This window comes from Streptomyces sp. NPDC048182 (genome assembly GCF_043202555.1).
Taxonomy (GTDB): domain Bacteria; phylum Actinomycetota; class Actinomycetes; order Streptomycetales; family Streptomycetaceae; genus Streptomyces.
In genome coordinates this window covers 56,649-256,971 of the sequence record NZ_JBIDAQ010000012.1, presented here as the reverse complement: position 1 = coordinate 256,971, position 200,323 = coordinate 56,649, and the positions used below count along the sequence as shown (strand labels likewise).

The following is a 200,323-nucleotide window of genomic DNA, read 5'->3' as shown; positions in this document are numbered from 1 at the left end:
TCCTGCACACCTACAACCACCACCGCGGCCACACCGCACTCGGAGGCAAGCCACCGATCAGCCGTGTGAACAACGCTGCGGGTCAATACACCTAGCCCGCGGCCGAGGCGCGCGGGAAACAGTCCGTCGGCGTTCTGTACCGGCTTCGTACCGACATCCGCCGGTGTCGGGCTTTGCCGTTAGCCTGACGCGACGCACTCGCCTTCGGAGGGGGACGGTCACCACGCATGGCCAGGGAATTCCAACGCGGCCACAAGGCCAGGATCAGTGACCTGACCGCGGGCACGGATCTGTACGTCGGTGTGCAGATCTCCGGCCCCGGACTGGGCTTCGACATCAGCTGCTTCGGCCTCGACGCCGACGAGAGACTCTCCGACGACCGGTACTTCGTCTTCTTCAACCAGCCGAAGACCCCGGAAGAGTCCATTCAGCTCCTGGGCGCGCAGGCGGGGGACACGGAGTCCTTCCGCGTCACCCTCGACCGGATCCCGTCGCACATCACCAAGCTGTCCTTCACCGCGACGATCGACGGCGCGGGGCAGATGTCGCAGGTGGGCCCCGGATACCTCCGCATCGTGGCGGGCGGCGAGGAGGTGGCGCGCTACCCCTTCACCGGCGCCGAGTTCTCCACGGAGCGCGCCGTGATGCTGGGCGACTTCTACCTCAAGGACGTGTGGCGGTTCGCCGCGGTCGGGCAGGGCTTCGACGGCGGCCTGGACGCCCTGCTGAAGAACTTCGGCGGCGAGGTCGCCGAGGAGGAGCAGCCCTCGGCGCCCCATCAGCCCCAGCAGCCGCAGCCTGGCGCCGCCCCCGGCTTCGCCCCGCCCGCGCAGGCCGCCGCGCCCCCGGCCTTCGGCGCGCCGAGCGCTCCCCAGGCCCCCGCGCCGACGCCGGCCGCTCCCGCGCCGCCCGCCCCGCAGCCGTACACCCCGCCGCCCGGCAACACGCCGCCCCCGGCGCCCGTACCCAACGTGCACGCCGCGCCGACCATCATCGCGCCCCTGCACACCCCGCCCGGCGGCTCCCCGGTGCCGCCCCCGTCCCCGGCGCCCGCGCCCTACGGCCATCCCGCCCCGCCGCAGCCGCCGTACGGCCAGGTCCCCGGCCAGACGCCCCCGCCGCCGCCCGGGTACGGCCAACCTCCGGGCGCCCCGAACACGCCGCCGCCCCCGCCCGGGTACGGCCAGCAGGCCCCCTACGGCGCGCCGCCGGGCGTCCCCCAGCAGACGCCCGGTCAGCAGGCGCCGCAAGGCCCCGGCGTGGCCGCCGCGCTCCAGCAGTTCAAGGAGGCGCCCACCGGGCAGCGCTGGACCTCGCAGAACAACAAGCTCGTGCGCGTGGACCTCGGCGCGGGCGGCCAGCCGGTGCTCGCCCGCCAGGGCAGCATGGTGCTCTACCAGGGCAAGGTCGACTTCAGCTACAAGGGCGCCGGGTTCGCCGGCCGCATCGCGGGGAACGCCACCGGGCAGGAGATGCAGCTGATGCGCTGCACCGGCCGCGGACAGGTCTTCCTGGCCGAGAACTCCGCGCTGCTGCACCCCATCGAGCTCCAGGGCGAGGCCCTGTGCGTCTCCGCGGAGAACGTCCTCGCCTTCGACGAGAGCCTCCAGTACGAGGTGCGCCGCATCGAGGGCCACGGCATCCCCGGCGGGGCGCTGTTCACCATGCAGTTCCAGGGCACGGGCACGATCGTCGTCAAGACCCAGGGCATCCCCGTGGTGCTGCCGGTCACGCCCACCACGTTCGCCGACTGCAACGCCGTCGTCGCCTGGTCGGCCGCCGCCCAGGTCGTCGTCTCCAGCCAGGTGCGGATGCGCCGCAACGCCTACGCCGGCGACACCGGGGAGAGCGTGAACCTTCAGTTCCGGGCGGCGCCCGGCAGCTTCGTCGTCGTCCAGCCGTACGAGATCTAGGGGAGTGCCCGACATGAACCAGCCGCTCGCGGGCTTCGCCCCCGCCCCGCCCGGCGCCCGCATGGAGAACCACGGCAACCACATGCTGAAGGTCGCCATGCAGACCGGGAACGACCTCCTCGCGCGCGTGGGCTCCATGGTCGCCTACGAGGGCTTCGTCCAGTACGAGCCCAACCCGCCGGCCGTGCGCCAGATCGCCCGCGACTGGGCCACCGGCGAGGGCGCCCCGCTGATGAAGTGCTCCGGGGACGGCCTGCTCTACCTCGCCGACTACGGCGCGAACGTCGTCGTCATCAACCTGGGCGGCGACGGCATCTCCGTCAACGCCACCAACCTGCTCGCCTTCGACGCCCACCTGACGTGGGGCGTGGAGCGGGTCAAGGGGCTGGCGAAGTTCGCCGGACAGGGCCTGTGGAACACCAAGATCTCCGGGCAGGGCTGGGTCGCGCTCACCTCCCGGGGCGAGCCGATCGTGGTCGACTGCGGCGGCGGCGAGGACGAGACCTACGTCGACCCGGACGCGCTCGTCGCCTGGTCCCCGAACCTCAAGGTGAAGGGCAAGCGCAGCTTCAAGGCGCAGTCCCTGATCGGCCGCGGCAGCGGCGAGGCCTTCCAGATGGGCTTCTCCGGTCAGGGCATCGTCGTCGTCCAGCCCAGCGAGGACAGCACCGACCGCCTCCGGATCCGGGGCTGAGGGGAAGCCAGAACACCATGCAGAGCGCGCTTTTCGCCCACAACGACCAGCAGACCCAGGAACGCTGGAGCCTGCAGAACAAGCACATGCTCCGCGTCGCCCTCCAGGGCCACGACGACGTGCTCGCCCGCAAGGGCACGATGGTCGCCTACCAGGGGATGGTCGAGTTCGACGCCGAGTACCAGAGCAACCAGCGCTCACGCGCGCGTGCGTACACCGGCGAGGGCCTGGACCTGATGCGCTGCCACGGGCAGGGCACCGTCTTCTTCGCCAACCTCGCCCAGAGCGTGCACGTGATGGAGGTCGAGCAGGACGGCCTCACCGTCGACAGCAGCTATGTGCTCGCGATGGACTCCGCCCTGCACCACGAGGTCGTCGCCGTCGACAGCCTCTACGGCATCTCCGGCTCGGGGAAGTACCAGCTCAACATCACCGGCCGCGGCAAGGTCGCCCTGATGACCTCGGGCTCGCCGCTGCTGATGCAGGTGACGCCGGACAAGTACGTCAACTGCGACGCGGACGCCATCGTCGCCTGGTCCACCGGTCTGCGCGTGCAGATGCAGGCCCAGACGCACTCCTCCGGGGTGTGGCGGCGCCGCGGCAACACCGGGGAGGGCTGGGAGCTGAGCTTCATGGGCAGCGGCTTCGCGCTGGTCCAGCCGAGTGAGCTGCTGCCGCCGCAGAACGCCCAGATCGGCTCGGGCCTGGCCGCCCAGTACGGCATGGGCCAGCAGGGTGTCCGGGCCCAGAACCAGGGCAACGTCTGGAGCTGACCGCCCATGCGTAAGGGGCGCACACCCAGGTGTGCGCCCCTTACCCATGTGGAGCTACAGCGCCCGTGCGCCGCTCTGGACGCGGGCCAGCGTCGCCTCCACCAGCCGCACCACCGACGCGTCGGCGACCTGCGCCACCTCCCCGTACGGGAACCAGCGCAGGTCGAGGGACTCGTCGCTGATCGCCTCCACCGCGCCGGCCGGGGCCAGCGCCGCGTACTGGACGTCCAGGTGCCAGGCGCACGGCGTGTGGTGCCGGTCGAGGCGCACCGGGCCGCCCGGGAGCAGGGCGAGGCCCTCGACGCCGGACTCCTCGGTGGCCTCGCGCAGCGCCGCCCGGGCCAGCGTGTCGTCGCCCGGCTCGCAGTGGCCGCCCATCTGGAGCCACATGCGCAGCTTCCGGTGCAGGGTGAGCAGGACGCGGCCCCCGGACGGGTCGATCACCAGCGCGCTCGCCGTGATGTGCCCGTCCGCGCAGGACTTCCACATGCCGTCCGGGTGCGCCGCCAGGTGGTCCAGGTAGACCTGGCGCAGCTCGTCCTGGCCCGGGTGGCCCTTCAGGACCAGGACCGCGTCGTCGTGCAGACTCACTCGGCGCCGTCGCCCTTGGCCTCGCCCTTGCCGTCGTCGCCCTCACCCGTGTCGCCCTGGGCGGCATCGTCCTCCGGCTTCTTCTTCAGGTCCCGCTTGCCGGCCGCCTCGCCGAGCATCTTGTCCAGCTCGGAGAAGTCCAGCTGCTCGCGGTGCACGAAGCCGTCCGGGTCGTCCAGGTCGGTCGCGGTCGGCAGCATGTCCGGGTGCTCCCAGAGGCCGTCCCGGCCCTCGACCCCGCGCGCGTCGGTCAGGGACGCCCACAGCCGGGAGGCGTCGCGCAGCCGGCGGGGCCGCAGCTCCAGGCCGATCAGCGTGGCGAAGGTCTGCTCGGCGGGGCCGCCGGAGGCGCGCCGGCGGCGCAGCGTCTCGCGCAGCGCGTCGGCGGAGCCGAGCCGCGGCTTGGCGGCGGTGTGCACCACCGCGTCCACCCAGCCCTCGACCAGCGCGAGCGCCGTCTCCAGGCGGGCCAGGGCGGCCTTCTGCTCCGGGGTGTCCTCGGGCTGGAACATGCCCTGCTGGAGGGCCTCCTGCAGCTGCTCCGGATTCTGCGGGTCGAACTGGCCGACCACGTCCTCCAGCTTGGCGGTGTCCACCTTGATGCCGCGGGCATAGCCGTCGACCGCGCCGAACAGGTGGGAGCGCAGCCAGGGCACGTGCGCGAAGAGGCGCTGGTGGGCGGCCTCGCGCAGGGCGAGATACAGCCGCACCTCCTCCAGGGGCACGCCCAGGTCCTTGCCGAAGGCGGCGATGTTGGCCGGCAGCAGCGCGGCCTTGCCGGCCGGGCCGAGCGGCAGTCCGACGTCGGTCGAGCCGACGACCTCGCCGGCCAGCACGCCGACGGCCTGCCCGATCTGGGTGCCGAACATGGCACCGCCCATGGAGCGCATCATGCCGATCAGCGGGCCGGCCATGGCCTGCATCTCCTCCGGCAGCACGTCGCCCATGGCGGTGCCGACGCGCTCGGCGACCGGGTCGACCAGCTCGCGCCAGGCGGGCAGGGTCGCCTCGACCCACTCCGCGCGGCTCCAGGCCACCGCGGAGCCCGCCCCCGAGGGCAGGGCGGTCGCGTCGTCCAGCCACAGATCGGCCAGGCGGACCGCCTCCTGGACGGCATTGCGCTCGGTGGGGCCCACGCTCGCGTCCTTGGTGCCGTCCGGTGCGCCCTGGGCGACCGTCTGGCGGGCGATCTGCTTGGCCATGTCCCAGTTCACCGGGCCGCCCTCGTACGAGAGCATCTGGCCGAGCTGCTGGAAGGCGGCGCCCAGGTCGGTGGGGTTCATGGAGCCGAACATCGCGGCGAACGGGTTGTCCGCGCCGGGGCCGCCGGCTCCGGGCCCGCCGAAACCGAACGGGTTGCCCGGTCCGAACGGGTTGCCCGGTTCCTGACCCCCGCCGCTCTGCGGGTCCTTCTTCTTGCCCTCGTCGCCGTCGTCCGGCTCCTCCGGCGGAAGGCCGAATCCGAATGGGGTGTCACTCACGGGGTTCCTCGGCTGGTAGGGCCGCCGGTTCTCTCCGGCGGCACGGCTGCCCGGTTTCACCACCCAGCGTAGACACCCGGGGCGGTTCGGGCCTCGGTGCTTCGCCGACTGCCGGCCTGCGGCAGGATGGATGCCACCTGGTACGTACGCGTCACCCGCGCCGTACTGAAGACAACCGCTGGAGACGCCCGGTGAGTTCCCCAGATCCGCAGGTTCGCGCACCGCGAAACCAGTCAACCAGTTCTTCCGGCTCCGGCGCGCGCGGACCCGTCGTCGCGGTCACCGGCGCCGCCTCCGGGGTGGGGGCCCTGCTCACGGCGCGACTCGCGGCGTCCGCCGAGGTCAGGCAGGTGGTGGCCATCGACGAGCGGCGCGGGGAGTGCGCGGGGGCCGACTGGCGGATCCTGGACGTGCGCGACCCGGCCATCGCCGAGAAGCTGCGCGGCGCGGACGTGGTCGTGCACCTGGCGCTCGACCTCGACCTGGAGACCGACGCGGCCGCGCGGACCGCTTACAACGTCCGGGGGACGCAGACCGTCCTGACGGCCGCCGCGGCGGCCGGCGTGCACCGCGTCGTGCTGTGCACCTCGGCCATGGTCTACGGCGCCCTCGAGGACAACGAGCTGCCGCTGTCCGAGGACGCCGAGCTGCGCGCCACCGCCGAGGCGACGGCCGTCGGCGACCTCCTGGAGGTCGAGCGGCTGGCGCGCCGCGCCCCGCGGGCGCATCCGGGCCTCAACGTCACCGTGGTCCGCCCCGCCGTCCTCGTCGGCTCCATGGACACCGCCCTGACCAGGTACTTCGAGTCGCCCCGGCTCCTTGTGGTGGCCGGGTCCCGGCCGGCCTGGCAGTTCTGCCACGTCGAGGACCTGTGCAGCGCCCTGGAGTACGCCGTCCTGGAGAAGGCGGAGGGGGAGCTGGCCGTCGGGTGCGACGGCTGGCTGGAGCAGGAGGAGGTCGAGGAGCTGAGCGGGATCCGCCGCATGGAGCTGCCCTCGGCCGTGGCGCTCGGCGCCGCCGCCCGGCTGCACCGGATCGGGCTGACCCCGTCTCCGGCCGGGGACCTCGCCTACACGATGTACCCCTGGGTGGTGAGCGGCAGCCGGCTGCACGACGCCGGGTGGCGGCCGAAGTACACCAACGAGGAGGTGCTCGCGGAGCTGCTCGACGAGGTCGCCGGGCGGCGCACGGTCGCGGGCCGGCGCCTCGGCCGCAAGGACGCGACGGCGGCGGGCGCGGCGGGCGCGACCGTGGCGCTGCTGGGCGCGGCGGCGGTGGTGCGCCGGGCCCGCAAGGCGCGCCGCCGGATCTGAGCCGAGCCGACGGCACGGACCCGGCCGTGGACCCGACTCGTACGAGGCTCCAAACGCGCACGCGCGCGTACCGGTCGATGACGCAATACCGGCCCGTCGGTGCCGTGCGGCACGATGGACGCATGGCATCCGTGAACGACCACCCGGGTGAGTCCGCCGCCCCGGACCCCGTGAAGCTGATCGGCGTCCGGGAGACGCCGCTCTCCGTGGACGAGGTCTTCCGCGCCGTCGGCGACGACGCGGCCGGCGGGACCGCGCTGTTCGTGGGCAGCGTGCGCAACCACGACGGCGGCAGCGACGTCGACCGGCTGGGCTACTCCAGCCACCCCGGCGCCGAGGCGGAGCTGCGGCGCGTCGCCGAGAAGGTCGTCGCGGACTACCCCGTCCGGGCGCTGGCCGCCGTCCACCGGGTGGGTGATCTGGAGGTCGGTGACCTGGCGGTGGTCGTCGCCGTGTCCTGCCCGCACCGGGCCGAGGCGTTCGACGCCTGCCGGAGGCTGATCGACGACCTCAAGCACGAGGTGCCCATCTGGAAGCACCAGACCTTCTCCGACGGCACCGAGGAGTGGGTCGGCGCCTGCTGAACCCGCGCGGGAGCGGCGTTTCGCGGTTGCGTAACCGGGCCCCCGGCGTGAGCGTTGTCACTGCGGATGGTTAATCTGCTGATCACTCGTTCACGGACGCTCGTCCGTGGACGCCCAAGGGGCTGGGAGGCCGGCATGGGCGCGCTCGCCTGGTTGCTGATTCCGCTGGTGGCGGCGGTGGCCGCGGGCCTGTGGGGCACCTGGGCCAACCGGACCCGCAAGGTGCGCAGCGACGGCCCCGAGCTGGACGGGTACGCCCGGTTCCGCGAGGCCATGGAGAAGCCCCGCACCGACGCCTGACCCCCGACGCCCGGGGCGGCCGTGGCCGACGCCGCCCTGACGGTCCCCCGACAGCCACGTCCCGTACTGTCGTGCCATGCCACGCCGCACCGCGACGATGCTCGCCTCCACCCTGATGCTGATCGCGCTCCTGTGCGCGGGCGTGTTCCTGCCCGTGCCCTACGCGGAGATGTCACCGGGGCCGACGGTGAACACCCTCGGGGACCACGACGGCGAGCCGGTGCTGCAGATCTCCGGGCGCCGCACGTACGAGGCGAGCGGGCATCTGAACATGACCACCGTCCGGGTCACCAGCGCCGAGTACCGGATGAACCTGGTGGAGGCCGTCTACGGCTGGCTCGCGCACGACAACCGCATCGTGCCGCACGACACCCTCTACCCGGACGGCAAGACCGAGGAGCAGGCCACCCAGGAGAACGCCGAGGAGTTCAGCCAGTCCCAGGAGAGCGCCAAGGTCGCCGCCCTGGAGGCGCTGAAGATCCCGGTGAAGTCCTGGGTGATCGTCTCCACCGTCGTCAAGGACTCCCCGGCCGAGGGCAGGCTGCACGCGGGCGACGTGATCAAGGCCGTCGACGGTGAGCCCGTCCGGAAGCCGACCGACGTCGCCGACCTGGTGACCAAGCGCAAGCCGGGCCAGAAGGTGGTCTTCACCGTCGTGCCCGCAAAGGAGCAGGCCGCCGCGGAGAAGGAGCACCGGACGCCGACGGACACCGAGAAGGTGACGCTCACCACCAGGACCGCGGACGACGGCGGCGAGAAGCGCGCCATCGTCGGGATCAAGGCCGGCACCGACCACACCTTCCCGTTCACCATCGACATCAAGCTGGCCGACGTGGGCGGCCCGAGCGCCGGCCTGATGTTCGCACTCGGAATCTACGACAAGCTCACCCCGGGCGACCTCACCGGCGGCAACTTCGTCGCCGGGACCGGCACCATCGAGGACGACGGCAAGGTCGGCCCGATCGGCGGCATCGGCATGAAGACGATCGGCGCGCGCGACAAGGGCGCCCGCTACTTCCTGACGCCCGCGGACAACTGCGCGGCGGCGGCCGAGGACACCCCCGACGGGCTCACCCTGGTCAAGGTGGACACCATCGACGACGCCCTCGGCGCGCTCGCGGACATCCGCTCGGGCAAGACCGCCGACCTGCCGAAGTGCACGGCGGGATAGCGAGCCGGCCGACCGCGCGGACTACTCCTGGAAGGTCGCCGTCAGCGCCTCGGCGAGCCCCGGCACCAGGTCGGAGCCGGTGAGCACCTCGGTCGAGGTGTCCTTCGCGCGCAGCCGCAGGGCGGACTCGCGGGCGCCGTCGCGCAGCACCGCGACCGTCATGCGCACCTCCTGGCGCTCCGGGTGGTCCGCCACCCAGCGCGCCAGCTTCGCCTCGTCCAGGCCCTCGGGGACCTGGGCCTCGGCGGAGGGCGGCAGCATCAGGCGCTCCACGGCGAGCGCGCAGCCGACCACCGCGTCGGGCCAGGCGATGGTGCCGAGGAACTCGTCGAGCGGACGCTCGGTGGGCACCTCGTCCTGCTCGATGGGGGTCAGACCGGAGCTGTCCGGCTCGTCCTGGAGACCGAGCCGGTCCGCGAGCGAGGGCTGATCGGCCCGCAGCCGTGCGGTGTCGACGAGGGCGAAGAGGCGGGCGGGCTGGTCCCAGCCGAGGCCGGAGACGTACTCGTCGATCTCGAGCACGGCCCGGGTGAGGGGGCTCGCTGCCATGGGGGTGTTGGACATGGTCACAATCCTGCCTCGTTCCCGGCCCGGATCGGGAACCGAGTAAGCGATGAGTAAGTTGCATATGTGTGGGCCCGCGATGGAGGGGCCGCACGGGGGGCCCGCGAACCCGAGGGCCTGACGGATCAACAGCGAACTTCGAGGTGCGCACCTTGGCTTTCCAGATGCCGGACCGCGGCGGAGGCCCGACCGGTCCACGGATCAGAGTGGGGCGCCCCTCCCGGCGTGTCCGTACCCTGCTGATGACGCTCGGTGTCCTCGCCGTGCTCGGCATGGCGTTCACCATGTTCGCGGGCTTCTGGACGGACTGGCTGTGGTATCGCTCGGTCCACTACTCGTCGGTGTTCACCACCACGCTGTCGACCAAGATCGGCCTCTTCTTCGTCTTCGGGCTGCTCATGGCCCTCGCCGTCGGGTTCAACATCTGGCTGGCCCACCGGCTGCGGCCGCCGCTGAGCGCCATGTCGATGGAGCAGCAGAACCTCGACCGGTACCGGATGGGCATCGCCCCCTACAAGAAGTGGCTGCTGCTCGCCATCACCGCCCTGGTCGGCCTGATCGCCGGCGCGTCCGCCTCCAGCCAGTGGCGCACCTGGCTGATGTGGGTCAACGGCGTCTCCTTCGGCCAGAAGGACCCCCAGTTCAAGCTGGACGTCTCCTTCTTCGCCTTCGACCTGCCGTGGTACCGGTTCCTGCTGGGCTTCGGCTTCGCGGCCGTGATCGTCTCGGTCATCGCCGCCGCGCTCACCCACTACCTGTACGGCGGGCTGCGCGTCACCAGCCCCGGCGCCCGCGCCACGGCCGCCGCCACCGGCCACCTGTCGGTGCTCCTCGGCGTCTTCGTCGCCCTCAAGGCGGTCGCCTACTGGCTCGACCGGTACGGCCTCGCCGTGAAGTCCAGCGACTTCAAGGCCACCGACAACTGGACGGGCCTCAGGTACGTCGACGCCACCGCGTACCTGCCGGCCAAGACCATCCTGTTCTGCATCGCCGTCATCTGCGCGCTGCTGTTCTTCGCGACCCTGTGGCGCCGCACCTGGCAGCTGCCGGTGATCGGCTTCGGCCTGATGGTGCTCTCCGCGATCCTCATCGGCGGCCTGTATCCGGCGCTGGTGCAGAAGTTCGAGGTCCAGCCGAACGAGCAGGCCAAGGAGGCGCCGTACGTCGAGAAGAACCTGAAGGCGACCCGCGAGGCGTACGGCATCGAGGGCACCCAGGTCGCCGAGTACTCCGGCCAGGGCAACCCCGACGACAAGGCGAAGCTCCGGGGGAAGGTCGACGACGCGGCGTCCATCCGGATCATGGACCCGAACATCGTCTCGCCGACCTTCCAGCAGCTCCAGCAGATGCGGAACTACTACGCGTTCCCCACCAACCTGGACGTCGACCGCTACACCAAGGACGGCAAGGACCAGGACACCGTCATCGGTCTGCGCGAGCTGAACCTCGCCGGGATCCCGAAGAAGAACTGGATCAACAACCACTTCCGCTACACCCATGGCTACGGAGTGGTCGCCGCCAAGGGCACGGAGGTCGACTCCGGGGGCGGCCCGGTCTTCACCGAGTCCAACCTGCCCTCCAAGGGTGATCTGCCGCGCTACCAGCAGCAGGTCTACTACGGCGAGAAGACCACCACGTACTCCATCGTCGGCGGTCCCCAGAAGGAGATCGACTACTCCGACGACGACGGCGAGAAGACGACCAGCTACCGGGGCGACAGCGGCGTCGACCTCTCCAACCCCCTCAACCGGGCCGCGTACGCGCTGTCGTTCGGCGAGCCGCAGATCCTCTACTCCGGGGCCATTGGCGAGGGATCGAAGATCCTCTACAACCGCACGCCCAAGCAGCGCGTCGAGGCGGTGGCCCCCTGGCTCACCATCGACGGCGACGCCTACCCGGCGGTGGTGGACGGCCGCATCCAGTGGATCGTCGACGCCTACACCACCACCAACGGCTACCCGTACGCCTCCCGCACGACGCTCGGCGACACCACCGCCGACTCGCTGACGGCGACGAACAACTCGCGCGCGGTGGTGGCCCAGCAGAACCAGGTCAACTACATCCGCAACTCGGTCAAGGCGACCGTCGACGCGTACACCGGTGACGTCAAGCTCTACCAGTGGGACACCAAGGACCCGGTCCTGAAGACCTGGATGAAGGCGTTCCCGGGCACCGTCAAGGACAAGAGCGAGATCTCCGCCACGCTGATGGCGCACCTGCGCTATCCGCAGGACCTCTTCAAGGTCCAGCGCGAACTGCTCACCCGCTACCACGTGGAGGACGCCAACACCTTCCTCAGCGGCAGCGAGGTGTGGCAGGTGCCGAACGACCCGACCAACGAGTCGGGTGACGCGGTCCCGCCGTACTACCTGAGCATGAAGATGCCCGACCAGAAGGAGCAGTCGTTCTCGCTGACGACGACCTTCACCCCCAACGGGCGGGACAACCTGGCCGCCTTCATGGCGATCGACGCCGATGCGAGCAGCGCGGGATACGGCAAGATCAGAGTCCTGAAACTGCCGACCAGCACCACCGTCGGCGGACCCAAACAGGTCCAGAGCCAGTTCAACTCCCAACAGGACATCGCCGAGACCATCAGCCTGCTCAGTCGCGGCAACTCACGGGTCGAGTACGGCAACCTCCTGACCGTGCCGCTGGACGGCGGGCTGCTCTACGTGGAGCCGGTCTATGTCCGGGGTGGCGGCCTCAAGTACCCGCTGCTGCGCAAGGTCCTGGTCAGCTACGACGGCAGGACGGCCTTCGAGAACACGCTGGACGAGGCCCTGAGCAAGGTCTTCGGGACCAAGGCCCCGTCGACCGAGCCACCACCGGACGAGGGCGACGACACGACGAAGCCGCCGCCCAGCTCCACCAACCCCACGGTCGCGCAGGCCCTGGACGACGCCCAGAAGGCCTTCGACGAGGGGCAGAAGGCCCTGGAGCGCAAGGACCTCGCCGGGTATGCCGAGGCCCAGAAGGACCTGGAGGCCGCCCTCAAGAAGGCCGAGGACGCGCAACGCGCGGCCGACCAGCCGGCCGGTGGGCAGAACGGGGATCGTTAGCGCTGGTCAGAGCCCCTCCCGCGCCGTGATACGGTAGTGAACACAACGGCGCGGGGTGGAGCAGCTCGGTAGCTCGCTGGGCTCATAACCCAGAGGTCGCAGGTTCAAATCCTGTCCCCGCTACTGAAGTCGAAGGCCCGGATCCTGAATGGGATCCGGGCCTTCGTGCTGTGCGAACGCATGTGCCGGTCGCCTCGACGGCCGCGCCGGCAGGGGGAGTTGGGCCGGATTGTGTTTCACTTGTCTCCCTGTGGGCATGTCGACAAAACGCTGAAGTGACCTCACTGGCTGCGCTATACCGGATGTGCCAAGGTGCGGGTGGTGCGACGATGGACGTTATGGGGGACATGGCAAATCTGTTCGGGACGGGGCGTTTTGCGCCGCCGTCCGATCGGGAAGAGGCCGGTGACGAGGCCGCCGAGGAGGCGCGCCTGCGGCTGGCCGCCGATGCCGGCGACCTCGAGGCCATGAGCATGCTCGGCGCGCTGCTGCTGCGCCGGGGGGACCTCGACGGCGCCGAGGCGCCGCTGCGCGCCGCCACCGCCGCCGGTGACCGGGCCGCCGCCAACAACCTGGGCGTCCTGCTCCACCAGCGCGGCTACGCCGAGGAGGCGGCCGGCTGGTGGCGGATCGCCGCCGTCGCCGGCTCCGCGCCGGCCGCGCACGCCCTCGGGCGGCACTTCCGCGAGCGCGGCGACGAACCCGCCGCCGAGTACTGGCTGCGCCAGTCCGCCGAGCAGGGGCATGTGCTCGGCGCCTACGCCCTCGCCGACCTCCTGGAGCACCGCGCCGACGAGGCGGGTGCCGAGCGCTGGATGCGCGCGGCGGCGGAGCGGGGCCACCGGGAGGCCGCGTACCGCCTAGCGCGCGCCCTGGACCAGCACGCGCCGGACCCGCATGCGGCGGACCTTCCCACCTCGGATCCGGGCACCTCGGACCCGCACACCGAGAGCCGGCGCACCCCGGACTCGCGCACCTCGGACCCGCACACCGTGGGCCGGCGCTCCGGCCAGGAGCCCGGCGCCCCCGAGGCGGCCACCGGACCGCAGCCGGCCGCGACGCGGGAGGCGGAGCAGTGGTACCGGCAGGCCGCCGCCCGCGGCCACCGCCGGGCCGCGCTGCACCTCGGCGCGATCCTGGAGCACCGCGGCGAGCTGAAGGAGGCCGGCCGCTGGTATCTGACGTCCGCCAAGGACGGCGAGGCCCGGGCCGCCTGCGCCCTCGGCTTCCTGCTGCGCGACGCCGGGGACACCGAGAGCGCCGCCGTCTGGTGGCTGCGGGCCGCGCAGGACGGGGACGGCAACGCCGCCAACGCGCTGGGCGCCCTGCACGCCGAGCGCGGCGAGACGCAGACCGCCGAGCGCTGGTACCGGGCCGCGATGGACGCCGGCGACGACAACGGCGCCTACAACCTCGGCCTGCTCTGCGCCGAGCAGCAGCGCACCGCCCAGGCCGAGCAGTGGTACCGGCGCGCCGCGTACGCCGGGCACCGGGAGGCCGCGAACGCGCTGGCGATCCTGCTGCTCCAGGGCGGCGATGCGGCGGGCGCCGAGCCGTGGTTCTCCAAGGCGGCGGAGGCGGGCAGCGTGGACGCCGCCTTCAACCTGGGCATCCTGCACGCCGGGCGGGGCGAGGACGGGGCGGCGCTCGGCTGGTACGAGCGGGCCGCCGCGGCCGGGCACACCGACGCCGCGCTCCAGGTCGGAATGGCCCGGCTGCGCGAGGGCGACGAGCGGGAGGCCGAGCGGTTCCTGCGGTGCGCCGCGGGCGGCGGCAGCCCCGAGGCCGCCTACCGCCTGGCCGCTTTGCTCGACGCCCGCCGCCCGCCGCCGCCCGCGCACGAGCTGGGCGAGAGCGCCGTCCGGGAGAAGACCGAGTGCGAGGAGTGGTACGAGCGGGCGGCCTCCCTGGGCCACCGCCGCGCCCAGGTGCGGGTCGGCATGCTGGCCGCGGCCCGCGGCGAGGTCGCGGAGGCGGCGCGCTGGTACCGGGAGGCGGCCGAGGCCGGGTCCCGCAACGGCGCCTTCAACCTGGGGCTGCTGCTGGCCCGCGAGGGCAGTGAGCCCGAGGCCGTCGTCTGGTGGCGGCGGGCGGCCGAGGCCGGGCACGGCCGGGCCGCGCTGCGGCTCGCGCTGGTCTGCGCGCGACGCGGGGAGCTGGCCGAGGGGCAGCGCTGGGCGGAGCAGGCGGTGGCGCAGGGGCCGCGGGAGGTGTCCGAGCGGGCGGCCCGGCTGCGGGACGCGCTGGGGCAGGAGCTGTCGGCGTGAGGGGCGGGGTGCGGGGCGACGTAAGTGATTTGCCTCTGCTCGTGGCCTTGACGTACTGTTCTGTTCATCGCCGCGGGGTGGAGCAGCTCGGTAGCTCGCTGGGCTCATAACCCAGAGGTCGCAGGTTCAAATCCTGTCCCCGCTACTGATGACTCAGGGCCCGGGATCCGCAAGGATCCCGGGCCCTGAGCGTGTTTTCAGGCCGCCGCGCAGTTCGGGCAGACGCCGCGGTACGTCATCTCCACGTCCGAGACGGTGAAGCCGAAGCGCTCCGCGTCGGGGAGGTCGGCCAGCGGGTTGCCCGTCGGGTGCACGTCGCGGATCGCGCCGCAGCGGGCGCAGACCAGGTGGTGGTGCGGGCGGTGCGCGTTCGGGTCGTACCGCTTGGCGCGGTGGTCCGTCGCCACCTCGAGCACCTCGCCGAGCGAGACCAGCTCGCCCAGGGTGTTGTAGACGGTCGCCCGGGAGATCTCCGGGAGCTTGGTGACGGCTCGGGCGTGCACCTCGTCGGCGGTCAGGTGGACGTGCTCGCCGTCCAGGACCTCGGCCACGACACGACGCTGCGCGGTCATGCGCCAGCCGCGACCACGCAGGCGTTCCAGAAGGTCACTCATGCGTACCAGCCTAGCAGGGGGGCGGACCAGGTTCCGAACGAGTGTGGACTTGGAAGCCGACCTGTTTTGGACTGCATCCAGCGTCAGGCGGTCGCCGTCGCCTGCTCCGAGCGTGCCGGGGCCCAGCACCGCATGACGTCCCGCACGGAGACGATGCCGGCCGGCTCGCCCCGGTCCAGGACGACGAGGTGGCGGAAACCGCCGTGCGCCATCGCGGCGGCCGCCTCCTCCAGCGTCCAGGCCGGCGCGGCGAAGACCACGTCGGTGGTGGTGTGCCGCTGCACTCGCTCGGCGTCGGGGTCCTGGCCGAGACCGACGGAGGTGAGGATGTCGCGCTCGGTGAGTATGCCGATGCCCTCGGCGTCCGGGTCGAGCACCACGGCCGCGCCGACGCGGCGGGCGGACATCAGGGTCGCCGCCTGACGGAGGGTGTGGTCGGGGCCGACGGTGAGGACGACCGTGCTCATTGCGTCGCGGACGAGCATGGGTGGTGCCACCTCCTGCCGGTGATCCATGAGCTGGTGCATGGATTCACATATTCACAAGTGGGGTCACTCCCAGGGTGGCAGGGTGGGCACGGGCCGACAAGGGGGCGTGCGGCGCGTCCGTGGGGCGCCCGGTGGTGCGGGAGTCTCAGTCGTGGCGGCCGAGGTGGCCGAGCAGCTCGCCGTGCAGCAGGCCGTTGGACGCCGCCGCGTCCCCGCTGTGCGGGCCGGGGCGGCCGTCGAGGCCGGTGAAGGTGCCGCCGGCCTCCGTGACGATGATCGCGTTGGCCGCCATGTCCCACAGCGACAGCTCCGGCTCGGCGCACAGGTCGACCGAGCCCTCGGCGACCATCATGTACGGCCAGAAGTCGCCGTACGCGCGCGTGCGCCACACCGCCCGGGTCAGGTCCAGGAAGCCGTCCAGGCGGCCCCGCTCCTCCCAGCCGCCGAGCGAGGAGTAGGCGAAGGAGGCGTCGGAGAGCGAGGGCACCTGGGAGACCCGCAGCCGGGAGGCCGAGGTCAGACTGCGGCCGGAGAAGGCGCCGTTGCCCTTCGCGGCCCACCAGCGGCGGCCCAGGGCGGGCGCGGAGACCAGGCCCACGACGGGCTGGAAGCCGCCCTCGCCGGCCTCCATGAGGGCGATCAGCGTGGCCCAGACCGGGACACCGCGCACGTAGTTCTTGGTGCCGTCGATGGGGTCGACGACCCAGCGGCGCGGGCCGCTGCCCTCCGCGCCGTACTCCTCGCCGAGCACAGAGTCCCGGGGCCGGGCGCGCTGGAGGTGATTGCGGATCAGCTCCTCGGCGGCCTTGTCCGCCTCGCTCACCGGGGTCATGTCCGGCTTGGTCTCGACCTTGAGGTCGAGGGCCTTGAACCGGTCCATCGTCGCGGCGTCGGCGGCGTCCGCGAGGACGTGGGCCAGACGCAGGTCGTCGAGGTAGTCGGGCATGCGGCCACCGTAGCCGCCGGGTGCGTGGCGGAGCCAGCAGGTGCGGGACCCGGGGGTGTCTGCGCGGAACCTTGACAGTGCCCCCATACCCATCAAATCTGGGCGTCCGGTCGCTCACCCTGGGGAGGCGCTGTGCCGGCAGCCCGGGAGTCCCTGCTCGACGCGGCGTACGCGGCGCTGGCGCGCCGGCCGTGGCCGGCGGTGCGCATGGTGGAGGTCGCGGTGGCGGCCGGGGTGTCCCGGCAGACGCTGTACAACGAGTTCGGCGGCAAGGACGGGCTCGGCCGGGCGCTGGTGCGCCGGGAGGCCGACGGCTACCTGTCCGGCGTGGACCGCGCCCTCACCGGCGCGGGAGACGCACCGGACCGGCTCGTCGCGACCGCCGAGTGGACGGTGTCGGCGGCCCGCGACAACGCCCTGGTGCGCGCCCTGCTCACCGGCTGCTGGGGCGAGCGCCTGCCTGCCCCGGCGCTGCGGGCGGTGCCCTCCGTCTCCGCCGCGCCCGCGCAGCGCCGGGCGGACGGGCCGCTGCCCTCGCCCGCCGACCTCGTGGCCCTGGTCCGCGACCGCGCCGCGGCCCTGCTGACGGCGCCCGGCGCGGCGGCGGAGGAGTCGGCCGAACTGGCCCGCGGTTGCGAACTGGCCGTCCGTATCGCCCTGTCCTGCGTCGCGGCCCCGCCCGCCGAGGGCGGCGTCACGGAGCTGGTCCGCGCGGCACTGGACCGCCGCCTCTAGAGAGCGCTCAGTGCGCCGAGCCGGACAGCTGCAGACCGATCACGCCGATGATGACCAAGCTGATCGACACGATCTTCAGGGTCGACACCAGGTCGCCGAGGAACACCATGCCGTAGATGGCGGTCCCGGCCGCGCCGATGCCCGTCCACACCGCGTACGCCGGGCCCACGTCGAGCTTGCGCAGCGAGAGGGTCAGCAGGCCGAAGCTGCCCAGGGCGAACGTGCAGAAGGCGACGGTGGGCCAGAGCCGGGTGAAGCCGTGCGACAGCTTCAGGCACACGGCGAAGCCGGTCTCCAGCACCCCGGCCACTATGACCAGCAGCCACGCCATGTGTCGTCCTCCCGTACTGGCCGCCCGTAGCGCCCCGTCCCGACCGCGTCCCCGGCTTTGCCCGGGCTTGGACCCGGCTTGGTGCGATTATGCACACGCCCCGCGCGCCACCGGGCGCACAACGCGGAGGTCAGTCGCCTTCCTTGCGCTCCCGCGTGGAGAGCAGCCGGCGCAGCGAGTACAGCCGCGCCGGGTCCGCGTGCCCCTCGGCGACCCAGGCGTCCAGGGCGCAGTCCGGCTCGTCGTGGCTGCACGCGCGCGGGCAGTCGGCCGTGCCGGGCTCCAGGTCGGGGAAGGCGTGGATGACCCGGGACGGGTCGATGTGCGCGAGCCCGAACGACCGTACGCCCGGGGTGTCCACGACCCAGCCGCCCGCCGCCGAGGAGAGCGGCAGGGCCAGCGCCGAGGTCGTGGTGTGCCGGCCCCGGCCGGTGACCGCGTTGACGTGCCCGGTGACGCGCCGGCGGTCGGGCGGCACCAGGGCGTTGACGAGCGTCGTCTTCCCCACGCCCGAATGGCCCACGAACGCCGTGACCTTGCCGTCCAGATGGCGCCGTACCCGCTCGGCGGCGTCCCCGTTCTCCAGCTCCTCGCGGCTGGTGACGACGTAGGGGATGTCCAGGTCGCCGTAGAGCTCCAGGAGTTCGTCCGGGGGGGCCAGGTCCGACTTGGTCATCACCAGGAGCGGGGTGAGGCCGCCGTCGAACGCCGCGACCAGGCAGCGGTCGATCAGCCGGGGGCGGGGCTCGGGGTCGGCGAGGGCGGTGACGACGGCGAGCTGGTCGGCGTTGGCGACGACCACCCGCTCGTAGGGGTCGTCGTCGTCGGCGGTGCGGCGCAGCACCGAGGTGCGCTCCGCGATGCGGACGATCCGGGCGAGGGTGTCCTTCTTCCCCGACAGATCGCCCACCAGGGCCACCCGGTCCCCGACCACGGCGGCCTTGCGGCCCAGTTCGCGCGCCTTCATCGCCATCACGACCCGGTCCTCGACCAGGCAGGTCAGCCGGCCCCGGTCGACGGTGAGGACCATGCCCTCGGCGGCGTCCTCGTGCTTGGGGCGGATGTGGGTGCGCGGACGGTTGCCCTTGCGGTTGGGGCGCGAGCGGATGTCGTCCTCGTCGGTGTGCTTGCCGTAGCGGCGCATGGCGGAACCGTCCCTACGCCCCGAGCGTCCCGGTCCACAGGTCGGGGAAGTCGGGCAGGGTCTTGGCCGTCGTCGCCACGTTCTCGATCTGCACGCCCTCCACCGCCAGGCCGAGGATCGCGCCGGCGGTGGCCATGCGGTGGTCGTCGTAGGTGTGGAAGATCCCGCCGTGCAGCGGGCGCGGGCGGATGTGCAGGCCGTCGGCGGTCTCCGTGACGTCGCCGCCCAGCTCGTTGATCTCCTTGGTGAGCGCGGCCAGCCGGTCCGTCTCGTGCAGCCGCAGGTGCGCCACCCCGCGCAGGGTCGAGGGGGAGTCCGCGAGGGCGGCGACGGCCGCGATGCCCGGGGTCAGCTCGCCGACCTCGCCGAGGTCCACGTCGATGCCGTGCACGGCACCCGATCCGGTGAACGACAGTCCGGACTCGGTCAGTTCGCAGGAGCCGCCCATCTCGGTGAAGATCTCGCGCAGCCGGTCGCCGGGCTGGGTGGTGCGGGCCGGCCAGTCGGGGACCACCACCGTGCCCCCGGTCACCAGGGCCGCCGCGAGGAAGGGCTGGGCGTTGGACAGGTCCGGCTCGATCGTCAGGTCCCGGCCGAGCAGGGCGCCCGGGGTGACCCGCCAGACGTTCGGCTCGCCACCCGACTCCGGGGTGTCGACCTGGGCGCCGACCGTGCGCAGCATGTCCACGGTCATCCGGATGTGCGGCATCGACGGCAGCGCGGCGCCGGTGTGCCGGACCTCCACGCCCTGGTTGAAGCGCGGCCCGGACAGCAGCAGCGCGCTGACGAACTGCGAGGAGGAGGACGCGTCGATCTCCACCGGACCGCCGTCCAGGGCGCCGCCGCCGTGCACGGTCAGCGGCAGCGCGCCGCGCCCGTCGTCGTCGATCCGGGCGCCGAGCACGCGCAGCGCGTCGATCACGCCGCCCAGGGGGCGCTCGTAGGAGCGCGGGTCGCCGTCGAAGCGGACCGGGCCGTCGGCCAGCGCGGCGACCGGGGGCAGGAAGCGCATCACCGTGCCGGCGTTGCCGACGTCGACCGTGCAGGGGCCCTGGAGACCGTTGGGCAGCACCCGCCAGGCCTCGCCGGTGCCGTCCGGGCCCACGCCCTCCTCGATCTCGATGCCCAGGGAGCGCAGCGCGTCGGCCATCAGCAGGGTGTCGCGCGAGCGCAGCGGGCGGCGCAGCCAGCCGGGCTCGGAGGCGAGCGCGGCCAGGACCAGCGCGCGGTTGGTGACCGATTTGGACCCGGGCACGTGGACGGTCGCGTCGACGGCACCGCTCGCGTGCGGAGCGGGCCAGAGGGAGGTGTGCGCGGGGTTCACGGTCATGGGCCCCACTTTAGTGGCTGGTCACTGCCCGGAATCTTGATCCAGGACGGTGAAACCCCGCCCGGAGCGGCCACCCCGGGACCGGCCGTGCATATATCCGCAGGGAGCGCCCTCAGCGCTCCAGCAGCCACCGCCCGCCGCCCACCAGCGAGCACAGCGAGACCGCGTGGAAGAGGAAGAACCACACCCCGGCCGGCGCGTGGGTCAGCCGGGCCAGCGCGTCCGCGTCCGAGTCGCCCGCGCCGCCCCGGGCCCGCTTGGCCTGGAGTTCGAAGGCCGGCCGCACCCCGCCGAGCAGCAGGAACCACACCACCGCGTAGGCGAAGGCCGCCTGGATCTGCGGTCCGGTCAGCCAGGACACCAGGACGAACAGCCCGCCGGTCAGCACCACCGTCAGCATCCCGTAGGCGTTGCGGATCATCACCAGGAGCGCGAGCAGCAGCCCCGTCGCCAGCCACAGCAGCAGCGTGATGCGCCCCGCGGCCAGCAGCGCGGCGCCGCCCAGGCCGAGCAGCGGGGGAGCGGTGTAGCCGGCCAGGGCGGTGAGGACCATGCCGGGCCCGTGCGGCTTGCCGCGGCTGACGGTCAGGCCGCTGGTGTCCGAGTGCAGCGTGATCCCGGTCAGCGTGCGGCCGGTGAGCAGCGCCACCAGGCCGTGCCCGCCCTCGTGGGCGATCGTGATCGCGTTGCGGGCTATCCGCCACACCCGGGGCGGCAGGACGACGGCGAGCGCGGCGACCAGGGTGGCGATCACCACCCACAGGTCGGGGAAGGGCTGGGTGCCGGAGACCTCGTCCCACAGGGCGGCGGGCGAGGCGGAGGCGAGGTGGTCCATGGTCGGTGCGGGCTCCTCGGACGGACGCGGGGCTGGCAGTGTGGCACGTATGTGCGGACCGTATCCGCAGCAACGGGACCGAGCCCTGACGGGCTTACGCCCCAGTCGGGCCGCACCCTCACAATCGTCCCGCGGGAGGCGCCAGTACCCGCCAAGTTCCCCCTTCCCGTTGACGAAAGAATCGATGGCTAAATAATATCGATCTGAAGTTCGGTTAGATGTCGATTTATGCACTCATGGTTGCTTATTTTCTATCGAACATCAAATGTCGAGCGGGGGAAAGATGGCTCAACAATCGTTGGGTATTCGACACGAACGAGCAGTACGGGAAGCGCGTGAGTACATCCGGGCGGCGGGGGGTGTTCCCCGTTGTTGTTCTCCGTGTTAGGTCGCATGGAAGTCCGCACGCACGATCAGGTGTTCCGTCTCTCGGGCACCATGCAGCAACTGCTGCTCGCCACACTGCTGGCCTCCCGGGGCGGACTCGTCACGGTGGACGCGCTCATCCTCGAACTCTGGGGTGACGAGCCGCCGGCCAAGGTGCAGAACGCGCTCCAGGCCCAGGTGAGCCGGATCCGGCGGAGCCTGGCCCTGATCGAACCCGGCCTGTCCGGTTCCCGCGTGGTCACGACGTCGTCGGGGTACCTGTTCTCCGTCGGCAGGCAGGAGTTCGACGCCCAACTCTTCATGGACACGGTCGACGGGGTGCGCGTCGCCGTCGGGGACGGTGTCTCGACGGACGACTCGGCCCGGCACATCCGGGAGCTGCGCCTCGCGCTGGCCTACTGGCGCGGCCCGCCGTTCGGCGGGCTGCCCGTGGGGCCGATGTGCCAGGCCGCAGCGGCCCGGTACGGGGAGGCCAAGAACGCGGCACTCACCCTTCTCTTCGAACTCGAATTGAGGGCGGGCTCGCCCGCCCGGATTCTGCCGGAGCTGGCCGAGGCGTATGCGGAGAATCCCACCAATGAGAAATTCTGCATGCTTCTCATGTGGGCGCTCTACCGCTGTGGGCGTCAGCGCGACGCGCTCGACGTCTACCGGAAATGCCGACGCACCCTCGTCGATCATCTCGGAGTGGAGCCGACGCCTGATCTGCGCCGCTACGAAAAGGCGATCCTGACCCATGATCCCGGACTGGGCGAACTGATCCACGGGCAGGCGGCCGTCTCCGGTCCGAAGGGGCGCTGAGCCTCGCACGTCCGGGTCACGCCTGATCGAAGCGGCGCAGCACCAGGTCGGCCACCTCCGGGGCGTCGCCGAGGACCGGTGCCACCACATCCGCCTCGGCGGCGCCGCGGACGATGCGGTCCGGAAGCACCCCGGGGGCCAGCACATACGGCGCGACCGCCACCCGGGCGCAGCCCAGGGCGCGCAGCCCGCGCACGGCCGCCGCGGTTCCGTCGCCCGCCTGGACGGGACCGCGGCGGCCCGGCGGCGCACCGCCACGACCGGCCGGGGAGGAGGCGAACGAGGGTCGCACGGCGCACCAACCGGTGTGCCGCCACTCCCGCGCGATTGCTGCGATCACCGCGTTCGCCTCCGGATCGGAGGTCCCCGCCGAAGCCAGCACGACTCCGGTCGAGGACAGATCGCCGGGTGGCAGCCCGGCCTCGTACAGCCGCCGTTCCAGCGCCCGCAGCAGCAGCGGAGCCGGTCCGAGCACACCGGCCTGCTCGATCCGCAGCTCCGGCGGCGCCTGGCGCAGCACCGCCGGCAGATCGGCCTTGGCGTGAAACGCACGGTTCAGCAGCAGGGGTACGGCGACGACCGCACCGGTGCCCGCCGCGGGCCGGGGCCCGGCTCGCCGAGCCTCCCGCGCCAGCGCCGCCAGGGCCCCGCCCACCGACGGGGCGTCGAAGTCCAGGAAGCCGAGCTCGACCCGCAGCCCGGGCCGCCGCGCCCGTACCCGCCGTACCAGGGCACGCATGGTCTGCGCGTGCCGCGGGTCCCGGCTGCCGTGCGCGACGGCGAGCAGCACGGGCGGCCCGGGCATCACAGCGCCCGCGCGAACAGGCCGCGGCTGCGCAGCACCCGCCGCTCCAGCGGGGAGAAGACCAGGAGATCGATGCCGATGCCCACGCAGAGGATGAGGATGATCGTGGCGAGCACCCCCGACATGTCGCTGTTGGTGCGGAAGTTGTCCAGCAACTGGCCGAGCCCGATGCCGAGGTCGGGCGAGCTGGCGATCAGCTCCGCGGCCATCAGGGACCGCCAGGAGAACGCCCAGCCCTGCTTCAGCCCCGCGAGGAAACCGGGCAGCGCGGCCGGCAGCAGCACGTGGATCACCGAGGCCGGCCCGGTGGCGCCGATGACCCGGCCCGCCCGCAGATAGAGCGGCGGGGTCTGGTCCACGCCCGCGACCAGCCCGTTGGCGATGGACGGCACCGCGCCGAGCAGCACCACGGCGTACACGGTCGTGTCGGTCAGCCCGAACCAGATCAGCGCGGCCGGCACCCAGGCCACCGACGGCAGCGACTGCAGCCCCGACAGGATCGGACCGAACGCCGCGCGGACCCACCTCAGCCGTGCCACCGCCAGGCCGAGCGGCGTGCCGATCACGATCGACAGGCAGAAGCCCAGCGCGCCCCGCGAGACGCTCGTCCACACGTACCCCAGCAGCGTGCCCCGCAGCCACATGTGGCGCAGGGTGCGGGCCACGTCGAGCGGCCCGGGCAGCACGTGGTCGGGTTTGACGTCCAGGGCCGCCGCCAGCTGCCATCCGCCGACGATCAGGACGACGGCGCACAGCGGCGGCACCACTCTGGCCAGGATCAGGCCGGCGAGCGGTACCCGGGCGACGGTGTCCCGCTCCAGCGCGTCCAGCCCCGCCTCGAGCCCCGCCAGATCACTCGTGTCGTGGATGTCACTGCCTGCCATGGCGGCGGATCTCCTCTCGCAGCTCCTCGGTGATCTCCACGGAGAGATCGGCCACCGCGGAGTCCTCGATCCGGCGCGGCTGCGGCAGACCGATCCGCCACTCCCGGGCGATGCGCCCCGGGCGGGAGGTGAGCAGCACGACCCGCTGGGCGAGCCGCACCGCCTCGCGGACGTTGTGCGTGACGAAGAGGACCGACAGCCCCGTCTCCGTCCAGATCCGGGTCAGTTCCTCGTGCAGCACGTCCCGGGTGATCGCGTCCAGCGCGGCGAACGGCTCGTCCATCAGCAGCAGCCGGCTGTCCTGGGCGAGCGCCCGGGCGAGCGCGACCCGCTGGCGCATGCCGCCGGACAGCTCGTGCACCCGCTTGCCGTACGCCCCCCGCAGCCGGACCAGCTCGAGGAGCCGCTCCGCCTCGGGGCGCCGCTCCGGCCGGGGCGTCCCCCGCATGCGCAGGGCCAGTTCGACGTTCCTGCCCGCGGTGAGCCACGGGAACAGGGCGTGCTCCTGGAACATCAGGGCCGGGCGCCCGCCGGGCACGTCGATGGTCCCGGACGACGGCCGATCGAGCCCCGCGACCAGGTTCAGCAGGGTCGACTTGCCGCATCCCGAGGCGCCGAGCAGAGTCACGAACTCTCCGTCGGACAGGTCCAGCGAGATGTCGTCCAGCACCCGCTGTCCGGCACCGGGCCGGCCGAACGACTTCGACACATGGTCGAGTCGCACCGCGGACGTCCTCGGTTCGACGGCAGCCGCAGCGGTCTGCCCGATGATGTCGGTGGCCATGAGTGTCGCCTCACTGTCGGTGAGCGCCGAGACCGGCGTCGTCGACCGCGGGCAGCCCCGCGGCCCTGAGGACCCGGTTGAGGGGCCCGAGGTCGTAGATGCGGTCGAGCAGCGGATCGCGGAGCAGGCCGGCGGCGACCGCGTGTGCCGCCTCCTCGCGCAGGGTGCCGGCGAGGGGGTCGTCCAGGACCTCGATGTGGCCGAAGGCCAGGTCCAGCACCTTCGGCGGCAGTTCCGTGCCCGAAAGGGCCTTCAGCTTCGCGGCGGCCGACGCCTTCGCCTGCCCGGGGTGGCCGTTGATCCAGGCGTTGGTCCGCACCGAGCCGCGCAGCACGGCCTCGACGGCCTCCGGGTGCGCCGCCAGGAAGCGCTGGGAGACGACGACGTTCGTGACGACGAACCTGCCGTCCGGCCACAGGTCTCTCTCGTCCACCAAGACCTTGCCGCCCGCCGTGACCAGCCGGGCCGCCACCGGCTCCGGCACCCAGGCCCCGTCGACGTCCCCGCGCTCGAACAGCGCCGGGATCTCCTTGTTGTCGACGCGCTGGACCTTCACGTCGCCCCGGCCGGTCTGCGCGTCCACCGTCGTCCCGTGCCGCGCCAGGTAGTCGAGCAGCGCGACGTCCTGGGTGTTGCCCAGCTGCGGGGAGGCGATCGTGCGGCCCGCGAGCGCGGCGGCGTCGGGCACCTTACGGGGGTTCACCACGAGGGAGACGCCGCCCGAGGCGGAGCCCGCGACGATGCGCAGGTTGCTGCCCCCGGAGCGCGTATAGCCGTTGATCGCGGGCGAGGGACCGATCCAGCCGATGTCGATCGCGCCGCCGTTCAGCGCCTCGATCTCCGCCGGACCGGCGTTGAACGTCAGCTCCTTGATCCGGGTCCCGCCCAGCTCCTCCTGGAACAGCCCTTGCTCGAGGCCGACCAGGGCGGTGGCGTGGGTGATGTTGGCGAAGTAGCCGATACGCACCTCGTCGAGACCGCCGACTCCGGCGCCCTCGGCGGCGACGGACGGCGGGGCGTCGTCCGCGGCCTGCGAGCCGTATCCGCACCCCGCGGCGGCGAGCACGGGCAGCACGACGAGGAGCGTGAGCCACCGCCGGGTGGCCCGGGTGACGGGAGCGACTGGCACGGCGGCTCGGCTCCTCACGCGTCGGGGGTGCGGGGCGGGGCCGGACGGGGTGCGACGAGGGTGTCGCCCGCCATGCCGGCGGTGAGCGTGGTGCCGTCGGCCGGGTCGATGAGGAGGAAGGAGCCGGTGCCGCGCGAGTCGGCGTAGGCGTCGACGGGCAGGGGTTCCGCCGTGCGGATCCTGACCCGGCCGATGTCGTTGGCGACCAGCCGCCCCGGGTGCGGGTACGGGGAGAGGTCGCCGAGCGTGAGCCGGGAGGGGATGTCCGAGACGATCGCCTGCACGGTGCGGGTGCCGTGCTTGACCAGCACCCGGTGTCCCACGGTCAGCGGCCGGTCGGCGACATGGCAGACGGTCGCCTCGACGTCCCTGGTGGTGGCGGGCGCGTCCGTGCCGGGCACGATCAGGTCGCCGCGCGAGACGTCCAGGTCGTCCGCCAGCAGGACCGTCACCGACTGGCCCGCCCAGGCCGCGTCGACCCGCTCGCCGAGCAGGTCGATGCCGGTGACGCGCGTGGTGAGGCCGGACGGCAGGACGGTGACCTGCTCGCCGACGCGGAGGGAACCGGCGGCGATCCGGCCCGCGTAGCCCCGGTAGTCGGGGTGCTCGGCGGTCTGCGGCCGGATCACGTACTGCACCGGCAGCCGGGCGGGCCCGTCGGCCGCGTGCTGCTGCCCGGGAACCGTTTCGAGGTGCTCCAGGACGGTGGGCCCGCCGTACCAGTCCATGCGCGGGGACGGCTCCACGACGTTGTCGCCGACCAGCGCGGAGATCGGGACGGCGGTGACCTCGGTGACGCCGAGACCGGCGGCGTAGGCGGTGAACTCCTCGGCGACGGCCGCGAAGACGTTCTCCTGGTGGCCGACGAGGTCCATCTTGTTGACGGCGAGGACGACGTGCGGGACCCGGAGGAGGGCGGCGATCGCGACGTGCCGGCGGGTCTGCTCGACCACGCCGTTGCGCGCGTCGACCAGGATCACGGTCAGCTCGGCGGTGGAGGCGCCGGTGACCATGTTCCGGGTGTACTGCACGTGGCCCGGGGTGTCGGCGAGGATGAAGCGGCGGCGCGGGGTGGCGAAGTAGCGGTAGGCCACGTCGATGGTGATGCCCTGCTCGCGCTCGGCGCGCAGGCCGTCGGTGAGCAGCGCGAGGTCCGGGGTGTCCTGGCCGCGGGAGCGCGAGGCGTGTTCCACGGCCTCCAGCTGGTCGGCGAGGACCGACCGGGAGTCGTGCAGCAGGCGGCCCACCAGGGTGGACTTGCCGTCGTCGACGGAGCCCGCGGTGGCGAGCCGCAGCGTGTCAACCACCATGGTCAGAAGTACCCTTCGCGTTTGCGGTCTTCCATCGCGGCCTCGGAGAGCCTGTCGTCGGCCCGGGTGGCGCCCCGCTCGGTCAGCCGGGAGGCGGCGATCTCGGCGATCACCCGCTCGATGTCGTCCGCGTCCGACTCGACGGCACCCGTGCAGGACATGTCACCCACCGTGCGATAGCGCACCCGGCGCTTCTCCGCCGTCTCGTCCACCCCCGGCCCGCCCCAGTCGCCGGCCGTCAGCCACATGCCGGCCCGCAGGAACACCTCGCGCTCGTGGGCGTAGTAGATCTGCGGCAGTTCGATGGACTCGCGGGCGATGTACTGCCAGACGTCCAGCTCGGTCCAGTTGGAGAGCGGGAAGACGCGGACGTGCTCGCCGGGGGCGTGCCGGCCGTTGTAGAGGTTCCAGAGTTCGGGGCGCTGGCGGCGCGGGTCCCACTGGGAGAACTCGTCGCGCAGCGAGAACACCCGCTCCTTGGCGCGGGCCTTCTCCTCGTCGCGCCGGCCGCCGCCGAAGACCGCGTCGAACCGTTCGGCCTGGATCTTCTCGGTCAGCGGCAGCGTCTGCAACGGGTTCCTGGTGCCGTCCGGGCGCTCCCGCAGCACGCCGCGGTCGAGGTAGTCCTGCACGGAGGCGACGTGCAGCCGCAGCCCGTGCCGCTCGACCGTGCGGTCCCGGTACTGGAGGACCTCGGGGAAGTTGTGCCCGGTGTCCACGTGCAGCAGGGAGAAGGGCACGGCGGCCGGGGCGAACGCCTTCAGCGCCAGGTGCAGCATGACGATGGAGTCCTTACCGCCGGAGAAGAGGATCACCGGCCGCTCGAACTCGCCCGCCACCTCGCGGAAGATGTGCACCGCCTCCGACTCCAGGGCGTCCAGGTGGGAGAGGCGCAGCGTCGTCGCGGCGGTCGGAGCGCTCATACCATTCCCCGTTCCATCAGGAGGGCGTACACCCAGGCCGCCGACTCGCCGACGCTCTGGCGCTGCGACTCGATGCGCAGGTCGGGCCTCTCGGAGGCCTCGTAGGGGTCGTCGACCCCGGTGAGGCCGGTCAGTTCACCGGCGGCCTGCCTGGCGTACAGGCCCTTCACATCGCGCACCGAGCACACCTCGACCGGGGTGGCCACATGCACCTCCAGATAGGGGGTCCCGCTCTCCTCGTGGCGCAGCCGCACGGCGTCCCGGCTGTCGGTGTACGGCGCGATCACCGGGACCAGCGCCTTCACGCCGTTGCGGGCGAGGAGTTCGGCGAGAAAGCCGATCCGCACCACGTTGGTGTGCCGGTCCTCCCGGCTGAAGCCGAGGTCCCGGGAGACGGCCTCGCGGATCTCGTCGCCGTCGAGCACCTCGACGCGGTGGCCCTCCCGGCGCAGCCGGCCGGCCAGTTCGTAGGCGATGGTGGTCTTGCCGGAACTGGGCAGGCCCGTGAGCCATACGGTGGCTCCGCTTGTCACATCGGTCTCCTGGAGGTCGCTGGTCATCCGTGCAGTCCGCACTCGGTCTTGGCGCGGCCCGCCCAGCGCCCCGCGCGAGCGTCCTCGCCCGCCAGGACCCGGCGGGTGCAGGGGGCGCAGCCGACGGAGGCGTAGCCGTCCGTCAGCAACGGGTTGGTGAGGACGCCGTGTTCGGCGACGTAGGCGTCCACGTCGTCCTGCGTCCAGCGGGCGATCGGCGAGACCTTGACCTTCTGCCGCTTCTCGTCCCAGCCGACGACCGGGGTGTTCGCCCGGGACGCCGACTCGTCGCGGCGCAGCCCGGTCGCCCAGGCGGTGTAGCCGGTCAGGCCCTCCTGGAGCGGCTGCACCTTGCGCAGCGCGCAGCACAGGTCGGGGTCGCGGTCGTACAGCTTCGGGCCGTACTCGGCGTCCTGCTCGGCCACCGTCCGGCGCGGGGTGAGGGTGATGACGTTGACGTCCATCACGGCCTCGACCGCGTCGCGGGTGCCGATGGTCTCCTCGAAGTGGTAGCCGGTGTCGAGGAACACCACGTCCACGCCGGGCAGGGCGCGGGAGGCGAGATGGACGACGACCGCGTCCTCCATGGAGGACGTCACGCAGAGGTCGCTGCCGAAGGCCGCCGCCGCCCAGCGGAGGACCTCCAGCGCGCCGGCCTCCTCCAGCTCACGCCCCATCCGCTCGGCCAGCGCCCTCGTGCCCTCGGCGTCCGGGCCCGCGATGTCAGTGCCCTCCATCCGGGACTCCCGTCCCGGCGCCCAGCGCCACCAGCCCGAGCAGTTGGACGAAGGAGAAGACGAACGAGCGCTCGCAGGCGCCGCATCTCCACGTGCCCTGTTCCTCCTCTGCCTGGAAGAGCCCCCGGTACTCGCAGTACGGGCAGACTTGGAGCGATTCGCATCCGTTCATCGGGTCTCCTGTCCAAAAGCGCTTTCTGCGGAATTCTTTCGGTGCAGGGGAAGTTCGGCGCTGCGAAGAGATCCCGGCGCTGCCGCAAAACTAGCAACGGCGGCGGATAGGCCACTGATACGGCGCTGACACGCGCCGCGATCCCGGGCTGCAAGTGCCGTGTCAGCGTGAAGTCAGCGGCGTTTGAGATAGTCGCCGAGGGATTTCTCCCCGAAGATCAAGGAATCTTCGATCGAAGCTCTTTTCACCGCAGACCAACGCCCCCCGGTCTGGGGGCCGTCGCGCGTGTCCGCGACCGGGGGACCCGAACGCACGCTCCACGAGAGGGGCATTCGCACGATGAGACCATTCAGGCTCCCGAGAGTGGGGACCGCACGGCGGCTGTCCGTGGTGTTCTTGACCTTCGGACTGACCACGGCCCTCCTCAGCGGATCCGGCCAGGCCGAGGAGAAGCCCACGACGTGGACCACCAAGGCCACGGGGTCCGACGGCACCACGTACACCGCCACCAACCACCTGGTCTCCGCGGCCAGGGGGCCCGGCCGGGAGTGGCTGCTGGCCTGGGCCGGCCCGGCCGACCGCACCAAGCCGGACTTCCTCACCGTCATCGACGCCACCGCCGGGTCGCCGAACTACGGCAAGGTCGTCAACACGGTCACGATGGGCCCGAACCTGGGCGGAGAGCCACACCACATGCAGTACGTGTGGCACAAGGGGGACCGCCTCTTCGCGGGCGGGATCCTCTCCGACACCACGTTCGTGTTCGACACCAAGGCCCTGCCGGCCGTGAAGCTCGTCGGTGTGAACACCGCCATGGACACCCCCTGCGGCACGCTGCCGGACGCCTACCAGGTGCTCCGGGACGGCACCGCCTACGGCACGTTCATGGGCGGTCCCAACGTGACCGGGCCCTGCACCTACACCAACGGTGAGGTGCGCGAGGGCAACGGTGCCGCCGGATCGCCGGGCGAGGTCGTCTACTTCGACAAGGACGGCAGGACGATCTCCGAGATCCCCGCCGCCGTCGCGGGCGGCGAGGACCCCGCCGAGTGCGGCAACGTGCCCGCGATGACGGAGGCGAGCTGCGCCAACCCGCACGGCATCTCCGTCCGCGAGGACCGGAACATCATGGTCGCCTCCGACTTCGTCGAGGCACGCAACTTCGTCACCCCCGAGGTGGAGCTGCGCGAGGATCTCGCCCGGCGCACGGTCCGCGTCTGGGACATCACCAACCGGGCGAACCCGAAGCTGAAGTCCGTCAGCGCCGTCCCGGACGGCCCCCGCCTGGCCCAGGAGAAGGACCCGATCTTCGGTGAGTCCCGGGTCCTCATGGAGAACGCGCTGCCCTACCAGCGCGGGCACAAGGGCGCGTTCGTCTCCTCGATGACCGGCGGCGCGGTCTTCTACACGCCGGACATCGCGGCGGCCGAGCCGGTCTGGAAGGAGGTGCTGGACGACACCACGGCGTACCAGACCTTCGCCCCCGACCAGACCGGTGGCGGCGACAACTCCAGCTGGCTGGCCGTCAGCCCCGACGACCGCTACCTGTTCCACACGGTGATGGGCTCGTCGAAGCCGTACGGGGCCCCGCTGGACGTCACCAACGGCATGCTCTACGTGCTGGACATCCGGAAACTGCTCGCCTCCGGCAACAACCCGAAGTGCTCCATCGACACCCTCGACGAGGCCTACCGGGGCGGCAAGGAGAGCGACTGCCCGTCCCTGGTCGGGACCGTGCCGATCCGCGACACCACCGACGGCGGCCCGCACTGGGGCGCGATGGACAACTTCGAGAAGGGATGGGACGGCCGGTACCGCGAGACCAAGACCGTCAAGCGGGTGGCGACCGCCAACTACTTCCTGGCCGGCGCCTTCGGCGGCGACGGCGACCACCGGGTGTGCATGTTCGGCCTCGGCGGCAAGGACGGCATAGCCCTCGACCGCACGTTCAAGGACGAGGTCACCCGCCGGCCCTGCGTCAGCTTCAACCGGACGTCGTGGCCGCACGGCGAAGCCGGTGACGCCCGGCCGCACGGGGTGTTGTTCGTCGTCAGCGACGGCGCGCTGCGGTGACCCACCCCCTCTCGACCCGGTTGTCCGCGGTGGCCGACGGCCACCGCGGGCGACTGGCCCAGTCCGCGACCGAGGCCGGCCCGGGCCTCGGGATGGTGCTGGGCGCGGCGGTACTGCTCTGCGGCGTCGGCCTGGCCATGCTGCTGCTGCGGCGCGGCCGGCTGCGCCGCCGGCGCAGCCAGCTCGCCGCCTTCGCCGTCATCGTCGTCGGCGCGGTCCTGGCGGGCACGGCCGTCTCCCGCGAGCCGGACCCCGCGGTCGCCGCCAGGCCCGGCGTGCCGCTGCTGGCCGGCGCCGAGACGGCGGCCCGGCCCATCCCCGTCGCCGTGGTGCCGAACCGCCCCGGGTTCAACCTGGTGGGCGTCGCCGCCGACCGGGCCTCGGCGGGCACCGACCCCGCCCGGCTCAGCGCCGGCCGCCGGTACGCCGGATCAGGGCAGACCTGGGTCGGCGTCACCCTCGGGGCCGGCGAGCAGCGGCTGCACCTCTCCGTCGACGGCCTCGCCGCGACGCTGGACGTGGACACCGGGCACGACCCCGGCCCCCGGACCGCCGCCCTGCGCGGTACCGACGGCCCCGAGTGCGCGGCGGCCGCCATCGGCACCCTCATCGCCGGCGGCGAACGGCCCCTGACGGCCTGCCCCGCCGACCGGCTGACCGACGAGGACGCCGCCGTCCTGCGCTCGACCGTGCACTTCATCGCCGCCCGCGGTTCGCGGACCGTCGCCCTGCGCGGCGACGACTCGCCGCGCGCCCGGGCCGCCGCCGGCGTGGTCCGCGAGGCCGCGGCGCGGGAGCGGCTCACCGTGGTCGCGCCGGGCCGCGGCCGCGCCCCGCTCCTCGTGGTCGCCGGCTGGGCGGCCGCCGAGGCCCAGGTCGAGGAGGTCGGCTCGGGCCGGATCGGGACCGCGGGCACCTATCTGGCGCCCTGGCTCCTCTCCCGTCCCGTACTCGGCCCCAGCGCGGGCCAGCTCATCCCGTTGCGCTACGACCCGCGGGGCCCGGCCGCCAACCGGTACCTGGCCGCCCTGACCCGGCGGCTCCCCGGCGAGCTGCCCAGCGCCGCCGGCTACGAGGCCTGGCAGCGGCAGCGCGGCGACGACTTCCGCCCGGCCGTCCTCTACGCGGCGGCCGAGGTGTACGTCCCCGGCATGCCCGCGGAGCACCAGCACTCCCAGAGCGCGGACTGGCTCGCCAGCGGCATGATCGCTCCGGCCTCCGGGCCGCTGCAGCGGTCGTAGCCGCGCACAGCCGGTCCCAGTCGCGGCGATTCCAGGCCGCAGAAAGGGCAACAGACATGACGGACAGGGCGTCGGCGTCACCGGCACCGCGGACGGGGCGCGAGGGCGCGCGCGGCGAGGGCCAGTGGGCCCTCGGACAGCGCGATCCCCTCAACGGCAACGAGGCGATCAAGCAGGAGGAGGACCCGCTCCGGGTACGCGAACGCATCGAACGGATCTACGCGCGCGAGGGCTTCGCCTCCATCGACCCCGACGATCTGCGCTCGCGTTTCCGCTGGTGGGGCCTGTACACCCAGCGCCGCGCCGGCATCGACGGCGGCCGGACCGCCGTGCTCGCCCCCGAGGAGCTGGACGACGAGCACTTCATGCTCCGCGTCCGCATCGACGGCGGCCGCCTCGGCCTCGACCAGCTCCGGACCGTGGCCGACCTGTCGGTCCGCCACGCCCGCGGCACCGCCGACCTCACCGACCGGCAGAACATCCAGCTGCACTGGGTGCGCATCGAGGACGTTCCCGAGATCTGGCGCCGGCTCGAGGCGGTCGGCCTGTCGACCACCGAGGCCTGCGGGGACTGCCCGCGCGTCGTCGTCGGCAGCCCCGTGGCGGGCGTGTCGCCCGACGAACTCCTCGACGCCACCCCGGCGATCGAGGAGATCACGGCCCGCTACATCGGCGACCCCTCGCTGTCCAACCTGCCCCGCAAGTACAAGACCGCGGTCAGCTGGCTGCCCGATGTGCCCTACGAGATCAACGACCTGGCGTTCCTCGGCAGCGTCCACCCCGAACGCGGCCCCGGGTTCGACCCCTGGGTGGGCGGCGGGCTGTCCACCTCGCCGCGGCTCGCCGAACGCCTCGGAGCCTGGGTGCCGCTGGACGACGTCCCCGACGTGTGGGTGGCCGTGACACGGCTGTTCCGGGACTACGGCTACCGCAGGCTGCGCAACCGGGCGCGGCTGAAGTACCTGGTGGCCGACTGGGGGGTGGACCGCTTCCGCAAGGTGCTGGAGGACGAGTACCTGCACCGCCCGCTCCTCGACGGGCCGGCCCCGCCGCTGCCGTCCGCGCCGATCGACCACATGGGCGTCCACCGGCAGCGCGACGGACGCCACCTCGTCGGCGCCGCCCCCGTCGCGGGGCGCGTCTCGGGCACCGCGCTGGCCCGCCTCGCGGACCTCGCCGAGGCCCACGGCTCGGACCGGGTGCGGATCACCCCGTACCAGAAGGTGCTGGTCCTGGACGTGAGTGACGCGGACTCGCTGGTGCGGCAGCTGCCCGGCGCGGGCCTGGAGGCCGGGCCGTCGCCGTGGCGGCGCAACACCATGGCCTGCACCGGCATCGAGTACTGCAAGCTGGCGATCGTCGAGACCAAGGAGCGCGCGGCCACGCTCGTCGCCGAACTCGAACGGCGGCTCGCCGGGGAGCGGCTGGACCTCACCGTCAACATCAACGGCTGCCCGAACGCCTGCGCGCGCACCCAGGTCGCCGACATCGGGCTCAAGGGGCAGCTCGTGACCGACGCCGCCGGCGCCCAGCGGGAGGGCTTCCAGGTGCACCTCGGCGGCGGTCTCGCCCTGGCGGACGGGGACCAGGGACGGTTCGGCAGGAAACTGCGCGGGCTGAAGACCACCGCGGACGAACTGCCGGACTACGTGGAGCGGGTGGCCCGTGCCTACCTGGTGGGCCGCGAGGACGAGGACGAGACGTTCGCGCAATGGGTGGCGCGGGCACAGGAGGACGCTCTGAAATAGCCCGCGAACCGGGAATCCGTGGAACCGTGCACGCGCATTCCGAACCCTTGCCGTCGAACTCTTCCCACAGAGAAAGGACGGGCCGTGCGGATCGAACTGCTGGGGCCTCTGGAAATCATCGACGAGCACAATATCCGTTTCTCCCTGCCGGGCGAGAAACTCCGGACCATCGTGGCGGTGCTCGCCCTGTCGGGCGGGAAAGTCGTCTCTCGCGACGAACTGATCGACGAACTCTGGGCCGAGAATCCGCTCCGGGACGCCGTGAACTCGCTCCAAGGACACATCGCGCGGCTGCGCCGCATCCTCGTCACCCGGATCGGCCGGGACCTGCGGTCGGTCGTGCAGACCACCCCGGCCGGCTACCGCCTGGAGCTGGCCCCGGAGCACATCGACGCCCTGCGCTTCACCGCGCTCGTCGAGTCCGCGGCGCCGCTGCTCGAGGCCGACCCCGAGGCCGTCCTGCGGACCCTGAACAGCGCGCTCGCCCTGTGGCGGGGCCCGGCGCTGTTCGACACCGGCCAGGGGATGATCTGCCGCATGGCCTACACCCACCTGGAGGAGAGCCGCCTGATCGCCCACGAGCGCAAGATCGACGCCCAGCTCGGCCTCGGCCTGCACCAGGCCGTCATCCCCGAGGCCGAGCAGCTCCACATGCGCTACCCGCTGCGCGAGCACTTCTGCCGGCAGCTGATGTCGGCGCTGTGCAGCTCGGGCCGTCAGAGCGAGGCGATCAACGTGTACAACCGCACCCGTCAACGCCTCGTCCGGGAGCTGGGCATCGAACCGTCGCCGCAGCTCAGGGGGGCCTTCCGGGAGTTGCTCTCGCAGACCTGACGTCCGCGGGCCCGCGGTTCACGCCCGCTCGAAGACGAGTACGGCGTTCTGGCCGCCGAAGCCGAACGACGTGCTGACCGCCGGGCCGTCCGCGAGGTCCCGGGGCGCCTTGGCCACGACATCGAGTTCCACCGCCGGGTCCAGGCTCTCCAGATTCGCGGTCGGCGGCACCACGCGGTGCTCCAGGGTGAGCGCCGTGACCGCCGCCTCGATCGCCCCCGCGGCCCCCAGCGAGTGGCCGACCACGCCCTTCACCGAGGTGACGGCGGGACGGTCGCCGAGCACCCGGCGCAGCATCCGGGCCTCGGTGACGTCGTTCAGCGGAGTGGCCGTGCCGTGCGCGTTGACGTGGCCGACCTCGTCGGCGGCCACTCCCGCGTCGGCCAGCGCCGTACGCAGCGCCAGCTCGGCGCCGCGGCCCTCGGGGTCGGGTGCGGTGGCGTGGTGCGCGTCCGCGCTCGCGCCGTACCCGCTGAGCAGCGCGTGGACGCCGCCGCCCCGGGCCCGCACGTCCTCGGGGCGCTCCAGGACCAGGACGGCCGCCCCCTCCGCGGGCACGAAGCCGTCCCGGTCGACGTCGAAGGGGCGCGAGGCGGTCGCCGGCGACTCCCGGCGCCCGGAGAGCGCGCCCATCTGGCTGAACCCGGACATGATGGACGGGATCAGGCAGGCCTCGGTGCCACCGGTGAGGACGACGTCGCAGGTGCCGGAGCGCAGCAGCTCGCGGGCGGTGCCGATGGCCGTGGTGCCCGAGGCGCAGGCCGTGGCGACCACGAAGTTGGGGCCCCTGGCCCCGCACTCCATGGCGAGGTAACCGGCCGTCATGTTCACCGCGAGCATGGGGATCAGCATCGGGGAGACCTGGTCGAAGCCCTGGTCCAGCAGCACGTGGTGCTGCTTCTCCCAGGTGGCCGCGCCCCCGATGCCGCTGCCGATCACCACGCCGACGCGTGCGCCGTCCCACGTCGCCGGGTCCAGGCCGGAGTCGGCCAGCGCCTCGGCCGCGGCGGCCAGCGCGAACTGGCTGCTGCGGTCGAGGCGCCAGGCCTTGCGCCGGCCCAGCGCCGCGGCCGGATCGAAGCCGGGCACCTGGCAGCCGAAGTCGGCCCGGGTGCCCGCCAGCGCGGGCACCTCGCCCGCCGCCGTCGCCTCGCCCCGCAGGATGCGCGCCCAGGAGGCGGCGGTGCCGATGCCCGCCGCGGTCACCATGCCGATACCGGTGACCGCGGCGGAGAACGGCGGCCTGAGATCGGTCATCAGCCCGTCACTCCCGCGGCCTCGGCGAGTTTGCGGTCCACCATCGCCGCGGCCTCGGCCACCGTGGCGTCCAGCTCCAGGTCGTCGTCCCCGATCGGGGTGGCGAACTCCTGCTGGGCGGCGAGGCCCAGTTCGACCAGGGCGAGCGAGTCGACCTCGAGGTCGCGGAAGGTCACGTCGGACGAGATCTCGTCGGCCTCCAGGCCGCAGGCGTTGACCAACAGCCCGACCAGTCGGTCGTAGGTGTCACTCATGCTGTGTCTCTCCTCAGTCGCTGTGCGGGAAGGGTCAGTGCGGTTCGACGACGGGCCAGGTGAGCGTGCAGGCGCCCCAGGTCAGGCCGCCTCCGAAGGCCGTCATCAGGACCCGGTGGCCGGGGCGCAGGCCGCCGCCGGCCACCGCGTCCGCCAGGGCCAGCGGCACGGAGGCGGCCGACGTGTTGCCGACCCGGTCCAGATGGACGGCACACCGCTCCCGGTCCAGGCCCATCCAGTCGGCCAGGGCGTGCACGATCCGCAGGTTGGCCTGGTGGGCGACGAGCACGTCCACGTCGCCCACCGACCAGCCGGCCCGGTCCAGGGCCCGCTGCGAGGACTCGGCCATGGCCTCCACCGCGCGCCGGAACACGGTCCGGCCCGCCATCCGGAAGTACGGGTCCGCCTGGCGGGCCGTCGCCGCGCGGAACGGGTCGCGCGAGCCGCCGGACCGCACCTGGATCAGATCGTCCGCCGAGCCGTCGGCGCCCAGCTGCACCGGGCCGAGCGCACCGGGCTCGTCGGGCGTGCCCGCCCGCACGACGACCGCGCCGGCGCCGTCGCCGAAGATGGCCCGGGTCGAGCGGTCCTCCGGGTCGAGGATGCGGGAGAACGCGTCCGCGCCGATCACCAGCACCGCGTCGGCCGACCGGGCGGCGATGAGCCCGGCCGCCGTCGCCAGTCCGTACAGGAAGCCGGTGCAGACGGCGGCCACGTCGAACGCCGGCACCGGGCCGAGTCCGAGTCGTGCCGCCACCCGTGGCGCGGTCGCCGGGCACGGGTGGTCGGGCGTCGTGGTGGCCAGCACCACGGCGTCCACCGCGAGGCCGGAGGCGGACTTCAGCGCCCGGGCCCCGGCCTCGACGGCGAGGTCCGAGGTGCCCAGCCCGTCCTCCAGGACGTGGCGGGCGCCGATGCCGGTGCGGGAGCGGATCCACGCGTCCGAGGTGTCGAGCTCCCCGGCCAGCTCGTCGTTGGTCACCGCCCGCGCCGGCAGCCACTGGCCCAGCCCGCACACGACCGCGGCCCGAGCGGTCACAGAGCCTCCTCGAGACCCATGTACGCCAGCCGGGCACGCTGCATCTTCTCGGCCCACTCGTGGGCGGTCGCGGACCGCTCCTCGGCCGTGGTGTCGACCAGCCTGCGTCCCGGCCAGACCTCGTAGTCGCCGGCCAGGTCGCCGTGGAGTTCCAGCCCCTGCTGGAAGAGCTCCTCACGGCGCATCACCAGCTCCTGCGACGGGAGCTTCTCCCACAGGCCGTAGCCCTCCTGGATCAGCTCCAGGATGCGCGGCTTGTCCTCGGGGTGGCGCAGCAGGTGCTCGCGGGCGATGGAGCTGCCGACCGTGAGGTGCCGGATCTCGTCGATGCCGGCGCCGCGCTCGATGTCGGCGGCCGCCGGGTCGAACATCCGCCACTTGCGCTCGCTCAGCTCCGCCGACGGGGCGAGCACGCCCTCGACGAGCACCGTGAGGATCACGACGCCGCCGATGAAGTCCCGCCGGTCGCGCAGGGCGCGCAGGCCGAACTCCTCCAGCGGCACCAGGATCCGTTCCGCGTCGGCGCCGGCCAGCCGGTCGACCGCCGGCCACAGGTCGTCCTCGGCGATGCCGAGCGACAGCAGATGGCGGCGGAAGACCATGGCGTGCCGGGCCTCGTCGAGCAGCTGCGTCGAGTAGAACTCCAGCGCGGCGTTGTCGGGGGCGAGCGCCACCATGTGGGCGATGGCCCGGGTGGCCTTCTCCTCCGCGATGGAGCGGAAGGCCAGCTCGATGCCGAGCGCGCTGTTCAGCGGGCCGGGCTCGGCCATCAGCGGCAGCGGGCGTACGTCGTCGGCGTGGCCGAGGGTGTGGCCGCGCAGGGTGCCCTGCGGCACGGCGCGCAGCCAGTAGCGCAGGTCGCAGGCGTCGGCGGTCAGTTCCAGGCTCATGGCGCCGTCGACCAGTGACGGCGCGTTCTCCCAGTCGGCTTCCGGCGGGGTGGTGGACACGGTCATCGATCCCTTTCGTTCGTGGACGGCGGTCGGAGGGCGCTCAGCCGGCGGGCGGGCAGGGGCGCAGCTCACCCGCGACGGTGACCAGTGCCGGCCCGCCGCGCCGGGAGCCGCACAGCACCTCGGCGAAGACGATCCGGTGATCGCCGACGGCGGTGCTGCGCACGATGTCGCACTCCAGCCAGGCGATGGCGCCGGTCAGCCGCGGCACCCCGTGCGAGCTGAGCCCGGCCCATGTCTCGACGGGCAGCTGGGCGAGGCCCCGCTCCCGCCGCTTCGAGGCGAAGTGCCGGGCGAGGACGGTCTGTCCGGCGGCGAGCCCGTTGACGACGAAGCCGTCGTGGGCGAGCAGCGCCTTCAGGCCCCGGCTGTCCTCGCGCAGCGCCACGGAGACCATGGGCGGCCGCATCGAGGCCAGCACCAGCGTGCTGACCGTGACCCCCTCGACGGTGTCCGGGCCGCCGCAGGTCAGCACCGCGACACCGGTCGCCAGCCGGCGCACCGCGGCCTGGGTCGCGTCCAGGGCGTCGACCCGGCGCCGGGCGGTGAGTGCCTCGGTCACGGGGTCCTCGCAGCCGGCCGCGCGGACACCGGACGGGGCTGCTCGTCGGTGCCCCCGGTGCCCTCGAACCCGGCGCGGAAGCGGAGGTACCCGGGGTGCGCCACGGGCTCGAAGGGAAGACCGAAGGACTTGAGGAAGTTCCCGAACAGGGCCCGGTCGCCGAAGAGGTGGATCGGCAGCGCGAGCAGCGCCCACTCGGCGCCGAACGCCCAGATCCACACCAGCGTCACCAGCCCCTGGGTGACCAGGCTGTGCATGGTGTTGTAGAGCACGTAGTAGACCTTGGGGATCTCCTTCGTGGCACTGCGGTGGAAGGCGATCGCGCCGGGGATGTAGCCGATCAGGTCGATGTAGAGGAACAGGCCGACGAAGACCGGCCAGGACACGTCGCCGAGGTGGGCGAAGAACAGCACCGACGCGACCACCAGGCCGAGGCCGTACTCGGCGCGGTGCAGCTTCGAGGTGACCGGCGTCTCGAACAGGTTCTTGGCGTCCATCAGCGCCCGCCTCCCGCCGCCGCGGCCGGCACCAGGGCCGCGGCCAGCGCCTCGGCGACCGCCTCGTCGCCGATCACCTCGGCGGTGGGGAACAGGCCCCGCACCACCCGGGCGATGGTCTCCTTGAACACCCGCTCCGCGACCGGGTCGAGGATCCCCGCGAGCGAGGGGATGCCGAAGTCGAACTCGGTCTCGAACGCGATCCGGCAGCCGTCCTCGTCCGGGACGACCGACCAGGTCCCGGAGAACTCCTCGAAGTCCCCGTCGACCTGCTCGAAGGTGATGGTGAGCGCCGCCACGTCGAACCGGTCCGTCTCCCTCCAGCGCAGGATGCCGTTGCGGAAGTACACCTCCCAGTCGCTCGACTCGTACGTGTCGCTGGTCCGGTCGACCGTCACGGACCGCACGACGTCGACGAGGTCCGGGTACGCGGCGAAGTCCTTCACCCGGTCGAACGCGTCCCGGGGATCCACCCCCGCTATCCCCAGAGTCACTTGGGCACTACGCATGGCTGGTGCCACCTTCCGATGAGAGTGCGTAGACGGAGGCCTGCCTGCCGCAGGCGCGGTCGAAGGCCTCGTAGAGGAAGTCCAGGTCGGAGCGGGACAGCACGGCCGGCGGGGTCAGCCGCAGCACATGGTCCGAGTTGAGCGAGTGGTTGGCGATGACGCCCTGGTCCACCAGCTCGATCAGCAGGTCCCCGGCGGCGCCGGGCTTGACGAACTCGAAGCCCAGCAGCAGGCCCCGGCCGCGCACCTCGCGCAGGCCGTCGCGGTAGTGGGTCCTGGCGATCTCTCCGAGCCGCGCGAGCAGCTCATCGCCGAGGACCCGGGAGCGCTCCACGAGACCTTCGTCGTGCAGCACGGCCAGCGCCCCCCGGGCGGCGGCCATCGCGAGCGGCGCACCCGAGAAGGTCGAGGTGTGCAGGTACGGGTCCCGGTCGAAGACCTTGAAGGCCGCCGGGGTGGCGACCACCGCCGAGACCGGGACGATCCCGCCGCTCAGGCCCTTGCCGACGAGCAGCGCGTCGGGGACGACGCCCTCCCGGTCGGCGCCCCACCAGGTGCCCAGCCGGCCGAGGCCGGTCTGCACCTCGTCCAGGACGAAGAAGGCGCCGTGGGCGCGGCACAGCTCCTGCACCCGGGTGAGGTAGCCGTCGGCCGGGATGATCACTCCGGCCTCGCCCTGCACGGGCTCGACGACCACGCAGGCCTCGCCCGGGTGTCGGGCCAGCGCCTCCTCCAGGGCCGCCGCGTCGCCGTACGGGACGTGCGTCACGCCGGGCAGCAGCGGGCGGAAGGGGTCGCGGAAGACGTCCCGGCCGGTCAGGCTGAGGGCGCCCAGGGTCTTGCCGTGGTAGCCGTTCACCGTGGCGATCAGGTGCCGCCTGCCGTGGGTGCGGGCCATCTTGACGGCGCACTCGACGGCCTCCGCGCCGGAGCCCGCGAAGTGCACCCGCTCCAGTCCGGGCGGGGCGACCTCCACCAGCGCGTCGGCGGCCAGCGCGGCCTGCGGCTCCAGGAACACCCGGGTCGCGACCGGGTGCCGGTGCAGCTGCTCGGACACGTGGGAGACCACCGTGGGGTGCCGGGCGCCCATCAGCAGCACGCCGTACCCGCCGCAGTTGAGGAAGCGGCGCCCCTCGGAGCTGAACACCCAGGCTCCGCGCGAGGCCGTCTCGATGTGGCCGCCGAACATCTCGCCGAGCGTGGCCCGCCCGCGGTTGAGCCGGCGCCGGTACAGCCGGCCCAGCTCCTCCCGGGCCAGCGGCGACGGGACGGCGGGCTCGGAGCCGGCGGCGTCGGCGGCGTCGGCGGCGTCGGCGGCGTCGGCGGCGTCGGCGGGGGAGGCCGGCGGGGTCGCGGGGGTCGTGAAGGACGTGGTCATCCCCGGCCTCCTCACGCGATCCGCAGCGGCTTGCCCGACAGGTGGTCGAGCAGCGGGCCCGCGGCGCTGGTCCGGGACGGCGGATGGAAGGACAGCCCGTGCGAGGCCGACGCGAGGTAGGAGATGTCCGGCGAGCCGATGAACGCCATCCCGCCCAGCAGCTCGACGGCCTGGTGCACGGAGTCGGCCAGCGCGTCCTGCGCCGCGTAGCGGGCCATCAGGGCCTTCGCGAGAGCCTCGTCACCGGTCTCCTCCTGCTCGATCATCCGAGCCACGCCCTCCAGCAGCAGCGCCGCGCTCTCCAGCCGGCACAGCAGCCGGGCGCGCTCGGTGTCGGAGCCCCGGCCGCGCTGCACGACCCGCTCCGCCAGGCCGCTGGCCATGCCCAGGTACGACCCGGAGATGAGCAGCTCGAACCAGATGAACCCGGTCGTCTGGAGACTGTCCATGGCCCCCGGCTCGACCTGCTCGGTCCGCATCAGCTGCTGCTCGCTGACGAACACGTCCGCCAGCCGCAGCTCGTCGCTCTCGGCACCCGCCAGCACCGCGTTCGACCAGAACGGATGCACCGTGAGGCCCTCGGTGCCCTTCGGCACCAGCAGCACCGCGGAGTTCTCCTCGCCGGGCACCATGACACTGGCGGTGAGCAGGTCCATCGACCGCGACAGACTGCACGGCTTCTTCGAGCCGTCGATGCGGTAGCCGCCCTCGACGACGGTGGCCCGCATGGTGGGCGTGAGGATGCCCACGCCGGTGCGCCCCTCCGCGAAACCGGAGGCGACCAGCAGGTTCTGCTCCGCGATGCCCTCCAGCAGGGCCCACTCCGCGCCGCTCGCCTGGAGGCTGTCGGCCAGCGTGAACAGGGTGGCCACGGAGAAGTGGTGCATGGTCGTGGCGACCGCCAGCGACGGCGCCGCCGCGGCGAGGGCGCGGGTGACCTGCAGCGCCTCGCGCGGGCCCGCGCCGGAGCCGGTGTAGGTCTTCGGGATCACCAGCCGGGGCCCGCCGTGGCGGCGGAACAGGTCGATGGCGGGGGAGCCCGGGGACTCCAGCTCGGCCAGCGGGTGCTCACCGAGGGCACTGAGCAGGCCGGGCAGGTGCTTCTCGCACGTCTCGCGCGCGGCGTCCAAGGGGCGCATGACAGCTCTCTCTTCTCGTCGGTGCTCTCGCCGGGCTCAGTGCTCTCGCCGGCGCATGGTGCGCCAGGCGCCGAAGACCGCGTCCCGTGGACGCGACCCGGTGCTCACGCTGAGCCCCTGGACGTGCGAGGTGCGCAGGACCGGGTAGTTGGCCTCCCCGAAGACCCCGCCGGTCAGCCCCGTGCCGCCGTGCGTGGGCAGATAGGGCAGGAACCCGATGTGGGAGTCGTTCACCTTGAGGATCCCGCCGGTGGTGATGCGGCGCACGAACTCCTCGACCACCGCACCGTCCCCGGCCCAGACGGAGTTCCGCAGGCCGTAGGCGTTGGAGTTGACGAACTCGACGAAGACGTCCATCAGCTCGGCGTCCGGGGCCGGCTCCGCGACCACCACCGGAAGCAGCGGGAAGAACGTCTCGTTGCGTACCGCGGCGGTCTCCCGGGCGTCCGCCACGCCGCGGACCACCACGACCGTGGGCTCCAGGAAGATGCCCGCCGTGTCGCGGGTCTCGTCGATCTGCATGGCGTGCCCGCCGCAGGCGATCTCCGCGCCGTGCGCGACGGCGTCGCGCAGACAGGCGAAGAACTTCTCGTTGCGCAGGACGGGTGTGAGGAGGACGTCCTCCTCCCACGCGTAGCCGGGACGGATGTGGCCGGCCAACCGGACGATGTTCGCCACCAGTTCGTCCGCCACATCGGGGTGCACCAGCACCTGATTGGGGATCATGCACAGCTGGCCGGAGCCGTAGAAACTCTCCGCGACGGCCTCCGCGGCCAGTTCGAGGTCGGCGTCCTTCCACACCACGACGACGTCGTTCCCGGCCAGTTCCAGGATGGGCTTCTTGCCGGCGCTGACGCACTTCTCCTCGAACGTGATGCCGTTCTCGCTGCTCCCGAAGTACATGATGTCGTCGACCTTCGGGCTCTCCAGCCAGGCCGCCAGCATGGGCGCCGGGTCGCCGCACACCACGTTCAGCGTCCCGGGCGGGGCGCCGAGCTCCTCCAGCGCCGGGACGACGATCTCCTGGAGCGCGTACATCGCGCCCAGCGGCGCGCTGCGCGGCGCGCGCACCACCAGGGTGTTGCCCGCGAAGAGCGAGGTGACGCCGAGCAGCGTGCTGGACAGCGGCGCGTTCTGCGGCGGGTTGAGGCACACCACCCCGTCCGGCAGCCGGCGCACCGCGAGCTGCCGCTCGTCCTGCCGGAACTCCTGCGACATCTGCGACCGGTAGAAGCTCAGCGACTGCGGGCCGAAGCAGTCGAGCATCCCCGACACCTGCCAGCGGGCGAGCGACAGCGGATGCCCCTCGTCCACCAGGATGTCCACGATCTCCTGGGCGCGCTCCACGATCCGGCTGTGGATGAGCCGGCCCAGCCGGGTCAGCCGGACGTCGAGCGGGAACGCCGCCCAGCGCGGCGCGGCGTCGGCCGCCGCGTCGACGGCCCGTGCGACGGTGCCGCGATCGGCCTTCGCCACCCGGCCGACGATGCTTGCGGGCAGCCGCACGGGGTCCTCGATCCCGCGCTCCAGCTTCCGCTTGAGCGTGAGGCTGGCGAACGCGTCGTCCAGGAGCGCCTGGGCGCCGACGACGTACACCCACGCACCGCCGTCGAGGCATTCCCCGTTCACGTAGGACCGGTACTCGCGCAGCGGCCGCGTCGGAGTCCCGCCGCGCTGCGTGCCGGCCGGAGCGGACAAGTGAACGCTGGTCACCCCAGGTCCCCCGCCTTCTGTAGACCACCTTCGGCTTTTCCGACGGCAACCCTCGCCAAGGGCCCTGAGAAAGCGCTGAGACCGGCCTGAGACGGCTGTGTCAGCCCGCTTCACGGCCCAGTTGGAAGAGTGCCGGGCGGGTCTTGGCGGTTCGTCGGAGGGCGGTGCGGTGAGTCGATCACGGAAGCAGCAGGCGGTAACACCCACGGAGGACGCGGACGACGGGCCGCTGGGGGCCCTGCTGCCCGTCCTGGAGAAGCACGCGGAGAACCCCAGCGCCTTTCTCGCCCTGAACGAGGGCAACGAGTACTTCCGTGCCGACGGGATCGAGGGCTTCGTCGTCTTCCGGCGGTCCGGCCGCTACCTCGTGCAGTTCGGCGGGGTGTTCGCGGCCCCCGAGCACCAGGCGTCCCTGCTGCACGCCTTCCGGGAGCACGCCCGGGCGCGGCGCCGCACGATCGTGGGGATCCAGTTGCAGCGCGAGGACCTCGCCCTGTTCACCGGCGAGGGCTTCACCGTCAACCAGGTGGGGTCCTCGTACGCGCTGGACCTGACCCGGTTCAGCCTGCGCGGAACGAAGTTCATGAAGCTGCGGAACAAGATCTCGCGGGCCAGGCGCAGCGGGCTCACCGTCGCGGAGACGGACTGGGCGGCCTGTGCCGAGGACATCGAGCGGATCGACAGGTCGTGGCTCAGGTCGAAGGGCCGGCATGTCAAGGAGATCGAGTTCCTGGTCGGCCAGCTCGGCGGCCCGGCCCAGCGGCACCGCCGGCTCTTCGTGGGCCGGCTGGACGGCAAGCCGGTCTGCTACATCTCCTACGTCCCGGTGCGGGGCAGCAGGCCCGGCTGGCTGCACGATCTCAGCCGGCGGCTGCCGGACGGACCGCCGGGGGTGATGGAGGCGGTCAACCTGCACGCGGCCGAGACCTTCATCGAGGAGGGCGCGCACTGGCTGCACTTCGGCTTCACCCCGTTCACCGGCCTCGACCCGAGCCACGAGCCGGACGGGGCGAGCCGGCTGACGGGCCGTTTCATGCGGTTCCTCGCCGACCACGGCCACGCCGTGTACCCGGCCTCGACCCAGCTCGCGTACAAAGAGAAGTGGGGTCCGCAGGTGGTGCTCCCGGAGTACCTGGCCTTCGAACGAGGCGCGAGCCTCGGGGCGATCTGGCAGATACTGCGGGTCTCCAAGTCGATCTGATCCTCGCCCCGGGTTCCGAGCTATGGCGTGAAATCATCAATGCAGCCGCACGTCGCGCGGGTACGGTGTCCACCGCAGCCCACGCACGGGCGGCATACGGGGGGTATGCATGTGCGCGACGACCGCTCTGCGGAGCGAGAAGACAGACCCGCACTGTACGGCCACGGGGGCGCAGAGCCCTCTGGCGGGGGCGCCCTGGCGGCGCTTCCTGGTGATCGGCGACCAGATCGCGACCGGGCGGGACGAGTCCTCCCGGGGCCACGGCGGCGGAAGCTGGGCGGACCGGGTGGCGGCGGCGCTGCGCCGGGTCCAGCCGTGCCTCGCCTATCTGAACCTGGGCACGCGCGGCAAGCTCGTGGCGGAGGTCCGGTCCCGGCAGCTCGCCCGGGCGCTTCAGTTCCAGCCGGATCTGACGGCGCTGATGTGCTGCGGCCAGGAGCTGGTGCGCGAGCGGTTCGACGCGGATGTCGTGGAGGCGGAGTTCGACCGGGTCGTGGCCGCGCTGCGCGAGAACGGCGGCGACGTGCTGATGGTCAACTGGTTCGACGTCACCCGGCGCGGCGGCTCCCGCCCCGACGAGGCGACGCGGGGCCTGCGGCTGCGGCTGCGGGAGCTGGCCGAGCGCAAGCAGGCGGTCGCCCTGCGGCACGGCGCGATCTACGTCGACCTCGCCGCGCGTCCGCGGGGCGCCGCACCGGACGGCCGCGGCGCGCACGGCGCCGACCCCGCCGTGCGGGAGCACGCCGTCGCGGCCGCCTCGGTCGTCCACGGGCTGCGCGACCACCTGGCCGGCGGCGTCCCGGACGACTGGCGGTGAGAGCCGCTCAGCTCCCGGCGGCCACCGCCGCGGCCCCGGCGGAGTCCTCGGCCATGGAGGTGAAGAGCCGGCGGAACTGGCGCAGGGTGGCGTCGAGCAGCTCCTCGCCGTTGTCCGCGTGGGCCAGGGCGACCGCGCTCTCGCAGGCGGCACCGTGCACCATCGAGGCGACGGCCGTCACGTCGGCCCGCGTGCGCTCCTTGCCGAGCACCTGTCCCAGGCCGTACGCGATCATGCGCCGGCAGTCCGAACGGATCGCCCGCATCTCGGCCCAGCCCAGCGCCCCCGGCGCGTCGATCAGCGTGATGCGCTGGGTGCTCGGCTCCATCGACATGACGAGGAACTCGCGCATCCCCTCGTACAGGCCGTCCCACGGATCCTCGTAGAGCGTGAAGGTCTGGGCGATGGCGCTCGACAGCCGGTTCTCCTCCGCCTCGTAGACGGCGCGGAAGAGGTCCCGCTTGTTCTTGAAGTGGTGGTAGAGCGCGCCCTTGCTGGCCCCGATCTCGTCGCAGATCGCGTCCAGCGAGGTCGCGGTGTAGCCGTCTCCGGCGAAGAGCTTGCGGGCGGCGGCGACCAGTTCGTTCGTCGTCGTCCGGGACCGCTCCTCCTGTGACCGGCGTGCGTGCTGCTGATTCCCCATGGATACGCCCTGCTGTTCTGACGCCCCGACATTTCCCGACGGATTCGATCCTACCGGTACCCGTCCCCCTACCCGGAGTCCGCGGATTCCGAGAATGTAGACATACCAACGGTATGAATGTAACCTCGCCGCTGCCGGCCGCCGACCCCGACGGCGCTCCCCCGCGGCATGACCCTGCTCCTTCGGCCCAGGCACGTCCGGCAAGGAGGTCACCAGACATGCAGAGCCCCGCACCTCCCGTGGCAGCGGTCCCCGCGGACCGGTGGGAGCTGCTCCTTCCGCACCGGGACCGCATCCACCGGCTCGCCCGGTCCCGGCTCTCGGGGGCCGAGGAGGCCGAGGACTGCGCCCAGGAGGCCCTGATACGCGCGGCGACCTTCCGCGACCTCGACGAGACCCGGATCGGCCCCTTCCTCACCACGGTGACCCTCCGGCTGTGTACCGACGTCCACCGCCGCGACGAACGGGCCCGCCGGCTGCTGCGGACGGCCGGCGCGGAGGCCATGGCCGGGCCGGAGGAGCTGATCTGCGCCGCCCACGAGGAGGCCTGGGTGCTGGGGCAGGTGGACCGCCTCGCGGGCCGCGAGCACCAGGTGATCGTGGCCCGCCTGCACGGCATCAGCACCCGTGAGTTCGCCACCCGCCGGGGCATCTCCCTCAAGGCCGCGGAGAGCGCCTTCACCAAGGCGCGCGCGCGACTGCGCCGCTGGCACCAGGAAGCGCTGACCGGTTGACCGGGCGCGCGGCCGGGCGTCCCCCGCCGGACATCCCTCGCCGGGGGACCCGCGCGGGCACCTCCCGGCCGCCGCACACTCATCCCGCGGTCCGGTCCAGCGCGTCCTCCAGCAGCGCCGCCACCTCGGCGGCCGAGGCCGGCTCCAGGGCCGTCATCGCGTCCGCCGTCGCCGCCGAGCCGCCGGTGCCGAGGAACTTCTCGCGGACCAGATCGGCGACCGGGCGCCCGCCCGTCGCGCCCACCGCGCCCACCGGCACGTCCACCTCCCGGCTGACCGAGCGGCCGTCGCGGAAGCCGACCGTCACCCGCGCCCCGGTCACCTTGCGGGCCGACCGGAAGTCCTCGCTCGGCGGCTCCACCTCACCCACCAGGTCCACCAGCCACTGCCCGTCGCCCTTCCAGCGCGCCCCGAAGGGCCGCAGCCACTCCGCCGCCCGCGGCCCCGCCAGCCGGAGCGCCTCACCGAAGGGGACCTCGCTGTGGAACAGGTCGTAGGTCATCTCGTCGTCGAGCCGCACGCGCACCAGCTCCGCGAGCCGCCACCGCTCCGGCCGGCCGGTCCCCGCCGCGGAGAAGTCCTCGATGGTGAGGTCGCCCGTGAGCAGCACGGTCGCCAGCAGGTACGGCAGCGCGAACACCAGGGCGCTCACCGGGGACTGCGGCCCGCGCACATACGCGCCGGCCTGCGCGTTCACGATCGCCGTGTACAGCGAGGTGTCCACGGTGATCCCGGCCACGTCCGCGGCCCGCACCGGGCCGACCGCCCGGTGCAGTTCGAGCCCGCAGTCGATCGCGGCGTCCATGCCCGGCCCGCCGGGGTGCACCTTGAACGACATCGTCCGGGTGTGCCAGCGGCGCCCGAGGCCGAGGGTCACCGCCTCCGGCAGCGGCACGGTGGAGAACCGCGACAGGAACCCCTCGGGGTGCTCCAGGATCTCCGCGCTGCCCGTGAACCCGGCCCCCGCGGCGTCGCAGGCGTCCAGCCCCACGGCGACCGGCGTCGACGCGCTGAACACCTTCGCGTCCCCGCCCAGGAACCCGATCGGCACCGTGCGCGGCGGCAGCCCGAGTCCGAGCCCCAGCGCGTCGACCCAGCGCCGGACCGGCACGTCCTCACCGGCGAGCCGCCCGGCGACGGCCCCGACGACGTGCGCGAACGTGGCGCTCTGCCCCCGGAAGGGGCCCAGTGTGGCCGAGGCGGTGATCCGCGCCGCACACTCGTTCGCCACGATCACCGAGGTCAGCAGCGCCCGGCCGTCCAGCTTCTGGCTCCGCGCGTAGGCCATCGGCACGGCCACCGTCGAGTTGGACAGATGCCCGGCGAACGCGGTGTCGTCGAAGTGCAGCCACGAGCCGAGCCCGGCGAGCACGAACGCCGCCCGGCGCGGATCCGGCTGCGTCGGCTGCCCGAACCCCGCCACGAGACGGCGCCCCAGCGGGTGCGCCGCACCGGTGCGCATCGCCGCGCACTGGGACAGCAACTGGAGCCCCGCGATCTCCACGACATCACGCGGTATGTCCTCGAACCGCAGCGCGTGAGCCCATTCCGCGAGTTCTTCGGTGAGGGTCATCGGTCTCCTTCACGGCGGGTCCGCAGTGCGGCTTCTTCCCGGTTACGCGGACACCGCAGAGGACCCTCACAAGAAAGGGACCGAATCCGATCCCTCAAACGGAATGCGCCCGTACTTCAGGGAATCCCGCGACGGGCGCGTAAGACCTGCGACACACACGCGGCGCCGCCTCTCGCGCGACCGTGGATCTTTTCGGAAAGGACCACCATGGCGACATCTCAACAGGCCACCCGGATGCAGTCCGGCCTGCCCAGTGACACCGCCTATCTCACCGCCCGCGCCCGCGCCGCCGACGCCGTCGTCACCCCCGCCCGCCGGCTGCTCGACGACCGCTTCGCCGCCCTCTTCGTCAGCGAGCCCCCGCCGCCCCGGACCTCCGAGGAGGCCCTCGCCCGGCTCACCGCCCTGGACAGCGCGCACGGCGGCTTCATCGCCGAGATACTGCTGCGCCAGCGCTTCTTCGAGGACCAGCTGATCCACGCGGTCGCCACCGGCGTGCGCCAGGTCGTGCTGCTCGGCGCCGGCTACGACACCACCGCCCTGCGCATGCCCGGCTACGACGGCCTGCGCTACTTCGAGGTCGACCACCCCGCCACCCAGCGCTCCAAGCTGGAGACGCTGGTGCAGGCCGCGGTCGACGCCCCGTCGGCGACGTACGTCCCGGTGGACTTCGAGGCCGGCGACTCGCTGGCCGAGGCCCTCGTCGAGGCCGGCTACCGCCCCGACCTGCGGTGCGTCGTGGGCTGGCTGGGCGTCACCTACTTCCTGCGCCGGGACGCCGTCGAGCGCACCCTGGAGGGCCTGTCCGGCCTGTGCGCCCAGGGCAGCCTGCTCGTCTTCGACTACATGGACGAGGGCGTCATCGACGGCACCGCCCCCTACCCGGGCGCCCTGGCGATGGCGGCCAAGGTGAGCGCGCAGGGCGAGCCGTACCTCACCGGGATGACGCCCGAGAGCGTCTCCGCGGCCGTGCGGCGGGCCGGCTTCTGGCCGACCGACGAGGCGCGCGTCCCCGACCTGGTCCGCCGCTACGGGGGCGCCGACCCGTATTGCAAGGACGACGACTTCATGGGCCTGATCGCGGCCGAGCGCGCCGTACGGGACAGCCGGGAGAGCGGAGCGGCGGCATGACCGGGGCCGAAGGGCGCGCCGCGGAGGCGAGCGACCCGTACGTCCTCTCCCCGGAGGACACCGGGGAGCTCCTGCGCGCCGCTCCCTGGAGCCGCTTCGCGGTCATCGGGGACAGCCTCGCCGAGGGGATCGGGGAGCCCTCGCCCGGATACGCCGACCTGCCCTGGGCGGACCGCGTGCTGGAAGCGCTGCGCCGGGCCGGCGACGAGGTGGAGTACCTCAATCTGGGCGTCCGCCACCTGAAGGCCGCCGAGGTGCGCGGCAGCCAGCTCCGGCGGGCGCTGGAGTTCCGGCCCGACCTCGCCTCCGTGGTCTGCGGCGGCAACGACATGCTCGCCCGCGACTTCTCCGCGGGCGCCGTCGAGGCCGAGCTGGACGCCATGGTGGGGCCGCTGCGCGAGGCCGGCGCCGACGTCTTCGTCTTCACCATCCAGGACATCACCAGGGTCTTCCCCGAACAGCTCGGCGGGGGGAGCCTGCGGGAGCGCATCCAGACCTTCAACGACCAGGTCCGCAAGGTGGCCGTGCGGCACGACGCCATGGTCGTCGACATGTGGGCGCACCCCGCCAGCGGTGACCGCAGCGTGTTCAGCGCGGACATGCTGCACGCGTCGATGCGCGGTCACGCCGTCCTCGCCTCGGCGGTGTACGTGCAGCTCGGGCGGCGTCTGGCGGCGCTCCGCGGGGACTGAGAACGCCATGTCAGGGAGATCTCAGAACGCCCTGGCACCTTGGAGTCGTGCACCGGACCGCGAGCCTTCGCGGCAAGCGCTCCGGTGTCCGAGGAGAGATTCCCGTAGCGGCCCAACGGGGATCCGGGAGACATCCCGGATCTGGGCTCACGCCCACGCAGGTTCGAATCCTGCTCTCTCCGCCGAAGCAGCACGCCGTACAGCCGTACAGCCGTACCGCCGCACCGCGCCCGCCCGTCTGCCCGCCGAGAGCCGCGTCCCGCGGTCCGCATCCGAGGAGAGCAGCCATGCAGTCAGACCGGTGGGCAGGTTCCGGTGTGCTGATCACCAACCCCCTCGCCGGGGCGGGGCGCGCCGACCGTGCGGACCTGGCGGCGCTGACCCGGTGGTGCGCCGAGCGCGTCGGCGACCTCGCGGTGGTCCCGACCGGCCACCGCGGCCACGCCGAGGAGATCGCCGCCAAGGCGGTCGCCGACGGCGCCGACGTGGTGATCGTGGCCGGCGGCGACGGATCCACCCGTGAGGTGGCCGCCGGCCTGGCCCGTACCGGTCCGGCCCGTCCCGGGGCGGACCTGCCCGCGGTGTTCTGCGTCCCGGCCGGCACCGCCAACTCCTTCTACCGCGAGATCTGGTCCGACCGCCCCTGGACGCGGACGCTGGACGAGGCGTTGTCCGGGCCGGTCCGCGGGGTCCGGCACGTCGACCTGGCGTACATCGAGGAGATCGGCGTGCACGCGCTGCTCGGCACCGGGACCGGCGTCGTGGCCGACGTGCTCGCCGCCGCGAACCGCCGCACCGACGTCGCCGGCCGCGAGCGCTACCAGCAGGCCGTGGCCCGGGTCGTGGCGGCCCACCGGCCCTACCCCGCCCGCGTCACGGTCGACGGGGAGGTGGTGCACGAGGGCGGCGTCCAGCTCACCAACATCGGCGGCGGACGGTTCCGCGCGGGTCAGTTCCGGCTGATGCCGCACTCCGTCCTGGACGACGGGCTGCTGGACCTGTGTGTCTTCGACGACACCTGCGACCTGCTCGAACTACTGAGCCTGACCCGAGAGGGACGACACGTCGGGCGTCCCGGGGTCATCTACACCCGGGGCCGCCACTTCGTCGTGGAGCGCACCGACGGTGCGCCGCTGTCCCTGGAGCACGACGGCGAGACGGCGGCCGGGGAGCACGCCCGCTGCACGGTGGGCCTCCTCGCCGGCGTCGTGCCGTTTCTCGCACCGCCGCCGCATCAGGCGTGAGCCGTGGAAGGGCGGCGGGGACCCGGATACGGAGGAGACGACCATGCACGGTGCCGAGCGCACCGCCGAGGACCGGTGGGTACTGCCGACGGCCGGTGACACCTACTTCACCTGGAACTACGACGAGGGCAGGGACCGGCTGCTGAACCTGTACCAGAAGGGGAAGGACAAGCAGTGGGACAGCGCGACGCGCATCGCGTGGGAGACGGAGGTCGACCCCTACGACGCGCTCGGCACCCCCGAGGAGACACTCGCGCTGTACGGCTCCCGGCAGTACGAGAAGCTGAACGAGCGCGAGCGGCAGGAAATGCGCCGTCACATGGCGTCCTGGGAATTCAGTCAATTCCTGCACGGTGAGCAAGGGGCGATGATCTGCTCGGCGCGGATCGTCGAATCCGTCCCCGATCTGGACTCGAAGTTCTATGCCGCGACGCAAGTCATGGACGAGGCGCGGCATGCGGAAATCTTCTCCCGTTTCCTCAAGGAGAAGATCGGCATGGAGTACCCGATCAATCCGAGTCTGCAGAGCCTGCTCGGCGACGCACTCTCGGATGCCCGGTGGGACATGCCGTATCTGGGCATGCAGGTGCTGATCGAGGGCCTCGCGCTGGCCGCGTTCGGCATTCTCCGCGACAAGACCGACAAGCCGCTGCCGAAGCAGATCCTGGCCTACATCATGCAGGACGAGGCCCGCCATGTGGCCTTCGGCCGGCTCGCCCTGCGCGACTACTACGCCGAGCTGACCTCGAAGGAGCGGGCGGAGCGCGAGGAGTTCGTGGTGGAGGGCTGCCACCTGATGCGGGACCGCTTCCGCATGCAGGAGGTCTGGGAGACGCTCGGCTACGACATGGCCGAGTGCATGGAGTACATGAACAAGGGTCCCCGCATGCAGGCCTTCCGCTCCCGCCTGTTCACCCGCATCGTCCCCTGCGTCAAGGACATCGGCCTGTGGGGCCCGGCGGTGAAGAAGGCCTACGCGGACATGGGCGTGCTGGAGATGGCCGACAAGGACCTGCTGTCCCTGATGGCCGCGGACGAGGCCCAGGCGGAACGCCTCGACCGCGAGCGCCGCGAGGAACGCGAGCGCGAGGACCGCGAGCTCGCGGACCGCGTCGCGGAGGTGGACGGCGCGATCACGGCGGGCACGGAGACGGACGGGACGGGCTGAGCGCCCGTCCGCACCTCGCCGGGAAGCCGGGCCGGGCCGTCTCCCGATTGACGGCCCGGCGCTTCCCTCGATACATTCCTACCACCGGTATGTTGGAGGTGTTGAGCGATGAGCACTGGGTCCGCTGAAGCGGCGGCCAAGCGGGGGTACGTGCCCCTGCTGCTCCTGGCGTCGAGCGCGACGTTCCTGGCCGTGCTGGACGTGACGATCGTCAATCTGGCCATTCCCGATCTCCATGACGACTTCCCCGGGTCCGACCTGGCGGACCTGTCATGGGTGATCACCGTGTACGCCACCGTGTTCGCGGCCCTGCTCGCCCCCGCGGGCCGGCTGGCCGACGTGATCGGCCGCCGTTCCCTGTTCACCGCCGGCATCGGCGTCTTCACCGCCCTGTCGCTCGCCTGCGCGCTGGCGCCGAACATCCCGCTCCTGCTGGCCGCGCGGGCCCTGCAGGGCGCCGGTGCCGCCCTGATGATCCCGGCCTCGCTCGCCATCGTCCTGACGGACACACCGCTGGAGCGCCGGCGCGCCGCGATCGGGCAGTGGAGCGCGGCCTCCGCGTTCGCCGCCGCGGTGGGCCCGGCGCTCGGCGGTGTCATGGTCGACGCCCTCGGCTGGCGCTCGCTGTTCCTGATCAATGTGCCGTTCGGCCTGCTGCTCCTCCTTCGCGCGAACCTCATTCCGCGCACCACCCGCCCCGAGGGCAGCAAGCTGCCCGACGTCGTGGGCACCGTGCTGCTCGGCGTCGGCGTCGGCCTGCTGAGCCTCGGCATCTCCAAGGGCTCCGACTGGGGCTGGGGGGACACGGCGACGCTGGGCTGCCTCGCCGCGGGCGCGGTGGCCATGGCCGTCACCCTGCTGCGCTCCCGCACGCACGCGGCGCCCGCCGTCGAGACGGGCCTGTGGCGCAGCAGGACCTTCGCCCTGGCCAACCTGTCGGTGTTCTTCTACGGCGCCTGCCTGTTCGCCTGGCTCCTGGTCGGCGTCCTCTACGTCACCTCGGTGTGGCACTGGTCGGAGCTGAAGGCGGGCCTCGCGGTGACGCCGGGTGCGTTCGCGGCGACCCTGGTGGCGCTGTACTCGGGCAAGATCCAGACGAAGTACGGCCCGCGGGCGGTCGTGGTGGCCGGTGCGGTCATCCTGGCGGGCACCGGCTTCTTCCTGGCCTTCACCCTCCCCGACGAGCCCCGTTTCCTCGACTACTGGCTGCCCACCGGCATCCTGGCCGGTGCCGGCATGGGCGCGATCACCACGGGCACCTCCACCGCCGCCGCCCTGTCGGTGTCGCCGCTGCGCTTCGCGGCGGCGACCGGCCTCAACCAGACCGCCCGCCAGGTCGGCGGCGCCTTCGGCATCGCGACCCTGGCGACGCTGCTGAGCGACGCGAACGCCGACGCGGCCGACTTCGGGCACGTCCTGCTGTTCTGCTCCATCGTCACGGTGATCTCCGGTGTGGCGGGCCTCGGGCTCGTCATCAAGGCGGCACCCCCCGCCCCCCAGGCGGGCGGGACCGCTACGGCCACCGAGGCGTCGACCCCCGTTCCTCAACCGACGGAAGGTACGTAAGTCATGCCCATCAAGTCCAGCGAAGCCCTCTACACCGGAGTCGCCACCGCCGAGGGCGGCCGAGAGGGCCGCGTCTCCACCGACGACGGCAAGCTCGACATCGTCGTCAGCCAGCCCAAGGAGCTGGGCGGCACGGGTGCCGGCACCAACCCCGAGCAGCTCTTCGCCGCCTGCTACAGCGCCTGCTTCCACGCGTCCCTCGGGATCATCGCCCAGATGCAGAAGATCGACATCACGGGCTCCAGCGTCACGGCCCGGGTGGGCATCGGCCGCAACGACGCCGGCTTCGGCATCGTCGCCGAGCTCACCGCCCACATCCCCACGGTCGACGAGGCCACCGCCAGGACGCTGGTGGAGAAGGCGGACCAGATCTGCCCCTACTCCAAGGTCACCCGAGGCGACATCGAGGTCACCGTCAAGACGGCCTGACCCCTCGCTCGCGAGCCCACCTCGCCGGCCCCGCCGGGCAGCCGCCCGGCGGGGCCGGCGAGGTCGTGGCGCCGGGCGCGGCCGGTGCCTCGCGACCCCTGGGACCGGTGTGCCACGATGGCGACGCGCCGGGACCTGTCGCCTGCGGTCCGGGCGGGAGGGGTGAGCACCGATGTGCGGACGGTACGCGGCCAGCCGGTCGCCCGAGGACCTCGCGGGGATCTTCGGGATCGAGCGATGGGATCCCGAGGAGACCCTGGAGCCCGACTACAACGTGGCCCCCACCAAGGAGGTCTACGCGGTCCTCGACCGTCCCCTGAAGGACGCGGAGGACAAGGAGCCGGTCCGCCAGCTGCGCCGGCTCACCTGGGGGCTCGTGCCGTCCTGGGCCAAGACCCCCGAGGGCGGGGCCCGGATGATCAACGCGCGCGCGGAGACCGTGCACGAGAAGCCGTCCTACCGCCGCGCCTTCGCCGCCCGGCGGTGCATCCTGCCCGCCGACGGCTACTACGAGTGGGCCACCGGCAAGCAGGAGCGCGAGCTGGAGGTCGAGGGGAAGGGGAAGCGGGCGCGCAAGCAGCCGTACTTCGTCACGCCGGCCGACGGGTCGGTGTTCGCGATGGCGGGGCTCTACGAGTTCTGGCGGGACAAGACGCTGCCGGACGACCACCCGCGCGCGTGGTGGGTGACCTGCTCGGTGCTCACCACCGAGGCGGAGACCGCGCCGCTCGCCGCCGGCCCCGACGACGGGCCCCGGTCGCTGTCCGACATCCACCCGCGGATGCCGCTGATGCTGACGCCGGACCGCTGGGACGCCTGGCTCGACCCCGCCCGCACCGACCCCGACCAGCTCACCGACCTGCTGGCGCCGCCGCCCGCCGGTCTGATGCGGGCCTTCCCCATCGGCACCGCCGTCAGCAACGTGCGCAACAACGGGCCGGAGCTGGTGAAGGAGCTGGCGGCGCCGGAAGAGGGCACGCTGTTCTGACCCGGCGGTGCCGACCCGATCGTTCTGGTATGACGGCATCCATGCACCAAGGTCAGCAAGAGGTCGTCGAGACGGCGGCCGGCCCCGCCCGCCTCACCTGGCACCCGGCGGCCGCGCCCCGCCTGGTCCTCGCCCTGGGCCACGGCGCCGGCGGGGGCGTCGAGGCGCGCGACCTGGTGGCCCTGGCGGCGGCGCTGCCGGCCCACGGGGTGAGCGTCGCGCTCGTGGAGCAGCCCTGGCGGGTGGCCGGCAAGAAGCTGGCGCCGGCGCCGAAGACGCTGGACACCGGCTGGCGGGGACTCTGGCCCGCGCTGGCCGCCCCCGGCCTGCCGGTGGTCGCCGGCGGGCGCAGCGCCGGCGCCCGGGTCGCCTGCCGCACCGCCGCCGAGCTGGGCGCCCGCGCCGTGCTGGCCCTGAGCTTCCCGCTGCACCCGCCCGGCAGGCCGGAGAAGTCCCGCGCCGAGGAGCTGCTCGGGGCCGGCGTGCCGATCCTGGTGGTGCAGGGCGGCAACGACCCTTTCGGCCGGCCCGCCGAGTTCCCCGCGGGAGGGCACCGGCTGGTCGAGGTGCCCGGCGCCGACCACGGCTTCGCCGTGCCCAAGCGGGGCGCGCTCACCCAGGACGAGGCGCTGCGGACGATCACCGGCGCCGCCCGGGAGTGGACCGCCTCACTCGGCTGAGGCCGCGGGAATGTGCGGCGTCCCGAGGCTGTTGTGCGGGACGTACGTTGCTGGGTACCAGCACCGACGCCGTAAGGAGAGGAAGTCCGCCGCATGGGTTCGACCTTCTGCCCCGCCGCCCCCCGCGGCAGCCGCACCGAACTGGACTGGACGGTGCTGCACGCGGCGAAGACCGCCCCGATTCGGGCGGCGGGCGGACCGGATCGTCGTCTATCCTCCGATTCGAGTGGGACCGGTCTCGGTGCCACGTCAACGCTGGAGGAGGTGGGTCCGGTCACCGGTACCGACGCAGGGACCGAGGACGGCCAGGCGGAGCAGCCCGAGGGCCGGGGCACGGGTACGGAGACGACCGCGGAGCGCAGCGCGCGCTTCGAGCGGGACGCGCTCGAGTTCCTGGACCAGATGTACTCCGCCGCGCTGCGCATGACCCGCAACCCGGCCGACGCCGAGGACCTGGTCCAGGAGACCTACGCGAAGGCGTACGCGTCCTTCCACCAGTTCCGCGAGGGCACCAACCTCAAGGCGTGGCTGTACCGCATCCTCACCAACACCTTCATCAACTCGTACCGCAAGAAGCAGCGCGAACCCCAGCGCAGCGCGGCCGAGGAGATCGAGGACTGGCAGCTGGCGCGCGCCGAGTCGCACATGTCGACCGGGCTGCGCTCGGCGGAGTCGCAGGCGCTCGACCACCTCCCCGACTCGGACGTGAAGCGGGCGCTCCAGGCGATCCCCGAGGAATTCCGCATCGCCGTGTATCTCGCGGACGTCGAGGGGTTCGCCTACAAGGAGATCGCGGACATCATGGGGACACCCATCGGAACGGTGATGTCCCGACTGCACCGGGGCCGCCGCCAGCTGCGCGGCATGCTGGAGGACTACGCCCGCGACCGCGGCCTGGTCCCGGCGGGCGCCGGCGGGTCCGACGAAGCGAAAGGCTCGGGGTCATGAGCTGCGGAGAGCCGCACGAGACGGATTGCGGCGAGATCCTCGACCATCTCTACGAGTTCCTCGACCGCGAGATGCCCGACTCGGACTGCGTGAAGTTCGAGCACCACTTCGAGGAGTGCTCGCCCTGCCTGGAGAAGTACGGCCTCGAGCAGGCCGTGAAGAAGCTGGTCAAGCGGTGCTGCGGTCAGGACGACGTGCCCGGTGACCTGCGCTCCAAGGTCATGGGCCGGATCGACCTCATCCGCTCGGGACAGGCCGTGCCCGACCATGACGTGACGGCCGCGCCGTCGACGCCGCGGGAGACCTGAGCCGCGCGTCGCGTGTCGGCGGGACCCGTCAATTCACCCGTATGTGCTAATTAGCGGCTGTTCCCCCGCGTGTCGCCCCCGCCCGCCCTAGGCTGCGAAGTCCGAACGGGTATGGGCGGGGGTGGGGTGGATGGAAGCGGTACCGATGCGGGCGCGGCTCTGCGTCGCCGCCGTCGCCGGGCTCGCCGTCCTGCTCTGCCTCCGCCCGCTCCCGCCGGCGGAGCCCACTCCCTGGGCGGCCGTGCTGCTGTTCGCCGGTGTGTGCGCGGGGTGTGAGCGCGCCGCCGGGGCCCGGTCCTTCGGCACCTGCTACCCGGTGCTGCTCGCCGCCGCCCTCCTGCTGCCGCCCCCGGCCGCCGCCCTCGTCGCGGTTCCGGGGGCGCTGCTGTCCCCGACTGAGCGGCGGCCGGCCGCCCTGCGCCGGGTCTGGCGGGCGGGGCAGTCGGCGCTCGCGGTGTGGGCCGCGGCGCGGGTGCACGCGGCGTGCGGCGGGCCGGCCGCCGTCGACGCGCCCGACTTCCCGTACGCGCTCCTGCCGGCCGGGGCCGCCGTGCTGGCGTTCTGCCTGGTCATGACCGTGCTGGACGGCTCGATCCTGGTCCTGGCCGACCGGGTGCCGGCCGGCCGCGCCTGGCGGGGGCTGTTCACCCGCTCGCTCGGACCCCTGGCCGTGCACGGACTCGCCGGGCTCATGATGGCCGTCCTGTGGCGCAGCCCGTACGGGCCGGTGGCCGCGCTCCTGGTGCTGCCGCCGATGGGCGTGGCCTGGTGGGCGTTGGCGCAGGCCCACCGGGAGCGGGCCGCGCACCGGGCGACCATCCGCGCGCTCGTGCAGGCCGTCGACATCAAGGACGGGTACACGCGCGGGCACAGCGAGCGGGTCGGCCGGGCCTCGATGCTGATCGCCCGCGAGCTCGGCCTGGACGACGAGCGCGTCGAGACGCTCCGCTTCGCCGGGATCCTGCACGACGTGGGCAAGCTCGGGGTGCCCACCCGGCTGCTGCGCAAGGAGGGGCCGCTGACGCCCGAGGAGCGCCGGGTCATCGAGCTGCACCCCGAGTACGGCCACGAGATGGTGCGCGGCATCCGCTTCCTCGGCGAGGCCAGGGCCGCCGTACTGCACCACCACGAACGGCTGGACGGCAGCGGATACCCCTACGGCCTGGCCGGCGACCGGATCCCCGAATCGGCCCGGGTGGTGGCCGTCGCCGACGCCTTCGACGCGATGACCTCCACCCGCTCCTACCGCCGGGCCCGTCCCGTCGCGGCGGCCCTGGAGGAGCTGCGGCGGTGCGCCGGGGCGCAGTTCGACGCCCGGATGGTCGGTGCCCTCTGCCGCGCCCTGGACCGCCACGGCTGGCATCCGGCCGTGACCGCCGACGTCCCGGCGGAGCGGGCCGTACCGTCGTCGCCGCCCGTCGCTGCCGGGAGCGAGGTCGCCGGGCGGGTCCCGGACGCGGAGAGGCGGGTGCCGTGAGGGGCGGCGGAGGCACGAGCGGCGTGCCGGCCGGACCCGGGGGCGCCGTGGCGCCGATGGCGGTGCCGGTGGCGGTGCGGGCCTCGGTGGCGTCCCGCACGCTGCCCGCCTGCGCCGGCCTCGTCGCCCTGGCCGGCGTCGGCTCCGTGCTCTGGTCCGGGCTCGCCGAACGGCCCGTGGCCCTCGCGTTCGGGGCCTTCGTCGCCCTCGGCGAGTTGGCCCGGCGCACCGGCGAGGAGGGCCCGGAGGCCGCGCCGGTCGCCACCGCCGGGGCGCTGGCGTACGCACTGCTCGGGGACGTCGCGGGACGGCCCTCGCACCACGGCGTCGCCCAGACCGTCACCGTGGTCCTGGTCGGCTCCCTGCTCGGCGGCGCGCCGCACATCGCGCGCGGCGACGGACGGTTGGCCGGCCGGCTGGCCCGGCGCGTGCTCACCGTCGGCTTCGCCGCCGTCTGCTTCCAGCCGCTGTTCAACCAGGGCGCCTTCCGCGCCCTGAGCGGCCCCGCCTACGCGCTGCTCCTGGTCGCGCTGCTCGCCCTGACCGCGCTGTACGACGCCGTGCTCGCCGCCCTGCCCGCCCGCGCAGGCCGGGCCCCGCGCGCCCTGGGCCCGCTGCTGCGCGAGGAGCTGCGCGGCATGGCCGGGATCACCTCCGCGGTGTGCGCGACCGGCGTGACACTGGCGCTCGCGGTGGCGGTGGCCGGGCTGTGGGCGTTGCCCGTCTTCTCGGTGCCGCTGCTGCTCACCCAGCTGTCCCACCGGCGGTACGCGGCCGTGCGCGCCACCTACCGGCAGACCATCGCCTCCCTCGCCCGGGCCACCGAGGTCGCCGGCTGCACCCCGGCCGGCCACGCCCGCCGCGTCGCCGACCTGAGCGGCGCCGTCGGCCGGGAGCTGGGTCTTTCCGGGCCGGAGCTGACCGTCCTGGAGTACGCGGCGCTCATGCACGACATCGGGCAGCTCAGCCTCGTCGACCCGGTCCCGGACGGCGCCACCGCCGCCCTGCCCGTCCCCGAGCAGCGGCGCATAGCCCTGCTCGGCGGGGCCGTGGTCCGCCGGACCGGGGTGGACGCGGCGGTGGCGGTGGTGGTGGAGAGCCAGGCCGACCCCCGCGACGACCAGCCGCCGGCCGCGCGGATCGTCCGCGCGGTGAACGCCTACGAGGAGCGGGCGCGGGCCGCCGGACCCGGTGGCGCCCTCACCGCGCTGGAGGAGCTGCGCCTGGCCACCGGCGGCGACTACGCTCCCGAGGTCGTGGAAGCGCTGGCCCGGGTGATCGCCCGCGGCTGCCTTACCGTGCCCGTGGCTGGGTAACCCATGGGTAATGAGCGCCCTCCAAGCCGTACGTGGTTTGATGCGCAGGAGAGGGCACACGGGGGCGCGGGAAGGCAAGGCCAGCCCACAGAACGGAACTGGCAGGCGGGAATCGTGAGGATCTTCGGCAAGGGACGGCACCGGCCCTCCGCCTCGTGGCGGCAGGCCACCGACCGCGCGTTCACCCTGATCGGCGACGGTCGCTACGAGGACGCGGGCGCCCTGCTGACCAGGGCCGCCGACCTGGAGCCCTGGCTGTCGGAGTCGTGGTTCAACCTCGCCCTGCTGCACAAGTTCCGGCACGACTGGGAGCAGGCCCGGGCGGCGGGCCTCAGGGCCGTCGCCCTGCTCGACCGGGACACCGGGGCGCCCGACTGGTGGAACGTCGGCATCGCCGCCACCGCCCTCCAGGACTGGCCGCTGGCCCGTCGCGCCTGGCAGGCGTACGGGCTGCGCACCCCCGGGGACGCCACCGACGCCGGGGAGCCGCTCGGCATGGAGCTGGGCAGCGCGGCCGTACGGCTGTCGCCGGAGGGCGAGGCCGAGGTGGTGTGGGGGCGGCGGCTCGACCCCGCCCGCATGGAGGTGCTGTCCATCCCGCTGCCCTCCTCGGGGCGGCGCTGGGGCGAGGTCGTCCTGCACGACGGGGTGCCGCACGGCGAGCGGACCACCGCCGCCGGCGACGCCTACCCGGTCTTCGACGAGATCGAGCTGTGGGCGCCCTCGCCCGTGCCCACCTGGGTGGTCCTCCTGGAGGCGGCCACCGAGGAGGACCGGGACGCGCTGGAGCAGCTCGCCGCCGACGCCGGGTTCGCCGCCGAGGACTGGTCGTCCTCCGTGCGGCTGCTGTGCCGGATGTGCTCGGAGTCGCGGATGCCCTCCGACGAGGGCGACGGCGAGCACCTCGACCCGCACGACCACAGCGAGCCAGGACACCCGGGCCCGCTCGGCCACCGCACCGACGGGCAGCTGTGGGTGCCCGAGCGGGAGTGCGGCCTGGCCGCACCGGCCGCGCTGGTGCGCGGGCTGCTCGACGGCTGGGTGGCGGACAGCCCGGACTCCCGGGACTGGCGGGACCTGGAAGAGGTCTGCTGAGCGCGACCGCCGTACGCTGTACCCGCATCAGTCGTTCCCAGAAGTTCCCAGAAGGCAGGATCACGTCGGTCATGGCTCAGCAGGACACCGATCAGCAGCACACGGGCGTGCTCCCCGTCGACGACGAGGGCTGGGTCGTCGACACCGAGGAGTGCGAGGAGCGCGAGGCGGCCTGGCGTGAGCGCGGCACCTCGCGCCCGATCACGGTGGTCGGCAACCCGGTGCTGCACAAGGAGTGCCAGGACGTCACCGCCTTCGACGACGAGTTGCGGCAGCTGATCGCCGACATGTTCGCCAGCCAGCGCACCGCCGAGGGCGTGGGCCTGGCCGCCAACCAGATCGGTGTCGACCGCAAGGTCTTCGTCTACGACTGCCCCGACGACGAGGGCGTCCGCCATGTCGGCGTGGTGTGCAACCCCCGGCTCGTGGAGCTGCCCGCCGACCGGCGCCGCCTGGACGACAGCAACGAGGGCTGCCTGTCCGTGCCGACGGCGTACGCCCCGCTCGCCCGGCCGGACTACGCCGAGGTGACCGGGCAGGACGAGCACGGCAACCCGGTCAAGGTGCGCGGCACCGGCTACTTCGCCCGCTGCCTCCAGCACGAGACCGACCACCTCTACGGCTACCTCTACATCGACCGGCTCTCCAAGCGCGAACGCAAGGACGCGCTGCGGCAGATGAGCGAGAACGAGCCGCGCTACCCCGTCGTCGCCAACGACTGAGCCACCTCCGCGCGCACGGCGCCCGTCCGGATCCTCCGGGCGGGCGCCGCGTGCGTCCGGGGGCGGAAACCTGCCACACAACAGGAGGATTCCGGCACCGAGGGGTAGTGAAGGGAGCAAATCCGTTCCCAGAACGGTCAGTTGTGGTGCTGAATAGGAAGTGCGGGGATACGCAACGGCGCACGCCTGGCTCAGCGGGAGGAGTGCGTCCCCGGCGGCTGAGAGGGGTTCGTCCGTGCATGCTTTCCCACCCGGTACCACCGCGACACCGATCGCGATCGCGGTGCCGCCATCGCTCCGCCTTCCGGCGATCGAGGAGTCATTTCCGCGGCGGCTCCACCCGTATTGGCCCCGGCTCCAGGAGCGGACGCGCGCCTGGCTCCTGGAAATGCGGCTGATGCCGGCGGACAAGGTCGCCGAATATGCCGATGGTTTGTGCTACACGGACTTGATGGCGGGCTACTACCTCGGCGCCCCCGAGGAGGTGCTCCAGGCGATAGCGGACTACAGCGCCTGGTTCTTCGTCTGGGACGACCGGCACGACCGCGACATCGTGCACGGCCGCCCGGTCGCCTGGCGGCTGCTGCGGGACCGGCTGCACACGGCACTCGACGCACCCGCGGACCACCTGCACCACGAGGACACCCTGGTCGCGGGGTTCGCCGACAGTGTGCGGCGGCTGTACGCCTTCCTGCCGGGCTCCTGGAACGCCCGCTTCGCCCGGCACTTCCACGCGGTGATCGACGCCTACGACCGGGAGTTCCACAACCGGCTGCACGGGACCGTGCCGGGCGTCGAGGAATACCTCGCCCTGCGCCGGCTCACCTTCGCCCACTGGATCTGGACGGATCTGCTGGAGCCGAGCGCCGGGCGCCGTTTCCCGCAGCGGGTGCGAAAACACCCCGCATATCGCCGGGCGGCCCTGCTGAGTCAGGAATTCGCCGCCTGGTACAACGACCTCTGCTCGCTACCGAAGGAAATAGCGGGCGACGAGGTCCACAATCTCGGCATCAGTCTCATCACCCATGAGGGACTGACCCTGGAAGAGGCCATCGCGGAAGTCCGGCGACGCGTCGAGGAATGCGTCACGGAATTCCTCGCTGCGGAACAGGACGCTTTACGGTTCGCCGCCGCACTCGACGACGGAACTCCGTCCGGTCGGGAACTGAGTGACGCGGTGCGGGCCGCCGTCGGCAATATGCGGAACTGGTTCAGTTCCGTCTACTGGTTCCACCACGAGTCCGGCCGGTACATGGTCGACAGCTGGGACGACCGGGCCACGCCCCCGTACGTCAACAACGAAGCGGCAGGTGAGAAATGACCGTCGAGTCCGTCGACGCCACCGACCCCCGACTCGGGACGGAGACCGGCCGGCTCCGCGAGCCGCCCGTGGCGGGCGGCCGGATCCCGCTGCTCGGCCACGGCTGGCGCCTCGCCCGCGACCCGCTCGCCTTCATGGGCCAGCTGCGCGACCACGGCGACGTGGTGCGCATCCGGCTCGGCCCCAAGACGGTGTACGCCGTCACCACGCCGGCGCTCACCGGCGCACTCGCCCTGAGCCCCGACTACCACATAGCCGGACCCCTGTGGGAGTCGCTGGAGGGGCTGCTCGGCAAGGAGGGCGTGGCCACCGCCAACGGCCCGCTGCACCGGCGCCAGCGGCGCACCATCCAGCCCGCCTTCAAGCTCGACGCGATCCCCGCCTACGGGCCGATCATGGAGGAGGAGGCACACGCGCTCACCGAGCGCTGGCGGCCGGGGGAGGCCATCGACGCCACCTCGGAGTCCTTCCGGGTCGCGGTGCGGGTCGCCGCCCGCTGCCTGCTGCGCGGCCAGTACATGGACGAGCGGGCGGAGCGGCTGTGCGTCGCGCTGGCCACCGTCTTCCGCGGCATGTACCGGCGGATGGTGGTGCCGCTCGGGCCGCTCTACCGGCTGCCGCTGCCGGCCAATCGCGCGTTCAACGACGCGCTCGCCGATCTGCATCTCCTGGTGGACGAGATCATCGCCGAGCGCCGCGCCTCCGGGCAGAAGCCGGACGATTTGCTGACCGCGCTCCTGGAGGCCGAGGACGACAATGGCGACCCGATCGGGGAACAGGAGATCCACGACCAGGTCGTCGCGATACTCACCCCGGGAAGCGAAACCATCGCCTCCACGGTCATGTGGCTGTTGCAAGCGCTTGCCGACCACCCGGAACACACCGACCGAATACGCGACGAGGTGCTCGCGGTCACCGGCGGCCGTCCGGTGGCATTCGAGGATGTGCGCAGGCTCCGGCACACCGGCAATGTCATCGTCGAGGCGATGCGGCTGCGTCCCGCGGTATGGGTATTGACCCGCCGCGCGGTGGTCGACACCGAACTCGGTGGCTATCGCATTCCGGCCGGTGCCGACATCATCTACAGCCCCTTCGCAATCCAGCGCGACCCCAAGTCCTACGCCCGCAACCTGGAGTTCGACCCGGACCGCTGGCTTCCGGAGCGGGTGACGGAACTGCCCAAATACGCCATGCGGCCCTTCAGCGTGGGGAATCGGAAGTGCCCGAGCGACCACTTCTCGATGGCGCAGCTGACCCTGATCACGGCGGCGCTCGCCACCAAGTACCGCTTCGAGCAGGTGGCGGGCTCGAACGACGGTGTCCGGGTGGGGATCACCCTGCGCCCGCACGATCTGCGGGTGCGACCCGTGGCCCGCTGAGCTGGCGTCAGGCGGCGGCCCCGGGGCGGGCTGCCTCGGGGCCCCGGAAGGTGCGCCGGTAGGCGTGCGGGGTGGTGCCCAGGGCCCGGACGAACTGGTGCCTGAGGGCCGCCGCCGTGCCGAAGCCGGTGCGCCAGGCGATGGCGTCCATCGTCTCGTCCGTCGCCTCCAGGAGCTCCTGCGCCAGCAGCACCCGCTGGCGCAGGATCCAGCGGTAGGGCGTGGTGCCCGTCTCCTGCTGGAAGCGGCGGGCGAAGGTGCGCGGGGACATCAGGGCGCGGGCCGCGAGCTGCTCGACGGTGACCTCCTCGTCGAGGTGCTGCTCCATCCAGGCCAGCGTCTCGCCGACGGTGTCGCAGGTGGAGCGGGGCAGCGGCCGTTCGATGTACTGCGCCTGCCCGCCGTCGCGGTGCGGCGGCACCACCATGCGCCGGGCGATCTTGTTGGCGACCTCCGGGCCCTGCTCCTTGCGCACGATGTGCAGGCAGGCGTCGATGCCGGCGGCGGTGCCCGCGGAGGTGATCACCGGGTCCTCGTCCACGTAGAGGACGTCCTGTTCGACGCTGGCCCGCGGGTACATCCGGGCCAGGGCGGCCGCGTGGTGCCAGTGCACCGCGCAGCGCCGCCCGTCGAGCAGCCCGGCGGCGCCGAGGAGGAACACGCCGGAGCACACGCTCAGCACCCGCGCCCCCCGGTTCACCGCCCGCCGCAGGGCGTCGAGCAGCTCCGGCGGGTAGTCCCGGCGGCCGTAGTCGCTGCCGGCCGGCACGGCGACCAGGTCCGCCTCCTCCAGCCGGTCGAGGCCGTAGGGCGTGGAGACGGACAGGCCGCCGACGTGCGTGCCGAGCCTTGGGCCCTCGGCGGAGACCACCGCGAAGTCGTACACCGGCAGTCCGTCGTCGCTCCGGTCGATGCCGAAGACCTCGCAGACGACGCCCAGTTCGAAGGGGTGCACGCCGTCGAGCAGGACGGCGGCCACGTTCTGCAACATGCCTCCAGTGTGCCGCGTGAGTGGCAGGAAATCGAGGCCCTGCGGCAGTCCTGCCACTCACGGACAGGTGTCTCGCGGAGGACAGTGGTGTCCATGACCGCAGACCAGACAGAAGCCCTGATCGGAATGGCCGTGACCTTCGGCCTCCTGCTCCTCATCACCCTGCCCTCGCTCCTGGGCGTGCTGCGCGACCGGCGCATGGCCCGCCAGATCAAGGAGGCCCGGCGAGCCCGCGAGAACGCCGAGGCTCAGAAGTCCTCGTCCAGGTCGACGGTGCCCTCCACCGCCACCTGGTACGCCGACGGGCGCCGCTCGAAGAAGTTGGTCAACTCCTGAACCCCCTGCAGCTCCATGAAGGAGAACGGGTTCTCGGAGCCGTACCTCGGGGCGAAGCCGAGCCGCGTCAGACGCTGGTCGGCCACGCACTGGAGGTACTGCCGCATCGAGTCGGTGTTCATGCCGGGGAGGCCGTCACCGCACAGGTCGCGCGCGAACTGCAGCTCGGCCTCGACGGCCTCCTCCAGCATGTCGGCGACCTGCTGGTGCAGCGCGTCGTCGAAGAGGTCCGGCTCCTCCTTGCGGACGGTGTCGACCACGTCGAAGGCGAAGGACATGTGCATGGTCTCGTCGCGGAACACCCAGTTGGTGCCGGTCGCCAGGCCGTGCAGCAGGCCCCGGCTGCGGAACCAGTAGACGTAGGCGAAGGCGCCGTAGAAGAACAGGCCCTCGATGCACGCGGCGAAGCAGATGAGGTTCAGCAGGAAGCGGCGCCGGTCGGCCCGGGACTCCAGGCGGTCGATCGACTCGACCGAGTCCATCCACTTGAAGCAGAACTCGGCCTTCTCGCGGATCGAGGGGATGTTCTCCACCGCGGCGAACGCGGCGTTCCGGTCCTCCGGATCGGGCAGGTAGGTGTCGAGGAGGGTCAGGTAGAACTGGACGTGCACGGCCTCCTCGAAGAGCTGCCGGCTCAGGTACAGCCGGGCCTCCGGGGAGTTGATGTGCTTGTAGAGGGTGAGCACCAGGTTGTTGGCGACGATCGAGTCGCCGGTGGCGAAGAAGGCCACCAGGCGGCCGATCAGGTGCTGCTCGGCCGGGCTCAGCTTGGCGAGGTCGGCCACGTCCGAGTGGAGGTCGACCTCCTCCACGGTCCAGGTGTTCTTGATGGCGTCCCGGTAGCGCTCGTAGAAGTCCGGGTAGCGCATCGGGCGCAGCGTCAGCTCGAAGCCCGGGTCGAGCAGGTTCTTGGAGGTCGCGGCGGTCGTCGCGGCGGTCGTCTCGGTGGTCATTACTGGCAGGCCTCGCAGGACTCGGGGTTTTCCAGGGAGCAGGCGACCGCCTCGGGGTCGGCGGCCTGCTGGGCGGGGATCGGCTTCTCGGACCTTTCGGCGGCAGCCTGGCCGCCGGCGGCGCGGGCGATCCGGGTGGCGGGACGCGAGCGCAGGTAGTACGTCGTCTTCAGCCCGGACTTCCAGGCGTAGGCGTACATCGAGGAGAGCTTGCCGATGGTCGGCGTCTCCAGGAACAGGTTCAGCGACTGCGCCTGGTCGAGGAAGGCGGTACGGGCGGCGGCCATGTCGATCAGGCCGCGCTGCGGGATCTCCCAGGCGGTGCGGTAGAGCCGGCGCACGTCCTCGGGGATCCAGGCGAAGCCCTGCACCGAGCCGTTGGCCTCGCGCAGCGCCTCGCGGGTGCGGGCGTCCCAGACGCCGAGCGCCTTCAGCTCGTCCACCAGGTAGGAGTTGACCTGGAGGAACTCGCCGGACAGCGTCTCGCGCTTGAACAGGTTGGAGACCTGCGGCTCGATGCACTCGTAGACGCCCGCGATGGACGCGATCGTCGCGGTCGGCGCGATCGCGAGGAGCAGGGAGTTGCGCATGCCGACGGCGGCGATCCGGGCGCGCAGCGCCGTCCAGCGCTCCGGCCAGGTCAGCTCCACGTCGTAGTGGTCGGGGTGCAGCACGCCCCGCGCGGTACGGGTCTTCTCCCAGGCCGGCAGCGGGCCGTTGCGCTCGGCGAGGTCGGCGGACGCCTCGTAGGCGGCGAGCATGATGCGCTCGGCGATCCGGGTGGAGAGCGCCTTCGCCTCGGGGGAGTCGAAGGGGAGCCGGAGCTGGAAGAAGACGTCCTGGAGGCCCATCGCGCCCAGGCCCACCGGGCGCCACTTGGCGTTGGAGCGGCCGGCCTGCTCGGTCGGGTAGAAGTTGATGTCGACGACCCGGTCCAGGAAGGTCACGGCGGTGCGGACGGCCGCGTCCAGGCGCTCCCAGTCGATGCCGTCGCCGGTGCGCGTGCCCTCGCGGGTGACGAAGGCGCCGAGGTTGACCGAGCCGAGGTTGCAGACCGCGGTCTCGCCGTCGTTCGTGACCTCCAGGATCTCCGTGCAGAGGTTCGAGGAGTGGATGACGTGACCCGGCTCCGCCGTCTGGTTGGCGGTGCGGTTGGCGGCGTCCTTGAAGGTCATCCAGCCGTTGCCGGTCTGCGCCAGCGCCCGCATCATCCGGCCGTACAGCTCGCGGGCGGGCAGCGTCTTGCGGGCCAGCCCCGCGGCCTCGGCCCTGCGGTAGGCGGCGTCGAACTCCGCGCCCCACAGGTCGACCAGCTCGGGCACGTCGGAGGGGGAGAACAGCGACCAGGTGCCGTCGTCGCCGACCCGGCGCATGAACTCGTCCGGCACCCAGTGCGCGAGGTTCAGGTTGTGGGTGCGCCGGGCGTCCTCGCCGGTGTTGTCCCGCAGCTCCAGGAACTCCTCGATGTCGGAGTGCCAGGTCTCCAGGTAGATCGCGGCGGCGCCCTTGCGCCGGCCGCCCTGGTTCACCGCGGCCACGGAGGCGTCCAGGGTCTTCAGGAACGGGACGATGCCGTTGGAGTGCCCGTTGGTGCCGCGGATCAGCGAACCGCGGGCGCGGATGCGGGAGTAGGGCAGGCCGATGCCGCCGGCGTGCTTGGAGAGGCGGGCGACCTGGTGGTAGCGGTCGTAGATGGAGTCCAGCTCGTCCTTGGGGGAGTCCAGGAGGTAGCAGGACGACATCTGGGGGTGCCGGGTGCCGGAGTTGAAGAGGGTGGGGGAGGACGGGAGGTAGTCCAGGCGGCTCATCAGCGCGTACAGCGAGGCGACCTCGTCCACCGCGCGCGCGGTGTCGTCCTCGGCGAGGCCCGCGGCGACGCGGAGCAGGAAGTGCTGCGGCGTCTCGATGACCTTGCGGGTGATCGGGTGGCGCAGGAGGTAGCGGCTGTAGAGGGTGCGCAGCCCGAAGTAGCCGAAGCGGTCGTCGCCGGCCGGGTCGACGAGGGCGTCCAGGCGGGCCGCGTGCAGCCGGGCGAAGTCGGCGGTGCGGTCGGCGATCAGGCCCTCGCGATGGCCCACGGCGACGGACTCGGTGAACGTCGTGACGCCCTGCGAGGCGGCCTCGGCGCGGATGCCGATGGTCAGCAGGCGGGCGGCCAGGCGGGAGTAGGCCGGGTCCTCGGAGATCAGCCCCGCGGCGGCCTCCGTCGCCAGCTCCCGCAGCTCCGCCTCGTCCGCGCGGGCGGACCGGCCGCGCAGCGCGGCGGCGGCGACCCGGCCGGGGTCGGCGTCGGGGAGGTCCGCGGTGAGCCCGGTCAGGGTCCGCAGCAGGGCGGTTCCGGGTCCGTCGGGTTCCTCGGTCGCCGCGATCGCTGCGGCCGGACCGGCTGGCGCGATGGTCACGTGGGGCACTCCCTCGCTCGGCAGGGGCCTGGCGGAGGGCAGGGGGAGGCCACGGGCGCGCACGGCGCCGCGCGTCCACCGGCCCACTCCACGAGGCCCGGACGTCAGGCTCCCGGCCGGCGGCCGGGCGCACTGTCGGCAGGTCCTCGGACTGGCCATGGTGCGCGAACGCACCCATGTACACCGTTGCGGGACAGTTCCGGATTCGCACCGGATTCCCCTGCGGCGACAGCGAGCACGAGCATACATCTTGTGCCGGGTGGGGTGAGCGCCCCCAGATGTTGTGTCGCGTCGGCCCGGGGGCGTCGGCTTCAGAGCGTCAGCTCGTAGGTGAGCAGCGTGAGGTCGAGGTGCTCCGGCAGCGGGTTCCAGTCCCGCTCGGGTGAGCGGCGGAAGCCGAGGCGCTCGTAGAGGCGATGGGCGCCGCGCATGGCCCGCTGGGTGGACAGCACGACGCCCCGGCAGCCCTCGACGGCCCGCGCCCGTTCGACACAGGCCCGCACGAGGGCCTCGCCCACCCCGCGGCCCCGGGCCTCGTGGGCGACGGCGAGCATGCGGATCTCGGCCTCGCCGGGCCCGGCGATGTCGGCCATGGGGCCGCCGGAGGGCACGAAGGCGACGCCGCCGAGCACCCGGCCGTCGGCCGCCGCGACCAGCACCTCGGCGTCCGCGGCCCGCTTCGCGACGTCCCGCAGCTCGCCGAGGTAGGCGTCGTCCTCGCCGAAGTCGAGCAGGCCGTCCTGGAGGTACGCGTGCGCGGTGATCTCGCCGAGGGTGGCGTACTCGGTGGGGGCGGCGGGGCGGATGAGGAGGTCCATGGGGGCGAGTGTGCCCCGGACACGCGAGGGCGGGCCGCCGGATTTCCCCGACGGCCCGCCCCCGGGCGCGCTCAGTGCGACGTGCCCGCCGTGGCCGGCGGCAGTTCGGTCTCGACGCCCGGGTCGCCCGCGTCGGCCGTGTAGTCGGACGGCTGGGTCTCGTCAACGCCGTCGGGGGCCTTCACGGCGCGCAGGACGACCGTGAGGACGACGGTGACCAGGACGTTCAGCGCGAAGGCGGTGAGGCCGATGTAGCCGATCTCGCCGATGCCGGGGATCTCCTTCGCGGAGCCGCCGAAGTGCTTCTGCGTCGGGGACGCCACGCCGTACGCCGCCGCCGTGCCGTAGACCATGCCGACCGCCCAGCCGGCCAGCAGCGCCCAGCGGTGGAACCAGCGCGTGAACAGGCCGCCGACCAGGGCCGGGAAGGTCTGCAGGATCCAGATGCCGCCGAGCAGCTGGAAGTTGATCGCGACCGTCTTGTCCATGGTCAGGACGAAGACCAGCGCGCCCACCTTCACCAGGAGCGAGACCAGCTTGGAGACCCGGGTCTCCTCCTTGGGCGTCGCGTCCGGCCTGATGAAGTCCTTGTAGATGTTGCGGGTGAACAGGTTCGCCGCCGCGATCGACATGATCGCCGCCGGCACCAGCGCGCCGATGCCGATCGCCGCGAAGGCCACGCCCGCGAACCAGTCCGGGAACATGTCCTCGAACAGCTGCGGGATCGCCAGCTGCCCGTTCTGCACCTTGACCCCGGCCGCGATCGCCATGAAGCCGAGCAGCGCCAGCAGGCCCAGCATCAGCGAGTACAGCGGCAGGATCGTGGTGTTGCGCCGGATCACCTCGCGGCTGCGCGAGGAGAGCGTCGCGGTGATCGAGTGCGGGTACATGAAGAGCGCGAGCGCCGAGCCGAGCGCCAGGGTGGCGTACGTCCACTGGCCCGCCTCGGGTGGCGCGAGCGCGCCGCGCGGTTTGCCGGTGGCCGGGTTGGTCTGGCTGAACGCGTCGCCGGCCTTGGCGAAGATGTCGTCGAAGCCGCCGAGCTTGATCGGGATGTAGATGATCGCCACCGCGATGACGATGTAGATCAGCGCGTCCTTCACGAAGGCGATCAGCGCCGGCGCCCGCAGCCCGGAGGAGTAGGTGTACGCCGCCAGCACGCCGAAGGCGATCAGCAGCGGCAGGTCCTTGACGAACCAGTTGGTGTCCTCCCCGCCGCCCACGCCCATCACGTCCAGGACGGCCTGGATGCCGACCAGCTGGAGCGCGATGTACGGCATCGTCGCCAGGATGCCGGTGACCGCGACGGCCAGCGACAGTCCCTTCGAGCCGAACCGGCCGCGCACGAAGTCCGACGTCGTCACGTAGCCGTGCTTGTGCGAGACCGACCAGAGGCGGGGCAGGAAGGTGAAGATCAGCGGGTAGACCAGGATCGTGTACGGCACCGCGAAGAAGCCGGACGCGCCCGCCGCGTAGATCGCCGCCGGGACGGCCACGAAGGTGTACGCGGTGTACAGGTCGCCGCCGAGCAGGAACCAGGTGATCCAGGTGCCGAACGAGCGGCCGCCCAGGCCCCACTCGTCCAGGCTGTGCTCGTTCTCCGCCTTGCGCCAGCGCGCGGCCAGGAAGCCCATGGCGGTGACGAGGACGAAGAAGAAGATGAAGACGGCGAGTGCCATGCCGTTGACGCCGTCGTTCACTTGGCCGCCCCGCCTTCCCGGTGAGCGCGCCGACCGCGCTGGTCACGCTGCCACAGCTGGTACGCGATCACCGTCAGCGCGGTGGAGATCAGCACCCAGGCCATCTGGTACCAGTAGAAGAACGGGATGCCGATGAAGGCCGGGTCGGTCTTCGCGTACGAGCCGACCCAGAGCATGGCGACGAACGGCGCGACGAGGAGGAGGCCGATGACGACGCGCACGGGCGTCACCACCGGGCCGGTGCCCGGGCCGGGTTCGGGTTCTCGGGGTTCTGACATGCGGCGGCTCCGTCCCCTCGCTGATCACCTGTAATGCGCAGGCAATGTAGGTGACGCGTAAGGTCGGCGGAAGCCCCTGTCCGCATATCGGTCCCCAACCGCAACGTGCGGCGGGCGCGGACCGGCTGCGGGCCCGGGTCAGTCCTGCGGGCGCTTCAGCCTGGCCGTGAACTTGTAGCGGTCGCCCCGGTACACCGACCGGACCCACTCCACCGGCTCGCCCGAGCGGTCCCGCGAGTGCCGGGAGAGCATCAGCATCGGCAGGCCCACGTCGGTGCCGAGCAGGCCGGCCTCGCGCGGGGTGGCCAGCGAGGTCTCGATGGTCTCCTCGGCCTCGGCGAGGTGGACGTCGTAGACCTCGGCGAGCGCGGTGTAGAGGGAGGTGTACTTCACCAGGGAGCGGCGCAGGGCCGGGAAGCGCTTGGCGGACAGATGGGTCGTCTCGATCGCCATCGGCTCGCCATTGGCCATCCGCAGCCGTTCGATGCGCAGCACCCGGCCGCCGGCCGTGATGTCGAGCAGCTCGGCGAGGCGGTCGTCGGCGGTGATGTAGCCGATGTCCAGGAGCTGCGAGGTGGGTTCGAGGCCCTGGGCGCGCATGTCCTCGGTGTAGGAGGTCAGTTGCAGGGCCTGCGAGACCTTGGGCTTGGCGACGAAGGTGCCCTTGCCCTGGATGCGCTCCAGGCGGCCCTCGACGACCAGTTCCTGCAGGGCCTGGCGCACGGTGGTGCGGGAGGTGTCGAACTCGGCGGCCAGGGTGCGCTCGGGCGGGACGGGCGTGCCGGGCGTCTGGGTCCGGGTCATGTCGAGCAGGTGCTTCTTCAGCCGGTAGTACTTGGGCACGCGCGCGGTACGGACGGCCGCCGCGCCCTCGTTCTCCGCACTGCTGACGTCGGTGCTCATGCTCTGCCTTCCCGGCTCCGGGTGCCGAAGCGGCCGACAGCGCTTGTCGGCCACGGCTCACATCGTGGCACGGCCGCCCGCGGGGTCGCCCCGCACGCTCCGTGATCCCCTCTGTATACCCGGGGGACCCCCGTTGGTCTAGTCCACAGCGCCGTTCGTCACCGCTGGTACCCGCGTACGAAGGCGTACCGGCAGGTCGACACGGGGGTGGTGGTACACCTCGCGCGGCGGCGCCCGATCTGCCGGTTGCGGAATGAAAGGTCCCTGCATATCTCGGTCACATCACGGACGCGATGAGCCCGGTGGAACACCCTTGACAGCCCTATTGGTCTGGGCCAAGCTCCCGGTACTGGTCTACACCATTGGTCCAGGTCCCGGCCCCATGGACGGTACGTGCCGAGCGGCAACCGCGGGGAGCCAGGGGGGTTTTGTGGCATCCCTGAGGAGGGTGGCGTGAAGCGCAAGCTTATTGCCGCGATCGGTATCGCGGGCATGATGGTCTCGATCGCGGCGTGCGGGGGCGACGACGGCGACAGCGACAAGGGCGACAAGGCCGGCGCCGACGGTTACGCCGGTCAGACGCTCACCGTCTGGGTGATGGACGGCTCCTCGCCGGACCAGTGGCAGAAGGACCTGGGCGCCGAGTTCACGGCGAAGACCAAGGCCAAGGTCAAGTTCGAGGTCCAGCAGTGGAACGGCATCCAGCAGAAGCTGACCACCGCGCTGTCCGAGGAGAACCCCCCGGACGTCTTCGAGATCGGCAACACCCAGACGCCCGCCTACGCCAAGACCGGTGGCCTCGCGGACCTGGCCGACCTCAAGTCCGAGATCGGCGGCGACTGGACCGAGTCGCTGAACAAGTCGTCCGTCTACGAGGGCAAGCAGTACGGCGCCCCCTGGTACTTCGCCAACCGCGTGGTCCTCTACAACAAGAAGATCTGGGCGGACGCGGGGATCAAGACCCTCCCCAAGACCCGCGACGAGTTCTACAACGACCTCAAGAAGATCGGTGACAAGACCGGCAACGAGCCGATCTACCTGCCCGGTCAGAACTGGTACCACTTCGTCGGTCTCGCGATCGGCGAGGGCGCCGAGCTGGTCAAGAAGGACGGCGACAAGTACGTCTCCAACCTGGACGACCCGAAGGTCGCCGCCGCGACGGAGACCTACAAGAAGTTCCAGGCCCTCTCCAAGGCGCCCAAGGACAAGGACGAGGCCACCCCGCAGCAGGGTGAGGTCTTCGCCAAGGGCAAGACCGGCGCCTTCATCGGCATGGGCTGGGAAGCCGGCATCGCGATCAAGGCCAACCCGGCCATCGAGAAGCAGATCGGCTACTTCACCATCCCCGGCGCCACCGCCGACAAGCCCGAGGGCGTCTTCCTCGGCGGCTCCAACCTGGCCGTCGCCGCGGGCAGCAAGAAGCAGGAGCTGGCCAAGGAGTTCCTGAAGCTGGCCCTGTCCGACAAGTACGAGGGCCAGCTGGCCAAGCTCAACGGCGTCATCCCGAACAAGGAGTCGCTGCAGACCAACCTGAAGGGCAACGCGCCGGCCGAGGCCGCCGCGCCGGCCGTCGCGGGCGGTGGCACCACGCCGCTGATCCCGGAGTGGGCCGCGGTCGAGAACGCGCCCAACCCGATCAAGACGTACCTGACCGCCGTGCTCAACGGCAAGAGCCCGGCCGAGGCCGCCAAGCAGGTCGAGGGCGAGTTCAACAAGCGCCTGGCGCAGCAGCAGTAACGGCGGTTCCGCCGGGGCGGGGCACCCGAGGGGGAGCCCCGTCCCGGCGGCCGCATGCGGGTCGACACGCGGTCGACGTAGGTCGAGAAGAGAGAGCGCGAGCATGACCGTGCAGACCGAACTGCCGCCCTCGGGCCCGGCGGACGTCCGCAAGACGGACGCCCCCGCGACCGGCGGGCCGAAACCGGGAGCCGCGTCGCGCGCCGGCGCGCTCGTCCCGTACCTCTTGCTGCTGCCCGCCGTGGCGGCCACCCTGCTGCTGCTCGGCTGGCCGCTGGTGAAGGACGTGGTGCTGTCCTTCCAGAACCTCAACATGGGCCAGTTCATCCAGCACCTCACCGAGTGGAACGGCGTCGACAACTACACGGAGACGCTGAAGAGCGAGGACTTCTGGCGGGTCACCCTCCGCTCGGTCATCTTCACGGCCGTCAACGTCGTCCTGACCATGCTCGTGGGCTCCCTGGTCGGCCTGCTGCTCGCCCGCCTGGGCAAGCGGATGCGGCTGCTGCTGCTGATCGGCCTGGTGCTGGCCTGGGCCATGCCCGTGATCGCCGCGACCACCGTCTACCAGTGGCTGTTCGCCACCCGGTTCGGTGTCGTCAACTGGGTCCTCGACAAGCTCGGCTGGCATTCCATGGCCGACTACAGCTGGACCAGCAACCAGCTGTCGACCTTCGCCATCATCACCCTGCTCATCGTGTGGATGTCGGTCCCCTTCGTGGCGATCAACCTCTACGCCGCGACCACCACCATTCCCAAGGAGCTGTACGAGGCCGCGTCCCTCGACGGCGCCGGCGGGTGGCGCAGCTTCACCAACGTCACCCTGCCGTTCCTGCGCCCGTTCCTCTACGCGACGACCTTCCTGGAGATCATCTGGATCTTCAAGGCGTTCGTGCAGGTCTACACCTTCAACGCGGGCGGCCCCGACCGGCTGACCGAGATCCTGCCCGTCTACGCCTACGTCGAGGGCATGGGCAACCAGCACTTCGGCCGGGGCGCCGCGATCGCCGTCCTGACCATCCTGATCATGCTCGGCCTGACCGCGTACTACCTCCGGATCGTGCTCAAGCAAGAGGAGGACGAGCTGTGAAGCGCTCGCTCTTCGGCCGCCTGTGGCCCAACGTCACGGCCGTCGTCCTGTTCATCGGCTTCGTCTTCCCCGTGTACTGGATGTTCGCCACGGCCTTCAAGCCGACCGGCGACATCCTCGCGGACGACCCGGTCTGGTTCCCGACCCATGCCACGCTCGAGCACTTCACGACGGCTCTGGACGCGGACCACTTCGGCAGGCTCGTCCTCAACTCGCTCACCGTCACGCTCCTGGCCGTCGTGTTCTCCCTGCTCATCGCGCTGGTCGGCTCCTTCGCCCTGGCGCGGATGCGGTTCAAGGGGCGGCGCGGGTTCATCATCGGCTTCATGCTGGCCCAGATGGCGCCCTGGGAAGTCATGATCATCGCGATCTACATGATCGTGCGGGACGCCTCCATGCTGAACAGCCTGGTGCCGCTGACCCTCTTCTACACGGTGATGATCCTGCCCTTCACCATCCTGACGCTGCGCGGCTTCGTCGCCGCGGTGCCCAAGGAGCTGGAGGAGTCCGCCATGGTCGACGGCTGCACCCGCGCCCAGGCGTTCCGCCGGGTCATCCTGCCGCTGCTCGCCCCGGGCCTGATGTCGACCTCGATGTTCGGCTTCATCACCGCCTGGAACGAGTACCCCATGGTCCTGGTGGTCAACAAGGAGGCCGAGTCGCAGACCCTGCCGCTGTGGCTGACCAAGTTCCAGACCGTGTTCGGCGACGACTGGGGTGCCACCATGGCGGCGTCGACCCTCTTCGCCATCCCGATCCTCATCCTCTTCGTCTTCCTCCAGCGCCGGGCCGTCAGCGGACTGACCGACGGCGCCGTGAAGGGATAACGCCCGATGACGACCACCGCCGGCACCACCACCGCCTCCCACGGCCGCGGCGACGCGCTCACCCGCGACGCGCTCACCGTCCTCCAGCCCGGCTTCACTGGCACCACCCCGCCCGACTGGCTGCTGCGCCGCCTCGGCGAGGGCCTGGCCTCCGTCGGCCTCTTCGGGCGCAACGTCGAGACGCCCGAGCAGGTCGCGGCGCTCACCGCGCGGCTGCGCGCCGAGCGCGAGGACGTGCTGGTCGCCATCGACGAGGAGGGCGGCGACGTCACCCGCCTCGAGGTGCGCACCGGCTCCTCCTTCCCCGGCAACCTCGCCCTCGGCGCGGTCGACGACACCGACCTGACCCGCGAGGTCGCCGCCGAACTGGGCCGCCGCCTCGCCGCCTGCGGCGTCAACCTCAACTGGGCGCCCTCCGCCGACGTCAACTCCAACCCCGACAACCCGGTCATCGGCGTGCGCTCCTTCGGCGCCGACACCGGCCTGGTCGCCCGGCACACCGCCGCCTACGTCACCGGCCTCCAGTCGGCCGGCGTGGCGGCCTGCACCAAGCACTTCCCCGGCCACGGCGACACGGCCGTCGACTCCCACCACGCCATGCCCCGCATCGACGTCGACGCGGAGGTGCTGGCCGCCCGCGACCTCGCCCCCTTCCGCGCCGCCATCGCCGCCGGCAGCCGCGCGGTGATGAGCGCCCACATCCTGGTCCCGGCCCTGGACCCGGCCCACCCGGCAACGTTGTCCCCCCGGGTGCTCACCGAGCTGCTCCGCGGCGAACTGGGCTACGACGGCCTCATCGTCACCGACGGCATGGAGATGCAGGCCATCGCCGGCACCTACGGCATCGAGCGGGGCAGCGTCCTCGCCATCGCGGCCGGCGCCGACGCCATCTGCGTGGGCGGCGGGCTCGCCGACGAGGAGACGGTCCTCCAGTTGTCGGCCGCCCTGGTCGCCGCCGTGCACGCCGGTGAGCTGGCCGAGGAACGCCTCGCCGACGCCGCGGAGCGCGTGCGCACCCTGGCCCGCTGGACCGCCGAGCGCGCGGACGCCCGCGCGGCGGGCCGGGCCGACGGCGACGTGGGCCTCACCGCCGCCCGCCGCGCCCTGCGCGTCACCGGCGCCGCGGACTTCACGCCGCTCACCGAGGCGCCCTACGTCGCCGCGCTCACCCCGGTCGCGAACATCGCGGTCGGTGACGAGACGCCGTGGGGCGTCGCCGCCGAGCTGTCCCGGCTGCTGCCCGGCACGGAGACCGGCAGCTGGTCGGGGACGGACGCCGGCGAGGAGGTGCTGGCCGCGGCCGGGTCGCGCCCCGTCGTGGCCGTCGTCCGCGACGAGCACCGCCACCCCTGGATGGGCGCCACCCTCGACACCCTGCTCAAGGCCCGCCCCGACACGGTCGTGGTCGAGATGGGCGTGCCCCGCGCCGAGCCCCGCGGCGCCCTGCACGTCGCCACCCATGGCGCGGCGCGCGTCTGCGGGCGGGCGGCGGCGGAGGCCATCACGGCCGGCTGACACCTCGATTCGCCGAAGGCGCCGCCCCACCGATGCGGTGGGGCGGCGCCTTCGGCGTCGCTCGTGGCCGCCGGGACGTCGTGCCCCGGCGGTCCGGGTCGGTCAGATGCCCTGCCACTCGGGCTTGTGGGCGAAGGTGTGCCGGAAGTAGTCGGCGAGCTTCAGCTTGCTCGCCGCGGCCTCGTCGACCACGACCGTGGCGTGCGGGTGCAGCTGGAGCGCGGAGGCCGGGCACACCGCCGCGACCGGGCCCTCGACGCTCGCCGCGACCGCGTCCGCCTTGCCCTCCCCGGTGGCCAGCAGCACCAGGTGGCGGGCCTCCAGGATGGTGCCGATGCCCTGCGTGATGACGTGGTGCGGCACCTGCTCGATGTCGCCCTCGAAGAAGCGGGCGTTGTCGACCCGGGTCTGCTCGGTCAGCGTCTTGATCCGGGTCCGGGAGGCCAGCGAGGAGCACGGCTCGTTGAACCCGATGTGCCCGTCCGTCCCGATGCCGAGGAGCTGGAGGTCCACCCCGCCGGCCTCGCCCAGCGCCCGGTCGTACTCCGCGCACGCCGCCTGCACGTCCGCGGCGGTGCCGTCCGGGCCGAGGAAGGCGTCCATGCCGATGCCCAGCGGTTCCAGCACCTCCCGGCGCAGCACCGAGCGGTAGGACTCCGGGTGCTCGGCGGGCAGGCCCACGTACTCGTCGAGCTGGGCTATCCGGGCCCGGCCGGCGTCCACGGCCCCCGTGCGCACCTTCGCCGACAGCGCCTCGTACACCGGCAGCGGCGTCGAGCCGGTGGCCACGCCCAGCAGGGCGTCGGGCTTGCGACGGAGCAGCTGGGCCATGGCCTCGGCTATGAGCTCGCCGCCCGCCTTGGCATCGGGAACGATGACAACTTCCACGCTGGCCTGCCGTTTCGATGAGAGGGCGGCGCCCGGGGACCGGGCCCGGCACTGGCTATATGGTTTAGACCAATCTAACAGAGCGGGACCCTCGTGGCGCGATAAGTGGACGGGCCGTCCGGGGCCTCAGGTCAGGGAACCTCCCGTCGCGTCCACCCAGCTGCCCGTGACCCACCGGCCCCCGTTCGAGGCGAGGAAGGCGACCACGTCGGCGACCTCGGCCGGCGAACCCACCCCGCGCAGCGCCGACAGGGACGCGGCCCGCTCCCAGCCGCCCTCCTCGCCGTACAGCAGCTCGGCGGTGTTGTCGGTGTCGATGATGCCCGGGGCCACCGAGTTCACCGTGATACCGCGAGGGCCCAGCACCTTGGACAGGTCGCGCGAGAACACGTCGAGTGCGCCCTTGGTCATCGCGTAGGCCATGAGGTCCGGCATCAGCGCGGTGCGGGCGAGGCCCGAGGAGATGTTGATGATCCGGCCGCCGTCGCGGAGCCGGCCTATGCCCTGCTGGACGAGCTGGAAGGGAGCCTTCACATTCACCGTGAAGACCGCGTCCAGCTCCTCTTCCGTGATCCCCCCGATCGGCGCGGAGGCGCCGATGGCGGCATTGTTCACCAGGATGTCCAGGCCGTCCGCGTGCCGGTCGAACTCCGCCCACACGGCCTGCGCGGCGCCGGGGGAGACCAGGTCGGCGCCGATCGCGAACGCCGAGCCGCCCGCCGTCTCGATCGCGGCCACCACCTCTCTCGCCGCCGCCTCGTTGCTCCCGTAGTGCACCGCGACCCGCGCCCCGTCGCGGCCGAGCCGCTCGGCGATCCCTCGCCCGATGCCCCTGCTCGCCCCGGTGACCAGAGCCGTCCTGCCCGTCAGTACGCCCATGGCGGTGCCCCCTTCGTATATGTCTAGCGATCGCTACAGAAAGGACCGTACCCCACGGTGGCGACATTTCTCTAGTGCTCGCTATAAAATCTCTTCATGAGTAGTGCGGAGAGTGGAAGCGCGCAGGTCACAGCGGGCAAGCCGGGCCGGACCCGGGGCCGGCCCCGGTCCTTCGACCGCGAGACCGCCCTGGAGAAGGCCCTGCTGGCCTTCTGGGAGCACGGCTACGAGGCCACCTCCGTCGCCGACCTCACCCGGGCCATGGACATCGGCGCACCGAGCCTCTACGCCGCCTTCGGCGACAAGCGCTCCCTGTTCGAGGAGGTCGTCCAGGTGTACGGCGCGCGCTACGGCGCCTTCGGGCAGCGCGCGCTGGAGGAGGAGCCGACCGCCTTCGCGGCCGTGCGGCGGATGCTGCGCGAGGCGGCCGCGGAGTACACGGTCCCCGGCCGCCCGCCCGGCTGCCTCGTCATCCACGCCGGCGCCAACTGCTCCACCCCCGAGGTCGAGGACGGGCTGCGGCAGCGGCGCAACGCCAACATCGCCGCGATCCGCGACCGCATCGCGGCCGGCGTGGCCGCCGGCGAGCTGCCACCCGGCACCGACGCGTCGGCCCTGGCCCGGCATACCGGCGCGGTCATCCAGGGCGTGTCCCAGCAGGCGCGCGACGGCGCGAGCCGGACGGAGCTGGAGGCGCTCGTGGAAATCGCCCTGGCGGTCTGGCCCCGCTCGTGAGCCATCAGGGTTAGGCTTCTGCCGGTACGTGCGGCAGCCGGGAGACTCCGCCGCATGGACATGCGAACTGGTCTAGTCCAGAATGGCGCCAGCGGCGCGCATGCGAGGTGAACACCACGCTTCCGCCTTCCCCGCACAGGAGGGCGGACGGAGGAACCGAGGCTCTCTGCCCTGACTGCCCCGGGTCCTCATCGTTCGGCCGACGGGACCGCACACCCCGCGGCCGGAATTGCTCCGGGCTGCGGTGCCGGGAGGGTTGAGGGTCCCTCCCAGGCGCCGCGGCCCGCGGGTGTCTTCGGCCCCCGGCGGGTCTCTCCGGCCCCCGCGCCCGCCGCGCCGGTGCCGGTCCCGCGCCGGGTACGCTCGGCCCCGTGCCCTCCATGAACGAACTCGTACGCCAGCACACCGCCCTCGACGACTCCGACCTCGAGTGGCTCCACCTGCTGGTCTCGGAGTGGCAGCTCCTCTCCGACCTCTCCTTCGCCGACCTGGTCCTGTGGGTGCCCACCCGCGACGGCACCCGCTACGTCTCCGTCGCCCAGATGCGCCCCAACACCGGCCCCACCTCCTACCAGGACGACATGGTCGGCCACCTCGTCCCGCGCGGCCGGCGCCCCATGCTCGACGCCGCCCTGGACGAGGGCCGCATCGTGCGCGAGGGCGACCCGGAGTGGCGCGAGGAGGTGCCGGTCCGCGTCGAGTCGATCCCGGTGCGCCGCCAGGGGCGGGTCCTCGGCGTCATCGCGCGCAACACCAACCTGCTCACCGTGCGCACCCCGAGCCGCCTGGAACTCACCTACCTCCAGAGCGCCTCCGACCTCGCGCAGATGATCGCGGCGGGCGCCTTCCCGTTCGAGAACCAGCAGGTCGACATGGACGCCTCGCCCCGGGCGGGCGACGGCCTGATCCGGGTCGACGGGGACGGCATCGTCCAGTACGCCTCGCCCAACGCCCTGTCGGCGTACCACCGGATGGGCCTCGCCGCCGACCTGGTCGGCCATCACCTGGGCCGGACCACCGCCGAACTCGCCCCGTCCCGGGGCCCGGTGGACGAGGCGCTGGCGAAGGTGGCCAGCGGGTGGGCGCCGCGGGAGTTCGAGATCGAGGCGCACGACGGGGTCATCCAGTTCCGTGCCATCCCGCTCAAGCCCAAGGGCACCCACATCGGCGCGCTGGTCCTGCTGCGGGACGTGACGGAACTGCGCCGCCGCGAGCGGGAGTTGATCACCAAGGACGCGACCATCCGGGAGATCCACCACCGGGTGAAGAACAACCTCCAGACGGTGGCCGCCCTGTTGCGGCTCCAGGCCCGGCGCATCGGCTCCGACAAGGGGCGCGAGGCGCTCGAGGAGGCCGTGCGCCGGGTGGGCTCGATCGCGATCGTGCACGAGACGCTGTCCCAGAACCTGGACGAGCGCGTGGAGTTCGACGACATCGCCGACCGCGTCCTGGCGATGGTGGCGGAGATCTCGCCGGGCAAGGTCACCGGCCGGCGCACCGGCCGCTTCGGCATCCTGGACGCCGAGGTCGCCACGCCCCTGTCCATGGTGCTGACCGAGGTCCTCCAGAACGCCCTGGAGCACGGCTTCCGCGAGGGCGACACCGGCACCGTCGAGGTCTCCGCGGTCCGCGGCGGCACCTCGAAGGAGGCCCGGCTCCTGGTCACGGTGCAGGACGACGGGGTCGGCCTGCCCGAGGGCTTCGACCCGCACCGCTCGGGCAACCTCGGCCTCCAGATCGTCCGCACCCTGGTCGAGGGCGAGTTGGGCGGCGCCTTCGACATGGTGCCGGCGCCGGAGCGGGGCACCCGGGTGATCCTGGACATCCCGGTGGCGGGGGAGAAGTAACCGCCGTCCGGACCGGCGTACGGGCACAGCAAGGCGCCCCGGACCGAAAGGTCCGGGGCGCCTCACTCGTGCTATGCGCATCGGGGGTACTGCGCGCTGCGGCTCGGGTGCGGGGGATGCGTACTCGCTGTACGCGCCGCCAAGCTCAGGCTGTCAGCAGGGGTGGAACGGTCAGGCGGACGCCTGACGGGCCCGGTTGCGGGCGGCACGGCGCTTCATCGCGCGGCGCTCGTCCTCGCTGAGACCACCCCAGACGCCGGAGTCCTGGCCGGACTCGAGCGCCCACTGCAGACACTGCTCCATCACCGGGCAGCGACGGCAGACGGCCTTGGCTTCCTCGATCTGCAGCAGCGCAGGACCGGTGTTGCCGATGGGGAAGAAGAGCTCGGGGTCTTCCTCGCGGCAAACGGCGCGGTGACGCCAGTCCATGGCTGCTACCTCTCCTTGGTATTACGTGCAGGTTGCTTGTGAATGTGAACGCTTTCACGAATCCCTCAACAAGGGAAGGGCCTACAGCCGACTTCCCGGCGTGGTCCTTGGTTTGAGAAGGGATTCTGGCGGCCTGCGGAGACTGGTGTTGCGAGCCGTCCCGACCGCCACGTAAAGACTCGCAAACCTCAGCGGCGGGCACAACCCCTTCCCGAAGATTCTTTTTGATTCTTCGGTGTCGACTAGGTCACAGCCGTACTTCCATGGGGTGGATGCTGGTCTAAACGTTCGAGTGAAAGGACTTTAGCTACTTCTGCTCACACAATCACACGCAGTGCACGGCGTACGCCTGTGAACGTCACGCTGGTTCGCAGCCCCAGGTGGTCACCGTCCATCTGAAGGGGCAGCGGGACCTTCGAATGCAAGGTGAACTCCGTCAGATCGTGCAGCGAGACCGCGTGCCGGCCCCGGGGGCCGCGCTCCGGGGACGAAGTGAGCAATTGCGTGCCGTACCGGGCCACGGCGGCCGTGGACAGGCGGTGCAGGCCGAACACGTCGAGGCCGGTGTCGAACGACGCCTCGGGCGACGCGTAGATCGGGCGGTTGCCGAGGAACGTCCAGGGCGAGGTGTTCGCGACTATGGAGAGCACCAGGTCGGTGATCGGCTCCTCGCCGGCCCGCTCCAGGGTGATGGTGCCGCTGCGGCGGTGCGGCTCGCCGATGAGCTGGCGCACCACCTGGCGCACGTAGAGCGCGTGGGTGGACTTCCTGCCCCGCTCGCGATGCTGTTCGACCCGGCCGACCACGCCCGCGTCGAACCCCAGGCCGGCGTTGAAGGTGAACCAGCGGGCCGGCACCCCCTCGTCCTCCGTGCCCGGCGTTCCCGAGGCCAGTCCCAGGCCGACGGTCCGCTCGCGGCCCTCGCGCAGCGCGTCGAGGAGGACGCCGGTCGCCTCCACCGGCTGGTTCGGCAGCCCGAGGGCCCGCGCGAAGACGTTGGTGGAACCCCCGGGGACGACCGCGAGACCGGGCAGGTGCTCGGGGGCGGGGCCGGCGTGCAGCAGGCCGTTGGCGACCTCGTTCACCGTGCCGTCGCCGCCGAGGGCGACCACCAGGTCGATGTCCTCGCTCTGCGCCGCCTGCCGGCCGAGGTCGCGCGCGTGCCCGCGGTACTCGGTGGTGACCGCCTCCAGCTTCATCTCGCTCGCCAGGGCGTGGATCAGCACGTCGCGCGTGCGCGCGCTCGTGGTGGTTGCCGCCGGGTTGACCACGAGAAGTGCACGCATGGGTTGCAGGGTACCTACTGGGCGGTACTCCTCCCAGACCGAGGGGATGATCCGGACCGGGGGCGGACCGCGCCGAGCGGAGGATCCGGACGGACTACCCTGCAGGGGTGAGCAGTGAGCAGACCCCCGCCCCCGAAGCCGAGGCCGCCGACCCGGCGGGCCCCCGTCCCGGTCGGCTGACCGCCGCCGCCGCGCTCGCCGCGCTGGAGGGGCTGGCACTCGTCGCCGGCGGCGTGTGGATGGTGGTGGGCGGCCTCACCGGCCGGCCCGACGACCGGACCCAGGCCCTCACCGGCGGCGTCACCCTGATCGTCCTCGCCCTGCTGCCGCTGCTCGCCGCCCGCGGGCTCCTCGCCCGGCGCGGCTGGAGCCGGGGCCCCGCGGTGATCACGCAGGTCCTGGCCCTGCCCGTGGCCTACAACCTGCTCCAGGCGGACAGCGTGGCCATCCCGGCCGGGATCGTCCTCGGCGTGGTGGCCGTCACGGCGCTGGTGCTGCTGGTGAACCCGGCCACCGCCCGGGCCCTCGGGATCCGCGGGCCCGGCGGCGCCGAGAAGCAGGGCTGACCCGGGCCGCCGCCCTGGGTGCCTACTCCTCCACCAGGAGCTTCTCCCGCAGCTGCGCCAGCGTGCGGGCCAGCAGCCGGGAGACGTGCATCTGCGAGATGCCGACCTCCTGCGCGATCTGCGACTGGGTCATGTTGCCGAAGAAGCGCAGCAGCAGGATCCGCTTCTCCCGCGGCGGCAGGTCCTCCAGGAGCGGCTTGAGCGACTCCCGGTACTCCACGCCCTCCAGCGCCTCGTCCTCGGCGCCCAGGGTGTCGGCGACCGCCGGGGACTCGTCGTCGGTGTCCGGGACGTCCAGGGACAGCGTCGAGTACGCGTTGGCGGACTCCAGGCCCTCCAGGACCTCCTCCTCCGAGATCGCCAGCTTCTCGGCCAGCTCGTGGACCGTGGGGGAGCGGCCGTGCAGCTGGGACAGCTCCGCGGTGGCCGTGGTCAGGGCGAGGCGCAGCTCCTGCAGGCGGCGCGGCACGCGCACCGCCCAACCCTTGTCGCGGAAGTGCCGCTTGATCTCGCCGACGACCGTCGGGGTCGCGTACGTGGAGAACTCCACACCGCGGTCCGGGTCGAAGCGGTCGACCGACTTGATCAACCCGATGGTGGCGACCTGGGTGAGGTCGTCCAGCGGCTCGCCGCGGTTGCGGAAGCGGCGGGCGAGGTGCTCCACGAGCGGCAGGTGCATGCGGACCAGCTGATTGCGCAGCTCCGCGTACTCCGGGCTGTCCTTGGTCAGCGCGCGCAGCTCGGTGAACATGATCCGCGCCCCGCTGCGGTCCTGCCCGTCGTGCCGCGCGGTCTGCGCGGCACGCGCGCCGGGGGCCGTGTCCTCGGAGTGTCGCTCGTGCTCGCTCATCGCCTCGCCCGTCGCCCTTTCCCGAGCCCGCGCGTCGGCGCGGGCGGGCCGTACGGGGCTCCCCGCGGTCCGCGGCCCCTCGCCCGGGACGGCGGTCTCCGGGGGAACCCGGGAGGCGTCGTCCTGCGGATGCGGCCGGGCCTGCTCGGGGATGCCGTCGGTGCCGTCCGCCACGCGCCGGGACTCGTCCGCGGCGCGTGCGTCCTCGGACGGCAGTTCCCGTGTGTCACGCTCTTCGTTCCGCACCGGCCCGTCCCCGTTCCTCACGCCGGCCCGGGGCCCGCGCCGCGCTGTTTGTAGAGGCTGATCGACACGGTCTTGTCCTCGTCCACCGCGGAGGAGACCTTGCCCGCCAGGGCGGACAGGACGGTCCAGGCGAACGTGTCCCGTGACGGAGCGTGACCGTCGGTGGTCGGCGCCGAGACGGTGACCTCCAACGAGTCGTCGACGAGGCGGAAGACGCAGCTGAGCACCGAGCCGGACACGGCCTGCTGGAGCAGGATCGCGCAGGCCTCGTCCACGGCGATGCGCAGGTCCTCGATCTCGTCGAGGGTGAAGTCCAGGCGGGCCGCGAGGCCGGCCGTCGCCGTGCGCAGCACCGACAGGTAGGCACCCGCGGCCGGCAGCCGGACCTCGACGAAGTCCTGGGTCGCGGGTTCGCCTGCGATCTGGGACACCCTCACCTCCAAGGTGGTACAAGCGTTACAGGACCAGGAGCATCCCCGGGGGCAACGCGATACGTGGTTCAGCGGTGACGGTATCGCGCTCCGAACTCTCCTGTCCCCGAGACCCCGACCCCGTGCTGTCACTCATAGTAAACACCCGAACACGCACAGTGGCTAGGGGTCGGGCGGGCCCAAATCGGAGGAGCGCGCGCCGGGTTGACGTACCCAGGTGCCGCCCTCTCGAACCGTCCCGGTCCGGTGTCAGACCAGGACGTGGTCGACGAAGCACCAGCGCCAGTCCTCGCCGGGCTCCCAGGTGCGCATGATCGGGTGGCCGGTCTCCTTGAAGTGCGCCGTCGCGTGCTGGTTCGGGGAGGAGTCGCAGCAGCCGACGTGCCCGCAGGCGAGGCACAGGCGCAGCTGGACCGGATCCGTGCCCTCGGCCAGGCACTCCCGGCAGGTCTCGCTCAGTGGCTCCGGTTCCGGGTGGGGCAGCGCGTCGGCGTGCGTGCACTGTTTCATGATTGCCAGGTTACGACGCCGGTGCGGGCGACCGCGCGCAAGAAGAGGGTGGGCGAGGACGATGGACGTGATGCCGCTGCTGCTGCTGGTGGCGGGCAGCGCCGCGATCGCGGCGGCGGGCCGGCGCACCCCGGTGCCGGCACCGCTCCTGCTGGTCGCGGTCGGACTGGCGGTCGCCTATGTCCCCGGGGTGCCCGACTACACCCTCGACCCGCACATCGTGCTGCCGCTGCTGCTGCCCCCGCTGCTGTACACGGCGACCATCGACAGCTCCTACCTGGACCTCAGGGCCCAGCTGCGGCCGGTCGCCCTGCTGTCCGTGGGCTACGTGCTCTTCGCGACCTTCGTGGTCGGCTGGGCCGCCTACCTGATCGTGCCCGGCCTGCCCTTGACCGCGGCCCTGGTGCTCGGCGCCGTGGTGGCCCCGCCGGACGCCGTCGCGGCCACCGCGGTCGCCCGCCGGGTCGGGCTGCCCTCCCGGATCACCACCATCCTCCAGGGCGAGTCCCTGGTGAACGACGCCACCGCGATCACCGCCTTCCGGGTCGCCCTCGCCGCGGCCGTCGGCGAGGGCGCCACCTGGGCGGCCGGCACCGTCGAGTTCCTGATCGCCGCCGTCGGCGGCGTCGGCGTCGGGCTCGTCCTCATGGTGCCGCTCCACTGGCTGCGCACCCACGTGAAGGAGGCGCTGCTCCAGAACACCCTCTCCCTGCTGATCCCCTTCGCGGCCTACGCCGTCGCCGAGCAGGTGCACGCCTCCGGGGTGCTGGCCGTGGTGGTCGTCGCGCTCTACCTCGGCCACCGCGCGTGGGAGGTCGACTTCGCCACCCGCCTCCAGGAGGACGCCGTCTGGAAGATGGTCGCCTTCGTCCTGGAGGCGGCCGTCTTCGCCCTGATCGGCCTCCAGCTGCCCGTCGTCCTCAAGGGCCTGGGGGAGTACGAGGGCGCCGTCGCCGCCTGGTACGCCGTGGCCGTCTTCCTGGTGGTCGCCCTGGCGCGGTTCGCCTGGGTGTATCCGGCGACCTTCCTGCCCCGGATCGTGTCGGCACGCGTACGCGCGCGGGAGGAGAACCCCACCTGGAAGGGGCCCTTCGTGATCGCCTGGGCCGGGATGCGGGGCGTGGTCTCGCTGGCCATCGCCTTCTCCATCCCGCTCACCGTGCACGGGGGCGAGCCGTTCCCCGAGCGCAACCTCATCCTCTTCCTGACCTTCACCACGGTGATCGGCACCCTCGTCGTGCAGGGCGTCACCCTGCCGCCGCTGATCCGCCGGCTGAGGTTCCCCGCGCGCGACGCGCAGACCGAGACGCTCGCGGAGGCCAACGCCCAGGCGCAGGCGTCCCGGGCCGCCGAGCACCGCCTGGACGACCTCCTCGCCGACGAGCGCAACGCCCTGCCCGCCTCGCTCGCCGACCGGCTGCGCCAGGTCCTGGAGCGGCGCCGCAACGCCGTCTGGGAGCGGCTCGGGCAGACCAACGCCCTCACCGGGGAGAGCGTCGACGACACCTACCGGCGGCTCTCCCGGGAGATGATCAGCGCGGAGCGCGAGGTCTTCGTCCGGCTCCGGGACGGCCGCTACATCGACGACGAGATGCTGCGCACGCTGCTGCGCCGGCTCGACCTGGAGGAGGCGGCGGCCTACCGGGAGACGGCCTGACGGAGGGTGTGCCGGGCGGGGGGTGTGCCGGGCGGGGGGTCAGGGGAACGGGCGGCCGGTGATCACCGCGGCCACCGTCGTCCCGCGCGGGAAGGCGTCCTCCTCCACGAGGGCGAGCAGCCCGTACAGCATCTTGGCGACGTAGACCCGCTCCACGGCGAGGCCGTGGCGGTCCTCGAAGTCCTCGGCGAAGGCGTCGAGGCGCGAGGTGGTACGGGCGTAACCGCCGCCGTGGAAGCGCTCGTCCAGGCGCCAGTCGCCGCGCGGGCCGCCGAACGCCGCCTCCTGGAGCCGGCGGACGTCTCCGGCCAGGAAGCCGCCCCGCAGCACGGGTATGCCGAGGGCCCGCTGCCCCGGCGGCAGCCCCGCGGCGAGGCCGGCGAGCGTGCCGCCGGTGCCGCAGGCGAGGACGGCGACGTCCGCGTGGCCGCCCAGCTCCTCGCCCAGGGCCTGGCAGCCGCGGACGGCCGCGGCATTGCTGCCGCCCTCGGGCACCACGAGCGCGTCCTCGGCGCCGGCCGCGCGCAGCAGGCCCGCCAGGACCTCCGGCTCGGTCTTGCGGCGGTACGCGGAGCGCTCCGCGAAGTGCAGCCGCATCCCGTCGGCGGCGCACCGGGCGAGGGAGGGGTTGAGCGGCCGGCCGGCCAGCTCCTGGCCGCGCACCACCCCGACGGTGGGCAGCCCGAGCAGCCGGCCGGCGGCGGCCGTGGCGCGCAGGTGGTTGGAGTAGGCGCCGCCGAAGGTGACGACGGTGCGTCCGCGCGCCGCGGCGAGGTTCGGCGTGAGCTTGCGCCACTTGTTGCCGACCAGCTCCGGGTGGATCAGGTCGTCCCGCTTCAGCAGCAGCCGGACGCCGCGCCGCTCGAACCGCCCGTCGACCGCCTCCTGGAGGGGCGAGGGCAGCCGGGGGCGCAGCGCGGCGAGGCCGGGGGCGGGGTCGGTACGGGTCACCCCGCCATTGTCCGGCCCCGGCCGGCGGGAGCGCGCGTCGCGTCAGGCGCCCGTCACTTCAAGCGCCCGTCACTTCAGGCGGGCCCCGATCCGCCCCCGCATCGACGCCATCGTGAAGCCGCGGGGGTCGATCTTCCCCGGCTGCCACTCCAGATGGCCGATGACGGAGCGCTCCGTCCAGCCGTGGTGGCGGCAGACCGCCGCGGCGGCCCGCTCGATCGCCGTCAGCTGGGCGGCCGGCCAGGGGTCGGCGCCGTCGCCCAGGTTCTCGCACTCGAAGCCGTAGAAGTGCCGGTTGCCGTCGGTGTTCGCCTCGTTGTCCGGCGGCAGCGCCTTCTCCGCGATGACCGCGCGGAGCACGTCGTCGTCGCCGAGGCCCGCGTGGTTGGCGCGGCCGTAGCCGACCAGGTGGACCCGGCCGTCCTTGGTGATCACGCCGTGGCACAGCGGCCCCGGCAGGCCCGCGTAGCCGGCGCGGCACATCTCCACGGTCTGCGCGCTGCCCTTGGTCACCGTGTGGTGGATCATCACGCCGTGCACGGGCCCCCAGGGCCCCTTGTGGTTGCGGTTGTGGTGCCGCCAGTCCCCGACCTCGACGACGGTGAGGCCCTCGGCCCTCAGTGCCGTGATGAACGTGCTCGCGGACATGGGTGAGGCCATGGCCGCCTCCTTCGCGCTGTCTGCCGGATCGCCCGCCAATGCCCCGGGCGAGCGAGATCCATTCCCGCTCTTTCGTGTAATAGCACCAGCACGCTCCGTGAGGAAGGCTGGTCGCAGCAACAGCGATGCCGGACGCGGGAGTCCGGTAGGACCGGGAGGGCAGTTCCTTATGTCGGTAGGCGAAGAGGTCCGCACCGAGCAGGGCAAGCCGCAGCAGAGTCTCGGCACGGCGGCCGCGCGGAATCTGGCCACCACCACCAAGTCGGTGCCGCAGATGCAGGAGATCAGCTCGCGCTGGCTGCTGCGCTCGCTGCCCTGGGTGGACATCCAGGGCGGCACGTACCGGGTGAACCGCCGGCTGACCTTCGCCGTGGGCGACGGCCGGGTGACGTTCGTGAAGTCCGGGGACCGGGTGGAGGTCGTCCCCGCCGAACTCGGCGAGCTGCCGGCCCTACGCTCCTTCGAGGACGAGGAGGTGCTCTCGGAGCTGGCCCGGCGGTGCGAGCAGCGGGAGTTCGGCCCGGGCGACGTGATCACCTCGTTCGGCGGCCAGGCCGACGAGGTCTTCCTGCTCGCGCACGGCAAGGTCGAGAAGGTCGGCACCGGGCCCTACGGCGACGACGCGGTCCTCGGAGTCCTCGCCGACGGCGCCTACTTCGGCGAGGCGTCGCTGCTCGACGGCGACGCCATCTGGGAGTACACCGCCCGCGCGGTCACCGCCTGCACGGTCCTGGTGCTGCCCCGCCAGGCCGTGGAGCAGGTCGCCGAGCGCGCCGGCGTCCTGCGGGACCACCTCCAGCGCCAGCGCTCCATCCCCAAGCAGCGCACCAACAAGCAGGGCGAGAAGGCGATCGAGCTCGCCGCCGGCCACAGCGGCGAGCCGGACATCCCGCACACCTTCGTCGACTACGAGGCCCGGCCCCGCGAGTACGAACTGAGCGTCGCCCAGACCGTGCTGCGCATCCACTCGCGCGTGGCCGACCTGTACAACCAGCCGATGAACCAGACGGAGCAGCAGATCCGGCTCACCGTAGAGGCGTTGAAGGAGCGCCAGGAGCACGAGCTGATCAACAACCGCGAGTTCGGCCTGCTGCACAACTGCGAGTACGACCAGCGGCTCCAGCCGCACGAGGGCGTGCCGTCGCCCGACGACCTGGACGAGCTGCTCAGCCGGCGCCGGGGCACCAAGCTCCTCCTCGCCCACCCCCGGGCCATCGCCGCCTTCGGCCGCGAGCTGAACCGGCGCGGACTGGTCCCCGAGACCATCGACATCGCGGGCAACCGCATCCCCACCTGGCGCGGTGTGCCGATCTACCCGTGCAACAAGATCCCGGTCACCGAGGCCCGCACCACCTCGATCATCGCGATGCGCACCGGCGAGCAGGACCAGGGCGTGATCGGCCTCCGGGCCACCGGCATCCCGGACGAGATCGAGCCGAGCCTGTCGGTGCGCTTCATGGGCATCAATGAGCAGGCCGTCATCAAGTACCTGGTCACGGCCTACTACTCGGCCGCCGTCCTGGTGCCGGACGCGCTCGGGGTGCTGGAGAACGTCGAGATCGGCCGCTGGAGGTGACGCCGCCGTCCGGCACCCGGCGTTCCCGCCCTCCCCGGGGCGGGTATGCCCCGGGGTACGCGGGGTGGGGGAAGGGGGCGCGCGGATGACGAAGGCCCGGCCCGGCGCGGCGGAGGCGGAGCGCCCCACCGGCACCCTGGAGCGGCGCGGCCTCATCGGCACGCAGCGGGACCAGGGGCCCCAGGGGGACCAAGGCTCCGAGCGCGGCCAGGGCTCCGAGGGCGACCAGGGCTCCGAGGGCGACCAGGGCTCCGAGCGCGGCCAAGTGCCCCAGCCTGGTCGGACGCCCGGGCCCAGGCAAGGCCCCGAGCGGGGCCAAGGGCGTGAGCGGGGCCAAGGGCCCGAGCACGACCAGGCGTCCGGCGTGGTCGTCGGGGAGGAGGCGCCGGCGCTGCTGCGGCGCTCGCGGGCATCGGTCGACCCCGAGCTGCGGTCGGCCCTCGCGTCGCTGCCCGCCACCATGCGCCGGATCGGGCTCTACCACTTCGGCTGGCAGCACGCGGACGGCACTCCGGCCACGGGGGACGCCGGCAAGGCGATCCGTCCCGCACTGGTCCTCGCCTCGGCCGCCGCGCTCGGCGGCCCCGGTGCCCGGGCGGGGGCGGTGCGGGCTGCCGCGGCGGTGGAGCTGGTCCACAACTTCACCCTGCTGCACGACGACGTGATGGACCGGGACACCACCCGGCGCCACCGGCCCACCGCGTGGACCGTGTTCGGGGACGCCGACGCGATCCTCGCCGGGGACGCCCTCCAGGCCCTGGCCCTGCGGCTGCTGGCGACGGACCGCCACCGGGCCTCCGGCGCGGCGTCCGCCCGGCTCGCGGACTGCGTGGTGGAGCTGTGCGAGGGGCAGCACACGGACACGGCCCTGGAGCACCGCGCGCCGGACGAGGTCACGCTCGACGAGACGCTCGCCATGGCCGAGGCCAAGACGGGAGCACTGCTGGGCTGCGCCTGCGCCCTCGGGGGCCTGTACGCCGGCGCCGGTGCGGAGGAGGTGGCGGCGCTGGACGCCTTCGGTCGCCAGGCCGGGCTGGCGTTCCAGCTCATCGACGACGTGATCGGCATATGGGGCGACCCGGTCCGCAGCGGCAAGCCCGCCGGCGCGGACCTGGCGGCCCGCAAGAAGTCGCTGCCGGTGGTGGCCGCCCTCACCTCCGGCACCCCGGCCGCCGCCCGGCTCGCCGAGCTGTACGCGGCGCCGTACGAGGAGGGGAAGGAGGACCTGGCGAGCACCGCCGCGATCGTGGAGCGGGCCGGCGGCCGGGACTGGGCGCAGGACCAGGCGGCCGACCGGATGGCCCGGGCCGTGCAGGAGTTGGCCCGCGCCGTGCCCGACCCGGAGCGGGCGGGCGACCTGCTCGCGCTGGCGGAGTTCGTGACCCGGCGCAGCGGGTGAGTCCACACCGGTTAGGCTGCAACCGCCTTGTGATCAGGCGTCGTTGAGTCGAAGGGGTGGGCGGCGGATGGGCGTGGCGATACGGGCGGCGGGAGAGGCCGACCGGGACCTGGTGGTCCGGCTCCTCGACGTGGCCTTCCAGGAGGACCCGGTGAGCTGCTGGGTCTTCCCGGGCGCGGAATACCGGCGCCTGACCCACCACCGGCTCATGGCCGCCTTCGCCGACGCCACCTTCGCGGACGGCCGCGTCGACCTCGCCGAGGACGGCGCGGCCTGCGCGCTGTGGCTGCCGGTGCCGGCGGGCGGCGGGCACGAGCGGGAACCCGCCGGCGTGGACGAGGCGGTGCTGGTGCGCGAGGCCGTGGACCCGGACAACCCGCGGGTCGAGCAGATCGCCCGGCTGACCGCCCGAATCCATCCCGCCGGCCGCGCCCACGAGTACCTCTGGATGATCGGCGTGGACCCGGCGCGGCAGGGCGAGGGGCTGGGCACCGCGCTCATCGAGTCGGCCCTCGACCGCTGCGACCGCGAGGGCCTGCCCGCCTACCTGGAGGCGAGCAGCGCCCGCAGCCGCGGCCTGTACGAGCGGCTGGGCTTCGCCGTCACCGGCCCGGTCCTCGACCTGCCGGAGGACGGCCCCCGGATGTGGCCGATGTGGCGCGAGCCCGCGCCTCGGGGCTGACCGCGCCTCGCCACGGCCTCACGCCTCGGGACGGCCTCACGCCTCGGGTACCACCGTCGCCACGATCCGCTCGATCAGGCCGTCCGGGACGCCGACTCCGGGGAGGGCGTCCCGCAGGACGTCGGGCAGGGTCAGGTGCTCCAGGATGAGGCCGAGCATCGCCAGGTAGAGCACGGTGACCGTCTCGTCGTCGCCGGGCAGGCCGGCCGATCGGTGGAACTCCATGCCCTCTGTCAGATCCGCGCGCACCGACTTCGTGTAGGAGGCGCGCAGTTCCGGCCGCCGGGTGGCCTCCAGGCGCATCTCGAGCAGCCCCAGGTACCCGGTGCGGTCCCGGGTCGCCCGGCCCATCAGGTCGTGCATCAGCGCGGTGACCAGCGCGCGGTCCTTCGGCCCGGCCATCAGCCGGGACAGCACCTCCGGGTCGGGCGTGAGGCGCTGGTGCAGCCGCACGTCGATCTGGCGCAGCAGGTCGTCGCGGTCGGCGAAGTAGTTGGAGGCGGTGCCGGTCGGCACCCCGGCCTCGGTGTCCACCGCGCGGTAGGTGAGACCGCGCGCCCCCTCCCGGGCCAGTACCTCGATCCCGGCGTCGACCAGAGCGGCACGCCGCTGCGGATTGCTGACCATGCACGCAACCTTCCTCCGACAATCTCCTTGCAACCACTACACCTGAAGCACTATAAATGTAGTTGTTGCTCCACGCCGACTGCCCCCGACGAAAGAAGCACAGTTGCGCAAGCTCACGTACCTCATCGCCTGCTCCATCGACGGCTTCATCGGAGCCCCGGACGGCGACGCGACCGCGATGTACGCCTACCTGGACGAGGAGTACCTCGGCCATCTCACCGCGGAGTATCCGGAGACCCTGCCGACGCACGCCCGCCGGCAGCTCGGCGTCGACGCGGTGCCGAACAGGCGGTTCGACACGGTGATCCAGGGCCGCGCCAGCTACGACCTGGCGCTGAAGGAGGGCATCACCAGCCCCTACGCCCACCTCCGCGAGTACGTGGCCTCCCGGAGCCTCACCGAGTCGCCCGACCCCCACGTGGAGATCATCTCGACGGACCTGGTCGCCCGAGTCCGGGAGCTGAAGGCGGAGGAGGGCGGCCTCGGCATCTACCTCTGCGGCGGCGCGACCCTCGCCGGCGAACTGCTGGACGAGATCGACGAACTGGTCGTCAAGACCCTCCCCATCGTCCTGGGCTCCGGAATGCCGATGTTCGCCTCGGACTTCGCGGTCACCGCCTTCACCCTGGACGCGGTGCACACGACGGCGGGCGGGGCGATGGTGCGGACGTACACCAGGACACGCTGAGAACACGACACAGGAACGCGACCGCCGATGCGGCCGGGCCCCTGCAATGGGCCAGGTCAGTGATCAGAAGGGGCAGGCGCCCCTACTGCCAGCCGTAGCTATGGCTTCGATGCTGGCGCCAGAGCCGTGCGGCGGTGAGCATGTTCATTGTCCAGTCGTCTGAAGCGGAGCCCGCGATCTCATCCCAGAGGTTCGCGCCGGCGTCGGCGAAGGCGTCCACTGCTCGGGGTGGGGCCGATGCCCAGGTGGGAAGAGACGCGACCGCCTCCTCTGCGGCCGATGGTGTGTGGCCGGCCGAGATGAGCCAGATGATCCAGTGGGCCGGATCGAGCCAGGCCGCTCCGCGGGTGGCCCAGCCCCAGTCGACGAGGTGGGCGCGGTCGTGGGTGATGAGGACGTTGTGGTTGTTCCAGTCGGTGTGGAGCAGCGCGTTCCCTGCGAAAGCGTCCGCGTCTGCGGGGTCGGCGACGTAGCGGGCCAGGCGTTGTTCGGCGTGCCGGAGTTCGATGTCGGGGCAGGGGAGGGAGGCGAGCTCTCGGAGGGCCCCGGCGACTTTGGGTAAGTCCGGGGAGTCCGGTGAGTAGTCGGCATGGTGGCCGTCGATGGTCTCAAAGCCGAGGACGTCCCAGCCGTCGGCGATGACGTGGAAGAGCAGGCGCGGGGCGAGCGGGGTCACGTACGGGTTGATGTCTGCCTCGCGTTGCTGCGTCCAGACCCAGCGGTGGTCGGTGCGCAGGCCCTTGAGGAAGACGACTCCGTCGGCGGTGTGTGCGAGCGCGGAGAGGGGGCTGTTGAGACCGGTATTGACGTTCTCAATCCTGAGAATCGAGTCGGTCTCGGCCTCGACGGCGGTGCGAGCGCGAGAGGGGAGACTGCCGAAGGTGATGGAGGGTGCGGGCATGGCCGTCAGGTTTCCAGATCTACGCGCCAACGGAGTCGCCGAATGCCGAGCCCCCGGCAGTGCCGCGTAGCGGGACCAGCCAGTCGGGTAACCGGTCGCGAAGCGCGTGCAGTTCCGGCACGGAGTACCGCGATCGGAGCGGGGTGATCCGCTCACCCGGCTTGGTCAGAACGTCGACCCGCGCTGCGGATCTACGCGCACCTGTGGCCGGGCGAAGAAGACCGCACCCGGTCCGTCATGGACGCCGTGCTCGGCGGACTGCGGACCGGGTGCGGACAGGTAGGCGATGTGACCCGCGAAACCGCAGGTCAGGCTGCCTAGCCAGAGATCAGGCCTTCTTCGTCTCCCAGAAGATCTTGTCGATCTGGGCGATGTAGTCCAGCGCCTTCTGGCCGCTGGCCGGGTCGGTGGACGCCTTGGCGGCCGAGAGGGCCTTCAGGGTGTCGTTGACCAGCTGGTGCAGCTCCGGGTACTTCTCGAAGTGCGGGGGCTTGAAGTAGTCGCTCCACAGCACGGAGACGTGGTGCTTGGCGAGCTCGGCTCGCTGCTCCTTGATGACGGTGGCGCGCGCCTGGAAGTGAGGGTCGTCGTTTCCGGCCATCTTCTCCTGGACGGCCTTGACCGACTCCGCCTCGATGCGGGCCTGGGCGGGGTCGTACACGCCGCAGGGCAGGTCGCAGTGGGCGCTGACCGTGACCCTGGGGGCAAACAGGCGGGAAAGCATGCAGCGTTCCTTCCTCGTGATCGTCTTCTCAGGGTGGACATTACTCCCTGCGGACGTCGTTTTCGCGAGTGCCCCGGTGGGCTTAGGACAAAAGTCCGGGGTGAGACTGAGACTGGTGGAGGAATGACCGGGGAGGTACCGGAGATGCCGGAGCTGTCGCAGGAGTCCGAGCGCGGAGGACCGCTGCCGTTCGGTCCGGCCGACGTGACCGGGCCGTCCATGGTGCCGACCCTGCACCACGGGGACGTGCTCCTCGTGCACTGGGGCGCCGGTATCAGGCCCGGTGACGTGGTCGTGCTGCGCCACCCCTTCCAGCAGGACCTGCTCGTGGTCAAGCGGGCCGTCGAACGGCGCGGGGCGGGCTGGTGGGTCCTCGGGGACAACGCCTTCGCGGGCGGTGACAGCACCGACTACGGGGTCGTACCCGAGGAGCTGGTGCTCGGCCGGGCGCGGCTGCGCTACCGGCCGCCCCGGCCGGATCAGCGCTCGCCGCTCGCCGTCGCGCGCTGGGCGCTGGCCGCCGTCCGCCCGGTGCTGTCAGACCGGTCCGCCTCCAGGCGCTTGCGGGCCCGGTAGGCCGCCACGTTGGCGCGGGTGGCGCAGCGGTCGGAGCAGTAGCGCCGGGAGCGGTTGGTGGAGGTGTCCAGGTAGGCGTTGCGGCAGGGAGCCGCCTCGCACAGGCCGAGGCGGTCCACGCCGTACGTGGTGAGGTGGAAGGCCAGGCCCATCGCCGCGATGGCCGCGTAGCCGGCGGTGGCGTTGGACGGGTGGTCCGCCAGGTGCATGTGCCACAGCGGGCGGCCGTCGTCGTCGCGGTGGTCGTGCCCGGAGATCTGCGGGCTCACCGGGAACTCCAGGAGCAGCGAGTTCAGCAGGTCCACCGCCAGCGTCTCGTCGCCGGCGTCCGCGGCCTCGAAGACCGCGCGCAGCCGGCCCCGGACCGAGCGGAAGCGGGTGACGTCCGCCTCGGTGGCCCGCCGGGCCGCCGACTGGCTGACGCCGAAGAGGGCGCGCACGGCCTCTACCGAGGTCAGCGCGTCGCTCCCGCGCGTCGGCTCCTCGGTGTTGACGAGGCGCACCGCGTAGTCCGAGTAAGAGGCCAGGTCCACTTGTAGTCCTTACCGAGGGGCTCTATGGTCGTGCCTGCGGCCAGGTAACGGCTGACTGCGGTTCCAGGGTATTACGTGACGACCGTTGGAGGGGCTCCATGACGGACGCGGACACCGGCAGCACCACGGCGAGCGGTGCCGACTGGCACGCCTGGCAGGAGAGCTGGGACCGGCAGCAGGAGTGGTACATGCCGGACCGGGAGGACCGCTTCCGGATCATGCTCGACATGGTCGAGGCGCTGGCCGGCCCCGCGCCCCGGGTGCTCGACCTGGCCTGCGGCACCGGCACCATCACCGCACGCCTGCTCGCCCGCTTCCCGGACGCCACCAGCACCGGCGTCGACCTCGACCCCGCGCTCCTCGCCATCGCCGAGGGCACCTTCGCGGGCGACGAGCGGGTCGGCCTGGTCACCGCCGATCTCAAGGACCCCGACTGGCCGGCCCGGCTGCCGCACCGGTCGTACGACGCCGTCCTGACCGCCACCGCCCTGCACTGGCTGCACAGCGAGCCGCTCACCGCCCTGTACGGGCAGATCGCCGGGCTGGTCCGGGACGGCGGGGTCTTCATGAACGCCGACCACATGATCGACGAGGCCACGCCCCGGATCAACGCCGCCGAGCGCGCCCAGCGGCACGCCCGGATGGACGAGGCGAGGAAGGGCGGCGCCCTGGACTGGGCCGAGTGGTGGCAGGTGGCCGGCCGCGACCCGGTGCTCGCCGCGCCCACCGCCCGCCGCTTCGAGATCTACGGCGAGCACGCGGACGGCGACATGCCCTCGGCCACCTGGCACGCGCGCGTACTGCGCGAGCAGGGCTTCGGCGAGGCCCGGCCGGTGTGGTGCTCGCCGTCGGACACGCTGGTGCTGGCGGTCAAGTAGCCGCCGGACAGGACAGGCCGCCGGCAGGACAGGGGAAGGGGCGGTACGGGAGACCCGTACCGCCCCTGCGGAACCCGGCGGCGTCAGAGCACCTTGGACAGGAACGCCTTCGTCCGCTCGTGCTGCGGGTCGGTCAGCACGTCGCGCGGGTTGCCCGACTCGACCACCACGCCGCCGTCCATGAAGACCAGGGTGTCGCCGACCTCGCGGGCGAACCCCATCTCGTGGGTGACGACGACCATCGTCATGCCGGACTCGGCCAGGTCGCGCATGACGTCCAGGACGTCGCCGACCAGCTCCGGGTCGAGGGCCGAGGTCGGCTCGTCGAACAGCATCAGCTTGGGGTCCATGGCGAGGGCCCGGGCGATGGCGACCCGCTGCTGCTGGCCGCCGGAGAGCTGCGAGGGGTAGTTGCCGGCCTTGTCGGCCAGGCCCACCCGCTCCAGAAGCCGGCCCGCCTGCTCCCGGGCCTGCGCCTTGCTCACGCCCTTGACCTGGATGGGCGCCTCGATGACGTTCTCCAGGGCCGTCATGTGCGGGAACAGGTTGAAGCGCTGGAAGACCATGCCGATGTCCCGGCGCTTGAGGGCGACCTCGCTGTCCTTCAGCTCGTAGAGCTTGTCGCCCTTCTGGCGGTAGCCCACCAGCTCCCCGTCCACCCACAGCCGCCCGGCGTTGATCTTCTCCAGGTGGTTGATGCAGCGCAGGAAGGTCGACTTGCCCGAGCCGGAGGGGCCGATGAGGCAGAACACCTCGCCGGACTTCACTTCCAGGTCGATGCCCTTGAGGACCTCGACGGGGCCGAAGGACTTGTGGACACCTTCCGCCCGGACCATGGCGGGCGAGGGCTGCGTCATGCCGAGGCTCCCTTCGGACGGCGCGTGGGCAGTACGGCGTTGGTGAAGCGCTGCAGCGGCGTGGGCGGCAGGCTGCGGCTGGAGCCGCGGGCGTAGAACCGCTCGATGTAGTACTGGCCCATGCTCAGGACCGAGGTCATGATCAGGTACCAGGCGGCGGCGAGGAAGTACATCTCCACCGTCGAGCCCGCGTTCTGGCCGATGTCCTGCGCCTGCTTGAACAACTCGGAGAACTGGACCGCCGACACCAGCGAGGTGGTCTTCAGCATGTTGATGACCTCGTTGCCCGTGGGCGGCACGATGACGCGCATCGCCTGCGGGATCACGATCCGGCGCAGCGTCTTCATATGGCTCATGCCGAGCGCGTGCGACGCCTCCGTCTGGCCCTCGTCGACCGAGAGCAGACCGGCACGGCAGATCTCGGCCATGTAGGCGGCCTCGTTGAGACCGAGGCCGAGCAGCGCCGTCAGCAGCGGGGTCATGAACGAGGACCAGTAGTCCTTGTAGATCGGCCCCAGGTTGATGTACTCGAAGACCAGGCCGAGGTTGAACCAGACGAAGAGCTGGACCAGCACCGGGGTACCGCGGAAGAACCAGATGTAGAACCAGGAGATGGACGAGGTCACCGGGTTCTTCGAAAGGCGCATGACGGCGAGGAGGATGCCGCCGACGATGCCGATCACCATGGACAGCACGGTCAGCAGCAGGGTGTTCCAGACACCGTCGAGAATGCGCTCGTCGAAGAAGTAGTCGGGAATGGCACCCCAGTTGATCTTGCCTTGCGCGAAGGCGTAGACCACGGTGCCCAACAGGGCGAGTGCCACGGCCGCCGACACGTACCGCCCCGGGTGCCGGACCGGGACAGCCGTGATGGTGTCCGGCCCGGAGGGGGGTGTCGACGGACCGCTCGTCTTGCTGACGTCAACAGTCACGGGTGGAGCCTTTCGGAGCCGAGTCGAGCGCTGGCAGTTCAGGAGCCGCCGTTGATCTTCGCCTCGGTGACGGCGCCGTCGGCGACGCCCCACTTGTCGACGATCTTCTTGTACTCGCCGTCGGCGATGACCGCCTTCAGGGCGGCCTGCAGCGCGTCGCGCAGCTCGGTGTTGTCCTTGGCGACCGCGATGCCGTAAGGCCCCGCCTCGACCTGGTCGCCGACCATCTCGAAGTACTTGCCGCCGCCGGAGTTCTTCACGGAGTACGCGGCGATCGGGAAGTCGGCGGAGACGACGTCGGCGCCCTTGGAGCGCATGCGGGTCTCGGCCTCGGGGTTGGTGCCGAAGGGCTCGATCTTCAGGGTCTTCTTGCCGCCCTTCGTGCACTTGGCGGCCTGGTCCTTGGCGAGGTCGTGGGAGAAGGTGTTGCGCTGCACGGCCATGGTCTTGCCGCACAGGTCGTCCCAGCTCTTGATGGACTGGTCGTCGCCCTTGTTGGTGTAGAGCGAGACGCCGGCCGTGAAGTAGTCCACGAAGTCGACGCCGGCCCCGACCTTCTTGCCGGTGTCGGAGTCGACGCCCTCCTGGCGGCTCTTGGTGTCGGTCATGGCCGACATGGCGATGTCGTAGCGCTTGGAGGCGAGACCGCCGATGAGGGTGTCGAAGGTGCCGTTCTCGAACTGGAACTTCACGCCGAGCTGCTTGCCCATGGCGTCCGCGAGGTCGGGGTCGATGCCGACCGTCTTGCCGGAGTCGTCCTTGAACTCCACCGGCGCGTAGGCGATGTCCGAGCCGACCTTGATGACGCCCTTGTCGCGGAGGGCCTTCGGCAGCTTGTCGGCGAGCGGGGCGCCGGCGGCGGACCCGCTGTCGCCGGAGTCGTTGTCCTTGGTCTGGTCGCCGCATCCGGAGAGCAGGAGGACGCCTGCGACCGCGAGCGCGCCGACCGCTGCTGGCCGGAAGTGCGCGGCGGTCGTACGACAGATGGAGCGTGCGGTCATGGTGGCCTCCGGCGGATGAGGATGTTGCCGATGGGGACGGGACGCCGGCCGGGGACCGGCAGGCGCCGCGGGTCGTCGAGTGCACACGTCTTCGAGTGCCGCGACCTCGTGCGATGACGGCATCTTGCCATTCGGACTCGGCTGTTCAGGGGGATGCCGATGTCAAAATCGGATAACGGGCGACTCGCCGAACCGGGCCAGGCCGGACATCGTGACCGAACCCGTGCCAGAACTTGCGGTGCCGGGCGCCTCCGGCCGGAAGATCTCCGGTGTGAGACGGGCTCGGGAAGTGTCCGGATGCCCGGGTATGAGCCATGTCACCGGCATGCGGCGTTCGGGGTCCGACATGTGGGCGTGCTCCCATCCGACTCGTCGGCGGGGGTGTCCGTCGGGTAAGAAGGTTCTTTACACCCCTCATCAGGGGCTCAGGACGCGTGTGCGGCGCGTCCGTCGCCCGAGGACCCGCGTGTATCAACGGTCGTGTCCTCGTGCGGTGCCCGCCCACCCCTCACCAGGAGTGGAAACAAACCCTCAGACCAGAACACTTAAGGGGTAAGACAAAGTGGCAGCGGAGATCGTCAATCCTCGCAGCGACAGTGACGCCGGTCCGGATCGGGAGGCGGGGGCCGAGCCCCTGGACACCTTCGATCCCGCGTTCGCGCTGCACCGTGGCGGCAAGATGGCCGTGCAGGCCACCGTGCCGGTCCGGGACAAGGACGACCTGTCCCTCGCATACACGCCCGGCGTCGCGAAAGTGTGCAGCGCGATCGCCGAGCAGCCCGACCTCGTGCACGACTACACCTGGAAGTCCTCCGTCGTCGCCGTCGTCACCGACGGCACGGCGGTCCTGGGCCTCGGGGACATCGGGCCCGAGGCCAGCCTTCCGGTGATGGAGGGCAAGGCGATCCTGTTCAAGCAGTTCGGCGGCGTGGACGCGGTCCCGATCGCGCTCGCCTGCACGGACGCCGACGAGATCGTGGAGACCGTGGTCCGCCTCGCGCCGTCCTTCGGCGGCGTGAACCTGGAGGACATCTCGGCGCCCCGGTGCTTCGAGATCGAGCGCAAGCTCCAGGAGCGCCTGGACATCCCGGTCTTCCACGACGACCAGCACGGCACGGCCGTCGTCACCCTCGCCGCCCTGCGCAACGCGGCGCGGCTCAGCGGGCGGGCGCTCGGCGAGCTGCGCGCGGTGATCTCGGGCGCGGGCGCGGCCGGGGTCGCCATCGCCAAGATGCTGGTCGAGGCCGGCATCGGCGACGTGGCCCTTGCCGACCGCAAGGGCATCGTCTCGGCCGGCCGGGCGGACCTCACGCCGGTCAAGCAGGAGGTGGCCTCCTTCACCAACAAGGCGGGGCTCTCCGGCTCGCTGGAGGACGCGCTCGCGGGCGCCGACGTCTTCATCGGCGTCTCCGGCGGCACGGTGGCCGAGGAGGCGGTGGCCTCGATGGCGAAGGGCGCCTTCGTCTTCGCCATGGCCAACCCGAACCCGGAGGTGCACCCGGAGGTCGCGCACAAGTACGCGGCCGTGGTCGCCACCGGGCGCTCGGACTTCCCGAACCAGATCAACAACGTGCTGGCCTTCCCCGGCATCTTCGCCGGCGCGCTCCAGGTGCGGGCCTCGCGGATCACCGAGGGCATGAAGCTCGCCGCGGCCGAGGCGCTGGCCTCCGTCGTCGGCGACGACCTCGCCGCCGACTACGTGATCCCCTCGCCGTTCGACGAGCGGGTCGCCCCCGCCGTCACGGCGGCGGTCGCGGCGGCAGCCCGCGCGGAGGGTGTCGCGCGGCGCTGACGGTGTGACGCCCCGCCCGTGGTGAACGGCCCCGTCCTGATGGGCGGGGCCGTTCGCGTTCCCCCGGTGGGGCGCCGCTGGCAAGAGGGTGTGTGTCACAGGGCGCCACGGTTCCGTGACCGGGGCGCGGACCCTATCGTCGGCCCCATGTTCGCTGTCTACGCCGCCCGAATCGACCGCGACCGGCCGCTGGCCGGGCTGGAGTCCGGGGAGCGCCCGGCCCCGGAGGCCCGCCCCGGCTGGAGTGTCGTCGATGTCCGGGCCGCCTCCCTCAACCACCACGACCTCTGGTCGCTGCGCGGCGTCGGCCTCCCCGAGGAGCGGCTGCCGATGATCCTCGGCTGCGACGCCGCGGGCGTCGACGCGGACGGCAACGAGGTCGTCCTGCACTCCGTGATCGGCCAGAGCGGGCACGGGGTCGGGCCCGCCGAGCCCCGGTCCATCCTCACCGAGCGCTACCAGGGCACCTTCGCCGAGCGGGTGGCCGTGCCGACCTGGAACCTGCTGCCCAAGCCGAAGGAGCTGTCCTTCGCGGAGGCCGCCTGCCTGCCGACCGCCTGGCTGACGGCCTACCGGATGCTCTTCACCAACGCCGGTGTGCGCCCCGGTGACTCGGTCCTCGTGCAGGGCGCCGGCGGCGGGGTGGCCACGGCCGCCATCGTGCTCGGCAAGGCGGCGGGGCTCCGGGTCTTCGCCACCAGCCGGGACGAGGCGCGCCGCAAGCGGGCCCTGGAACTGGGCGCCGTGGAGGCGGTGGAGCCGGGGGCGCGGCTGCCCCAGCGGGTGGACGCCGTGATCGAGACGGTGGGCGCCGCGACCTGGTCGCACTCGGTGAAGTCGCTGCGGCCCGGCGGCACGCTGGTCATCTCCGGCGCCACCAGCGGGGACCGGCCCTCGCACGCCGAGCTGACCCGGATCTTCTTCCTGGAGCTGAAGGTCGTCGGCTCGACCATGGGCACCAAGGACGAGCTGGAGGACCTGCTGTCCTTCTGCGCTGCCACGGGGGTCCGGCCGGTCATCGACGAGGTGCTGCCGCTGGACCGGGCGCGGGAGGGCTTCGAGCGGCTGGAGTCCGGGGAGCAGTTCGGCAAGATCGTGCTGAACCCGGGCGGCTGAGGCTCCGCCGCGCGCCCTCTGTCATCCAAGGTTGACAAGCCTCCCGTGTCAACCTAAGTTGACCTCATGAGCGAAGCCACGGATCTCGCCGCACGGGCGGGTGATCGCGACCCCCGGATCGGGCTGCGCGCCGTCGCCGCGCTGCGCCGGCTGCTGGAGCAGCTGGAGGCGGTGCAGGTGCGGGGCGCGCGCGAACAAGGGTGGTCGTGGCAGGAGATCGCCACGCAGCTCGGGGTCAGCAGGCAGGCCGTGCACAAGAAGTACGGGAGGCAGTGATGTTCGAGCGGCTCACCCAGGACGCCCGGGCCGTGGTGCAGGGCGCGGTGGAGCATGCGGGGGAGGCGCGGGGGCGGGTCGTCGACGCCGACCATCTGCTGCTCGCCCTCCTGGACCGCGAGGGCAGCCGGGGCTCCTTCGCCCTCGCGGCGCTCGTCGGCGACCGGCGCGACGCGGTGCGGCAGGCGCTGCGCGAGGCGCGCCGGCACGCCGGCCTGACCCGGGCGGAGACCGACGCCCTGGCCGGCCTCGGCATCGACGTCGCGCAGATCGTCGCCCGGGTGGAGGAGGCGCACGGCGCCGGCGCACTGTCCGGTGACCGCAAGGACAGGGGCCGGTGGTCCGGCCGGCGCAGCTTCAGCCGGGGGGCCAAGGACGTCCTGGAGAAGTCCCTGCGCATCGCCGTCGCCCGGCACGACCGGCACATCGGCGACGAGCACCTCCTCCTCGCCCTGACCGTCCTGCCCGGCGTCCCCGCCGAGGTCCTGGCCGACCACGGCATGACCTACGCGTCGCTGACCCGAGTGCTGGGCGAACCGGGGGCGGCCTGCGCCTGACCCGGGGTCAGCTCTGCGGGGAGCGCAGTATCACCCCGATGTGCGCCGCCGCCGTCGACAGGTGGTGGCGGGCGTCTCGGAGCTGGTCGGGGGTGACGCCGTGGTCGCGGGCCGCGTCGCGGACGTCGTCACGGAAGCGGTCCAGGAGGCGGTCCAGGTCGCGGGCCGGGTCGCCCGTCGACTGCGCGGCGTCCTCGTGGGCCCAGGCCGGGACGTAACCGGCCGGGAAGTCCTCGGGGGTCGTCGAGTACTCCGGCTGGGTCTCCGGGGCGGGTCGGCCGAGGCCCCAGTCCTTGCCGACCTCCTTGGCCAGGTCGGTCAGGCCCTCGCGCAGGCCCGTGGGCCAGTCGCCGCGGCCGAAGTGGGTCTGCACCTGCTCCTGCACGCGCTGCGCCAGGCGCTGCACCTGCTCCTGCGCCTGCGCCGCCGCCCGGTCCTGGGCCTCCTTGGCCTGCCGCCGGGCCCGCTGCGCCTCCTCACGGGAGCGCCGGCTCTCGTCCTTGGCGCGCCTGGCCTGCTCCTTCCACTCCTGCTTGACCCGGCGCATCTCCTCCTTGGCGAGCCGCCACGCCTCGCCCTCGCCGACGGGCCCGGCGTCCTCCGTACCGCCGCCCTGGCGGGCCGCGCCGGCCGCCTCGCGCATCTCGCGCCGCAGGTCGCCCGCGGCGCCGCGCACGTCGGCCCGGATCTCGGCGGCCAGCTCCGCCACGGAGTCGCGGATCTCCAGCTCCAGGTCGGCCAGCTCGCCGCTGCGGTCGGCCAGCTCGGCGCGGCCGGCGTCCGTGATGGCGTACACCTTGCGGCCGCCCTCGGTGGTGTGGGTGACCAGGCCCTCGGTCTCCAGCTTGGCCAGGCGCGGGTACACCGTGCCGGCCGAGGGCGCGTACAGGCCCTGGAAGCGCTCCTCCAGGAGGCGGATCACCTCGTACCCGTGGCGCGGGGCCTCGTCGAGCAGCTTGAGCAGATAGAGGCGGAGCCGGCCGTGGGCGAAGACGGGGGGCATGTCAGAGCACCTTCTTGTCGGTCGGGGCGCCCTCGCTCGCCGGGCGGCGCAGCAGGGCGATGGAGCCGCTCACCGTGGTGGCCTTGAGCCGGCCGTTGCCCGCGCCGAGGCGGCCGGTGATCCGCTTGGCGCCCCACTGCCCGGTCACCCGGAGGTCCTCGAAGGCGCTGGAGACCGTGCCGCTGGCGGTGTTGGCCTCCACCTGGGCGTCGGCGGGCCCCGGCAGCCGGATGGCGATCTCGCCCGAGACACTGTTCAGGCCGATGTCGGTGGGCCGCCCCGAGTCGTCGATGTCGACGATCATCGAGCCGCTCACCGAGTCGGCCCGCACGCAGGAGCCGGCCTCCACCACGGTCAGGTCGCCGGAGACGGAGCGGAACCGCAGGTCACCGGCGAGCGCCTGCGCCTCCACGGCGCCGGAGACAGTGTCCGCGCTGACCGGCCCGGTCAGCCGCACCAGCGTGGTGTCCCCGGAGACGCCGCGCACCTCGGTGCGGCCCTCGACCCCCGAGACGACCGCCGCGGCGCTCACCGCGCCCACCTCCACGCGGGTGTCGGCCGGCACGGCCAGCGAGACGACCGCGTGGCGCCGCCAGCCGTCGGGGTCCAGCCACTTGCCCTTGAGGAAGCCCCGCCAGGGCAGGTCCTCATAGGCCACCGTGAGTGTGCCGCCGCGATGGGTCACCCGCAGGGGCGGCCCCTCGATCTCGGTGACCTCCAGGCGGGCGGAACTCTCCTCCGTGCCCACCACGTTGACCGTTCCCCCGACGATGCGCACCTGGAGCGCGGTCACCGGCTCCTCGAACGTGAGCGCATCCGGCTCCGCCACCGACCACTCGGACATGGTGCCGACCTCCCTGGACCTGAACCCGCGAACGCGCCATATCGCGTCTCCCACGAATGACGATATATCGCGGGCACGGAAAGTCAAGACACTCTTTCGGGTTACGCGCCCCCGACTACTCCTCGTCCTCGTCGTCGTCCAGCCGCGCCAGCCACGTCGCCAGCCGCTCGACCGGCACCTCGAAGTCCGGGTTCAGGTCCACGAAGGCCCGCAACTGCTCGGCGAGCCACTCGAAGGTGACCTCCTCCTCGCCGCGCCGCTTCTCCAGCTCCTCGATGCCCCGGTCGGTGAAGTACACCTGCTTGCTCCTCTGCGATGTCCGAAAGGCCCATGTCCAAAAGGTCCATGTCCGAAAGGTCCAGGGTAGGCCGAGGGCCCGGCCCCCCGAGTCGCTGCGGACTCGGGGGCCGGGCCCTCGTAGTGCGGGGTTACGCCTCGTACACCTCGCGCACCAGCTGCTCCTGCTCCGCCTGGTGCCGCTTGGCCGAGCCGACCGCCGGGGAGGAGCTGTGCGGGCGCGAGATGCGCCGCAGCCGCTCGCCGTGCGGGACGTCGGCGCCGACCGCCAGGTCCAGGTGGTCGATCAGGTTGAGCGCGATGAAGGGCCACGCGCCCTGGTTCGCCGGCTCCTCCTGGGCCCACAGGTACTTCTCGGCGTTCGGGTACTTGGCGATCTCCGCCTGGATCTCCGCGCCCGGCAGCGGGTACAGCCGCTCGATGCGCAGGATCGCCGTGTCCGTCACGCCGCGCTTCTTCCGCTCCGCCTCCAGGTCGTAGTAGACCTTGCCGGCGCAGAAGACGACCTTCTTGACCGCGGCCGGGTCGACCGAGTCGTCGCCGATGACCGGGCGGAACTGGCCGGTGGTGAACTCCTCCGCCTTCGAGGCCGCCGCCTTCAGGCGCAGCATCGACTTCGGGGTGAAGACGACCAGCGGCTTGTGGTGCGGGTTGTGCACCTGCCACCGCAGGAGGTGGAAGTAGTTCGACGGCAGGGTCGGCATGGCGACCGTCATGTTGTTCTGCGCGCACAGCTGGAGGAAGCGCTCGACGCGGGCCGAGGAGTGGTCCGGGCCCTGGCCCTCGTAGCCGTGCGGCAGCAGCAGGGTGACGCCGGAGGTCTGGCCCCACTTCTGCTCGGCCGCCGAGATGTACTCGTCGACGATGGTCTGCGCGCCGTTGACGAAGTCGCCGAACTGCGCCTCCCACATCACCAGCGACTCCGGGCGGGCCAGCGAGTAGCCGTACTCGAAGCCCATCGCCGCGTACTCGGAGAGCAGGGAGTTGTAGACCGTGTACCGGGCCTGGTCCTCGGCCAGGTACAGCAGCGGCGTGAAGTCCTCGCCGGTGGCGCGGTCGATCAGCACCGCGTGGCGCTGGCCGAAGGTGCCGCGCTGGGAGTCCTGGCCGGCCAGCCGGACCGGCACGCCCTCCAGGAGGAGGGAGCCGACGGCCAGCGTCTCGCCCATGCCCCAGTCGATCGTGCCGTCCTCGACCATCGCCGCCCGGCGCTGCAGCTGCGGCAGCAGCCGCGGGTGCACGGTGACGTGGTCGGGGATGTTGACCTGGGACTCGGCGATCCGCTTGACGACCTCCGAGGAGACCGCCGTGTTCACCGCGACCGGGAACTCGGCCTGCGGGTCGGAGGAGGCCACCGAACCGGGCTGCGAGGTGGCCTCGCGGACCTCGGTGAAGACCTTCTCCAGCTGCCCCTGGTAGTCCTGGAGCGCCTGCTCGGCCTCCTCCAGGGTGATGTCGCCGCGACCGATGAGGGACTCGGTGTACAGCTTGCGCACCGAGCGCTTCTTGTCGATCAGGTCGTACATCAGCGGCTGGGTGAAGGCCGGGTTGTCCGACTCGTTGTGCCCGCGGCGGCGGTAGCAGATGAGGTCGATCACCACGTCCTTGTTGAACGCCTGGCGGAACTCGAAGGCGAGCCGCGCGACGCGGACCACGGCCTCCGGGTCGTCGCCGTTCACGTGGAAGATCGGGGCCTCGATCATGCGGGCCACGTCGGTGGCGTACATCGAGGAGCGCGAGGACTCGGGCGCCGCGGTGAAGCCGACCTGGTTGTTGATGACCACGTGGACCGTGCCGCCGGTGCGGTAGCCGCGCAGCTGCGACATGTTCAGGGTCTCGGCCACCACGCCCTGGCCCGCGAAGGCCGCGTCGCCGTGGATCGCCACCGGCAGCACGGTGAAGTCCGTGCCGCCCTTGTTGATGACGTCCTGCTTGGCGCGCGCGACGCCCTCCAGGATCGGGTCGACGGTCTCCAGGTGCGAGGGGTTGGCGCACAGGCTGACGGCGATCTGCTCGCCGTCCAGGCCGGTGAAGGTGCCCTCGGCGCCCAGGTGGTACTTCACGTCGCCGGAGCCGTGCATCGACTTCGGGTCGAGGTTGCCCTCGAACTCGCGGAAGATCTGCGCGTAGGACTTGCCGACGATGTTCGCCAGCACGTTCAGCCGGCCGCGGTGGGCCATGCCGACGACGACCTCGTCCAGGCGGGACTCGGCGGCCGAGTCCAGGACGGCGTCCAGGAGCGGGATGACGGACTCGCCGCCCTCCAGGGAGAACCGCTTCTGGCCGACGTACTTGGTCTGCAGGAAGGTCTCGAACGCCTCCGCCGCGTTCAGCCGGCGCAGGATGCGCAGCTGCTCCTCGCGCTCCGGCTTGGTGTGCGGGCGCTCCACGCGGTCCTGGATCCACTTGCGCTGCTTGGGGTCCTGGATGTGCATGAACTCGATGCCGGTGGTGCGGCAGTACGAGTCGCGCAGCACGCCGAGGATGTCGCGCAGCTTCATCATCGACTTGCCGGCGAAGCCGCCGACGGCGAACTCGCGCTCCAGGTCCCACAGGGTGAGCCCGTGCTCGGTGATGTCCAGGTCGGGGTGCTTGCGCTGCTGGTACTCCAGCGGGTCGGTGTCGGCCATGACGTGGCCGCGGACCCGGTAGGAGTGGATCAGCTCGAAGACACGGGCGGCCTTGGTGACGTCGTCGTCGTGGCTGGCGTCGATGTCCTTGAGCCAGCGGACCGGCTCGTACGGGATGCGCAGCGACTTGAAGATCTCGTCGTAGAACTCCTGCTCGCCGAGGAGCAGGTTGGCGACGACGCGCAGGAACTCGCCGGAGGCGGCGCCCTGGATGACCCGGTGGTCGTAGGTCGACGTGAGCGTCATGACCTTGGAGATGCCGAGCTTGTTCAGGGTGTCCTGGGAGGTGCCCTGGAACTCCGCCGGGTAGTCCATGGAGCCGACGCCCATGATGACCGACTGGCCGGGCATCAGGCGGGGCACGGAGTGCACGGTGCCCAGGCCGCCGGGGTTGGTCAGCGAGACGGTGACGCCGCTGAAGTCGTCCATCGTCAGCTTGCCGTCGCGGGCGCGGCGGACGATGTCCTCGTACGCCTGCCAGAACTCGAAGAAGTTGAGCGTCTCGGCCTTCTTGATGGCGGCCACGACGAGCTGGCGGTCGCCGTTGGGCTTCACCAGGTCGATGGCCAGGCCGAGGTTGACGTGCTCCGGCTTGACCAGGGTCGGCTTGCCGTCCTTCTGGCCGAAGGAGTGGTTCATCGTCGGCATGGCCTTGATGGCCTGCACCATCGCGTAGCCGATCAGGTGCGTGAAGGAGATCTTCCCGCCTCGGGCGCGCTTGAGGTGGTTGTTGATGACGATGCGGTTGTCGAACAGCAGCTTCACCGGGACGGCGCGCACGGAGGTGGCCGTGGGCAGTTCCAGGGAGGCGTTCATGTTCTTGGCGACCGCGGCGGCGGGGCCGCGCAGGGTGACCAGCTCGGGACCGGCGGGGGCCGAGTCCTCCTCGCCCTGCTTGCCGGCGGGGGCCTGCTTGGCCGGCGCGGGGCTCGCCTGCTTGGCGGCGGCCGGCTGCGCGGCCGGCTTCGCCGGCTGGGCGGCCGCGGCGGGCTTCGCGGGAGCGGCGGCGGGCTTCGCCGCGGGCTGCGACTGCGCGGGGGCGGCCTTGGGCGCAGTACCGGCCTGTGCGGGGCCGGACTGGGCGGGGGCGGCCTTGGCCGGGGCGGCCTGCTGGGGAGCCGGCTGCGAGGCGGCCTGCGGCTGCGCCGGGGCGGCCTGGGCGGGCGCCTGCGTCGGCTGCGCGGGGGCGGCCTGCTGCGCGTCCGGCGCGGCCGGGGCGGCGGGCGCGCCCGGCTTGTAGTCGGCGAAGAAGTCCCACCAGGCTCGGTCAACGGAGTTCGGGTCCTGGAGGTACTGCTGGTAGATCTCGTCGACGAGCCACTCATTGGGTCCGAACGCCGCGGCGGGGTTCTTGCCCGCTTGGTCGGCGTCGGTCGAGATGCTCGAGTTACTGGGGGACTGTGGCGACACGGCGGCAACCGCCCTCTTCCGCTTCACAAGGTGATGGACAGCGGGAATAAAGGCTACGCCTCTCCCAGGGGGGACGTCAGGCCGGGCCCGTCCATCGTCGCCTAAGTCACATCGCGAAGAGTGTTTCGGCTCACGAAATGACGGGAAACAAGCGTGGTTCCGCCGCGAACGGGAATCCGTGTGAACGAACTACGGCGACCGCAGGTCAACCCTGCGCGGCCGGGAGCCCCGGAAGGGTGATCAGGATCCGGCACCCCCGCTCGGACTCGGCCACCCCGATCCGCCCGCCGTGCAGATCCACCGCCCAGCGCGCGATGGCCAGGCCGAGACCCGTGCCCCCGTCGCTGCCCGGGCCGTGCGGCCGGGACACCGAGCCCCGGTTGAAGCGTTCGAACACCCGGCGCCACTCCGAACGCGGGATGCCCGGACCCTCGTCCATGACCTCCAGCTCCAGCGACTCCGGCTGCGCCCCGCGTCGCGCCCGCACCGTCACCCGGCCGTGCGCCGGGCTGTGCTTGACCGCGTTGTCGATGAGGTTGGCCACCACCTGGTGGATGCGCTCTGGGTCGGCGTGCGCGGTCAGCTCGGGCGGGGAGACGTCGAGGTGCAGGTGGACGTCGTTGCGGGTGTGGCCGCCGGACCCGGAGGCGAGGCCGGCCCGGGCGGTGGCGACCATGTTGGCCTCCTTGAGCACGCCCGACAGGTACGGCCACACCTCGAAGCGCCGCCTGCGCAGCGGGATGACGCCGTTGTCGAGGCGGGAGAGGTCGAGCAGCGTCTCCACCAGGCGGCCGAGCCGCTCGGTCTGCCGCAGCGCGGTGCGCATGGTCTCCGGGTCGGCCTCGGTGACGCCGTCCACGATGTTCTCGAGGACCGCGCGCAGGCCCGCGATGGGGGTGCGCAACTCGTGCGAGACGTTCGCCACCAGCTCCTTGCGCTGGAGGTCCTGGGCCTCCAGGTCGTCGGCCATGCGGTTGATGGTCTCGGCCAGGTCGCCCAGCTCGTCGCGGCGGCTCTCGCCGACCCGGCGGGTGTAGTCGCCGTGCGAGATGGAGCGGGCCACCGCGTTCATCTCGTCCAGCGGCGCGGTCAGCGAGTGCGCCACGAACTGCGTGATCAGCAGGGTGGCGATCATCGAGAAGACGGTGATGAAGCGCAGCTCCGTCTTGGTGTGCACCGCGATCACCGACAGGCCGGTGGTGATCAGCACCGAGGTGACGACCAGCGCGCCCAGCTTGGTCTTGATCGAGAACGGCCGCACGCGGCCCCAGGTGTCCCTGGGACCGCCGCCCGTCGGCTCCCCCCGGCCCAGGCTCATGGCGTCGGCGTCTCCAGCGCGTACCCGACGCCGTGCACCGTGCGGATCCGCTCGGCGCCGATCTTCCGGCGCAGCGCCTTGATGTGGCTGTCGACCGTGCGGGTGCCGGAGGCGTCCGCCCAGTCCCACACCTCGGCGAGCAGCTGCTCGCGGGAGAGGACCGCGCGCGGGGTGTTCGCCAGGCACACCAGGAGGTCGAACTCGGTCGGGGTGAGGTGGACGTCCTCGCTGCGCACCCGCACCCGGCGCTGCGCGTGGTCGATCTCCAGCTCGCCCAGGCGCAGGATGCCGCTGCGGGGCGTGGAGGCGGCCACGACGGCCCGCTCCACCCGGCGCAGCAGCACGTGCACCCGCGCGGCCAGCTCGCGCATCGAGAACGGCTTGGTCATGTAGTCGTCGGCGCCGACGCCGAGGCCGACCAGCATGTCCGTCTCGTCGTCGCGCGCGGTGAGCATCATCACCGGCACCGGGCGCTGGGCCTGCACGCGCCGGCAGACCTCCAGGCCGTCGAAGCCGGGCAGCATGATGTCGAGGATCAGCAGGTCGGGCTGCCACGCCTCGGCGGTGTCCACGGCGGAGGGGCCGTCGCCCGCCGTCTGCACCAGGAAGCCCTCGGCCCGCAGCCGGGTCGCGATGGCGTCCACGATCGTCTGGTCGTCCTCCACCACGAGCACCCGGCGCTGGGCGCCCTGGGTCGTTGCCGCCGTGCCGTTGTGGGAGGTCTGTGTCTGCTCCATCGCCCGCCCCTGAGGTGTGCTTACCGGGACCAGTGGGGTGGCCCCTCGTCTGCGCATGACTGCGATTGACGCTTGAATGACCGCGTCAGGGCAGCAGCGTACGGGGAGTCACCGCGCCTTTGCCATCCAGGACGTACGGCGACGTGGACGACGTCCGGAACGCCCCGGGCAACCGGGATCTCTTCGGTACGCACCTGCTGGAACCCGGCATTGCGCAACGTTCCTTCGAATTCCGGAGAGGGCCGGGCCGACCAGAGTGCGAGGACGCCGCCCGGGCTCAACACCCGTGCGCAGTCGGCCAGTCCGGCCGGTCCGTACAGCCCCGCGTTGCCCTCCGTCACCGTCCAGTCCGGGCCGTTGTCGATGTCCAGGCACAGGGCGTCGTATGTGGCGGACGTCTCATGGACGTGCCGCACCAGGTCCGCCTCGACGATCTCGGTGCGCGGGTCGGCCAGCGCGTCCGCGGAGAGGGCGGCGAGCGGCCCGGCGCGGTGCCAGTCGATCACGGCGGGCTCGCGCTCCACCACCGTGACGGGGCCCCAGAAGGGGTCGGCGGCGGCGTGCGCCAGGGAGAACCCGACGCCGAGGCCGCCGATGAGCAGGCGCGGCGCCCGGCGCCCGGCGAGGGCCCGCGCCGCCGCGTCGACCAGGAGCCGCTCCGAGCGGCCGTCGGAGGTGTCCATCAGGAAGGTGCCGTTGGCGATGATCTGGAGCAGGCCGCGGTGCCGGCGCAGGACGACCTCGCCGTACGGGCCCTCGCGGCGGTCGAGCACCTCGGGGGCGCCGGGATCGGACGGGTCGATGGGGGCGGGCATCGGCCCATCCTGGCATCCCGGGCGGGGGGAATGAGAGGCGTTTTGCAGGCGCTGACCTCCACGGCGGGGGTGACCCGGAGGTGATCGCTGAGAGCGAACGCCGGCGGGGGAACATTCACCGGCTCCCAAGCATTGAGTCGACGTAACTCAAGTTGACTGCTTAAGGGGAGATCATGGCTGCTGAGTCCGCTGCCTTCACACCGCTCACCCTGCCCGTGCTGCCGCTCGACGACGAAGTGGTGCTGCCCGGCATGGTCGTCCCCTTGGACCTGAGCGACTCCGAGGTGCGCGCCGCGGTGGAGGCCGCCCAGGCCGCCGCCCGGTCCGAGCCGGGCAAGCCGCGCGTGCTGCTGGTGCCGCGCGTGGACGGCACCTATGCCCGTACCGGCGTCCTCGGCACGATCGAGCAGGTCGGCAGGCTGGCCGACGGCGACCCCGGCGCGCTGATCCGGGGCCGCGGCCGGGTGCGCATCGGCGCCGGCACCACCGGACCCGGGGCCGCGCTGTGGGTGGAGGGCACCCAGGTCGACGAGACCGTGCCCGAGCCGCTGCCCGGACAGGTCACCGAGCTGGTCACCGAGTACAAGGCGCTGGCCACCGCGTGGCTGCGCAAGCGCGGCGCCTGGCAGGTCGTGGACCGCGTCCAGGCCATCGACGGCGTCTCCGCGCTCGCCGACAACTCCGGCTACTCGCCCTTCCTCACGATCGAGCAGAAGGTCGAGCTCCTGGAGACCGCCGACCCGGTCGCCCGCCTCAAGCTGGCCACCCAGCAGCTGCGCGACCACCTCGCCGAGCAGGACGTGGCCGAGACCATCGCCAAGGACGTCCAGGAGGGCGTCGACAAGCAGCAGCGCGACTTCCTGCTCCGCCGCCAGCTGGAGGCGGTCCGCAAGGAGCTGCGCGAGCTGAACGGCGAGAAGGAGGGCGAGGAGTCCGACGACTACCGCACCCGGGTGGAGGCCGCCGACCTGCCCGAGCAGGTCCGCGAGGCCGCGCTCAAGGAGGTCGACAAGCTGGAGCGGTCCTCCGACCAGTCGCCGGAGGGCTCCTGGATCCGCACCTGGCTGGACACCGTCCTGGAGCTGCCGTGGAACACGCGGACCGAGGACGCCTACGACATCCGGGGCGCCCAGGCCGTGCTGGACGCCGAGCACGCGGGCCTGGAGGACGTCAAGGAGCGCATCACCGAGTACCTCGCGGTGCGCAAGCGGCGCGGCGACCGGGGCCTCGGCGTGGTCGGCGGCCGGCGCGGCGGCGCGGTGCTCGCCCTGGTGGGCCCGCCCGGCGTGGGCAAGACCAGCCTCGGCGAGTCGGTGGCGCACGCGATGGGGCGGAAGTTCGTCCGGGTCGCCCTCGGCGGTGTCCGCGACGAGGCGGAGATCCGCGGCCACCGGCGCACCTACGTCGGCGCGCTGCCCGGCCGGATCGTCCGGGCGATCAAGGAGGCCGGCTCGATGAACCCGGTCGTCCTGCTCGACGAGATCGACAAGGTCGGCTCCGACTTCCGCGGCGACCCGGCCGCGGCCCTGCTCGAAGTGCTCGACCCGGCGCAGAACCACACCTTCCGCGACCACTACCTGGAGGTCGAACTCGACCTGTCCGACGTGGTCTTCCTCGCCACCGCCAACGTCCTGGAGGCCATCCCGGAGGCCCTGCTCGACCGCATGGAGCTGGTCCGCCTGGACGGCTATACCGAGGACGAGAAGGTCGTCATCGCCCGCGACCACCTGCTCCCGCGCCAGCTGGAGCGGGCCGGACTCGGCGCCGACGAGGTGACGCTGGCGGAGGGCGCGCTGCGCAAGCTGGCCGGCGAGTACACCCGCGAGGCCGGCGTGCGCACCCTGGAGCGGTCCGTCGCGCGGCTGCTGCGCAAGGTGGCCGCCCAGCACGAACTGGGGCAGCGGGAGCTGCCGTTCACCGTGACCGAGGCCGACCTGCGCGGCCTGATCGGCCGGCCGCACCACGTGCCCGAGTCCGCCCAGGACCCGGCCGAGCGGCGCACCGCGGTGCCCGGCGTGGCGACCGGGCTCGCGGTGACCGGCGCGGGCGGCGACGTGCTCTACGTGGAGGCGTCCCTGGCCGACCCGGAGACCGGCGCGGCCGGGCTGACCCTCACCGGTCAGCTGGGCGACGTGATGAAGGAGTCGGCGCAGATCGCGCTGAGCTTCCTGCGCAGCCACGGCGCCGAACTGGAGCTGCCGGTGGGCGACCTGAAGGACCGGGGCGCGCACATCCACTTCCCGGCGGGCGCGGTCCCCAAGGACGGCCCGAGCGCCGGCGTCACCATGACCACGGCCCTCGCCTCGCTGCTGTCCGGCCGGCTGGTCCGCACCGACGTCGCCATGACCGGCGAGGTCTCGCTGACCGGGCGGGTGCTGCCGATCGGCGGCGTCAAGCAGAAGCTGCTCGCGGCGCACCGGGCGGGCATCACCACGGTGATCATCCCGAAGCGCAACGAGCCCGACCTGGACGACGTCCCGGCGGAGGTGCTGGAGAAGCTGGACGTGCACGCCGTGACCGACGTCCGGCAGGTCCTGGAACTGGCGTTGGCGCCCGCCGAGGCGCCGGCGCGTGAGGTGCCGACTGCGGCGTGACGGACGTGGCCGGTTACTGAGGTGAAGGCCCGGATCCTCCCCACGGGGTCCGGGCCCTCACCGTCTACTGGGCGCGCGTCCTCAGCCGTTGGCCAGTGCCTGCACCCGGTCCAGGGCGCCGTTGAACTTGTCGTGGTCGCCGACCGTCGGCCCCGACGACGTGTACTGCCACATCGTCTGGACGCCCCAGCCGGCCGGCAGCGCGCCCACCGAGGAGGCGTAGCGGGCGATCCACAGCGGGTTGGTGGTGCCGAAGGCGCCGGAGTTGCCGGTGCACTGGGTCCACCAGCTGGTCGCCGTGTAGATGACGGCGTCGCGACCGGTGCGCGCCCGGTAGGTGTTCACGAAGTCCCGGATCCAGGAGACCATCGCGCTCGCCGACTTGCCGTAGCAGGCGGCGCCGTACGGGTTCCACTCGATGTCCAGCGCGCCCGGCAGCGTCTTGCCGTCGCGCGACCAGCCGCCGCCGTGGTCCACGAAGTAGTTGGCCTGGGCGGCGCCGCTGGTGGTGTCCGGGGTGGCGAAGTGGTACGAGCCCCGGATCATGCCCACGTTGTAGGAGCCGTTGTACTGCTGGGCGAAGTACGGGTTCGTGTAGTACGTCCCCTCGGTGGCCTTCACGTAGGCCCACTTGACCCCGCTGCTCCACAGGGTCGACCAGGCGACGTTGCCCTGGTGGCCCGAGACGTCGACGCCCTCGGTCTGCGCGGCCCTGCTCTCGACGGGCCGGCCCTGCTGCCCGTCGTGGGCGAGGACACCCATGCCCATGTGGGCCTCGCCGCGCGCGGGGAGGCCGGCGGCGGGGGCGGAGTGGGCGGGGAGGGTGCCGGCCAGCCCGAGGGCGGCGAGCAGGGCGCCGGTGACGGCGAGGCGTCTGCGGCGGGCGGTTCCGGATCTGTGCGCGGGCATGAGTGCCTCCGATGGCTCGGTGGTGCTCGGTGGGGGTTGCGCTGGAGTCCGTGCGGTCCGTGCGGGGGGACGACCCTGGGGGAGTGGCCGGTGTGCCGGTGTGCGGTGACAATGGCGTGACCATGCCATGCAGGGTCTGTGCACGAAGCTACGCACGTAGAACCGCGGCTGGGAAGAGGGACCGGGATCTGCCGTTGGTCTACGCCTGCGAAATACTGACGGAGCTGCGGCGATGGCGGCCGATGGCGGAAACTTTCAGGACCGGGAAAACCGAGGCAGGGGCTGACGTGCACGAAGACGGGAACGGCGGCGACCGCGCGGGCGACGCCGAGGTGTCCGGCAGTGGTGTGAACCAGCCCGGCTTCCTGGCGCTGGAGCGCGAACTGACCGTCCTGCTGCGCCGGGCGCGGGCCAACCAGGGCGAGATGGCCCGCGAGGTCCACCCCGACCTGGAGTCCTCGGCGTACGGCCTCCTCGTCCGGCTCGGCGAGGCGGGCGGGCAGCGCGCCACCGAACTCGCCGGGTACATCGGGGTCGGCAAGGCCACGATGTCCCGTCAGCTGCGCGCCCTGGAGGACCTCGGCCTGGTCGCCCGCGAGCCGGACCCGGCGGACGGGCGGGCCTGGCTGATCACCCTGACCCCGGAGGGGCAGACCCGCGTCGGGCGGGTGCGGGAGGCCCGGCGGGCGCGGTACGCGCGGCGACTTGAGCACTGGGACGCGGGGGAGGTCACGGAGCTGGCGCGGCTGCTGCACGAGCTGAACCGGGGGATGGAGCGGTGACCGGCGGCGGCGCCCGTGTGCCCCGGGTCTCCGGTGTGCCCTGGGTCTCCGGTGCGCCCCGGGTCTCCGGGGTGCCTGGAGCAGCGCGCCGGGGTCACAGCTCCACGTAGACCACCGTCGCGTCGTCGTGCGTCTTGCTGCGGCCCAGCAGGGCCCGGCCGTTCGCCGCGTCCGACAGCTCCAGCTCGCGCACCCGGTCCACCAGGGCCTGCGGGCCCTGCTTGCGGACCAGGGCGAGGCAGTCCGGCCAGGCGCCCTCCGTGAAGCGCTCCACCCACCGCGTCGCCCCGTCCGTCAGGGCGGTCAGGCTGCGGACGTCCGGGCGCGGCAGCGTGCCCGTCACCGCGCGGGCCGCCACCGACGGGTCGGCGGCGGCCGTGAAGAAGCCGCCCTCCTGGTTGCGGTAGGTGCCGTCCACCAGGGCCTCCGAGGCCAGCGCCGTGCGCGGGAGGAGGGAGAGGCGGTCGTCGAGGAGCGCGTCCACCGTGCCGTCGGCGTACTCCACGAGGAGGGCCGAGTCGGAGAGGACCAGGTACTCCACCGCGGCCGGGGTCCAGCGGGCGAGGACGACGGTTGCCTGCGGAGTGCGCGGGTGAGAAAGGTCACAGGTCTCCGCGTGCGCCGACGCGGTACGGGCGACGGCGCGGGAGAGGGCCTCGGCGAGCGGGAGCTCGGGGACGGAGACGGCCAGTTCGGTCAGCGCCCCGCCGAGCCGGGCGGTGTACCAGGGAACGGAATGCAGACACCCCGTCCCGCCCCGCGGGGGCGTCACGCCGTCCAGGACGACGAGTGAACCCCCCTGTCCCGAGGCCGGAAGCCCGACGCTCGCGAAGTCCTCGTTGGGGCGGTCGGCGAGGCCGGGTACCGAGACGAGTTCCGTGCGCATCCGGCCAGTCTGCACGACCTCTCCACGGCGTCCACGAGGGGCCGGTGACTTTCCCGGGAACTCCGGCTCCGTGCAGGTCAGGCGCCCACTTTGGGTCGGATTGCTGCACCGCGCCCACGCGTGGCGGCGAATAGTGCCACCGCCCGCCGCAGACGTCCAACCGGCGCGCGACGCGGGCCCGTCCGGCGTTCGGGGCGAACTTGCTCCCCAACTCCCGTCCGGGGTTCACTCCTTCGGGTGGCGGGCCGGACGATGCCCGTCCGGCGCCCACCGGCACTGGAAGGGTCGGGAACCAGGTGGGAGGCCCGGACTCCCGCAAGCGGCCGAGCGTCGGCCGACCAGGTGACGGGGCGCCACCCGGACCCGCGGGTACCGGGGCAGCAGGGGTACACGAGTCAGGAATGCGAGCACCGGTGCAGAAGACGCGGCCTCGTCGCACAGACCAGCAGACGGCCTCCGCGGGGAACACGCAGCCCCACGACACCGGCAGCAGCACCGCCCCGGCCCCCGCCGGACCCGTCCCCGCGCCCCCCGTCGGCAAGGGGCGCCCCAAGCACGTGCGCAACCGCCTCATCGTCGCCCTGGCGGTCGTCGCCGCCGCCGTCGCCGCGGCCGGCGCCCCCTCGGTGCTCGCCGCCTCCGGGCAACTGCACGACTCGCAGGACCTGGTGACCCTCGCCGGGCAGACCCAGGACGCGCTGACCCTCGCGCACGCCCTCGCCGACGAGCGCGACGAGGTCACCCCCTACATCGCCGCCGGGCGCCCCCGGTCCAAGGCGCCCTCCGAGCAGCGCGGCGCCCGAGTGGACCGGCAGGTCGAGGAGTTGCGGGACGACACCGACACCCCGGCGGGACTGCGCGAGGACCTCGACTCCGTCGCCGCCCTGCGCCGCGCCGCGCTCACCGGCAAGAGCACCGCGATCGAGGCCCACCTGGCCTACTCCCGGGCGATCACCTCCCTGCACGCCCTCGCCGAGCGGCTGGCCGAGCAGACACCGCCCCGCGCGGGCGCCGGCGCGCACGCCCTCGCCGAACTCGACACCGCCGTGCAGCAGTCCGCCGCCACCCGGGGCCTGCTCCTGGCCGCCCTCGCCGTGCCCAGCCGGACCGAGACCGTCTTCGACCCGGTCACCGGCCTGCCGACCGAGCAGGTCACCTCGTCCGAGGCCGACACCGCCCAGCGCGACGCGCTCGGCGCCGCCGCCCAGCAGGCCCGGGTCCGCTCCGACGCCGCCCTGGCCGGCTTCCGCGAGTCCGCCCCGGACAGCGCCCGCGACAGCTACGACGCCACCGTCACCGGACCCGAGGTGAACGCCGCCGAGAAGTACCTGGCCGGCCTCACCGACCGCCCCGACCTCTCCGACGCCGACCTCGCCACCAGCGCCAAGCGCTTGGACGCGGCCCTCTCCGCCCGCGTCGACGCCATGCGCGGCGCCGAGTCCGCCCTGAACGACCGGCGCACCAAGGCCCTCGCCCAGCTGCGCGACGACGACGTCACCACGCTGGAGCTGCGGGTCGCCGCCCTCGGCGCGCTGCTCCTGCTGGCCCTCGCCATCGCCACCGCCATGGCCCGCACCCTCACCCGCCCGCTCTCCGTGCTGCGCCGCGGTTCCGCCCGGCTCGCCGGCGCGGACGACCCGGCCGCCGAGGACGCCATCGCCTTCACCGGCCGCAACGACGAGTTCGCGCAGGTCGTCCGCTCCGTCAACACCCTGCACGCGCACGCCGTCGCGCTCGCCGAGCGGGTCACCACCCTGGAGGCCGACCGCAAGCACCTGGTCGGGCAGCGGCAGAAGATGGCCGACGCCCGCGAGGAGCTGCGCGCCGAACTCGCCGAGTCCGCCGCCCGCCTGGAGGTGGTGCGGGGCAGCATCGGCACCGCCTTCGTCAGCCTCGCGCTGCGCACCCTCGGCCTGGTCGAGCGGCAACTCGGCGTCATCGAGGGCCTGGAGGAGCGCGAGCAGGACCCCGAGCGGCTCGCCACCCTCTTCAAGCTGGACCACTTCGCCACCGTGATGCGCCGGCACAACGAGAACCTCCTCGTCCTCGCCGGCACCGAGCACGTCCAGCACAGCGCGGGCCCGGTGCCGCTGGTCGACGTGGTGCGGGCCGCCGTCAGCGAGATCGAGCGGTACGAGCGGGTGCGCATCGCCGCGCTGCCGCCGCACGCCCACGTGGCCGGGTTCGCCGCCGACGACCTCTCGCACCTGCTGGCCGAGCTGATGGAGAACGCCACCTCCTTCTCGCCGCCCGACCTGCCCGTCGAGGTCTCCGGCTGGCTCCTGGAGAGCGGCGAGGTGATGCTCTCCGTGCAGGACGAGGGCATCGGCATGGCCACCGAGCGGCTCCAGCGGCTCAACGCCCGGCTCACCGACTTCGACCCCGAGGCGCCGTACGACCGCTCCGAGGGCGAGGACGGGCTCGGGCTCGGCCTGTACGTGGTGGCGCGGCTCGCCCACCGGCACGGGGCGCGGGTGCGGCTGCGGGAGCAGAAGCAGGGCGGTGTCGCGGCCGTCGTGGTCCTGCCGACCCCGCTCCTCGCCCCGGCCCCGGCGGCGGCCGTGCCTTCGCCGGACGCCGCCCGGGTGCCCGGGGGCACGCAGACCTTCACCCTGCCGGGCGCGGACGCGGAGGCCAACTCCAACGTGCTGCCGGGGCGGGTGGAGAAGGGCGCGGATCCGGTGGTCGCCTCGGCGGAGGAGGCGGTGCGGCGGGCGGAGGCCGAGGCCGAGGCCGACAAGCCGGACCTCCCCGACGACACGACCATGGCCCTGCTGCTGCCCTCCCAGGCAGTCCCGGAGGCCCCGGAGTCCCCGCCGGACACGCACGAGCGCGCCCCCGACGAGGCCGACACCCCCGACGAGACCGTCACCGAGAAGGGCCTGCCCAAGCGCACCCCGAAGCTCACCACCCCCACCGCCGCGCCCCGGCCCCGCACGGGCTCCGTCGACGCCGAGGCCCTGCGCCGCCGACTGGGCGGGTTCCGCCAGGGGGCGGAGGCCGGCCGGCGCGACGTGGAGGCGGAGATCAGCGAACGGACCACGTCCACGGGGGGCACCGTCGAGGAGGCAAGCAGTTGACCGCGCCCAGTACCTTCGGGCTGAGCAGTGCAGCCCGCAATCTCCACTGGCTGCTGACCAACCTCGTGGAGGAGGTGCCCGGCATCCTCTCCGTCGCGGTCGTCTCCTCCGACGGTCTGCTGCTGCTCTCCTCCGACCCGGAACACGCCGACGCGCCACGCGAGAAGCGGCCCGCCGGCCCGCGCGGCTCCGCCGCCGACCTCGCCACGGTCGTCTCCGGCGTCGGCAGCCTGACCGTCGGCGCCGCCCGGCTGATGGACCTCGGCGGGGTCAAGCACACGATGGTCGCCATGGCGGAGGGCAGCCTCTTCGTGATGTCGATCAGCGACGGCTCGCTGCTCGGCGTGCACGGCGCCGCGGACTGCGACATGAGCGTCGTGGCGTACCACATGGCGCTGTTCGTGGGCCGCGCAGGCCACGCCCTGACCCCCGAACTCCGCAGCGAACTGCGCAAGTCGCTGGAGGAGAAGGAGAAGGAGTCCGCGCCGGCGGGGGGCGACCGATGAGCCGTACGCCCAGGCTCCCCGTCCGCGGCGCCGACCGCCGCCCCGCCCGCGTCCGCCCGTACTCCCTCACCGGCGGCCGCACCCGCTTCGGCCACGTCCTCCTGGTGGAGACCTTCGTCGGCGCCACCGCCGGCACCGCCGCGCTGGAGGCCGCCGAGGAGCGCCGGGAGCTGACCGGAGGCGGGCTCACCTCCCGCGTGATGCCCGAGATGCGGGCCATCGTCGAACTGTGCCGCCGCATGCGTACGGTGGCCGAGATCGCCGCGCTGCTGAAGATGCCGCTCGGCGTGGTCCGCGTGCTGATCAGCGACCTCGCGGACCAGGGAAAGATCCGTGTGTACGGCACCGGGACCGGCCACGGCACGGGCCGCCCGGACCGCGCTCTGCTCGAAAGGGTGCTCAGTGGACTCCGCCGTCTCTGACGAGACCGTCACCGGGGAGACCCTCTCCGACGAAACCCTGCAGCCCTGGCAGACGGACCGCACCCGCGCCCCGATCGCCACGAAGATCGTCGTCGCGGGCGGCTTCGGCGTGGGCAAGACCACGCTGGTCACCGCCGTCTCGGAGATCACGCCGCTGCAGACCGAGGCGCTGATGACGCGGGCGAGCGAGGAGACCGACGACCTCACCGCGACGCCGGAGAAGCTGACCACCACCGTGGCCATGGACTTCGGCCGCGTCACGCTCGACGACGACCTGGTGCTCTACCTGTTCGGCACCCCGGGCCAGCAGCGGTTCTGGTTCATGTGGGACGACCTGGTGCGCGGCGCGATAGGCGCGGTGGTCCTCGCGGACACCCGCCGCCTGAAGGACTGCTTCCCGGCGCTCGACTACTTCGAGAGCTGCGGGCTGCCGTACGTCGTCGCCGTCAACCACTTCGACGGCAGCGAGACGTTCGCGGTGGAGGACGTGCGGGAGGCGCTGACGATCCCGCCGCACATACCTGTCATGATCATGGACGCGCGCCGCCGGATCTCGGCCATCGAGACCCTCCTCGCCCTCGTGGGCCACGCGCTGGACGAAACACCCGAGTAGGAGACGGAAGCCCCGCATGCGGAAGATACTCGTCGTCGGAGCCGGCCAGTCCGGGCTCCAGCTCGCCCTCGGCCTCCAGTCGCACGGGTACGAGGTCACCCTGATGTCGAACCGGACCGCGGACGAGATCCGCACCGGCCGGGTCATGTCGACGCAGTGCATGTTCGCGACCGCGCTCCAGCACGAGCGGGACCTGAAGCTGAACTTCTGGGAGTCGCAGGCCCCGAAGATCGAGGGCCTCGGCGTCTCGGTGGCGGCCCCCGGCTCCTTCGACCCGGGCCCCTCGCAGCGGGCGATCGACTGGCTGGGCCGGCTCGACGGCTACGCGCAATCCGTCGACCAGCGGGTGAAGATGGCCGGCTGGATGGAGACCTTCGCCCAGCGCGGCGGCCAGCTGGTCATCCACGGCGCGGCCGTCGGCGACCTGGACTACTTCTCCCGCGCCTACGACCTGGTGCTGGTCTCGGCGGGCAAGGGCGAGCTGGTCCAGATGTTCGGCCGGGACGCCGCCCGCTCCCCGTACGCCGAGCCGCAGCGGGCCCTCGCGGTGGCCTACGTGCACGGGCTCGGCCCGCGCCCGGAGCACCCGGACACCGAGGCGGTGCGCTGCAACCTCGTCCCCGGGGTCGGCGAGCTGTTCGTCATGCCGACCTTCACCACCTCGGGCCGGGCCGACATCCTCTTCTGGGAGGGCGTACCCGGCGGCCCCCTCGACGCCTTCCGCGACGTCAAGGACCCGGCGGAGCACCTCTCCCTCACCCTGGCGCTGATGGAGAAGTTCCTGCCCTGGGAGTACGCCCGCGCCACCCGCGTCGAGTTGACCGACGCCGGCGGCACACTCGCCGGCCGCTACGCCCCGACCGTCCGCAACCCCATCGGCCGACTTCCCGGCGGCGGACTGGTCCTCGGCGTCGCGGACGTCGTCGTCGCCAACGACCCGATCACCGGCCAGGGTTCCAACTCCGCCGCGAAGTGCGCCGCGTCCTACCTCGCCTCGATCCTGGAGCGCGGCGACAAGGAGTTCGACGCGGAGTGGATGCGGCAGACCTTCGACCGCTACTGGGGGACCGCCCAGCACGTCGTGAAGTGGACCAACGCGATGCTGGCCCCGCCCCCGGAGCACATCCTGAACCTCATCGGCGCCGCCGGCCAACTCCAGCCGGCCGCCGACCGCTTCGCCAACGGCTTCGACGACCCGTCGGACTTCGAGAACTTCTTCTACGACCCCGAGAAGACCGGCGCCTACCTGGCCGGGCTGTCGGCCGGCGCGGCGTAGCCGGACGCGTCGGGGCGTACGGCGCCCAGGACCGGGTTGGCGGCCAGGGGGGAGAGCTTCACCCGGCCGCCGGGGCGCGGGGCCTGGACGACCTTGCCGTCGCCGACGTAGAGGGCGACGTGGGTGGCCTCGGGGAAGTAGACGATCAGGTCGCCGGGGCGCAGGTCGCGGAGCGGGACGTGGGGGAGGCGGGCCCACTGCTCCTGGCTGGTGCGGGGGATCGCGGCGCCGGCGCCTGCCCAGGCGCGGGAGGTGAGCCCGGAGCAGTCGTACGCCGCCGGGCCCGCCGCGCCCCACTCGTACGGCTTGCCGACCTGGTCCACCGCGAAGCGCACCGCCCGGTCGCCGGCCGCCGAGGGCTTGTCGTCGGTGGCGTCCAGGGCGCCGGAGGAGGTGAGCCGCTGCTGCTCCGCGTCGGCGCCCTCCTGCTCGGTGGTCTCCAGGGCGGTCAGCTCCTCCGGGCTCAGCGAGGCGAGCAGTTTCTCGACGGCGTCCAGGCGCGTCCGTACGTCGTCCCGCTGGGACCGCTGCCGTGCGGCGAGCGCGGACTCCTGGGCCAGCGCCTTGCGGGCCCGCGCGGCCAGCTCGCGGGCCCGCCGCTCGTCCCCGGTCAGCCGCCCCACCGTCGCCACCCGCTCCCGGGACAGCCGCCCGATGACCTGCCCCTGGTCGAGCGCGCGCTGCGGGTCGCGGGCGAGCAGCAGTCGTACGTAGGGGGAGAGGCCGGAGCTGGACTGGTACTGCTGCCTGGCCAGCCGGCCCGCCGCGCCCCGGCTGTCGCTCAGGGAGGCGCGGGCGCGGGCCAGTTCGCCGTCGAGGCGGCGCACCTCGGCGCGCTGCCGGGTCAGCTTCTCGGCGGTGCCGTTGTAGGTCTCGGTGGCCTTCTCGGCCTCCCGGTACGCCCCCTGAAGCTCCGTCAGCAGGGCGGGCACCGACTGCCCGGAGGGGGCGGGGTCGGCCGCCGCGGGTGCCGCGGGGAGGGCCAGCGCGACCGACACCGCCGCCGTGCAGACCAGACGTACCAGGCTTCCTGACATCTCGTCACCTCCCGTGCGCAACGGCCCCTCCGTTCCGCACGGCGAGCATCAGCCGGGATCCGGGAGGTCCGCGCGCCGAGTGTCGGCCCACCGGCGCAACGGTGTCACCCGTCGGTGTCCTCCGGCTTGCCGCCCGGCGCGGCGGCTGGCTTCGACCAGGGCCATCGGCGCCCGGCGGAGTGCTGCCCGCCGGTCGGGTCGTGGACGTACTTCCAGCGGGCGAAGCCGATCCGGGGGCCGGGCTCGCGGGGCACGCGGCGGTAGACGAGGGTGGTCGCGGGGCGGTCCTCGGCGCCGGGCACGGGGATGCGGTAGGTCTTGGGCGGGTGCCCGGTCATCCCGACCAGCACGGGCAGCACCCGGCCGTCCATGGGCCCGCCCTCGAAGGGGACGTCTTCACTCTTCACGCCCACCAGTGTCAGACATCCGCCGCCGGTGTCAGACCTCCGCCGCGAGCGCCTCGACCAGCGCCGCCGTCTGCGGGTCGCGCCGCGCGGTGACCGCGAGGACCGCCACGAACTGCTCCACCAGCCAGTCCCGCAGCTCCTCCACCGGCGGCTGCTTCTCCTCGTCCAGCCAGATCAGCGAGGCCGCCTCGACCGCGGTGATCCACATCCGCACCGTCATCCGCAGCCGGGGCCCCGGCTCGGCGACCTCCAGGTGGCTGATGATGTGCGCGGCGGCCGACCGGCGCACCGAGTCCACGGTGGCCGAGGTCCGCGAGGTCTCCACCACGCTGCCGCCCTGGAGCAGCGCGCTGAACCCGGTGTCGTGCCCGTCCACGAAGGCCAGGTACCGGTCGAGGGCGCGGGAGAGCCGGCCGAGCAGCGGGCCCTGCCGGGGCTCGTCGAAGCACTCCCGCAGCTCCGCCGCGGCCGACCCGAGCGCGGCCTCGTAGAGCTGCTGCTTGCCGCCCGGGAAGTACCGGTACACCAGGGGCCGCGACACCCCCGCCCGCTCCGCCACGTCGTCGAGGGACACCTCCTCCGGCGCCCGGTGCGCGAACAACGCGAGCGCCGCGTCGAGCAGCTGCCGCCGCCGCTCCTCGATACTGAGCCGGCGGTAGGCGGGGACGGGCGCGGACGGTGTCATGCCACCGAGCCTAATCGCCGTCGCCTAGCCTCGTCGGGGAAGCGGTGGCCGATACCACCCCGTACCAGGAGGGCAGCAGCATGGCCGCGATGGCGCAGAAGATCACGCCGTTCCTCATGTTCGAGGGCCGGGCGGAGGAGGCGATGACCTTCTACACGTCGCTGTTCGAGGACGGGCGGGTGCTGGACGTCTCGCGGTACGGCGAGCAGGGTCCGGGGGAGCCCGGCACGGTGGTGCGGGCCACGTTCTCGCTCGCCGGGCAGCGGATCATGTGCATCGACAGTCACGTGAAGCACGCGTTCGGGTTCACCCCGGCGGTGTCGCTGTTCGTCGAGTGCGACGACGACGCGGAGCTGGAGCGGTTGCACGGCGCCCTGGCCGACGGTGGCGAGGAGCTGATGCCGCTCGGCTCGTACGGCTTCAGCACCAGGTTCGCCTGGGTGAACGACCGCTTCGGGGTGTCCTGGCAGCTGAACCTCGCGTAGCCGCTACGCCAGCAGCCCCGACGCCCGCCACAGCCGTCGGCCGACGCCGCGCAGTACGCCGATGTCGTCCAGGAAGTCCGTCAGGCGCTTCGCGCCGGTCTGCATGACCTCCCGGCGGTGGCCGCTGGCCTCGACCTGGGCCAGGGCCTCGCGCTTGTCCAGGCCGACGTTGGTGTAGACCTCGGGGTTGACGAAGGCGCGGGAGAAGACGCGGGCGAACTCGCCTGAGGTGATCCGGGTGAACTCCTGCGACCACTTCGGGGCCGTCACCATCTGGCGGCGCAGCTCCTCACGGGCGTAGCGCACGTGCCGGGCCTCCTCCACGACGTGGATGCGGGTGACGCCGCGCACCAGCGGCTGGACGCGCTCGTCGGGGAAGGTCAGCCGCTGCATCCAATCCAGGACCTCCTCGCCGAGCAGGGTCGCGGTGAAGGAGCCCGGGGTGGTGGAGATGGTCTTGAACAGCCGGCCGAGGTGCTGGTGCAGCGGGCTGACCTGGTACCAGGGCGTCTCGCCGCGGGAGATCAGCCGGGCGAACATCTTGGAGTGCCGGCACTCGTCCTCGATCTCGGTCAGCGCGTACCGCACGTGCGCGCTGGTCGCCGACTTGTCGTAGACGTGCCGCACGAGCAGCTGCATCAGGATCAGCTCGAACCAGATGCCGAGCGAGGCCAGCGCCGCCGCCTCGTGCTGGGAGAGCAGGATGCGCTGCTCCTCGCCCATCCGCTTCCACAGCGGGGTGTCGTACAGCGAGACCAGCTCAGGCGGCCAGAACCACTTGCCCTCCTCGAAGGGCGCGTCCCAGTCCAGCTCCTTGTCCGGGTCGAAGGAGTGCTTCGCGGAGGAGTCGAGCAGCCGCTCGGCCACCTGCTCCCGGTCCTTGAGCAGCCCGAGCGCGTCACGCAGCCCGTCGAGCGCGTCGGCATCCGTCAGGGTCGTCATGGCTGTCCACCTCGTCGTGCGGGGTCGCGTCCGGATCGGCTGGCACCACGGGCGACCGCACCCACGGGTCACCCACCTGTCTTATAAGACTGCGTGTCAGCAAGCGCGTCAATCCCCTGGACGGGACTTTGGCCGAACCGATCGCCCGCGCCGCGACCGGGTCGGCCCGGCGACGCCTATGCCGCGAGTGTGTCCAGGGCCGCCGCGACGGGGCCGGGGTCCAGCGGGCCCACGTGCGACGCCTCGGGAAAGTCGTGGACGCGGAAGCGGTTGCCGGGTGTGAGCGCGTCGGCCTCCGCGACCATCCTGTCCTGGAGCGCGGTGGCGATCGTCCGGTCCCTGCCGAAGCGCAGGTAGGTGCGGGGAACGCGCCCCCAGCTGTCCGCCCGGCCGACCGCTCGGCCCGCGTAGGCGGCGATGGGCTCGTCGGTCTGCATGCCGGCCAGGATCCGGCGGAAGTCGGCGTCGGGGTAGTCGGCGCAGATCATCTCCTTCAGCAGGGCCAGCGCACGGCGGTCACCCGTGCGGAAGTTCAGCCGCAGCACCCCGAGCCGGTCGGGGTCACCCACCGTCAGCTCGACCGGGCTGACCGCGTCGGCGTTCTCGGGTGCCGCCGTGCAGGCGTCCGCCGTGGGCAGGGCACGGCTGGGGCAGAAGGCCGCCATGTAGCAGACGTGGTGGAGCAGGTGCGGGACGGCGTCGCCGACCCGGCTGACCGAAACGCCACCCAGGCTGTGCCCGACCAGCACCACCGGGCCGCCCCGCGCCGCGCGCCGCACGATGCCCGTGACGCGTGCCTCGTAGTCGTCGAGGCCGAGGCCCTTCAGCGGGGACGGCTCGACCGCCATCGCGGCGAGGTCCTGCCGCTGGTACGACTCCGGGACGAAGGCCCGCGTGCCGTGCCGCGGCTGATCCACCATCACGACCCGGTGACCGCGCAGGGACAGCTCGCGCGCGATCGGCATCCAGAACGCGCCGGCGCTGTGTGTACCGTGCACCAGTACGTAGGTGGTGGGTCCGCGACGCGCCTCCGCCGCCGCTGGTGAGGCCCCGAGGCCGCCGGTCAGGGCCATGCCTCCCACCGCGATTCCCAGGCCGCGCAGCGCCGTCCGCCTGGTGGTGCCCGTTCGTCGTCCGTTCGTGGTTTCCGTCATGCTCCGACGCTATGAGCGGCCCACCGGGCCCACCAGCGGCCCAGCACCCCGGCGGGGGGTGGACCTGGCACCACCTTCGGCGTCCACGAAGTCCGGTCGACGCCCCCGTCTCACGGGCCGAGCACCGCCGCCATCACCGCCCGCGCGATCGGTGCCGCGAGGCCGCCGCCGCTGATGTCCTCGCGGCGGGCCGCCGAGCCCTCGACCACCACGGCGACCGCCACCTTCGGCTGGAGTTCCGACGTGCGCTGGGCCCAGGAGATGAACCAGGCGTAGGGGCGGCCCGAGTTGCCCAGGCCGTGCTGGGCGGTGCCCGTCTTGCCGCCGACGACCGCGCCGGGGATGGCCGCGTTCGCGCCGGTGCCGTGCTCCACCACGCCCGCCATCAGCTCCTTCAGCCGCCGGGCCGTCGCCGGGCGCATCGCCTCCCGCGAGGGCCGCGAGCCCGCCGTCGCCAGCAGGGCGCCGCCCGCCCGCTGGGTGCGCTCCACCAGGTACGGCGTGCGCACCAGCCCGCCGTCGGCCACCGCCGCCGCCACCATCGCCATCTGGAGAGGCGTGGCCCGGGTGTTGTACTGCCCGATCGAGGACAGGGCGAGCTGCGCGCGGTCCACCGTTGTGTCGAAGGTGCTGGGCGCCGCCGCGAACGGGATCCGCAGACCCTTGTCGTTGAAGCCGAAGGCCCCCGCCGTCGCCGCCATGCGGGCCACGCCGACGTCCACGCCGAGCTTGGCGAACACCGTGTTGCAGGACCACTCGAAGGCGTCCCGCAGCGAGGCGTCCCGGCACCCCTCGCCCTCGTTGGTCAGCTTGGTCCGGGTGCCGGGCAGGGTGTACGGGTCGGGGGAGCGGGTCGGCGCGTCCAGATCCCGGAGCACGCCCGCGTCCAGGGCCGCCGCCGCGGTGACCACCTTGAACGTCGAGCCCGGCGGGTACGTCTGCCGCACCGCCCGGTTGAGCATCGGCCTGTCCGGGTCGCCGTTCAGCAGCGACCAGGTCGCGGCGGCGTCCGCGCCGTTGCCCGACAGCCGCGCGGGGTCGTACGACGGGGTCGAGGCGAGGGCCAGGATCCGCCCCGTCGACGGCTCGATCGCCGCCACCGCCCCCTTCCGCTTGCCCAGACCCTCGAACGCCGCCCGCTGCGCCGCCCCGTTGATCGTGGTGACGACGTCGCCGCCGGGGTTGGGGGCGCCCGTGACGTCGTGCCACAGCGGCAGCGGCGCGAGCACCGGGTCGGCGCCGGAGAGCAGGCGGTCCTCGGCGTGTTCCAGGAGCGACGTGCCGTACACCTGGGAGGCGAAGCCGGTGACCGGCGCGTACATCGGGCCCTGCGCGTAGGTCCGTTCGTAGCGCAGGTGCTGGCCGGTGTCCCGGGAGCCGGTGACCGGCTCGCCGCCGACCAGGATGTTGCCGCGCGGCTGCTGGTAGCGGGCGATGTCCGGGCGCCGGTTGGCCGGGTTCCCGGCGTACTCCGGGGCCTGCACGAGCTGCACGCGGGCCGCGTTGACCACCAGCGCGGCGAGGAGCAGGGCGCACAGGAAGGCGGCGTACCGGATGTGCCGGGTCACGACGGCCCCCCGGCGGGCCCGTGTCGCCGGGTCACGCCGTGCCCCCGGCGGGACTGCGTGCCGCATGGCTGACGCGGATCAGCAGGGCCACGATCGCCCAGTTGGTGACCACCGAGGAGCCGCCCTGCGCCAGGAACGGCATCGCCATGCCGGTCAGCGGGATCAGCCCCGTCACCCCGCCCGCGATGACGAACACCTGGAGCGCGACGATGGACGACAGCCCCACCGCGAGCAGCCGCCCGAAGGGGTCCCGCGCGCCGAGCCCCGCCCGGTAGCCGCGCTCCACCAGCAGCGCGTACAGCAGGAAGATCGCGGTCAGGCCGAGGAAGCCCAGCTCCTCACCGGCCGTCGCCAGGATGAAGTCCGACTTCACCGCGAACCCGATGAGCACCGAGTGCCCGAGCCCGAGCCCGGTGCCGGTCACCCCGCCCGCCGCGAAGGCGAACAGCGACTGGGCCAGCTGGTTGGGGCCGTCCCCGGCGTCGATGGAGGCGAAGGGGTGCAGCCAGTCCTCCACCCGGCTGTGCACGTGCGGCTCCAGCCAGCCCACCGCCACCGCGCCGAGCACCGCGAGCAGCAGGCCGACGGCGATCCAGCCGGTGCGGCCGGTGGCGACGTACAGCAGCACCACGAAGAGGCCGAAGAAGAGGAGCGAGGTGCCGAGGTCGCGCTCCAGGACCAGGACCAGCACGCTGACCAGCCACACCGCCACGATCGGCCCGAGCACCCGCCCGGTCGGCAGTTGCAGCCCCCACACCCGCCGCCCGGCGTACGCCAGCGCGCTGCGGTTCGCCGCGAGGTAGGCGGCGAAGAACACCGCGAGCAGCACCTTCGCGAACTCGCCGGGCTGGATGGAGAAGTCGCCGACGCGGATCCAGATCCGGGCGCCGTTCACCGACGGGAAGAGGATCGGCACGGTGAGCAGGACAAGCGCGGCGGCCACGCACACGTAGGCGTACCGGGTGAGCACCCGGTGGTCGCGCAGCAGCAGGACGACCACGATGAACAGGGCGACCCCGAGCGTGGACCACACCAGCTGGGTGGGCGCCGCCCGGTCGCCCGGCGTCTCCAGGTCGAGCCGGTAGATGAGGACCAGGCCGAGGCCGTTGAGCAGCACCCCGATCGGCAGCAGCAGCGGGTCGGCCCACGGGGCCCGCAGCCGCACCGCCAGATGCGCGAGGAGCGCGAGGACGCCGAGCCCCGCCCCGTAGCCGGCGGCGCCCGGCGGCAGGCTGCCCTCCTGGGCCAGGCCGACGTTGCAGTAACCGAAGACCGACAGCAGGACGGCCATGACGATCAGGGCCAGCTCGACGCCCCGGCGCCGGGCCAGGGGCGCGAGGGGAGCGGGCGCGTCCCCCGGTGCCACGGTGATGCCGGTGCCGGCTGCGGCCTTCGTCATGTCCGGAACCTACCCACCTGGCAGGGTGTGTGCGCCGTTGTGCTGCGCCAACAGGCGGACGTCTCCCGCCGTGTCCCGCGCTCAGGGCTGCTGAGGCAGCGTCAGCGTGGCCAGCGCCCCGCCGCCGGGCGGGTTCGCGAAGTCCAGCCGGGCCCCCAGCACCTCCGCCTGGCCCAGCGCGATGGTCAGGCCCAGGCCGTGGCCCTTCGAGCCGCCCTCGGTGCGGAAGCGCTGCGGGCCGTGCGCGAGGAGGTAGCCGGGGTAGCCGTCGCCGTGGTCGCGCACGGTGATCACCGGCCCGTCGACGGTCAGCACGACCGGCGCCCGCCCGTGCCCGTGCGCGTTGCCGACCAGGTTGCCGAGCACCCGCTCCAGGCGCCGCCGGTCGGTCTCCACCCGGGCGTCCCGCACCACCTCCACGCGGGTGCCCGCCCCGGCGCCCCGGGCGACCCGGCCGGCCAGCGCGCCCAGCGCCTCGGTGTCCACCTCCAGCAGCTCACGGCCGCTGTCCAGACGGGAGATCTCCAGCAGGTCCTCGGTGAGCGTGCGCAGCGCCGCGACCCGGTCGCGCACCAGCTCGGTCGGGCGGCCAGGCGGCAGCAGCTCGGCCGCCGCGTGCAGGCCGGTGAGCGGGGTGCGCAGCTCGTGCGCGACGTCCGCGGTGAAGCGCTGCTCGGCGAGGAGCTTGCCCTGCAGGGAGGCCGCCATCGAGTCCAGGGCGGCGGCCACCGCGGCCACCTCGTCCTGCGAACGCGCCGGGTCCCGGGTCAGGGGATCACCCACCCGCGCGTCGAGGTCGCCGGCGGTGATGCGCCGGGCCACCCGCGCCGTGGTGTGCAGCCGGCGCGTCACCCGGGTCACCGCGAACGCCCCGACCAGCAGGGTCGCGCCGATGGCCAGGGCCGAGGACCAGACGATGGCCCGGTCGAGGCCCTGGATGGTGCGCTCGCCCTGGGCGTGGTCGACCCGCACCGCGAGCGCCCGCCCGCCGTCGGCCGGGCCCGCCGCCCACATGGTCGGCCGCCCGTCGGTCTCCGCGACCACCGTGCCGCGCCGCCCCGAGGCCGCCAGCTCCCGCAGCTCGGCCGGCAGCCCCGGCGGGTCGACGCCCGCGCCGGGTCGCGGCTGGTCCCCGGCCTCGTACGCCTCGGTCGCGTCCCGCAGCCGGGCCAGGGCGGTGTCGCGGGCCCGGCCGACGGTCTGGTCGGTCACCGAGACGTGCACCAGGACGCCGAGCAGCGCGGCCAGCGCGCAGCACATCACGGTGATGAACACGGCGGCCTTCACGGCCAGCGGGCCGGCCCACCGGGGGAGCGCGCATCTCATCCGGCGCTCGCCGAGGGGCTCGGGGACGGACCGGTGCGCGGCGGGTGCTTCTTCCCGCGGCCGGTGCGCAGCATCTCGTCGTGGGTGAGCAGCATCGCCCGCTGGTCGCCGTCCCAGCTCCACTGCAGGCGGTACTCGTAGCCGGCGACCTCCGAGGGCGAGCGGACGATCAGCGACCGCCCGGCCAGCTCGACGCCGCTGACCGCGTCGTCGTAGGACATCACCCGCACCAGGCGGCCCTTCTCGACGGTGTAGACGCGCACGGCGGTCATCTTCGCGGGCAGCAGCTCGAAGCCGAGGGTCATGTCGGCGCGGCCGTCGCCGGTGAGGTCGCGGTAGTACGGGGTGAGCACCGGGCAGCGGTCGCGATCGCCGCCCGCGGCGCAGTCGGCCATCCGGTCGGCGGTCCCGCGGTAGTGGGCCTTGGCGCCCCGGTAGTCGTCCGGGTGCGCGGCGATCTCCGCGCGCACCGCCGCGGCAGGATCCACCCGGCGGATGTCGCCGCCGGGGACGGCGACTCCCTTCAGCACCTCGGTGTCCACCTCGCCGATGTCGTACGCCGGACTCGACGCCGGCGTCAGGTCCGGCCAGAGCCGCGCCGGGCTGTGCGCGGTCGGCGCCGTCCCCGCGCCGCGCAGCCCGCCGGCGTCGCCGCAGCCGACCGCGGCCGTCGCGAGCAGCGCGGCCGGCGCCAGGGCGGCGAGGGCGCGGCGACGCGATCGGCTGCGCGCGCGGGGGCGGGGGAACACGGCACTCCTGGGGTCGGGGCATCGCCCGCGAGGTGTAAACGGACCGGACCGCTTCACCTTATTCGGACGGAAGTCCATTTTGTACGCCAGGTCCCCCGGCGCTATTCGGCCAGCTCCTCCAGGAGCCGGGCCGTGGCCGGCCCCGTGCGCAGATACGCCTCGAACAGCTCGTTGTGCAGCGCCCACGGCGAGCGGCGGGCCCGCACCAGCCGGATGGCCTCCTCCGCCCCGACGCCCCGGCGCATCAGCGCGTGCGCGACGACGAGGCCGGAGCGGTTGTAGCCGTGGAAGCAGCGGACCAGGACCCGCCGGCCCCGGTCCACGGCGTCCACCGCCGCGTCCGCCAGCCGGATCACGCCGGCGAGCTGGGTGCCGTCCAGGGGCCCGTCGGGAATCGGCCACACCTGGTGCTCGACGCCGGCGTCCGGGCCGTGCCCCGGCAGCCGCAGCAGCGTCTGGACCAGATCGAACTCGTCCCGCACCACGGCGAGCTCAAGGCGTCCGGCGGACCGGCGGTACTCGTGGCCGCCCATCCACAGCCCCGGCACGATCTCGTGCCACGGCCGGTCGGGAGCCGGCACGTCGGGTCGCTCACCGCGGGTGCGCAACAGGGACCTCCCCACACCATTCGGCCCAACTCTCGTCAAAGGTAGCCCGGTTCTTGCCCCCGCAGCACCCCGCCTGGTCCCATGGTCGGGAGGTGATGTGCGCATGAGCGGACTGCGCGTCGTACCGATCCGCCGGCACGGCCGGGAGCTGCTCCACGTCTGCGGCACCGACGGCTCCGACCTCGCCTGGTACGACCGCGACGACGCCCGCGTCAGCCTCCTGCACGCCGACCGCCGCGAGGACGTCCTCACCGCGCTCGGCCCCTTCCTCACCGGCCCGGTCACCGTCGGCCCGCCCCCCGTACCCGGCCCCGCCGAACTGGCCCGCCTCGCCCTGCACCCCGACGACGACCTCGCCCCCAACCGCCCCGGCGAGGCCCTCCTCGTCGCCCTGGACCGCGACCCCGGCCGCCCCGGACCCCGGCTGCGCCCCGACCCGCGGCGCCGGGCGCTCGCCGCCGAGCAGGCCACCGGCGCGGTGCTCGACGGGCTCGACGGCGCCGGCTGGCGCGCCCTGCACTCCCTCCCGCTGCCCGGCGGCGACCGCCTGCACCACCTGCTGATCGGGCCCGGCGGCCTCTACGCCCTGCACGTGCTGCCCGCCCGCCGGCAGCGCGTGCACATCGCCGACCCGCTGGTGGGCCTCGGCCGGGGCGAGCCGCGCCCGCTGCTGCGCCGGGTCCGCGCCGACGCCGACCGCGCGGCGCACGCCCTGACCGCCGAGGTCCGGCCCGTCCTCGTCCTGGTCGACCCGGCGGCCGTCGCCCTGACCGCCGAGCCCCGCGGGCTGCGCGTCCTCACCGGCGGGGAGCTGGCCGGCCTCGCCCGGCTGGGCGGCACCCTGAAGCCGGCGGACGTGGAGGCGCTGCACGCCCTCGCGCGGGACCGGGGGACGTGGGCGGGCCTCTGAACGCCGGCTACGGCACCTCGGGTCGGCGGTCGGCGAACAACGGCTCCAGCAGGTCGCCGTGCTCGGCCACCCGGGGCGCGATGTCCGCCACCCCGAACACCAGCTCCTCCGGCCGCCGGCACGCCGCCACCTCCTCCCAGGTCACCGGCGTGGACACGGCCGGCTCGGTGCGCGCCCGCAGCGTGTAGGGGGTGGCCGTCGTCTTGCGGGCGGCGTTCTGGCTCCAGTCCACGAAGACCTTCCCGGGCCGCAGGCTCCGCGTCATCCGGTGCACCACCAGCTCAGGCAGCGCCCGCTCCGCCTCCACGGCCAGCGCCTTCGCGTACTCCGACACCCGCTCCGAGGACGCCCCGCGCACCGCCGCCAGCAGGTGCAGCCCCTTCGCGCCCGAGGTCTTCGCGTACGCCTCGACGCCGTCCGCCGCCAGCCGCTCCCGCAGCCACAGCGCGGCCGCGCAGCACTGCACGACGGTGGCGGGCGGGCCGGGGTCGAGGTCGAAGACCAGCCGGTCGGCCTCCTCGGGGTGCCCGGCCGTCCACTGGTGGGTGTGGAACTCGGTCACCAGGTTCGCCGCCCACATCAGGCTCGGCAGGTCCTGCACCAGGACCATCCGCGCGGGCCCCTCGGAGCGGGCGACCTCGGCCGTGGTGACCCAGTCGGGCGTACCCGGCGGCACGTTCTTGGTGAAGAACACCTCGCCGTCCGGCCCGTCCGGGTAGCGCAGGAAGGACACCGGGCGGTCCCGCAGATGCGGCAGCAGCACCGGCGCGGTCGTCGCGTAGTGGTGCAGCACCTCCGCCTTGGTGAGGCCGGTGGCCGGATACAGCACCTTCTCCAGATTGCTCAGCGGCACCCGCCGCCCCTCCACCACCGTGATAGGCGCCATACCATGAGAGTCTCACGAAACGTGGACAAAACGCCCGTAAGGCAACGCGGGCCTCGCGGGGAAAGGTGCGGCACGTGCGATCCATCTGGAACGGCGCCATCTCCTTCGGCCTGGTCAGCATCCCGATCAAGCTGGTGAACGCGACCGAGAGCCACGCCATCTCCTTCCGCCAGATCCACGCCGAGGACGGCGGCCGGATCCGCTACCGCAAGGTCTGCGAGCTGGAGGACCGCGAGGTCGCCCAGAGCGAGATCGGCAAGGCGTACGAGGACGCGGACGGCTCGATGATCCCGATCACCGACGAGGACCTCTCCCACCTGCCCATCCCGACCGCCCGCACCATCGAGATCGTCGCCTTCGTCCCCGGCGACCGCATCGACCCGCTCCAGATGGGCTCCGCCTACTACCTCGCCGCCTCCGGCGCCCCCGCCGCCAAGCCGTACACCCTGCTGCGCGAGGCGCTGAAGCGGAGCAACCGCGTCGCCATCGCCAAGTTCGCCCTGCGCGGGCGGGAGCGGCTCGGCATGCTGCGCGTGGTCGGCGACGCCATCGCGATGCACGGCCTGCTCTGGCCGGACGAGGTGCGCGCCCCCGAGGGCGTCGCCCCCGACGCCGGGGTCACCGTGCGCGACCAGGAGCTGGACCTCGCGGACGCCCTGATGGACACCCTCGGCGAGATCGACCTCGCCGACCTGCACGACGAGTACCAGGAGGCGCTGGAGGAGGTCGTCGCCGCGAAGTCGGCCGGTGAGGCGCCCCCGCAGACGCCCGAGCCGGCCTCCTCCGGCAAGGTGCTCGACCTGATGGCCGCCCTGGAGAGCAGCGTCGCCGCGGCCCGCGAGTCCCGGGGCGAGGAGGAGCCGGCGGCCGACGTCCGTTCCCTGCGGCGGACCCCGAAGGAGACCGGCGGCAAGAAGTCCACCTCGGCCGCGGCGAAGAAGACCGCGGCCAAGAAGACGGCCGCCGCGGAGAAGAAGGCGACCGCCAAGTCCACCGCGTCCGGAGGGCGTTCGGGTCAGAGGAAGCCGGCGGCGGCCAAGGGCACCGCCGCCAAGAAGGCGGCCCCCGCGAAGAAGACGGCCTCCCGCAGGCGCAGCGCCTGAGCCTCCCCCGGGACGGGGCCGGGGTCAGTGCGCCGGCGACGGCACCGGAGTCGCCGTGTTCAGCTTCAGGTCCGGCCGCGGCCTCAGCACCAGCACCCGCTCACCCGGGTCCGGCGGGGGCGGGGTCACCTTGGCGGCGGGCAGCTTGCCGGGGCCGGTCTGCTCGAAGGTCACCTTGTCGAAGCCGACCAGACCGGTCCGCTCCAGGACCGTCATGTGGTCCAGGACGGTGTCGTTGGCCAGGTCGGCCAGCCGCCGTACCAGGGTGTTCCTCGTGGTCGCCCGGATCCCGGCGACCACCGGGAAGATCTGCCCGTGCGTCACCCGCATGATGTGCACGGCGGCGGCGTCGAACGCCTTGCCCTCGCGCGCGTCCACCGTCGCCACGAACCCCTCCTGCTGCGGCGAGGCCCGGTTGGGCAGCGTGATGCCCAGCTCGGGCGCGATCTGCCGGCACAGCGCGTCGAGCCCCGCGTGCCCGACCACCAGGTGCATGCCGGCCGTGCGCACCGCCGGCGTGGTGCCGCGCCGCATCGCCAGCTCGCCCAGCGGGTACTCCCACAGCCCGGCGGCCCGCACCTTGACCACGAAGTCCCGGTCCGCCTCCGTGAGCGGCCCGTACTTCGTGCCGGCCACGACCCGGTCCTGGCCGCCGCCGGCGGCCTGCCCGAGGCCGAGCAGCCCCGGGAAGGCGAGCGCGGCCAGGGTCAGGCCCAGCACACCGAGCAGGACGACGACTCCGGCCCTGCGGCGGGACGGGCGCATGGTTGCCTCCAGGCGACACGGGGGACTGCGGGGGTGCGTGCGCCTGGAGGTACGTACACGGCGGCGCCTCTGCTCAGCCCAGGTCCGCCCCGTACACCCGCTCCACCGCGAGGGTGATCAGCACCCGGCGGTCGGCGACCATCGAAGCGCGGTACTCGTCCCAGTCCGGGTGCTCGCCGGCGGCGGCCCGGTAGTACGCCACCAGCGCCTCGACCTCCGGCCCGTGCGGATCGGTGCCGGGTCCGGTGAGGGTGACGGTGCCCTCGGCGGTGGCCCAGGAGCGGCCGTCGGGCGCGGTGACCTCCAGGGCGGCGCGCGGGTCGCGGCGCAGGTTCGCCGTCTTGGCCAGGCCGTCCCGGGTGGAGACGCGGACGACGCCCGCCTCCCGGTCGTAGGACGGCATGACGGGGGAGAGCTGCGGGCGGCCGTCGGACTTGATCGTGGCGAGCACGCCGAGGCGGCTCGCGGCCAGCAGGGCGTGCGGATCGAAGGATGACGTCATGGTCCGATCATGCCCGCACATGCGTCGGGGTCGCCCGGAGATTCCCGGGCGACCCCGACGCAGTGCGTGACGCCGTCAGCCGGCCGTGGCCGGCGTGCGCTCCCAGCGGTAGAAGCAGCGCGCCATCGCGTCCTGCGGGGACCGCCAGGTCTCCGGGTCGTACGCGGACACGTACGGCTCCAGGCGCTCGCTGACCGCCCGGAACTCCGGGTGCCCGGTCAGCTTCGCGATGGCCGGCGCCGGGTCCTGCTCGCTCTCGATGAGATGCAGGTACACGCCGTCGCCGAACTCGAAGAGACTGCGCCGGGAGACCCCCACCAGGTGGGGCAGCTCGCCGCGGTCGGACTCGCCGAACACCTTCGCGATGTCCGGCGCCGCGCCCGGGGCCATCCGGGCGACGATCAGGGTGTGGTGCACGGTGGAACTCCCCTTCACTCGGCGACGGCTGCGGCGGGACGCCGGCCCTCGCCCGCGGCCTGCTCGATCTTGTCCCGGATGAGCGCCATCTGGGTGCGCGAGTTGCGGTTGATGTTGTCCGTCATCCAGGCGTCGTCCACCGGCGCGTCCGGCTTCATCGCGAAGTCCTGCACCCAGCGCATCCGCACGCCCTCGGGCGTCTCGGCGTACTCCCAGACGATGTCCATGAACTGGAACGGACCGGTCTCCACCCGGCGGGCCCGCACCGAGCGGGAGGCCGGGTCGGCGGTGCGCTCGGAGACCCAGCTCCACACCGTGCCGTTCTCGTCCGGGTGCATGGTCAGCCGGAAGGTGACCTTGGCGCCGTCCCGCTCCAGGACGTCCACGGAGGCGTACTCGCTGAACAGCCGGGGCCAGCCCTCGATGTCGTTGGTCATGTCCCAGACCAGCTCCATCGGCGCGGCGACGACGATCTCGTTCTCGGTGTGCCCTGCCATGGTCACACTCCCGTCCTGAGGGCGCCGTTGACCAGCGCGAGGAAGTCCGCGGGCGTCTTGCAGCGCTCGGCGTTCTCGGGCAGGCCCAGGCCGTGGCGCTTCTCCAGCTCGGCCACGATGCCCAGCAGGCCGAGGGAGTCCAGGCCGAAGGTGTCGAAGCCGGCGTCGGCCTGCTGCTCGAGGGCGGCCGGGTCGACGTGCACGCCGGCGGTGCGCTTCATGAGCGCCGACAGCTCCTCGACGGTCACCTGGTAATCCACTTGCTCGGTCATGCGGAGGTGCTCCTTCACTCGGTTCCACTCACTTGGGATGTCAGCCGGTGGGATGTCAGCCGGCGGCCGGTGCGGCCCCCTTGCGCAGCACCAGCGCCGCGTTGGAGCCCATCAGCCCCCGGCCCAGGACCAGTGCCGTGCGCGGCTCGGCGGCCCGCGCCCGCCCGGTCACCAGGTCGAGATCACAGGCGACGTCGATGACGTTCGGGGTCGGCGGGATCAGCCCGTGCTCCATCGCGAGCACCGCCGTCGCCACGTCGAGGACCGGCGCCGCGCAGTACGCCCGGCCCGTGCCGGTCTTGGGCGCCGTCACCGGCACCCGTGCCGCGTGCGCGCCGAGTGCGTCGGCCAGCGCGCCGGCCTCCGCCCGGTCGGCCTCCGGGATGCCGAGGGCGTCGGCGAAGACCACGTCCACGTCCTCGGGCCGGCAGCCGGCCTCCGCCAGCGCGCCCTCGATGGCCCGGGCGAGGCCGGCCCGCGACCGGTCCCACCGCGAGGCGCCGGTGAAGGTCGCCGCGTGCCCGGCCACCGTCGCCCGCGCCTCCGCGCCGCGCCGGCGCGCCGCCTCCTCGGCCTCCACCAGGAGCACCGCCCCGCCCTCGGCCGGCGCGAACCCGCGGGCCGCGTCGGTGAAGGGCAGATAGGCGCGCTCGGGCGCACTCTCCCGGCTCAGCTCGGGATAGCCCAGCTGGCAGACGATGGAGTACGGCGCCAGCGGCGCCTCCGTCGCGCCGCAGACCACCGTGTCGGTGCCGCCGCGCACCGCGAGCGCCGCCTGCGCCAGCGCGTCCAGACCGCCCGCCTCGTCGGCGGCCACCACACCGCACGGCCCCTTGAAGTCGTTGCGGATGGAGATCTGGCCGGTGCTGGCCGCGTAGAACCAGGCGATCGACTGGTACGGGCCCACGTACTTGGAGCCCTGGCCCCACAGGTTCTGCAGCTCGCGCTGCCCGAACTCGCCGCCGCCCGAACCGGCCGCCGTGACCACCCCGACCGAGTACGGCGAGGTGACGTCGGCCCGTCCGAACCGGGCGTCCGCGAGGGCCAGTTGCGCCGCGGTCAGCGCGAAGTGGGTGAAGCGGTCGGTCTGCACCAGGTAGCGGTCCTCGACCAGCTCGGCCGCGTCGAAGCCGGGCACCTCGCCCGCCACCCGCAGCGGCAACTGGTCGCAGCCGTCCCGGGTGACCGGCCCCAGGCTGCTGGCGCCGTCCACGGTCGCCTTCCAGAACGCCTCGACGCCGACCCCGTGCGGGGACACCACGCCGAGCCCGGTGACGACCGCGCGCCGGGGCCCTTGTCGTCCGCTCATCGCGGCCCTCCTCTTCCGCTCAGGGAGCGCCCGCCGTCGGTGGCGCTCAGCACCACCGCGGACTGGAAGCCGCCGAAGCCGCTGCCCACGCTCAGCACGTGCCGCAGGGCCCGCTCGCGCGCCTCGCGGGGCACGTAGTCCAGATCGCACTCCGGGTCAGGAGTGGTGTAGTTGGCCGTCGGCGGCACCACCTGGTGGGCCATGGCCAGGACGCACGCGGCCAGTTCGATGGAGCCGATCGCGCCGAGCGAGTGGCCCACCATCGACTTGATCGAGCTCATCGGGGTCGCGTAGGCGTGGTCGCCCAGGGACCGCTTGACCGCCGCCGTCTCGTGCCGGTCGTTCTGCAGGGTGCCCGAGCCGTGCGCGTTGACGTAGTCGACGTCCGAGCCGGTCAGCTCCGCCATGCCGAGCGCGGTGTCGATGGCCCGGGCCATCTCCAGGCCCTCCTTGGTGAGCCCGGTCATGTGGTAGGCGTTGCCGAAGGTCGCGTAGCCGGAGACCTCGCAGTAGATCTCCGCGCCGCGGGCCCGGGCGTGCTCCAGGTCCTCCAGGACGAGCACCGCCGCGCCCTCGCCCATCACGAAGCCGTTGCGGTCGGCGTCGAAGGGGCGGGAGGCGTGCGCCGGGTCGTCGTTGTTCGGCGAGGTCGCCTTGATGGCGTCGAAGCAGGCCATGGTGATCGGCGAGATGGGGGAGTCCGCCGCGCCCGCCAGGCAGACGTCCATGCGGCCCTCGGCGACCGCGTGGTAGGCGTACCCGACCGCGTCCAGGCCCGAGGTGCACCCGGTGGACACCGTCTGCACCGGCCCCTGGCAGCCGAACTCCTCGGCCACCGCCGACGACAGGGTCGCCGGGGTGAAGGCCCGCTCCAGCTGCGGCTCGGCCCGCTTGCCGTCCACGTCCCAGCGCGCGCCCCGCTCGCTGACCAGCACGTAGTCGTGCTCCAGGCGGGTGGTGCCGCCGACCGCGGTGCCCAGGGTGGCCCCGGCCCGCCACGGGTCGGTGCGGCCCAGGTCGAGCCGCGCGTCCTTGACGGCCTCGGCCGCCGCGACCAGCGCGAACTGCACGTAGCGGTCGTTGCGCTGGATCGTGGCGAGGTCCAGGCCGTGCGCGGCGGGGTCGAAGTCGCACTCGGCGGCGATCTGCGAGCGCAGCCCCGCCGGGTCGAACAGGGAGATGCGGCGGGTGGCCGTGCGCCCCTCGGACAGCAGGCTCCAGAACTGGGGGGCGCCGATCCCGCCGGGGGCGACGACGCCTATCCCGGTGACCGCGACCCGGCGCCGCGTCATGACACCGCCTCGGCCGCGGCGGCCGGACGCTCCTGCGCGGCCGCGTGTCCTGCGGTGTGCCCGGCGTTCTGCCCCGCCGCCTGCCCGGCGCAGCAGGCCCCGGCGTCCTGGGTGCCGTGCGCCGCGCGGACCTCGTGCGGCGCCAGGTGCTGGATCGGGTTGCCGGCCGCGTCCTCGGTGTCCACGTGGCCCAGCTCGGGGCGGGGCGCCAGCGGACCCAGGTGGAAGACCATGCGCGCCTCGACGGAGCCGGGGTTGCGGAAGCGGTGGCGCACGTTCTCCGGGACGAGCAGCCCCTGACCGGTGGCCAGCGCGTACGGGGACCCGTCCAGGTCCACCTCCAGGGCGCCCTCGGTGACGTACACGAACTCCTCGGAGTACGGGTGGTAGTGCTCGGCGATCTTCTCGCCCGGCTGGATGATGGCCACACCCATGAAGCCGCTGGTCGACCCGGCGGTGGTCGGCGTCAGGATGGCGCGGATGTCACCGCCGCGGCGGGTGTTGGGCGCGGTGTCGCCGAGGGAGACGATGCGTGCCTGCTGGTTGGTCATGTGGGTCTCTCCGTGAGGACGGTCGACGGGGTCTGAGAAGGGTTCGGGCGGGTGGGGCGTCAGGAGACGACGGGCGCGCGCCGGTCGGTCACCGGCGTCATCCGGGCCGCCGCGAACAGCAGCGACAGCGTGCGGGGCTCGGTGAGGGAGCCCTCGATGCCGGCGGCGCCGAGGTCGAGGAGCCGCTCGGCCACGGCGACGCCTGCGCCGTCGCCGGCCTCGTGCAGGCCGAGCACGTGCGCGGGCACCTCGTCCGGGTCGCCCGCCACGTCGACGAGGCGCACCACCAGGTCGTCGCGGTGGAATACGGTGGCCGAGAGGACCGGGCTGTCCGGGGTGTACGCGGTGGAGGTGTCCTGCCGGGCCAGCAGCCGGGCCAGCTCGGGCCCGGCGCCCTCGCGCACCGGGTAGAGCAGCGCGCACCGCTGCGGACGGGCGGTGTCCGCCACGCTGCCCGACGTCACGTGGTGCACGGCCGGCATCGCGGCCCGGGTGAAGAACCGGCGGGCGGAGTGCGGGTCGTCGAGGTCGCGGTCCTCCTCCAGGTGGGGGTTCATCGCCTCCTCCACCGCCCGCACCCCGGGCTGCCTGGCCACGTGCCGCAGGGCCGTCTGGAGGTCGCCCTGCACCTCCACCGCCCGGACCACCCGGTTGCCGTGCATGAACAGGGAGGTGCGCAGCAGCCGGGTCGCGGCGTCCACGTCCGCGTCCGGGGACTGGTAGCCGGCCAGCAGCTCGGCGACCTTCTCCTCGCTGCCGGGCCGCACGGTGAAGGTCAGCGCGTGCCGCACGACGTTGTCGCCGATCCGGGGCCCCGCGGTGAGCTGGTCGCCCGCCGCCGCGGGCACCGCGCCGGCCTCCGGCAGGGTCTCGCGCAGGATGCTGTAGCGCAGGGAGCGGGTGTCGCGGACGCAGTCCTGCAGGGGCTGCACCGCGTCCAGGTGCTCGTCGCTGTTCACCCAGGCCAGGAAGGGCGCCGCGCTCTCCCACTCGCTGGTCAGCAGCCACTGCGTGGGGTTCTCCAGGGACTGGCACAGCTGGTCGCTGACGTGGCCCGGCACGGCGGCGACGCGGTCGCGGATGCGCTCGTAGCCGTCCAGGAACTCCTGCTGCATCCCGTCGTGGACGTCCAGCATCAGGACGACCCGTACGCGCGATCCGTCGAACGCGGAGATCGAGACGCCGCCCGGCGCGGCGGAGGGCGCGGGGGTGTCCCGGACGTCCGGGGCGTCCGGGACGTCCGTGGACGGGGAAGCCGTCGGTACGACGGGGGAGACCGGCATCCGGCCCACCTCTCTCTTCGGGAACTCTTGGGGAGTGGATGTGCGGGGGGTGCGCGCACGACCGGCGCACACGGGACGTCACACGCGGGACGTGACGGGCGTGGCGGTCGCGTAAGCACGATCGTGTGCCGGTGCCGCGGGCTCCGCGAACCAGGAGGGTTAAGCGGGTGAAGCCTGCGCCGCCACGCGCGTGACGGGGCATGGATGACCAGTCACGTCATCAGCGGGCTCGAGGCAACGGAGGACGAAACGATGAACGCACCAGCCGAACCGGGCGTGCACCGCGTGCCGGTCCTGATCGTCGGCGGATCCCTGGTGGGCCTGTCCACCTCGGTCTTCCTGGGCCGGCTCGGCGTGCCCCACCTGCTGGTGGAGAAGCACGCCGGCACCTCCATCCACCCGCGCGGGCGCGGCAACAACGTCCGCACCATGGAGCTGTTCCGGGTCTCCGGCACCGAGCCGGACATCCGGAAGGCCGCCGCGACCCTCGCCGACAACCACGGCATCCTCCAGACGCCCACGCTGGTCGGCGACGCCGGGGAGTGGCTGTTCAAGGAGATCGACGCGGGCGGCGGCCTGGCCCGCTTCAGCCCCAGCGCGTGGTGCCTGTGCAGCCAGAACGACCTGGAGCCCGAACTCCTGAACCACGCCCGCCGACTCGGCGGCGACCTGCGCTTCGGCACGGAGCTGCTGTCCTTCGAGACGGACCCCGACGGCGTCACCGCGACCGTCAAGAGCCGCGAGACCGGCGAGCACACCACCGTCCGCGCCGACCACCTGGTCGCCGCCGACGGCCCGCGCAGCCCGATCCGCGAGCAGCTCGGCATCGGTCAGAGCGGCCCCGGCGACCTCTTCCACAACATCAGCATCACCTTCCGCTCCCGCCGCCTGGCCGACGTGGTCGGCGACCGCCGCTTCATCGTCTGCTACCTGACGACCCCGGACGCGGACGGCGCCCTGCTCCCCGTCGACAACAAGGAGAACTGGGTCTTCCACGCCCCCTGGCACCCCGAGCGGGGCGAGACGCTGGAGGACTTCACCGAGGAGCGCTGCGCCGCGCACATCCGCCGCGCGGTCGGCGACCCGGACCTGGACGTCGTCCTCACCGGCAAGGCCCCCTGGCACGCCGCCCAGCGGGTGGCCCGCGCCTACCGCTCGGGCCGCGTCTTCCTGGCCGGCGACTCGGCCCACGAGATGTCCCCGACCGGCGCCTTCGGCTCCAACACCGGCATCCAGGACGCCCACAACCTGGCCTGGAAGCTGGCCGCCGTCCAGAACGGCTGGGCGGGCGACGGCCTCCTCGACACCTACGACGCCGAGCGCCGCCCCGTCGCGGAGGCCACCAGCGCCCGCGCCGCCGCCCGCTCCGCCGAGCACAGCCACCCCGGCTTCGCGGCGCCCACCGGAGGCGGCGGCGGCCCCCAGCGCGGCATCCTCAACGTCGCCCTCGGCTACCGCTACCCCCAGGGCGCGGTCCTCGGCGCCGACCCGGCGACCCCGGTGGTTCCGGAGGGCCTCTCCCTCCAGGGCGCCCCCGGCAGCCGGGCCCCCCACCTCTGGCTCCGCCGACCGGACGACACCCGCGTCTCCACCCTCGACCTGTACGAGCGCGACCTGGTCCTCCTCTCGGACGCGACGGACCCGACGGGCTGGCACGAGGCGGCGCTCGCCCTGGCGGCGGAACTGGGGGTCCCCCTGACCCCGTACCGCATCGGCACCGACCTCCTCCCGGAGACCCCGGACACCGACTGGGCCCGCGCCCACGGCGTGGCCCGCGACGGCGCCATCCTCATCCGCCCCGACGGCTTCGTCGCCTGGCGCTCCCCGGGCCCGGCCCCGGACCCGACGTCGCTGCTGCGCCAGGCGCTGACGACGGTGCTGTCCCGGGGCTGACCCCGCGGCGGAACGGCCACCGGCCGGGCTGCGTCGTTCCTCTCCAGAACCCGAGCACTCCATCACCGGGTCCAGGAGAGGACGCGACGACGTGCACCGCATATCCGAGGGCGAGTTCCAGACCTGGACCCGGCGCTTCGAGCAGGAACGCGAGCGGCGCCGGGCGCAGGGCGACCCCGACTGGAACCAGGGCGCGACCCTGCCCCCGCCGGTGTGGGCCGGCATCCAGCGCTTCCAGATCGGCGAGGACGGCGACGGTGCGAACCTCATCGCGAAGGCCGACCGCGCCGGCGACCCCGCATACGCTGCGGCCGTCCGCCTCTTCGTCGCCGAGGAACAGAACCACGCCCGCCTGCTGGCCGCCCTACTGGCCGCGGGCGGCCGCTCCGTGATCGCCGGCCACTGGACGGACACGGCCTTCATCCGCCTCCGCCGCCTCCTGGGTTTGCGCCTGGAACTCCTGGTCCTGATGATCGCCGAGGTGGTGGCCCTCCACTACTACCGCGCCCTGCGCGACGGCACACACGACGCCCTGACCTCGGAGGTAGCGGCCCGAATCCTCGCCGACGAGAAACGCCACATCCCCTTCCACTGCACCCGCCTCCGCGCCTCCCTGGCCGAACTCCCGCGCCGCTACGCCGGCCCGTCATGACCGGTTGGCGACTCCTCCTCCTCACCACCACCGTCATCGTCGCCACCGACCACACCGCGGCCCTACGCCGACTGGGCATCGGCCCACGCCGCTTCACAGCGGAGGTCATGGCCTCGTCGCGCACGGTGGTCACGGAGATCTTGGCGCCCCGCCCCCGCGAATGGAGCTGATCCCGCCCGTCAGCCCGCGTCGTCGCTCTTACGAGACGGCCGCGCTGTCACTGACACCGGTCACGGCGGCGGCTTGCGCGGAAGTCGCCGGACGGTCCACCGCTTCGGAGGGCCTACCCGGGAATGGGCAGTACGTTCAGCGGGTCTGCCGAGCCTCGTGCCGCATCCCTTCGCCTCCGACCATGTTGCAACGAGGTAAGTCAACTTCTCGTTGCGGTATGGCACCCAGTTGTGTTCTGGTGAGCCCCTGCGGGACTTGCTCGACAAAATCCGACGCGGGTTTCATTGAGCGGCGTGTCTCATAGCTCTTGCCTCGTCGCACAGAGTGAGATTCCTGGCGCCAGGGGCTGGTGAAGTCCCGGCTGGCGGGTCCTGCATTCCATACCCTGGCCGACAAGGTGAACGTCGATCACTTGTTGGGCGCGCCCGGCGGCGTGTTCAGCGGCAACAGTAGGCACCACCCTGCACATACGCGAAGACCCCGGCCTCAGCGTTTCCGCTGGTGACGGGGTCTTGGACACACCTTAAAACATGTGCCCCCGGCAGGATTCGAACCTGCGCACACGGCTCCGGAGGCCGTTGCTCTATCCCCTGAGCTACGGGGGCGTGTTCGGCGCGGGCTGGGGTTGCTCGCGGCGACGGGTAGAACACTACCAGCTCGGGTGGGGTGGTCCGGTACGGGTTTCCGCAGGGCGGGGCGTACAGGAGCGTCAGCCGTCGAGGCCATGTCACCCGCACGGGGTGGAAGTGGGGAAAACCCGGACGGCGTGGCCGGGGCGGACCTACGCTCGGGGTGTGGCTAGGGCGTCCGGCCGGGTGCTTGTTGTCGATGACAACAAGGTCATCCGGCAGCTGATCAGGGTCAATCTCGAGCTGGAGGGCTTCGAGGTCGTGACCGCGGTCGATGGTGCCGAGTGTCTGGAAGTCGTTCATGACGTGCGGCCGGATGTCGTCACCCTCGACATGGCCATGCCGCGGATGAACGGGCTCGCCACCGCCGAGAGGCTGCGGGCGGATCCGCGGACCCGGGATCTTCCCGTCGCCATCGTGAGCGCCTGTACCGAGTACGACTTCCTGGGTGGCGGCGGGCCTCGTATCGACGCCTTTCTTCCCAAGCCGTTCGAGCCCGAGCATCTCGTCGACCTCGTGAAGCAGTTGATCGAGGGGCGGGCGAGGGGTAGTGGTGGCGAGCGGCCCGTGGAGGGAGAAGGGGACGGGGATGGTGAGGGGGGCGACCCAGCGGCCCCAGGAGCCCCAGGAGCCCCAGGAGCCCCAGGGGCCGCCTCCGCTCGGGGGCAGGGCGGGTCACCCGCTCAGGCGTAGGCGCCTTTGTGCCGTCCACATCTCGGGATCCCCGGCAAACCAGGTCGCCTACCCCACCCCCTCCTCCCCTACGCTTGACCCGTGACCCCCGTAGAGCTCTCCCGCACCGTGCTGCACGCGGTGCGTCTCGCCGTGGACGCGGGGGAGCTGGACGTCGCCGTGCCGGAGAAGGCCGTGGTCGCGCCGCCGCGCGGCGGGGGGTGCGGCGACTACGCCACCGGCATCGCCCTCCAGCTCGCGCGCGCGGCCCAGCGGCCGGCGCCCGATGTCGCCGCGATTCTTCAGGCCCACCTCGCCCGTGCCGCCGGCATCCGCGACGTCGTCCTCACCGGCCCCGGATTTCTCAACATCAGCCTCGCTTCCAGCGCGCCCGCCGCCCTCGTCCGGGAGATCCTGGAGCGTCGTGAGCGGTACGGGTGCGCGGACGCCCCCGACGGGCGACGGCTCGTGCGGCTGCACTGCCCCCTCGACCCCCGCGCCCTCGTCGTCGCCGACGCGGCCGCCCGGATACTCCGGTCCCAGGGTGTTCCCGTGCGGCTCTCCTGCGAGGCCGCGCTCCCGGTGGAGTGGCGTACGGGGCTCGGGGTGAGTCCCGACGCGGTCGGGCCCGCGCCCGCCGAGACGAGCGTCGATGTGCGGCCGGTACCCGCCCCCGGCCCGCCCGAGGACCTCCTCGCCCTCGGCCCCGACGCCGCCCGCTGGGCCCTCCTCCACCCCGCCCCCCACGACCGGCCCGACATCGGTCCCGGGTGCCTGGCCCAGCGCGAGACCAACCCCCTCTTCCGCGTCCGCTACGCCCACGCCCGCGCCCTCAGCGTCCAGCGCAACGCCGCCGACCTCGGGTTCGCCGCCGAACCCGGCCTCGTCGACAACCCCCTTGTCGGCCTCCTCGCCGACCACCCCCGCGTCCTCGCCACCGCCGCAGAGCACCGCGCCCCCGACCGCCTCGCCCGCCACCTCGTCGCCGTCGCCGACGCCGCGCTGCCGTTCCTGGTGACCGTGCTGCCGCGTGGGGCGGAGAAACCCGAGGCCGCCCACCGTGCCCGGCTGGCGCTCGCCGAAGCCGTCGGGGCGGTGCTGGCCGGCGGCCTCACCCTGCTCGGCATCGACGCACCCGACCATCTCTAGCCAGAGTGAGAGAACCCAGCGACATGAGCCGTTCCGCACACCCCGCCGGGCCCCGTCACGCCGACGTCCTCCCCGAGGGGCACTACTCCGCCCCGCCCACCGACCTCAACGCCCTCGACGGCAAGGTCTGGGCCGAGACCGTCGGGCGCGACGCCGACGGGGCCGTCACCGTGGGCGGGATGGCCGTCACGCGCATCGCCGAGGAGTACGGCACCCCCGCCTACGTGCTCGACGAGGCCGACTTCCGGTCCCGGGCGCGCGCCTGGCGGACCGCCTTCGGTGCCGACGCGGACGTGTTCTACGCCGGGAAGGCGTTCCTGTCCCGGGCCGTCGTGCGGTGGCTGGACGAGGAGGGGCTCAACCTGGACGTGTGCAGCGGAGGCGAGCTGGCCACCGCGCTCAGCGCCGGCATGGCCCCCGCGCGGATCGCCTTCCACGGGAACAACAAGTCCTCCGCCGAGATCCGCCGGGCCGTCGAGGCCGGGGTCGGGCGGATCGTGCTCGACTCCTTCCAGGAGATCGTGCGGGTCGCCCACATCGCGCAGGAGCTGGGGCGGCGGCAGCCGGTGCAGATCCGGATCACGGTGGGGGTGGAGGCGCACACGCACGAGTTCATCGCCACCGCCCACGAGGACCAGAAGTTCGGGATCCCGCTGGCCGGCGGGCAGGCCGCCGAGGCCGTGCGGCGGGCGTTGCAGCTCGACGGGCTCGAGGTGATCGGGATCCACTCGCACATCGGGTCGCAGATCTTCGACATGTCCGGGTTCGAGGTCGCCGCCCACCGGGTGGTCGGGCTGCTCAGGGACATCCGCGACGAGCACGGGGTCGAGCTGCCCGAGATCGACCTCGGCGGCGGGCTAGGGATCGCGTACACCAGCGACGACGACCCCCGCGAGCCGCACGAGATCGCCAAGGCGCTCACCGAGATCGTCACCCGCGAGTGCGAGGCCGCCCGGCTCACCACCCCGCGCATCTCGGTCGAGCCGGGGCGCGCCATCGTCGGGCCGACCGCCTTCACGCTGTACGAGGTCGGCACCGTCAAGCCGCTGGAGGGGCTGCGGACCTACGTCTCCGTCGACGGGGGGATGTCGGACAACATCCGTACCGCGCTCTACGACGCCGAGTACAGCGTCGCCCTCGTCTCCCGCGCCTCCGACGCCGCGCCCATGCTGGCCCGCGTGGTCGGCAAGCACTGCGAGAGCGGGGACATCGTGGTCAAGGACGCCTTCCTGCCGGCCGACCTCGCGCCGGGCGACCTGATCGCGGTGCCCGCCACCGGGGCGTACTGCCGCTCCATGGCCAGCAACTACAACCACGTGCTCCGGCCGCCGGTCGTCGCCGTGCGGGACGGCGAGGCCCGGGTGATCGTGCGCCGGGAGACCGAGGAGGACCTGCTCCGGCTCGACGTGGGGTGACCCCCCAGTGACCCCCCATCAGGCGCCGGCGGAGATCCTTTAGCCGGGTGTGCTCACGAGACGAAATTCATGTCTCACGATCCGGACCAAGCGTAGGAAATCCCGTCCGGTGAGTGAGACTGGTCGGACCGTAGACGGTATGAGGAAACGAGGTCGGATGATGCGTACGCGTCCGCTGAAGGTGGCGCTGCTGGGCTGTGGAGTGGTCGGCTCAGAGGTGGCGCGCATCATGACGACGCACGCCGACGACCTCGCCGCCCGCATCGGCGCGCCCGTGGAGCTGGCGGGCGTGGCCGTGCGGCGGCCCGACCGGGTGCGCGAGGGCATCGACCCGGCCCTCGTCACCACCGACGCGACCGCCCTGGTCAAACGCGGCGACCTCGATGTCGTGGTCGAGGTCATCGGCGGGATCGAGCCGGCCCGCACCCTCATCACCACCGCCTTCGCGCACGGCGCCTCCGTCGTCTCCGCCAACAAGGCCCTCCTCGCCCAGGACGGCGCCGCGCTGCACGCCGCCGCCGAGGAGCACGGCAAGGACCTGTATTACGAGGCCGCCGTCGCCGGGGCCATCCCGCTGATCCGGCCGCTGCGCGAGTCGCTGGCCGGCGACAAGGTCAACCGGGTGCTCGGCATCGTCAACGGCACGACCAACTTCATCCTCGACGCCATGGACTCCACCGGCGCCGGCTACCAGGAGGCCCTGGACGAGGCGACCGCGCTCGGGTACGCCGAGGCCGACCCGACCGCCGACGTCGAGGGCTTCGACGCCGCCGCCAAGGCCGCCATCCTCGCCGGGATCGCCTTCCACACGCGCGTGCGCCTCGACGACGTCTACCGCGAGGGCATGACCGAGGTGACCGCCGCCGACTTCGCCTCGGCGAAGGCTATGGGCTGCACCATCAAGCTGCTCGCCATCTGCGAGCGGGCCGCCGACGGCGCCTCCGTCACCGCGCGCGTCCACCCCGCGATGATCCCGCTCAGCCACCCGCTGGCCAGTGTCCGCGGCGCCTACAACGCGGTGTTCGTGGAGTCGGACGCCGCCGGGCAGCTGATGTTCTACGGGCCCGGCGCGGGCGGCGCGCCCACCGCGTCCGCGGTGCTCGGGGACCTGGTGGCCGTGTGCCGGAACCGGATCGGCGGCGCCACCGGGCCGGGGGAGTCGGCGTACGCCGCGCTGCCCGTCTCGCCGATGGGCGACGTCGTCACGCGCTACCACATCAGCCTGGACGTCGCCGACAAGCCGGGCGTGCTCGCCCAGGTCGCGACCGTGTTCGCCGAGCACGGCGTGTCCATCGACACCGTCCGGCAGCAGAGCCGTCCGGACGGGGACGGCGAGGCATCCCTCGTCGTCGTCACCCACCGCGCGTCCGACGCCGCCCTCGGCGGTACCGTCGAGGCGCTGCGCAAGCTCGACACCGTGCGGGGTGTCGCCAGCATCATGCGGGTTGAAGGAGAGTAACGAGCAATGACCCACCAGTGGCGCGGAATCATCGAGGAGTACCGGGACAGGCTGCCCGTCTCCGACAGCACACCGGTCGTGACGCTCCGTGAGGGTGGCACGCCCCTCGTGCCCGCGCAGGTGCTCTCCGAGCGCACGGGCTGCGAGGTCCACCTCAAGGTCGAGGGCGCGAACCCGACGGGGTCCTTCAAGGACCGCGGCATGACCATGGCGATCAGCAAGGCGAAGGAGGAGGGCGCCCAGGCCGTCATCTGCGCCTCCACCGGCAACACCTCGGCCTCCGCCGCGGCGTACGGCGTGCGGGCCGGCATGGTCTCCGCCGTCCTCGTGCCGCAGGGCAAGATCGCGCTGGGCAAGATGGGCCAGGCCCTCGTGCACGGCGCCAAGATCCTCCAGGTCGACGGCAACTTCGACGACTGCCTCACCCTGGCCCGCGCGCTGAGCGACAACTACCCCGTCGCGCTGGTCAATTCCGTCAACCCGGTGCGCATCGAGGGGCAGAAGACCGCCGCCTTCGAGATCGTGGACATGCTCGGCGACGCGCCCGACATCCACGTGCTGCCGGTGGGCAACGCGGGCAACATCACCGCGTACTGGAAGGGCTACCAGGAGTACGCCGCCGACGGGGTGGCCTCGCGCAAGCCCCGCATGTGGGGGTTCCAGGCGTCCGGCTCCGCGCCCATCGTGCGCGGCGAGGTCGTCAAGGACCCCTCGACCATCGCCACCGCCATCCGGATCGGCAACCCCGCCTCCTGGCAGTACGCCCTCGCCGCGCGCGACGACTCGGGCGGCGCCATCGACGAGGTGACGGACCGTGAGATCCTGCGCGCCTACCGGCTGTTGGCCTCCCAGGAGGGCGTCTTCGTGGAGCCCGCCTCCGCCGCGTCGGTGGCCGGTCTGCTGAAGGCCGCCGAGCAGGGCAAGGTCGACCCGGGGCAGCGCATCGTCTGCACCGTCACCGGCAACGGCCTGAAGGACCCGGACTGGGCCGTCGCCGGCGCCCCGCAGCCGGTCACCGTGCCGGTCGACGCGGCCACGGCGGCCGAGCGGCTCGGCCTGGCCTGACCCGGCCCGGCATCGGGGCGGCCCCTCACGGGTCCCGTGGGCGCGCCGCCCCGACACGCCTCGTGCGCCTCCCGTGCGCCCTGTGTCGCCGCAGAACCTTCCTTCGATAAGCTGGGGGGAACCCGCCCACCGCATATGCCGGTAGGCCGCACCGTCCGTGCGGTCGCGCGTGTGTTCCGTACTCCTCGCATGTCTTTCGACAGCCCCCCAGCGCCACCCAGTTCCAGACAGTCACGCAGTTCAAGGAGAGTCGTCCAGCGATGGCCGGTCCAGCCTTCCGCGCCGCCGCCGTGCGGGTGCGCACCCCCGCCACCAGCGCCAATCTCGGCCCCGGCTTCGACGCCCTCGGCCTCGCGCTGGGCCTGTACGACGACGTCGTCGTCCGGGTCGCCGACTCCGGGCTGCACATCGACATCGCCGGCGAGGGCGGCGAGACGCTGCCGCGCGACGAGAAGCACCTGCTGGTGCGCGCCCTGCGCACCGCCTTCGACCTGCTGGGCGGGCAGCCCCGCGGCCTGGAGATCGTCTGCGCCAACCGCATCCCGCACGGCCGCGGCCTCGGCTCCTCCTCCGCCGCCATCTGCGCCGGCATCGTCGCCGCGCGCGCGGTCACCATAGGCGGCGAGGCCCGCCTCGACGACGCCGCGCTGCTCGACCTGGCCACCGAGATCGAGGGCCACCCGGACAACGTGGCCGCCTGCCTGCTGGGCGGGTTCACCCTCTCCTGGATGGAGGGCGGCGCCGCCCGGGCGATCAGGATGGAGCCCGCCGATTCCATCGTTCCGGTGGTTTTCGTGCCCGGGAAGCCGGTCCTGACCGAGACCGCCCGCGGACTCCTCCCGCGCACCGTCCCGCACGTCGACGCCGCCGCCAACGCCGGCCGCGCGGCCCTGCTCGTCGAGGCCCTGACCAGGCGCCCCGAGCTGCTGCTCCCGGCCACCGAGGACCGGCTGCACCAGGAGTACCGGGCGCCCGCGATGCCGGAGAGCGCCGCCCTGGTGGAGCGGCTGCGCGGGGACGGCATCCCCGCGGTCATCTCCGGCGCCGGGCCGACGGTCATGGCGCTCGCGGACGCCGAGACGGCCGACAAGGTCGAAGCACTGGCCGGCACCGACTGGGCCGCCAACCGGCTGAGCCTGGACGCGCAGGGGGCGAGCGTTCTGCCGCTCGCGGCCTGACACACGGTTGCCGGATTTCGAGAGGGGGAATATTTGTTGGATCCGGTAGTGTTAACCTCAAGTCTGCACCCGACCCCACCATGGCGAGGTGCCTCGTGTCCCCGTCCGGGACAGACCTTCTTCCGGGAGCCCCCCAAGCCGCCTTGTGTGGTGGACGCCGTACGTGATCAGTAGACGCGTGCGGCCGACACGGACACTGAGCGGTCCGCCGGGCAGGCTCCGGAACCGGTGCGACCACGCCGCGTGACCCCGCCACCGGGTGTCATGGCTGGGGGAAGCGCCATCACCAGATATCTCTTCCGCCGAACGGGCGGACCACCGCCCCGGCACGGTTCACACAGCAAGGACCGAAGCCGGACAGCACAACCGGTCGCCGAGCCAGACAGGCCGACGTCCGCTCCAGGGAAGGACCCTTCGTGAGCGACACCACCGATCTGATGGGCGCACGTGTCGAGGAGACCGCTGCCGCGCCCGCCACGGACGCCTCCGCGCCTGCCTCCGGTGCCGGCTCCCGGCGGCGCCGCGGTACCGGCCTCGAGGGCATGGTGCTGGCCGAGCTCCAGCAGGTCGCCTCGGGCCTCGGCATCAGGGGCACCGCGCGGATGCGCAAGAGCCAGCTGATCGAGGTCATCAAGGAGGCGCAGGCCGGCGGCGGGGCACCCGCCAAGGCCGCGCCCGCCGCGGCGGACGACGCCGGCGAGACCAAGCCCAAGCGCCGCGCCACCTCCCGCACCCGCACGGGTGACGAGGCCCCCGCCGACAAGGCGGAGAAGGCCGGCAAGGCGGAGAAGAAGGCCGGCAAGGCCGCCGCCGAGCAGGCCCCCGGGGCCCCGCAGCAGATCGAGATCCCCGGCCAGCCCTCCGGGAAGAACGGCGCCCAGGCCGAGCAGGCCGGCGCCCCCGTCGACGGCGCCCCGGCCGAGCGGCGCCGCCGCCGCGCCACCGCCGAGGCCGGCAGCCCGGCCGGCGGCACCGAGGCGGTCGCCCTCGACACCCGCACCGAGCAGCAGCCGAAGGCCGACCAGGCCGGGCAGCAGACCCAGTCCCAGGGCCAGGGCCAGGGGCAGAACCAGGGCCAGCAGCAGGGCCAGGGCGACACCGACGGCGCCGAGGGCCGCCGCCGCGACCGCCGCGACCGCGGTGAGCGGGGCGCCGACCGCGGCGACCGGGGTGACCGGGGCGGCGACCGCGACCGGGGTGGCCGCGACCGCGACCGCCGCGGCAAGGGCGACGACCAGCAGAACCAGGGCGGCCGGCAGGGCCAGCAGGGCGGCGGCCGTCAGGACCGCCAGCAGCAGGACGACTTCGACGACGACGGCGGCCGTCGTGGCCGTCGCGGGCGCTACCGCGACCGCCGGGGCCGCCGCGGGCGCGACGACGTCCCGCAGGAGCCGCAGATCAACGAGGACGACGTCCTGATCCCGGTCGCGGGCATCCTCGACATCCTCGACAACTACGCCTTCATCCGCACCTCCGGCTACCTGCCCGGCCCCAACGACGTGTACGTCTCCCTCGCCCAGGTCCGCAAGAACGGCCTGCGCAAGGGCGACCACCTCACCGGTGCCGTGCGCCAGCCCAAGGAGGGCGAGCGCCGCGAGAAGTTCAACGCGCTGGTCCGGCTCGACTCCGTCAACGGCATGGCGCCCGAACACGGCCGCGGCCGCCCGGAGTTCAACAAGCTGACCCCGCTCTACCCGCAGGACCGGCTCCGCCTGGAGACCGACCCGGGCGTGCTGACGACCCGGATCATCGACCTGGTCTCGCCCATCGGCAAGGGCCAGCGCGGTCTGATCGTGGCCCCGCCGAAGACCGGCAAGACCATGATCATGCAGGCGGTCGCCAACGCGATCACGCACAACAACCCCGAGTGCCACCTGATGGTCGTCCTCGTCGACGAGCGTCCGGAAGAGGTCACCGACATGCAGCGGTCGGTGAAGGGCGAGGTCATCTCCTCGACCTTCGACCGCCCCGCCGAGGACCACACCACCGTCGCCGAACTGGCCATCGAGCGCGCCAAGCGCCTGGTGGAGCTGGGTCACGACGTGGTCGTGCTGCTCGACTCGATCACCCGCCTGGGCCGCGCGTACAACCTCGCCGCCCCGGCCTCCGGGCGCATCCTGTCCGGTGGTGTCGACTCGACCGCCCTCTACCCGCCGAAGCGCTTCTTCGGCGCGGCCCGCAACATCGAGGACGGCGGCTCGCTGACCATCCTCGCCACCGCCCTGGTGGACACCGGGTCCCGCATGGACGAGGTGATCTTCGAGGAGTTCAAGGGCACCGGCAACATGGAGCTCAAGCTCGACCGGAAGCTCGCCGACAAGCGCATCTTCCCCGCGGTGGACGTCGACGCGTCCGGCACCCGCAAGGAGGAGATCCTGCTCGGCAGCGACGAGCTGGCCATCACGTGGAAGCTGCGCCGGGTGCTGCACGCGCTCGACTCGCAGCAGGCCATCGAGCTGCTCCTCGACAAGATGAAGCAGACCAAGTCGAACGGCGAGTTCCTGATGCAGATCCAGAAGACGACCCCGACGCCGGGCAACGGCGACTGACGCCCGCACGCCCTCCGGAGGAAGCCCCCGTCACGTACGTGACGGGGGCTTCCTCATGCGCGGGGGAACAGGTGTACGATCACCGTCTCTTCAGTGGGCGGCGTCCGGGGGGACCGAACCGCCGCCGCACCACTTTCTTCGCAGCACTCTCAACTCCTGGGGGGACTTGAGTGACCACATCCATGTCCGCGTCCGGGCGGCCTGCCCGCCACCGGCGCCGGACCCGCTTCGCCCTGCCCGCGCTCGCCGCGGGCCTGGCCGGTGCCGTGGCCCTGACGCTGACGACGACCTCGGCGGGGGCCGCTCCGGCCGCGCCGAACCCCGTCGTCACGCCGGACCGGCACACCGTGTCCCGGGCCGAGCTGCTCCAGCGCGTCGCGGGCGCCGTCGCCGGTGACGACACGCCCGGCAAGGGCCACGGCAGCGCACAGAGCGGCAGCGCCCAGAGCGGCAGCGCACAGAGCGGCTCCACTCGGAGCGGCGACGCCGCCCCGGGCAGCAGGATCGACCCGAAGATCATCGGCGGCGTGTCGACCGGCATCTCCACGGCGCCCTGGATGGCGCAGCTCTTCTACACCGACGACCGCGGCACCAGCCGCACCTCGGACGACATCGGCTTCTTCTGCGGCGGTGCCGTGGTCGCGCCGACGAAGATCCTCACCGCGGCGCACTGCGTCAAGGGCTACAACTGGCACGCCCATGGCGCGATCGTCACCGGCACCGCCCAGCTGGCCACCGGCAGCGACCTGCACGGCGGCACCCTCTCGGGTGTGTGGCGGCAGTGGAACCACCCGTCGTACAACGCGGTGACGTACGACAACGACATGGCGCTGCTGACCCTGCCGAACCCGGTCAAGGCCAAGCCGATCCCCATGACGACGGCGTCCGACACCGCCTCCTACCAGCCCGGCACCACGGCCAAGGTCTACGGCTGGGGCCGCACCAGCTCCACCTCGCAGGCCATCTCCCCGGTGCTGAAGTCGGCCTCCCTGCCCATCCGGAGCGACACCGTCTGCTCCGGCGCCTGGGGCGGCGACTACGTCAAGGGCCACATGGTCTGCGCGGGCCTGGCGGCGACCGGCTCCGACACCGGCACCACCACGCCGTGCAACGGCGACTCCGGCGGCCCGCTGGTCGTCGGCGGCCGCATCGTCGGCGTCGTCTCCTGGGGCGTCGAGGACTGCGTCGCCAAGGGCGCCTACGGCGTCTTCAGCAAGGTCGGCGCCTACGCCCCCGCGACCTACCCGCGGGTGGACGACACCGACATCAGCGGCGACGGCCGCGCCGACCTGTGGCTGCGCCGCAAGTCCGACCAGCAGGGCTTCTCCCGCGACTCCAAGGGTTCCTCCTTCGGCGCCGCCGAGTCCTGGGGGAGCTGGAAGGGCGCCAACCTCGTCGTCCAGACCGACCTGAACCGGGACGGCTACCAGGACCTGCTCTACCGCCTCACCGGCGGTCAGCTGATCTGGTCGCACTACGTGCCCTCCAGCGGCACCTGGGCGAACAAGACCGTCACCACCGGCTGGAGCAGCCGCAAGCAGATCCTGGTGCCGGGCGACCTGACCGGCGACACCCTGCCGGACCTGGTCTCCCTGGACTCCGCGAACAACCTGCTGATGTACGCCGGCCGCGGCGACGGCACCTTCAGCGGTGCCGTGAAGATCGCCACCCGCTTCAGCGCCTTCAACCAGCTGCGCGGCCACGGGGACTTCTCCGGCGACGGCAAGGCGGACATGCTCGCCCGCTCCGGCAGCGGAAGCATCTACCTGTACCGCGGCACCGGCTCGGGCGGCCGCTTCACAAGCGGGGTCAAGGTGGGCAGCTGGCCGGCCGTCACGACCGTCATCACCCCCGGTGACGTCACCGGCGACGGCAGGGCCGACATGGTCGCGGTCACGAAGCCCGGCAACCTGTACCTGTACAAGGGCACCGGCTCGTCCGGCAGCGCGATCTTCGCCACACCGGTGAAGATCGGGACCGGCTACGGCGGCTTCGACCTGTTCAGCTGAAACCGCAGGTGACCGCCTTGCGGGCACTCCTCCTGGTAACTCTCCGTGCCCGGCGCCGTACGCGCCGGGCACGGTGCGTTGTGCAACCCTTGCCCGAGTTCCGTCGTAGCCCGAACGGGGGGACGATGGTGAGGTACCGGCTCGGATCCCCCGTGCCGGCCCGCCGACCCCGAGCAAAGGGGAGCAGCCGACCGGACGATTCGAGGAGCACATGTCCGCCGACAGCACGCCCGACCCCGGCATACCCGGCCCGCCCCGCGGCAGCGGGGCCCGGCACAAGGCCAAGGGCCGCCGCCGCAAGCCCCGCAGCAGGCGGCGCAAGGCGCTGCTGGTGGCCGCCTGGAGCGCCGCGGGCGTCGTGGTGCTCGGCGGCACCGGCGCCGGAGTGCTGTTCTTCAAGCTCAACGGCAACCTCCAGAGCGTCAATATCGACCAGGCCCTCGGCACCGACCGGCCCGACAAGGCCGACGACGGCTCGGAGAACATCCTGGTCCTCGGCTCCGACACCCGGGCCGGCGGCAACGGCAAGCTCGGCGGCGGCGCCGACGACGGCACCGCCCGCTCGGACACCGCGATGATCGTGCACGTCCACAAGGGCCACAAGAAGGCCAGCGTGGTCTCCATCCCGCGCGACACCCTGGTCGACCGCCCCGAGTGCACCGGCACCGACGGCACGAAGCACCCCGCCGAGCACGAGGCGATGTTCAACTCCGCCTACTCCACCGGCGGTGCCGCCTGCGCCGTGAAGACCGCCGAGTCGGTCTCCGGGCTGCGCATGGACCACTATCTGGAGGTCGACTTCGCCGGCTTCCAGCACCTGGTGGACGACCTCGGCGGCGTCCAGGTGACCACCACCAAGGACATCCAGGACCCCGACAGCCACCTCGACCTGAAGGCCGGCGCGCACACCCTGGACGGCGAGCAGGCGCTCGGCCTGGTCCGCACCCGGCACGGCGTCGGCGACGGCTCCGACCTCGGCCGCATCCAGCTCCAGCAGGCTTTCGTCAAGGCGCTGATGCAGCGGGTCGGGAGCCTCGGCCTGCTCGACAACCCGAAGAAGCTGTACGACATCGCGGACACCGCCACCAAGACCGTCACCACCGACTCCGACCTCGGCTCGGTGAACTCCCTGATGTCCTTCGCCTCCGGCCTCAAGGGCATCAAGCCCGGCGGCATGGACATGGTCACGCTGCCGGTGCAGTACGACCCGGCCGACGCCAACCGCGTGCTGGTCGAGAAGGACAAGGCGGCGCAGGTGTGGAGCGCCCTGAAGCGGGACAAGCCGATCCCGGCGGACGCCACCGAGGGCGGCGCGAAGGGCGGCGCCGACGGGGTCGTCTCGGGAGGCTGAGCACCCCGCCGGGGCCCGGGAATACCTGGGCCCCGCCCCCGGTTTTGGGGGATGACGCCAGTGCTGGCAGACTGGTACGTCGGCCCCGGTTCACGCGACCGCAATCCGCGGAAGCGACCCGGCGCCCTCCCGAACCTAGGAGACACCTTGAAGCGCGACATCCACCCCGAGTACACCGAGACCCAGGTCAGCTGCACCTGTGGCGCGTCGTTCACCACGCGCAGCACCATCGACTCCGGCACCATCCGCGCCGAGGTCTGCTCCGAGTGCCACCCGTTCTACACGGGCAAGCAGAAGATCCTCGACACCGGTGGCCGAGTGGCCCGCTTCGAGGCCCGCTTCGGCAAGGCCGCCGCCGGCTCCAAGAAGTAGCGAGCCACCATCGCCGGTCCACGGCCGCGCCCCCGCGAGGGGGAGCGCCGGGACCGGCGTTTTTGGTCGCCCGCCCTTCACCTTTCGTACGCATTCCAGGAGACCGAGATGTTCGAGGCCGTCGAGGAACTCGTCGCCGAGCACGCCGACCTTGAGGTCAGGCTCGCCGACCCGTCGGTCTTCGCCGACCAGGCGAACGCGCGCAGGCTCAACAAGCGCTACGCCGAGCTGACGCCGATCGTCGCCACCTTCCGGTCCTGGAAGCAGACCGGCGACGACATCGAGACCGCGCGCGAACTGGCCGCCGACGACCCGGACTTCGCCGCCGAGGTCAAGGAGCTGGACAAGCAGCGCGAGGAACTCACCGAGCGTCTGCGGCTGCTGCTCGTCCCGCGCGACCCGAGCGACGACAAGGACGTCATCCTGGAGATCAAGGCGGGCGCGGGCGGCGACGAGTCGGCGCTGTTCGCGGGCGACCTGCTGCGGATGTACCTGCGCTACGCGGAGCGGATCGGCTGGAAGACCGAGATCATCGACTCCACCGAGTCCGAGCTGGGCGGCTACAAGGACGTCCAGGTCGCCGTGAAGACCAAGGGCGGCCAGGGCGCCACCGAGCCGGGGCAGGGCGTCTGGGCGCGGCTGAAGTACGAGGGCGGGGTGCACCGCGTGCAGCGGGTGCCGGCCACCGAGTCCCAGGGGCGCATCCACACCTCCGCGGCCGGCGTGCTCGTCACGCCCGAGGCCGAGGAGATCGACGTGGAGATCAACCCCAACGACCTGCGCATCGACGTCTACCGCTCCTCCGGGCCCGGCGGGCAGTCGGTCAACACCACCGACTCGGCCGTGCGCATCACGCACCTGCCGACCGGCGTGGTCGCCTCCTGCCAGAACGAGAAGAGCCAGCTCCAGAACAAGGAGCAGGCGATGCGTATCCTGCGCTCCAGGCTGCTCGCGGCGGCGCAGGAGGAGGCGGAGCGCGAGGCCGCCGACGCCCGGCGCAGCCAGGTCCGCACCGTCGACCGCTCCGAGAAGATCCGCACCTACAACTTCCCGGAGAACCGCATCTCCGACCACCGCGTCGGCTTCAAGTCGTACAACCTGGACCAGGTCCTGGACGGCGACCTCGACGCGGTGATCCAGGCGTGCGTCGACGCGGACTCGGCGGCGAAACTGGCGGCCGCGTAGGTCAGGACCGCACACTCGTCAGAACAGCTCGGAGGCTCAAGCGTGCAGCAACATCCCGGGGGGCGACCCCCGAACCCCCGCAGCGTGCTGCTCGCGGAGGTGGCCCAGGCCACCCAGCGGCTGGCCGACGCCGGCGTGCCCTCGCCGCGCACCGACGCGGAGGAGCTGGCGGCCCACCTGCACGGCGTGAAGCGCGGCCAGCTGCACACCGTGCCGGACGCCGACTTCGACGCCCGGTACTGGGAGGTCGTCGCCCGCCGCGAGGCCCGCGAGCCGCTCCAGCACATCACCGGGCTCGCCTACTTCCGCTACCTGGAGCTCCAGGTCGGCCCCGGCGTCTTCGTGCCCCGCCCGGAGACCGAGTCGGTGGTCGGCTGGGCGATAGACGCCGTGCGCGCGATGGACGTGGTCGAGCCCTGCATCGTCGACCTGTGCACCGGCTCGGGCGCCATCGCGCTGGCCCTCGCCCAGGAGGTGCCCCGCAGCCGCGTGCACGCCGTCGAGCTGAGCGAGGACGCGCTGCGCTGGACCCGCAAGAACGTGCAGGGCTCCCGCGTCGACCTGCGCCAGGGCGACGCCCTGACCGCCTTCCCGGACCTGGACGGCCAGGTCGACCTGGTGATCTCCAACCCGCCGTACATCCCGCTCACCGAGTGGGAGTACGTCGCCCCGGAGGCCCGCGACCACGACCCGGAGATGGCGCTGTTCTCCGGCGAGGACGGCCTCGACCTGATCCGCGGCCTGGAGCGCACCGCGCACCGGCTGCTGCGCCCCGGCGGCGTCGTCGTGGTGGAGCACGCCGACACGCAGGGCGGCCAGGTGCCGTGGATCTTCACCGAGGAGCGGGGCTGGGCCGACGCGGCCGACCACCCCGACCTCAACAAGCGCCCGAGGTTCGCGACCGCCCGCAAGGCGCTGCCGTGACCCTCCCGACGACTGCGCTCCCGCAGTCCTCGCATCAGCATCAGCATGCGCATGACGTGTATGACGTGTACGAGGAGGCCCGCTAGATGGCACGGCGATACGACACCAACGACGCGACCGACCGCACGACCGGTCTGCGCGAGGCCGCGTCCGCCGTCCGCCGAGGCGAGCTGGTGGTCCTGCCGACGGACACGGTGTACGGCATCGGCGCCGACGCGTTCACCGCGGAGGCCGTCGCCGACCTGCTCGACGCCAAGGGCCGGGGCCGCAACATGCCCACGCCCGTCCTCATCGGCTCCCCGAACACTCTGCACGGCCTGGTGACCGACTTCTCGGAGATGGCCTGGGAGCTGGTGGACGCCTTCTGGCCGGGCGCGCTGACCCTGGTCGCCCGGCACCAGCCGTCCCTCCAGTGGGACCTCGGCGACACCCGGGGCACGGTTGCCGTGCGCATGCCGCTGCACCCGGTCGCCATCGAGCTGCTCACCGAGGTCGGCCCGATGGCCGTCTCCTCCGCCAACCTGACCGGCCACCCGGCCCCCGAGGACTGCGACGCCGCCCAGCAGATGCTCGGCGACTCCGTCTCCGTCTACCTGGACGGCGGCCCCACTCCCGGCAACGTGCCGTCCTCCATCGTGGACGTCACCGGCGAGGTGCCGGTGCTGCTGCGCGCGGGCGCCCTCTCCGCGGAGGAGCTGCGCAAGGTGGTACCCGACCTCGAGGTGGCGAATTGACGGCCCCGGGGACGGGGCGTGGGATAGGCGGCGGGGAGCGGCCCGGGGAGATGACCTCGACGTTCGGGCTGCCGCGCGACAGCTTCCGCATCCTGCACGTCAGCACCGGCAACGTCTGCCGCTCGCCGATCACCGAGCGCCTGACCCGGCACTTCGTGGCCGAGCGGCTCGGTGTCCTCGGTGTCGGGCTGATCGTGGAGAGCGCGGGCACCTGGGGCCACGAGGGCGCCCCGATGGAGGCGAACGCCGAGGCCGTCCTGGCCGACTTCGGCGCGGACGCCGCCGGCTTCACCGGGCGCGAGCTGCTCGACGAGCACGTGATCCGGGCCGACCTGGTGCTCACCGCGACCCGGGACCACCGCGCCCAGGTCATCTCCATGGGGCACTCGGCGGGGCTGCGCACCTTCACGCTGAAGGAGTTCACCCGGCTGGTCAAGGCCATCGACCCGGCCACCCTGCCGGCGCTCGACGAGGGCCTGGTCGTGCGCGCCAGGTCGCTGGTCCGCGCCGCCGCCGCCCTGCGCGGCTGGCTGCTGGCGCCCACCGCGGAGGCGGACGAGGTGTACGACCCGTACGGCGCCCCGCTGCCCTTCTTCCGCTCCGTCGGCGACGAGATACACCAGGCCCTGGACCCGGTGGTCACGGCCCTGACCGGCGTCGCCGCCCGCGCGTAGCCCGGGGAACCCGGGGACAACTCGGGCATCCGGGACGCTACGGGCCTACATTGGTCGTACGTCACCGTCGCCGCATGTCCGGAGCGCACCATGCCGGTCACCCGCACATCCGAGGCCGCCGACACCCTGGCCGCCGACACCGATGTCCTGCGGCGGCAGGATCCGGAGCTGGCCGAGATCCTGCTGGCCGAGGGGGAGCGGCAGGCCACCACGCTCCAGCTGGGCGCCGCGGAGAACTTCACCTCGCCCGCCGTCCTCGCCGCGCTCGCCTCGCCGCTGGCCAACAAGTACGCCGAGGGCTACCCGGGCGCCCGGCACCACGGCGGCTGCGCCTACGCCGACGCGGCCGAGCGGCTAGCGGCCGACCGGGCCAGGCAGCTCTTCGGCGCCGGGCACGCCAACGTGCAGCCGCACTCCGGCTCCTCCGCCGTGCTGGCCGCCTACGCCGCGCTGCTGCGCCCCGGCGACACCGTCCTCGCCCTCGGCCTGCCGTACGGCGGCCACCTCACGCACGGCTCGCCGGCCAACTTCTCCGGCCGCTGGTTCGACTTCGCCGGCTACGAGGTGGACGCGGAGACCGGCCTGATCGACATGGCGCGGGTGCGCGCCCTGGCCCGCGCGCGGCGGCCCCGGGCCATCGTGGCCGGCTCCATCGCCTACCCCCGCCACCTCGACTGGGCCGCCTTCCGCGAGATCGCCGACGAGGTCGGGGCCCGGCTCATCGCGGACGCCGCCCATCCGATCGGGCTGGTCGCGGGCGGGGCGGCGCCCAGTCCGGTGCCGTACGCCGACGTGGTGTGCGCCACCACGCACAAGGTGCTGCGCGGCCCGCGCGGCGGGATGATCCTCTGCGGCGCCGAGCTGGCCGAGCGCGTCGACCGGGCGGTCTTCCCCTTCACCCAGGGCGGTGCGCAGATGCACACCATCGCCGCCAAGGCCGCCGCCTTCGGGGAGGCCCGCACCCCCGCCTTCGCCGCGTACGCCCACCGGGTGGTCGCCAACGCCCGGGCGCTGGCGGCCCGGCTCGGCGAGGAGGGCCTGACCGTGGTGACCGGCGGCACGGACACCCACCTCCTGCTGGTGGACCCGGCCCCGCTCGGCGTCGACGGCCGGGAGGCGCGCGGCCGGCTCGCGGCGGCCGGGCTGATCGCCGACTGCTGCGCGCTGCCCCGCGCCGGCGCCCGCGGCCTGCGGCTCGGCACGGCGGCACTGACCACGCAGGGGATGGGGGAGGGGGAGATGGAGCGCGTCGCGGTGCTCCTCACCGACGCGCTGCGCGCCACCCGCGACGCGGTCGCCGCGCGGGCGGCGGTGGGCGCACTGGCGGCGGCCTTCCCGCCGTACACAGCTTCTCGTGGAACCATGGTCGCTACCCGGAAGTCCCCAACCGTATGCGCGCATCGCTAGGGTGTGGGACTGGGAATGGCCAGCGAGACCTGTGGGGAAGCCCGTGCGTGAATACCTGCTGACGCTCTGCATCACGGCCGCGGTGACGTACCTGCTGACCGGGCCGGTGCGGAAGTTCGCGATCGTGGCGGGCGCCATGCCGGAGATCCGGGCGCGTGACGTGCACCGCGAACCGACCCCGCGGCTCGGTGGGATCGCGATGTTCTTCGGCCTGTGCGCGGGCCTGCTGGTCGCCGACCACCTGACCAACCTCCACCAGGTCTTCGAGGAGTCCAACGAGCCGCGGGCGCTGCTCTCCGGGGCGGCGCTGATCTGGCTGATCGGCGTGCTGGACGACAAGTTCGAGATCGACGCCCTGATCAAGCTGGGCGGGCAGATGATCGCCGCCGGCGTGATGGTGGTGCAGGGTCTGACGATCCTCTGGCTGCCCATCCCGGGCGTCGGCACGGTCGCGCTGACCCAGTGGCAGGGCACGCTGCTGACGGTGGCGCTGGTCGTCATCACCATCAACGCGGTCAACTTCGTGGACGGCCTCGACGGCCTCGCGGCCGGTGTGACGTGCATCGCGGCGGCGGCGTTCTTCATGTACGCCTACCGCATCTGGTACTCGTACGGCATCGAGGCCGCCGCCCCGGCGACGCTGTTCGCGGTCATCCTGATGGGCATGTGCCTGGGCTTCCTGCCGCACAACATGCACCCGGCGCGGATCTTCATGGGCGACTCCGGCTCCATGCTGATCGGTCTGGTCCTGGCGGCTGGCGCGATCTCCATCACCGGCCAGGTGGACCCGGACAGCCTCTTCGGCGGCTCCGAGCGCACCACCGTGCACCAGATGGTGCCCGTCTACATCCCGCTGCTCATGCCGCTGACCATCATCGCGATCCCGGCGGCCGACCTGATCCTGGCCATCGTGCGGCGCACCTGGCGCGGGCAGTCGCCGTTCGCCGCGGACCGGGGGCACCTGCACCACCGGCTCCTGGAGATCGGGCACTCGCACAGCCGGGCGGTGCTGATCATGTACTTCTTCTCGGCGCTGATCGCCTTCGGCGCGCTCGCCTACTCGGTGAACGCCGCCTCGATGTGGATCGTCCTCGGCATCGTCTTCCTCTGCGCGATCGGCCTGGTGCTGCTCCTGCTGCCGCGCTTCACCCCGCGCGCGCCGCGCTGGGCCGAGCACCTGGTGCCGCCCCGCTACCGCCGCCGGCGGGCGTCGCTGCGGGCCGCCGCCGGCGAGCCGGTGCCGGCCGCCGGTGAGAGCGAGCCGCGGGTGCCGGTGGGCGCGACGGCCATCGGCGGGCACCGCCACACAAGGTAAGAATCTGACGAGAGCATTGCCGTTCCATGGGTCGCCAAAGCGCCGCAATACCAGACAAGTCGACGCGGTGGACGCACAGACGCGCACCATCACTCTCATGTGTGACAGCAAGCACACCCAGAGGTAAAGACCTCATCAAATAGTTTGTGATACGGTTCACGAGAACCCCCCGGACAGAGCCGAAGGACCGCAGTGCGACGGTCTCTTGGCGTGAGGGCCCGCCTCGACCCGGGACTACGCTCGTCCATGACGACACCTGCCCCCTGTGTGTGAAAGCGGAGTTGCCGCCATGCCGTCCAATGACGCCCGGACCCTGCTCCAGGCTGCCGTGCCCACCGCTGCCGCCGGCGCCGTAGCCGCCGTTGTCAGCGCCGTGGTCGCCGGCGGCGAGGGGGCGTTGGGCGCCGTCGTCGCGACCGTGCTGGCGATGCTGTTCATGGGGGTCGGCCTCTTCGTCCTCCAGCGCACCGCGAAGTCGCTTCCACACCTCTTCCAGGCGATGGGCCTGATGCTGTACGCCGCCCAGATCCTGCTGCTCTTCGTCTTCCTGGCCGCGTTCAAGAACACCACCCTGTTCAACCCCCGTTGCTTCGCCATCACGTTGCTCGTCGCCACCCTCGTGTGGATCGCCGCGCAGACCCGTGCCCACATGAAGGCGAAGATCCTCTACGTCGAGCCCGAGAAGACGGGTCACACGTCGTGAGGGGTAGGGCCGGGATAAAGGGGCTCATGAAGTCCTGCTATCGTCCGGTGCCAACTGCGGCATCGCGGGCGCGGGCATCTCGGCTGACGCCTGCTCATTCGCGAGGCGAGATGCCCCCCAGCCGCCACCACATCCGTAACACCAGTCCCGTGCCGAACCGCGGCTGTCCGCCGCGCCGACACAACGAGGTTGCCGTACCTATGCGCCACGCTGAAGGAGCCCGCGGTGAGTGCTGACCCGACGCAGGTGCTCGCCTTCGAGACCGACTGCCACATCTTCGACGGCTGTGGCTTCCCGGCTCCCGGCCTGCACTCGTTCCTGTTCCAGCCCCTGTGGGGCGACGGCGACAGCAACGTGTACTTCAACAAGACGATGCTGCTGGCGCTGCTCGGTTCCATCATCATCGTCGGCTTCTTCTGGGCCGCCTTCCGCAAGCCGAAGGTCGTCCCGGGCAAGCTGCAGATGGTCGCCGAGGCGGGCTACGACTTCATCCGCCGCGGTGTCGTCTACGAGACCATCGGCAAGAAGGAAGGCGAGAAGTACGTCCCGCTCGTCGTCTCGCTGTTCTTCTTCATCTGGATGATGAACCTCTGGTCGATCGTCCCGCTGGCCCAGTTCCCGGTGACGTCGATCATCTCGTACCCGCTGGTCCTCGCGGTGATCGTCTACATCCTGTGGGTCTCGCTGACCTTCAAGCGGCACGGCTTCGTCGGCTTCTTCAAGAACGTCACGGGCTACGACAAGTCCCTGGGCGCGGTGCTGCCGCTGGCCATGCTCATCGAGTTCTTCTCGAATCTGCTCGTGCGGCCCTTCACCCACGCCGTGCGACTCTTCGCGAACATGTTCGCGGGGCACACCCTGCTGCTGCTCTTCACGATCGCCAGCTGGTACCTGCTCAACGGCATCGGGATCGCCTACGCCGGCGTCAGCTTCATCATGACCATCGTGATGACGGCCTTCGAACTTTTCATCCAGGCCCTTCAGGCGTACGTGTTCGTCCTGCTGACGTGCACGTACATCCAGGGCGCGCTCGCCGAGCACCACTGAGCGCACCCCGCACCCGACACCCCCTGATCGTCCGGTGGCAACGCCCACCGGGTCCGTAAAGAAAAGGAAGAACTGGCATGTCCCAGAACCTTGCCGCTGTTACCGGCTCGCTCGGCTCCATCGGCTACGGCCTCGCTGCCATCGGCCCCGGCGTCGGCGTCGGCATCATCTTCGGTAACGGCACCCAGGCCCTCGCCCGCCAGCCCGAGGCGGCCGGCCTGATCCGCGCCAACCAGATCCTGGGCTTCGCCTTCTGTGAGGCGCTCGCCCTGATCGGTCTGGTCATGCCGTTCGTCTACGGCAAGTGACCGCGGATCCACTTCCAGCCGACTAGACGAAAGGCACTTACATGAGCCAGCTGCTCACGGTAGCGGCCGAGGCGGAGAACCCCCTCGTCCCGCCGATCCCCGAGCTTGTCATCGGCCTGATCGCCTTCGTCATCGTCTTCGGCTTCCTCGCCAAGAAGCTGCTCCCGAACATCAACAAGGTTCTGGAAGAGCGTCGCGAGGCCATCGAGGGCGGTATCGAGAAGGCCGAGGCCGCGCAGACCGAGGCCCAGAGCGTCCTCGAGCAGTACAAGGCCCAGCTCGCCGAGGCCCGGCACGAGGCCGCGCGCCTGCGCCAGGAGGCGCAGGAGCAGGGCGCCACGCTCATCGCCGAGATGCGCGCGGAGGGCCAGCGGCAGCGTGAGGAGATCATCGCCGCCGGTCACGCCCAGATCGAAGCCGACCGCAAGGCCGCCGCGTCCTCGCTGCGCCAGGACGTCGGCAAGATCGCGACCGACCTGGCCGGCAAGCTGGTCGGCGAGTCCCTCGAGGACCACGCCCGGCAGAGCCGCGTCATCGACCGCTTCCTCGACGAGCTGGACGGCAAGGCGACGACGGCAGAGGCGACCCGATGAACGGAGCGAGCCGCGAGGCCCTGGCCGCCGCACGGACGCGTCTCGACGCGCTGACGGACTCCACGTCGGTGGACGCCGGCTCGCTCGCCGAAGAGCTGGCCGCCGTCACCGCGCTGCTCCACCGCGAGGTGTCGCTGCGTCGGGTCCTGACCGACCCGGCGCAGTCCGGCGAGGCCAAGGCGGAACTCGCCCAGCGTCTGCTCGGCACCCAGGTCAGCGGCCCCGCCGTGGACCTGGTGGCCGGCCTGGTGCGCTCCCGCTGGTCGCAGCCCCGCGACCTGGTGGACGCCCTCGAGGAGCTGGCGAACACCGCCGACCTCACCGCCGCGCAGAAGTCGGGCCGCCTGGACGACGTGGAGGACGAGCTGTTCCGGTTCGGCCGGATCGTCTCCTCCAGCACCGAGCTGCGCGCCGCGCTGACCAACCGGGCCGCCCCCGGCTCGGCCAAGGGCGAGCTGCTGCGCGGCCTGCTCGGCGGCCGGTCGGAGCGGGCCACCGAGCGTCTGATCACGCGCCTTGTCACCGCGCCGCGGGGACGTAGCCTGGAGTCGGGCCTCGAGTCCCTGTCCAGGCTGGCCGCCGACCGGCGGGACCGCATGGTCGCCGTGGTCACCTCGGCCGTGCCGCTGAGCGACCTCCAGAAGCAGCGCCTCGGCGCCGCTCTCGGAAAGCTCTACGGCCGTCCGATGCACCTCAACCTGGACGTCGACCCCGAGGTCATCGGCGGCATCCGGGTGCAGGTCGGTGACGAGGTCATCAACGGCTCCGTGGCGGACCGCCTGGAGGACGCCGGCCGCCGCCTGGCGAGCTGACCACAGCAGAACACGCAGTAGTAGGCAGGACGACGGCCCTGGTTGGGCCGTGCAGAGGATTCACCTCGTATCGGGGGGAGTCCCGAATCGTGGAACACCCCCCAAGTGAAACTTCGGGCCCAACAAGGAGAGCAGGGAACTCAGATGGCGGAGCTCACGATCCGGCCGGAGGAGATCCGGGACGCGCTGGAGAACTTCGTCCAGTCGTACAAGCCGGACGCGGCCTCGCGCGAGGAAGTCGGCACGGTCACCCTTGCCGGCGACGGCATCGCGAAGGTCGAGGGCCTGCCCTCGGCCATGGCCAACGAACTGCTGAAGTTCGAGGACGGCACCCTCGGCCTCGCGCTGAACCTGGAAGAGCGCGAGATCGGCGCCATCGTCCTCGGTGAGTTCAGCGGCATCGAGGAGGGCCAGCCGGTCACCCGCACCGGCGAGGTCCTGTCCGTCGCCGTGGGCGAGGGCTACCTCGGCCGCGTCGTCGACCCCCTCGGCGCCCCGATCGACGGCCTCGGCGAGATCGAGACCACCGGCCGCCGCGCCCTGGAGCTGCAGGCCCCCACGGTCATGCAGCGCAAGTCGGTGCACGAGCCGATGGAGACCGGCTACAAGGCCGTCGACGCCATGACCCCGATCGGCCGCGGCCAGCGCCAGCTGATCATCGGCGACCGCCAGACCGGCAAGACCGCCCTGGCCGTCGACACGATCATCAACCAGCGCGACAACTGGCGCACCGGCGACCCGAACAAGCAGGTCCGCTGCATCTACGTCGCCATCGGCCAGAAGGGCTCCACCATCGCGTCGGTCCGCCGCGCGCTGGAGGAGAACGGCGCCCTGGAGTACACGACGATCGTCGCCGCCCCGGCCTCCGACCCGGCCGGCTTCAAGTACCTGGCGCCGTACACCGGCTCGGCCATCGGCCAGCAGTGGATGTACGAGGGCAAGCACGTCCTGATCATCTTCGACGACCTGTCGAAGCAGGCCGACGCCTACCGCGCCGTGTCGCTGCTGCTGCGCCGCCCGCCGGGGCGCGAGGCCTACCCGGGTGACGTCTTCTACCTGCACTCCCGCCTCCTGGAGCGCTGCGCCAAGCTCTCCGACGACATGGGCGCCGGCTCGATGACCGGCCTGCCGATCGTGGAGACCAAGGCCAACGACGTCTCGGCGTTCATCCCGACCAACGTCATCTCCATCACCGACGGCCAGTGCTTCCTGGAGTCCGACCTGTTCAACGCCGGCCAGCGCCCGGCCCTGAACGTCGGTATCTCGGTCTCCCGCGTCGGTGGCTCCGCCCAGCACAAGGCGATGCGCCAGGTCTCCGGCCGACTGCGCGTGGACCTCGCCCAGTTCCGCGAGCTGGAGGCGTTCGCCGCCTTCGGTTCCGACCTGGACGCCGCGTCGAAGTCGCAGCTGGAGCGCGGCCAGCGCATGGTCGAGCTGCTGAAGCAGAACCAGTACGAGCCGATGGCCACCGAGGACCAGGTCGTCTCCGTCTGGGCCGGCACCACGGGCCGCATGGACGACGTGCCGGTCGGCGACATCCGCCGCTTCGAGAAGGAGCTCCTCGAGCACCTGCACCGCAAGGAGCAGGGCCTGATGACCTCCATCAAGGAGGGCGCCAAGATGTCGGACGACACCATCCAGGCGGTCGGTGACGCCGTGGCCGAGTTCAAGAAGCAGTTCGAGACCTCGGACGGCAAGCTGCTCGGCGAGGACGCCCCGTCCGCCGCCAAGTGACGTAAGGAAGGGACCTGACTCATGGGAGCCCAGCTCCGGGTCTACAAGCGTCGCATCCGATCCGTCACCGCGACCAAGAAGATCACCAAGGCGATGGAGATGATCGCCGCCTCGCGCGTCGTCAAGGCGCAGCGCAAGGTGGCGGCCTCCACGCCGTACGCGCGGGAGCTGACCCGCGCGGTCACGGCGGTCGGGACGGGTTCGAACACCAGGCACCCGCTCACCACGGAGGCGGAGAACCCGACCCGTGCCGCGGTCCTGCTCCTCACGAGCGACCGCGGCCTGGCCGGCGCCTTCAACTCCAACGCCATCAAGGCGGCGGAGCAGCTGACCGAGCGCCTGGAGCGCGAGGGCAAGCAGGTCGACACGTTCATCGTCGGCCGGCGCGGTGTGGCCCACTACAACTTCCGTGAGCGCACCATCGCGGAGTCGTTCACGGGCTTCACCGACGAGCCCTCGTACGCGGACGCCAAGAAGGTCGCGGCACCGCTGATCGAGGCCATCGAGAAGGAGACGGCGGACGGCGGCGTGGACGAACTCCACATCGTCTACACCGAGTTCGTCTCGATGATGACGCAGACGGCGGTCGACTCCCGGCTGCTCCCGCTGCGCCTCGAAGAGGTCGCGAAGGAGCAGGCGGCCAAGGACGAGATCCTGCCGCTCTACGACTTCGAGCCCTCGGCGGAGGACGTCCTCGACGCCCTGCTGCCCCGGTACGTGGAGAGCCGCATCTACAACGCGATGCTCCAGTCGGCCGCTTCGAAGCACGCCGCCACGCGGCGCGCGATGAAGTCGGCCACCGACAACGCCGGCGAGCTGATCAACACGCTCTCCCGGCTTGCCAACGCGGCCCGCCAGGCCGAAATCACCCAGGAAATCAGCGAGATCGTCGGTGGCGCCAGTGCCCTGGCCGACGCGAACGCGGGGAGTGACAACTAATGACCACCACTGTTGAGACCGCGACGGCCACGGGCCGCGTCGCCCGGGTCATCGGCCCGGTCGTCGACGTGGAGTTCCCCGTCGACGCCATGCCGGACATCTACAACGCGCTGCACGTCGAGGTGGCCGACCCGGCCAACGCCGGCCAGCTGAAGACGCTGACCCTCGAAGTCGCGCAGCACCTGGGTGACGGCCTGGTCCGCACCATCTCCATGCAGCCCACCGACGGCCTGGTCCGCCAGGCCGCGGTGACCGACACGGGCAACTCCATCACGGTGCCCGTCGGCGACTTCACCAAGGGCAAGGTGTTCAACACCCTCGGCGAGGTGCTGAACGTCGACGAGCAGTACACCGGTGAGCGCTGGGGCATCCACCGCAAGGCCCCGAACTTCGACGAGCTCGAGTCGAAGACCGAGATGTTCGAGACCGGCGTCAAGGTCATCGACCTGCTGACCCCGTACGTCAAGGGCGGCAAGATCGGTCTGTTCGGCGGTGCCGGCGTCGGCAAGACGGTGCTCATCCAGGAGATGATCTACCGCGTCGCCAACAACCACGACGGTGTGTCGGTGTTCGCCGGTGTCGGTGAGCGCACCCGTGAGGGCAACGACCTCATCGACGAGATGAGCGACTCGGGCGTCATCGACAAGACCGCGCTGGTCTTCGGCCAGATGGACGAGCCGCCGGGCACCCGTCTGCGCGTCGCCCTTGCCGGCCTCACCATGGCCGAGTACTTCCGCGACGTCCAGAAGCAGGACGTGCTGTTCTTCATCGACAACATCTTCCGCTTCACGCAGGCCGGTTCCGAGGTCTCCACCCTGCTGGGCCGCATGCCCTCCGCGGTGGGCTACCAGCCGAACCTGGCGGACGAGATGGGCCTCCTCCAGGAGCGCATCACCTCCACCCGCGGTCACTCGATCACCTCGATGCAGGCGATCTACGTCCCCGCGGACGACCTGACCGACCCGGCCCCGGCCACCACCTTCGCCCACCTCGACGCGACGACGGTGCTCTCCCGTCCGATCTCGGAGAAGGGCATCTACCCGGCCGTGGACCCGCTGGACTCGACGTCCCGCATCCTCGACCCGCGGTACATCGCGGCGGACCACTACCAGGCCGCGATGCGCGTGAAGAACATCCTGCAGAAGTACAAGGACCTGCAGGACATCATCGCGATCCTCGGCATCGACGAACTGGGCGAGGAGGACAAGCTCGTCGTCCACCGCGCCCGTCGCGTGGAGCGCTTCCTGTCCCAGAACACCCACGTCGCCAAGCAGTTCACCGGCGTGGACGGCTCGGACGTGCCGCTGGAGGAGTCGATCGCCGCGTTCAACTCGATCTGCGACGGCGAGTACGACCACTTCCCGGAGCAGGCGTTCTTCATGTGCGGTGGCATCGAGGACCTGAAGGCCAACGCCAAGGAGCTGGGCGTCTCCTGAAGCCGCTGAGGGGGCGGGCGCGTCCCGCCCCCTCCGGCACGCCCCTTAGACTTGTAACTGACACCCGGCTCTTCCGGCCGGGTGGTGACCCGAGGAGCCACCTTGGCTGCTGAGCTGCACGTCGCGCTGGTCGCGGCCGACCGAGAGGTCTGGTCCGGCGAGGCCACCCTGGTCGTCGCGCGCACCACGTCCGGCGACATCGGCGTCATGCCCGGTCACCAGCCGCTGCTCGGTGTGCTGGAGTCGGGCCCGGTGACCATCCGTACGAGTGACGGCGGGACGGTCGTCGCCGCGGTGCACGGCGGTTTCATCTCGTTCGCGGACAACAAGCTGTCCCTGCTGGCCGAGATCGCCGAGCTGTCGGACGAGATCGACGTCCAGCGCACGGAGCGGGAGCTGGAGCGCGCGAAGGCGGACGGCGACGCCGCCGCCGAGCGCCGGGCGGACGTCCGGCTGCGCGCGGCGGCGGGCCGCTGACCCACGGGCGGCGCCGTACGATGACGTGAACTCAGCCGCGGCTGGGACCGGAGTGATCCGGACCCGGCCGCGGCTGAGGCAGATCCGGGTGGTTTTTCCGTTCCGTTACCTAGGAGACGAGGAGGTCGGTGCCGATGGTCCTCGCTCTGACTGTGTGCGGAATCGTGGTGGCGCTCGTGGTGGTGGGGCTGTTCGTCTTCGGCCTGCGCCGCCGGCTGATCCAGCGCTCCGGCGGAACCTTCGACTGCTCCCTGCGCTGGGACGCCACCGAGTCGGGCGACGGCAAGGGCTGGGCCTACGGGGTGGCCCGCTACAACGGCGACCGGATCGAGTGGTACCGGGTCTTCTCCTACTCCCCGCGCCCGCGCCGCACCCTGGAGCGCTCGGCCATCGAGGTGGCCGGGCGCCGGCTGCCGGACGGCGAGGAGGAGCTGGCGCTGCTGTCCGAGTCGGTGGTCATCGTCTGCGTCCACCGCTCCACGCGCCTCGAACTGGCGATGAGCGAGGACGCGCTGACCGGATTCCTCGCGTGGCTTGAGGCAGCCCCGCCCGGTCAGCGCGTCAACGTCGCTTAGAGGGTCTTGCTAGAGGTTGTCGCTGATGGCGCTGACCAGCTCGCCGTTGCTGGTGTCGCCGCTGAACTCCCAGAAGAACGCCCCGCCCAGGCCCTGGCTGTTGGCCCAGGCCATCTTGGACTTGATGGTGGCCGGGGTGTCGTAGGACCACCAGTTGCTGCCGCACTTGGCGTACGCGGTGCCGCCGACGGTGCCGGTGGCCGGGCAGGAGGTCTTGAGGACCTTGTAGTCCTCGATGCCCGCCTCGTACTTGCCGGGCGCGGCGCCGGTGGCGGTGCCGCCGGGCGCGTCCTGGGTGACGCCGGTCCAGCCGCGGCCGTAGAAGCCGATGCCGATGAGGAGCTTCTTGGCGGGCACGCCGATCGCCTTGAACTTGCCGAGCGCGTCGGCGGTGGTGAAGCCCGCCTTCGGGATGCCCGGGTAGGAGGTCAGCGGGGAGTGCGGGGCGGTCGGGCCCTTGGCGTCCCAGGCGCCGAAGAAGTCGTACGTCATCACGTTGTACCAGTCGACGTACTGCGCGGCGCCGGCGTAGTCGGCGGCCTCGATCTTGCCGCCCGGGGTCGGGTCGGCGGTGGTGGCGGCGGTGACCAGGTTGCCCGTGCCGAACTTGGCGCGCAGGGCGGCCATCAGGTTCTTGTAGGCCGCGGGGCCGCTGGTGTCACAGGAGAGACCGCAGGCGTTCGGGTACTCCCAGTCGATGTCGATGCCGTCGAAGACGTCGGCCCAGCGTGGGTCCTCAACGAGGTCGTAGCAGGACTGCGCGAAGGCCGCCGGGTTCTGCGCGGCCTGGCCGAAGCCGCCGGACCAGGTCCAGCCGCCGAAGGACCACAGCACCTTGATGTTCGGGTACTTGGCCTTCAGCTGGCGCAGCTGGTTGAAGTTGCCGCGCAGCGGCTGGTCCCAGGTGTCGGCGGTGCCGCTGACCGACTGGTCGGCGGTGAACGCCTTGTCGTAGGCGGCGTAGGAGTCGCCGACGACGCACTTGCCGTTGGTGACGTTGCCGAAGCTGTAGTTGATGTGGGTGATCTTGGCCGCGGAGCCGGACGTCACCAGGTTCTTGACGTTGTAGCCGCGGTCGTAGATGCCCCACTCGGTGAAGTAGCCGAGCTTGATCTTGTCGCCGGTGGGCGGGGGAGTGGTGCCGCCGCCGGTGGTGTGCACGGCGACCGCGCCGCTGACCGGTCCGGTCTGGTCGGCGGTGTCGCGGGCCTGGACGGTGAAGGAGTAGTCCGTCCCCTTGGTCAGGCCGGTGTTGGTGTACGTGGTGCCGGTGACCGTGGCGACCTTGGCGCCGTCGCGCAGCACGTCGTAGTTCTTGACGCCCTTGTCGTCGGTCGCCGCCGACCAGGACAGCTTCACCGAAATGTCGGTGATGTCCGAGGCGGTGGGGGTGCCGGGCGCGGAGGGGGCGCTGTCGCCGGTGGGCGGCGGGGTGGTGCCGTCGCAGCTGCCGCCGTTGACCGAGCAGCCGGAGGGGGAGCCGGTGCCGGAGCCGTTGAAGCCGAAGGAGATCGAGGCGCCGGGGGCGAGCGTCCCGTTCCAGCCGAGGTTCTTGGCGATCCAGTGGTTGCCCGAGTTGGTGACGGTGGCGTCCCAGGCGGAGGTCACCTTGGTGCCGGACGGGTAGTCCCACTCGACGGTCCAGGAGGACAGGGAGGTGGTGCCGGTGTTCTTCACCGTCCACTTGCCCTCGAAGCCGGAACCCCAGTCCTGCGTCTTGGCGAAGGTGGCCGTCGCGGTGGTGGCCGCCTGAGCCGGGCTCGCGAGCCCGACCAGACCGGCCAGGGGGAGCGAGAGCGTCGCGAGCAGTGCCGCGGCTCTGGTTCTGAAGCGCATGCTGCGCCTCCTTATGTGGGGATGTCGACACGGGCCGACTGAGCCATCGGCCCGCAGTGCCGCGAGAATAGAAAGGTCTGGACCAGAGGTCAATAGGTCTGGACCAGTGTCCCGATGGCCCGTTAGATCCCCAACTCCCGAGCGAGCACCGCCGCTTGCATCCGGCTGCGCAGCTCCAGCTTGGCGAGCAGACGGCTGACGTGGGTCTTCACCGTCCCCTCGGCCATGTCGAGCCGCTCCGCGACGGCCGCGTTGGACAGGCCCTCGCCGAGGCAGGCGAGGACCTCGCGCTCCCGCCGGGTCAGGGCGTCCAGGGCCGACCGGTCCACGGCGTCGTCGCGCGAGCGGCCCCGACCGGCGGCGAACTCGGCGATCAGCCGGCGGGTCACGGCCGGGGCGATCAGCCCCTCCCCCCGGGCGACCGTTCGCACCGCCTCGACCAGCCCCCGCGCGTCGGTGTTCTTCAGCAGGAAGCCGACGGCGCCGGCCCGCAGCGCCCCGAACACGTACGCGTCCAGGTCGAAGGTGGTCAGCACCAGGACGTCCGCGCTCCGGTCCGCGACCACCTGGCGGGTGGCCGACACGCCGTCCAACTTCGGCATCTGGACGTCCATCAGCACCAGGTCGGGGCGGAGTTCCCGGGCCAGCCGGACGGCCTCCTCGCCGTCCGCGGCCTCGCCGACCACCTCGATGTCCGGCGCGCTGTCCAGGATCAGGACGAGGCCGGCGCGCACCGCCGCCTGGTCCTCGGCGACGACGACACGGATCACGTCAGGTCTCCCTCGGCGAGGGGGATGCAGGCCCGCACCACCCACCGCGTCCCGCCTTCGGCGTGCTCGGGCCCGGCCGCGAAGGTGCCGCGCAGCAGGGCCGCCCGCTCCCGCATGCCGACCAGGCCGGCGCCGGACCCGGGGGCGCCGGGCGCCGCGCGATCGCCGTAGGGGCTGGTCACCGTCACCACCAGGGCGCCGTCCTGCCGGTCGAGCGTCACCCCGACGGGGCCCTCGGCGGCGTGTTTGAGGGCGTTGGTCAGCGACTCCTGCACGATGCGGTAGGCCGCCAGCTCCACCGGCGCGGGCAGCCCCTCGCCGGGCGCCGCCTCCAAGGTGACGTCCAGGCCGCCCGCGCGGACCCCTGCCACCAGGGAGCCGAGGCCGTCGAGGGTCGGCACGGCGGCCGGTCCGGCGTCCCCGCCGGTGTCCCGCAGGATGCCGATCAGCCGCCGCATCTCGGCCAGTCCGGCGACGCTGTTCTCCCGGATCACCCCGAGGGCGCGACGGGTGGTCGCCGGCTCGTCGAGCGAGAGCGCGGCGGTGGCGTGGATGGCGACGGCCGACAGGTGGCCCGCCACCAGGTCGTGCAACTCCCGTGCCATCCGGGCGCGTTCCGAGGTCACCGCCTGCACCCGGTCCTGCTCGGCGAGGAGCGCGGTCTGCTCGGCGCGCAGCCGGGCGGCGTCGGCCGCCACGCGGTGGTCGCGCACGACGAGGCCGGTGGCGGCGGGCGCGAAGGCCACGATGCCGAACACCACCCCGACCAGCAGCGCCTCGGGCACCCGCCACACCGCGTACGGCACCACGGTGGCGGCCACCGTCAGCAGGCCCGCGACCCAGGGGATGCGGCGGGCCGCGGCGGGGGTGCCGTACAGCACCGCGGCGTACACCAGGTCGGTGTACATCACCGCGGTGGCCAGGCTGCCCTGCGTGAACAGGTCGGCGACGACGGCGGCGGTGCCGGCCAGCAGGGCGGTGCGCGGGGCGACCCGGCGCAGCAGCTCGCAGCCGGCCGTCACGGCCAGCGGGACCAGCGGCGGCCAGTGGCCGTCGACCAGCACGGGCGACTGGCCCGCGAGCCGCACGGGCAGTCCGAGGGCCCACAGCAGCAGCCCGCCGAGCAGTCCGCCCGCGGCGGCGCACACGTCGACGCGGTGCGGGCGGGGGAGTCGTACGGCCGTGACCATGACGTCCATCCAACACCGCCCCCCGCCCGGTCGCCTGCTGCCCCAGGAGGGGCCCGGACTGCGTCTTTCGATGTACCGGCGGCTCGTCACCGGCGACGACGACCGCGGTGGCGGGACGCGGCAGCCTGGTGGGACGACCGAGAGGAGCGCACCGTGATCGTCACACTGGTCGTCGTCTGCGAGGTCGGCTTCTGGGTGCTGCTCGCCGCCGGCCTCGCCGTCCGCTACCTGCTGCGCATGCGGCGCACCGGCCTGGCACTGCTGCTGTGCGAGCCGCTCCTGGAGGTCGTGCTCCTGGTCGCCACCGCCGTCGACCTGCGCGACGGCGCCGAGCCGAGCTGGGAGCACGGCCTGGCCGCCCTGTACATCGGCTTCACCGTCGGCCACGGCCACCGTACGGTGCGCTGGCTCGACGGCCACGCCGCCCACCGCCTCGGCGGGGCAGCTGAGCCGGCCGGTCCGCCGCGCTACGGCATGGCCCGCGCCCGGTACGAGGGCCGGGTATGGCTCGGCACACTGACCGCCGCCGCGGTGGCGACGGCGCTCCTTCGGGCGGCCATCTGGTACGTCGACGACCCGAGCCGCACCGGCTCCCTGGAGACCTGGCAGGCCACGGCCTGGCGGGCGGCCGGCATCCACGGGCTGATCGCGCTGACGTACGCGATCTGGCCGAAGCGGGCCCCGCGGGACACGCCCTAGCGGCCCGGGGCCCCTCCTAGCGCTCCCCGCCCGGTACCCACAGCACGTCGCCCAGTTCCTTGTTGGCGGTGCGGGCGAGGATGAAGAGGAGGTCGGAGAGGCGGTTGAGGTAGGTGGCGGTGAGGGGGTTCATCGTGTCGCCGTGCTGCTCCAGGGCCGCCCAGGTGGAGCGTTCGGCGCGGCGGACCACCGTGCAGGACTGGTGCAGCAGGGCCGCGCCGGGGGTGCCGCCGGGGAGGATGAAGGAGCGGAGTTTCTCCAGGTCGGCCAGGAAGCGGTCGCAGTCGGCCTCCAGCTTGTCGACGTAGGACTGCTCGACGCGCAGCGGCGGGTACTCCGGGTCCGGCACCACCGGCGTCGAGAGGTCCGCGCCCACGTCGAAGAGGTCGTTCTGCGCCCGGACCAGGACCTTCACGACCTCCTCGTCGAGGCCGCCCAGGGCGATCGCGGTGCCGATCACCGCGTTCGCCTCGTTGGCGTCGGCGTACGCGGCGATGCGGAGGTCCGTCTTGGGGACCCGGCTCAGGTCGCCGAGGGCGGTGGTGCCCTTGTCGCCGGTGCGGGTGTAGATGCGCGTCAGGTTGACCATACGTCCAGGGTATTCACGCCCCGGCGGTCCGGAAGACGCGTGTGCCCACCGTCACGGAGAGGGCGGTGAGGGCGACGGTGACGAGGGTGCCGTAGAGCATGTGCGCGGTCGCGTAGTGGCCGACGTAGGCGTCGCGCACGGCGTCCACCAGGTAGCGGAACGGCATCAGGTGCGAGAGCACGTCCAGCCACGCCGGTCCCAGGGTCATCGGCAGCATCAGCCCGGACAGCAGCATCGACGGCATGGTCAGCGCGTTGACCGCCGGCCCGAACTCCTGCGGCGTGCGCACCTTCATCGCCAGCGCGTAGGACAGCGCGGCCAGGGAGAGGGTGAGCAGGGCGACGAAGACGAAGCCGATGAGCACCCCGGGCAGCGGGGCGCGCAGGCCCATCGCCACCGCCGCGAGCACCAGCAGCACCGCCTGGAAGGCGAACACGGTGGCGTCCCGCAGCACCCGGCCGAGCAGCAGCGCCAGCCGGCTGACCGGCGTGACCCGCATGCGTTCCAGGACGCCCTGGCCGTTCTCCAAGATGACCGCGAAGCCGGCGAACGAGGCCCCGAAGAGGCCGAGTTGCATCAGCAGCCCCGGCACGAGCAGCTGCCACGAGCTGCCGCTCCCGCCGAGCGGCAGGTCGGTCAGCAGGGGCCCGAAGAAGAGCAGGTACAGCAGCGGCATCAGGACGCCGAAGAGCAGGGCGAAGCGGGAGCGGAGGGACTGGCGGAGGTAGCGGCCGTAGACGAGGCCGGTGTCGTGGAGCAGCAGCATCTTGAGATCCCTGGATGGCTGGATGGCTGTATGGCTGTACGGCTATACGGCGACGGGGGGCGCGTCCGCCGGTGCGGTGGTGGCGGTGCGGCCGGTGATGGCGAGGAAGGTGTCCTGGAGGGAGGCGTCGGGCGCGCCGGCGTAGCGGAGCTTCAGGGCGCTCGGGGTGCCCTCGGCGGCGACCACGCCCCGGTCGACGACGACCAGGCGGTCGGCGAGGGCGTCGGCCTCGTCCAGGTAGTGGGTGGTGAGGAAGACGGTGGTGCCGTGCTCGTCGCGCAGCCGGCGGACCAGGTCCCACAGGGCGGCCCGGCTGCCCGGGTCGAGTCCGGTCGTCGGCTCGTCCAGGAAGAGCACCTTCGGGCGGTGCGTGAGCGCCATCGCGATGTCGAGGCGGCGCCGCTGACCCCCGGAGAGCGCGCCGCACTTGCGGTCGAGCAGCTCGGTGAGGTCCAGCTCGCGGGCCAGCTCCTCGGCGCGCTCGACGGCCCGGCGCTTCGGCAGCCGGTAGAGCCGGCCCTGGGTGACCAGCTCCTCCCGCACGCCGATCTGCGGGTCGACGCCGCCCGACTGGGCCACGTACCCGCAGGCCCGCCGCACCCCGGCCGGGTCGGCGGCGAGGTCGTGGCCGGCCACGGTGGCGGCGCCGCCGGTGGGGGCGAGCAGTGTGGTGAGCATGCGCAGGGTGGTGGTCTTGCCGGCCCCGTTCGGGCCGAGGAGGCCGAGGATCTCGCCCTCGCGGACGGTGAGGTCGATGCCGCGCACCGCCGCCACCTCGCCCTGCTTGGTGCGGAAGGTGCGGGCCAGTCCGGCCGTGCTGATGATGGGCATGCCGAGTAGGAAAGCAGAGTCCCTGTAATTTTGCAATCACCCCAAGTTTTCAGGGGCTCCAGCGAAGCTAGACTGCGGGGCATGGCCGAGGGACTCAGGGAACGGAAGAAGCGGCAGACCCGGCAGTACATCTCCGATGTCGCCACGGGCCTGTTCGTCGAGCGCGGCTTCGACGCGGTGACGGTGGCGGTGATCGCGGACGCCGCGAACGTCTCCGTCAACACGGTCTACAACTACTTCCCGGCCAAGGAGGACCTGTTCCTCGACCGCGCGTCGGGCGTCACGGACCGGCTGGCCCGCTGGGTGCGGGGGCGCCCGGCGGGGGAGTCGGCCGCCGCCGCGGTCCTGCGCGAGCTGCGCGAGGAGGTCGAGGCGGTCTCGCCGCGCGTCGGCCTCTTCGCCGGGTACGCCGCCTTCATGAAGGTCGTGGAGGAGGCCCCCACCCTGCGCTCCCGCCTCTGGGCCGTCGGCCAGGAGGTCCAGGCCACGTTGGAGGAGGCCCTGCGCGAGGAGAGCGGCGCCGGTCCCGAGGACCCCGGCGCCGACCCCTTGCCCTACCTCATGGCCGGCCAGCTCAGCTGGGCCCACGCCACGGTCATGGCGGCCATCGGCCGCGAGATGCTCAAGGGCCGCGCCCCGGCGGAGGTCTCCCGGGAGATCCTCGCCCTCCTGGACGACATCGAGGACGTGCTCGGCGAGCGGGTCCTCGGCTACGCGGTGCGCGGACCGGCGGGAGCCGCGCCGGAGGGCCGCTGAGGCAGCTCCACCGTCACGCGGAGGCCGCCGGCCGGGCGCGGCGTGAGGGTCAGGGTGCCGTCGTGGGCCCGGGTGATGGTCTGCGCGATGGCCAGGCCGAGGCCGGTGCCGGCGTGGTCGGTGTGGACGCGGTCGGTGCCGCGCCGGAACGGCTCGGTGAGGGTCGGGACGAGGTCCCGGGGGACCTGCTCGCCGGTGTTCTCGACGGTCAGCAGCGCGGAACCGGGGCGGACCCGGGTGGTCACCCGCACGGTGCCGTGCTCCGGCAGGTTGTGGACGATCGCGTTGTGCACGAGGTTGGTGGTGAGCTGGAGCAGGAGGGCCGGTGATCCGGTCGTCGGGGCGAACTCGCCCTCCGCCTCCAGGGTGATGGCGTGCTTCTCGGCGAGGGGGAGGAGCGTCTCGGTCGCCTCCTCGGCCAGGAGGGACAGGTCCACCGGTTCGCGGGTGAGGGAGCGCCGGTCGACGCGGCTCAGCAGGAGCAGCGCCTCCGTGAGGTCGATGGCCCGGGTGTTGACGGCGTGCAGGCGGTCGAGGAGCGGGTCGGCGGCGCGGTCCGGGTCGGCGCGGGCCACGTCCAGCAGCGACTTCGTGACCGACAGCGGGGTGCGCAGCTCGTGGGAGGCGTTGGCCGCGAACCTCTGCTGCGCGGCCACGTGCGCTTCGAGCCGCTCGAGCATGGTGTCGAAGGCGTCGGCGAGTTCGGCGAACTCGTCCTGGCGGCCCGGCAGCCGGACGCGGTGGGAGAGCGAGCCGTCCGCCGCCGCGCGGGTGGCGTGCGTGATGCGGTGCAGCGGGGCGAGCATGCGCCCGGCGAGGAACCAGCCTCCGACGAGCCCGAACACCAGCAGGAAGCCCATCGTCACGGCCGCCACGGGAGCGAAGTCGCGCGCGACGGAGAGGCGGTAGCCGGGCGCGAAGACGAGCCCGACGTGCCGCACGCGCGCCAGGAACCACGCCCCGGTCACCAGCATCAGGGTGCCGGCCACCAGGAGGAACCCGGTGTAGCTGAGGGTCAGCCTGAGCCGCGCGCTCAGCCCGGGCTCCCTATCCACGGCCGGCGCCCTCCCCGGTGTCGACCCGGTAGCCGACGCCGGGCACGGTGGCGATGAGCGAGGGTTCGCCGAGCCGCTTGCGCAGCGCCGAGACGGTGATCCGTACGGCGTTGGTGAACGGGTCGGCGTGCTCGTCCCACGCCCGGGCCAGCAGCTGCTCGGCGCTGACGACACCGCCCTCCGCGGCGAGCAGGACCTCCAGCACCGCGAACTGCTTGCGGGTGAGCGCCACATAGCGGCCGTCCCGGTGGACCTCGCGGCGGAACGGGTCGAGACGCAGGCCGGCGATCTCCCGCACGGGGGGCCGGGTGTGCGCCCGTCTGCGGTCGAGTGCCCGGAGCCTGAGCACCAGCTCGCGCATCTCGAAGGGCTTCGTGAGGTAGTCGTCGGCGCCGAGGCCGAAACCGGTGGCCTTGTCGTCGAGCCGGTCGGCCGCGGTGAGCATCAGGATCGGCAGGCCGCTGCCGGAGGCGACGACGTGCGCGGCGACCTCGTCACCGGAGGGCCCGGGGATGTCGCGGTCGAGGACGGCGATGTCGTAGCTGTTGACGTCCAGCAGCTCCAGGGCGGTGTGGCCGTCACCCGCGATGTCGGCCGCGATCGCGGCCAGGCGCAGACCGTCGCGGATGGCCTCCGCCATGAAGGGCTCGTCCTCGACGATCAGCACACGCATGTCCTCGATGCTACGAGCCGGCGCATATCGTCGGCGTATCGGAATCCGCATACGGGCCGGCAACACCGCGCCGCCTTCACTGGCCGCATGCACACTCCCTCACCAGCGCGAACACCGGTCCACCGGACACGCCGGCCGCTCGCCGCCGGGCTGCTCGCCGGCACGGCGGCGGTCACCGCGGCCTGCGGCGCCCCCGGGCAGGAGGCCCCGGCCCCGCGGCCCTCCGCGTCGCCCGCGGCCTCCTCGCCCGAGCCCTCCTCACCCGCACCACTCGCGTCGCCCCCGCGGGGCGCCGCGCCGCGACCACCGGGCCGGGCCGCCCGGCGCGGCCGGCGGCGCGGCGGTCGGCGAGGCCGACGGTGTCGTGCCCGACGGCGCGACGGTCTTCGACGACGCGGTCCCCGCCGTGGCCCGGCTCGACCCGGATCTCCTCGACGCCCTCCGCCGGGCCGCGAAGGCCGCCGCGGACGACCACGTCACCTTCCGCGTCAACAGCGGCTGGCGTTCCCCGGCCTACCAGGACCAGCTCCTGCGCGAGGCGGTCGCCACCTACGGCTCCGCGGCGGAGGCCGCCCGCTGGGTGGCCACCGCGGACACGTCCCCGCACGTCGCCGGGGACGCGGTCGACCTCGGCGGGTCCGGCGCCACGGCCTGGCTGGCCCGGCACGGCGCCGCGTACGGGCTGTGCCGGATCTACCGCAACGAGCCCTGGCACTTCGAGCTGCGCCCAGGCGCGGCCGACGCCGGCTGCCCGGCGATGTACGCCGACCCCACCCGGGACCCGAGGATGCGGCCGTGACCGCCGGTGCGCGGGACCGCCACGGCCCCTGGAAGCGTGGCCCGGTGCCGGCGGCGCTGGCGCTGCTGCTCGGTCTGCTGATGCTGCTGCACGCTTGGATCACCGACCGCGGCGGCCTCGGCAGCCTGGTCGAGACCTTCCTGCCGTGGTGCGGCCTGCTGGTCCCCCTCCTGCTGGCCTGGGCGCTGTGGCGCCGCTCCGCCGCCGCGGCGGTCGCGCTGCTGCTGCCGGCCGTGGTGTGGCTGCACCTCTTCGGCCCACTGCTCGGGGACAGGTCCCGCCCCGGCGGCGGCGACCTCACCGTGGCCGAGCACAACGTCGGCGACGCCAACCCCGACCCCTCCCGCACCGCCCGCGACCTGGCGGCCTCCGGCGCGGACGTGCTGGCCCTGGTGGAGCTGACCGAGCAGGCCGGGGGCACGTACGAGAAGGAGCTGGCGAGGACGTATCCGTATCACTCGGTGCAGGGCACGGTCGGGGTGTGGAGCAGGTACCCGCTGTCGGACACGCGGCCGGTCGACACCGCGATCGACGTCGGGCCGCTCGCGTCCGCCAAGCCGGCCGGCGTCCGGCTGGCCTCCAACCGGGCGCTGCGCACGACGGTGGCCACGGACCACGGCCCGCTGGCGGTGTACGTGGCCCACCTCGGCTCCGTACGGCTGATGCCCCGCGGGGGCTTCTGGACCGACAGCCGCGACCGCAACGCCCAGGCGCTCGCCGAGGCCCTCGCCACCGAGCGCAACGAGCGGGTGGTGCTGCTCGGCGACCTGAACGGCACCACGGACGACCGCGCGCTCGACGGCATCACCGCCCGACTGCGCTCGGCACAGGCCGAGGCGGGCGCCGGCTTCGGCTTCACCTGGCCGGCGACGTTCCCGATGGTCCGGATCGACCAGATCCTGCTCCACGGCGTGACGGCGTACGACGCCCGGGTCCTGCCGGCCACCGGCAGCGACCACCTGCCGGTGGTGGCGAGCGTCGGCTGGTGATCTCCCCGGTCGTCGGGTCACCGTGACAGACAGCGTAGTCGCGCCGCTTCTGGGCCGTGAACGTCACCGCGGGGCCGGCCGACGTGCCCTCCGCCGAGGCCGTCGCCGAGCGCGCCGCGACCGCGCCCCGGGACCGCGAGGCCCTGGCCGCACAAGCCGGCCGCCGTCGGCCTCGTCGCCACGGAGGGCCGCGCCTGGCGCCTCACGCTGGACGGCGGCGGTGCCCGGTTCGCCGCCGGCGTGGGCCAGGACGTGGCCGACGTGTCCGTCCGGGGCACGGCCGGTGAGCTGGTGCTCCACCTCCACGACCGTGTCCCGGCGGACGCCCTGCGGATCGACGGGGGCCCGGGGGTGCTGGACCTGCTCCGCGCCTGGGAGGGCTAGGGCCTGCCCGGAGTCGTCATGACGTGGGGGAAAAAGGAGTTGGGGGGTGATCGTCAGCCGTGTCCGGGGTCCCCGGCGTCCTCTGGTCGCCGGCTTCCGGCGCCGACCGCGCGCCCCTGGTGCTGATGGCCCACGGCGGCGGCAACCACAAGAAGCACCCGGCGATGTCCGGCCGTGCCCGGCGCCTCGTGACCGGCTGCGGTTTCCACGTCGCCGTCATCGACGCGCCCGGTCACGGCGACCGGCCGCGCACAGCGCACGACGAGGCGGAAATCGCCGAGCTGTTCCGGGCGAGGGCGGCGGGCGAGCCGGAAGGCCCGATCGTCGTCCGCTACAACGACCACCTGGCCGAGCTCGCCGTGCCCGAGTACCAGGCGACCCTGGACGCCCTCCAGGAACTCCCGGAGATCGGCACCGATCGAACCCAGGATCACCGCCGCGGTCTTCGGTCAGCACTGGCCCGACACCCTGGCCGAGAAGGCGCGGCAGATCACCATCCCCGTCGAGTTCGACCTGCAGTGGGACGACGAGCACATCTCGCGCGAGGAAGGTCTCGCCCTGTTCGACGCCTTCGCCTCGAAGGAGAAGTCGTTGCACGCGAACTCGGGCAGGCACAAGGAGCTGCCCAGGTTCGAGGCCGACAGCGCGGTCCGGTTCTTCGCCCGGCACTTCGGTCGAGCGGTCACTTCGCCGGCCTGACCTGACCGGTCGCGCGTGGTCAGAGGCTGCCGAGGAGGGCCAGGCGCTCGGCCGTGGGTGAGCCCTGGTCGGCGTAGTAGACGATGATCAGCTGGTGGGCCTGCGCGCGCGCCAGCTTCTCGTAGCGCAGGTCGAGTTCGCCGACGAGCGGGTGGTCGAGAAGGGTGCGGCCGGTGTCGCGGCGGCGGACCTCGCGGCGGGACCACAGCGTGCGGAACCGCTCGCTGGCGACGGTGAGTTCACCGATGGTCTCCAGCAGCTCCGGGTCGGCCTCGTCGACGTCGATCATCGCGCGCAGTCCCGAGACGGCCTTCGCCGTCATGTCGTCCCACCGGGGGTAGAGGCCGCGCATCTCGGGTTCGAGGAAGGCCGCCCGCAGCGGGTTGTGCCCGACGGCGAAGAAGGGGCACAGCAGCACGGCCAGCCGGTTCGCGGCGACGACCCGTCCGCTGGGGCCCTGGATGTAGGCGGGGGTCTGCGGCCAGCTGTCCAGCAGCGGTTGCAGATCGCCCTGGTTCCCGCGGGCGCGGCCCCGCGGCCTGCGGGCGGGCGGGGCGCGGTGGGCGAGACGGTGCAGGTAGGCGACGGCGTCCTCGTCCAGCCTGAGGGCGCCGGCCAGCGCGGTCAGGATCTGGTCGGAGGGGTTGAGGTTGCGGCCCTGTTCCAGGCGCAGGTAGTACTCGGGGCTGATGCCGGCGAGCTGGGCGACCTCCTCCCGGCGCAGCCCAGGGACCCGGCGCCGCGCGCCGACGGGCAGCCCGGCCTCTTCGGGGCTGACCTGCCCACGCCGGGCCCGGAGGAAGTCGCCCAGGGTGTCGGCCGTCTCGCCTGCCATGCGCTCGACGCTAACCGCTCAGCAGCCCGAGGCGGACCAGGCTCTCCGCGGTGGCCACGACGGCGTCCTCGTTGGACCGCGGCGACCAGTCCAGCTCCTTGCGGGCCTTCGCGGCGGAGGCCCGGCGCACCACGCCCAGCTGCGGCACCGTCTCCCGCAGCGCGGGCCTGAACGCGGCCAGCAGGCGCAGCAGCCAGGCCGGGGCGGTGCCGGTGGGGGCCTTGGCGGCTGCCGCGCCGAGCCGCGCGCGCAGTGCCAGGGCGATGTCGTGGAAGGAGACCGGCTCGCCCGCGAGCGCCAGGTACCGCTGCCCGGCCGCCTGCGGCGCGGTCATCGCACGCAGGTGCAGGTCGGCCGCGTCCCGGACGTCCACCGTGTTGGTCCAGATCGGCGGCGCGGCCCGCATCCCGCCGGTCAGCATCGCGTGGACGATGCGGATGGACGCGGAGTAGTCCGGGCCGAGGACCGGGCCGAAGATGCCCACCGGGTTGACGACCGCCAGCTCCATGCCGTCGCCCTCGCGCTCGACGAAGTCCCAGGCGGCCCGCTCGGCGATCGTCTTGGACTTGACGTACGCGGACACCCCCGGCCCGTCGGTCCGCGTCCAGTCGTCCTCGGCGAAGGTCCGCGCGGTCGGGCCGTGGCCGTAGCCCACCGCCGCGAAGGAGGAGGTCAGCACGGTGCGCCGGACCCCCGCGTCCCGGGCGGCGCGGAGCACCCGCAGCGCCCCGTCACGGGCCGGGACGATCACCTCGTCCTCGTGCGCGGGCTGCCCGGCGGGGAACGGCGAGGCCACGTGCAGGACGTGGTCGGCTCCGTGAACGGCCCGGTCCCAGCCCCGGTCCGCGGTCAGGTCCGCCGCCACGTAGGCGACTTTGTCCGCGCCCGGGGCACCGGCCACGGCGAGCATCCGCTCGACGTCGGGCCGTCGGGACAGGGAGCGGACCGTGGTCGTGACGGTGTGCCCGGCGGTCAGGAGCTGCGCGATGGTGTGGGAACCCAGGAAACCGGTTCCGCCCGTGACGAGTACATGTGCCATGTGCCCATGGTCGGCGGCCGGATTGTCCGGTTCCAGATCCCGCCGGTACCAGTACTCCCAGGGACAGGCTCAGCGCCGCCCAGGCGAGCGTGCCCGTCTTCACGGCGGCCACGAGGCCGGACCAGGAGGCGTCGGTGAAGAGGAGGGCGGGGCCGTCGGGGGGCGGTCCGGAGCAGGCCCGGCGGCGCGCTCACCGCGTGGTGCCACAGGCTCATCGCCTCCGGCTCGAGTCTCCGCGACGAGTGCGTGACTGTCCGGACATCGAGCGTATCGACCGGCCGTCCCCCGGTGGGGCGATTCCGTCGATTCGGTCCCTCAACTCCCCGCATCCCCGGCGTTGGTGTGATGTCCGCCGATTGAGACGTGACGCGCGTTACTTACCGGTCACACAGCGGCGCGGGACCGCTAGGGTCCGCCGGAGAAGCGAAGTCCATAGCGTTCAGGGAGTCGGAGTGGCACGCAAGCTCGCCGTCATCGGGGCCGGTCTCATGGGGTCCGGCATCGCCCAGGTCTCCGCGCAGGCGGGCTGGGACGTCGTCCTGCGCGATGTCACCGACGAGGCCCTCAAGCGCGGCACCGACGGCATCCGGGCCAGCTACGACAAGTTCGTCGGCAAGGGCAAGCTCGCCGCCGAGGACGCCGAGGCGGCGCTCGCGCGGATCACCCCGACCACCGACCTGGACGCCGTCGCGGACGCGGACGTCGTCGTCGAGGCCGTCTTCGAGCAGCTCGACGTCAAGCACGGCATCTTCCGCGAGCTGGACAAGCTCGCCAAGGAGGACGCCGTGCTGGCCTCCAACACCTCCGCCATCCCGATCACGAAGATCGCGGCGGTCACCGAGCGCCCCGAGCGGGTCGTCGGCGTGCACTTCTTCTCGCCGGTGCCGATGATGCAGCTGGTGGAGCTGGTCCGGGGGTACAAGACGAGCGACGAAGCCCTCGCCACCGCGCGGGAGTTCGCCGAGTCGGTCGGCAAGACCTGCATCGTCGTCAACCGGGATGTCGCCGGGTTCGTGACCACCCGGCTCATCTCCGCCCTGGTGGTCGAGGCCGCCAAGCTGTACGAGTCGGGCGTGGCGAGCGCCGAGGACATCGACCTCGCCTGCAAGCTGGGCTTCGGGCACGCGATGGGCCCGCTGGCCACGGCCGACCTGACCGGCGTCGACATCCTGCTGCACGCCACCGGCAACATCTACACCGAGTCCCAGGACGAGAAGTTCGCCCCGCCGGAGCTGATGCGCCGGATGGTGGACGCCGGTGACATCGGCCGCAAGAGCGGGCAGGGCTTCTACACGTACTGAGGTCGAACCCGTCACGCACGATCACCCCCGAGGCGTCACACGCAGGGGTGAATTCGGTATCGGTTCGCTTACAAACAGCAACCACGCCGCCACGCGCACAGTCAGAGGTTGTCAGAGCTACGAGACGCACGCCGGGGAGCGCATATGCACATCAGGGGCGACCACGTCGAGCTGGTCGTCGGGGGCCGCCTCGACGTCCGCAGCGCGGCGGACGCCCGTACGGTCCTGCATTCGGCCGTCGACGACGGAGTCGGCGACCTGGTGCTCGACCTGTCAGAGCTGGACTCCTGGGACGCCACCGGACTCGGGGTGATCATGGGGGCCCACCGGCGGGCCGGCCGGTGCGGGCGCCGCCTCGTGCTGCGCGGGGTGCCGACGCAGATGCAGCGGCTGCTCGTCGCCACCCGGCTGCACCGCATCCTCGCCATCGAGGGCGGCATCGGTCTGGAGTCCCTGCCCCGGGTGTGACGCCCGGCGTCATGGGTGTGACGCCGTCTCCACCGGACCGGCACACGCAATCCTCACGAGACCGTGACCTCCGGGCCGGTCCGGCCGAGCGGGCCGTCGGTGATACTGGCCGGAGGTCCGGGGTCTGCTCGCCCATGGACCAGGAACCCGCCCGGCGGGCCCGGACCAGAAGCGACAGCGTGGTGTGCGGCACGGACGGGAGGGCGGTCCCGACCGGGACCCGGCACGGACGACGCTTTTGGGGGCTTGAGCCAGATGGACCCGACGAACCGGGGAGCCGAGGAGTACGGCCCGGACGGCGAAGGCCACGCGCCGCGCCCGCGTCCGGCCCGGGACCCGCTCACACCCGACTTCGGCCACCCCGCCGCCCCCGCCCGCACCGCCCGGCTGGTCTCCGGCGAGTTCCTGCTCACCGTCAACCCCGTCGACGGCAGCGAGATAGAGGCGTGCCCGCCCGCCGACCGGCCCTCCGCGCCCCGCAGGCGCGACGCGCAGGGGCGCGCGGAGGCCGACCGCGCCGCCCGGCCGCCCGTGCCGCCGGGGCCGGCCGCCCCGGAGCTGCCGCTGCTGGCCCGCCGGGACGAGCGCGAGCGCCTGGTGCGGCTCCTCGCCCGCGGTCGCTCGGTCCGCCTGACCGGCCCGGCGGGGTCCGGCCGCACCAGCCTCCTCGACGTGGTCGCCGAGGACTGCGCCGACCTCGCGCCCGACGGCGTGGTCCGGCTCAGCGGCCTGCGCCGCACCGCCGACGACCTGCTGCACGACCTCTTCCACGCCGTCCACGACGCGCCCCGGCACCGCCCGTCCCGCGAGACACTGCTCGGCGCGGTGCGCGAGGTCGGCGCGGTCGTCGTCCTGGACGACCTGGAGTTCGGCGGCACCGCCCTGGACGACCTGCTCGACGCCACCCCCGAGTGCGCCTTCCTCCTCGCCGCCACCCCGGACGTCCCCGCGCCGTCGGCCGACTCCGCCGTGGAGGAGGTCTTCCTCACCGGCCTGGACCGCGCGGACGGCGTGCGGCTCCTGGAGCGGGCCGCCGGGCGGACGCTCACCGAGGAGGAGGCCAACTGGGCGGGCGACCTCTGGTTCGAGTCCGAGGGCCTGCCGCTGCGCTTCGTCCAGGCCGGCGCCCTGCTGCGCCGCCGCGACCGGCTGCGCGCCGACGCCGACGCCGTGGACGAGTACGGCGTCTTCGCCGGGCCCAGGACCGCCGACGAGGGACCGCAGGACCAGGTGCCCCACGAGGCCGCGGAGGGCGACGACGTCCCGCTGCCCTCCCTCGGCGAGGCCGCCGCGCCCGCGCCGCTGCTCGCCGCCCGGCTGAGCGGCGCCGCCCGCACCACCCTGGAGTTCGCCGTCGCCCTCGGCGGCGAGGTGCCCCACCAGGCCCACCTGCCGGCCCTGGTCGGCGACACCCACGCCGACGCGGCGCTGGGCGAGCTGGCCGGGTGCGGGCTCATCTCGCCGGCCGGCGCGCACCACCGGCTGGCCGCCGGGGTCCTCGCCCAGCTGGCGGACGCCGGGTACGCCGACGACAGCGGGGAGCGGCTGCGCACCGCCGCCCGGCACTACGCCTGGTGGGCCGGGCACCCCTCGGTCACCCCGGAGCGCGTCTCGGCCGAGGCCGACGCCGTGCTCGCCGCCCTCACCGCGCTGGCCCCGGCCGCCGCCCCGCCCGCCGACGGCGAGGCCGACCCCGCGGTGCTGCTCGCCCGCACCGCCGCGCCCGCCTTCGCGGCCGGGCCGCAGTGGGGCGCGTGGGAGCGGGCGCTGCGCTCGGGCACCCAGGCCGCCAGGCTCGCCGGTGACGTCGCCGAACAGGCGTACTTCCACCACGAACTGGGCGTCCTCGCGCTGTGCGAGGGACACCTCGACCGGGCCCGCGCCGAGCTGGAGGCGTCCATCGGGCTGCGCGGCGCGCTCTCCGACAAGCGCGGCGCCGTCGCCGGGCGCCGGGCCCTCGCCCTGGTCGCCGACCGGGCGGGGGACACGCCGGGGCTCACCGCGAGCGCCGGGCCGCTGGGCATCGCGGGGGCCGCCCTGGCGCTCGGCGGGGGAGCGGCGGAGGAGACGCCCGATTCCTGGCCGGACACCCGGGCCGCGACAAGCGCGACAAGCGCGGAGGCCGGGACAAGGGCGGACGCGGGGGTCGAGGGCCGGCCGGACGCCGGTACCGGGGCCTGGCCGTACATCCTGCCCGGCGACGCCCGCCCCGGGGCCGGGGCCGGGTCGGGGTCCGACGCCCTCGCCGACGGGCCGGCGACGCCCGTCGGGGGCATACCGGTGCCCTTCCCGCCGCTCCAGCCCTCCCCGCACTCCCCGACCCTGGTCACCCGCCGGGACGACACGAACGCGGGCCCGCACCGCAAGACCGGCGGCGTGCGCGGCTTCGCCCGGCGCAACCTGGTGGCCGCCGGGGCCGGCGCGCTCCTGGTCGCCGTGCTCGGCACGGTGGTGACGCTGGGCGCCACGTCGGAGAACGGCGCCGGGGACCCGGCCGACCACGTCGGCGGCAACCCGTCGTCCAGTCAGGGCGTCGACGACGGCGGCCTCGACGCCGGCCCGCCGACCGACGACGCCAACGCCGACCCGGCCGCCGACACGCCGACCGTCCGGCCCACCGATCCCGGCCCGGACGGCACCCTCGGCACCGCCGACGACCCGACGCCCACCGCGCCGACCCGGCCCTCGGGCGGCCCGAGCGCCACCGGCGACCCCGGCGACGACCCGGAGGAGCCCGGCGACACCGGCGCCCCGACGCGGCCCGGCACGCCGTCGAGCCCCGGCAGGCCGACGACGCCCACCAAGTCGCCGAAGCCGACCAAGCCGACGACGCCCCCGACGACGCCGAGCAAGCCGCCGACCCAGACGCCCAGCTCCCCGTCGCCCACGCCCAGCGAGACCGAGCCCGCCCCGCCCGCCCCGCCGCCCGCGGAGCCGCAGACGTCCGGCACGGCGAGCCGGCCGATGGCCTCCACGCCGGCCGACAGCGCGGCGCCCTCAGAGACCGGCCAGGTCGCCTGAGGGCGCGGGGGCACCACGTAGGGGTCTAGAACAGCCGCAGCTTGTCGTCCTCGATGCCGCGCATCGCGTTGTAGTCGAGGACCTGGCAGCCGATGCCCCGGTCCGTGGCGAGCACGCGGGCCTGCGGCTTGATCTCCTGCGCCGCGAACACCCCGCGCACCGGCGCCAGATGGGGGTCGCGGTTCAGCAGCTCCAGGTAGCGGGTGAGCTGTTCCACGCCGTCGATCTCGCCGCGCCGCTTGATCTCGACGGCGACGGTGCCGCCGGCCGCGTCCCGGCACAGGATGTCGACCGGGCCGATCGCGGTCGGGTACTCGCGCCGGATCAGGGTGTAGCCGTCGCCGAGTGTCTCGATCCGATCGGCGAGCAGCTCCTGAAGGTGTGCTTCCACGCCGTCCTTGATCAGGCCGGGATCCACGCCCAGTTCGTGCGAGGAGTCGTGCAGGATCTCCTCCATCGTGATGATGAGCTTCTCGCCCGCCTTGTTGACGACGGTCCAGACGCCCTCCTCCTCGCCCGCGCCCTCCTTCAGGGTGCAGGGCGGCGACATCCAGTTGAGGGGCTTGTAGGCCCGGTCGTCGGCATGGATCGAGACGCTGCCGTCCGCCTTGACCAGGATCAGCCGGGGCGCCGAGGGCAGATGGGCGGTGAGCCGTCCGGCGTAGTCGACGGAGCAGCGGGCGATGACGAGACGCATGGTCGGCAACGCTACTCGACGCGCCGGGCCCCGCGCGATCCGCCTCCGGCCCGCCACCGCCCGGCCCGGCGGGCCGCCCCACTTCTCCCATTGGCCCCGTGTTGCGCAGTGGCCGATTGTGCGCCGGTCGGAAGCAGCCCATCTCGGCAATGTCCTGGTGGGTTCACGTTCGGTTGCTTACGGTAGTGAACGGGAGGTCGCGGTCTGTGTACGCAGCGTGTTCGATGCCGCCAACTCCCTCCTACTGTCCGGCAACCCCTGCCCGTCGGGGGTGCGAGAGGAGAACCCATGTCGCTCGACGTCTCACCGGCCCTACTCGAAGCGGCCGAGCGAGGCGAGGTCGACGAAGCGGAATTCGTCGACTGCGTCCGGACCTCCCTGCCCTACGCGTGGGAGATGATCAGCTCCCTGGTGGCCCAGCTGAAGGTGGACGGCGGCGCGTTCGCCGACAACCAGACGCCCCCGCCGGACGAGCGGGCGAGGGGCCAACTGCTGCGCGCGCTCGCCAGCGACGCGATACGCGGCGCGCTGCAACGGCACTTCGGGGTGCGGCTGGCCTTCCAGAACTGCCACCGGGTGGCGGTCTTCCCGCTCGACCCGTCCGTCGACGAGAAGCTCACCCGCTTCACCTCGGTGCGCAGCCAAGTCCTCAACCAGTCGCCGGAGTTCCGGGACTGCTGAGCAGACGCCGTCCGCCTGCCGCTCCGCGTGGGGGAGGTGCTGCGCGACCGGGGCGGCGGGCCCGGCGGCGGGCGTCAGGGCAACCGGGGGAGCACCTCGGCGCCGAGCCGCCGTACGTTCTCCTCGGTCGCCGCGAGGTCGCCCGAGCCCTCGGTGAGCAGGGCGAAGCGGGTGATGCCGGTGCGCTCGGCGGTCGCCGCGAGCCGGTCGGCGCAGAGCGCGGGCGGGCCCACCGGGTGCAGTCCGCAGAGCAGTTCGGTGTACGCCACCGGGTCGCGCATCCGCCGGGCCCGGCCGTCCACCGTGACGTGGGCGCCCAGGCCCTGCCGCAGCCAGCCGGGCATCGCCTTCACCAGCGTCTCCACCGCGTCGGTGCGCCGGTCCGCGAGCTGGCAGACGCCGGCCGAGACATGCGCGGCGCCCGCGATCTCGTCCGCCGGGCGGCCCGCCTCGCGGGCGTGGCGCCGCCACAGGGCGACCATCTCGGCCTTCTCCGCGTCCCCGATGTGCATCCCGAGCAGCATCGGCAGCCCCCGCTCGGCGGCCAGCCGCACGCTGCCCGGCGAGGTGCAGGCCACGACCACCTCGGGCCCCGACTCCTCCGACAGCGACTCCGACGGACGGGGCACCACCGGCACCTCGCGGAACCGGAACCGCTCGCCGGCCGCGCCCACCGACGGCTCGCTCAGCCAGCGGAGGAGCAGGTCGAGGGATTCCGGGAACCCCTCCTCGTACGCCGCGAGGCCCGCCCCGAAGACCTCCAGGTCGACCCACGGCCCGCCCCGGCCCACGCCCAGCGAGAACCGGCCGCCGCTCGCCACGTGCAGCAGCGCGGCCTGCTCGCCGAGCGCCACCGGATGCACGGTGGGCAGCACGCTGACCGCGGTGCCGACCCGGATCCGCCGGGTGCGGCCGAGCAGCAGCGCGGCCAGGGTCACCGCCGACGGAACTGTGCCGTACGGCACGAAGTGGTGCTCGCCCAGCCAGACCGCGTCCAGGCCGGCCGCCTCGGCGACCTCGGCCGAGCGGACGGCGCGGTGCAGCGCCTCCCCCTGGCCCTGGCCCGGGAACTGGGCACCCAGTACGAAACTTCCGACACGCATGGCTCTTACCCGCTTCCTCGGCTCCGACAGGGAGCTCCCCCGCAGGGCATAACCGCTCGACACGTGCCGAGGACACGGCCGTTCGGGGAGTTTTGCGGATTGTCTGCAGAATCGGCCACGCGGCCCCTGGACGTGCGGATACCCGGAGGCGTGCCGCGTAGGCTGGAGTCGGCCCGTCTCCGTTCCGCCCCGTGAGGTGTCCCGTGTCCCCGCGTCGCAACCGACCCAAGGCGGCCGGCCCGGCCGGCCCGAGCGCCGAGGACGACGGCGGCCGGTACGGCGGCTGGCAGAGCTCGGAGCAGTGGCAGGGCGAGGACTGGTGCGTGCGGCACGTGGCCGGCTCCAGCGCCCGCGGCAAGGCGTACCGCTGCCCGGGGTGCGACCAGCTCATCCCGGACGGCGTCCCGCACGTGGTGGCCTGGCCCGACCACGCGGGCGTCGACGACCGGCGGCACTGGCACAAGGCGTGCTGGAACGCCAAGGACCGCCGCACCACGCCGGTGCGGCGGTCCCGGAACGCGCCGAGGTTCTGAGCGCGACCCCTTGAGGAGCGACCCCTCGATCAGATGTCCCGCTTCTCCAGCAGCGCGAAGGCGCCGCCGAATACGACGGCCGT

The 200,323-nt window shown here is 72.7% G+C and carries 194 protein-coding genes, 4 tRNA genes, 4 pseudogenes and 1 riboswitch (1 of these 203 running past the window's edge); of the genes and pseudogenes, 106 read left to right on the top strand and 96 right to left on the bottom strand.

What is annotated here, in order from left to right; genetic code table 11:
- Positions 1–227: 227 nt before the first annotated feature.
- Genes ACGFZL_RS23675 through ACGFZL_RS23665 form a run of 3 tightly spaced genes read left to right on the top strand, consistent with a single transcriptional unit; the run spans position 228 to position 3,380 of the window.
- Positions 228–1,913 carry a TerD family protein gene (locus tag ACGFZL_RS23675; RefSeq protein ID WP_393694446.1) on the top strand — a complete coding sequence of 562 codons (1,686 nt, stop codon included), beginning with the start codon at positions 228–230 and terminating at the stop codon, positions 1,911–1,913.
- A 13-nt stretch (positions 1,914–1,926) separates the two neighbouring features.
- Positions 1,927–2,607 carry an AIM24 family protein gene (locus ACGFZL_RS23670; protein WP_355169500.1) on the top strand — a complete coding sequence of 227 codons (681 nt, stop codon included), beginning with the start codon at positions 1,927–1,929 and terminating at the stop codon, positions 2,605–2,607.
- A 17-nt stretch (positions 2,608–2,624) separates the two neighbouring features.
- On the top strand, positions 2,625–3,380 hold the full coding sequence (locus ACGFZL_RS23665; RefSeq protein WP_355169502.1) for an AIM24 family protein: 756 nt from the start codon (positions 2,625–2,627) through the stop codon (positions 3,378–3,380).
- Between the two features lie 54 nt (positions 3,381–3,434).
- Here ACGFZL_RS23665 and ACGFZL_RS23660 read toward each other — a convergent pair whose 3' ends face one another.
- Together ACGFZL_RS23660 and ACGFZL_RS23655 are read right to left on the bottom strand one after the other, a co-directional pair.
- Positions 3,435–3,971 (bottom strand): NUDIX hydrolase, encoded by a 537-nt coding sequence (locus ACGFZL_RS23660; protein ID WP_355169504.1) that lies wholly within the window; start codon positions 3,969–3,971, stop codon positions 3,435–3,437.
- Complete coding sequence (locus ACGFZL_RS23655; protein WP_393694443.1) at positions 3,968–5,452, bottom strand: zinc-dependent metalloprotease; 1,485 nt, start codon at positions 5,450–5,452, stop codon at positions 3,968–3,970. Before ACGFZL_RS23655 ends, ACGFZL_RS23660 begins: the two co-directional genes overlap by 4 nt.
- Before the next feature lie 191 nt (positions 5,453–5,643).
- Here ACGFZL_RS23655 and ACGFZL_RS23650 point away from each other — a divergent pair, with 191 nt between their 5' ends.
- The 4 genes from ACGFZL_RS23650 to ACGFZL_RS23635 all read left to right on the top strand — a co-directional run bounded on the left by ACGFZL_RS23650 (position 5,644) and on the right by ACGFZL_RS23635 (position 8,820).
- Complete coding sequence (locus tag ACGFZL_RS23650; RefSeq protein ID WP_355169508.1) at positions 5,644–6,765, top strand: SDR family oxidoreductase; 1,122 nt, start codon at positions 5,644–5,646, stop codon at positions 6,763–6,765.
- 122 nt (positions 6,766–6,887) lie between these two features.
- Positions 6,888–7,349, top strand: coding sequence for a molybdenum cofactor biosynthesis protein MoaE (locus ACGFZL_RS23645; RefSeq protein WP_393694440.1), 462 nt, complete (start codon positions 6,888–6,890; stop codon positions 7,347–7,349).
- 135 nt (positions 7,350–7,484) lie between these two features.
- Positions 7,485–7,649, top strand: coding sequence for a hypothetical protein (locus ACGFZL_RS23640; RefSeq protein WP_355169512.1), 165 nt, complete (start codon positions 7,485–7,487; stop codon positions 7,647–7,649).
- Between the two features lie 76 nt (positions 7,650–7,725).
- The gene (locus ACGFZL_RS23635) at positions 7,726–8,820 is read left to right on the top strand and encodes a PDZ domain-containing protein (RefSeq protein ID WP_355169514.1); all 1,095 of its coding nucleotides are present in this window, start codon (positions 7,726–7,728) and stop codon (positions 8,818–8,820) included.
- 21 nt (positions 8,821–8,841) lie between these two features.
- Here the strand turns inward: ACGFZL_RS23635 and ACGFZL_RS23630 are convergent, their stop codons facing one another.
- Complete coding sequence (locus ACGFZL_RS23630; RefSeq protein ID WP_355169516.1) at positions 8,842–9,384, bottom strand: PPA1309 family protein; 543 nt, start codon at positions 9,382–9,384, stop codon at positions 8,842–8,844.
- Positions 9,385–9,548: 164 nt separating this feature from the next.
- Here ACGFZL_RS23630 and ACGFZL_RS23625 point away from each other — a divergent pair, with 164 nt between their 5' ends.
- The 4 genes from ACGFZL_RS23625 (at position 9,549) to ACGFZL_RS23610 (ending at position 14,858) form a co-directional block, all read left to right on the top strand.
- Positions 9,549–12,446, top strand: coding sequence for a UPF0182 family protein (locus tag ACGFZL_RS23625; RefSeq protein WP_393694462.1), 2,898 nt, complete (start codon positions 9,549–9,551; stop codon positions 12,444–12,446).
- A 49-nt stretch (positions 12,447–12,495) separates the two neighbouring features.
- Positions 12,496–12,569 (top strand) — tRNA-Met (locus ACGFZL_RS23620).
- A gap of 224 nt (positions 12,570–12,793) precedes the next feature.
- On the top strand, positions 12,794–14,713 hold the full coding sequence (locus tag ACGFZL_RS23615; RefSeq protein WP_393694437.1) for a sel1 repeat family protein: 1,920 nt from the start codon (positions 12,794–12,796) through the stop codon (positions 14,711–14,713).
- A gap of 71 nt (positions 14,714–14,784) precedes the next feature.
- A tRNA-Met gene (locus ACGFZL_RS23610) sits at positions 14,785–14,858 on the top strand.
- A gap of 52 nt (positions 14,859–14,910) precedes the next feature.
- On the opposite strand, the gene ACGFZL_RS23605 is transcribed toward ACGFZL_RS23610, so the two are convergent.
- The 3 genes from ACGFZL_RS23605 to hisN all read right to left on the bottom strand — a co-directional run bounded on the left by ACGFZL_RS23605 (position 14,911) and on the right by hisN (position 16,761).
- Positions 14,911–15,327: a Fur family transcriptional regulator gene (locus tag ACGFZL_RS23605; RefSeq protein ID WP_355169520.1), complete on the bottom strand. Its 417-nt coding sequence runs from the start codon at positions 15,325–15,327 to the stop codon at positions 14,911–14,913.
- Positions 15,328–15,410: 83 nt separating this feature from the next.
- A complete protein-coding gene (locus ACGFZL_RS23600; protein ID WP_393694435.1) occupies positions 15,411–15,812 on the bottom strand; it encodes a cyclic nucleotide-binding/CBS domain-containing protein in 402 nt (133 codons plus the stop codon).
- A gap of 148 nt (positions 15,813–15,960) precedes the next feature.
- On the bottom strand, positions 15,961–16,761 hold the full coding sequence (gene hisN / locus ACGFZL_RS23595) for a histidinol-phosphatase (RefSeq protein WP_393694433.1): 801 nt from the start codon (positions 16,759–16,761) through the stop codon (positions 15,961–15,963).
- A gap of 132 nt (positions 16,762–16,893) precedes the next feature.
- Between hisN and ACGFZL_RS23590 the strand changes: the two genes are divergently transcribed.
- Positions 16,894–17,496: a TetR/AcrR family transcriptional regulator gene (locus tag ACGFZL_RS23590; protein WP_393694431.1), complete on the top strand. Its 603-nt coding sequence runs from the start codon at positions 16,894–16,896 to the stop codon at positions 17,494–17,496.
- 7 nt (positions 17,497–17,503) lie between these two features.
- Here the strand turns inward: ACGFZL_RS23590 and ACGFZL_RS23585 are convergent, their stop codons facing one another.
- The 4 genes from ACGFZL_RS23585 to ACGFZL_RS23570 all read right to left on the bottom strand — a co-directional run bounded on the left by ACGFZL_RS23585 (position 17,504) and on the right by ACGFZL_RS23570 (position 21,136).
- On the bottom strand, positions 17,504–17,827 hold the full coding sequence (locus tag ACGFZL_RS23585) for a multidrug efflux SMR transporter (RefSeq protein WP_355169528.1): 324 nt from the start codon (positions 17,825–17,827) through the stop codon (positions 17,504–17,506).
- 130 nt (positions 17,828–17,957) lie between these two features.
- Positions 17,958–18,971: a ribosome small subunit-dependent GTPase A gene (gene rsgA, locus ACGFZL_RS23580; RefSeq protein ID WP_355169530.1), complete on the bottom strand. Its 1,014-nt coding sequence runs from the start codon at positions 18,969–18,971 to the stop codon at positions 17,958–17,960.
- A 13-nt stretch (positions 18,972–18,984) separates the two neighbouring features.
- Entirely contained in the window at positions 18,985–20,301 is a 1,317-nt protein-coding gene (gene aroA, locus ACGFZL_RS23575) for a 3-phosphoshikimate 1-carboxyvinyltransferase (protein WP_393694428.1), read from the bottom strand.
- A gap of 112 nt (positions 20,302–20,413) precedes the next feature.
- Entirely contained in the window at positions 20,414–21,136 is a 723-nt protein-coding gene (locus ACGFZL_RS23570) for a M50 family metallopeptidase (RefSeq protein WP_355169534.1), read from the bottom strand.
- A 393-nt stretch (positions 21,137–21,529) separates the two neighbouring features.
- Here ACGFZL_RS23570 and ACGFZL_RS23565 point away from each other — a divergent pair, with 393 nt between their 5' ends.
- Positions 21,530–22,324 carry a BTAD domain-containing putative transcriptional regulator gene (locus tag ACGFZL_RS23565; RefSeq protein WP_393694425.1) on the top strand — a complete coding sequence of 265 codons (795 nt, stop codon included), beginning with the start codon at positions 21,530–21,532 and terminating at the stop codon, positions 22,322–22,324.
- 16 nt (positions 22,325–22,340) lie between these two features.
- Here ACGFZL_RS23565 and ACGFZL_RS23560 read toward each other — a convergent pair whose 3' ends face one another.
- The 8 genes from ACGFZL_RS23560 to ACGFZL_RS23525 are packed head-to-tail and all read right to left on the bottom strand — an operon-like array spanning position 22,341 to position 29,429.
- Entirely contained in the window at positions 22,341–23,129 is a 789-nt protein-coding gene (locus ACGFZL_RS23560; RefSeq protein WP_393694423.1) for a sirohydrochlorin chelatase, read from the bottom strand.
- The gene (locus ACGFZL_RS23555) at positions 23,129–24,013 is read right to left on the bottom strand and encodes an ABC transporter permease (protein ID WP_355169540.1); all 885 of its coding nucleotides are present in this window, start codon (positions 24,011–24,013) and stop codon (positions 23,129–23,131) included. Before ACGFZL_RS23555 ends, ACGFZL_RS23560 begins: the two co-directional genes overlap by 1 nt.
- Positions 24,000–24,797, bottom strand: a complete 798-nt coding sequence (locus tag ACGFZL_RS23550; protein ID WP_355169542.1) for an ABC transporter ATP-binding protein — start codon at positions 24,795–24,797, stop codon at positions 24,000–24,002. Before ACGFZL_RS23550 ends, ACGFZL_RS23555 begins: the two co-directional genes overlap by 14 nt.
- 10 nt (positions 24,798–24,807) lie before the next feature.
- Entirely contained in the window at positions 24,808–25,926 is a 1,119-nt protein-coding gene (locus ACGFZL_RS23545; RefSeq protein ID WP_393694420.1) for an ABC transporter substrate-binding protein, read from the bottom strand.
- A gap of 14 nt (positions 25,927–25,940) precedes the next feature.
- Positions 25,941–27,236, bottom strand: a complete 1,296-nt coding sequence (locus ACGFZL_RS23540) for a sulfate adenylyltransferase subunit 1 (protein WP_393694418.1) — start codon at positions 27,234–27,236, stop codon at positions 25,941–25,943.
- Between the two features lie 2 nt (positions 27,237–27,238).
- Entirely contained in the window at positions 27,239–28,159 is a 921-nt protein-coding gene (gene cysD / locus ACGFZL_RS23535) for a sulfate adenylyltransferase subunit CysD (RefSeq protein ID WP_355169548.1), read from the bottom strand.
- On the bottom strand, positions 28,156–28,719 hold the full coding sequence (gene cysC / locus ACGFZL_RS23530; protein WP_393694415.1) for an adenylyl-sulfate kinase: 564 nt from the start codon (positions 28,717–28,719) through the stop codon (positions 28,156–28,158). The genes cysD and cysC overlap by 4 nt, the downstream gene beginning before the upstream one ends.
- Positions 28,716–29,429, bottom strand: a complete 714-nt coding sequence (locus ACGFZL_RS23525) for a phosphoadenylyl-sulfate reductase (RefSeq protein ID WP_393694413.1) — start codon at positions 29,427–29,429, stop codon at positions 28,716–28,718. Before ACGFZL_RS23525 ends, cysC begins: the two co-directional genes overlap by 4 nt.
- A gap of 535 nt (positions 29,430–29,964) precedes the next feature.
- Between ACGFZL_RS23525 and ACGFZL_RS23520 the strand changes: the two genes are divergently transcribed.
- From ACGFZL_RS23520 to ACGFZL_RS23505, 4 genes are all read left to right on the top strand, one after another.
- Positions 29,965–31,674 carry a hypothetical protein gene (locus tag ACGFZL_RS23520; protein WP_393694411.1) on the top strand — a complete coding sequence of 570 codons (1,710 nt, stop codon included), beginning with the start codon at positions 29,965–29,967 and terminating at the stop codon, positions 31,672–31,674.
- Positions 31,671–32,915 carry a hypothetical protein gene (locus tag ACGFZL_RS23515; protein WP_393694409.1) on the top strand — a complete coding sequence of 415 codons (1,245 nt, stop codon included), beginning with the start codon at positions 31,671–31,673 and terminating at the stop codon, positions 32,913–32,915. The genes ACGFZL_RS23520 and ACGFZL_RS23515 overlap by 4 nt, the downstream gene beginning before the upstream one ends.
- A gap of 56 nt (positions 32,916–32,971) precedes the next feature.
- A complete protein-coding gene (locus tag ACGFZL_RS23510) occupies positions 32,972–34,663 on the top strand; it encodes a nitrite/sulfite reductase (protein ID WP_393694407.1) in 1,692 nt (563 codons plus the stop codon).
- An 84-nt stretch (positions 34,664–34,747) separates the two neighbouring features.
- The gene (locus tag ACGFZL_RS23505; RefSeq protein ID WP_393694405.1) at positions 34,748–35,497 is read left to right on the top strand and encodes a BTAD domain-containing putative transcriptional regulator; all 750 of its coding nucleotides are present in this window, start codon (positions 34,748–34,750) and stop codon (positions 35,495–35,497) included.
- A gap of 18 nt (positions 35,498–35,515) precedes the next feature.
- On the opposite strand, the gene ACGFZL_RS23500 is transcribed toward ACGFZL_RS23505, so the two are convergent.
- From ACGFZL_RS23500 to ACGFZL_RS23455, 10 genes are read right to left on the bottom strand one after another with little or no spacing between them, the layout of a single operon-like run.
- Positions 35,516–36,754, bottom strand: a complete 1,239-nt coding sequence (locus tag ACGFZL_RS23500; protein ID WP_393694403.1) for a beta-ketoacyl-[acyl-carrier-protein] synthase family protein — start codon at positions 36,752–36,754, stop codon at positions 35,516–35,518.
- The gene (locus ACGFZL_RS23495) at positions 36,754–37,008 is read right to left on the bottom strand and encodes a phosphopantetheine-binding protein (protein WP_355169562.1); all 255 of its coding nucleotides are present in this window, start codon (positions 37,006–37,008) and stop codon (positions 36,754–36,756) included. The genes ACGFZL_RS23500 and ACGFZL_RS23495 overlap by 1 nt, the downstream gene beginning before the upstream one ends.
- 34 nt (positions 37,009–37,042) lie before the next feature.
- Entirely contained in the window at positions 37,043–38,047 is a 1,005-nt protein-coding gene (locus tag ACGFZL_RS23490) for a beta-ketoacyl-ACP synthase III (protein WP_393694401.1), read from the bottom strand.
- On the bottom strand, positions 38,044–39,003 hold the full coding sequence (locus ACGFZL_RS23485) for a VlmB-like protein (protein WP_393694399.1): 960 nt from the start codon (positions 39,001–39,003) through the stop codon (positions 38,044–38,046). Before ACGFZL_RS23485 ends, ACGFZL_RS23490 begins: the two co-directional genes overlap by 4 nt.
- Positions 39,004–39,040: 37 nt before the next feature.
- Positions 39,041–39,562 (bottom strand): flavin reductase family protein, encoded by a 522-nt coding sequence (locus tag ACGFZL_RS23480; RefSeq protein WP_393694397.1) that lies wholly within the window; start codon positions 39,560–39,562, stop codon positions 39,041–39,043.
- A complete protein-coding gene (locus tag ACGFZL_RS23475) occupies positions 39,559–40,059 on the bottom strand; it encodes a hypothetical protein (protein ID WP_393694395.1) in 501 nt (166 codons plus the stop codon). Before ACGFZL_RS23475 ends, ACGFZL_RS23480 begins: the two co-directional genes overlap by 4 nt.
- The gene (locus tag ACGFZL_RS23470) at positions 40,059–40,568 is read right to left on the bottom strand and encodes an SRPBCC family protein (protein ID WP_355169572.1); all 510 of its coding nucleotides are present in this window, start codon (positions 40,566–40,568) and stop codon (positions 40,059–40,061) included. The genes ACGFZL_RS23475 and ACGFZL_RS23470 overlap by 1 nt, the downstream gene beginning before the upstream one ends.
- Positions 40,561–41,946, bottom strand: a complete 1,386-nt coding sequence (locus ACGFZL_RS23465) for an aspartate aminotransferase family protein (protein WP_393694393.1) — start codon at positions 41,944–41,946, stop codon at positions 40,561–40,563. The genes ACGFZL_RS23470 and ACGFZL_RS23465 overlap by 8 nt, the downstream gene beginning before the upstream one ends.
- A gap of 11 nt (positions 41,947–41,957) precedes the next feature.
- Entirely contained in the window at positions 41,958–43,085 is a 1,128-nt protein-coding gene (locus ACGFZL_RS23460; RefSeq protein WP_355169576.1) for an acyl-CoA dehydrogenase family protein, read from the bottom strand.
- A 36-nt stretch (positions 43,086–43,121) separates the two neighbouring features.
- Entirely contained in the window at positions 43,122–44,798 is a 1,677-nt protein-coding gene (locus ACGFZL_RS23455; RefSeq protein ID WP_355169578.1) for an aldehyde dehydrogenase, read from the bottom strand.
- A 229-nt stretch (positions 44,799–45,027) separates the two neighbouring features.
- Between ACGFZL_RS23455 and ACGFZL_RS23450 the strand changes: the two genes are divergently transcribed.
- Both ACGFZL_RS23450 and ACGFZL_RS23445 read left to right on the top strand, forming a co-directional pair.
- Positions 45,028–45,999: a DUF2156 domain-containing protein gene (locus tag ACGFZL_RS23450; RefSeq protein WP_355169966.1), complete on the top strand. Its 972-nt coding sequence runs from the start codon at positions 45,028–45,030 to the stop codon at positions 45,997–45,999.
- Positions 46,000–46,108: 109 nt separating this feature from the next.
- Positions 46,109–46,816 carry a GDSL-type esterase/lipase family protein gene (locus tag ACGFZL_RS23445; RefSeq protein WP_393694390.1) on the top strand — a complete coding sequence of 236 codons (708 nt, stop codon included), beginning with the start codon at positions 46,109–46,111 and terminating at the stop codon, positions 46,814–46,816.
- Between the two features lie 7 nt (positions 46,817–46,823).
- On the opposite strand, the gene ACGFZL_RS23440 is transcribed toward ACGFZL_RS23445, so the two are convergent.
- Positions 46,824–47,459, bottom strand: coding sequence for a helix-turn-helix domain-containing protein (locus ACGFZL_RS23440; protein WP_355169582.1), 636 nt, complete (start codon positions 47,457–47,459; stop codon positions 46,824–46,826).
- Between the two features lie 218 nt (positions 47,460–47,677).
- Between ACGFZL_RS23440 and ACGFZL_RS23435 the strand changes: the two genes are divergently transcribed.
- Positions 47,678–48,193 (top strand): sigma-70 family RNA polymerase sigma factor, encoded by a 516-nt coding sequence (locus ACGFZL_RS23435; protein ID WP_355169584.1) that lies wholly within the window; start codon positions 47,678–47,680, stop codon positions 48,191–48,193.
- A gap of 79 nt (positions 48,194–48,272) precedes the next feature.
- Here the strand turns inward: ACGFZL_RS23435 and ACGFZL_RS23430 are convergent, their stop codons facing one another.
- Positions 48,273–49,766 carry an MmgE/PrpD family protein gene (locus tag ACGFZL_RS23430; protein ID WP_393694387.1) on the bottom strand — a complete coding sequence of 498 codons (1,494 nt, stop codon included), beginning with the start codon at positions 49,764–49,766 and terminating at the stop codon, positions 48,273–48,275.
- A gap of 207 nt (positions 49,767–49,973) precedes the next feature.
- Here ACGFZL_RS23430 and ACGFZL_RS23425 point away from each other — a divergent pair, with 207 nt between their 5' ends.
- The 17 genes from ACGFZL_RS23425 (at position 49,974) to ACGFZL_RS23345 (ending at position 66,230) form a co-directional block, all read left to right on the top strand.
- Positions 49,974–50,897: a class I SAM-dependent methyltransferase gene (locus tag ACGFZL_RS23425; protein WP_393694385.1), complete on the top strand. Its 924-nt coding sequence runs from the start codon at positions 49,974–49,976 to the stop codon at positions 50,895–50,897.
- Complete coding sequence (locus ACGFZL_RS23420; protein ID WP_393694383.1) at positions 50,894–51,589, top strand: SGNH/GDSL hydrolase family protein; 696 nt, start codon at positions 50,894–50,896, stop codon at positions 51,587–51,589. The genes ACGFZL_RS23425 and ACGFZL_RS23420 overlap by 4 nt, the downstream gene beginning before the upstream one ends.
- A gap of 92 nt (positions 51,590–51,681) precedes the next feature.
- Positions 51,682–51,771, top strand: a tRNA-Leu gene (locus tag ACGFZL_RS23415).
- A gap of 105 nt (positions 51,772–51,876) precedes the next feature.
- Positions 51,877–52,833: a diacylglycerol/lipid kinase family protein gene (locus ACGFZL_RS23410; RefSeq protein ID WP_393694381.1), complete on the top strand. Its 957-nt coding sequence runs from the start codon at positions 51,877–51,879 to the stop codon at positions 52,831–52,833.
- 43 nt (positions 52,834–52,876) lie between these two features.
- Complete coding sequence (locus ACGFZL_RS23405; RefSeq protein WP_355169594.1) at positions 52,877–54,001, top strand: diiron oxygenase; 1,125 nt, start codon at positions 52,877–52,879, stop codon at positions 53,999–54,001.
- Between the two features lie 108 nt (positions 54,002–54,109).
- The gene (locus ACGFZL_RS23400) at positions 54,110–55,567 is read left to right on the top strand and encodes a DHA2 family efflux MFS transporter permease subunit (protein ID WP_393694379.1); all 1,458 of its coding nucleotides are present in this window, start codon (positions 54,110–54,112) and stop codon (positions 55,565–55,567) included.
- Positions 55,568–55,570: 3 nt separating this feature from the next.
- Positions 55,571–55,996 (top strand): organic hydroperoxide resistance protein, encoded by a 426-nt coding sequence (locus ACGFZL_RS23395; protein WP_393694377.1) that lies wholly within the window; start codon positions 55,571–55,573, stop codon positions 55,994–55,996.
- A gap of 172 nt (positions 55,997–56,168) precedes the next feature.
- Complete coding sequence (locus ACGFZL_RS23390) at positions 56,169–56,984, top strand: SOS response-associated peptidase (protein WP_393694375.1); 816 nt, start codon at positions 56,169–56,171, stop codon at positions 56,982–56,984.
- Positions 56,985–57,025: 41 nt separating this feature from the next.
- Complete coding sequence (locus ACGFZL_RS23385) at positions 57,026–57,664, top strand: alpha/beta family hydrolase (protein ID WP_393694373.1); 639 nt, start codon at positions 57,026–57,028, stop codon at positions 57,662–57,664.
- A gap of 264 nt (positions 57,665–57,928) precedes the next feature.
- Positions 57,929–58,612, top strand: coding sequence for an RNA polymerase sigma factor SigR (gene sigR / locus ACGFZL_RS23380; protein WP_355169968.1), 684 nt, complete (start codon positions 57,929–57,931; stop codon positions 58,610–58,612).
- A complete protein-coding gene (rsrA, locus tag ACGFZL_RS23375; protein ID WP_355169604.1) occupies positions 58,609–58,920 on the top strand; it encodes a mycothiol system anti-sigma-R factor in 312 nt (103 codons plus the stop codon). Before sigR ends, rsrA begins: the two co-directional genes overlap by 4 nt.
- 130 nt (positions 58,921–59,050) lie before the next feature.
- The gene (locus ACGFZL_RS23370) at positions 59,051–60,397 is read left to right on the top strand and encodes an HD-GYP domain-containing protein (protein ID WP_393694371.1); all 1,347 of its coding nucleotides are present in this window, start codon (positions 59,051–59,053) and stop codon (positions 60,395–60,397) included.
- A 56-nt stretch (positions 60,398–60,453) separates the two neighbouring features.
- Positions 60,454–61,713, top strand: coding sequence for an HD-GYP domain-containing protein (locus ACGFZL_RS23365; protein WP_393694459.1), 1,260 nt, complete (start codon positions 60,454–60,456; stop codon positions 61,711–61,713).
- A gap of 114 nt (positions 61,714–61,827) precedes the next feature.
- A complete protein-coding gene (locus ACGFZL_RS23360) occupies positions 61,828–62,808 on the top strand; it encodes a hypothetical protein (protein WP_355169608.1) in 981 nt (326 codons plus the stop codon).
- 71 nt (positions 62,809–62,879) lie between these two features.
- The gene (gene def, locus ACGFZL_RS23355; protein ID WP_393694369.1) at positions 62,880–63,530 is read left to right on the top strand and encodes a peptide deformylase; all 651 of its coding nucleotides are present in this window, start codon (positions 62,880–62,882) and stop codon (positions 63,528–63,530) included.
- A gap of 235 nt (positions 63,531–63,765) precedes the next feature.
- Positions 63,766–64,851: an epi-isozizaene synthase gene (gene cyc1, locus ACGFZL_RS23350; RefSeq protein ID WP_393694367.1), complete on the top strand. Its 1,086-nt coding sequence runs from the start codon at positions 63,766–63,768 to the stop codon at positions 64,849–64,851.
- Positions 64,848–66,230 carry a cytochrome P450 gene (locus ACGFZL_RS23345; protein WP_393694365.1) on the top strand — a complete coding sequence of 461 codons (1,383 nt, stop codon included), beginning with the start codon at positions 64,848–64,850 and terminating at the stop codon, positions 66,228–66,230. The genes cyc1 and ACGFZL_RS23345 overlap by 4 nt, the downstream gene beginning before the upstream one ends.
- Positions 66,231–66,237: 7 nt before the next feature.
- On the opposite strand, the gene ACGFZL_RS23340 is transcribed toward ACGFZL_RS23345, so the two are convergent.
- Complete coding sequence (locus tag ACGFZL_RS23340; RefSeq protein WP_393694363.1) at positions 66,238–67,221, bottom strand: GlxA family transcriptional regulator; 984 nt, start codon at positions 67,219–67,221, stop codon at positions 66,238–66,240.
- Positions 67,222–67,314: 93 nt separating this feature from the next.
- Here ACGFZL_RS23340 and ACGFZL_RS23335 point away from each other — a divergent pair, with 93 nt between their 5' ends.
- Positions 67,315–67,557 (top strand): hypothetical protein, encoded by a 243-nt coding sequence (locus ACGFZL_RS23335; RefSeq protein ID WP_393694361.1) that lies wholly within the window; start codon positions 67,315–67,317, stop codon positions 67,555–67,557.
- Here the strand turns inward: ACGFZL_RS23335 and ACGFZL_RS23330 are convergent.
- The 6 genes from ACGFZL_RS23330 to ACGFZL_RS23305 all read right to left on the bottom strand — a co-directional run bounded on the left by ACGFZL_RS23330 (position 67,470) and on the right by ACGFZL_RS23305 (position 74,611).
- Positions 67,470–68,510: a ribonucleotide-diphosphate reductase subunit beta gene (locus tag ACGFZL_RS23330; RefSeq protein ID WP_393694359.1), complete on the bottom strand. Its 1,041-nt coding sequence runs from the start codon at positions 68,508–68,510 to the stop codon at positions 67,470–67,472. The genes ACGFZL_RS23335 and ACGFZL_RS23330 overlap by 88 nt on opposite strands.
- Positions 68,510–70,912: a ribonucleoside-diphosphate reductase subunit alpha gene (locus tag ACGFZL_RS23325; RefSeq protein WP_393694357.1), complete on the bottom strand. Its 2,403-nt coding sequence runs from the start codon at positions 70,910–70,912 to the stop codon at positions 68,510–68,512. Before ACGFZL_RS23325 ends, ACGFZL_RS23330 begins: the two co-directional genes overlap by 1 nt.
- A 119-nt stretch (positions 70,913–71,031) precedes the next feature.
- Positions 71,032–71,174: riboswitch (cobalamin riboswitch) on the bottom strand.
- A gap of 49 nt (positions 71,175–71,223) precedes the next feature.
- Complete coding sequence (locus tag ACGFZL_RS23320; protein ID WP_393694355.1) at positions 71,224–71,730, bottom strand: GNAT family N-acetyltransferase; 507 nt, start codon at positions 71,728–71,730, stop codon at positions 71,224–71,226.
- A gap of 71 nt (positions 71,731–71,801) precedes the next feature.
- Positions 71,802–73,430, bottom strand: a complete 1,629-nt coding sequence (gene mctP, locus ACGFZL_RS23315) for a monocarboxylate uptake permease MctP (RefSeq protein WP_393694353.1) — start codon at positions 73,428–73,430, stop codon at positions 71,802–71,804.
- Complete coding sequence (locus ACGFZL_RS23310) at positions 73,427–73,708, bottom strand: DUF3311 domain-containing protein (protein WP_355169628.1); 282 nt, start codon at positions 73,706–73,708, stop codon at positions 73,427–73,429. Before ACGFZL_RS23310 ends, mctP begins: the two co-directional genes overlap by 4 nt.
- Before the next feature lie 138 nt (positions 73,709–73,846).
- Positions 73,847–74,611 carry a GntR family transcriptional regulator gene (locus ACGFZL_RS23305; RefSeq protein WP_393694351.1) on the bottom strand — a complete coding sequence of 255 codons (765 nt, stop codon included), beginning with the start codon at positions 74,609–74,611 and terminating at the stop codon, positions 73,847–73,849.
- A gap of 453 nt (positions 74,612–75,064) precedes the next feature.
- Between ACGFZL_RS23305 and ACGFZL_RS23300 the strand changes: the two genes are divergently transcribed.
- The 4 genes from ACGFZL_RS23300 (at position 75,065) to ACGFZL_RS23285 (ending at position 79,780) form a co-directional block, all read left to right on the top strand.
- The gene (locus ACGFZL_RS23300; protein ID WP_355169632.1) at positions 75,065–76,348 is read left to right on the top strand and encodes an extracellular solute-binding protein; all 1,284 of its coding nucleotides are present in this window, start codon (positions 75,065–75,067) and stop codon (positions 76,346–76,348) included.
- Positions 76,349–76,451: 103 nt separating this feature from the next.
- Positions 76,452–77,438 carry a carbohydrate ABC transporter permease gene (locus ACGFZL_RS23295; RefSeq protein WP_393694349.1) on the top strand — a complete coding sequence of 329 codons (987 nt, stop codon included), beginning with the start codon at positions 76,452–76,454 and terminating at the stop codon, positions 77,436–77,438.
- A complete protein-coding gene (locus ACGFZL_RS23290; protein WP_393694347.1) occupies positions 77,435–78,265 on the top strand; it encodes a carbohydrate ABC transporter permease in 831 nt (276 codons plus the stop codon). Before ACGFZL_RS23295 ends, ACGFZL_RS23290 begins: the two co-directional genes overlap by 4 nt.
- Before the next feature lie 6 nt (positions 78,266–78,271).
- Positions 78,272–79,780 (top strand): glycoside hydrolase family 3 protein, encoded by a 1,509-nt coding sequence (locus ACGFZL_RS23285; protein WP_393694345.1) that lies wholly within the window; start codon positions 78,272–78,274, stop codon positions 79,778–79,780.
- Positions 79,781–79,882: 102 nt separating this feature from the next.
- On the opposite strand, the gene nagB is transcribed toward ACGFZL_RS23285, so the two are convergent.
- Both nagB and ACGFZL_RS23275 read right to left on the bottom strand, forming a co-directional pair.
- Complete coding sequence (gene nagB, locus ACGFZL_RS23280; protein ID WP_393694343.1) at positions 79,883–80,668, bottom strand: glucosamine-6-phosphate deaminase; 786 nt, start codon at positions 80,666–80,668, stop codon at positions 79,883–79,885.
- A 126-nt stretch (positions 80,669–80,794) separates the two neighbouring features.
- On the bottom strand, positions 80,795–81,547 hold the full coding sequence (locus tag ACGFZL_RS23275) for an SDR family oxidoreductase (RefSeq protein WP_393694341.1): 753 nt from the start codon (positions 81,545–81,547) through the stop codon (positions 80,795–80,797).
- A gap of 96 nt (positions 81,548–81,643) precedes the next feature.
- Between ACGFZL_RS23275 and ACGFZL_RS23270 the strand changes: the two genes are divergently transcribed.
- Positions 81,644–82,282 (top strand): TetR/AcrR family transcriptional regulator, encoded by a 639-nt coding sequence (locus ACGFZL_RS23270; RefSeq protein ID WP_393694339.1) that lies wholly within the window; start codon positions 81,644–81,646, stop codon positions 82,280–82,282.
- Between the two features lie 380 nt (positions 82,283–82,662).
- Positions 82,663–84,129 carry a PAS domain-containing sensor histidine kinase gene (locus tag ACGFZL_RS23265; protein ID WP_355169972.1) on the top strand — a complete coding sequence of 489 codons (1,467 nt, stop codon included), beginning with the start codon at positions 82,663–82,665 and terminating at the stop codon, positions 84,127–84,129.
- Between the two features lie 171 nt (positions 84,130–84,300).
- Here the strand turns inward: ACGFZL_RS23265 and ACGFZL_RS23260 are convergent, their stop codons facing one another.
- Together ACGFZL_RS23260 and ACGFZL_RS23255 are read right to left on the bottom strand one after the other, a co-directional pair.
- Positions 84,301–84,558 (bottom strand): WhiB family transcriptional regulator, encoded by a 258-nt coding sequence (locus ACGFZL_RS23260; RefSeq protein WP_003973730.1) that lies wholly within the window; start codon positions 84,556–84,558, stop codon positions 84,301–84,303.
- Positions 84,559–84,875: 317 nt separating this feature from the next.
- Positions 84,876–85,844: a diacylglycerol/lipid kinase family protein gene (locus ACGFZL_RS23255; RefSeq protein WP_393694337.1), complete on the bottom strand. Its 969-nt coding sequence runs from the start codon at positions 85,842–85,844 to the stop codon at positions 84,876–84,878.
- A gap of 107 nt (positions 85,845–85,951) precedes the next feature.
- Here ACGFZL_RS23255 and ACGFZL_RS23250 point away from each other — a divergent pair, with 107 nt between their 5' ends.
- On the top strand, positions 85,952–86,410 hold the full coding sequence (locus ACGFZL_RS23250; RefSeq protein ID WP_393694335.1) for a hypothetical protein: 459 nt from the start codon (positions 85,952–85,954) through the stop codon (positions 86,408–86,410).
- 22 nt (positions 86,411–86,432) lie between these two features.
- Here ACGFZL_RS23250 and ACGFZL_RS23245 read toward each other — a convergent pair whose 3' ends face one another.
- The 3 genes from ACGFZL_RS23245 to ACGFZL_RS23235 form a co-directional block, all read right to left on the bottom strand.
- Positions 86,433–87,506, bottom strand: coding sequence for an RNA polymerase sigma factor SigF (locus ACGFZL_RS23245; protein ID WP_393694333.1), 1,074 nt, complete (start codon positions 87,504–87,506; stop codon positions 86,433–86,435).
- A gap of 17 nt (positions 87,507–87,523) precedes the next feature.
- On the bottom strand, positions 87,524–87,937 hold the full coding sequence (locus ACGFZL_RS23240; protein WP_161069408.1) for an anti-sigma regulatory factor: 414 nt from the start codon (positions 87,935–87,937) through the stop codon (positions 87,524–87,526).
- A 249-nt stretch (positions 87,938–88,186) separates the two neighbouring features.
- Complete coding sequence (locus tag ACGFZL_RS23235) at positions 88,187–88,447, bottom strand: UBP-type zinc finger domain-containing protein (protein ID WP_355169652.1); 261 nt, start codon at positions 88,445–88,447, stop codon at positions 88,187–88,189.
- Positions 88,448–88,508: 61 nt separating this feature from the next.
- Between ACGFZL_RS23235 and ACGFZL_RS23230 the strand changes: the two genes are divergently transcribed.
- Positions 88,509–90,104, top strand: a complete 1,596-nt coding sequence (locus tag ACGFZL_RS23230; protein WP_355169654.1) for a Na+/H+ antiporter — start codon at positions 88,509–88,511, stop codon at positions 90,102–90,104.
- A gap of 39 nt (positions 90,105–90,143) precedes the next feature.
- Here the strand turns inward: ACGFZL_RS23230 and ACGFZL_RS23225 are convergent, their stop codons facing one another.
- Together ACGFZL_RS23225 and ACGFZL_RS23220 are read right to left on the bottom strand one after the other, a co-directional pair.
- Complete coding sequence (locus tag ACGFZL_RS23225) at positions 90,144–91,055, bottom strand: 1-aminocyclopropane-1-carboxylate deaminase/D-cysteine desulfhydrase (RefSeq protein WP_393694330.1); 912 nt, start codon at positions 91,053–91,055, stop codon at positions 90,144–90,146.
- Between the two features lie 69 nt (positions 91,056–91,124).
- Complete coding sequence (locus ACGFZL_RS23220) at positions 91,125–91,703, bottom strand: N-acetylmuramoyl-L-alanine amidase (RefSeq protein ID WP_355169974.1); 579 nt, start codon at positions 91,701–91,703, stop codon at positions 91,125–91,127.
- Between the two features lie 181 nt (positions 91,704–91,884).
- On the opposite strand from ACGFZL_RS23220, the gene ACGFZL_RS23215 reads away from it, so the two are divergent.
- The 3 genes from ACGFZL_RS23215 to ACGFZL_RS23205 all read left to right on the top strand — a co-directional run bounded on the left by ACGFZL_RS23215 (position 91,885) and on the right by ACGFZL_RS23205 (position 95,372).
- The gene (locus ACGFZL_RS23215; RefSeq protein WP_393694328.1) at positions 91,885–93,291 is read left to right on the top strand and encodes a family 2B encapsulin nanocompartment shell protein; all 1,407 of its coding nucleotides are present in this window, start codon (positions 91,885–91,887) and stop codon (positions 93,289–93,291) included.
- Between the two features lie 85 nt (positions 93,292–93,376).
- Positions 93,377–94,690, top strand: a complete 1,314-nt coding sequence (locus ACGFZL_RS23210) for a family 2 encapsulin nanocompartment cargo protein polyprenyl transferase (protein WP_393694326.1) — start codon at positions 93,377–93,379, stop codon at positions 94,688–94,690.
- 67 nt (positions 94,691–94,757) lie between these two features.
- Positions 94,758–95,372, top strand: a complete 615-nt coding sequence (locus tag ACGFZL_RS23205) for a GNAT family N-acetyltransferase (RefSeq protein WP_393694324.1) — start codon at positions 94,758–94,760, stop codon at positions 95,370–95,372.
- 36 nt (positions 95,373–95,408) lie between these two features.
- Here ACGFZL_RS23205 and ACGFZL_RS23200 read toward each other — a convergent pair whose 3' ends face one another.
- Positions 95,409–95,999, bottom strand: coding sequence for a TetR family transcriptional regulator (locus ACGFZL_RS23200; protein WP_355169663.1), 591 nt, complete (start codon positions 95,997–95,999; stop codon positions 95,409–95,411).
- 103 nt (positions 96,000–96,102) lie between these two features.
- On the opposite strand from ACGFZL_RS23200, the gene ACGFZL_RS23195 reads away from it, so the two are divergent.
- Positions 96,103–96,687 (top strand): dihydrofolate reductase family protein, encoded by a 585-nt coding sequence (locus tag ACGFZL_RS23195; RefSeq protein WP_393694322.1) that lies wholly within the window; start codon positions 96,103–96,105, stop codon positions 96,685–96,687.
- 82 nt (positions 96,688–96,769) lie between these two features.
- Here the strand turns inward: ACGFZL_RS23195 and ACGFZL_RS23190 are convergent, their stop codons facing one another.
- Positions 96,770–97,588, bottom strand: coding sequence for an aminoglycoside phosphotransferase (locus tag ACGFZL_RS23190; RefSeq protein WP_393694320.1), 819 nt, complete (start codon positions 97,586–97,588; stop codon positions 96,770–96,772).
- Positions 97,589–97,771: 183 nt separating this feature from the next.
- Between ACGFZL_RS23190 and ACGFZL_RS23185 the strand changes: the two are divergent.
- Positions 97,772–97,909: pseudogene (locus tag ACGFZL_RS23185) on the top strand (site-specific integrase); the annotation flags it as partial.
- Between the two features lie 7 nt (positions 97,910–97,916).
- On the opposite strand, the gene sodN reads toward ACGFZL_RS23185, so the two are convergent.
- The gene (gene sodN / locus ACGFZL_RS23180; protein WP_355169669.1) at positions 97,917–98,312 is read right to left on the bottom strand and encodes a superoxide dismutase, Ni; all 396 of its coding nucleotides are present in this window, start codon (positions 98,310–98,312) and stop codon (positions 97,917–97,919) included.
- A 144-nt stretch (positions 98,313–98,456) separates the two neighbouring features.
- Here sodN and sodX point away from each other — a divergent pair, with 144 nt between their 5' ends.
- Positions 98,457–98,888 (top strand): nickel-type superoxide dismutase maturation protease, encoded by a 432-nt coding sequence (sodX, locus tag ACGFZL_RS23175; protein ID WP_355169976.1) that lies wholly within the window; start codon positions 98,457–98,459, stop codon positions 98,886–98,888.
- On the opposite strand, the gene ACGFZL_RS23170 is transcribed toward sodX, so the two are convergent.
- Entirely contained in the window at positions 98,792–99,421 is a 630-nt protein-coding gene (locus tag ACGFZL_RS23170) for a CGNR zinc finger domain-containing protein (protein ID WP_393694318.1), read from the bottom strand. The two genes, sodX and ACGFZL_RS23170, sit on opposite strands and share 97 nt — an antisense overlap.
- A gap of 98 nt (positions 99,422–99,519) precedes the next feature.
- On the opposite strand from ACGFZL_RS23170, the gene ACGFZL_RS23165 reads away from it, so the two are divergent.
- On the top strand, positions 99,520–100,299 hold the full coding sequence (locus ACGFZL_RS23165; RefSeq protein ID WP_393694316.1) for a class I SAM-dependent methyltransferase: 780 nt from the start codon (positions 99,520–99,522) through the stop codon (positions 100,297–100,299).
- Between the two features lie 83 nt (positions 100,300–100,382).
- Here ACGFZL_RS23165 and ACGFZL_RS23160 read toward each other — a convergent pair whose 3' ends face one another.
- From ACGFZL_RS23160 to ACGFZL_RS23150, 3 genes are read right to left on the bottom strand one after another with little or no spacing between them, the layout of a single operon-like run.
- Positions 100,383–101,156 (bottom strand): amino acid ABC transporter ATP-binding protein, encoded by a 774-nt coding sequence (locus ACGFZL_RS23160; protein WP_355169675.1) that lies wholly within the window; start codon positions 101,154–101,156, stop codon positions 100,383–100,385.
- Positions 101,153–102,088, bottom strand: a complete 936-nt coding sequence (locus ACGFZL_RS23155; RefSeq protein WP_393694314.1) for an amino acid ABC transporter permease — start codon at positions 102,086–102,088, stop codon at positions 101,153–101,155. The genes ACGFZL_RS23160 and ACGFZL_RS23155 overlap by 4 nt, the downstream gene beginning before the upstream one ends.
- A 38-nt stretch (positions 102,089–102,126) precedes the next feature.
- The gene (locus ACGFZL_RS23150; protein WP_355169679.1) at positions 102,127–103,089 is read right to left on the bottom strand and encodes an ABC transporter substrate-binding protein; all 963 of its coding nucleotides are present in this window, start codon (positions 103,087–103,089) and stop codon (positions 102,127–102,129) included.
- Positions 103,090–103,651: 562 nt separating this feature from the next.
- Between ACGFZL_RS23150 and ACGFZL_RS23145 the strand changes: the two genes are divergently transcribed.
- The 4 genes from ACGFZL_RS23145 to ACGFZL_RS23130 all read left to right on the top strand — a co-directional run bounded on the left by ACGFZL_RS23145 (position 103,652) and on the right by ACGFZL_RS23130 (position 106,830).
- Positions 103,652–104,881: an NADP-dependent malic enzyme gene (locus ACGFZL_RS23145; RefSeq protein WP_355169681.1), complete on the top strand. Its 1,230-nt coding sequence runs from the start codon at positions 103,652–103,654 to the stop codon at positions 104,879–104,881.
- Between the two features lie 147 nt (positions 104,882–105,028).
- Positions 105,029–105,997 (top strand): zinc-binding dehydrogenase, encoded by a 969-nt coding sequence (locus tag ACGFZL_RS23140; RefSeq protein WP_355169683.1) that lies wholly within the window; start codon positions 105,029–105,031, stop codon positions 105,995–105,997.
- A 66-nt stretch (positions 105,998–106,063) separates the two neighbouring features.
- Positions 106,064–106,273 carry a helix-turn-helix domain-containing protein gene (locus ACGFZL_RS23135; RefSeq protein WP_355169685.1) on the top strand — a complete coding sequence of 70 codons (210 nt, stop codon included), beginning with the start codon at positions 106,064–106,066 and terminating at the stop codon, positions 106,271–106,273.
- Complete coding sequence (locus tag ACGFZL_RS23130; protein WP_355169687.1) at positions 106,273–106,830, top strand: Clp protease N-terminal domain-containing protein; 558 nt, start codon at positions 106,273–106,275, stop codon at positions 106,828–106,830. Before ACGFZL_RS23135 ends, ACGFZL_RS23130 begins: the two co-directional genes overlap by 1 nt.
- A gap of 7 nt (positions 106,831–106,837) precedes the next feature.
- On the opposite strand, the gene ACGFZL_RS23125 is transcribed toward ACGFZL_RS23130, so the two are convergent.
- The 7 genes from ACGFZL_RS23125 to ACGFZL_RS23095 all read right to left on the bottom strand — a co-directional run bounded on the left by ACGFZL_RS23125 (position 106,838) and on the right by ACGFZL_RS23095 (position 115,884).
- Positions 106,838–107,833 carry a PadR family transcriptional regulator gene (locus tag ACGFZL_RS23125; RefSeq protein WP_393694310.1) on the bottom strand — a complete coding sequence of 332 codons (996 nt, stop codon included), beginning with the start codon at positions 107,831–107,833 and terminating at the stop codon, positions 106,838–106,840.
- Position 107,834: 1 nt separating this feature from the next.
- On the bottom strand, positions 107,835–108,677 hold the full coding sequence (locus tag ACGFZL_RS23120) for a DUF4097 domain-containing protein (RefSeq protein WP_393694308.1): 843 nt from the start codon (positions 108,675–108,677) through the stop codon (positions 107,835–107,837).
- Positions 108,678–108,792: 115 nt separating this feature from the next.
- The gene (locus tag ACGFZL_RS23115) at positions 108,793–108,975 is read right to left on the bottom strand and encodes a DUF6104 family protein (RefSeq protein WP_355169693.1); all 183 of its coding nucleotides are present in this window, start codon (positions 108,973–108,975) and stop codon (positions 108,793–108,795) included.
- A 130-nt stretch (positions 108,976–109,105) separates the two neighbouring features.
- A complete protein-coding gene (locus ACGFZL_RS23110) occupies positions 109,106–113,014 on the bottom strand; it encodes a multifunctional oxoglutarate decarboxylase/oxoglutarate dehydrogenase thiamine pyrophosphate-binding subunit/dihydrolipoyllysine-residue succinyltransferase subunit (RefSeq protein WP_393694306.1) in 3,909 nt (1,302 codons plus the stop codon).
- 205 nt (positions 113,015–113,219) lie between these two features.
- Complete coding sequence (locus ACGFZL_RS23105) at positions 113,220–114,332, bottom strand: ATP-binding protein (RefSeq protein ID WP_393694304.1); 1,113 nt, start codon at positions 114,330–114,332, stop codon at positions 113,220–113,222.
- Positions 114,329–115,069: a response regulator transcription factor gene (locus ACGFZL_RS23100; protein ID WP_355169699.1), complete on the bottom strand. Its 741-nt coding sequence runs from the start codon at positions 115,067–115,069 to the stop codon at positions 114,329–114,331. Before ACGFZL_RS23100 ends, ACGFZL_RS23105 begins: the two co-directional genes overlap by 4 nt.
- A 20-nt stretch (positions 115,070–115,089) precedes the next feature.
- A complete protein-coding gene (locus ACGFZL_RS23095) occupies positions 115,090–115,884 on the bottom strand; it encodes a spermidine synthase (protein WP_393694302.1) in 795 nt (264 codons plus the stop codon).
- Positions 115,885–116,057: 173 nt separating this feature from the next.
- On the opposite strand from ACGFZL_RS23095, the gene lon reads away from it, so the two are divergent.
- Positions 116,058–118,478, top strand: a complete 2,421-nt coding sequence (gene lon / locus ACGFZL_RS23090; protein ID WP_393694300.1) for an endopeptidase La — start codon at positions 116,058–116,060, stop codon at positions 118,476–118,478.
- Positions 118,479–118,559: 81 nt separating this feature from the next.
- On the opposite strand, the gene ACGFZL_RS23085 is transcribed toward lon, so the two are convergent.
- On the bottom strand, positions 118,560–119,387 hold the full coding sequence (locus tag ACGFZL_RS23085; RefSeq protein WP_355169705.1) for a lysozyme: 828 nt from the start codon (positions 119,385–119,387) through the stop codon (positions 118,560–118,562).
- 287 nt (positions 119,388–119,674) lie between these two features.
- Here ACGFZL_RS23085 and ACGFZL_RS23080 point away from each other — a divergent pair, with 287 nt between their 5' ends.
- The gene (locus ACGFZL_RS23080) at positions 119,675–120,169 is read left to right on the top strand and encodes a MarR family transcriptional regulator (RefSeq protein ID WP_355169706.1); all 495 of its coding nucleotides are present in this window, start codon (positions 119,675–119,677) and stop codon (positions 120,167–120,169) included.
- A gap of 94 nt (positions 120,170–120,263) precedes the next feature.
- Here the strand turns inward: ACGFZL_RS23080 and ACGFZL_RS23075 are convergent, their stop codons facing one another.
- Complete coding sequence (locus ACGFZL_RS23075) at positions 120,264–121,055, bottom strand: protein phosphatase 2C domain-containing protein (protein WP_393694297.1); 792 nt, start codon at positions 121,053–121,055, stop codon at positions 120,264–120,266.
- 413 nt (positions 121,056–121,468) lie between these two features.
- Between ACGFZL_RS23075 and ACGFZL_RS23070 the strand changes: the two genes are divergently transcribed.
- Genes ACGFZL_RS23070 through ACGFZL_RS23050 form a run of 5 tightly spaced genes read left to right on the top strand, consistent with a single transcriptional unit; the run spans position 121,469 to position 126,952 of the window.
- Positions 121,469–124,135 carry a nitrate- and nitrite sensing domain-containing protein gene (locus tag ACGFZL_RS23070; protein ID WP_393694295.1) on the top strand — a complete coding sequence of 889 codons (2,667 nt, stop codon included), beginning with the start codon at positions 121,469–121,471 and terminating at the stop codon, positions 124,133–124,135.
- Positions 124,132–124,641 (top strand): roadblock/LC7 domain-containing protein, encoded by a 510-nt coding sequence (locus tag ACGFZL_RS23065; RefSeq protein WP_393694293.1) that lies wholly within the window; start codon positions 124,132–124,134, stop codon positions 124,639–124,641. The genes ACGFZL_RS23070 and ACGFZL_RS23065 overlap by 4 nt, the downstream gene beginning before the upstream one ends.
- On the top strand, positions 124,638–125,063 hold the full coding sequence (locus ACGFZL_RS23060; protein ID WP_355169714.1) for a DUF742 domain-containing protein: 426 nt from the start codon (positions 124,638–124,640) through the stop codon (positions 125,061–125,063). The genes ACGFZL_RS23065 and ACGFZL_RS23060 overlap by 4 nt, the downstream gene beginning before the upstream one ends.
- Positions 125,044–125,676, top strand: coding sequence for an ATP/GTP-binding protein (locus ACGFZL_RS23055; protein ID WP_393694291.1), 633 nt, complete (start codon positions 125,044–125,046; stop codon positions 125,674–125,676). The genes ACGFZL_RS23060 and ACGFZL_RS23055 overlap by 20 nt, the downstream gene beginning before the upstream one ends.
- Positions 125,677–125,692: 16 nt before the next feature.
- Complete coding sequence (locus ACGFZL_RS23050; protein WP_393694289.1) at positions 125,693–126,952, top strand: styrene monooxygenase/indole monooxygenase family protein; 1,260 nt, start codon at positions 125,693–125,695, stop codon at positions 126,950–126,952.
- On the opposite strand, the gene ACGFZL_RS23045 is transcribed toward ACGFZL_RS23050, so the two are convergent.
- The 3 genes from ACGFZL_RS23045 to ACGFZL_RS23035 form a co-directional block, all read right to left on the bottom strand.
- Complete coding sequence (locus tag ACGFZL_RS23045; protein ID WP_393694288.1) at positions 126,919–127,989, bottom strand: NlpC/P60 family protein; 1,071 nt, start codon at positions 127,987–127,989, stop codon at positions 126,919–126,921. The two genes, ACGFZL_RS23050 and ACGFZL_RS23045, sit on opposite strands and share 34 nt — an antisense overlap.
- Before the next feature lie 104 nt (positions 127,990–128,093).
- Positions 128,094–128,396 carry a hypothetical protein gene (locus tag ACGFZL_RS23040; RefSeq protein WP_393694287.1) on the bottom strand — a complete coding sequence of 101 codons (303 nt, stop codon included), beginning with the start codon at positions 128,394–128,396 and terminating at the stop codon, positions 128,094–128,096.
- A 31-nt stretch (positions 128,397–128,427) separates the two neighbouring features.
- Positions 128,428–129,081, bottom strand: a complete 654-nt coding sequence (locus ACGFZL_RS23035) for a TetR/AcrR family transcriptional regulator (protein WP_393694285.1) — start codon at positions 129,079–129,081, stop codon at positions 128,428–128,430.
- Between the two features lie 44 nt (positions 129,082–129,125).
- On the opposite strand from ACGFZL_RS23035, the gene ACGFZL_RS23030 reads away from it, so the two are divergent.
- Positions 129,126–129,566 carry a VOC family protein gene (locus ACGFZL_RS23030; RefSeq protein WP_355169724.1) on the top strand — a complete coding sequence of 147 codons (441 nt, stop codon included), beginning with the start codon at positions 129,126–129,128 and terminating at the stop codon, positions 129,564–129,566.
- A gap of 3 nt (positions 129,567–129,569) precedes the next feature.
- Here the strand turns inward: ACGFZL_RS23030 and ACGFZL_RS23025 are convergent, their stop codons facing one another.
- The 7 genes from ACGFZL_RS23025 to ACGFZL_RS22995 form a co-directional block, all read right to left on the bottom strand.
- A complete protein-coding gene (locus ACGFZL_RS23025) occupies positions 129,570–130,508 on the bottom strand; it encodes a diiron oxygenase (protein ID WP_355169726.1) in 939 nt (312 codons plus the stop codon).
- Positions 130,509–130,684: 176 nt separating this feature from the next.
- Positions 130,685–131,581, bottom strand: coding sequence for an alpha/beta fold hydrolase (locus tag ACGFZL_RS23020; protein ID WP_393694456.1), 897 nt, complete (start codon positions 131,579–131,581; stop codon positions 130,685–130,687).
- A 191-nt stretch (positions 131,582–131,772) separates the two neighbouring features.
- Entirely contained in the window at positions 131,773–133,230 is a 1,458-nt protein-coding gene (locus tag ACGFZL_RS23015) for a penicillin-binding transpeptidase domain-containing protein (protein WP_393694282.1), read from the bottom strand.
- A gap of 31 nt (positions 133,231–133,261) precedes the next feature.
- Complete coding sequence (locus ACGFZL_RS23010) at positions 133,262–134,629, bottom strand: FtsW/RodA/SpoVE family cell cycle protein (RefSeq protein WP_393694280.1); 1,368 nt, start codon at positions 134,627–134,629, stop codon at positions 133,262–133,264.
- Between the two features lie 81 nt (positions 134,630–134,710).
- A complete protein-coding gene (locus ACGFZL_RS23005; protein WP_393694278.1) occupies positions 134,711–135,955 on the bottom strand; it encodes an ATP-binding protein in 1,245 nt (414 codons plus the stop codon).
- The gene (locus ACGFZL_RS23000; RefSeq protein WP_393694276.1) at positions 135,952–136,704 is read right to left on the bottom strand and encodes a hypothetical protein; all 753 of its coding nucleotides are present in this window, start codon (positions 136,702–136,704) and stop codon (positions 135,952–135,954) included. Before ACGFZL_RS23000 ends, ACGFZL_RS23005 begins: the two co-directional genes overlap by 4 nt.
- A gap of 101 nt (positions 136,705–136,805) precedes the next feature.
- Positions 136,806–137,312, bottom strand: a complete 507-nt coding sequence (locus ACGFZL_RS22995) for a dual specificity protein phosphatase family protein (protein WP_393694274.1) — start codon at positions 137,310–137,312, stop codon at positions 136,806–136,808.
- Positions 137,313–137,415: 103 nt separating this feature from the next.
- On the opposite strand from ACGFZL_RS22995, the gene ACGFZL_RS22990 reads away from it, so the two are divergent.
- The gene (locus ACGFZL_RS22990) at positions 137,416–138,222 is read left to right on the top strand and encodes a nuclease-related domain-containing protein (RefSeq protein ID WP_393694272.1); all 807 of its coding nucleotides are present in this window, start codon (positions 137,416–137,418) and stop codon (positions 138,220–138,222) included.
- A gap of 7 nt (positions 138,223–138,229) precedes the next feature.
- On the opposite strand, the gene ligD is transcribed toward ACGFZL_RS22990, so the two are convergent.
- Positions 138,230–139,108, bottom strand: coding sequence for a non-homologous end-joining DNA ligase (gene ligD, locus ACGFZL_RS22985; RefSeq protein ID WP_393694270.1), 879 nt, complete (start codon positions 139,106–139,108; stop codon positions 138,230–138,232).
- Positions 139,109–139,173: 65 nt separating this feature from the next.
- Between ligD and ACGFZL_RS22980 the strand changes: the two genes are divergently transcribed.
- Complete coding sequence (locus tag ACGFZL_RS22980) at positions 139,174–140,211, top strand: Ku protein (protein WP_393694268.1); 1,038 nt, start codon at positions 139,174–139,176, stop codon at positions 140,209–140,211.
- Between the two features lie 24 nt (positions 140,212–140,235).
- Here the strand turns inward: ACGFZL_RS22980 and ACGFZL_RS22975 are convergent, their stop codons facing one another.
- From ACGFZL_RS22975 to ACGFZL_RS22935, 9 genes and pseudogenes are all read right to left on the bottom strand, one after another.
- Positions 140,236–140,976, bottom strand: a complete 741-nt coding sequence (locus ACGFZL_RS22975; RefSeq protein WP_393694266.1) for a DUF4142 domain-containing protein — start codon at positions 140,974–140,976, stop codon at positions 140,236–140,238.
- 73 nt (positions 140,977–141,049) lie between these two features.
- The gene (locus ACGFZL_RS22970) at positions 141,050–141,478 is read right to left on the bottom strand and encodes a PPOX class F420-dependent oxidoreductase (RefSeq protein ID WP_393694264.1); all 429 of its coding nucleotides are present in this window, start codon (positions 141,476–141,478) and stop codon (positions 141,050–141,052) included.
- 75 nt (positions 141,479–141,553) lie between these two features.
- Positions 141,554–141,895 (bottom strand): TcmI family type II polyketide cyclase, encoded by a 342-nt coding sequence (locus ACGFZL_RS22965; protein WP_355169748.1) that lies wholly within the window; start codon positions 141,893–141,895, stop codon positions 141,554–141,556.
- A 14-nt stretch (positions 141,896–141,909) separates the two neighbouring features.
- A complete protein-coding gene (locus ACGFZL_RS22960; RefSeq protein ID WP_355169750.1) occupies positions 141,910–142,392 on the bottom strand; it encodes an SRPBCC family protein in 483 nt (160 codons plus the stop codon).
- 2 nt (positions 142,393–142,394) lie between these two features.
- On the bottom strand, positions 142,395–142,664 hold the full coding sequence (locus ACGFZL_RS22955) for an acyl carrier protein (RefSeq protein ID WP_393694262.1): 270 nt from the start codon (positions 142,662–142,664) through the stop codon (positions 142,395–142,397).
- A gap of 55 nt (positions 142,665–142,719) precedes the next feature.
- Positions 142,720–143,973, bottom strand: a complete 1,254-nt coding sequence (locus tag ACGFZL_RS22950) for a beta-ketoacyl synthase N-terminal-like domain-containing protein (RefSeq protein WP_355169754.1) — start codon at positions 143,971–143,973, stop codon at positions 142,720–142,722.
- Positions 143,970–145,265 (bottom strand): beta-ketoacyl-[acyl-carrier-protein] synthase family protein, encoded by a 1,296-nt coding sequence (locus ACGFZL_RS22945; RefSeq protein WP_393694259.1) that lies wholly within the window; start codon positions 145,263–145,265, stop codon positions 143,970–143,972. Before ACGFZL_RS22945 ends, ACGFZL_RS22950 begins: the two co-directional genes overlap by 4 nt.
- Positions 145,266–145,422: 157 nt before the next feature.
- Positions 145,423–145,816 (bottom strand): annotated as a pseudogene (locus tag ACGFZL_RS22940) (cupin domain-containing protein); the annotation flags it as partial.
- A gap of 59 nt (positions 145,817–145,875) precedes the next feature.
- Positions 145,876–147,099, bottom strand: a complete 1,224-nt coding sequence (locus ACGFZL_RS22935; protein WP_393694257.1) for a SchA/CurD-like domain-containing protein — start codon at positions 147,097–147,099, stop codon at positions 145,876–145,878.
- A 252-nt stretch (positions 147,100–147,351) separates the two neighbouring features.
- Between ACGFZL_RS22935 and ACGFZL_RS22930 the strand changes: the two genes are divergently transcribed.
- The gene (locus ACGFZL_RS22930; protein WP_393694255.1) at positions 147,352–148,992 is read left to right on the top strand and encodes an FAD-dependent oxidoreductase; all 1,641 of its coding nucleotides are present in this window, start codon (positions 147,352–147,354) and stop codon (positions 148,990–148,992) included.
- Between the two features lie 100 nt (positions 148,993–149,092).
- Positions 149,093–149,814 (top strand): annotated as a pseudogene (locus tag ACGFZL_RS22925) (ferritin-like domain-containing protein).
- Positions 149,815–150,348: 534 nt separating this feature from the next.
- Here ACGFZL_RS22925 and ACGFZL_RS22920 read toward each other — a convergent pair.
- Positions 150,349–150,420: transfer RNA gene (locus ACGFZL_RS22920), tRNA-Arg, on the bottom strand.
- 189 nt (positions 150,421–150,609) lie between these two features.
- On the opposite strand from ACGFZL_RS22920, the gene ACGFZL_RS22915 reads away from it, so the two are divergent.
- The 26 genes from ACGFZL_RS22915 to ACGFZL_RS22790 all read left to right on the top strand — a co-directional run bounded on the left by ACGFZL_RS22915 (position 150,610) and on the right by ACGFZL_RS22790 (position 178,526).
- Positions 150,610–151,137, top strand: coding sequence for a response regulator (locus ACGFZL_RS22915; RefSeq protein WP_393694253.1), 528 nt, complete (start codon positions 150,610–150,612; stop codon positions 151,135–151,137).
- Between the two features lie 81 nt (positions 151,138–151,218).
- The gene (gene nrtL, locus ACGFZL_RS22910) at positions 151,219–152,265 is read left to right on the top strand and encodes an ArgS-related anticodon-binding protein NrtL (RefSeq protein ID WP_393694251.1); all 1,047 of its coding nucleotides are present in this window, start codon (positions 151,219–151,221) and stop codon (positions 152,263–152,265) included.
- 23 nt (positions 152,266–152,288) lie between these two features.
- A complete protein-coding gene (gene lysA / locus ACGFZL_RS22905; RefSeq protein ID WP_393694249.1) occupies positions 152,289–153,680 on the top strand; it encodes a diaminopimelate decarboxylase in 1,392 nt (463 codons plus the stop codon).
- 160 nt (positions 153,681–153,840) lie between these two features.
- On the top strand, positions 153,841–155,139 hold the full coding sequence (locus tag ACGFZL_RS22900) for a homoserine dehydrogenase (protein ID WP_355169986.1): 1,299 nt from the start codon (positions 153,841–153,843) through the stop codon (positions 155,137–155,139).
- A 6-nt stretch (positions 155,140–155,145) separates the two neighbouring features.
- Complete coding sequence (thrC, locus tag ACGFZL_RS22895; RefSeq protein ID WP_355169794.1) at positions 155,146–156,204, top strand: threonine synthase; 1,059 nt, start codon at positions 155,146–155,148, stop codon at positions 156,202–156,204.
- Positions 156,205–156,464: 260 nt separating this feature from the next.
- Complete coding sequence (gene thrB / locus ACGFZL_RS22890) at positions 156,465–157,382, top strand: homoserine kinase (RefSeq protein ID WP_355169796.1); 918 nt, start codon at positions 156,465–156,467, stop codon at positions 157,380–157,382.
- Positions 157,383–157,798: 416 nt separating this feature from the next.
- The gene (gene rho / locus ACGFZL_RS22885) at positions 157,799–159,931 is read left to right on the top strand and encodes a transcription termination factor Rho (protein WP_393694246.1); all 2,133 of its coding nucleotides are present in this window, start codon (positions 157,799–157,801) and stop codon (positions 159,929–159,931) included.
- Positions 159,932–160,113: 182 nt separating this feature from the next.
- Positions 160,114–161,940: a trypsin-like serine protease gene (locus ACGFZL_RS22880; protein ID WP_393694454.1), complete on the top strand. Its 1,827-nt coding sequence runs from the start codon at positions 160,114–160,116 to the stop codon at positions 161,938–161,940.
- Between the two features lie 211 nt (positions 161,941–162,151).
- A complete protein-coding gene (locus ACGFZL_RS22875) occupies positions 162,152–163,291 on the top strand; it encodes an LCP family protein (protein ID WP_393694244.1) in 1,140 nt (379 codons plus the stop codon).
- Positions 163,292–163,438: 147 nt separating this feature from the next.
- Positions 163,439–163,663, top strand: coding sequence for a 50S ribosomal protein L31 (gene rpmE / locus ACGFZL_RS22870; RefSeq protein ID WP_355169802.1), 225 nt, complete (start codon positions 163,439–163,441; stop codon positions 163,661–163,663).
- A gap of 108 nt (positions 163,664–163,771) precedes the next feature.
- A complete protein-coding gene (prfA, locus tag ACGFZL_RS22865; RefSeq protein ID WP_393694242.1) occupies positions 163,772–164,848 on the top strand; it encodes a peptide chain release factor 1 in 1,077 nt (358 codons plus the stop codon).
- Between the two features lie 84 nt (positions 164,849–164,932).
- Positions 164,933–165,772, top strand: a complete 840-nt coding sequence (prmC, locus tag ACGFZL_RS22860; protein ID WP_355169806.1) for a peptide chain release factor N(5)-glutamine methyltransferase — start codon at positions 164,933–164,935, stop codon at positions 165,770–165,772.
- An 86-nt stretch (positions 165,773–165,858) separates the two neighbouring features.
- On the top strand, positions 165,859–166,506 hold the full coding sequence (locus ACGFZL_RS22855; protein WP_355169808.1) for an L-threonylcarbamoyladenylate synthase: 648 nt from the start codon (positions 165,859–165,861) through the stop codon (positions 166,504–166,506).
- On the top strand, positions 166,503–167,180 hold the full coding sequence (locus tag ACGFZL_RS22850; protein ID WP_393694239.1) for a protein-tyrosine-phosphatase: 678 nt from the start codon (positions 166,503–166,505) through the stop codon (positions 167,178–167,180). The genes ACGFZL_RS22855 and ACGFZL_RS22850 overlap by 4 nt, the downstream gene beginning before the upstream one ends.
- Positions 167,181–167,270: 90 nt before the next feature.
- Entirely contained in the window at positions 167,271–168,587 is a 1,317-nt protein-coding gene (glyA, locus tag ACGFZL_RS22845; protein ID WP_393694237.1) for a serine hydroxymethyltransferase, read from the top strand.
- Positions 168,588–168,630: 43 nt separating this feature from the next.
- Positions 168,631–169,902 (top strand): MraY family glycosyltransferase, encoded by a 1,272-nt coding sequence (locus tag ACGFZL_RS22840; protein WP_355169814.1) that lies wholly within the window; start codon positions 168,631–168,633, stop codon positions 169,900–169,902.
- A gap of 289 nt (positions 169,903–170,191) precedes the next feature.
- Complete coding sequence (locus ACGFZL_RS22835; protein WP_393694235.1) at positions 170,192–170,605, top strand: hypothetical protein; 414 nt, start codon at positions 170,192–170,194, stop codon at positions 170,603–170,605.
- Between the two features lie 225 nt (positions 170,606–170,830).
- Positions 170,831–171,652: a F0F1 ATP synthase subunit A gene (gene atpB / locus ACGFZL_RS22830; RefSeq protein ID WP_393694233.1), complete on the top strand. Its 822-nt coding sequence runs from the start codon at positions 170,831–170,833 to the stop codon at positions 171,650–171,652.
- A gap of 77 nt (positions 171,653–171,729) precedes the next feature.
- Positions 171,730–171,960, top strand: a complete 231-nt coding sequence (atpE, locus tag ACGFZL_RS22825; RefSeq protein WP_393694231.1) for an ATP synthase F0 subunit C — start codon at positions 171,730–171,732, stop codon at positions 171,958–171,960.
- Between the two features lie 41 nt (positions 171,961–172,001).
- Complete coding sequence (locus ACGFZL_RS22820; RefSeq protein WP_393694229.1) at positions 172,002–172,553, top strand: F0F1 ATP synthase subunit B; 552 nt, start codon at positions 172,002–172,004, stop codon at positions 172,551–172,553.
- A complete protein-coding gene (locus tag ACGFZL_RS22815) occupies positions 172,550–173,365 on the top strand; it encodes a F0F1 ATP synthase subunit delta (protein WP_393694227.1) in 816 nt (271 codons plus the stop codon). The genes ACGFZL_RS22820 and ACGFZL_RS22815 overlap by 4 nt, the downstream gene beginning before the upstream one ends.
- A 144-nt stretch (positions 173,366–173,509) precedes the next feature.
- Positions 173,510–175,099: a F0F1 ATP synthase subunit alpha gene (atpA, locus tag ACGFZL_RS22810; RefSeq protein ID WP_355169824.1), complete on the top strand. Its 1,590-nt coding sequence runs from the start codon at positions 173,510–173,512 to the stop codon at positions 175,097–175,099.
- 21 nt (positions 175,100–175,120) lie between these two features.
- On the top strand, positions 175,121–176,038 hold the full coding sequence (locus tag ACGFZL_RS22805) for a F0F1 ATP synthase subunit gamma (protein WP_355169826.1): 918 nt from the start codon (positions 175,121–175,123) through the stop codon (positions 176,036–176,038).
- A complete protein-coding gene (gene atpD, locus ACGFZL_RS22800) occupies positions 176,038–177,474 on the top strand; it encodes a F0F1 ATP synthase subunit beta (RefSeq protein ID WP_393694224.1) in 1,437 nt (478 codons plus the stop codon). The genes ACGFZL_RS22805 and atpD overlap by 1 nt, the downstream gene beginning before the upstream one ends.
- Before the next feature lie 102 nt (positions 177,475–177,576).
- Positions 177,577–177,951 carry a F0F1 ATP synthase subunit epsilon gene (locus ACGFZL_RS22795; protein WP_355169830.1) on the top strand — a complete coding sequence of 125 codons (375 nt, stop codon included), beginning with the start codon at positions 177,577–177,579 and terminating at the stop codon, positions 177,949–177,951.
- 134 nt (positions 177,952–178,085) lie between these two features.
- The gene (locus ACGFZL_RS22790) at positions 178,086–178,526 is read left to right on the top strand and encodes a DUF2550 domain-containing protein (protein ID WP_355169832.1); all 441 of its coding nucleotides are present in this window, start codon (positions 178,086–178,088) and stop codon (positions 178,524–178,526) included.
- 9 nt (positions 178,527–178,535) lie between these two features.
- Here ACGFZL_RS22790 and ACGFZL_RS22785 read toward each other — a convergent pair whose 3' ends face one another.
- The 3 genes from ACGFZL_RS22785 to ACGFZL_RS22775 all read right to left on the bottom strand — a co-directional run bounded on the left by ACGFZL_RS22785 (position 178,536) and on the right by ACGFZL_RS22775 (position 182,331).
- Complete coding sequence (locus ACGFZL_RS22785; RefSeq protein WP_393694221.1) at positions 178,536–180,362, bottom strand: glycosyl hydrolase family 18 protein; 1,827 nt, start codon at positions 180,360–180,362, stop codon at positions 178,536–178,538.
- Positions 180,363–180,484: 122 nt separating this feature from the next.
- On the bottom strand, positions 180,485–181,132 hold the full coding sequence (locus ACGFZL_RS22780) for a response regulator (RefSeq protein ID WP_393694219.1): 648 nt from the start codon (positions 181,130–181,132) through the stop codon (positions 180,485–180,487).
- The gene (locus ACGFZL_RS22775; protein ID WP_393694217.1) at positions 181,129–182,331 is read right to left on the bottom strand and encodes a sensor histidine kinase; all 1,203 of its coding nucleotides are present in this window, start codon (positions 182,329–182,331) and stop codon (positions 181,129–181,131) included. Before ACGFZL_RS22775 ends, ACGFZL_RS22780 begins: the two co-directional genes overlap by 4 nt.
- 144 nt (positions 182,332–182,475) lie before the next feature.
- On the opposite strand from ACGFZL_RS22775, the gene ACGFZL_RS22770 reads away from it, so the two are divergent.
- Entirely contained in the window at positions 182,476–183,021 is a 546-nt protein-coding gene (locus tag ACGFZL_RS22770; protein ID WP_393694215.1) for a hypothetical protein, read from the top strand.
- 16 nt (positions 183,022–183,037) lie between these two features.
- Here ACGFZL_RS22770 and ACGFZL_RS22765 read toward each other — a convergent pair whose 3' ends face one another.
- Genes ACGFZL_RS22765 through ACGFZL_RS22755 form a run of 3 tightly spaced genes read right to left on the bottom strand, consistent with a single transcriptional unit; the run spans position 183,038 to position 185,207 of the window.
- Complete coding sequence (locus tag ACGFZL_RS22765) at positions 183,038–183,610, bottom strand: cob(I)yrinic acid a,c-diamide adenosyltransferase (RefSeq protein WP_355169836.1); 573 nt, start codon at positions 183,608–183,610, stop codon at positions 183,038–183,040.
- 13 nt (positions 183,611–183,623) lie between these two features.
- A complete protein-coding gene (locus ACGFZL_RS22760; RefSeq protein ID WP_393694452.1) occupies positions 183,624–184,373 on the bottom strand; it encodes an ABC transporter permease in 750 nt (249 codons plus the stop codon).
- A gap of 45 nt (positions 184,374–184,418) precedes the next feature.
- On the bottom strand, positions 184,419–185,207 hold the full coding sequence (locus tag ACGFZL_RS22755) for an ABC transporter ATP-binding protein (protein WP_393694213.1): 789 nt from the start codon (positions 185,205–185,207) through the stop codon (positions 184,419–184,421).
- Positions 185,208–185,288: 81 nt separating this feature from the next.
- Here ACGFZL_RS22755 and ACGFZL_RS22750 point away from each other — a divergent pair, with 81 nt between their 5' ends.
- Positions 185,289–185,963, top strand: a complete 675-nt coding sequence (locus tag ACGFZL_RS22750) for a TetR/AcrR family transcriptional regulator (protein ID WP_393694211.1) — start codon at positions 185,289–185,291, stop codon at positions 185,961–185,963.
- Here ACGFZL_RS22750 and ACGFZL_RS22745 read toward each other — a convergent pair.
- Together ACGFZL_RS22745 and ACGFZL_RS22740 are read right to left on the bottom strand one after the other, a co-directional pair.
- Complete coding sequence (locus ACGFZL_RS22745; RefSeq protein WP_393694209.1) at positions 185,918–187,018, bottom strand: sensor histidine kinase; 1,101 nt, start codon at positions 187,016–187,018, stop codon at positions 185,918–185,920. The genes ACGFZL_RS22750 and ACGFZL_RS22745 overlap by 46 nt on opposite strands.
- On the bottom strand, positions 187,011–187,691 hold the full coding sequence (locus ACGFZL_RS22740; protein WP_393694207.1) for a response regulator transcription factor: 681 nt from the start codon (positions 187,689–187,691) through the stop codon (positions 187,011–187,013). The genes ACGFZL_RS22745 and ACGFZL_RS22740 overlap by 8 nt, the downstream gene beginning before the upstream one ends.
- Positions 187,692–188,055: 364 nt before the next feature.
- On the opposite strand from ACGFZL_RS22740, the gene ACGFZL_RS22735 reads away from it, so the two are divergent.
- The 4 genes and pseudogenes from ACGFZL_RS22735 to ACGFZL_RS22720 all read left to right on the top strand — a co-directional run.
- Positions 188,056–188,490, top strand: a complete 435-nt coding sequence (locus ACGFZL_RS22735) for a M15 family metallopeptidase (protein ID WP_393694205.1) — start codon at positions 188,056–188,058, stop codon at positions 188,488–188,490.
- Complete coding sequence (locus ACGFZL_RS22730) at positions 188,487–189,479, top strand: endonuclease/exonuclease/phosphatase family protein (RefSeq protein WP_393694203.1); 993 nt, start codon at positions 188,487–188,489, stop codon at positions 189,477–189,479. The genes ACGFZL_RS22735 and ACGFZL_RS22730 overlap by 4 nt, the downstream gene beginning before the upstream one ends.
- Before the next feature lie 240 nt (positions 189,480–189,719).
- Positions 189,720–189,863, top strand: coding sequence for a hypothetical protein (locus ACGFZL_RS22725; RefSeq protein ID WP_393694201.1), 144 nt, complete (start codon positions 189,720–189,722; stop codon positions 189,861–189,863).
- A gap of 59 nt (positions 189,864–189,922) precedes the next feature.
- Positions 189,923–190,562, top strand: a pseudogene (locus ACGFZL_RS22720) (alpha/beta hydrolase); the annotation flags it as partial.
- Between the two features lie 19 nt (positions 190,563–190,581).
- On the opposite strand, the gene ACGFZL_RS22715 reads toward ACGFZL_RS22720, so the two are convergent.
- Together ACGFZL_RS22715 and ACGFZL_RS22710 are read right to left on the bottom strand one after the other, a co-directional pair.
- Positions 190,582–191,397, bottom strand: a complete 816-nt coding sequence (locus ACGFZL_RS22715; protein ID WP_393694199.1) for a helix-turn-helix domain-containing protein — start codon at positions 191,395–191,397, stop codon at positions 190,582–190,584.
- A 10-nt stretch (positions 191,398–191,407) separates the two neighbouring features.
- Positions 191,408–192,436, bottom strand: a complete 1,029-nt coding sequence (locus ACGFZL_RS22710) for an SDR family oxidoreductase (RefSeq protein WP_393694197.1) — start codon at positions 192,434–192,436, stop codon at positions 191,408–191,410.
- A 452-nt stretch (positions 192,437–192,888) separates the two neighbouring features.
- Between ACGFZL_RS22710 and ACGFZL_RS22705 the strand changes: the two genes are divergently transcribed.
- The 3 genes from ACGFZL_RS22705 (at position 192,889) to ACGFZL_RS22695 (ending at position 197,226) form a co-directional block, all read left to right on the top strand.
- Positions 192,889–193,737: a 3-hydroxyacyl-CoA dehydrogenase family protein gene (locus tag ACGFZL_RS22705; protein ID WP_393694195.1), complete on the top strand. Its 849-nt coding sequence runs from the start codon at positions 192,889–192,891 to the stop codon at positions 193,735–193,737.
- Between the two features lie 144 nt (positions 193,738–193,881).
- Positions 193,882–194,205 carry an STAS domain-containing protein gene (locus ACGFZL_RS22700; RefSeq protein ID WP_393694193.1) on the top strand — a complete coding sequence of 108 codons (324 nt, stop codon included), beginning with the start codon at positions 193,882–193,884 and terminating at the stop codon, positions 194,203–194,205.
- Between the two features lie 255 nt (positions 194,206–194,460).
- Complete coding sequence (locus ACGFZL_RS22695; RefSeq protein ID WP_393694450.1) at positions 194,461–197,226, top strand: ATP-binding protein; 2,766 nt, start codon at positions 194,461–194,463, stop codon at positions 197,224–197,226.
- A 25-nt stretch (positions 197,227–197,251) separates the two neighbouring features.
- Here ACGFZL_RS22695 and nucS read toward each other — a convergent pair whose 3' ends face one another.
- Positions 197,252–197,923 carry an endonuclease NucS gene (gene nucS, locus ACGFZL_RS22690; protein WP_355169860.1) on the bottom strand — a complete coding sequence of 224 codons (672 nt, stop codon included), beginning with the start codon at positions 197,921–197,923 and terminating at the stop codon, positions 197,252–197,254.
- A gap of 288 nt (positions 197,924–198,211) precedes the next feature.
- On the opposite strand from nucS, the gene ACGFZL_RS22685 reads away from it, so the two are divergent.
- Complete coding sequence (locus tag ACGFZL_RS22685; RefSeq protein ID WP_355169862.1) at positions 198,212–198,604, top strand: SCO5389 family protein; 393 nt, start codon at positions 198,212–198,214, stop codon at positions 198,602–198,604.
- A 74-nt stretch (positions 198,605–198,678) separates the two neighbouring features.
- Here the strand turns inward: ACGFZL_RS22685 and ACGFZL_RS22680 are convergent, their stop codons facing one another.
- Positions 198,679–199,707, bottom strand: coding sequence for an LLM class flavin-dependent oxidoreductase (locus ACGFZL_RS22680; RefSeq protein ID WP_393694191.1), 1,029 nt, complete (start codon positions 199,705–199,707; stop codon positions 198,679–198,681).
- 203 nt (positions 199,708–199,910) lie between these two features.
- On the opposite strand from ACGFZL_RS22680, the gene ACGFZL_RS22675 reads away from it, so the two are divergent.
- Positions 199,911–200,240, top strand: a complete 330-nt coding sequence (locus ACGFZL_RS22675) for an ATP/GTP-binding protein (protein WP_355169866.1) — start codon at positions 199,911–199,913, stop codon at positions 200,238–200,240.
- 29 nt (positions 200,241–200,269) lie between these two features.
- Here the strand turns inward: ACGFZL_RS22675 and ACGFZL_RS22670 are convergent, their stop codons facing one another.
- Positions 200,270–200,323, bottom strand: the final stretch of a protein-coding gene (locus ACGFZL_RS22670; RefSeq protein WP_393694189.1) for an ABC transporter permease. 816 nt of this gene lie beyond the right edge of the window; the window shows 54 of its 870 coding nt (coding positions 817–870); its start codon lies beyond the right edge, outside the window; its stop codon occupies positions 200,270–200,272.

Coding starts and splice junctions, on each gene's coding strand:
- ACGFZL_RS23675 (WP_393694446.1), top strand. CDS start 228: ATGGCCAGGGAATTCCAACGCGGCCACAAGGCCAGGATCAGTGACCTG.
- ACGFZL_RS23670 (WP_355169500.1), top strand. CDS start 1,927: ATGAACCAGCCGCTCGCGGGCTTCGCCCCCGCCCCGCCCGGCGCCCGC.
- ACGFZL_RS23665 (WP_355169502.1), top strand. CDS start 2,625: ATGCAGAGCGCGCTTTTCGCCCACAACGACCAGCAGACCCAGGAACGC.
- ACGFZL_RS23645 (WP_393694440.1), top strand. CDS start 6,888: ATGGCATCCGTGAACGACCACCCGGGTGAGTCCGCCGCCCCGGACCCC.
- ACGFZL_RS23640 (WP_355169512.1), top strand. CDS start 7,485: ATGGGCGCGCTCGCCTGGTTGCTGATTCCGCTGGTGGCGGCGGTGGCC.
- ACGFZL_RS23635 (WP_355169514.1), top strand. CDS start 7,726: ATGCCACGCCGCACCGCGACGATGCTCGCCTCCACCCTGATGCTGATC.
- ACGFZL_RS23630 (WP_355169516.1), bottom strand. CDS start 9,384: ATGTCCAACACCCCCATGGCAGCGAGCCCCCTCACCCGGGCCGTGCTC.
- ACGFZL_RS23625 (WP_393694462.1), top strand. CDS start 9,549: ATGCCGGACCGCGGCGGAGGCCCGACCGGTCCACGGATCAGAGTGGGG.
- ACGFZL_RS23615 (WP_393694437.1), top strand. CDS start 12,794: ATGGCAAATCTGTTCGGGACGGGGCGTTTTGCGCCGCCGTCCGATCGG.
- ACGFZL_RS23605 (WP_355169520.1), bottom strand. CDS start 15,327: ATGAGTGACCTTCTGGAACGCCTGCGTGGTCGCGGCTGGCGCATGACC.
- ACGFZL_RS23600 (WP_393694435.1), bottom strand. CDS start 15,812: ATGCTCGTCCGCGACGCAATGAGCACGGTCGTCCTCACCGTCGGCCCC.
- hisN (WP_393694433.1), bottom strand. CDS start 16,761: ATGCCCGACTACCTCGACGACCTGCGTCTGGCCCACGTCCTCGCGGAC.
- ACGFZL_RS23585 (WP_355169528.1), bottom strand. CDS start 17,827: ATGGCGTGGCTGCTGGTCATAGTGGCCGGGGTGCTGGAGACCGGCTTC.
- rsgA (WP_355169530.1), bottom strand. CDS start 18,971: ATGCGCCGCTACGGCAAGCACACCGACGAGGACGACATCCGCTCGCGC.
- aroA (WP_393694428.1), bottom strand. CDS start 20,301: ATGACCGTGAACCCCGCGCACACCTCCCTCTGGCCCGCTCCGCACGCG.
- ACGFZL_RS23570 (WP_355169534.1), bottom strand. CDS start 21,136: ATGGACCACCTCGCCTCCGCCTCGCCCGCCGCCCTGTGGGACGAGGTC.
- ACGFZL_RS23565 (WP_393694425.1), top strand. CDS start 21,530: ATGGAAGTCCGCACGCACGATCAGGTGTTCCGTCTCTCGGGCACCATG.
- ACGFZL_RS23560 (WP_393694423.1), bottom strand. CDS start 23,129: ATGCCCGGGCCGCCCGTGCTGCTCGCCGTCGCGCACGGCAGCCGGGAC.
- ACGFZL_RS23555 (WP_355169540.1), bottom strand. CDS start 24,013: ATGGCAGGCAGTGACATCCACGACACGAGTGATCTGGCGGGGCTCGAG.
- ACGFZL_RS23550 (WP_355169542.1), bottom strand. CDS start 24,797: ATGGCCACCGACATCATCGGGCAGACCGCTGCGGCTGCCGTCGAACCG.
- ACGFZL_RS23540 (WP_393694418.1), bottom strand. CDS start 27,236: ATGGTGGTTGACACGCTGCGGCTCGCCACCGCGGGCTCCGTCGACGAC.
- cysD (WP_355169548.1), bottom strand. CDS start 28,159: ATGAGCGCTCCGACCGCCGCGACGACGCTGCGCCTCTCCCACCTGGAC.
- cysC (WP_393694415.1), bottom strand. CDS start 28,719: ATGACCAGCGACCTCCAGGAGACCGATGTGACAAGCGGAGCCACCGTA.
- ACGFZL_RS23525 (WP_393694413.1), bottom strand. CDS start 29,429: ATGGAGGGCACTGACATCGCGGGCCCGGACGCCGAGGGCACGAGGGCG.
- ACGFZL_RS23510 (WP_393694407.1), top strand. CDS start 32,972: ATGACGGACAGGGCGTCGGCGTCACCGGCACCGCGGACGGGGCGCGAG.
- ACGFZL_RS23500 (WP_393694403.1), bottom strand. CDS start 36,754: ATGACCGATCTCAGGCCGCCGTTCTCCGCCGCGGTCACCGGTATCGGC.
- ACGFZL_RS23495 (WP_355169562.1), bottom strand. CDS start 37,008: ATGAGTGACACCTACGACCGACTGGTCGGGCTGTTGGTCAACGCCTGC.
- ACGFZL_RS23485 (WP_393694399.1), bottom strand. CDS start 39,003: ATGACCGTGTCCACCACCCCGCCGGAAGCCGACTGGGAGAACGCGCCG.
- ACGFZL_RS23475 (WP_393694395.1), bottom strand. CDS start 40,059: ATGGACGCCAAGAACCTGTTCGAGACGCCGGTCACCTCGAAGCTGCAC.
- ACGFZL_RS23470 (WP_355169572.1), bottom strand. CDS start 40,568: ATGCGTAGTGCCCAAGTGACTCTGGGGATAGCGGGGGTGGATCCCCGG.
- ACGFZL_RS23465 (WP_393694393.1), bottom strand. CDS start 41,946: ATGACCACGTCCTTCACGACCCCCGCGACCCCGCCGGCCTCCCCCGCC.
- ACGFZL_RS23460 (WP_355169576.1), bottom strand. CDS start 43,085: ATGCGCCCCTTGGACGCCGCGCGCGAGACGTGCGAGAAGCACCTGCCC.
- ACGFZL_RS23445 (WP_393694390.1), top strand. CDS start 46,109: ATGTGCGCGACGACCGCTCTGCGGAGCGAGAAGACAGACCCGCACTGT.
- ACGFZL_RS23440 (WP_355169582.1), bottom strand. CDS start 47,459: ATGGGGAATCAGCAGCACGCACGCCGGTCACAGGAGGAGCGGTCCCGG.
- ACGFZL_RS23435 (WP_355169584.1), top strand. CDS start 47,678: ATGCAGAGCCCCGCACCTCCCGTGGCAGCGGTCCCCGCGGACCGGTGG.
- ACGFZL_RS23430 (WP_393694387.1), bottom strand. CDS start 49,766: ATGACCCTCACCGAAGAACTCGCGGAATGGGCTCACGCGCTGCGGTTC.
- ACGFZL_RS23425 (WP_393694385.1), top strand. CDS start 49,974: ATGGCGACATCTCAACAGGCCACCCGGATGCAGTCCGGCCTGCCCAGT.
- ACGFZL_RS23420 (WP_393694383.1), top strand. CDS start 50,894: ATGACCGGGGCCGAAGGGCGCGCCGCGGAGGCGAGCGACCCGTACGTC.
- ACGFZL_RS23410 (WP_393694381.1), top strand. CDS start 51,877: ATGCAGTCAGACCGGTGGGCAGGTTCCGGTGTGCTGATCACCAACCCC.
- ACGFZL_RS23405 (WP_355169594.1), top strand. CDS start 52,877: ATGCACGGTGCCGAGCGCACCGCCGAGGACCGGTGGGTACTGCCGACG.
- ACGFZL_RS23400 (WP_393694379.1), top strand. CDS start 54,110: ATGAGCACTGGGTCCGCTGAAGCGGCGGCCAAGCGGGGGTACGTGCCC.
- ACGFZL_RS23395 (WP_393694377.1), top strand. CDS start 55,571: ATGCCCATCAAGTCCAGCGAAGCCCTCTACACCGGAGTCGCCACCGCC.
- ACGFZL_RS23390 (WP_393694375.1), top strand. CDS start 56,169: ATGTGCGGACGGTACGCGGCCAGCCGGTCGCCCGAGGACCTCGCGGGG.
- ACGFZL_RS23385 (WP_393694373.1), top strand. CDS start 57,026: ATGCACCAAGGTCAGCAAGAGGTCGTCGAGACGGCGGCCGGCCCCGCC.
- rsrA (WP_355169604.1), top strand. CDS start 58,609: ATGAGCTGCGGAGAGCCGCACGAGACGGATTGCGGCGAGATCCTCGAC.
- ACGFZL_RS23370 (WP_393694371.1), top strand. CDS start 59,051: ATGGAAGCGGTACCGATGCGGGCGCGGCTCTGCGTCGCCGCCGTCGCC.
- ACGFZL_RS23365 (WP_393694459.1), top strand. CDS start 60,454: ATGGCGGTGCCGGTGGCGGTGCGGGCCTCGGTGGCGTCCCGCACGCTG.
- def (WP_393694369.1), top strand. CDS start 62,880: ATGGCTCAGCAGGACACCGATCAGCAGCACACGGGCGTGCTCCCCGTC.
- ACGFZL_RS23345 (WP_393694365.1), top strand. CDS start 64,848: ATGACCGTCGAGTCCGTCGACGCCACCGACCCCCGACTCGGGACGGAG.
- ACGFZL_RS23340 (WP_393694363.1), bottom strand. CDS start 67,221: ATGTTGCAGAACGTGGCCGCCGTCCTGCTCGACGGCGTGCACCCCTTC.
- ACGFZL_RS23335 (WP_393694361.1), top strand. CDS start 67,315: ATGACCGCAGACCAGACAGAAGCCCTGATCGGAATGGCCGTGACCTTC.
- ACGFZL_RS23330 (WP_393694359.1), bottom strand. CDS start 68,510: ATGACCACCGAGACGACCGCCGCGACGACCGCCGCGACCTCCAAGAAC.
- ACGFZL_RS23320 (WP_393694355.1), bottom strand. CDS start 71,730: ATGGACCTCCTCATCCGCCCCGCCGCCCCCACCGAGTACGCCACCCTC.
- ACGFZL_RS23310 (WP_355169628.1), bottom strand. CDS start 73,708: ATGTCAGAACCCCGAGAACCCGAACCCGGCCCGGGCACCGGCCCGGTG.
- ACGFZL_RS23305 (WP_393694351.1), bottom strand. CDS start 74,611: ATGAGCACCGACGTCAGCAGTGCGGAGAACGAGGGCGCGGCGGCCGTC.
- ACGFZL_RS23295 (WP_393694349.1), top strand. CDS start 76,452: ATGACCGTGCAGACCGAACTGCCGCCCTCGGGCCCGGCGGACGTCCGC.
- ACGFZL_RS23285 (WP_393694345.1), top strand. CDS start 78,272: ATGACGACCACCGCCGGCACCACCACCGCCTCCCACGGCCGCGGCGAC.
- ACGFZL_RS23275 (WP_393694341.1), bottom strand. CDS start 81,547: ATGGGCGTACTGACGGGCAGGACGGCTCTGGTCACCGGGGCGAGCAGG.
- ACGFZL_RS23270 (WP_393694339.1), top strand. CDS start 81,644: ATGAGTAGTGCGGAGAGTGGAAGCGCGCAGGTCACAGCGGGCAAGCCG.
- ACGFZL_RS23265 (WP_355169972.1), top strand. CDS start 82,663: ATGAACGAACTCGTACGCCAGCACACCGCCCTCGACGACTCCGACCTC.
- ACGFZL_RS23260 (WP_003973730.1), bottom strand. CDS start 84,558: ATGGACTGGCGTCACCGCGCCGTTTGCCGCGAGGAAGACCCCGAGCTC.
- ACGFZL_RS23255 (WP_393694337.1), bottom strand. CDS start 85,844: ATGCGTGCACTTCTCGTGGTCAACCCGGCGGCAACCACCACGAGCGCG.
- ACGFZL_RS23235 (WP_355169652.1), bottom strand. CDS start 88,447: ATGAAACAGTGCACGCACGCCGACGCGCTGCCCCACCCGGAACCGGAG.
- ACGFZL_RS23230 (WP_355169654.1), top strand. CDS start 88,509: ATGGACGTGATGCCGCTGCTGCTGCTGGTGGCGGGCAGCGCCGCGATC.
- ACGFZL_RS23220 (WP_355169974.1), bottom strand. CDS start 91,703: ATGTCCGCGAGCACGTTCATCACGGCACTGAGGGCCGAGGGCCTCACC.
- ACGFZL_RS23215 (WP_393694328.1), top strand. CDS start 91,885: ATGTCGGTAGGCGAAGAGGTCCGCACCGAGCAGGGCAAGCCGCAGCAG.
- ACGFZL_RS23210 (WP_393694326.1), top strand. CDS start 93,377: ATGACGAAGGCCCGGCCCGGCGCGGCGGAGGCGGAGCGCCCCACCGGC.
- ACGFZL_RS23205 (WP_393694324.1), top strand. CDS start 94,758: ATGGGCGTGGCGATACGGGCGGCGGGAGAGGCCGACCGGGACCTGGTG.
- ACGFZL_RS23200 (WP_355169663.1), bottom strand. CDS start 95,999: ATGGTCAGCAATCCGCAGCGGCGTGCCGCTCTGGTCGACGCCGGGATC.
- ACGFZL_RS23190 (WP_393694320.1), bottom strand. CDS start 97,588: ATGCCCGCACCCTCCATCACCTTCGGCAGTCTCCCCTCTCGCGCTCGC.
- sodN (WP_355169669.1), bottom strand. CDS start 98,312: ATGCTTTCCCGCCTGTTTGCCCCCAGGGTCACGGTCAGCGCCCACTGC.
- sodX (WP_355169976.1), top strand. CDS start 98,457: ATGCCGGAGCTGTCGCAGGAGTCCGAGCGCGGAGGACCGCTGCCGTTC.
- ACGFZL_RS23165 (WP_393694316.1), top strand. CDS start 99,520: ATGACGGACGCGGACACCGGCAGCACCACGGCGAGCGGTGCCGACTGG.
- ACGFZL_RS23160 (WP_355169675.1), bottom strand. CDS start 101,156: ATGACGCAGCCCTCGCCCGCCATGGTCCGGGCGGAAGGTGTCCACAAG.
- ACGFZL_RS23150 (WP_355169679.1), bottom strand. CDS start 103,089: ATGACCGCACGCTCCATCTGTCGTACGACCGCCGCGCACTTCCGGCCA.
- ACGFZL_RS23140 (WP_355169683.1), top strand. CDS start 105,029: ATGTTCGCTGTCTACGCCGCCCGAATCGACCGCGACCGGCCGCTGGCC.
- ACGFZL_RS23135 (WP_355169685.1), top strand. CDS start 106,064: ATGAGCGAAGCCACGGATCTCGCCGCACGGGCGGGTGATCGCGACCCC.
- ACGFZL_RS23130 (WP_355169687.1), top strand. CDS start 106,273: ATGTTCGAGCGGCTCACCCAGGACGCCCGGGCCGTGGTGCAGGGCGCG.
- ACGFZL_RS23125 (WP_393694310.1), bottom strand. CDS start 107,833: ATGCCCCCCGTCTTCGCCCACGGCCGGCTCCGCCTCTATCTGCTCAAG.
- ACGFZL_RS23120 (WP_393694308.1), bottom strand. CDS start 108,677: ATGTCCGAGTGGTCGGTGGCGGAGCCGGATGCGCTCACGTTCGAGGAG.
- ACGFZL_RS23105 (WP_393694304.1), bottom strand. CDS start 114,332: ATGAGCCTGGGCCGGGGGGAGCCGACGGGCGGCGGTCCCAGGGACACC.
- ACGFZL_RS23100 (WP_355169699.1), bottom strand. CDS start 115,069: ATGGAGCAGACACAGACCTCCCACAACGGCACGGCGGCAACGACCCAG.
- ACGFZL_RS23095 (WP_393694302.1), bottom strand. CDS start 115,884: ATGCCCGCCCCCATCGACCCGTCCGATCCCGGCGCCCCCGAGGTGCTC.
- lon (WP_393694300.1), top strand. CDS start 116,058: ATGGCTGCTGAGTCCGCTGCCTTCACACCGCTCACCCTGCCCGTGCTG.
- ACGFZL_RS23085 (WP_355169705.1), bottom strand. CDS start 119,387: ATGCCCGCGCACAGATCCGGAACCGCCCGCCGCAGACGCCTCGCCGTC.
- ACGFZL_RS23075 (WP_393694297.1), bottom strand. CDS start 121,055: ATGCGCACGGAACTCGTCTCGGTACCCGGCCTCGCCGACCGCCCCAAC.
- ACGFZL_RS23060 (WP_355169714.1), top strand. CDS start 124,638: ATGAGCCGTACGCCCAGGCTCCCCGTCCGCGGCGCCGACCGCCGCCCC.
- ACGFZL_RS23050 (WP_393694289.1), top strand. CDS start 125,693: ATGCGGAAGATACTCGTCGTCGGAGCCGGCCAGTCCGGGCTCCAGCTC.
- ACGFZL_RS23045 (WP_393694288.1), bottom strand. CDS start 127,989: ATGTCAGGAAGCCTGGTACGTCTGGTCTGCACGGCGGCGGTGTCGGTC.
- ACGFZL_RS23035 (WP_393694285.1), bottom strand. CDS start 129,081: ATGACACCGTCCGCGCCCGTCCCCGCCTACCGCCGGCTCAGTATCGAG.
- ACGFZL_RS23025 (WP_355169726.1), bottom strand. CDS start 130,508: ATGACGACCCTGACGGATGCCGACGCGCTCGACGGGCTGCGTGACGCG.
- ACGFZL_RS23020 (WP_393694456.1), bottom strand. CDS start 131,581: ATGGCCCTGACCGGCGGCCTCGGGGCCTCACCAGCGGCGGCGGAGGCG.
- ACGFZL_RS23010 (WP_393694280.1), bottom strand. CDS start 134,629: ATGACGAAGGCCGCAGCCGGCACCGGCATCACCGTGGCACCGGGGGAC.
- ACGFZL_RS23005 (WP_393694278.1), bottom strand. CDS start 135,955: ATGAGATGCGCGCTCCCCCGGTGGGCCGGCCCGCTGGCCGTGAAGGCC.
- ACGFZL_RS22990 (WP_393694272.1), top strand. CDS start 137,416: ATGAGCGGACTGCGCGTCGTACCGATCCGCCGGCACGGCCGGGAGCTG.
- ligD (WP_393694270.1), bottom strand. CDS start 139,108: ATGGCGCCTATCACGGTGGTGGAGGGGCGGCGGGTGCCGCTGAGCAAT.
- ACGFZL_RS22975 (WP_393694266.1), bottom strand. CDS start 140,976: ATGCGCCCGTCCCGCCGCAGGGCCGGAGTCGTCGTCCTGCTCGGTGTG.
- ACGFZL_RS22970 (WP_393694264.1), bottom strand. CDS start 141,478: ATGACGTCATCCTTCGATCCGCACGCCCTGCTGGCCGCGAGCCGCCTC.
- ACGFZL_RS22960 (WP_355169750.1), bottom strand. CDS start 142,392: ATGGCAGGGCACACCGAGAACGAGATCGTCGTCGCCGCGCCGATGGAG.
- ACGFZL_RS22955 (WP_393694262.1), bottom strand. CDS start 142,664: ATGACCGAGCAAGTGGATTACCAGGTGACCGTCGAGGAGCTGTCGGCG.
- ACGFZL_RS22950 (WP_355169754.1), bottom strand. CDS start 143,973: ATGAGCGGACGACAAGGGCCCCGGCGCGCGGTCGTCACCGGGCTCGGC.
- ACGFZL_RS22945 (WP_393694259.1), bottom strand. CDS start 145,265: ATGACGCGGCGCCGGGTCGCGGTCACCGGGATAGGCGTCGTCGCCCCC.
- ACGFZL_RS22935 (WP_393694257.1), bottom strand. CDS start 147,099: ATGCCGGTCTCCCCCGTCGTACCGACGGCTTCCCCGTCCACGGACGTC.
- ACGFZL_RS22930 (WP_393694255.1), top strand. CDS start 147,352: ATGAACGCACCAGCCGAACCGGGCGTGCACCGCGTGCCGGTCCTGATC.
- lysA (WP_393694249.1), top strand. CDS start 152,289: ATGAGCCGTTCCGCACACCCCGCCGGGCCCCGTCACGCCGACGTCCTC.
- ACGFZL_RS22900 (WP_355169986.1), top strand. CDS start 153,841: ATGCGTACGCGTCCGCTGAAGGTGGCGCTGCTGGGCTGTGGAGTGGTC.
- thrC (WP_355169794.1), top strand. CDS start 155,146: ATGACCCACCAGTGGCGCGGAATCATCGAGGAGTACCGGGACAGGCTG.
- thrB (WP_355169796.1), top strand. CDS start 156,465: ATGGCCGGTCCAGCCTTCCGCGCCGCCGCCGTGCGGGTGCGCACCCCC.
- ACGFZL_RS22880 (WP_393694454.1), top strand. CDS start 160,114: ATGTCCGCGTCCGGGCGGCCTGCCCGCCACCGGCGCCGGACCCGCTTC.
- ACGFZL_RS22875 (WP_393694244.1), top strand. CDS start 162,152: ATGTCCGCCGACAGCACGCCCGACCCCGGCATACCCGGCCCGCCCCGC.
- prfA (WP_393694242.1), top strand. CDS start 163,772: ATGTTCGAGGCCGTCGAGGAACTCGTCGCCGAGCACGCCGACCTTGAG.
- ACGFZL_RS22855 (WP_355169808.1), top strand. CDS start 165,859: ATGGCACGGCGATACGACACCAACGACGCGACCGACCGCACGACCGGT.
- glyA (WP_393694237.1), top strand. CDS start 167,271: ATGCCGGTCACCCGCACATCCGAGGCCGCCGACACCCTGGCCGCCGAC.
- ACGFZL_RS22835 (WP_393694235.1), top strand. CDS start 170,192: ATGCCGTCCAATGACGCCCGGACCCTGCTCCAGGCTGCCGTGCCCACC.
- atpE (WP_393694231.1), top strand. CDS start 171,730: ATGTCCCAGAACCTTGCCGCTGTTACCGGCTCGCTCGGCTCCATCGGC.
- ACGFZL_RS22820 (WP_393694229.1), top strand. CDS start 172,002: ATGAGCCAGCTGCTCACGGTAGCGGCCGAGGCGGAGAACCCCCTCGTC.
- ACGFZL_RS22815 (WP_393694227.1), top strand. CDS start 172,550: ATGAACGGAGCGAGCCGCGAGGCCCTGGCCGCCGCACGGACGCGTCTC.
- atpA (WP_355169824.1), top strand. CDS start 173,510: ATGGCGGAGCTCACGATCCGGCCGGAGGAGATCCGGGACGCGCTGGAG.
- ACGFZL_RS22805 (WP_355169826.1), top strand. CDS start 175,121: ATGGGAGCCCAGCTCCGGGTCTACAAGCGTCGCATCCGATCCGTCACC.
- atpD (WP_393694224.1), top strand. CDS start 176,038: ATGACCACCACTGTTGAGACCGCGACGGCCACGGGCCGCGTCGCCCGG.
- ACGFZL_RS22790 (WP_355169832.1), top strand. CDS start 178,086: ATGGTCCTCGCTCTGACTGTGTGCGGAATCGTGGTGGCGCTCGTGGTG.
- ACGFZL_RS22785 (WP_393694221.1), bottom strand. CDS start 180,362: ATGCGCTTCAGAACCAGAGCCGCGGCACTGCTCGCGACGCTCTCGCTC.
- ACGFZL_RS22775 (WP_393694217.1), bottom strand. CDS start 182,331: ATGGACGTCATGGTCACGGCCGTACGACTCCCCCGCCCGCACCGCGTC.
- ACGFZL_RS22765 (WP_355169836.1), bottom strand. CDS start 183,610: ATGGTCAACCTGACGCGCATCTACACCCGCACCGGCGACAAGGGCACC.
- ACGFZL_RS22755 (WP_393694213.1), bottom strand. CDS start 185,207: ATGCCCATCATCAGCACGGCCGGACTGGCCCGCACCTTCCGCACCAAG.
- ACGFZL_RS22750 (WP_393694211.1), top strand. CDS start 185,289: ATGGCCGAGGGACTCAGGGAACGGAAGAAGCGGCAGACCCGGCAGTAC.
- ACGFZL_RS22740 (WP_393694207.1), bottom strand. CDS start 187,691: ATGCGTGTGCTGATCGTCGAGGACGAGCCCTTCATGGCGGAGGCCATC.
- ACGFZL_RS22715 (WP_393694199.1), bottom strand. CDS start 191,397: ATGGCAGGCGAGACGGCCGACACCCTGGGCGACTTCCTCCGGGCCCGG.
- ACGFZL_RS22710 (WP_393694197.1), bottom strand. CDS start 192,436: ATGGCACATGTACTCGTCACGGGCGGAACCGGTTTCCTGGGTTCCCAC.
- ACGFZL_RS22700 (WP_393694193.1), top strand. CDS start 193,882: ATGCACATCAGGGGCGACCACGTCGAGCTGGTCGTCGGGGGCCGCCTC.
- ACGFZL_RS22695 (WP_393694450.1), top strand. CDS start 194,461: ATGGACCCGACGAACCGGGGAGCCGAGGAGTACGGCCCGGACGGCGAA.
- nucS (WP_355169860.1), bottom strand. CDS start 197,923: ATGCGTCTCGTCATCGCCCGCTGCTCCGTCGACTACGCCGGACGGCTC.
- ACGFZL_RS22685 (WP_355169862.1), top strand. CDS start 198,212: ATGTCGCTCGACGTCTCACCGGCCCTACTCGAAGCGGCCGAGCGAGGC.
- ACGFZL_RS22680 (WP_393694191.1), bottom strand. CDS start 199,707: ATGCGTGTCGGAAGTTTCGTACTGGGTGCCCAGTTCCCGGGCCAGGGC.